The 230,686-nt window shown below is 54.1% G+C and carries 200 protein-coding genes, 2 tRNA genes, 3 rRNA genes and 12 pseudogenes (1 of these 217 only partly in view); 97 read left to right on the forward strand and 120 right to left on the reverse strand.

The window, feature by feature from the left end:
• Positions 1-28: 28 nt before the first annotated feature.
• From HV127_RS10145 to ppa, 6 genes are all read right to left on the reverse strand, one after another.
• Positions 29-679, reverse strand: a complete 651-nt coding sequence (locus tag HV127_RS10145) for a hypothetical protein (RefSeq protein ID WP_182235792.1) — start codon at positions 677-679, stop codon at positions 29-31.
• A gap of 14 nt (positions 680-693) precedes the next feature.
• Positions 694-1,335, reverse strand: a complete 642-nt coding sequence (locus tag HV127_RS10150) for a hypothetical protein (protein WP_182235794.1) — start codon at positions 1,333-1,335, stop codon at positions 694-696.
• Positions 1,336-1,338: 3 nt separating this feature from the next.
• Entirely contained in the window at positions 1,339-2,271 is a 933-nt protein-coding gene (locus HV127_RS10155; protein ID WP_182235796.1) for a hypothetical protein, read from the reverse strand.
• A 44-nt stretch (positions 2,272-2,315) separates the two neighbouring features.
• The gene (locus HV127_RS10160) at positions 2,316-3,605 is read right to left on the reverse strand and encodes a sialidase family protein (protein WP_182235798.1); all 1,290 of its coding nucleotides are present in this window, start codon (positions 3,603-3,605) and stop codon (positions 2,316-2,318) included.
• Positions 3,605-4,798 carry a hypothetical protein gene (locus HV127_RS10165; RefSeq protein ID WP_182235800.1) on the reverse strand — a complete coding sequence of 398 codons (1,194 nt, stop codon included), beginning with the start codon at positions 4,796-4,798 and terminating at the stop codon, positions 3,605-3,607. Before HV127_RS10165 ends, HV127_RS10160 begins: the two co-directional genes overlap by 1 nt.
• A 75-nt stretch (positions 4,799-4,873) precedes the next feature.
• Positions 4,874-5,401: an inorganic diphosphatase gene (gene ppa, locus HV127_RS10170; RefSeq protein ID WP_005134479.1), complete on the reverse strand. Its 528-nt coding sequence runs from the start codon at positions 5,399-5,401 to the stop codon at positions 4,874-4,876.
• 403 nt (positions 5,402-5,804) lie between these two features.
• On the opposite strand from ppa, the gene ytfQ reads away from it, so the two are divergent.
• From ytfQ to yjfF, 4 genes are all read left to right on the forward strand, one after another.
• Positions 5,805-6,761 (forward strand): galactofuranose ABC transporter, galactofuranose-binding protein YtfQ, encoded by a 957-nt coding sequence (gene ytfQ / locus HV127_RS10175; RefSeq protein ID WP_064356162.1) that lies wholly within the window; start codon positions 5,805-5,807, stop codon positions 6,759-6,761.
• Between the two features lie 129 nt (positions 6,762-6,890).
• Positions 6,891-8,393, forward strand: coding sequence for a galactofuranose ABC transporter, ATP-binding protein YtfR (ytfR, locus tag HV127_RS10180; protein ID WP_182235802.1), 1,503 nt, complete (start codon positions 6,891-6,893; stop codon positions 8,391-8,393).
• 10 nt (positions 8,394-8,403) lie between these two features.
• Positions 8,404-9,429 (forward strand): galactofuranose ABC transporter, ATP-binding protein YtfT, encoded by a 1,026-nt coding sequence (gene ytfT / locus HV127_RS10185; RefSeq protein WP_110274414.1) that lies wholly within the window; start codon positions 8,404-8,406, stop codon positions 9,427-9,429.
• A complete protein-coding gene (gene yjfF, locus HV127_RS10190; protein WP_182235804.1) occupies positions 9,416-10,438 on the forward strand; it encodes a galactofuranose ABC transporter, permease protein YjfF in 1,023 nt (340 codons plus the stop codon). Before ytfT ends, yjfF begins: the two co-directional genes overlap by 14 nt.
• Before the next feature lie 45 nt (positions 10,439-10,483).
• Here yjfF and HV127_RS10195 read toward each other — a convergent pair whose 3' ends face one another.
• From HV127_RS10195 to HV127_RS10205, 3 genes are all read right to left on the reverse strand, one after another.
• Positions 10,484-11,488, reverse strand: coding sequence for a transporter (locus HV127_RS10195; RefSeq protein WP_182235806.1), 1,005 nt, complete (start codon positions 11,486-11,488; stop codon positions 10,484-10,486).
• 155 nt (positions 11,489-11,643) lie between these two features.
• Positions 11,644-12,135 (reverse strand): flavin reductase family protein, encoded by a 492-nt coding sequence (locus HV127_RS10200; protein ID WP_182235808.1) that lies wholly within the window; start codon positions 12,133-12,135, stop codon positions 11,644-11,646.
• Positions 12,132-13,280 carry an LLM class flavin-dependent oxidoreductase gene (locus HV127_RS10205; RefSeq protein ID WP_182235810.1) on the reverse strand — a complete coding sequence of 383 codons (1,149 nt, stop codon included), beginning with the start codon at positions 13,278-13,280 and terminating at the stop codon, positions 12,132-12,134. The genes HV127_RS10200 and HV127_RS10205 overlap by 4 nt, the downstream gene beginning before the upstream one ends.
• Positions 13,281-13,466: 186 nt before the next feature.
• On the opposite strand from HV127_RS10205, the gene HV127_RS10210 reads away from it, so the two are divergent.
• Complete coding sequence (locus HV127_RS10210; protein ID WP_182235812.1) at positions 13,467-13,934, forward strand: MarR family transcriptional regulator; 468 nt, start codon at positions 13,467-13,469, stop codon at positions 13,932-13,934.
• A 121-nt stretch (positions 13,935-14,055) separates the two neighbouring features.
• On the forward strand, positions 14,056-14,841 hold the full coding sequence (locus HV127_RS10215; RefSeq protein ID WP_182235814.1) for a cyclase family protein: 786 nt from the start codon (positions 14,056-14,058) through the stop codon (positions 14,839-14,841).
• Between the two features lie 213 nt (positions 14,842-15,054).
• Here HV127_RS10215 and HV127_RS10220 read toward each other — a convergent pair whose 3' ends face one another.
• Positions 15,055-16,062: an AraC family transcriptional regulator gene (locus HV127_RS10220; protein WP_182235816.1), complete on the reverse strand. Its 1,008-nt coding sequence runs from the start codon at positions 16,060-16,062 to the stop codon at positions 15,055-15,057.
• Positions 16,063-16,395: 333 nt separating this feature from the next.
• Here HV127_RS10220 and HV127_RS10225 point away from each other — a divergent pair, with 333 nt between their 5' ends.
• The 10 genes from HV127_RS10225 to HV127_RS10270 all read left to right on the forward strand — a co-directional run bounded on the left by HV127_RS10225 (position 16,396) and on the right by HV127_RS10270 (position 28,696).
• Entirely contained in the window at positions 16,396-17,676 is a 1,281-nt protein-coding gene (locus HV127_RS10225) for an aromatic acid/H+ symport family MFS transporter (protein ID WP_182235818.1), read from the forward strand.
• Positions 17,677-17,998: 322 nt separating this feature from the next.
• The gene (locus HV127_RS10230; protein WP_182235820.1) at positions 17,999-20,173 is read left to right on the forward strand and encodes an indolepyruvate ferredoxin oxidoreductase subunit alpha; all 2,175 of its coding nucleotides are present in this window, start codon (positions 17,999-18,001) and stop codon (positions 20,171-20,173) included.
• 11 nt (positions 20,174-20,184) lie between these two features.
• The gene (locus tag HV127_RS10235) at positions 20,185-21,672 is read left to right on the forward strand and encodes an indolepyruvate oxidoreductase subunit beta family protein (protein ID WP_182235822.1); all 1,488 of its coding nucleotides are present in this window, start codon (positions 20,185-20,187) and stop codon (positions 21,670-21,672) included.
• A gap of 9 nt (positions 21,673-21,681) precedes the next feature.
• Complete coding sequence (locus tag HV127_RS10240; protein ID WP_182235824.1) at positions 21,682-22,107, forward strand: thioesterase family protein; 426 nt, start codon at positions 21,682-21,684, stop codon at positions 22,105-22,107.
• Entirely contained in the window at positions 22,104-24,401 is a 2,298-nt protein-coding gene (locus HV127_RS10245) for a bifunctional salicylyl-CoA 5-hydroxylase/oxidoreductase (protein ID WP_182235826.1), read from the forward strand. The genes HV127_RS10240 and HV127_RS10245 overlap by 4 nt, the downstream gene beginning before the upstream one ends.
• On the forward strand, positions 24,398-25,528 hold the full coding sequence (locus tag HV127_RS10250; RefSeq protein WP_182235828.1) for a cupin domain-containing protein: 1,131 nt from the start codon (positions 24,398-24,400) through the stop codon (positions 25,526-25,528). Before HV127_RS10245 ends, HV127_RS10250 begins: the two co-directional genes overlap by 4 nt.
• Positions 25,528-26,439 (forward strand): fumarylacetoacetate hydrolase family protein, encoded by a 912-nt coding sequence (locus HV127_RS10255; protein ID WP_182235830.1) that lies wholly within the window; start codon positions 25,528-25,530, stop codon positions 26,437-26,439. The genes HV127_RS10250 and HV127_RS10255 overlap by 1 nt, the downstream gene beginning before the upstream one ends.
• A gap of 14 nt (positions 26,440-26,453) precedes the next feature.
• Positions 26,454-27,482 carry a carbon-nitrogen hydrolase family protein gene (locus HV127_RS10260; protein WP_182235832.1) on the forward strand — a complete coding sequence of 343 codons (1,029 nt, stop codon included), beginning with the start codon at positions 26,454-26,456 and terminating at the stop codon, positions 27,480-27,482.
• Positions 27,482-28,237 carry an Asp/Glu racemase gene (locus HV127_RS10265; protein ID WP_275944518.1) on the forward strand — a complete coding sequence of 252 codons (756 nt, stop codon included), beginning with the start codon at positions 27,482-27,484 and terminating at the stop codon, positions 28,235-28,237. Before HV127_RS10260 ends, HV127_RS10265 begins: the two co-directional genes overlap by 1 nt.
• A 15-nt stretch (positions 28,238-28,252) precedes the next feature.
• Positions 28,253-28,696 carry a MarR family transcriptional regulator gene (locus HV127_RS10270; RefSeq protein WP_110274398.1) on the forward strand — a complete coding sequence of 148 codons (444 nt, stop codon included), beginning with the start codon at positions 28,253-28,255 and terminating at the stop codon, positions 28,694-28,696.
• Positions 28,697-28,746: 50 nt separating this feature from the next.
• Here HV127_RS10270 and fbp read toward each other — a convergent pair whose 3' ends face one another.
• Positions 28,747-29,745, reverse strand: a complete 999-nt coding sequence (fbp, locus tag HV127_RS10275) for a class 1 fructose-bisphosphatase (RefSeq protein ID WP_110274397.1) — start codon at positions 29,743-29,745, stop codon at positions 28,747-28,749.
• Between the two features lie 175 nt (positions 29,746-29,920).
• Between fbp and mpl the strand changes: the two genes are divergently transcribed.
• The gene (mpl, locus tag HV127_RS10280) at positions 29,921-31,294 is read left to right on the forward strand and encodes a UDP-N-acetylmuramate:L-alanyl-gamma-D-glutamyl-meso-diaminopimelate ligase (RefSeq protein ID WP_182235834.1); all 1,374 of its coding nucleotides are present in this window, start codon (positions 29,921-29,923) and stop codon (positions 31,292-31,294) included.
• Positions 31,295-31,358: 64 nt separating this feature from the next.
• Complete coding sequence (locus HV127_RS10285) at positions 31,359-31,904, forward strand: GNAT family N-acetyltransferase (RefSeq protein WP_182235836.1); 546 nt, start codon at positions 31,359-31,361, stop codon at positions 31,902-31,904.
• Between the two features lie 154 nt (positions 31,905-32,058).
• On the opposite strand, the gene HV127_RS10290 is transcribed toward HV127_RS10285, so the two are convergent.
• From HV127_RS10290 to yjgA, 5 genes are all read right to left on the reverse strand, one after another.
• Positions 32,059-33,267: an aldose 1-epimerase family protein gene (locus HV127_RS10290; RefSeq protein ID WP_182235838.1), complete on the reverse strand. Its 1,209-nt coding sequence runs from the start codon at positions 33,265-33,267 to the stop codon at positions 32,059-32,061.
• Between the two features lie 324 nt (positions 33,268-33,591).
• A complete protein-coding gene (locus HV127_RS10295) occupies positions 33,592-34,734 on the reverse strand; it encodes an iron-containing alcohol dehydrogenase (RefSeq protein ID WP_112216705.1) in 1,143 nt (380 codons plus the stop codon).
• 207 nt (positions 34,735-34,941) lie between these two features.
• Positions 34,942-36,453, reverse strand: a complete 1,512-nt coding sequence (locus tag HV127_RS10300; protein WP_182235840.1) for a CoA-acylating methylmalonate-semialdehyde dehydrogenase — start codon at positions 36,451-36,453, stop codon at positions 34,942-34,944.
• 107 nt (positions 36,454-36,560) lie between these two features.
• Positions 36,561-39,230, reverse strand: a complete 2,670-nt coding sequence (gene adhE, locus HV127_RS10305; protein WP_182235842.1) for a bifunctional acetaldehyde-CoA/alcohol dehydrogenase — start codon at positions 39,228-39,230, stop codon at positions 36,561-36,563.
• A gap of 489 nt (positions 39,231-39,719) precedes the next feature.
• A complete protein-coding gene (gene yjgA, locus HV127_RS10310) occupies positions 39,720-40,271 on the reverse strand; it encodes a ribosome biogenesis factor YjgA (RefSeq protein ID WP_182235844.1) in 552 nt (183 codons plus the stop codon).
• Between the two features lie 94 nt (positions 40,272-40,365).
• On the opposite strand from yjgA, the gene pmbA reads away from it, so the two are divergent.
• From pmbA to HV127_RS10380, 14 genes are all read left to right on the forward strand, one after another.
• The gene (pmbA, locus tag HV127_RS10315) at positions 40,366-41,718 is read left to right on the forward strand and encodes a metalloprotease PmbA (protein ID WP_182235846.1); all 1,353 of its coding nucleotides are present in this window, start codon (positions 40,366-40,368) and stop codon (positions 41,716-41,718) included.
• 35 nt (positions 41,719-41,753) lie between these two features.
• Positions 41,754-42,140, forward strand: coding sequence for a cytochrome b562 (cybC, locus tag HV127_RS10320; RefSeq protein WP_182235848.1), 387 nt, complete (start codon positions 41,754-41,756; stop codon positions 42,138-42,140).
• A gap of 345 nt (positions 42,141-42,485) precedes the next feature.
• The gene (locus tag HV127_RS10325; RefSeq protein WP_110276582.1) at positions 42,486-42,824 is read left to right on the forward strand and encodes a glycine dehydrogenase; all 339 of its coding nucleotides are present in this window, start codon (positions 42,486-42,488) and stop codon (positions 42,822-42,824) included.
• 10 nt (positions 42,825-42,834) lie between these two features.
• Positions 42,835-43,197: an SFCGS family glycine-rich protein gene (locus HV127_RS10330; protein ID WP_182235851.1), complete on the forward strand. Its 363-nt coding sequence runs from the start codon at positions 42,835-42,837 to the stop codon at positions 43,195-43,197.
• 2 nt (positions 43,198-43,199) lie between these two features.
• The gene (locus HV127_RS10335; protein ID WP_181483868.1) at positions 43,200-43,499 is read left to right on the forward strand and encodes a DUF4312 family protein; all 300 of its coding nucleotides are present in this window, start codon (positions 43,200-43,202) and stop codon (positions 43,497-43,499) included.
• 20 nt (positions 43,500-43,519) lie between these two features.
• Positions 43,520-44,296, forward strand: coding sequence for a DUF4311 domain-containing protein (locus tag HV127_RS10340; protein ID WP_112216248.1), 777 nt, complete (start codon positions 43,520-43,522; stop codon positions 44,294-44,296).
• Between the two features lie 13 nt (positions 44,297-44,309).
• Positions 44,310-44,954 (forward strand): DUF4310 family protein, encoded by a 645-nt coding sequence (locus HV127_RS10345; protein WP_112216249.1) that lies wholly within the window; start codon positions 44,310-44,312, stop codon positions 44,952-44,954.
• Positions 44,955-44,996: 42 nt separating this feature from the next.
• A complete protein-coding gene (locus HV127_RS10350) occupies positions 44,997-46,130 on the forward strand; it encodes an amidohydrolase/deacetylase family metallohydrolase (protein WP_182235857.1) in 1,134 nt (377 codons plus the stop codon).
• Positions 46,114-47,232 (forward strand): DgaE family pyridoxal phosphate-dependent ammonia lyase, encoded by a 1,119-nt coding sequence (locus HV127_RS10355; protein ID WP_182235859.1) that lies wholly within the window; start codon positions 46,114-46,116, stop codon positions 47,230-47,232. The genes HV127_RS10350 and HV127_RS10355 overlap by 17 nt, the downstream gene beginning before the upstream one ends.
• A complete protein-coding gene (locus HV127_RS10360; RefSeq protein WP_182235861.1) occupies positions 47,229-47,969 on the forward strand; it encodes a KDGP aldolase family protein in 741 nt (246 codons plus the stop codon). The genes HV127_RS10355 and HV127_RS10360 overlap by 4 nt, the downstream gene beginning before the upstream one ends.
• 128 nt (positions 47,970-48,097) lie before the next feature.
• Positions 48,098-49,249: a lactonase family protein gene (locus HV127_RS10365; RefSeq protein ID WP_182235863.1), complete on the forward strand. Its 1,152-nt coding sequence runs from the start codon at positions 48,098-48,100 to the stop codon at positions 49,247-49,249.
• Between the two features lie 22 nt (positions 49,250-49,271).
• Positions 49,272-51,182: a PRD domain-containing protein gene (locus HV127_RS10370; protein WP_182235865.1), complete on the forward strand. Its 1,911-nt coding sequence runs from the start codon at positions 49,272-49,274 to the stop codon at positions 51,180-51,182.
• A 77-nt stretch (positions 51,183-51,259) separates the two neighbouring features.
• Positions 51,260-51,502, forward strand: a complete 243-nt coding sequence (locus HV127_RS10375; protein ID WP_182235867.1) for a type II toxin-antitoxin system RelB/DinJ family antitoxin — start codon at positions 51,260-51,262, stop codon at positions 51,500-51,502.
• Positions 51,492-51,776 carry a type II toxin-antitoxin system RelE/ParE family toxin gene (locus tag HV127_RS10380; RefSeq protein ID WP_182235869.1) on the forward strand — a complete coding sequence of 95 codons (285 nt, stop codon included), beginning with the start codon at positions 51,492-51,494 and terminating at the stop codon, positions 51,774-51,776. The genes HV127_RS10375 and HV127_RS10380 overlap by 11 nt, the downstream gene beginning before the upstream one ends.
• A gap of 5 nt (positions 51,777-51,781) precedes the next feature.
• Here HV127_RS10380 and nrdG read toward each other — a convergent pair whose 3' ends face one another.
• From nrdG to HV127_RS10410, 6 genes are all read right to left on the reverse strand, one after another.
• Positions 51,782-52,246: an anaerobic ribonucleoside-triphosphate reductase-activating protein gene (nrdG, locus tag HV127_RS10385; RefSeq protein WP_182235871.1), complete on the reverse strand. Its 465-nt coding sequence runs from the start codon at positions 52,244-52,246 to the stop codon at positions 51,782-51,784.
• A complete protein-coding gene (locus HV127_RS10390; protein ID WP_182235873.1) occupies positions 52,247-52,561 on the reverse strand; it encodes a hypothetical protein in 315 nt (104 codons plus the stop codon). It abuts the gene before it with no gap.
• Between the two features lie 36 nt (positions 52,562-52,597).
• The gene (nrdD, locus tag HV127_RS10395; protein ID WP_110276594.1) at positions 52,598-54,736 is read right to left on the reverse strand and encodes an anaerobic ribonucleoside-triphosphate reductase; all 2,139 of its coding nucleotides are present in this window, start codon (positions 54,734-54,736) and stop codon (positions 52,598-52,600) included.
• Between the two features lie 334 nt (positions 54,737-55,070).
• Positions 55,071-56,237: an RNA-guided endonuclease TnpB family protein gene (locus HV127_RS10400; protein WP_182235875.1), complete on the reverse strand. Its 1,167-nt coding sequence runs from the start codon at positions 56,235-56,237 to the stop codon at positions 55,071-55,073.
• A 148-nt stretch (positions 56,238-56,385) separates the two neighbouring features.
• Positions 56,386-56,841, reverse strand: coding sequence for a helix-turn-helix domain-containing protein (locus HV127_RS10405; protein WP_182235877.1), 456 nt, complete (start codon positions 56,839-56,841; stop codon positions 56,386-56,388).
• A gap of 128 nt (positions 56,842-56,969) precedes the next feature.
• Positions 56,970-57,713 (reverse strand): MurR/RpiR family transcriptional regulator, encoded by a 744-nt coding sequence (locus HV127_RS10410; protein WP_182235880.1) that lies wholly within the window; start codon positions 57,711-57,713, stop codon positions 56,970-56,972.
• A gap of 260 nt (positions 57,714-57,973) precedes the next feature.
• Between HV127_RS10410 and HV127_RS10415 the strand changes: the two genes are divergently transcribed.
• The 3 genes from HV127_RS10415 (at position 57,974) to celB (ending at position 61,051) form a co-directional block, all read left to right on the forward strand.
• Entirely contained in the window at positions 57,974-58,282 is a 309-nt protein-coding gene (locus tag HV127_RS10415) for a PTS sugar transporter subunit IIB (RefSeq protein ID WP_182240617.1), read from the forward strand.
• 79 nt (positions 58,283-58,361) lie between these two features.
• Positions 58,362-59,669, forward strand: coding sequence for a 6-phospho-beta-glucosidase (locus HV127_RS10420; RefSeq protein ID WP_182235881.1), 1,308 nt, complete (start codon positions 58,362-58,364; stop codon positions 59,667-59,669).
• 26 nt (positions 59,670-59,695) lie between these two features.
• Complete coding sequence (celB, locus tag HV127_RS10425; RefSeq protein WP_182235882.1) at positions 59,696-61,051, forward strand: PTS cellobiose transporter subunit IIC; 1,356 nt, start codon at positions 59,696-59,698, stop codon at positions 61,049-61,051.
• Positions 61,052-61,249: 198 nt separating this feature from the next.
• Here the strand turns inward: celB and treC are convergent, their stop codons facing one another.
• From treC to treR, 3 genes are all read right to left on the reverse strand, one after another.
• Positions 61,250-62,905 carry an alpha,alpha-phosphotrehalase gene (treC, locus tag HV127_RS10430; protein WP_182235883.1) on the reverse strand — a complete coding sequence of 552 codons (1,656 nt, stop codon included), beginning with the start codon at positions 62,903-62,905 and terminating at the stop codon, positions 61,250-61,252.
• A 52-nt stretch (positions 62,906-62,957) separates the two neighbouring features.
• On the reverse strand, positions 62,958-64,376 hold the full coding sequence (treB, locus tag HV127_RS10435; protein WP_181483856.1) for a PTS trehalose transporter subunit IIBC: 1,419 nt from the start codon (positions 64,374-64,376) through the stop codon (positions 62,958-62,960).
• 128 nt (positions 64,377-64,504) lie between these two features.
• Positions 64,505-65,452, reverse strand: a complete 948-nt coding sequence (gene treR / locus HV127_RS10440; protein WP_182235884.1) for a trehalose operon repressor TreR — start codon at positions 65,450-65,452, stop codon at positions 64,505-64,507.
• A gap of 380 nt (positions 65,453-65,832) precedes the next feature.
• Here treR and mgtA point away from each other — a divergent pair, with 380 nt between their 5' ends.
• Positions 65,833-68,541, forward strand: a complete 2,709-nt coding sequence (gene mgtA / locus HV127_RS10445; RefSeq protein ID WP_182235885.1) for a magnesium-translocating P-type ATPase — start codon at positions 65,833-65,835, stop codon at positions 68,539-68,541.
• 51 nt (positions 68,542-68,592) lie between these two features.
• Here mgtA and HV127_RS10450 read toward each other — a convergent pair whose 3' ends face one another.
• The 5 genes from HV127_RS10450 to HV127_RS10475 form a co-directional block, all read right to left on the reverse strand.
• Entirely contained in the window at positions 68,593-69,045 is a 453-nt protein-coding gene (locus tag HV127_RS10450) for a transposase (RefSeq protein ID WP_182235886.1), read from the reverse strand.
• A gap of 69 nt (positions 69,046-69,114) precedes the next feature.
• Positions 69,115-69,501 carry a 2-iminobutanoate/2-iminopropanoate deaminase gene (ridA, locus tag HV127_RS10455; protein ID WP_110276599.1) on the reverse strand — a complete coding sequence of 129 codons (387 nt, stop codon included), beginning with the start codon at positions 69,499-69,501 and terminating at the stop codon, positions 69,115-69,117.
• Positions 69,502-69,635: 134 nt separating this feature from the next.
• Positions 69,636-70,097, reverse strand: coding sequence for an aspartate carbamoyltransferase regulatory subunit (pyrI, locus tag HV127_RS10460; RefSeq protein WP_110276600.1), 462 nt, complete (start codon positions 70,095-70,097; stop codon positions 69,636-69,638).
• Between the two features lie 12 nt (positions 70,098-70,109).
• Complete coding sequence (gene pyrB, locus HV127_RS10465) at positions 70,110-71,045, reverse strand: aspartate carbamoyltransferase (RefSeq protein WP_182235888.1); 936 nt, start codon at positions 71,043-71,045, stop codon at positions 70,110-70,112.
• A gap of 36 nt (positions 71,046-71,081) precedes the next feature.
• The gene (locus tag HV127_RS10475; protein WP_072351778.1) at positions 71,082-71,186 is read right to left on the reverse strand and encodes a pyrBI operon leader peptide; all 105 of its coding nucleotides are present in this window, start codon (positions 71,184-71,186) and stop codon (positions 71,082-71,084) included.
• A 194-nt stretch (positions 71,187-71,380) separates the two neighbouring features.
• Between HV127_RS10475 and HV127_RS10480 the strand changes: the two genes are divergently transcribed.
• Complete coding sequence (locus HV127_RS10480) at positions 71,381-71,833, forward strand: YhcH/YjgK/YiaL family protein (RefSeq protein WP_182235890.1); 453 nt, start codon at positions 71,381-71,383, stop codon at positions 71,831-71,833.
• Between the two features lie 110 nt (positions 71,834-71,943).
• On the opposite strand, the gene argF is transcribed toward HV127_RS10480, so the two are convergent.
• Positions 71,944-72,948 carry an ornithine carbamoyltransferase gene (argF, locus tag HV127_RS10485; RefSeq protein ID WP_182235892.1) on the reverse strand — a complete coding sequence of 335 codons (1,005 nt, stop codon included), beginning with the start codon at positions 72,946-72,948 and terminating at the stop codon, positions 71,944-71,946.
• 164 nt (positions 72,949-73,112) lie between these two features.
• On the opposite strand from argF, the gene rraB reads away from it, so the two are divergent.
• A complete protein-coding gene (rraB, locus tag HV127_RS10490) occupies positions 73,113-73,538 on the forward strand; it encodes a ribonuclease E inhibitor RraB (RefSeq protein WP_110276605.1) in 426 nt (141 codons plus the stop codon).
• A 52-nt stretch (positions 73,539-73,590) separates the two neighbouring features.
• Positions 73,591-74,349 carry a tRNA isopentenyl-2-thiomethyl-A-37 hydroxylase MiaE gene (gene miaE, locus HV127_RS10495; RefSeq protein WP_182235894.1) on the forward strand — a complete coding sequence of 253 codons (759 nt, stop codon included), beginning with the start codon at positions 73,591-73,593 and terminating at the stop codon, positions 74,347-74,349.
• A 41-nt stretch (positions 74,350-74,390) separates the two neighbouring features.
• Here the strand turns inward: miaE and HV127_RS10500 are convergent, their stop codons facing one another.
• On the reverse strand, positions 74,391-75,413 hold the full coding sequence (locus tag HV127_RS10500; RefSeq protein WP_182235896.1) for an alpha/beta hydrolase: 1,023 nt from the start codon (positions 75,411-75,413) through the stop codon (positions 74,391-74,393).
• A gap of 161 nt (positions 75,414-75,574) precedes the next feature.
• Positions 75,575-76,078, reverse strand: coding sequence for a GNAT family N-acetyltransferase (locus tag HV127_RS10505; protein WP_182235898.1), 504 nt, complete (start codon positions 76,076-76,078; stop codon positions 75,575-75,577).
• A gap of 185 nt (positions 76,079-76,263) precedes the next feature.
• Between HV127_RS10505 and HV127_RS10510 the strand changes: the two genes are divergently transcribed.
• The gene (locus tag HV127_RS10510; protein WP_182235899.1) at positions 76,264-77,460 is read left to right on the forward strand and encodes a DUF898 family protein; all 1,197 of its coding nucleotides are present in this window, start codon (positions 76,264-76,266) and stop codon (positions 77,458-77,460) included.
• A 55-nt stretch (positions 77,461-77,515) separates the two neighbouring features.
• Here the strand turns inward: HV127_RS10510 and HV127_RS10515 are convergent, their stop codons facing one another.
• The 3 genes from HV127_RS10515 to pepA form a co-directional block, all read right to left on the reverse strand.
• Complete coding sequence (locus tag HV127_RS10515) at positions 77,516-80,371, reverse strand: valine--tRNA ligase (protein WP_182235907.1); 2,856 nt, start codon at positions 80,369-80,371, stop codon at positions 77,516-77,518.
• The gene (holC, locus tag HV127_RS10520; protein WP_182235909.1) at positions 80,371-80,814 is read right to left on the reverse strand and encodes a DNA polymerase III subunit chi; all 444 of its coding nucleotides are present in this window, start codon (positions 80,812-80,814) and stop codon (positions 80,371-80,373) included. The genes HV127_RS10515 and holC overlap by 1 nt, the downstream gene beginning before the upstream one ends.
• Positions 80,815-80,934: 120 nt before the next feature.
• On the reverse strand, positions 80,935-82,446 hold the full coding sequence (gene pepA, locus HV127_RS10525) for a leucyl aminopeptidase (RefSeq protein WP_181483840.1): 1,512 nt from the start codon (positions 82,444-82,446) through the stop codon (positions 80,935-80,937).
• A gap of 393 nt (positions 82,447-82,839) precedes the next feature.
• Here pepA and lptF point away from each other — a divergent pair, with 393 nt between their 5' ends.
• Together lptF and lptG are read left to right on the forward strand one after the other, a co-directional pair.
• The gene (gene lptF, locus HV127_RS10530) at positions 82,840-83,937 is read left to right on the forward strand and encodes an LPS export ABC transporter permease LptF (RefSeq protein WP_110276612.1); all 1,098 of its coding nucleotides are present in this window, start codon (positions 82,840-82,842) and stop codon (positions 83,935-83,937) included.
• Entirely contained in the window at positions 83,937-85,019 is a 1,083-nt protein-coding gene (gene lptG / locus HV127_RS10535; protein ID WP_182235911.1) for an LPS export ABC transporter permease LptG, read from the forward strand. The genes lptF and lptG overlap by 1 nt, the downstream gene beginning before the upstream one ends.
• 41 nt (positions 85,020-85,060) lie before the next feature.
• On the opposite strand, the gene HV127_RS10540 is transcribed toward lptG, so the two are convergent.
• On the reverse strand, positions 85,061-86,563 hold the full coding sequence (locus HV127_RS10540) for a helicase HerA-like C-terminal domain-containing protein (protein WP_182235913.1): 1,503 nt from the start codon (positions 86,561-86,563) through the stop codon (positions 85,061-85,063).
• 88 nt (positions 86,564-86,651) lie between these two features.
• On the reverse strand, positions 86,652-87,473 hold the full coding sequence (locus HV127_RS10545) for a TIM barrel protein (RefSeq protein ID WP_182235915.1): 822 nt from the start codon (positions 87,471-87,473) through the stop codon (positions 86,652-86,654).
• 359 nt (positions 87,474-87,832) lie between these two features.
• Between HV127_RS10545 and HV127_RS10550 the strand changes: the two genes are divergently transcribed.
• Positions 87,833-89,338, forward strand: coding sequence for a CoA-acylating methylmalonate-semialdehyde dehydrogenase (locus HV127_RS10550; RefSeq protein ID WP_182235917.1), 1,506 nt, complete (start codon positions 87,833-87,835; stop codon positions 89,336-89,338).
• A gap of 18 nt (positions 89,339-89,356) precedes the next feature.
• Entirely contained in the window at positions 89,357-90,166 is an 810-nt protein-coding gene (gene iolB / locus HV127_RS10555) for a 5-deoxy-glucuronate isomerase (RefSeq protein ID WP_110276617.1), read from the forward strand.
• Between the two features lie 144 nt (positions 90,167-90,310).
• Here iolB and HV127_RS10560 read toward each other — a convergent pair whose 3' ends face one another.
• Positions 90,311-91,168, reverse strand: coding sequence for a MurR/RpiR family transcriptional regulator (locus HV127_RS10560; protein ID WP_110276618.1), 858 nt, complete (start codon positions 91,166-91,168; stop codon positions 90,311-90,313).
• Positions 91,169-91,319: 151 nt separating this feature from the next.
• On the reverse strand, positions 91,320-93,233 hold the full coding sequence (gene iolC / locus HV127_RS10565) for a 5-dehydro-2-deoxygluconokinase (protein ID WP_182235919.1): 1,914 nt from the start codon (positions 93,231-93,233) through the stop codon (positions 91,320-91,322).
• Positions 93,234-93,760: 527 nt separating this feature from the next.
• Between iolC and iolD the strand changes: the two genes are divergently transcribed.
• Genes iolD through iolE form a run of 4 tightly spaced genes read left to right on the forward strand, consistent with a single transcriptional unit; the run spans position 93,761 to position 98,614 of the window.
• A complete protein-coding gene (gene iolD, locus HV127_RS10570; RefSeq protein ID WP_182235921.1) occupies positions 93,761-95,701 on the forward strand; it encodes a 3D-(3,5/4)-trihydroxycyclohexane-1,2-dione acylhydrolase (decyclizing) in 1,941 nt (646 codons plus the stop codon).
• Positions 95,702-95,749: 48 nt separating this feature from the next.
• A complete protein-coding gene (locus HV127_RS10575; protein ID WP_182235923.1) occupies positions 95,750-96,763 on the forward strand; it encodes a Gfo/Idh/MocA family oxidoreductase in 1,014 nt (337 codons plus the stop codon).
• Positions 96,764-96,804: 41 nt separating this feature from the next.
• Positions 96,805-97,689 (forward strand): sugar phosphate isomerase/epimerase, encoded by an 885-nt coding sequence (locus HV127_RS10580; RefSeq protein ID WP_182235925.1) that lies wholly within the window; start codon positions 96,805-96,807, stop codon positions 97,687-97,689.
• A gap of 25 nt (positions 97,690-97,714) precedes the next feature.
• Positions 97,715-98,614: a myo-inosose-2 dehydratase gene (iolE, locus tag HV127_RS10585; RefSeq protein ID WP_181483835.1), complete on the forward strand. Its 900-nt coding sequence runs from the start codon at positions 97,715-97,717 to the stop codon at positions 98,612-98,614.
• Between the two features lie 159 nt (positions 98,615-98,773).
• Here iolE and HV127_RS10590 read toward each other — a convergent pair whose 3' ends face one another.
• The 8 genes from HV127_RS10590 to HV127_RS10625 all read right to left on the reverse strand — a co-directional run bounded on the left by HV127_RS10590 (position 98,774) and on the right by HV127_RS10625 (position 106,682).
• The gene (locus HV127_RS10590; RefSeq protein WP_182235927.1) at positions 98,774-100,084 is read right to left on the reverse strand and encodes an ABC transporter substrate-binding protein; all 1,311 of its coding nucleotides are present in this window, start codon (positions 100,082-100,084) and stop codon (positions 98,774-98,776) included.
• Positions 100,077-101,150, reverse strand: a complete 1,074-nt coding sequence (locus HV127_RS10595) for an ABC transporter ATP-binding protein (protein WP_182235929.1) — start codon at positions 101,148-101,150, stop codon at positions 100,077-100,079. The genes HV127_RS10590 and HV127_RS10595 overlap by 8 nt, the downstream gene beginning before the upstream one ends.
• A 5-nt stretch (positions 101,151-101,155) precedes the next feature.
• Positions 101,156-101,980, reverse strand: a complete 825-nt coding sequence (locus HV127_RS10600; protein WP_182235931.1) for a phosphodiesterase — start codon at positions 101,978-101,980, stop codon at positions 101,156-101,158.
• A 10-nt stretch (positions 101,981-101,990) separates the two neighbouring features.
• The gene (locus tag HV127_RS10605; protein ID WP_139541038.1) at positions 101,991-102,878 is read right to left on the reverse strand and encodes a carbohydrate ABC transporter permease; all 888 of its coding nucleotides are present in this window, start codon (positions 102,876-102,878) and stop codon (positions 101,991-101,993) included.
• The gene (locus HV127_RS10610; protein ID WP_182235934.1) at positions 102,868-103,740 is read right to left on the reverse strand and encodes a sugar ABC transporter permease; all 873 of its coding nucleotides are present in this window, start codon (positions 103,738-103,740) and stop codon (positions 102,868-102,870) included. The genes HV127_RS10605 and HV127_RS10610 overlap by 11 nt, the downstream gene beginning before the upstream one ends.
• Before the next feature lie 181 nt (positions 103,741-103,921).
• Entirely contained in the window at positions 103,922-104,941 is a 1,020-nt protein-coding gene (locus HV127_RS10615; protein ID WP_182235936.1) for an NAD(P)-dependent alcohol dehydrogenase, read from the reverse strand.
• A gap of 149 nt (positions 104,942-105,090) precedes the next feature.
• Positions 105,091-105,669, reverse strand: coding sequence for a class I SAM-dependent methyltransferase (locus HV127_RS10620; protein WP_181483829.1), 579 nt, complete (start codon positions 105,667-105,669; stop codon positions 105,091-105,093).
• Complete coding sequence (locus HV127_RS10625) at positions 105,669-106,682, reverse strand: HNH endonuclease domain-containing protein (RefSeq protein WP_110276631.1); 1,014 nt, start codon at positions 106,680-106,682, stop codon at positions 105,669-105,671. The genes HV127_RS10620 and HV127_RS10625 overlap by 1 nt, the downstream gene beginning before the upstream one ends.
• 306 nt (positions 106,683-106,988) lie before the next feature.
• Here HV127_RS10625 and HV127_RS10630 point away from each other — a divergent pair.
• The 5 genes from HV127_RS10630 to HV127_RS10650 all read left to right on the forward strand — a co-directional run bounded on the left by HV127_RS10630 (position 106,989) and on the right by HV127_RS10650 (position 111,144).
• Positions 106,989-107,073: transfer RNA gene (locus HV127_RS10630), tRNA-Leu, on the forward strand.
• Between the two features lie 200 nt (positions 107,074-107,273).
• Entirely contained in the window at positions 107,274-108,545 is a 1,272-nt protein-coding gene (locus HV127_RS10635) for an integrase arm-type DNA-binding domain-containing protein (RefSeq protein WP_117089957.1), read from the forward strand.
• 866 nt (positions 108,546-109,411) lie between these two features.
• Positions 109,412-109,573, forward strand: a complete 162-nt coding sequence (locus HV127_RS10640; protein WP_153351951.1) for a hypothetical protein — start codon at positions 109,412-109,414, stop codon at positions 109,571-109,573.
• Positions 109,574-109,807: 234 nt separating this feature from the next.
• Positions 109,808-110,587, forward strand: coding sequence for a hypothetical protein (locus tag HV127_RS10645; RefSeq protein WP_117089955.1), 780 nt, complete (start codon positions 109,808-109,810; stop codon positions 110,585-110,587).
• 74 nt (positions 110,588-110,661) lie between these two features.
• Positions 110,662-111,144, forward strand: coding sequence for a hypothetical protein (locus HV127_RS10650; RefSeq protein WP_117089954.1), 483 nt, complete (start codon positions 110,662-110,664; stop codon positions 111,142-111,144).
• Positions 111,145-111,716: 572 nt separating this feature from the next.
• On the opposite strand, the gene HV127_RS10655 is transcribed toward HV127_RS10650, so the two are convergent.
• Positions 111,717-112,697 carry an IS5-like element IS5 family transposase gene (locus HV127_RS10655; RefSeq protein ID WP_042934497.1) on the reverse strand — a complete coding sequence of 327 codons (981 nt, stop codon included), beginning with the start codon at positions 112,695-112,697 and terminating at the stop codon, positions 111,717-111,719.
• Positions 112,698-112,898: 201 nt separating this feature from the next.
• On the opposite strand from HV127_RS10655, the gene HV127_RS10660 reads away from it, so the two are divergent.
• From HV127_RS10660 to HV127_RS10685, 6 genes and pseudogenes are all read left to right on the forward strand, one after another.
• On the forward strand, positions 112,899-113,930 hold the full coding sequence (locus HV127_RS10660) for an IS630 family transposase (protein WP_117089953.1): 1,032 nt from the start codon (positions 112,899-112,901) through the stop codon (positions 113,928-113,930).
• Positions 113,931-114,057: 127 nt separating this feature from the next.
• A pseudogene (locus HV127_RS10665) lies at positions 114,058-114,186 on the forward strand (transposase); the annotation flags it as partial.
• Positions 114,187-114,283: 97 nt separating this feature from the next.
• A pseudogene (locus HV127_RS10670) lies at positions 114,284-114,573 on the forward strand (addiction module toxin RelE).
• A 36-nt stretch (positions 114,574-114,609) separates the two neighbouring features.
• Positions 114,610-114,864: pseudogene (gene nadS / locus HV127_RS10675) on the forward strand (NadS family protein); the annotation flags it as partial.
• 220 nt (positions 114,865-115,084) lie between these two features.
• Positions 115,085-115,482, forward strand: a pseudogene (locus tag HV127_RS10680) (replication initiation protein); the annotation flags it as partial.
• A 35-nt stretch (positions 115,483-115,517) separates the two neighbouring features.
• Positions 115,518-115,892 (forward strand): AAA family ATPase, encoded by a 375-nt coding sequence (locus tag HV127_RS10685; RefSeq protein WP_182235938.1) that lies wholly within the window; start codon positions 115,518-115,520, stop codon positions 115,890-115,892.
• 37 nt (positions 115,893-115,929) lie between these two features.
• On the opposite strand, the gene HV127_RS10690 is transcribed toward HV127_RS10685, so the two are convergent.
• Positions 115,930-116,910, reverse strand: a complete 981-nt coding sequence (locus tag HV127_RS10690) for an IS5-like element IS5 family transposase (RefSeq protein WP_042934497.1) — start codon at positions 116,908-116,910, stop codon at positions 115,930-115,932.
• Between HV127_RS10690 and HV127_RS10695 the strand changes: the two genes are divergently transcribed.
• On the forward strand, positions 116,909-117,541 hold the full coding sequence (locus tag HV127_RS10695; RefSeq protein WP_220471423.1) for a ParA family protein: 633 nt from the start codon (positions 116,909-116,911) through the stop codon (positions 117,539-117,541). The two genes, HV127_RS10690 and HV127_RS10695, sit on opposite strands and share 2 nt — an antisense overlap.
• Positions 117,542-117,555: 14 nt before the next feature.
• Positions 117,556-118,080, forward strand: a complete 525-nt coding sequence (locus tag HV127_RS10700) for a hypothetical protein (RefSeq protein ID WP_117089950.1) — start codon at positions 117,556-117,558, stop codon at positions 118,078-118,080.
• Between the two features lie 723 nt (positions 118,081-118,803).
• Here the strand turns inward: HV127_RS10700 and HV127_RS10705 are convergent.
• A pseudogene (locus tag HV127_RS10705) lies at positions 118,804-118,950 on the reverse strand (transposase); the annotation flags it as partial.
• A gap of 274 nt (positions 118,951-119,224) precedes the next feature.
• Between HV127_RS10705 and HV127_RS10710 the strand changes: the two are divergent.
• Positions 119,225-120,607 (forward strand): annotated as a pseudogene (locus HV127_RS10710) (IS4 family transposase); the annotation flags it as partial.
• Positions 120,608-120,747: 140 nt separating this feature from the next.
• Here the strand turns inward: HV127_RS10710 and HV127_RS10715 are convergent.
• The 4 genes from HV127_RS10715 to HV127_RS10730 all read right to left on the reverse strand — a co-directional run bounded on the left by HV127_RS10715 (position 120,748) and on the right by HV127_RS10730 (position 124,725).
• Positions 120,748-121,599, reverse strand: coding sequence for a DUF4435 domain-containing protein (locus tag HV127_RS10715; RefSeq protein WP_117089949.1), 852 nt, complete (start codon positions 121,597-121,599; stop codon positions 120,748-120,750).
• Positions 121,592-122,323 (reverse strand): AAA family ATPase, encoded by a 732-nt coding sequence (locus HV127_RS10720; protein ID WP_220471437.1) that lies wholly within the window; start codon positions 122,321-122,323, stop codon positions 121,592-121,594. The genes HV127_RS10715 and HV127_RS10720 overlap by 8 nt, the downstream gene beginning before the upstream one ends.
• 188 nt (positions 122,324-122,511) lie before the next feature.
• Positions 122,512-123,492, reverse strand: a complete 981-nt coding sequence (locus tag HV127_RS10725; RefSeq protein ID WP_042934497.1) for an IS5-like element IS5 family transposase — start codon at positions 123,490-123,492, stop codon at positions 122,512-122,514.
• A 438-nt stretch (positions 123,493-123,930) separates the two neighbouring features.
• Positions 123,931-124,725 (reverse strand): DNA/RNA non-specific endonuclease, encoded by a 795-nt coding sequence (locus HV127_RS10730; protein WP_182235944.1) that lies wholly within the window; start codon positions 124,723-124,725, stop codon positions 123,931-123,933.
• A gap of 393 nt (positions 124,726-125,118) precedes the next feature.
• Here HV127_RS10730 and HV127_RS10735 point away from each other — a divergent pair, with 393 nt between their 5' ends.
• The gene (locus HV127_RS10735; protein ID WP_182235946.1) at positions 125,119-126,153 is read left to right on the forward strand and encodes a DUF1176 domain-containing protein; all 1,035 of its coding nucleotides are present in this window, start codon (positions 125,119-125,121) and stop codon (positions 126,151-126,153) included.
• Positions 126,154-126,356: 203 nt separating this feature from the next.
• Positions 126,357-127,367, forward strand: coding sequence for a LacI family DNA-binding transcriptional regulator (locus tag HV127_RS10740; RefSeq protein ID WP_182235948.1), 1,011 nt, complete (start codon positions 126,357-126,359; stop codon positions 127,365-127,367).
• A 123-nt stretch (positions 127,368-127,490) separates the two neighbouring features.
• Here HV127_RS10740 and HV127_RS10745 read toward each other — a convergent pair whose 3' ends face one another.
• The 6 genes from HV127_RS10745 to HV127_RS10770 form a co-directional block, all read right to left on the reverse strand.
• A complete protein-coding gene (locus HV127_RS10745) occupies positions 127,491-127,925 on the reverse strand; it encodes a heme-binding protein (RefSeq protein ID WP_182240619.1) in 435 nt (144 codons plus the stop codon).
• Entirely contained in the window at positions 127,912-128,823 is a 912-nt protein-coding gene (locus HV127_RS10750; protein WP_182235950.1) for a dihydrodipicolinate synthase family protein, read from the reverse strand. The genes HV127_RS10745 and HV127_RS10750 overlap by 14 nt, the downstream gene beginning before the upstream one ends.
• A complete protein-coding gene (locus HV127_RS10755) occupies positions 128,817-129,644 on the reverse strand; it encodes an SDR family oxidoreductase (protein ID WP_142463586.1) in 828 nt (275 codons plus the stop codon). Before HV127_RS10755 ends, HV127_RS10750 begins: the two co-directional genes overlap by 7 nt.
• Before the next feature lie 24 nt (positions 129,645-129,668).
• Entirely contained in the window at positions 129,669-130,772 is a 1,104-nt protein-coding gene (locus tag HV127_RS10760; protein ID WP_134184959.1) for a mandelate racemase/muconate lactonizing enzyme family protein, read from the reverse strand.
• A 52-nt stretch (positions 130,773-130,824) separates the two neighbouring features.
• On the reverse strand, positions 130,825-132,282 hold the full coding sequence (locus HV127_RS10765) for an MFS transporter (protein WP_181483811.1): 1,458 nt from the start codon (positions 132,280-132,282) through the stop codon (positions 130,825-130,827).
• 144 nt (positions 132,283-132,426) lie between these two features.
• Complete coding sequence (locus HV127_RS10770) at positions 132,427-134,076, reverse strand: signal transduction protein (protein ID WP_182235952.1); 1,650 nt, start codon at positions 134,074-134,076, stop codon at positions 132,427-132,429.
• Positions 134,077-134,643: 567 nt separating this feature from the next.
• On the opposite strand from HV127_RS10770, the gene HV127_RS10775 reads away from it, so the two are divergent.
• Positions 134,644-136,008: an MFS transporter gene (locus tag HV127_RS10775; protein ID WP_182240621.1), complete on the forward strand. Its 1,365-nt coding sequence runs from the start codon at positions 134,644-134,646 to the stop codon at positions 136,006-136,008.
• A 42-nt stretch (positions 136,009-136,050) separates the two neighbouring features.
• Here the strand turns inward: HV127_RS10775 and HV127_RS10780 are convergent, their stop codons facing one another.
• Positions 136,051-137,394: an OprD family outer membrane porin gene (locus HV127_RS10780; protein WP_182235954.1), complete on the reverse strand. Its 1,344-nt coding sequence runs from the start codon at positions 137,392-137,394 to the stop codon at positions 136,051-136,053.
• 84 nt (positions 137,395-137,478) lie between these two features.
• Positions 137,479-138,258, reverse strand: a complete 780-nt coding sequence (locus HV127_RS10785) for a histidine phosphatase family protein (protein ID WP_182235956.1) — start codon at positions 138,256-138,258, stop codon at positions 137,479-137,481.
• 493 nt (positions 138,259-138,751) lie between these two features.
• Here HV127_RS10785 and surE point away from each other — a divergent pair, with 493 nt between their 5' ends.
• Positions 138,752-139,627, forward strand: a complete 876-nt coding sequence (gene surE, locus HV127_RS10790) for a 5'/3'-nucleotidase SurE (protein WP_182235959.1) — start codon at positions 138,752-138,754, stop codon at positions 139,625-139,627.
• 193 nt (positions 139,628-139,820) lie between these two features.
• On the opposite strand, the gene HV127_RS10795 is transcribed toward surE, so the two are convergent.
• Positions 139,821-140,945: a cupin domain-containing protein gene (locus HV127_RS10795; RefSeq protein WP_182235961.1), complete on the reverse strand. Its 1,125-nt coding sequence runs from the start codon at positions 140,943-140,945 to the stop codon at positions 139,821-139,823.
• 613 nt (positions 140,946-141,558) lie between these two features.
• On the opposite strand from HV127_RS10795, the gene HV127_RS10800 reads away from it, so the two are divergent.
• The 6 genes from HV127_RS10800 (at position 141,559) to HV127_RS10825 (ending at position 147,790) form a co-directional block, all read left to right on the forward strand.
• Positions 141,559-143,098 (forward strand): 16S ribosomal RNA (locus HV127_RS10800).
• 87 nt (positions 143,099-143,185) lie between these two features.
• Positions 143,186-143,260, forward strand: a tRNA-Glu gene (locus tag HV127_RS10805).
• A gap of 219 nt (positions 143,261-143,479) precedes the next feature.
• Positions 143,480-146,386 (forward strand): 23S ribosomal RNA (locus tag HV127_RS10810).
• A gap of 65 nt (positions 146,387-146,451) precedes the next feature.
• Positions 146,452-146,567 (forward strand): 5S ribosomal RNA (rrf, locus tag HV127_RS10815).
• Together the 16S, 23S and 5S rRNA genes with 1 tRNA gene alongside form the textbook arrangement of a ribosomal RNA operon.
• A 193-nt stretch (positions 146,568-146,760) precedes the next feature.
• Positions 146,761-147,036 carry a DUF2574 family protein gene (locus HV127_RS10820; RefSeq protein ID WP_182235963.1) on the forward strand — a complete coding sequence of 92 codons (276 nt, stop codon included), beginning with the start codon at positions 146,761-146,763 and terminating at the stop codon, positions 147,034-147,036.
• 436 nt (positions 147,037-147,472) lie between these two features.
• Positions 147,473-147,790, forward strand: a complete 318-nt coding sequence (locus HV127_RS10825; protein WP_181483803.1) for a hypothetical protein — start codon at positions 147,473-147,475, stop codon at positions 147,788-147,790.
• 34 nt (positions 147,791-147,824) lie between these two features.
• On the opposite strand, the gene HV127_RS10830 is transcribed toward HV127_RS10825, so the two are convergent.
• Genes HV127_RS10830 through HV127_RS10840 form a run of 3 tightly spaced genes read right to left on the reverse strand, consistent with a single transcriptional unit; the run spans position 147,825 to position 152,742 of the window.
• Positions 147,825-148,949, reverse strand: a complete 1,125-nt coding sequence (locus HV127_RS10830; protein WP_182235965.1) for an ABC transporter permease — start codon at positions 148,947-148,949, stop codon at positions 147,825-147,827.
• Positions 148,949-151,678, reverse strand: a complete 2,730-nt coding sequence (rbbA, locus tag HV127_RS10835; RefSeq protein WP_182235967.1) for a ribosome-associated ATPase/putative transporter RbbA — start codon at positions 151,676-151,678, stop codon at positions 148,949-148,951. Before rbbA ends, HV127_RS10830 begins: the two co-directional genes overlap by 1 nt.
• A complete protein-coding gene (locus tag HV127_RS10840; RefSeq protein ID WP_182235969.1) occupies positions 151,675-152,742 on the reverse strand; it encodes an HlyD family efflux transporter periplasmic adaptor subunit in 1,068 nt (355 codons plus the stop codon). Before HV127_RS10840 ends, rbbA begins: the two co-directional genes overlap by 4 nt.
• A 534-nt stretch (positions 152,743-153,276) precedes the next feature.
• On the opposite strand from HV127_RS10840, the gene HV127_RS10845 reads away from it, so the two are divergent.
• Positions 153,277-154,674, forward strand: a complete 1,398-nt coding sequence (locus HV127_RS10845) for a GGDEF domain-containing protein (RefSeq protein ID WP_182240623.1) — start codon at positions 153,277-153,279, stop codon at positions 154,672-154,674.
• A gap of 159 nt (positions 154,675-154,833) precedes the next feature.
• On the opposite strand, the gene trpS is transcribed toward HV127_RS10845, so the two are convergent.
• The 22 genes and pseudogenes from trpS to HV127_RS10955 all read right to left on the reverse strand — a co-directional run bounded on the left by trpS (position 154,834) and on the right by HV127_RS10955 (position 175,973).
• On the reverse strand, positions 154,834-155,841 hold the full coding sequence (trpS, locus tag HV127_RS10850; protein ID WP_182235971.1) for a tryptophan--tRNA ligase: 1,008 nt from the start codon (positions 155,839-155,841) through the stop codon (positions 154,834-154,836).
• Positions 155,842-156,047: 206 nt separating this feature from the next.
• On the reverse strand, positions 156,048-157,304 hold the full coding sequence (gene mtr / locus HV127_RS10855) for a tryptophan permease (protein WP_182235973.1): 1,257 nt from the start codon (positions 157,302-157,304) through the stop codon (positions 156,048-156,050).
• A gap of 140 nt (positions 157,305-157,444) precedes the next feature.
• Positions 157,445-158,833, reverse strand: a complete 1,389-nt coding sequence (gene tnaA, locus HV127_RS10860) for a tryptophanase (RefSeq protein ID WP_182235975.1) — start codon at positions 158,831-158,833, stop codon at positions 157,445-157,447.
• 123 nt (positions 158,834-158,956) lie between these two features.
• The gene (tnaC, locus tag HV127_RS10865) at positions 158,957-159,052 is read right to left on the reverse strand and encodes a tryptophanase leader peptide (protein ID WP_004098218.1); all 96 of its coding nucleotides are present in this window, start codon (positions 159,050-159,052) and stop codon (positions 158,957-158,959) included.
• A gap of 207 nt (positions 159,053-159,259) precedes the next feature.
• A pseudogene (gene cutC, locus HV127_RS10870) lies at positions 159,260-161,620 on the reverse strand (choline trimethylamine-lyase); the annotation flags it as partial.
• 126 nt (positions 161,621-161,746) lie between these two features.
• On the reverse strand, positions 161,747-162,076 hold the full coding sequence (locus HV127_RS10875) for a multidrug efflux SMR transporter (protein WP_102804055.1): 330 nt from the start codon (positions 162,074-162,076) through the stop codon (positions 161,747-161,749).
• 17 nt (positions 162,077-162,093) lie between these two features.
• Positions 162,094-162,507, reverse strand: a complete 414-nt coding sequence (locus tag HV127_RS10880; RefSeq protein WP_110277410.1) for a multidrug efflux SMR transporter — start codon at positions 162,505-162,507, stop codon at positions 162,094-162,096.
• Between the two features lie 19 nt (positions 162,508-162,526).
• Positions 162,527-163,213, reverse strand: a complete 687-nt coding sequence (locus tag HV127_RS10885; RefSeq protein WP_182235979.1) for a hypothetical protein — start codon at positions 163,211-163,213, stop codon at positions 162,527-162,529.
• Between the two features lie 12 nt (positions 163,214-163,225).
• Complete coding sequence (locus HV127_RS10890; RefSeq protein ID WP_182235981.1) at positions 163,226-163,846, reverse strand: phosphate propanoyltransferase; 621 nt, start codon at positions 163,844-163,846, stop codon at positions 163,226-163,228.
• Positions 163,843-164,301, reverse strand: a complete 459-nt coding sequence (locus tag HV127_RS10895) for a BMC domain-containing protein (RefSeq protein ID WP_182235983.1) — start codon at positions 164,299-164,301, stop codon at positions 163,843-163,845. The genes HV127_RS10890 and HV127_RS10895 overlap by 4 nt, the downstream gene beginning before the upstream one ends.
• An 11-nt stretch (positions 164,302-164,312) precedes the next feature.
• A complete protein-coding gene (gene cutD / locus HV127_RS10900; protein ID WP_182235985.1) occupies positions 164,313-165,260 on the reverse strand; it encodes a choline TMA-lyase-activating enzyme in 948 nt (315 codons plus the stop codon).
• 57 nt (positions 165,261-165,317) lie between these two features.
• Positions 165,318-168,704, reverse strand: coding sequence for a choline trimethylamine-lyase (cutC, locus tag HV127_RS10905; protein WP_182235987.1), 3,387 nt, complete (start codon positions 168,702-168,704; stop codon positions 165,318-165,320).
• A 25-nt stretch (positions 168,705-168,729) separates the two neighbouring features.
• Positions 168,730-169,884, reverse strand: coding sequence for a 1-propanol dehydrogenase PduQ (locus HV127_RS10910; RefSeq protein ID WP_182235989.1), 1,155 nt, complete (start codon positions 169,882-169,884; stop codon positions 168,730-168,732).
• 15 nt (positions 169,885-169,899) lie between these two features.
• Positions 169,900-170,157: a EutN/CcmL family microcompartment protein gene (locus HV127_RS10915; RefSeq protein ID WP_110277403.1), complete on the reverse strand. Its 258-nt coding sequence runs from the start codon at positions 170,155-170,157 to the stop codon at positions 169,900-169,902.
• Positions 170,158-170,183: 26 nt separating this feature from the next.
• Positions 170,184-171,791, reverse strand: coding sequence for an acetaldehyde dehydrogenase (acetylating) (locus tag HV127_RS10920; RefSeq protein WP_182235991.1), 1,608 nt, complete (start codon positions 171,789-171,791; stop codon positions 170,184-170,186).
• Between the two features lie 53 nt (positions 171,792-171,844).
• A complete protein-coding gene (locus HV127_RS10925) occupies positions 171,845-172,123 on the reverse strand; it encodes a BMC domain-containing protein (protein WP_015585230.1) in 279 nt (92 codons plus the stop codon).
• A gap of 14 nt (positions 172,124-172,137) precedes the next feature.
• Positions 172,138-172,422, reverse strand: a complete 285-nt coding sequence (locus HV127_RS10930) for a BMC domain-containing protein (protein ID WP_112215164.1) — start codon at positions 172,420-172,422, stop codon at positions 172,138-172,140.
• Positions 172,423-172,438: 16 nt separating this feature from the next.
• Positions 172,439-172,717 (reverse strand): BMC domain-containing protein, encoded by a 279-nt coding sequence (locus HV127_RS10935; protein ID WP_110277400.1) that lies wholly within the window; start codon positions 172,715-172,717, stop codon positions 172,439-172,441.
• Positions 172,718-173,123: 406 nt separating this feature from the next.
• Entirely contained in the window at positions 173,124-173,642 is a 519-nt protein-coding gene (locus HV127_RS10940) for a FidL-like protein (protein ID WP_182235992.1), read from the reverse strand.
• On the reverse strand, positions 173,639-174,442 hold the full coding sequence (locus HV127_RS10945; RefSeq protein ID WP_182235994.1) for a winged helix-turn-helix domain-containing protein: 804 nt from the start codon (positions 174,440-174,442) through the stop codon (positions 173,639-173,641). Before HV127_RS10945 ends, HV127_RS10940 begins: the two co-directional genes overlap by 4 nt.
• 17 nt (positions 174,443-174,459) lie before the next feature.
• Positions 174,460-175,044, reverse strand: coding sequence for a TetR/AcrR family transcriptional regulator (locus tag HV127_RS10950; protein WP_182235996.1), 585 nt, complete (start codon positions 175,042-175,044; stop codon positions 174,460-174,462).
• Between the two features lie 146 nt (positions 175,045-175,190).
• Positions 175,191-175,973 carry an NAD(P)H-dependent oxidoreductase gene (locus HV127_RS10955; RefSeq protein WP_182235998.1) on the reverse strand — a complete coding sequence of 261 codons (783 nt, stop codon included), beginning with the start codon at positions 175,971-175,973 and terminating at the stop codon, positions 175,191-175,193.
• Between the two features lie 87 nt (positions 175,974-176,060).
• Here HV127_RS10955 and HV127_RS10960 point away from each other — a divergent pair, with 87 nt between their 5' ends.
• From HV127_RS10960 to HV127_RS10970, 4 genes and pseudogenes are all read left to right on the forward strand, one after another.
• On the forward strand, positions 176,061-176,969 hold the full coding sequence (locus HV127_RS10960) for a LysR family transcriptional regulator (RefSeq protein WP_182236000.1): 909 nt from the start codon (positions 176,061-176,063) through the stop codon (positions 176,967-176,969).
• Complete coding sequence (locus HV127_RS10965; RefSeq protein ID WP_182236002.1) at positions 176,963-177,385, forward strand: FosA family fosfomycin resistance glutathione transferase; 423 nt, start codon at positions 176,963-176,965, stop codon at positions 177,383-177,385. The genes HV127_RS10960 and HV127_RS10965 overlap by 7 nt, the downstream gene beginning before the upstream one ends.
• A 243-nt stretch (positions 177,386-177,628) precedes the next feature.
• A pseudogene (locus HV127_RS31680) lies at positions 177,629-177,724 on the forward strand (BrnT family toxin); the annotation flags it as partial.
• Positions 177,711-178,013 carry a BrnA antitoxin family protein gene (locus tag HV127_RS10970; protein WP_182236005.1) on the forward strand — a complete coding sequence of 101 codons (303 nt, stop codon included), beginning with the start codon at positions 177,711-177,713 and terminating at the stop codon, positions 178,011-178,013. The pseudogene HV127_RS31680 and the gene HV127_RS10970, both read left to right, overlap by 14 nt.
• Before the next feature lie 232 nt (positions 178,014-178,245).
• Here HV127_RS10970 and HV127_RS10975 read toward each other — a convergent pair whose 3' ends face one another.
• The 5 genes and pseudogenes from HV127_RS10975 to HV127_RS10995 form a co-directional block, all read right to left on the reverse strand.
• Positions 178,246-179,589 (reverse strand): APC family permease, encoded by a 1,344-nt coding sequence (locus HV127_RS10975; protein ID WP_181483779.1) that lies wholly within the window; start codon positions 179,587-179,589, stop codon positions 178,246-178,248.
• Positions 179,586-180,497, reverse strand: a complete 912-nt coding sequence (locus tag HV127_RS10980) for an acetamidase/formamidase family protein (RefSeq protein WP_182236007.1) — start codon at positions 180,495-180,497, stop codon at positions 179,586-179,588. The genes HV127_RS10975 and HV127_RS10980 overlap by 4 nt, the downstream gene beginning before the upstream one ends.
• A gap of 393 nt (positions 180,498-180,890) precedes the next feature.
• Entirely contained in the window at positions 180,891-181,226 is a 336-nt protein-coding gene (locus HV127_RS10985; RefSeq protein WP_182236009.1) for a SymE family type I addiction module toxin, read from the reverse strand.
• Between the two features lie 283 nt (positions 181,227-181,509).
• Positions 181,510-181,731, reverse strand: a pseudogene (locus tag HV127_RS10990) (hypothetical protein); the annotation flags it as partial.
• Positions 181,732-181,861: 130 nt separating this feature from the next.
• Positions 181,862-183,286 (reverse strand): PLP-dependent aminotransferase family protein, encoded by a 1,425-nt coding sequence (locus tag HV127_RS10995; RefSeq protein ID WP_182236011.1) that lies wholly within the window; start codon positions 183,284-183,286, stop codon positions 181,862-181,864.
• Positions 183,287-183,463: 177 nt separating this feature from the next.
• Between HV127_RS10995 and HV127_RS11000 the strand changes: the two genes are divergently transcribed.
• The 6 genes from HV127_RS11000 to HV127_RS11025 all read left to right on the forward strand — a co-directional run bounded on the left by HV127_RS11000 (position 183,464) and on the right by HV127_RS11025 (position 187,954).
• The gene (locus HV127_RS11000) at positions 183,464-183,628 is read left to right on the forward strand and encodes a DUF1127 domain-containing protein (RefSeq protein ID WP_182236013.1); all 165 of its coding nucleotides are present in this window, start codon (positions 183,464-183,466) and stop codon (positions 183,626-183,628) included.
• Between the two features lie 226 nt (positions 183,629-183,854).
• Positions 183,855-184,319, forward strand: a complete 465-nt coding sequence (locus HV127_RS11005; protein ID WP_142462166.1) for a MarR family transcriptional regulator — start codon at positions 183,855-183,857, stop codon at positions 184,317-184,319.
• 6 nt (positions 184,320-184,325) lie between these two features.
• A complete protein-coding gene (locus tag HV127_RS11010; protein ID WP_182236015.1) occupies positions 184,326-185,393 on the forward strand; it encodes an HlyD family secretion protein in 1,068 nt (355 codons plus the stop codon).
• Positions 185,383-186,447, forward strand: coding sequence for a DUF2955 domain-containing protein (locus HV127_RS11015; protein WP_182236017.1), 1,065 nt, complete (start codon positions 185,383-185,385; stop codon positions 186,445-186,447). The genes HV127_RS11010 and HV127_RS11015 overlap by 11 nt, the downstream gene beginning before the upstream one ends.
• A 561-nt stretch (positions 186,448-187,008) precedes the next feature.
• Positions 187,009-187,377, forward strand: coding sequence for a winged helix-turn-helix domain-containing protein (locus HV127_RS11020; RefSeq protein WP_182236020.1), 369 nt, complete (start codon positions 187,009-187,011; stop codon positions 187,375-187,377).
• A gap of 199 nt (positions 187,378-187,576) precedes the next feature.
• Positions 187,577-187,954 carry a fimbrial protein gene (locus tag HV127_RS11025; RefSeq protein WP_182236022.1) on the forward strand — a complete coding sequence of 126 codons (378 nt, stop codon included), beginning with the start codon at positions 187,577-187,579 and terminating at the stop codon, positions 187,952-187,954.
• A gap of 45 nt (positions 187,955-187,999) precedes the next feature.
• Here the strand turns inward: HV127_RS11025 and HV127_RS11030 are convergent, their stop codons facing one another.
• Positions 188,000-188,968, reverse strand: coding sequence for an IS5 family transposase (locus HV127_RS11030; protein ID WP_182236024.1), 969 nt, complete (start codon positions 188,966-188,968; stop codon positions 188,000-188,002).
• Between the two features lie 318 nt (positions 188,969-189,286).
• On the opposite strand from HV127_RS11030, the gene HV127_RS11035 reads away from it, so the two are divergent.
• From HV127_RS11035 to HV127_RS11045, 3 genes are all read left to right on the forward strand, one after another.
• A complete protein-coding gene (locus HV127_RS11035) occupies positions 189,287-189,976 on the forward strand; it encodes a molecular chaperone (protein WP_182236026.1) in 690 nt (229 codons plus the stop codon).
• Positions 189,977-190,042: 66 nt separating this feature from the next.
• Positions 190,043-192,559 carry a fimbria/pilus outer membrane usher protein gene (locus HV127_RS11040; RefSeq protein WP_182236028.1) on the forward strand — a complete coding sequence of 839 codons (2,517 nt, stop codon included), beginning with the start codon at positions 190,043-190,045 and terminating at the stop codon, positions 192,557-192,559.
• Positions 192,560-192,578: 19 nt separating this feature from the next.
• Entirely contained in the window at positions 192,579-193,766 is a 1,188-nt protein-coding gene (locus HV127_RS11045; protein ID WP_182236030.1) for a type 1 fimbrial protein, read from the forward strand.
• Here the strand turns inward: HV127_RS11045 and HV127_RS11050 are convergent.
• The 4 genes and pseudogenes from HV127_RS11050 to HV127_RS11065 all read right to left on the reverse strand — a co-directional run.
• Positions 193,753-194,019: a DUF3343 domain-containing protein gene (locus HV127_RS11050; RefSeq protein WP_182236032.1), complete on the reverse strand. Its 267-nt coding sequence runs from the start codon at positions 194,017-194,019 to the stop codon at positions 193,753-193,755. The two genes, HV127_RS11045 and HV127_RS11050, sit on opposite strands and share 14 nt — an antisense overlap.
• Positions 194,016-194,783 (reverse strand): putative 2-hydroxyacyl-CoA dehydratase activator YjiL, encoded by a 768-nt coding sequence (gene yjiL / locus HV127_RS11055; RefSeq protein WP_182236034.1) that lies wholly within the window; start codon positions 194,781-194,783, stop codon positions 194,016-194,018. The genes HV127_RS11050 and yjiL overlap by 4 nt, the downstream gene beginning before the upstream one ends.
• 9 nt (positions 194,784-194,792) lie before the next feature.
• On the reverse strand, positions 194,793-195,944 hold the full coding sequence (locus HV127_RS11060) for a double-cubane-cluster-containing anaerobic reductase (protein WP_182236036.1): 1,152 nt from the start codon (positions 195,942-195,944) through the stop codon (positions 194,793-194,795).
• Positions 195,945-196,054: 110 nt separating this feature from the next.
• Positions 196,055-196,213: pseudogene (locus HV127_RS11065) on the reverse strand (DUF2164 family protein); the annotation flags it as partial.
• Between the two features lie 68 nt (positions 196,214-196,281).
• Here HV127_RS11065 and HV127_RS11070 point away from each other — a divergent pair.
• Complete coding sequence (locus HV127_RS11070) at positions 196,282-197,262, forward strand: IS5-like element IS5 family transposase (protein WP_042934497.1); 981 nt, start codon at positions 196,282-196,284, stop codon at positions 197,260-197,262.
• 147 nt (positions 197,263-197,409) lie between these two features.
• Here the strand turns inward: HV127_RS11070 and HV127_RS11075 are convergent.
• A pseudogene (locus HV127_RS11075) lies at positions 197,410-197,493 on the reverse strand (DUF2164 domain-containing protein); the annotation flags it as partial.
• Positions 197,494-197,866: 373 nt separating this feature from the next.
• On the opposite strand from HV127_RS11075, the gene HV127_RS11080 reads away from it, so the two are divergent.
• The gene (locus HV127_RS11080; RefSeq protein ID WP_182236038.1) at positions 197,867-199,078 is read left to right on the forward strand and encodes a DUF3440 domain-containing protein; all 1,212 of its coding nucleotides are present in this window, start codon (positions 197,867-197,869) and stop codon (positions 199,076-199,078) included.
• On the forward strand, positions 199,078-199,704 hold the full coding sequence (locus tag HV127_RS11085; RefSeq protein ID WP_112215137.1) for a ParB/RepB/Spo0J family partition protein: 627 nt from the start codon (positions 199,078-199,080) through the stop codon (positions 199,702-199,704). The genes HV127_RS11080 and HV127_RS11085 overlap by 1 nt, the downstream gene beginning before the upstream one ends.
• A gap of 148 nt (positions 199,705-199,852) precedes the next feature.
• On the opposite strand, the gene HV127_RS11090 is transcribed toward HV127_RS11085, so the two are convergent.
• Complete coding sequence (locus HV127_RS11090) at positions 199,853-200,779, reverse strand: LysR family transcriptional regulator (RefSeq protein WP_182236040.1); 927 nt, start codon at positions 200,777-200,779, stop codon at positions 199,853-199,855.
• A gap of 365 nt (positions 200,780-201,144) precedes the next feature.
• On the opposite strand from HV127_RS11090, the gene HV127_RS11095 reads away from it, so the two are divergent.
• From HV127_RS11095 to metC, 3 genes and pseudogenes are all read left to right on the forward strand, one after another.
• The gene (locus tag HV127_RS11095; protein WP_042934497.1) at positions 201,145-202,125 is read left to right on the forward strand and encodes an IS5-like element IS5 family transposase; all 981 of its coding nucleotides are present in this window, start codon (positions 201,145-201,147) and stop codon (positions 202,123-202,125) included.
• Between the two features lie 146 nt (positions 202,126-202,271).
• Positions 202,272-203,435, forward strand: a pseudogene (locus tag HV127_RS11100) (dicarboxylate/amino acid:cation symporter); the annotation flags it as partial.
• 37 nt (positions 203,436-203,472) lie between these two features.
• A complete protein-coding gene (metC, locus tag HV127_RS11105; protein WP_182236042.1) occupies positions 203,473-204,663 on the forward strand; it encodes a cystathionine beta-lyase in 1,191 nt (396 codons plus the stop codon).
• Between the two features lie 34 nt (positions 204,664-204,697).
• Here the strand turns inward: metC and mdtM are convergent, their stop codons facing one another.
• Together mdtM and HV127_RS11115 are read right to left on the reverse strand one after the other, a co-directional pair.
• Positions 204,698-205,942: a multidrug efflux MFS transporter MdtM gene (gene mdtM, locus HV127_RS11110; RefSeq protein WP_182236045.1), complete on the reverse strand. Its 1,245-nt coding sequence runs from the start codon at positions 205,940-205,942 to the stop codon at positions 204,698-204,700.
• Positions 205,943-206,101: 159 nt separating this feature from the next.
• Entirely contained in the window at positions 206,102-207,391 is a 1,290-nt protein-coding gene (locus HV127_RS11115; RefSeq protein ID WP_182236047.1) for a DUF445 domain-containing protein, read from the reverse strand.
• Between the two features lie 312 nt (positions 207,392-207,703).
• Between HV127_RS11115 and HV127_RS11120 the strand changes: the two genes are divergently transcribed.
• Positions 207,704-208,138, forward strand: a complete 435-nt coding sequence (locus tag HV127_RS11120; RefSeq protein ID WP_182236049.1) for a ricin-type beta-trefoil lectin domain protein — start codon at positions 207,704-207,706, stop codon at positions 208,136-208,138.
• Between the two features lie 90 nt (positions 208,139-208,228).
• Here the strand turns inward: HV127_RS11120 and HV127_RS11125 are convergent, their stop codons facing one another.
• Both HV127_RS11125 and HV127_RS11130 read right to left on the reverse strand, forming a co-directional pair.
• Entirely contained in the window at positions 208,229-208,870 is a 642-nt protein-coding gene (locus HV127_RS11125) for a LysE family translocator (RefSeq protein ID WP_182236051.1), read from the reverse strand.
• Positions 208,871-208,916: 46 nt separating this feature from the next.
• Positions 208,917-209,732: an AraC family transcriptional regulator gene (locus HV127_RS11130; protein WP_182236053.1), complete on the reverse strand. Its 816-nt coding sequence runs from the start codon at positions 209,730-209,732 to the stop codon at positions 208,917-208,919.
• 207 nt (positions 209,733-209,939) lie between these two features.
• Between HV127_RS11130 and HV127_RS11135 the strand changes: the two genes are divergently transcribed.
• Complete coding sequence (locus HV127_RS11135) at positions 209,940-210,902, forward strand: Rpn family recombination-promoting nuclease/putative transposase (RefSeq protein WP_182236055.1); 963 nt, start codon at positions 209,940-209,942, stop codon at positions 210,900-210,902.
• A gap of 180 nt (positions 210,903-211,082) precedes the next feature.
• The gene (locus HV127_RS11140) at positions 211,083-212,453 is read left to right on the forward strand and encodes an NAD-dependent succinate-semialdehyde dehydrogenase (RefSeq protein ID WP_182236057.1); all 1,371 of its coding nucleotides are present in this window, start codon (positions 211,083-211,085) and stop codon (positions 212,451-212,453) included.
• Between the two features lie 395 nt (positions 212,454-212,848).
• On the opposite strand, the gene yjiA is transcribed toward HV127_RS11140, so the two are convergent.
• From yjiA to HV127_RS11210, 14 genes are all read right to left on the reverse strand, one after another.
• On the reverse strand, positions 212,849-213,805 hold the full coding sequence (gene yjiA / locus HV127_RS11145; protein WP_182236059.1) for a GTPase: 957 nt from the start codon (positions 213,803-213,805) through the stop codon (positions 212,849-212,851).
• A gap of 11 nt (positions 213,806-213,816) precedes the next feature.
• Positions 213,817-214,020, reverse strand: coding sequence for a YbdD/YjiX family protein (locus HV127_RS11150; protein ID WP_182236061.1), 204 nt, complete (start codon positions 214,018-214,020; stop codon positions 213,817-213,819).
• A gap of 108 nt (positions 214,021-214,128) precedes the next feature.
• Entirely contained in the window at positions 214,129-216,279 is a 2,151-nt protein-coding gene (locus HV127_RS11155) for a carbon starvation CstA family protein (protein ID WP_182236063.1), read from the reverse strand.
• A gap of 496 nt (positions 216,280-216,775) precedes the next feature.
• A complete protein-coding gene (locus tag HV127_RS11160; protein WP_182236065.1) occupies positions 216,776-217,288 on the reverse strand; it encodes a 4-hydroxyphenylacetate 3-monooxygenase reductase subunit in 513 nt (170 codons plus the stop codon).
• A gap of 19 nt (positions 217,289-217,307) precedes the next feature.
• Positions 217,308-218,870 (reverse strand): 4-hydroxyphenylacetate 3-monooxygenase, oxygenase component, encoded by a 1,563-nt coding sequence (gene hpaB / locus HV127_RS11165; protein WP_182236067.1) that lies wholly within the window; start codon positions 218,868-218,870, stop codon positions 217,308-217,310.
• Positions 218,871-219,235: 365 nt separating this feature from the next.
• Complete coding sequence (gene hpaA, locus HV127_RS11170; RefSeq protein ID WP_182236069.1) at positions 219,236-220,126, reverse strand: 4-hydroxyphenylacetate catabolism regulatory protein HpaA; 891 nt, start codon at positions 220,124-220,126, stop codon at positions 219,236-219,238.
• A 9-nt stretch (positions 220,127-220,135) separates the two neighbouring features.
• Complete coding sequence (gene hpaX, locus HV127_RS11175; RefSeq protein ID WP_182236071.1) at positions 220,136-221,512, reverse strand: 4-hydroxyphenylacetate permease; 1,377 nt, start codon at positions 221,510-221,512, stop codon at positions 220,136-220,138.
• 110 nt (positions 221,513-221,622) lie between these two features.
• Complete coding sequence (gene hpaI, locus HV127_RS11180; RefSeq protein ID WP_182240627.1) at positions 221,623-222,414, reverse strand: 4-hydroxy-2-oxoheptanedioate aldolase; 792 nt, start codon at positions 222,412-222,414, stop codon at positions 221,623-221,625.
• Between the two features lie 10 nt (positions 222,415-222,424).
• A complete protein-coding gene (gene hpaH, locus HV127_RS11185; RefSeq protein ID WP_182236073.1) occupies positions 222,425-223,228 on the reverse strand; it encodes a 2-oxo-hept-4-ene-1,7-dioate hydratase in 804 nt (267 codons plus the stop codon).
• Positions 223,229-223,452: 224 nt separating this feature from the next.
• On the reverse strand, positions 223,453-223,833 hold the full coding sequence (locus HV127_RS11190; protein ID WP_112215119.1) for a 5-carboxymethyl-2-hydroxymuconate Delta-isomerase: 381 nt from the start codon (positions 223,831-223,833) through the stop codon (positions 223,453-223,455).
• 12 nt (positions 223,834-223,845) lie between these two features.
• Positions 223,846-224,703, reverse strand: coding sequence for a 3,4-dihydroxyphenylacetate 2,3-dioxygenase (gene hpaD / locus HV127_RS11195; RefSeq protein WP_182236075.1), 858 nt, complete (start codon positions 224,701-224,703; stop codon positions 223,846-223,848).
• A 1-nt stretch (position 224,704) separates the two neighbouring features.
• Positions 224,705-226,171, reverse strand: coding sequence for a 5-carboxymethyl-2-hydroxymuconate semialdehyde dehydrogenase (hpaE, locus tag HV127_RS11200; protein WP_182236077.1), 1,467 nt, complete (start codon positions 226,169-226,171; stop codon positions 224,705-224,707).
• Positions 226,168-226,932 carry a fumarylacetoacetate hydrolase family protein gene (locus HV127_RS11205; RefSeq protein WP_182236079.1) on the reverse strand — a complete coding sequence of 255 codons (765 nt, stop codon included), beginning with the start codon at positions 226,930-226,932 and terminating at the stop codon, positions 226,168-226,170. Before HV127_RS11205 ends, hpaE begins: the two co-directional genes overlap by 4 nt.
• Positions 226,929-227,561 carry a fumarylacetoacetate hydrolase family protein gene (locus HV127_RS11210; RefSeq protein ID WP_182236080.1) on the reverse strand — a complete coding sequence of 211 codons (633 nt, stop codon included), beginning with the start codon at positions 227,559-227,561 and terminating at the stop codon, positions 226,929-226,931. The genes HV127_RS11205 and HV127_RS11210 overlap by 4 nt, the downstream gene beginning before the upstream one ends.
• Before the next feature lie 287 nt (positions 227,562-227,848).
• On the opposite strand from HV127_RS11210, the gene hpaR reads away from it, so the two are divergent.
• Positions 227,849-228,289 (forward strand): homoprotocatechuate degradation operon regulator HpaR, encoded by a 441-nt coding sequence (hpaR, locus tag HV127_RS11215; RefSeq protein WP_182236081.1) that lies wholly within the window; start codon positions 227,849-227,851, stop codon positions 228,287-228,289.
• A gap of 294 nt (positions 228,290-228,583) precedes the next feature.
• Here hpaR and HV127_RS11220 read toward each other — a convergent pair whose 3' ends face one another.
• The gene (locus tag HV127_RS11220) at positions 228,584-229,798 is read right to left on the reverse strand and encodes an amino acid deaminase (RefSeq protein WP_182236082.1); all 1,215 of its coding nucleotides are present in this window, start codon (positions 229,796-229,798) and stop codon (positions 228,584-228,586) included.
• Between the two features lie 201 nt (positions 229,799-229,999).
• On the opposite strand from HV127_RS11220, the gene HV127_RS11225 reads away from it, so the two are divergent.
• Positions 230,000-230,686, forward strand: partial view of a D-aminoacylase gene (locus tag HV127_RS11225; protein ID WP_182236083.1) — the 5' portion only. Its footprint extends 753 nt past the window's final position; the window shows 687 of its 1,440 coding nt (coding positions 1-687); the start codon lies at positions 230,000-230,002; its stop codon lies beyond the right edge, outside the window.

Here is a 230,686-nt window from a genome sequence, read left to right on the forward strand (position 1 = left end):
CCGCCACCCGGGAAATGCGGCAAATTAGCTATTCCTGATTTTTCGGCCAGAACATGTGTGGATAGCCGATCTCAGCTAAACCGGTATGCCGCAGGGTAAGGTATCTGGCGCTTTCTTTATCATAAATGGCAGTGGCTGAATGCGTATGACCACTGTAGTAAAGCGGTTGAATGTCATACATCTGTTCAAAAATATCCTTCTGAGCCCAGGCGGGGACATTTTCAATTTGGTAGTCATAGTCGATCTTTTTGCCTTTACTTCCTGGTCCCCCGGCAAACCAGGCCTTCACATCTTCGGTCCCGGTGGTTTTTAGGGCTTTTATCGAACCGAAGCAGAATGAGGACGTTTGTTTCCGCCAGTATTTACGCCCTTCAGCCGTGAGGATATAGCGGTTAATCGTCAACGTTTTATTATTTTCATAGGCGAGGGTTTGCGTGGCGAGCAGCCCCAAAGTGACAAGAATCTCCAGCGTCTGCTGGGTTTTTATGCTATCGGCACTTTGACTTTCCGGCTGCCTGATATCCCAGGGAAAGGAAATCCCCGGCTTACGAATCCCGAAGCAGTGCGCTTTGTCGGTCCAGGTTATCAACTGCGTGTTGATATCCGCCAGATAATCCCGATCGTCGCAGCCGAATAACGTGAAGATAAATAACCCGCAGAGCGTTTTCTTCCATAGCACAGGTAAGATCCTTATCAATTCACATTGAATAACTTGTCTTCACCAACGTAATAATTGCCGATACCGGACAGACTGCGTAGATGCGTTTTATCCGCCATATCGAATCGGGCGCTGCCAGTGATTTTGCCTTCTTTCATCTGCGGAAAAAACTGTGGCATTAATTCTTGCGCCCAGTCAGGAACGGCAGCGATATGGTAAATGAAATCGACTGTGACGGCTCTCTGGTCATTTGATGGACTTATCTGGCTAATTTTTTCCACTTGCACATTACCGAAGCACAGGCCGGTTCTCTCGCTATAGGGCCAACTTGGGCTACTGGAGGCACCTTTATCCGTGAGCCGGTAGTAGTAGTTGGTATATTTACCTGCCTCAATCTCAATTTTCTCCTCAACCAGGCCCTGTTGAATAAACCACGGGACTCCAGCAGTCGGTCGATACCAGGAGGTGAACTCCGCTTGCAGCCTTTCTCGGGTAATCATACATACCGCCTGATTGGCGTAGCGGTTAGCGATATCAAAACGTTTCTGAATTTCCGGGAGCCACTGCTGGTCGTTCAGCTGTGTAACCGGATAGGTGGTTTGCTGCTCTCTGTTATCACAGCCGGTGAGAAACAGGGCGAATGTCAGACCACAAAAGCGTAATTTTTTAATATCCATATATTAGTAGCTCCGTTTAATCCATACGGCTTTTCTTGCCATTCGTGTCCGGGAAATAAAATCATAAATGTTCTTATTGCCATCGGTATACTCAGGCAAACCATTAATTAAATACTCCATCGGATAAGGGAAACAACGTTTAGGATCGGCAGAGTAGTCGTATGCGAGACCTTCCAGCGCGCTGTCGCCTGGTGGTAGATCGCCGCAGGCAGGAACCTGATTTTCCTGATACTGGTAAGCGCTATTAAAGGTTATTCTGCTCACCCAATCGGCTAGCTGCGGCTGGAATTTTTCTGCGCCATAATAATCGCCATTGGTTAGCCAGATGATGTGCCGCTGGCCAAACATGACCGCGCTTATCTCTTGATCGGTGAAGCTTTCCGGGCGTTCATACGTTTTAGTTTTGTTGTCGTACACATAGCGATACGCCCAGGACAAGGTATGATTTTGTTTATTGTAATCAGGCAACTGTAGCCAGTTAAAATCGATTGTTTCAGGAAAGGACCAGGTATGCTTCGGTGGAATTCGCAGCTGTAGCTGTTCAGCCCTTTCTTTCAAAAGAGAAAGATCATCCGATAGTCTTAAATAACCGACGTTGGCAATTTTTATACATAACCTGTTCTTGCTGCTATTACGCGGTGATATATATCTGGGGCATCTGAATTCTGAGGTATTTTTCAGCGGATTGCCGTAGGTTTTTATCTCTTCAGCATAAATATAATTTTCTGGTAAATTTAGTACAGCAATCCCATTTAATGAAATTGTTGCGGGTCCGGCGATAATGGTCTTTTCTGTGCGATCGTCGAAATCATCATCTTCCCGGCTTATTTTCTTTAATTCATCCTGTGTTAAGGACGCCCCGGCGCTGGCATGTCCCGGTAATAGCATCAGGGCAATAAATACCGGCAGTGTTATAGCTATTGTTCTCTGAGCCATGAAGTCTCCTTTTGCTCAACTCTCCGTAAATAGGGACAGGCAGATTATTCAAATGTACCGATCTGATAGTTCAACGTACGGTAATACTCAGGGAAACGGATAAACCGATCGCCAGCGCCATCAAATACCACGTTTTTCCCCGGTAGCTTATAGCGTTGCCAGTTCTTGCCGTCATCGCGGGAAAGATACAAATGTGTTCTGTCGCCGATATCTTTTTCTACCGCCAGAAGATTGTTCCCGGCATAAATTTTCCCTAACCGATCGATATGCTCAAGCACCAACTGCGACGTACCGTTTTCCTCTAGCCGATACAGGCCATAGCGTGAAGCGCTTATTCTGCTAACGAGGAAAATCTCTCCCTGCGGCGAACGGACGATATCGCGGATATTGGTGGCGAGAATTTGCTCCTGCTGTGCGGAGATAATTTGATAGAGAAAACGGCGTTCTCCCCGGCCTTCAGGAAGCGAAACGGTCACGTCGGCCAGTAGTCGCTGGCGGTTATCGATATACCAGCGTAGCTGGCTCAGCCTGGCAGACTGTTCTGCGCTATTGTCCCACTGGATAGTGTTGCGCTTTAGTAGCGGGCGAATATCGGCTGCGATTTGCCAACTTTGTCCCTGGTCTTCTGAAACGGAAAGCGTGTACTGATCCGCCAGCCATAGCTTGCCTGCCTCGGCGCTGACCAGTTTCTGGGAATAAAAGTGTGACGGTATATCTGGCTCAGGAAAGCGCCACTGTGTCAGTTGCTGCCAGCTGATGCCGCCGTCCGGGCTATACCAGACGCTCTTGTTAGCGTGAAAAGGCCCATCGGCAATCAGATAGCACTCACCCTGAAGCGTGCAAACAGGGGCGTCGATATCCCCCAGCCATAGCGCGGAAGCCTGGAGCTGGCCCTGGCGATCGAGATGCATGATGCTGGTCAGAGGAATGTTAAACCTGTCATCCCCGCGGTCGGCAGAAGTAAACCGGTTATACCGGCCTTTAATATCGCGTTCCAGCTGCTCTTTTGCCACGAGACGGACATTAAGCAACTGGGGCATAAGAGGCGTTATTCGCTCAAGCGGCGGATTATAATGATGAATAACGCGCCGCTGTTGTTTATCCAGCTCATAGCGTTTGACGGTAAACAGCTGTTCGTGGCTGATAAACAGCGCACCGTTGGAAAAGCTGCTGATAATCGGGTCTTCAACCTCTTTTTCCTCGCCGCTCAGTTGGTGCTGCTGCCACGAGATGTTGGGCAGGAAGAGGTTAAACGAAAACGTCGCGGACCACAGGAAAGCCGCCAGCGTGACTATCGCGAGAAACAGTAACCGGCGCTTTATCGTGCTGAACATCACATCAACTCCTGAAGCGTGCTGTTAGCTTCGGCGCGACCGAGGTAGCGCTTAAATGCACGCTGTAACGTTAGCCAGTCGCCCACGCGGCCTGAGAGCATACGGGTCGCCAGACTGCACAGTTCGAGGAGCGCGATTATCCCGCCGATACACAACAACGTTAAGGAAAACAGGTCGAGCATCTCTGTGGCGAATTTCCAGCCGTCCCAGCCGGATACTCGCATATCATTCATCTCCAGGCCGAACATAAACAGGAACATGACTAGCGCGATGCTATAAAACACCTTATAGACCAGCGACATTTGTTGTTCGCCGGGATAGAACGGATGAGCTTTCAGGTAAGCGCCGCCATCGCTGCCGTTATAGAGCGCTTGAATATCGCGATTGTCGCGCCGATATACGGCGATTATTCGATCGCCGCCAGCCAGAAAAGGCGGATGACGGCGGTAAAAAAGAGGGTGGAGGTCCCATCGGGTGCCGGTGGTTTGCCAGGAGAAAGAGAGCGGCGCGGCGTTGCACTGGAACAGGACGCCGTGATAGTCGCGATGCGTTTTTCCTGCGCCGGTGGACCACTTCTTAAAATAGAGGCTTTTGATTATCCCTTCTTCAACGCTGAAGCGCTCTGGAACGGGAGTATCGTCGGGAAAGGGGGGGAAGCTGCGCTTGGTGGCTGTCGCTACAGGCTGACAGAAGGAGAAATCTCCGCGCCGGACCCGTTCCATTTTCAGCAGTAGCTCGCGCATTTCGGGATGTGCCGTTTGGGCAAAGCGGTGCACCAGGCCGCATAGCCCCACCAGCGCAACTCCCAGCGCCAGCGCCGCGATGACACCGAAAGTGATGACAGCCCAGACTGCGGTTAAATAAATGTAGGTTGGGCAGGCGATAGAGATAAACGCCAGAGTGCCGATAAAAAACGCCAGTAGTTTACCTTTCAGCGACGGCCTGGCCGGTTCGAGCAGAACGTTGCCGTCGCTCAGCCAGTGGATCCAGAAGCTGCCGTCCGGCAGGCGGCGAGCGCCAATATGCAGCGGCTGGTTGAGCTTAAGCTGCTCAAAAAGCGTGGGATCCTGGAAGTAACGCGTATCGGTATAAAAAACGTGGTCACCAGCGACAAGGCGCAGATAGCTTTGCTTCTCAGAAGCGGCAGGGGTAAATCCGGTAAAATTCAGGGTGAAATAGCGGGTGTTTTTCACAAGGTTCCCTCTTGTGCAAGGCTGCAGCGATCCGTTGCTGCAAACAGGCAGGGCAGGCGCCCTGCCTGAAAGAGATTACTTCTTAGCGCGCTCGAAGGAAGCAACGATTTCAGCTTTAGCTGCTTCAGCGTTGTCCCAACCGTCAACTTTTACCCATTTGCCCGCTTCGAGATCTTTGTAGTGCTCGAAGAAGTGGGTGATCTGCGCTTTCAGCAGGTCTGGCAGGTCGTTCACATCTTTGATGTGATCGTATTCTTTGCTCAGCTTGGTGTGCGGTACCGCAACCAGTTTCGCATCTTCGCCGGATTCGTCGGTCATTTTCAGAACGCCAACCGGACGGCAGCGGATCACAGAACCTGGCTCCAGCGGATACGGCGTCGGGACCAGAACGTCTACCGGGTCACCGTCCAGAGACAGGGTGTGGTTGATGTAACCGTAGTTGCACGGATAGAACATCGCCGTGGACATGAAACGGTCAACGAACAGTGCACCGCTCTCTTTGTCGACTTCGTATTTGATTGGGTCTGCGTTCGCCGGGATCTCGATCACGACGTAGATGTCTTCCGGCAGATCTTTGCCCGCAGGTACGTTGAGTAAGCTCATGTCTGTTTCCTTTAAAATGTATGGCAAACAAGTGCCCGGTATTATAGCCAACTCACATCGAATGTCTTTGCTTCTTTTTCCCCAGAACAGGTGGGCGAAGTCTGAATTTTTTGCCGCAAGACAACCTGAAAATCCATAAACATAGCTGCATCCTGAATAAATTTATGTAACCGTTTTCATCGCATATGCTTGATATCTCAAAGTGTGAAAAATTCCGGCATAAATGGTGGGGATGGCGTAGGTCGCGAAGCCTCACCGGCTCTCTACTGCCGTGAATCACGTCAGTTAACACCTGATTAACTTTTTTGAAGTGTGATGTAACGCATTCAGTTACATCTCCGATTGTCTATAGTTTGTCCGCAGGTGAGGCTTTAACCAACAATAACCCTACGAGGATCCTCTTATGTGGAAGCGCTTACTTCTTGTCACAGCAGTTTCCGCAGCTATGTCGTCTATGGCTATGGCTGCCCCTCTGACCGTAGGTTTTTCTCAGGTCGGCTCTGAATCCGGCTGGCGTGCGGCTGAAACCAACGTTGCGAAAGAGGAAGCCGCCAAGCGCGGCATCACTCTGAAGATTGCTGACGCCCAACAAAAACAGGAAAACCAGATTAAAGCCGTACGCTCCTTTATTGCTCAGGGCGTCGACGCCATCTTTATTGCCCCGGTGGTCGCGACCGGCTGGGAACCGGTACTAAAAGAAGCGAAAGAAGCAAAAATCCCGGTATTCCTGCTCGACCGTTCTATTGATGTTAAAGACAAAGATCTCTACATGACCACCGTCACCGCCAACAACGTGCTGGAAGGCCAGCTGATTGGCGAGTGGCTGGTGAAAACCGTTGACGGTAAACCGTGTAACGTCGTTGAGCTACAGGGCACCGTCGGGGCCAGCGTGGCGATTGACCGTAAGAAAGGCTTTGCTGAAGCGATTTCTAAAGCCTCCAATATCAAAATTATCCGCTCCCAGTCCGGCGACTTTACCCGCAGTAAAGGCAAAGAAGTGATGGAGAGCTTTATCAAAGCGGAAAATAACGGCAAGAACATTTGCATGGTTTACGCCCATAACGACGACATGGTGATCGGCGCGATTCAGGCGATTAAAGAGGCCGGGCTGAAGCCGGGTAAAGATATTCTGACCGGTTCTATCGACGGCGTGCCGGATATCTATAAAGCGATGATGGCCGGTGAAGCGAACGCCAGCGTAGAGCTGACGCCGAATATGGCCGGCCCGGCGTTTGACGCGCTGGAGAAATACAAAAAAGACGGCACTCTGCCGGAGAAAGTGACCATCACCAAATCGACGCTCTACTTACCGGATACGGCGAAAGAAGAGTTAGAGAAGAAGAAAAATATGGGCTACTAAGCGGCTGATACCCTCACCCCAACCCTCTCCCTGAAAGGGAGAGGGAGCCGGGCGGTGCGGGTTGCTAGTTGGGCACAATATGTTCCCTCTCACCCTCGGGGAGAGGGCCAGGGTGAGGGGGAGCGCAGCATGACCACTGAAACCAACCTGGAAATCCTCCGCACTGAGGGGCTCTGCCAGTATTTCCCCGGCGTGAAAGCGCTGGATAACGTTAACTTCAGCCTGCGGCGTGGTGAAATTATGGCGCTGCTCGGCGAAAACGGTGCTGGAAAATCAACGCTTATCAAAGCGCTGACCGGTGTTTACCATGCCAACAGCGGCAGCATCTGGCTGGAAGGTCAGGAAATCTCGCCGAAGAATACCGCCCATGCCCAGCAGTTGGGGATCGGCACCGTTTACCAGGAAGTGAACCTGCTGCCGAATATGTCGGTGGCGGATAATCTGTTTATTGGTCGTGAACCACGACGTTTTGGCCTGCTGCGGCGCAAAGAGATGGAAAAGCGCGCCACGGCGCTAATGGAATCCTACGGTTTTTCCCTCGACGTACGCGAACCGCTCAACCGCTTTTCGGTCGCGATGCAGCAGATTGTTGCTATCTGTCGGGCGATCGACCTGTCAGCAAAAGTCTTAATTCTTGATGAACCCACCGCCAGCCTGGATACCCAGGAGGTGGAGATGCTCTTCACCTTGATGCGCCAGCTGCGCGATAGCGGCGTCAGCCTGATTTTCGTTACCCACTTCCTCGACCAGGTTTATGCCGTTAGCGACCGGATCACCGTTTTGCGTAATGGTGGCTTCGTCGGCTGTCGGGAAACCCGTGAGCTGCCGCAAATTGAACTGGTGAAAATGATGCTGGGCCGCGAGCTGGAGCATAACGCCCTGCAGCGTGCGGGCCGCACTCTGCTAAGCGACAAACCGGTTGCCGCCTTCGAGGATTTTGGCAAAAAAGGCACCATCGCCCCGTTTAATCTGCAGGTTCGCCCCGGGGAAATCGTCGGCCTGGCGGGTCTGCTAGGCTCAGGGCGCACGGAAACCGCTGAGGTCATTTTCGGCATCAAACCCGCCGACAGCGGCAAAGCGTGGATCAAAGGCAAACCGCAAACCCTGCGCTCGCCGCATCAGGCCTCCTGCCTTGGAATCGGCTTTTGCCCGGAAGATCGTAAAACCGACGGCATCATCGCCGCCGCCTCGGTGCGGGAAAATATCATTCTCGCGCTCCAGGCACAGCGCGGCTGGCTGCGCCCGATTGGCCGACGCGAACAAAATGAGATTGCCGAGCGTTTTATTCGCCAGTTGGGTATTCGTACCCCCAGCGCCGAGCAGCCGATCGAGTTCCTCTCCGGCGGCAATCAGCAGAAGGTGCTGCTCTCGCGCTGGCTGCTGACTAAACCACAGTTTCTGATCCTCGATGAGCCGACTCGCGGTATCGACGTGGGTGCCCATGCGGAGATCATCCGCCTGATTGAAACCCTCTGCGCCGATGGTCTGGCGCTGCTGGTTATCTCTTCGGAGCTGGAAGAATTGGTGGGTTATGCCGACCGGGTGATTATCATGCGCGATCGCCAACAGGTGGCGGAACTGGCTCTGAGCGAGCTCTCCGTCCCGGCGATCATGAACGCTATTGCGGCATAAGGAGTAACCGATGATGCCTCGATCTGTTCCGAAAACCGGCCAGCCAAAACGACGCTTTAGCTGGCCAAAAGGGATGCCGCAAATTATTGCGCTGCTGTTGGTGCTGGTCGTTGATAGCCTGGTGGCCCCGCATTTCTACCAGATAGTGTTGCAGGAAGGACGGCTGTTCGGCAGCCCGATTGATATTTTGAATCGTGCAGCGCCGGTAGCTCTGCTGGCAATTGGTATGACGCTGGTTATCGCCACCGGTGGGATTGACCTGTCTGTGGGCGCGGTGATGGCGATCGCCGGAGCCACGGCGGCGTCGATGACCGTGGCGGGCCATAGCCTGACCGTTGTGCTGCTGGCATCACTGGCGGCCGGTGCGCTAGCCGGTCTGTGGAATGGGATTCTGGTCGCGATACTGAAGATCCAGCCGTTCGTCGCCACTTTGATCCTGATGGTGGCCGGACGCGGAGTTGCCCAACTGATCACTTCCGGGCAGATCGTGACATTTGATTCTCCACATCTTGCCTGGCTCGGCAGCGGATCTCTGCTGCTGTTCCCGACGCCGGTGATCATTGCCATTGTTACGCTGGCGCTATTCTGGTTGTTTACCCGCAAGACCGCGCTGGGGATGTTTATTGAAGCGGTGGGCATTAACATCCGTGCGGCGAAAAACGCCGGGGTGAATACCCGCATCGTGGTGATGCTGGCCTACGTATTAAGCGGCGTTTGTGCGGCTATCGCCGGGATTATCGTGGCGGCGGATATTCGCGGTGCCGATGCCAATAACGCCGGATTATGGCTGGAGCTGGACGCTATTCTGGCGGTGGTGATCGGCGGCGGCTCGCTGATGGGCGGGCGCTTTAACCTGCTGCTCTCGGTGGTCGGGGCACTGATTATCCAGGGGATGAATACCGGGATCCTGCTGTCAGGATTTCCGCCGGAGCTTAACCAGGTGGTCAAAGCCGTGGTGGTGCTGTGCGTACTGATCGTTCAGTCGCCGCGCTTTATCAGCTTACTGAAGGGGATACGTGGCCATGATAAAACGTAATTTACCGTTAATGATCACTCTGGCGGTGTTTGTGCTGGGCTATCTCTACTGCCTAACCCAATTTCCCGGCTTTGCCTCGACGCGGGTGATCTGCAATATCCTGACCGATAACGCTTTCCTTGGGATCATTGCCGTCGGCATGACCTTTGTGATCCTCTCCGGCGGGATCGATCTGTCGGTGGGCTCGGTGATCGCGTTTACCGGGGTCTTTCTTGCCAAAGCGATCGGCTTTTGGGGGATCTCGCCGCTGGTGGCGTTTCCGCTGGTGCTGGTGATGGGCTGCGCCTTTGGCGCGTTTATGGGCTTGCTGATCGATGCGCTGAAGATCCCGGCGTTTATCATCACTCTCGCCGGAATGTTTTTCCTGCGGGGCGTCAGCTACCTGGTTTCTGAAGAGTCGATTCCCATCGATCACCCGGTCTATGACACCCTTTCCAGCCTGGCATGGATGATCCCCGGCGGCGGTCGCTTAAGCGCGATGGGTCTACTGATGCTGCTGGTAGTGGTCGCCGGGATTTTTATGGCCCACCGCACTCGCTTTGGCAATCAGGTTTACGCCATTGGCGGCAGCGCCACCTCGGCGAATCTGATGGGTATCTCTACGCGCAGTACCACCATTCGCATCTACATGCTCTCCACCGGGCTGGCGACGCTGGCCGGAATTGTTTTCTCCATTTATACCCAAGCGGGCTATGCGCTGGCGGGCGTTGGCGTTGAGCTGGACGCCATTGCTTCGGTGGTTATCGGCGGCACGCTGTTAAGCGGTGGGGTAGGAACGGTGCTGGGCACGCTGTTTGGCGTGGCGATTCAGGGGCTGATTCAGACCTACATCAACTTCGACGGCACCCTGAGTTCGTGGTGGACCAAAATCGCCATCGGGATCCTGCTGTTTGTCTTTATTGCGCTTCAGCGCGGTCTGACGGTGCTGTGGGAGAATCGGCAGAGTTCACCGGTCACGCGAGTGAATAACGTGCCAGCCAATCATGCTGGCGCGACCGACAAGTGGTGAAGTGACCGGGCCTGATGATCAAAACGCCATCAGGCACTGGTTTTTTTAAAATCCATGAATATAAAACAGGTTCACGATCGCGCTGTTTCTGAGCCGGTTTTCCACCGCCGTTTCGGTGTAGAAGTTTAGCGTCAGGGTGTTATTGGCCGAATGATTCCACATCAGCCCGGGGCCAATGCCTAATACCTGCTCGCGTGAGTTTGGTAGGTCATCGCCATTTACTTTATCGTCGGAAATTTGCTTCAGATAATAGCCGTTAATACCCAGATGCCACTTGGGCGCCACTTCATATTCGGCAGCAAAGTTGAGCCAGGCCAGCTGACCGGCGCGGGTGCGTTGCACGCTTTCGCCTTTCCAGTCCAGCGGGGCGCTGCTGGCCGGGTTGGTATTATTGAAGTTCACCAGGTACTGTAAACGCCAGTTTAACGAGGCGCGCGGGGCAAAGAGCCAGGTGGCGGCCCAGGTTGGCGTAAACGACCACTGGTTCGCCCCCGGATTAATGTCCTGCTTCGCGTCATATTTTCCGGTGGGCACGTTGAAGCCGATTTCAAAACGCTGGGCAAACAGCGGCGTGCCCTGTGCATCCATCACCGGGTTAATTTGCAGATAGGTGCCGATAAAAATATCGCCAAACCCAGCGTCATTGGCCTGCAATTTTGCCGGAGCATCGCCGAAATCGGTATGAAAGCCGACGATCGGAATAATCAGGTCTAAACCCAGCGAGGCATTCTCAAACGGGGAGTGTGCAAAGGTATAGAGAAATTGGTGGCTGGTTAGCCAGGTATCCACATTGCTTTTGCCAAAGGCATCTATTTTATTCCCGGCGCTGTCTTTAATCGCATTCGCATGGGTATAGCGATAATAGCCCAGATAGGACAGCTGTCCCGGCGCGGCGGCCGGGAAGCCGTCAAAAAAGCTGGTCAGGCCGAGGTTGATGCCAGCAGGCTCTGCCACCGACGGTGTAGCGGCTTCTGCCGGAGCATGGGCCAGTAAAATGAGCGCAAGAAGCCCCCCGACTCTGCGAGAGAGCCTGGTAAATGATACGGACATGATTTTCTACCTTTTAACGACCTACCGTCTTTCCAGTTGCAGGGAGGAACCAAGTCGACACATCGGAATTGACCCGCCTTCCTGCAACTCGAAATCCATTAGGGTATAAAATAATCGTTTCTGGAATACATCGACCAGGCTTATCAGGAACGGAACTAGGCGATACGACGGGTCTGCACTGGCTCACCGTTGCGATAGAGCAGACAATCGCGGTCGTTCCGCTCAACGGCGACGACCGTGGCGGTCACGATGCTGTGGGTGGTGTCATCAATGATCTGATCCACCACGCAGTCGAAGCTCACCGCGGTGCCTTCCAGCATTGGTGCGCCTGACTTCAGCGGATACCAGTTTCCCTGGCTGAAGCGCTGCTCGCCGTGAAACGCTTTACTGGCGAAACGCATGGCGTGGTCGAGCTGTTCACTGGCCAGCACGTTGATGCCAATCCCCTCGCCAACGTTCAGCTGGCGATGGGCGCTGGCGCTTTTGCCAACGCAGACCAACACGCGCGGTGGATCGACGCTCACCGAGCAGAACGACGAGGCGGTTAAACCGTTACGCTGCTCGTCGGAATGGACGGTAATCACCGCCACCGGCAGCGTCAGTTGACGCATGCCCAGTTTGAACTCATCAGCAGACAGAGAACTCATGCGGCTTCTCCTGAGGCGGAATCATACGGACGGAACGGCTCACGCAGGCCACGGGCTTCCAGGCGCGGCAGCACTTCGTCGCGGAAATAGGGGAACTCGCTGACATAGTCGGTGAACGACAGCGTGGTGCCGGAGAAACCGGTACGATACAGCTGCTCCAGGCCGTCGGCGACATCGTCCGGCGTCCCGACCAGCGGGAAGCCGCCGTGGCCGGCAGAGAAGCGGTCGCGAATCAGTTTGAGCTGATCTTTCGGGAACGATTCGGCGTTCTCGAACATCAGACGAATAATGTTATCCACCGCTGCCCAGTCGGCGTTCTGCTGGGAATAGTAGTGGTGATACTCCTCGGCTTCCGCGCGAGTTGGGCGGCAGACGACGTAGGAGAAGGTCAGAATATTGAGCGCTTTCTGGCGTGCGGCATCTAGGGCCTTCTGCTTCAACTCGACAATCTCTTTTGCGGAGCGCTCCAGGGTGATTGCGGAGGTGAACAGGAAATCGGCGTTGCGAATGGCGAAATCGCGCCCTTCGCCGGAACCGGCGGCGTTAAAAATCGGGATGTCTTGTTGCAGCGGTAACGGCAGACCATAGGTGTCTTTCAGCTTGAAGAAATTGCCGTCCCAGTTGAAGGCTTTCTCTTCGCGCCACAGTTTGCGGATCACCTCAAACCACTCCTGGCCGTAGGCGTAGCGGCTTTCGTGATCATAGGCGAGGTCGCCGCCAAGTGCTTCATATTCCGGGCGGTTCCAGCCGCAAACCACGTTCAGCCCCGCGCGGCCCTGGCTGATGTGATCCATCGTTGCCAGCTGTTTTGCCACTACCACTGGATGGTTAAAAGAGGTATGAACGGTAGAAAAGACGCTGATATGGCGAGTCGCCGCCAGCAGCGCGGAGGCCCAGGTGACGGTCTCCAGCACGTTGCCGTGGAAGTTGGTTTCGCCGCCGTAGCCGATCCAGCGGGCGATCGGCAGCAGAAACTCGATCCCGGCTTCATCGGCGAGCTGTGCCATTTTCAGGTTGTTTTCCCAGGAGTTGTTCCAGCGATCTTCAATTTTGGTGACAGCCATACCGCCGGAGCAGTTCGCTGCAAAGAAACCCAATTTAAACTTATTGTTATTCAGGATCCGGTTTACTTTAGTGTTTGCCATGAGGTGGCTCCTTTCGGAAGTAGGTGATGACTTAACACAACTAAGCAATGGGTATATATTTTATACATGAATATTTTATGCTTAAACAATATCGATTGCTTAATAATCACCCACCTGTGAGAGCAATCACATAATAAAATGTGATGATTAGGCTGGGATGTGATGAGAAAAAGAGGTAAATAATTAATGAAATCAAATGTATCTGCTATTTCACCTGAAGCCGGCTCTCGCGATGTCAAACTGTGGCTGCGGCTGTTATCGTGCGTCAACATCATTGAAACCGAACTTCGTCAGCGGATGCGTGAGCAGTTTGGCAGCACGCTGCCGCGCTTTGATATGCTGGCGCAGCTGGATCGCTTCCCGGACGGTATCAAGATGGGCGAACTGTCGCGACTGATGCTGGTGACGGGCGGCAACATTACAGGGCTTGCCGATAGTCTGGAAAAAGAGGGCATGGCGGTGCGGGTGTACGATCCCAACGATCGTCGCTCGTGTCGGATCAAACTGACCGCGTCCGGCAAACAGCAGTTTGATCTGATGGCGGCGGCGCACCAGGGCTGGCTGAACGAACTGATGGCCGCTCTGCCGGTGAAAGAAAAAGATCAGCTCTATACGCTACTGGGCAATTTTAAGAGCCAGTTCCCAGGAATGTAACGCTAACGGAAGTTTTTTCACTTTCTGGATAACAGCTTCAGGAAATGGATAGAGCGTTTGCCGGGCCTGCTTACAATGTTACTTGTTTGTTAATTTCAATTTCCCAAACAGGTGACCGCGTATGAACAAAGCATTGCTGACTGAATTTTCTGAGGGGATCGCTCAGGACGCGATCCGGATTGTCGATTTAACGCAAACGCTGAGCGAACGCTTCCCGACGCTGCAGCTGCCGCCGCAGTTCGGCCAGGCCTGGGGCTTTAAAAAAGAGACCATTTCCCACTACGATGAAAATGGCCCCGGTTGGTACTGGAACAACTTTACCTGTAGCGAACACACCGGCACTCACTTTGATGCGCCGGCGCACTGGGTGAGCGGTCGTGAGCATCATGAAAATACCGTTGATACCATCAACCCTGCGGCGTTCATCGGCCCGGCGGTGGTGGTGGATGCCAGCCGCGAAGTAGCGGAAAATCCGGACTGGATCCTGTCGGTTGATTACCTGGAAAGCTGGGAAAAACAGCACGGGAAGATCCCGGAAGGCGCCTGGGTGCTATTCCGCACGGACTGGTCGAAAAAGGCCGATGACGGCGCGGCGTTCCTCAACATGCGCGAAGATGGCGCCCACACGCCAGGCCCGGCGCAGGCAACCGTCGAATGGCTGATTGAAGCGCGCAACGTACGTGGCTTTGGCGTGGAAACCATTAACACCGACGCCGGGCAATCCTACGCCTGGCCGGTGCCCTATCCCTGCCATACCCTGATGCACGGCGCTAATAAATATGGCCTGCAATGCCTGACCAACCTCGATCAATTACCGACGTGCGGTGCGGTGATTATCGCGGCCCCGCTCAAAATTGAGCAGGGTTCCGGTAGCCCGTTACGCGTACTGGCGTTGATTAGCGAATAACTTCAACACAAATACACGCAGTCATTCGAGTTGCAGGAACGAGCGCAGCCAACGCATCTGCAACTTGAAGCACGACGTGTATACTCTAAATAATTCGAGTTGCAGGAAGGCGGCGACGCAGGGAATCCCCAGGAGCTTACTCCAGTAAGTGACTGGGGTGAGCGAGGAAAGCCAACGCACATGCAACTTGAAGTATGACGAGTATATTGCCGGTTAGCGCTTACGCATGCTCTGACTGGGCGTCTCACCAAAGCGCGCTTTGTACTCGGCGCTAAAGCGCCCCATATGGGCGAATCCCCAGCGCAGCGCAGCGCCTGTTACGTTGTTTACCTCGCCGGAAAGCAGCTCGGCACGCACCCGCTCCATACGGGTATCTCGCAGATATTGCATCGGGCTGACGCCAAGAAAATTTTTAAACCCCGCATACAGTCCACGCAGGCTAACGCCGCCAATCCCCGCCAGCGCTTCCGCGCTCAGCGTTTCGTGCGCGTGGGCGTGAATGTACTCTTGCACGCGGCGGACGTGGGCCGGGCGAATGCTGGAACGCTTGCTGTCAGCGGGTTGGCGGTAGTTATGCTGGTGGCTATTGAGCAGCGTGGTGGCGACCAGTTGCTCCATCTGCTGGCGAATCAGACGGTGTTTTTCCAGGTCCAGCCCCTGGCTGGCGCACTCCAGCAGATAACCAATGAGCGCACACCACGCCGGATTATCCTGCCAGCGAAACGCGGTCTCGAAGCGCAGCGGTTCGTTCAGAGGCTGGCCAAGCTGACCGACCAGCATGTTCTCCAGCAGCGAGCGAGAGATGCGCAGCAGAAACTGATCGTTGCCAGGTTCCCAGCGCATGCGGGTGACGTCTTCCGGGTTAATCACCGTGGCCAGCTGCGGACCGGATAGGATCTCCTGACCTTCGCTCACCACTGTGGCGCTACCGTGCAGCGGCATCTGCACCAGAAAAAAATCCTTCATCAGGCACGGCGCGATATCCACCCGCGAGCTGTAGCGCAGGCGGTTAAGTGAGATTTCACCCATCGGAATGTGGTGCATCCGCACGTCGGCGCGTGCGCCGCGATCGACCAGATCCACCTGGCAAGGTTTGAAGATCCGTCCTACGACGGCACCTGCTTGCTCCAGCGTGGCGGAGGTAAACAGCAAGTTGGCGGACGAATTGAGATGACTAAGCGCAGCGGACAGGCGCGGTGAGACGATATCGTTGATCAACATAACAGACTCCTCGTGGAGACGACGTAAAGGTGAAACGTCCTGCCTGTTGTTGATTTCTGGCCGTCATACGCGAACGCGTTGCTTTAATCAACATTCCATTAACAACTTGCTAACGCATACACGTTAACTGGAATTCAGAAGTTATGTCAGAGCAAATTCCGATAACGAGAGATGGATCGCGCAGATTTTGTTATCGCTGAGGGCGGAGAAATGCCATTTTGCGCGGTGATTATCCGGCTTGTGCAGATATAACTGCTGGCCGACGGAGGGAGGATTGATCCTTTGCGCCACTTTTCTTATCGCTGATGGTGTGTCCACTAACCGGAGTTTGCCATGACCATTGCGATGACAAAGAGTGCGGTGCGTCCGTACGCCGTGACCCGCCGGGTATTACTGGTGTGCTGGTTGAGTATTTTATTTGAAGGCTATGATGTTGGCGTGATGGGGGCGGTGCTTTCCAGTATGGCGGAAGACGCTGGCTGGGGGCTGACGCCGCTGGAGCTGGGGGCGCTCAGTAGCTACGCGCTGGTGGGAATGTTCTTCGGCGCATTCGCTGCCGGTTCTCTGAGCGAACGTATCGGGCGTCGGCGGATGCTGCTGCTGTGCGTCGGGCTGTTCTCGCTTTCGATGATTGCCACTACCTGGGCGCCGACGCCGCTGCTGTTCGGCGTGGCGCGCTTTATCGGCGGGCTGGGGCTGGGCGGGGTGATCCCGGTGGCGGCGGCGCTGACCGTTGAATATTCGCCGCCGGAGCGGCGCAGCTACAACTACGGGATTATGTATTCTGGCTACTCGCTGGGCATTCTGTGCTCGGCACTGGTGGCGATGTGGCTGATTCCCCATTTCGGCTGGCGCAGCGTGATTGGCGTGGGCGCACTGCCGCTGCTGGTGCTGTGGCCGATGTCGCGCCTGCTGCCGGAGTCGCTAGAGTATCTGGTCACCAGTGGGCGAATGATTGAGGCGCGTGAGCTGTCATCGCGTCTCGGCGTTCCGCTGCCGGAAGCGGAAACGCCGCGTCCGCAGCAGGAGGGCTGGCGTAAAACCGGCAGCCTGCTGTTCTCGGGCGACTATCTGCGCGCCACGGCCTGCTTCTGGGTCGCCTTATTCTGCGGCATGTTGCTGGTCTATGGTCTCAACACCTGGCTGCCGAGCATCATGCGCAAAAGCGGCTATGCGCTGGGGCCGAGCCTGCTGTTTCTGGTGGTGTTTAGCCTCGCCTCGGCGGTGGGCGGGTTGTTCCTCGGGCGCATTGCCGATCGTATCGGCGCGAAGCGGGCGGTGGCGCTTTCTTACCTCGTGGGCGGCGCGGGCATCTGCGCGCTGATGTTCCCGCACTCGCTGCCGGTCAACATTCTGCTGACCGCGCTGGCAGGTGTCGGCAGTATTTCTGCATCGCTGATTCTGACCGGCTATCTGGCGACCTGGTATCCGGGCAACAGCCGCGCGGCGGCCACCGGTTGGGCGCTGAGCTTTGCGCGTATCGGCGCGATGAGCGGGCCACTGTTCGGCGCGTGGATAGCCAGCAGCGGGTTATCGCTGTCGTGGAACTTTGGCGCGTTTGCGCTGGTGTCGCTGGTCGCGGCGGTGACGGTGATGTTGCTACCTAAGCGGTAGGGTGCCGGAAATCAGAAGAACAATAATCTTTTAAGTTACGGTGCGTTAACCCTCACCCTTAAAAAGGGAGGGGGGGTGCACCGAGCTGAGATATTCATGTTCAGCACAAAACTTCAATTCAGCACCCAACGGTTCCCTCGCCCCTTTGGGGAGAGGGCCAGGGTGAGGGGATGCGCACCAATTCCCCCATTTTTATCCCCCTTCTGCAATCGCTATCCATCTTCCGCACAAATGACAATTCCATGACAAATCATGGATTGCCCCTCCTTCGCACGTTGCTTACAAGTTAATCAGACCAAATTGAAATGAAAGTGAGGTTGTGATGGCTGAACGTTCGTTTGTTGAAGAGGTAAAGAAACTGACTTTACCGGCAGGTTCTGTGTTTAGCGGCGAAGGTATTCTGGCCGTCACTAAAGCGCTGCTGGAATCCGGTGTCTCCTACGTGGCTGGCTATCAGGGCGCGCCTATTTCCCACTTGATGGACGTGCTGGCCGATGCCCAACCGATCCTCGACGAGTATGGCATTCGCTTTGAAAACAGCGCCAGCGAAGCTACCGCGGCGGCGACGCTGGCGGCGTCGGTCAACTACCCCCTGCGCGGCGCGGTGACCTTTAAGGCGACGGTTGGCACCAACGTGGCTTCCGACGCGCTGGCCAACCTCTCCTCCGGCGGCGTGCTGGGCGGAGCGTTGATTATCGTCGGCGAAGACTACGGCGAAGGTTCATCAATCATGCAGGAGCGCAGCCATGCGTTCGCCATGAAATCGCAGATGTGGCTGCTCGACCCGCGCCCGAACCTGCCGTGCATCGTGCAGGCGGTGAAGGATGGCTTTGAACTGTCTGAGGCCAGCAACACCCCGGTGATGTTGCAAATGCGCATTCGTTCTTGTCACGTTCACGGCCAGTTTGTCACCTCGGAAAACCGTGCTCCGGCGTTTACGGTGAAACAGGCGCTGGAAAATCCGCAGCGCGACGTCAGCCGCATCGTGCTGCCACCCGCCAGCTTCCTGCATGAAAAAGAGAAAGTTCATCAGCGCTGGCCTGCTGCGGTGCGCTTCATTCGCGAACGTCGCCTGAACGAGTTCTTCTCCTCTGACGCCGATGATATTGGCATCGTGCTGCAGGGTGGCAACTACAACACGCTGATTCGCGCTCTTAACCAGCTGGATCTGGCCGATGTGTTTGGCAACAGCAAAATCCCGCTGTACGTGATGAACGTCGCCTACCCGCTGGTAGAAGAAGAGTTGGACGAGTTCTGCTGCAACAAGCGTGCGGTGCTGGTGCTGGAGGAGGGACAGCCGAACTTCGTTGAACAGAATATTGCTAACATCCTGCGCCAGAAGGGGCTAAGCGCCAAACTGCACGGTAAAGACCTGCTGCCGCTGGCCGGCGAGTACAACACCGCCACCGTGCTGGCGGGGCTGCGCGCCTTCTTTGAACGTTACGATCGTTTGGAGCCGGATGCCCTGGCAGCCGCGCGCCAGGTGCGTATTCCGCTGGCCAACGTGATGCCGGACGTCGTCAACGCCGCGCCGCCTGCGCTGGCTGATGCGATTCACGCTCGCCCGCCGGGATTCTGCACCGGCTGCCCGGAGCGGCCGATTTTTACCGCCATGAAGCTGATTGAGCGCGAGCTTGGCCCGCACCACATCAGCGCCGACATCGGCTGCCATCTGTTCTCGATTCTGCCGCCGTTTAATCTCGGCAATACCACCATGGGCTACGGTCTGGGCGGCGCGGGAGCGGCGGCGCTCAATAGCAAAGACGGCAAACGCGCCATCTCGGTGATGGGCGACGGCGGTTTCTGGCACAACGGTTTGACCAGCGGCATCGCCAACAGCGTATTTAACCAGAGCAACAACCTGACCATCGTGGTTGACAACAGCTACACCTCGGCCACCGGCGGACAAGACATTCTGTCGTCCACCGCGCAAAACGCCACCCGCAGTACCGGTCACGCTATTGAGCAGGCGGTGAAGGGCGTTGGCGTGAAATGGGTGAAAACGGTGCGTCGCACCTACGACCTGAAAACTATGACCGCTACTCTGCGCGACGCTTTAACCAGCAAAACGCCGGGCCCGAAGGTGCTGATTGCCCAGAGCGAATGCATGCTCAACCGCCAGCGCCGCGAAAAGCAGCAGGTGCGTAAAGCGCTGGAGAGTGGCAAACGCGTGGTGGCGGAGCGCTTCGGCGTGGATAGCGACACCTGTACCGGCGACCACTCCTGCATTCGTCTTTCCGGCTGTCCGTCGCTGTCGATTAAACCGAACCCGGATCCACTGCGCACCGATCCGGTCGCAACGGTGATCAACAGCTGCGTCGGCTGCGGCCTGTGCGGCGAAGTGTCGCATGCCGCCGTGTTGTGCCCCTCGTTTTATCGAGCGCGCATCGTCACCCATCCGGGGCGCAGCGAACGCTGGAGAGAGGCGATTCGTCGTCCATTAATCAACTGGTTACAGCGCCGGAACGCCCGTCGCCTGGCCCGCGTTAGCCTGTAAGGAGCACTCAGATGCCGAAAGTACAGCCCATCAAAATCGCCATTCTGGCGATGGGCGGGGAAGGGGGCGGCGTGCTCGCCGACTGGATTGTCAACCTGGGCGAAGAGAACGGCTATTTCGCCCAGACCACCTCGGTACCGGGCGTGGCGCAACGTACCGGCTCCACCATTTATTACGTCGAGTTGTTTCCCGGCCTGCACGAGCTGGATAAACCGCCGGTGCTGGCGTTGATGCCGATGCCGGGCGACGTAGACGTGGTGCTGGCCTCCGAGCTGATGGAAGCCGGGCGCGCGGTGCAGCGCGGGTTAGTCACGCAGCAGCGCACCACGCTGATCGCCTCCACCCACCGCGTTTACTCCATTGGTGAAAAAACGGCGATGGGCGACGGTCGTGTGAATAACACCACGTTGATCGACCACGCCAGCAGGGCCGCGCGCAAATTTATCCGCTTCGACATGGCGAAAACGGCGGAAGAGAGCCGCAGCGTGATTAGCGCCGTACTCTTTGGCGCGCTGTGCGGTTCCGGCGTGCTGCCGTTCAACCAGCAGCAGTTTGAAGAAACCATTACCCGCGGCGGCGTAGGGGTGAAAACCAGCCTTGTCGCCTTCGCCCAGGGGGTGATGAACACCCGTCTGGAAGAGGCGGAACCGGCAGTGGTCACCACTCAGGCGCCTCAGCCTTCCAATGCGGAAGTGGCGGCGTTGCTGACGCGCATCCATCAGGAACTGCCGGAAAGCGCACAGCCGACTGCCATTGAAGGCGTGCGCCGCCTGTTGGATTACCAGGACGTGGCCTACGCGGCGAACTATCTCGATCGTCTGGCCTCGCTGGCCGCTGCGCCCGGCGGTAACGATGAGCTGCTGCTGCGTGAGGCCGCGCGTCATCTGGCGCTGTGGATGTCGTGGGAAGACACCATTCGCGTGGCGGACCTGAAGATTCGCGGTAGCCGCTTTGAGCGTATCCGCAGCGACGTGAAGCTGCAGGAAAACCAGCATCTGAGTATCAACGAATACATGCACCCACGGCTGGAAGAGATCTGCGAAACCCTGCCCACCGGGCTGGGGCGCTGGCTGCAACAGCCGGGCTTTTGTCAGCGCCTGTTGAGCAATGCCACACGCAAAGGACGCGTGGTAACCACCAGTTCGCTGCGTGGCTACCTGCTGCTGTGGACGCTGGCGCACTGGCGTCGCGGGCGTCGCCTGACCCTGCGCTACCAGCTGGAAACGGCGCGTATTGACGAATGGCTGCAGTACGTTATCCGCGCGGCGGCGTTCAACCCGGCGCTGGCGCTGGAAATCGTGCAGTGCCAGCGGCTGGTGAAAGGCTACGGCGATACCCACGCCCGCGGGTTACGTAACTACCAGACGTTAATCGGCATTGTGGAGCGCCACGATTGTCGTCTGCCGCCCGCCACTTTGCGCGAGCTTCGCGATGCGGCGCTGGCGGATGAACATGGCGATAAGTTGCGCGAGTGCCAGGTGCGCCTGGCGCTGAACTAAGGAGCTTTTATGAGTGCTACAACCTTTACCCAGCCGCACCGCATTCGCTTTGCCGAGTGCGATCCGGCGGGGATTGTTTTCTATCCGCAATATTTCGTGATGTTCAACAACCTGCTGGAAGCGTGGGTTGATTCGCTGCTGCCGTATGGTTTTGCCGGTTTTATCGGCGAGCGCCGCTTCGGCATGCCGACGGTGCACCTGGAAGCAGATTTTAAAGCCGTCAGCCGTATGGGCGACGACGTCATTCTCCATCTGGAAGTGATTCACATTGGTTCGCGCTCGCTGAAGCTGGCGCTGAACTGCACCAGCCTTGAAGGCGAGCTGCGCATGCAGGTTACCCAGACGCTGGTGACTACCTCCCTTGAAACCCATCGTTCTATCGATATCCCGGCGGAGCTGCTGGCCGCGTTGCAATCATCAGGAGAGAGTCTATGAACATTGTGTGTATCGGCGGCGGTCCGGCGGGGCTTTACTTTGCCCTACTGATGAAGCTGCAAAACCCTGCCAACAACATCGTGGTGGTGGAGCGTAACCGCCCGTACGACACCTTCGGCTGGGGCGTGGTGTTCTCCGACGCCACGCTGGAAAATTTGCGCCAGGCCGACCCGGTGAGCGCCGAGCAGATTGCCCGGCAGTTCAACCGCTGGGACGATATCGAAATCCACTTTAAGGATTCGGTGAACCGTAGTGGCGGTCACGGCTTTATCGGTATTGGCCGCAAAAAGCTGCTCAACATTTTGCAGGAGCGCTGTCAGTCGCTCGGTGTTGAACTGGTGTTCGACACCCTGGTGGAAGATGAAGAAGCGTTGGTGGCGCGTTATCAGGCGGATCTGGTGATCGCCTCCGATGGCATTCACAGCCGTATTCGCAGCCGCTATCAGCAGCAGTTTCAGCCGGATATCGACAACCGTCAGTGTCGTTTTGTCTGGCTGGGCACGCGCAAAGTATTTGAAGCTTTTACCTTTTTATTCGCCGAATCGCCGCACGGCTGGTTCCAGGTACATGCCTACCAGTTCGAGCCGGGGTTATCGACCTTTATTATCGAAACCACCGAAGAGACGTGGAAGGCCGCCGGGTTGGATGAGATGAGCCAGGAAGAGGGCATTGCTTACTGCGAGAAGCTATTCGCCCCGTGGCTGGACGGCCAGCCGCTGATGGCCAACGCAGCCCACCTGCGAGGCGCGGCGATCTGGATCCGTTTCCCGCGAGTGATTTGCGAGAACTGGGTGCACTGGATTGAACATCAGAAGAAGCCAGTACCGCTGGTGCTGATGGGCGATGCTGCTCACACCGCCCACTTCTCGATTGGTTCCGGCACAAAGTTAGCGCTGGAAGATGCTATCGAACTGGCTAACAGCTTACAGCACACCAGCGGCGACCTGCGTCGCGGCCTCGACCACTATCAGGCGGTGCGTAGCGTCGAGGTGCTGAAAATACAGAACGCGGCACGTAACTCCACCGAGTGGTTTGAGAACGTCGCCCGCTACGAAAATTTTGCCCCGCAGCAGTTTGCCTACTCGCTGCTGACCCGCTCCCAGCGTATCTCTCACGAGAACCTGCGACTGCGCGATCCGCAGTGGTTAAATCAATACGAGCAGTGGTTGGCGAAAGCGCCGGGCGTACCGCCGATCCTCACGCCATATCAGGTACGCGGCGTGACGCTGAAAAACCGCACCGTGATTTCGCCGGTGCTGCTGTACCAGGCGAAAGAGGGCGTGCCGGGCATGTTCCACCTGATGCATCTGGGCAGCCGTGCCGTCGGCGGGGCGGGGCTGGTCATGACCGAAATGACCGCCGTGTCGCCGCAGGGGCGCATCACACCCGGTTGTCCGGGGCTGTGGAACGACGAACAGGTGCTTACCTGGCGGCAGGTGACCGATTTTGTCCATCAAAACAGCGGTGCCAGCATTGGTGTACAGCTGGGGCACTCCGGGCGTCGCGGTTCCACCCAGCGTGGGGATGAGAAGCCGGATCACCCGCTGGCGCAGGGCAACTGGCCGCTAATTTCCGCGTCGCCGCTGCCGTACCGTCCTGGCGTGTCTCAGGTGCCGGCGGAGGCGACGGCGGAACAGTTGGAAACGGTTATTACTGAGTTTGCCGATGCCGCTCGTCGTGCCGCCAAAGCCGGGTTTGACTGGCTGGAAATTCAGGCGGCGCACGGCGTGCTGCTCTCCAGTTTCATCTCGCCGTTAATCAACCAGCGCCAGGATGAATACGGCGGTTCGCTGGAAAACCGTCTGCGCTTCCCTCTGGCGGTGTTTCGCGCGGTACGGGAAGTGTGGCCGCAGCATTTACCGATTTCGGTACGTATCTCCGCGACCGACTGGGTGGAAGGGGGGACTACGGTGGACGAGGCGGTAGAGATAGCCCGCCGTTTGCGCGAAGCGGGCGTGGACATGATCACCTGCTCCTCCGGCGAAGTTTCTGTCGATCAAAAACCGGTGTATGGCCGTATGTTCCAGACGCCGATGGCCGACCGTCTGCGCAATGAAGGCGGCGTTGCCACCATGGCGGTGGGCGCGATTAGCGATGCGGATCAGGTGAACAGCATTATCGCTTCCGGGCGTGCCGATCTGTGCGCCATTGGCCGCCCTGCGCTGGCGGATGCCAACTGGTTACAGCGCGAATGCGCCCGCTATGGTTGGAATCAGGTGGCCTGGCATCCGGCCTATCACTATGGCCGCGATTTGTTGCAGCGCGCGTTACATCCACAGGAGAAATCAGCATGAAATATGACGACTTTCGTGAAAGCACCGCCGGTCGCGCGGACGTAGAAGATACCCCGGAGCTGGTGGCCTACTACCAGCAACTCTCGGAGCTGAAAACCGGCGCGCTGTGGACGGTGGCGAACAAAATCGAACCATGGCAGCCGAAATCCGCTTCCGTACCGGTGCTGTGGCGCTACCAGGATCTGCGCGAGCACGTGCTGCGTTCGGTGGAGCTGGTGACCCCGGAGAAAGCCGGGCGTCGCGTCATTTATCTGAATAACCCTGGCCGTCAGGACGTGGCGGCGGCGGTGGGTTGGCTCTACTCCGGCCTCCAGGTGATGCACCCCGGCGAAGCGGCGTCGGCGCACGCGCACTCTTCATCGGCGCTGCGCTTCATTATGGAAGGGCGCGGGGCTTACACCATCGTCGACGGTCACAAGATGCCGCTGGAGGCCAACGACTTTGTGCTGACGCCGAACGGCACCTGGCACGAACACGGTGTAGAAGCCGACGGCCTGCCGTGTATCTGGCAGGACGGGCTGGATATTCCGCTGGTTAACGCGATGGAGGCCGGGTTCTACAAGGTACACCCGGATATGCATCAGCAGGTCACCGCGCCGGTTGATGACCGCGTGGCGCTGTGGGCCGCCGCCGCGCTGCGCCCGCACAACGTCGGTTGGGATAAACCCTATTCGCCGCTGTTTAAGTATCAGTGGCAACCAACTTACGAAGCGCTGTGCCGTGCGGCGAAGGTTAGCGACGGCTCGCCGTTTGACGATGTACTGATGCACTACACCAACCCGGTGACCGGTGGCCATGTGATGCCGACCATCGGCGCCAGTATGCAGCGCCTGCGGCCCGGATTTGTCGGCAAGGCGCACCGCCATACCGGCAGCTTTATGTACCAGGTGGCGAAGGGTAAAGGCTACTCGATTATCGACGGGCAGCGCTTTGACTGGCAGGAGCGCGATATTTTCTGCGTGCCGTCCTGGGCCTTCCATGAGCACGTCAACCTGTCGCAAACCGATGATGCGTGCCTGTTCTGTTTCAACGACTTGCCCGTGATGCAGTCGCTCAGCCTCTATTACGAGGACGCGCTGCTGGACAACGATGGTCAGCAAAAAATAGTGTCTGAGGAGAAAAAATAATGCGCCTGATTACCTACCGTAGCAACGTCAACGCCGCGTCCCGTCTGGGCGCAATCGTCGGGGATTATGTGGTGGATTTAGCCAGGCTGGCGCAGTACCGCAGCCAGTCGCTACCGGACAACATGCTGGATTTCATCGACCTTGGTCCGTCGGCGGTGGCAGCAGGCACGGAACTGCTGAACGCCTGTGAGGGCAACTGGCCGGTCGGCTGTGCCCAGCCGCTGGTCAACGTGAAAGTGCTGGCGCCGATCCCGCGTCCGCGTAAAAACATCTTCGGCATCGGCCTGAACTATGTTGAGCACGTGGCGGAGTCCAGCCGCACGCTGGACACCTCCAAAGATCTGCCGAAAGAGCCGGTGATTTTCTCCAAGCCGCCGACCTCGGTGATTGGCCCGGATGATGCCATTGAACACAACGCGCAGATCACCCAGCAGTTGGACTGGGAAGTTGAGCTGGCGGTGATTATCGGCTCGCGCGCCAAACGCGTTAGCGAAGCGCAGGCGCTGAACTATGTCTTCGGCTACAGCCTGATGATCGACATGAGCGCCCGCGACTGCCGCCGCGCCGGTCAGTGGATCTACTCAAAAGGTCAGGACACCTACGCGCCGTTCGGGCCGTGTATTGTCACCGCTGATGAGATTCCGGATCCGCACAATCTCAACCTCAGCCTGCGCGTGAACGGCGTCACCAAACAAAGTTCCAACACCCGCCACATGCTGTTCAAAGTACCAACGCTGATTGCCGATATCAGCAAAGGGATCACCCTCGAGCCGGGTGACATTATCGCCACCGGCACGCCGGAAGGCGTTGGCGCGGGCCGCAGCCCGCAGGAGTGGGTCTGGCCGGGCGATGTGATTGACGCTGAAGTGGAGTTCATCGGCAAGCTGCGCCACCCGGTTGTGGCGGTGTAAGAGGAGAACGATTGATGCTGGAATTAGCCAAATTTACCGCCGCAGCCGTACAGGCCTCGCCGGTGTTTCTCGACACTGATGCCACCGTTGATAAAGCCTGCTGCCTGATTGCCGAAGCGGCAAGCAACGGCGCGAAGCTGGTGGCCTTCCCGGAAGTGTTTATCGCCGGTTATCCGTACTGGAGCTGGGTGATGAACCCGGTGGAAGGAAGCCCGTGGTTTGAAAAGCTGTGCTGTAGCGCGATTGAAGTACCCGGGCCGGAGATTCGTAAAATCGCCCAGGCCGCCGCACGCCATAAGGTGAACGTGGTGATTGGCGTCAACGAACGCCATCCGCAGAGTATCGCCACGCTCTATAACACGCTGGTGACCATCAACGACGAAGGCAAAATTATTGGCCGCCATCGCAAACTGGTGCCGACCTGGGCGGAAAAACTGACGTGGGCCAACGGCGACGCGTCGTCGCTGCGAGTGCACAAAACCAGCATCGGCCCGCTGGGGGCGCTGGCCTGCGGCGAGAACACCAACACGCTGGCGCGTTTTTCGCTGCTGGCGCAGGGCGAACTGGTACACGTGGCCAGCTATATCGCGCTGCCGGTGGCGCCGAAGGATTACGACATGGCGGAGGCTATTCGCCTGCGCGCCTCGGCGCACTGCTTTGAGGGCAAGGTGTTTACAGTGATCGCTTGTTCGACCGTTAGCGAAGAGATCGTTGAGGCAATGGCGCAAACCCATCCCGAAGCGCGTGAACTGCTGGCGCGGCCGAATAGTGCCTTCTCCGGGGTGATTGGCCCGGACGGACGCGTAGTGGGCGAACCGCTGATTGATAAAGAGGGCATCGTCTACGCCGACATTGACCTCAACCGCTGTATTCAGCCGCGGCAGATGCACGACATCACCGGCCACTATAACCGTTTCGATATTTTCGATTTGCAGGTTAACCGTCGTGCCCAGAGCGCGGCGACTTTCCATGATTCCGTTGAGAGTTCACTGGATTTTAGCGGTCAGAATGAAGCGGCGGAGCCGTTCCAGGAGCAAAACTGATGCAGACCCCACGTCATTTCCGTATTGGCCAGATTGTACCGTCGTCGAACACCACCATGGAGACGGAGATCCCGGCGATCCTGCGCGCCAGAGAGGCGATTGCCCCGGAGCGTTTTACCTTCCACTCCAGCCGGATGCGCATGAAGAAGGTATCGAAAGAGGAATTGTCGGCGATGGACGCGGACAGCGATCGCTGCGCGCTGGAACTGTCCGACGCCGCTGTGGACGTGCTGGGCTACGCGTGCCTGGTGGCCATCATGAGTATGGGGAAAGGCTACCACCGTATTTCCGAAGAGCGTCTGCACGCGCGGACCGTGGAAAACGGCCACCCGTCGCCAGTGATTACCAGCGCGGGCGCGCTAGTGGAAGGGCTACAGGCGATTGGCGCGAAGCGGGTAGCGATCCTCACGCCGTATATGAAGCCGCTGACGCAACTGGTGATCGACTACATTGAAAATGAAGGGATCGAAGTGGTGGATAGCCTGTCGCTGGAGATCCCCGATAACCTCGAAGTAGGCCGCCAGAATCCGCTGGCACCGGTTGAGCTGACTAAAAAGCTCAATACCAATGTTGATGCGATTGTCGCCTCGGCCTGTGTTCAGATGCCGTCGCTGCCCTCTATCCAACTGATTGAGGATCGCGTGGGACTGCCGGTGATCTCGTCGTCCGTCGCCACTACATGGATGATGCTCAACCGTCTGCGCCTGGATACCAGGGTGCCGGGCTTTGGTTCGCTGCTGTCCGGGCGCTATTAACCGCAGGAGGTACCGATGTCAGGCTCACCGACATTCATTAACAGCTATTTACCGGCGCTGCTGGGGCAAGCGTGGCTGGTGGTGTCATCGGAGTTCCACACGGTAGTGGAGGCGCGCGGCTTCTCGGTGCTGGAGTGGCGCGTGCTGTCGGTGCTGGAAGGCAATGGGCCAACCAGCGTCAGCGAGCTGGCGTTAAAAACGGTGAGCAAGCAGCCGACCATTACCCGACTACTGCATCGGCTGGAGAAACAGCAACAGGTGGAGCGCTGTGAAAGCCAGAGCGGCGATCGGCGGCAGAGTTGGGTGACGGTGACGGAGGAAGGGCGTCGGCTGGTGCGCGAGCTGAACACCGAGGCGGCGCGCTTTGAAGAGAGCGTACTAAGTGAGTTGGGGGAGGCGCGCAGCGCAGTGCTGAAGAATACGTTGCAGACATTGATTCAGCGCTATAGCGTGGCGTGATTTGGGGCTAACCCTCTCCCCACGGGGGAGAGGGGGTATCTTCGAGCTGATTACGCGTCCGGGAACTCTTTAATTAAGTTCTCAACGTCTTCAACCATATGGTTGTTGCCGACGAAGAAGGAACGGCGCTGGTGCAGGCTTTCCGGGATGATATCCAGAATGCGCTCTTTACCGTCGCTGGCCTTGCCGCCCGCCTGTTCCGCAAGGAACGCCATCGGGTTGCATTCGTACAACAGACGTAGCTTACCGTCCGGGTGGCTGGCGGTGCTTGGGTAGAGATAGATGCCGCCTTTGAGCAGGTTGCGGTGGAAATCCGCCACCAGAGAGCCGATATAGCGCGAGGTATACGGGCGCTGGGTGCCGATATCTTCTTCCTGGCAATATTTAATGTACTTCTTCACACCCATCGGGAACTTGATGTAGTTGCCTTCGTTGATGGAGTAGGTGTTGCCCTTTTCCGGGAAGCGCATGCGCTCCTGGGACAGGCAGAAGACGCCAAGAGACGGGTCATAGGTGAAGGCGTGAACGCCGCAGCCGGTGGTATAGACCAACATGGTCGATGAACCATAAACCACATAGCCTGCCGCGACCTGTTTGCTGCCCGGTTGCAGAAAATCTTCTTCGGTAACAGGCGTACCTACCGGCGTGACGCGACGGTAGATAGAGAAAATCGTTCCGACGGAGACGTTAACGTCGATGTTAGAGGAACCATCCAGAGGGTCCATCAGTACCACGTATTTAGCGTGTTCACACCCTTCAAAGACGACGATTTCATCTTCTTCTTCGGAGGCGATCCCGGCGACAATATCGCGTGCTTTCAGTGCTGCTTTTAATTTTTCATTAGCAAACAGGTCGAGTTTTTGCTGCACCTCGCCCTGAACGTTTTCAGCACCGCTGGCACCCAGGATATCGACCAGACCGGCCTTGTTGATATCGCGGTGGATGATCTTGGCGCCTAACTTTATTGCCGATAATAACGAAGTCAGCTCGCCAGTCGCGTGAGAGAATTCGTGCTGCTTTTCGACAATAAATTCACCTAACGTTTTCATAACCCGTTCCCTGCATGTTTATGTGAAGTAAAACGAACGCAACAATCTTAACAAAGAATAAAAAAATCTCGCACAGGTGAATCGCGCCAGCAAAATACGGATTCGCCTGAAATGCATTTCTTTCCCCCCCCACATCCCGGTAAACTGTGCTTCAGATAAGAGAAGGAAATGACGAATGCGCATTCATATTTTAGGAATCTGTGGCACGTTTATGGGGGGGCTGGCGATGCTGGCGCGTTCCCTCGGTCATGAGGTAACGGGGTCGGATGCGAACGTTTATCCGCCAATGAGTACCCTGCTGGAAAATCAAGGAATTGAGTTAATTCAAGGATATGATGCCAGCCAGCTGGATCCTCAGCCGGATCTGGTGATCATCGGTAACGCGATGACGCGCGGAAATCCATGCGTGGAAGCGGTGCTGGAAAACAACATTCCGTACATGTCCGGGCCGCAGTGGCTGCACGATTTCGTGCTGCGCGATCGCTGGGTGCTGGCGGTAGCCGGGACGCACGGAAAAACCACCACTGCCGGAATGGCGACCTGGATCCTCGAAGTCTGCGGCTATAAGCCGGGATTTGTCATCGGCGGCGTACCGGGTAATTTTGATGTTTCCGCGCGACTTGGCGACAGCCCATTCTTCGTGATTGAAGCCGATGAATACGACTGCGCTTTCTTTGATAAACGCTCCAAGTTTGTTCATTACTGCCCGCGCACGCTGATTCTCAACAACCTTGAGTTTGATCATGCGGATATTTTTGACGACCTGAAAGCGATTCAGAAACAGTTCCATCACCTGGTGCGAATCGTGCCGGGCAAAGGCAAGATTATCCTGCCGGAAAATGACATCAATCTAAAACAGACGATGGCGATGGGCTGCTGGAGCGAGCAGGAGCTGGTCGGCGAGCAGGGGCACTGGCAGGCGAAAAAACTCACCACCGACGCTTCTTCATGGGAAGTGTGGTTGGACGGCGAGAAAGTCGGTGAAGTGAAATGGGCGCTGGTCGGAGAGCATAATATGCATAACGGCCTGATGGCGATTGCCGCCGCCCGTCATGTGGGCGTGCTGCCTGCTGACGCGGCCAATGCGTTGGGCAGCTTTATCAATGCCCGCCGTCGTCTGGAGCTGCGCGGCGAAGCCAACGGCGTTACCGTATATGACGACTTTGCCCACCATCCGACGGCGATTCTGGCGACCCTGCAGGCATTACGCGGCAAGGTCGGCGGCACTGCGCGTATTCTTGCCGTGCTTGAGCCACGTTCCAACACGATGAAGATGGGGCTTAGCAAAGACGATCTGGCACCGTCTCTCGGGCGTGCCGATGAAGTCTTCCTGCTGCAGCCGCAGCATATTCCGTGGCTGGTGGCTGAAGTTGCCGAGGCCTGCGTACAACCTGCTCACTGGAGCGCTGATGTTGATACGCTGGTGGATATGATTGTCAAAACGGCGCATCCGGGTGATCACATCCTGGTGATGAGTAACGGCGGTTTTGGCGGTATCCATCAGAAGCTGCTGGATAAACTGGCTCAAAAAGCCGCCGCGACCGAGTAAGCAATACTCTTCGTTTGGCTGCCCTCCACGCGAGGGCAGCTGTCTTTTGTGACCAGGAGCCGTCATGTTGATCTCTGAAAGAGTGACCTCCCCCAATTCCGCTCATTTTCCCGCGCTCGATGCGTTGTACTGTCGGGCATTTCCGTGGCATGAACAACGTGAAGTCGATGCTAAACTGCAGGCGCTTCACAATCAGAATTATGTGCTGGAAGCCTGGTTTGACGACGCTTTGTTTATCGGGCTGAGCGGTTGCTGGCGTTTTGCCGATTACAGCTATATTGAGCATCTGGCTATTGACGATACGCTGCGCTCGCGCGGCTACGGCAAGCAGCTATTGGCTGAAATCCTCAAACGTGAACCGCTAACTATTCTGGAAATTGATCCGCTGACCAGCGAGATAGCCCACAAGCGCCTGCGCTTCTATGAAACGATGGGCTTTTACGCGAATACCTGGTCACATAGCCACCCGACCTATCATCAAGGGATAGCCGATCATGAGTTGATTGTGTTGAGTTATCCGCAGCCGATTGATGAGGCGCAGTATCAGCGCTTTGCGCAGGATTTGCGTCAGGTGGTCATGGATCAGGTTGGCGTGGTCAAGGTTCTGTAGTTCTGTAGCCCGGACAGATGCGCAGCATCGCCTCCGGGAATTCAGCCACTCTGCCCCGGGGGCGGCGCAAAGCGCCTGCCCGGGCTACAGGTGCATCACCGTCTGCGGACCGGTAGCCCGGAGAGATGCACAGCACCGCCTCCGGGAAACAGCGCTACTCCTTCGCGATCGGCGTTTCGTTTTCTGCCACTTTGGTATCGCCCTGAATCGCCGCAATTCTCTTCTCAACGTCGGCCACCTGCTCGCTACTGTGCAGCAGCGTATAGGTCAGGTCAAATTGGGTGCTGGCCCCAGGCTGAAGCTGCTTAACGCGTTTCTGTTCACGCTCAATGGTTACCGGATAGGCGTAGCTGGTGCCCGGCTCAATACCGGTAACGTAGCCCTGTTTCTCGGTATCGGTGTTTTTCCACAGCGTCAGCACCGGCAGCTGGCGGGTATCAAACTGAATCGATGCCCCTTTATCTCCGGCTTTATTGACCACTGCGGCTAGCGTCTGGTGATTCTCGTCCGCTAACGGCTGCATATTAAACACCATTTCATCGAAATCTTTAGTCGGACCGGCATAGGTTTGCCACGTTTTTAAACCGGCTTTGGCATAATCATTGAACGGACTGATGCTGGCTATCGGTGCCAGGAAACGCGCACCCTCTTCGAGGATCGGCTTACCGAAATTGCTGTGGTAGATAATTTGATAGTCATGCGGATAGTCGGCATGGTTGGTTAACACATCATGCAGGCTGAAGCTGTTGCTGCCGGGCACATAGCGCAGCTCGGTCATGGTCTGCAAATCTGCTTTCTTGAAAGTGCTCTCTTTCACCAGTCCGCGAATGCGGATTTCATACGGCGCGGTATCTGCCACTTCAACTTCCACCTGTGAGGCGGGTGTATTACCGACTTTGCCATGCAGGGTATAAATCTGCCCATCAGCAGTCACCGGGTGACCGGTCCATTCGTAGCCGCAGCGCACCATCATCTCATTGAAACCTTCCAGCCATCCCAGACCGTTGCGACTTTCGAGGTTAATAAAGGCCGGGTTGACTACCTCTTTCACCGGCGAATCCCAACCCATTCGTGAACCGAATCCTTCGATTTTCAGCAAGTTCATGCCGCGAGTTGGGCTTAGAGTGATAGTCAGGCCGTCTTTACTCTGGATCACAAGGATTTTGCTGCCTTCTTGTTTACCGCCGTGAAGGACTTTTTGCTCAATGCTGAAATGATGATCTTTAATCTTCAGCTGGTCACTGGTTATCTGCCAGTTTCCTTTATCCATGCCGCTTTCAGCGCTTGTCAGCACCCACGTTTTAGCCATGGCTGGCGCAGAGATAAGCATCGCAATTGCTGTCAAAGTTAATGTCTTTTTCATTTTTCATTCCTTTTGCTGAATCGATTGTGTTGCTGATGTAAGGAATTTAGTGGCAAGTGGATGATGAAAATGTGAAGTGCCTCACCTGGTGAGAAAACACGCTATTTCATGTTTGTAAATGAGGGATTGATCGCTTTAATCGGTAACAACAATGTGTTGTTACTAAAAAATATGTGAATTTAATCAATTTTAGCTTTAACGATTCAGCTTTGGTTTTGCGTTGAATGTTATATGCTTACAGAAACAAGAAGGCCGCAGGGGATCTGGTTACCCATGCGGCCTTCTTTAACGACTTTTTAGTTTAAAAAACGGGTGCGATGAGCATCATGCGCCGTAAAATGCTTTGGTATATAACCCCTTCACATCCTGAACTGAAGGATAATTAGGGTTAGTTAACGTGCACGGATCGTCAACGGCATTACCGCTCATTCTGTCGAGTACATTAACGAAGGTGACTTCATTGATCTCAACTTCATCACATTGACTTAACGTTTTCGGAATGCCCAGACGTTTATTCAGCTCATTGAGCGCCTCAATCAAATTATTTATTCCTAAGGCCTCTTCCAGCTGGCGATATTTTTTAGTGAACTTCGCATTATATTGGATGATATAAGGCAACATAATGGCGTTTGCCAGGCCATGGGTAATTCCAAATTCACCACCTATTTTATGCGCCATCGAATGCACTAACCCTAATGATGCGTTAGTAAAGGCAATCCCCGCCAGCGCAGAGGCATTATGCATATGCATACGCGCGTTTAAATCATCAGGTGAGCGGTATGCGGTTTCCAGATGCTCAAACACCAGACGAATGGCCTCGACGGCATAGGGATCGGTAAACGAGTTGGCTGCAGTGGACACATAAGCTTCGAGCGCATGGGTCATGACGTCCATCCCGGTATGAGCGGTAACGTGCGGCGGCATTTTGGCAGGGATCGTGGGGTCGAGGATGGCGATATCCGGCACCAGGTCGGCGGCAACAATGGGGTACTTGATATGGTTCGCCGTATCGGTAATCACCGAGAATGCAGTGATTTCAGAGGCGCTGCCGCTGGTGGAGGGAATGGCCACAAACCGGGCTTTGTTGCGCAGCGGCGGCATGGAGCCGACGGGGATAATGTCTTCAAACTTCAGCTCTGGGTGCTCATAGAAACACCACATCACCTTGGCGGCATCCAGCGCGGAGCCGCCGCCAATCGCCACAATCCAGTCCGGTTCGAACGCCAGCATCTCTTTTGCGCCGCGCCAGACGGTCTTAATGGACGGGTTGGGCTCGACATTATCGATAACAATGCATTCCATACCTGCTTTATTTAGTTCGCCGATGGCTTTATCCAGAAAACCAAAACGCTTCATTGAACTTCCGCCGGTGACTAATGCGGCTTTTTTACCGCTCAGCGTCGACAGATGTTCTAAAGCATCTTCGCCATAAATAATACTGCGTGGAATTGAGAAGGCCTGGGTCATAGGAAACTCCATTTAATATTAAGGATTTTTTTAGTGTGCATTCGTCATTTGAAATTCAGCGACACGTGCAGAGTAAAAAAATCCTATTAATGCTCCAGATATTGCCGGAGCAATATCTGGAGGGAGCTATACTAGTCATACTTCAAGCTACTGGTGTGCTGGTTTCCCGGCAACTTGAATTATTTAGGATAATATTTATATTTCCGATTAAATCGTACCGTCCCAGGAGTCGACTTTTTCACGTTTCGCTTCTTCTTCATCAAACCAGCGCGAGGTCACGCATTTTGATTCGGTATAGAAACGCACGCCGTCTTTGCCCAGGCAGTGCAGGTCGCCGAAGAACGACTGTTTATGGCCTGAGAACGGGAACACGCCAACCGGTACCGGGATACCAACGTTAATTCCCACCATGCCGCCGTGGGTGCGTTTCTGGAACTCACGCGCGTAGTAGCCGCTTTGGGTGAAAATAACCGAACCGTTGGCGAACGGGTTATTGTTCATTAACTGCAGACCTTCTTCGAAGGTTTTCACCCGTTTAAAGCACAGCACCGGCCCGAAGATTTCCTGGGTCCCGACGCTCATCTCTTCGGTCACATGATCCAGCACGGTTGGACCAACGTAAAAGCCCTTTTCCAGGCCCGGCACCGTGGTATTGCGACCATCGAGCACCAGCTTCGCGCCTTCTTCGATGCCTTTATTAATCCAGTTGATAACCGACTGTTTGTGATCTTTGGAAATCACCGGACCCATATCGGTATCGTGCAGATACCCGGGGCCGATTTTCAGCTGTTTGGCTTTTTCGACGACGGCGGCAATCAGCCTATCGGCTATCTCTTCCTGCACCACGACGACCGGCAGCGCCATGCAGCGTTCACCCGCGCAGCCGAAGGCGGCGTTGATAATCCCTGCGGCGGTGCGGTTAATCGGCGCGTCAGCCAGCACCAGCGCGTGGTTTTTTGCTTCACACAGCGCCTGGACGCGTTTGCCATGGGCGGCGGCTTTGGAGTAAACGTGCAGGCCCACGGAGGTGGAACCGACGAAGGAGACGCCGTTAACATCCGGGTGGGTCAGCAGAATATCGGCTTCGTTACGCGAACAGGTCACGACGTTAATTACGCCATCCGGCACGCCCGCTTCCTGATAGAGTTTGGTGATTTCCATACAGGTCATCGGCGTCATGCTGGCGGCTTTAATGACCATGGTGTTACCGGAAGCGACGCATAATGGCGCCATCCATCCCATCGGGATCATCGCCGGGAAGTTAAACGGCACGATACCAGCGAACACGCCAATCGGTTCGCGGTACAGGTTGGTGTCAATACCGGCGGAAGCATCCATCAGGTTTTCACCCGCCAGTAGCGTGGGGATAGAACAGGCCAGCTCGGTGCCTTCTTTGGCTTTTAAGACGTCGCCCTGGGCATCGCCCCAGGCTTTACCGTTTTCTTTTGCCACCAGCTCGGTTAAGCGTTCTTGATGCTGCATTAATAATTCGCGAACGCGGAACATAATTTGCGAGCGTTTAATCGCCGGAGTATCTGACCACGCCGGGAAGGCTTTGCGGGCCGCAGCAACGGCATCCAGCACTTCTTGCTCGGTGCAGCAGGGGGCCTGAGCCATGACTTCGCCGGTGCTTGGGTTGTAGACGTCCATATAGCGTTCGGTCTGCGAAACGCGCCATTGACCATCAACGAAATATTTCAATCTTGGTACAGTAGTCATATTTTTCTCCATGATGATATCTTTCGACTCTCTCTAAAAATCTGGCTCTGAGCGGCGGTAATCACTTACCGCCGGGTCAGCCACTCTTTTGAATGTTGATTAACTGATTATTTCTGCGCGACGGCCTCCGCTTTGCTGGGCTTTTCTGCGGCAGCGGCCGGTAATTTTTCCTCGTATTTATTTCCGTAGTAGCTGTCTAACAGCAGCTGTTTCAATTCAGAAATCAGCGGATAGCGTGGGTTAGCGCCGGTGCACTGGTCATCGAAGGCGTCTTCGGACAGCTTATCGACATGGGCGAGGAAATCGGCTTCCTGCACGCCCGCCTCGCGGATGGATTTCGGAATGCCCAGCTCGGCTTTGATGCTCTCCAGCCACGCCAGCAGCTTCTCGATTTTCGCCGCTGTGCGGTCTCCCGGCGCGCTCAGGCCTAAATGATCGGCAATCTCTGCGTACCGACGGCGGGCCTGTGGACGGTCGTATTGGCTGAAAGCCGTTTGCTTGGTCGGGTTATCGTTGGCGTTATAGCGAATGACGTTGCAGATCATCAGCGCATTCGCCAGACCGTGCGGAATGTGGAACTGCGAGCCCAGTTTGTGCGCCATGGAGTGGCACACCCCGAGGAAGGCGTTAGCAAAGGCGATCCCGGCGATGGTTGCCGCATTATGGACGCGCTCGCGGGCCACCGGGTTTTTCGAGCCTTCATGGTAAGAGGCTGGCAGGTACGCTTTCAGCAGCTTCAGCGCCTGTAGCGCCTGGCCATCGGAGAACTCGGAGGCCAGCACGGAAACGTAGGCTTCGATAGCGTGGGTCACCGCATCCAGGCCGCCGAAGGCGCACAGGGACTTCGGCATATCCATCACCAGGTTAGCATCGACAATCGCCATATCCGGGGTCAGGGCGTAGTCCGCCAGTGGATATTTCTGCCCGGTGGCATCGTCGGTCACCACCGCAAACGGCGTGACTTCGGAGCCGGTGCCGGAAGTGGTGGTGATCGCCACCATCCGGGCTTTGACCCCCATTTTCGGGAAGGTGTAGATACGCTTGCGGATATCCATAAAGCGCAGCGCCAGCTCTTCGAAGTGGGTTTCCGGATGCTCGTACATCACCCACATGATTTTCGCCGCATCCATCGGCGAGCCGCCGCCCAGGGCGATGATGACGTCTGGCTTGAAGGAGTTAGCCAGCTCTGCGCCTTTGCGCACGATGGTCAGCGTCGGGTCGGCTTCCACTTCAAAGAAGACTTCGGTTTCGACGCCCGCCGCTTTCAGCACCGAGGTGATCTGATCCGCGTAGCCGTTGTTGAACAAGAAGCGGTCGGTGACGATCAGCGCGCGCTTATGGCCATCGGTGATCACTTCATCCAGCGCGATAGGCAGAGAGCCGCGGCGGAAATAGATGGATTTCGGAAGTTTATGCCACAGCATATTTTCAGCTCGCTTTGCCACTGTTTTCTTGTTGATCAGATGCTTCGGCCCGACGTTTTCTGAGATAGAGTTACCGCCCCAGGAGCCGCAGCCCAGGGTCAGGGAAGGCGCGAGACTAAAGTTATAGAGATCGCCAATGCCGCCGTGGGAGGTCGGGGTGTTAATCAGGATGCGCGCGGTTTTCATTTTTTCGCCAAAGGTCATCACCCGCGCAGCCTGGTTATCCTGGTCGGTATAGAGGCAGGAGGTGTGGCCGATGCCGCCCATATCGACCAGCTTCACCGCTTTCTCCACGGCGTCGGCGAAATCTTTCGCCCGATACATGGCCAGCGTCGGGGAGAGCTTTTCATGGGCAAAAGGCTCGCTGTCGTCGATAGCTTTAACTTCTCCAATCAGGATTTTGGTATCGGCAGGCACGCTGATCCCGGCCATTTCGGCAATTTTAACCGCCGATTGCCCGACAATCGCCGCGTTTAGCGTGCCGTTTTTCAGCAGGATGCCCTGAACCGCTTTCAGCTCTTTTCCCTGTAACAGATAGCCGCCGTGGCTGGCGAAACGCTCGCGCACCGCGTTATAGACGGCATCGACCACCACCACCGACTGTTCGGAGGCGCAGATCACGCCGTTATCGAAGGTTTTGGACATCAGGATGGAGGCCACCGCGCGTTTTACGTCAGCGGTTTCATCAATGACCACCGGGGTGTTACCTGCACCGACGCCAATTGCTGGTTTACCCGAGCTGTAGGCGGCCTTCACCATACCCGGTCCGCCGGTGGCGAGGATCAGATTGATATCCGGGTGGTGCATCAGGCGGTTGGATAGGTCCACGGTCGGTTCATCAATCCAGCCAATGATGTCAGGCGGCGCACCGGCCTCGACTGCGGCGCGCAGCACAATTTCCGCCGCGCGGTTGGTGGCGTTTTTCGCCCGCGGATGCGGCGAGAAGACGATGCCGTTACGGGTTTTCAGGCTAATTAGCGATTTAAAAATAGCGGTAGAAGTCGGATTGGTGGTGGGGACAATCCCGCAGATTAGCCCAATGGGCTCGGCGATGGTCATGGTGCCGAAGGCTTCGTCTTCGCCAAGAACCCCGCAGGTTTTTTCGTCTTTATAGGCGTTGTAGATATATTCAGACGCGAAGTGGTTTTTAATCACTTTATCTTCCACGATGCCCATGCCGGACTCGGCGACCGCCATTTTCGCCAGCGGAATGCGGGCATCAGCGGCGGCTAAAGCGGCAGCGCGGAATATTTTGTCGACTTTCTCCTGAGGAAAGTTCGCATACGCCTGCTGCGCCTTTCGTACCCGGGCGACCAGCGCGTCGAGGTCATCATTACTGGTGGTGAGTGACATAAGTTTTCTCCATAAGGGATTGAATTCTCTTAAGTAAAACATGTGCCTTACTGTAATGACGCCAAACCTTCCGCCACTGCAGATGCCTGGTTTTAATTAACAGAACTGACTGGCCAGAGTGCGCTTGCGTATGACTTCTTGTTTTGTGTATTAATGAAATTAATTTTTCATTATAATAATGAATGAAATACAAAAATCGTTTTGAGAGGTGGATCAAAGATAAGCAAACTGCTGGTAACGTTGGCGTTTTAAAGAAAGGTTTTTTTATTTAATCGAATAAAAACAGGTTGTTGAATTTATTGCTGAGTCGCTGATAGCGTTGGGGGATCGAGAGGTTGTCTGGAGAAGATAACTGGTTTTGTGAAATAAACGTTAAATTAAGAAATGATCTTAAATGAAAATGAAAAATTAAAACCGATTTAAAAAGATGTACGTTCGGTTTGGTCGCCCGGATCAGGCACTGGCCTTAATCCGGGGAGTCTTGCGGGATTAGCTTTCGCTCTCGGCCAGCTCACGCAGATACTGGAAGATAAGACGCGCGGACTTCGGCGGCTTATTGCCTTCTTTCTCTTTTTTGGCGTTACGAATAAGCGAACGCAGCTGCTGACGGTCGGCGTCCGGCCACAGGTTCAGCACTTCAGCAACGGCATCATCGCCATTATCAATCAGACGATCGCGGATTTGTTCGAGCTTGTGGAACAGCGCAACCTGCTGGTTGTGGCGGTTCTTTAGCTTATCCAGCGCCTGGCGAATCGGATCGACATCGCGGTTACGCAGCATTTTGCCAATCAGCTGCATCTGGCGGCGGCGGCCTTCTTTCTTGATGCGTTGGGCGAGTTCAATGGCATCGCGCAGGTCGGTATCCAGCGGGATTTTATCCAGCGCGTTTTTCCCAAGCTCTACCATTTCCGCGCCAAGACGCTTCAGTTCTTCGGCGTCGCGCTTAATTTCACTTTTACTGACCCAGATAATTTCATCGTCTTCATCTTCGACGTCATCACCAGGGACATCGTCGAGCCAGTCTTCGGGCTGCTTTGTCATCTCAGGCTCCTTAAAAAAGAGGCTAATGTTACCAGTTAAGGCGCGCACTGAAAAATGGTTCTCTGTTAGACTTCAGTTAACTCCTTCTTACATTATGGCATTAGCAATGAAAGTTATCTCTCAAGTTGCACAACAGCGTAAGACGCTGGAAGAAGCCGTGACCACGGCGCTGGAACTGGCGGCAGGCAAATCCGACGGGGCTGAAGTCTCCGTCAGCAAAACCACCGGCATTGGCGTCAGCACCCGCTACGGTGAAGTGGAGAACGTAGAATTTAATAGCGATGGTGCTCTGGGCATCACCGTTTATCACCAGAATCGCAAAGGCAGCGCCTCCTCGACCGACCTCAGCCCGCAGGCCATTGCCCGTACGGTACAGGCGGCGCTGGATATCGCGCGCTATACCTCACCGGACCCGTTCGCAGGCGTGGCGGATAAAGAACTGCTGGCTTTTGAGGCTCCGGATCTCGATCTGTTCCACCCGGCGGAAGTCTCCCCGGACGAAGCGATTGAGCTGGCCTCTCGTGCAGAGCAGGTCGCATTGAAAGCGGATAAACGCATCAGCAATACCGAAGGCGGCAGCTTTAACAGCCACTACGGCATTAAGGTGTTCGGCAACAGCCACGGCATGCTGCAAAGCTACTGCTCAACTCGTCATTCACTCTCCAGCTGCGTGATTGCCGAAGAAAACGGCGACATGGAGCGCGATTACGCCTACACCATCGGCCGGGCGCTTGAAGATTTACAATCGCCGGAGTGGGTCGGCGAAGAGTGCGCCCGCCGCACCCTATCGCGCCTGGCTCCGCGTAAACTGTCGACGATGAAAGCGCCGGTCATTTTCGCCAACGAAGTGGCGACCGGGCTATTTGGTCACCTGGTCGGCGCGATTGCCGGTGGTTCGGTTTATCGTAAATCCACCTTCCTGCTCGATTCCCTGGGTAGCCAAATTCTGCCGGATTGGCTGACCATTGAAGAGCATCCGCATCTGCTGAAAGGGCTGGCTTCCACCCCGTTTGATAGCGAAGGCGTGCGTACAGAACGTCGCGACATTATTAAAGATGGCGTGTTGACCCAGTGGCTACTGACCAACTATTCCGCGCGCAAGCTGGGGCTGAAGAGCACCGGTCACGCAGGCGGTATCCATAACTGGCGTATTAACGGGCGCGGCCTGAGTTTTGCAAAGTTGCTTAAAGAGATGGGCACCGGTCTTGTCGTAACGGAACTGATGGGGCAGGGTGTTAGCGGCGTCACCGGCGACTACTCACGCGGCGCATCCGGCTTCTGGGTAGAAAACGGCGAAATTCAGTATCCCGTCAGTGAGATCACCATTGCAGGAAATCTGAAAGATATGTGGCGTAATATCGTGACCATCGGCGACGATATCGAAACGCGCAGCAACATTCAGTGTGGTTCCGTGCTGCTGCCGGAGATGAAGATCGCCGGGCAATAACACCTGTGTGTCAATAATAAAAAAGGAAGTGAGCAATGCGTAAAAAACTATTAACGATGCTGGCTGTATCGGCTTTTGCGCTCGGTTCGGCATCGGCTTTCGCCGATCTGGGCGAAGACATGGATACCCTTGCTGAGAACCTGCAAGTGGTGCAAAAAACCTCGGATGCCGGTGAGCTGAAAACCGCGCTGAACAAGATGCGTACTGCGGCGGTAGACGCGCAGAAAGAGACGCCGCCGAAGCTGGAAGGTAAAGCTTCTGACAGCGCGGAAATGAAAGACTATCGTCACGGTTTTGATGTGCTAATCGGCCAGATCGACGGCGCGCTGAAGCTGGCTGACGAAGGCAAAGTCAAAGAGGCCCAGGCCGCAGCGGAAGAGTTTAAAACCACCCGCAATGAGTACCACAAGAAGTACCGTTAATCGTCTTTAGATCGTTGGTATTTCTGCCGGGCGGCGGCTAACGCCTTGCCCGGCCTACCAAACCCAAACCTGTTCTTAAAGCTCGCGCAAGCGGATGGATTCCCCAAAAACCCTTCACCATCACATTTTTCACTTTTCCTGCACGTCTGTTTTAGCCACTTTTAAACCGATGAACTTGTGATATTCATCACGCGCATTCATTGAAATTAATACATTCACAATAACTATGTGAAATAGATCACGCCTGCCTTCTTCCTTTCCACTTCGAAGTGGAAAACAACTCGCTACAAACTCTTTCCCCCTGGCATTAGTGTTATCCCCAGAGACATCAACGGGGTAATTCAAGTGAATAACGGAGCGGTAACACACGTCCCAGAGGAGCAGGCCACGCTAACCGAAAGGCTGGCCGACGAGATGCTGCAGCAGGTCTTCGCACTGTTAAGCCGCCGCAATATCGTCCCCAACGACGTTCAGGAGCAAATGCTGACTTCCCACGTGCGGGCGATGGCCCATCGGTCAATCAGCGGCGAGCCGCTGCCGGACGTGGATGCCAGCCTGTTCGAAGAGATTTCAGAAGATTCAATGATGCTGGCCCGCGAAGTGGTTGCGCAGTTCGGCAATCTGCCAGATGAAGAAGCCTGGCTGCTGTCCGTCCACTTCGAAGTCGCAAAAGAAAACCTGTAAGGAGCAAAACATGGAACAAATCACCGTAGTCATTGGCGATCGCCTGGGTAAAGGACAAAAAGTTGCCGCAGGTGCGGAAAAAGCCGGGGCTCGTGCCGTTGTGGTACCGGGCGTCGCCGCGGATATGAAGCTGGGCGACGTGATGAAAGCCGAAAACGCCACTTTCGGTATCTCCTTCTGCGGCAGCGGCGGAGCAGGAGCTATCACCGCACAGAATAAGCATGGCTACAAAGCAAAATATGGCATGCGTTCCGTTGATGAGGGCGTCACCGCTATCAACGAAGGTTACAACGTTCTGGGCTTCGGTTTTATGGATAAAGAAGAGCTGGGCGAGCGCCTGGTTGAAGCCTGGAAGAAGAAATACGGCGTGTGAGTATGAAAGAGCAATTCACCACCACGGTGAGCGTTACCGGCAAAGGTGAGAGCAAAACACGCGCTTTCGCCGATGCTCTGAACCATGTCCAGGCGGCGGTAATGAAAACGTCGCCGCACATCTTACTGCGTATTGAACCACAGGATGTGGAGGTTGTTCATGCGCGAGAAGCGGTACGGAAAGAGGCGTTCTTGTTCATCTTTCTGCGCCGTGAACGACGGACCTACAGCGTTGAGCTGAACGTCACCGTCACCGTGACCGCCATTAATCTCGATAAAGTGGATTTCGTCACGCAAACCTGATTTTACCAAAGGGTCAGATTATGTTCCTGATAATTTTAATAAAATCGCTCATCATCGGCGGCCTGGTTGGCGTCGGCGTGGGCGCCGGAGCGGCACGTATGTTTCATGCGCCCACCACGCAAGGGATGGGCGCATTTCGTACGTTGGGCGAGCTGAATTCATGTGAAGGCGATCCGGCTTCCCACTTCTCTTTTGGCCTTGGTTTCTTCTTTAACGCCTGGGCTTCTTCCGTCGCAGCAGGCTCCTTCACTCAGGACGTCGATCACCGCATTATTCCCAACTGGGGCGCGGCGGCGTTGATGATCAAAAACCGTAACGTCGGCGAAACGCTGCACGATCCGAGGAAGATGGCTATCTCCTGCGGCATCATCGGCATGATTGTCGTCACCTTCCTTAACCTGACCGCCTCTTCAGTACCGGAAGCGCTGCAGGTAACCGCAGTCAAAGTGCTGGTACCGGCGGCAAACCTGCTGGTGAACATCGTGATGCCGGTTATCTTCTGGCTGGCGGCGATTGATGCGGGTAAGAAATCGGGCTTCTGGGCGACGATTTTCGGCGGCGCGGCGCAGCTGATTATGGGTAACGCCGTACCGGGGCTGGTGCTGGGTATCCTGATTGGTAAGGGTGTGGAAGAGAGCGGTTGGCATCGCGTCACTAAGGTGATGATGGTCGCTATTGTCGCGCTGTTTGTTCTGAGCGGCTTCTTCCGCGGCTTCGATATGAAGATGATTGAATCCTTCCATATGACCGTGCCGAACTGGCTGGAACTGATCCACAACTCGCTCAGCGGTAAATAACAGGAGCCTCGCAATGGAACAAAATAAAGGTTTTTGGTATGCCGACTGGTCGTTCCCGATCTTTGTTGGTCTGCTCTCTTCCGGCGTTTTCGCCGGGACGCATATGTACTACCTCTACGGCATCGGCGCGTTTAACGAAGTGGCTTTCGTGGCGATGCTGAAGGCGGGAATTGATACCGGAGCCTACGGCGCGGTGGCGGCGTTCGGCGCCAGCTTCCTGTTTGCTCGTATTATTGAAGGCTCGCTGGTGGGGATTCTGGATATCGGCGGGGCGATTCAGACCGGCGTCGGCTTGGGCGTTCCAGCGCTGCTGCTCGGCGCGGGCATCATGTTCCCGGTGACCAACTTTATTGCTTCCCTGGTTACCGGTCTGGTCATTGGCCTGGCGATTGGCTACATCATCATTCTGGCGCGTAAATTCACCATCAACCAGAGTGACTCTACCTACGGTGCCGACGTCATGATGGGCGCGGGTAATGCTTCCGGTCGCTTCCTTGGACCGTTGATTATCCTCAGCGCGATGAGCGCATCGATTCCTATCGGTATCGGTTCTCTGTTGGGCGCGCTGCTGTTCTATATCTGGCAGAAGCCGATTACCGGCGGCGCGATCCTTGGCGCGATGATCCTCGGTACCCTCTTCCCGATTGCGATTAGTTAAGTCCTGCGGGCGCCGTTGCGCCCGCTCTAACAGGAGATAGCTATGTTTGATTTACTCCTGCGCCGCGCGCGCCTCGTTGACGATACCATCACGGATATTGCCATTCGGGACGGAAAGATCGCGGCGCTGGGCGAGATTAGCGCGCCCTCGCGAAAAACCATCGAGCTGGACGGCAACTATTACGTCAGCGCAGGCTGGATTGACTCTCACGTCCACTGCTACCCGAACTCACCGATTTATCACGATGAGCCGGACAGCGTGGGCATTGCCACCGGCGTGACCACCGTGGTTGACGCAGGCAGCACCGGCGCTGACGACGTTGACGATTTCTATCAGTTAACCCGCAAAGCGGCGACCGAGGTTTATGCGCTGCTCAATATTTCCCGCGTCGGGCTGATTGCTCAGAACGAACTGGCCAATATGGCGAATATTGATGCTGATGCGGTGAAGCAGGCGGTCAACCGCTACCCGAATTTCATCGTCGGCCTGAAGGCGCGGATGAGCAGCAGCGTGGTGGGCGAAAACGGCATTACGCCGCTGGAGCGTGCGAAAGCTATCCAGCAGGAAAATGGTGACCTGCCGCTGATGGTGCATATCGGCAATAATCCGCCGAACCTCGATGAAATCGCCGACCTGCTGACTTCTGGCGACATTATTACCCATTGCTACAACGGCAAACCCAACCGCATCCTGACGCCGTCCGGCGAGCTGAAAAGCTCGATTACCCGGGCTTTACAGCGCGGGGTGCGCCTCGATGTCGGTCACGGTACTGCCAGCTTCAGCTTTGAAGTCGCGCGCCGGGCGATTGCGATGGGCATTCTGCCGCACACTATCAGCTCCGATATCTACTGCCGCAACCGTATTGACGGCCCGGTGCGCTCGCTGGCGCTGGTGATGTCCAAATTCCTCGCTATCGGTATGTCGCTACCGCAGGTTATCGACTGCGTGACGGCAAATGTCGCCGACGGTCTTCGCCTGGCGCACAAAGGGCAGCTTGACGTGGGCTATGACGCCGATCTCACGCTGTTCACCCTCGCGCAGACGCCAACGGTGCTGGTGGATGCTGAAAAAGAGAGTCTTCAGGCTGACAAGATTCTGCTGCCGCTTGCCGCGATTCGCGCGGGCAAGGGCTATTTGACCGAACAAGGGAGCGCGGAAAATGCCTTCGATTTTTGAGAAATACGATTTAAAACAGGTGATTAATACCTCCGGGCGCATGACGGTGCTGGGCGTATCCACTCCGCGTCCGGAAGTGGTTGAAGCCGCGATGGCGGGTATGAACCAGTACTTCGAGATGAAAGATCTGGTGAATAAAACGGGAGCTTACATCGCGAAACTGCTGGACGTGGAAGGGGCGACCGTCGTCTCCTGCGCATCAGCAGGCATTGCCCAGTCGGTGGCGGCAGTGCTGGTGAAAGACAGCGACTGGCTGCTGGAAAACCTGCACGTGACGCCGATTGAAAACAACGAAATTGTGTTGCCGAAAGGCCATAACGTCAACTTTGGCGCGCCGGTGGGTACCATGGTGGCGCTGGGCGGCGGCAGGCTGGTGGAAGCGGGCTACGCAAACGAATGTTCTGCCGAGCAGCTGGCGGCGGCGATCACTCCGCGTACCGCGGCGATTTTGTATATCAAATCTCACCACTGCGTGCAGAAAAGCATGCTCAATGTGGCGCAGGCGGCAGCGGTGGCGCGGCTCCATAATCTGCCGCTGATCGTTGATGCGGCGGCAGAAGAGGATTTACAGGCTTACTACCGCGCGGGTGCGGATCTGGTTATTTACAGCGGCGCGAAGGCCATCGAAGGGCCAACCAGCGGACTGGTGATTGGCAAAACTCAGTACGTTGAGTGGGTCAAACGCCAGTCGATGGGTATTGGCCGGGCGATGAAGGTCGGCAAAGAGGGGATCCTTGGCCTGACCTGCGCCATCGAACACTACCTGACGGCGACCAAAGAGAGCGGTGAAGAGATGGTGGAGAAGATGACACCGTTTATTAACCAGCTCAATACGCTCAACGGCGTGACTGCGCGAGTCGTCTGGGATAGTGCCGGTCGTGATATCGCGCGTGCTGAAATTAAATTTGATGAAGCCGTGACCGGCGTGGACACCAGCGAGCTGGTGAACGCACTGAAGCAGGGTGAATACGCTATTTACTTCCGCGGCTATAAGGCTAACGAAGGGATTATTGAAGCCGATGTGCGCAGCGTCAACGCGCAGCAACTGGAGATTGTCTCCCGTCGCATCGCTGAGGTTCTGAACCAGGAGAAAAACGCATGAAACTGACCCCTAACTTTTACCGTGACCGCGTCTGCCTGAACGTGCTGGCGGGCAGTAAAGACAACGCTCGCGAGATTTATGAAGCGGCGGAAGGTCATGTGCTGGTCGGTGTGCTCTCTAAAAACTATCCCGATATCGCCAGCGCGGTGGCCGATATGCGCGAGTACGCGCAGCTGATTGATAACGCGCTTTCCGTGGGGCTGGGGGCGGGCGATCCAAACCAGTCGGCGATGGTCAGCGAAATTTCGCGTCAGGTGCAGCCGCAGCACGTGAATCAGGTCTTTACTGGCGTGGGCACCAGCCGCGCACTGTTGGGGCAGAACGAAACCGTGGTCAACGGTCTGGTGTCGCCAACCGGCACGCCGGGCATGGTGAAGATCTCAACCGGCCCGCTGAGCAGCGGCGCGCCGGACGGCATTGTGCCGCTAGAAACCGCAATTGCTCTGCTGAAGGATATGGGCGGCAGCTCGATTAAATACTTCCCGATGGGTGGGTTAAAGCATCGCGATGAGTTTATTGCGGTAGCCGAGGCCTGCGCTCGCCATGATTTCTGGCTGGAGCCAACCGGTGGGATCGATCTGGAAAACTACGGCGAAATCCTGAAAATTGCGCTGGACGCAGGGGTGAGTAAAATTATCCCGCATATCTACAGTTCAATTATCGATAAAGCCAGCGGCAATACTCGTCCGGCAGATGTGCGTCAGCTGCTGGAGATGACGAAGCAGTTAGTTAAATAGCGTCGATTGCCCCTCCCCCTAACCCTCTCCCCAAAGGGGAGAGGGGACCGCTCGGTTTTCTCCCTCGCCCCTTTGGGGAGAGGGCCGGGGTGAGGGGACTACCCCCACCGAACCATCAAGGAGTCACCATGCCTACCGCCCGTCACCTGCTTGTTGCTTCACTGTCCCTGCTCGCCGCTAGCGCCGCTGCGCAAACCCACTACGCCTGGGTCGGCACCTACAACCCTAACGGGGAAGGTCTATACCGTTTTACAGTCGATAGCCAAACCGGTGTATTGAGTGACAAAACCCTGGTTAGCACGCTGCCGAACCTCGCCCAGCTTACCGTCTCAGCAGATGGTAAAACCCTGTACGCCGCCAGCGAAGTAGAGAAGGGCGTGGTGCAGGCGTGGCGTATCGCCAGCAATGGCGAACTGAGCGAGCTGAATCAGGTGGCTTCCGGCGGGGCCGGGCCGGTTTATCTCTCCCTGACTCCCGATAGCCGTCATCTACTGGTGGCGAACTACGTTAGCGGTACCATCGCGGTGCTGCCGGTAAAAGAAGATGGCAGCCTGGGCGAATCGGTAGATACCCACCAGGATCAAGGGCCAGCGGGGGCTGAACGTCCAGCAGCAGCCGTTGAAGGCAGCTTTGCCATTAGCGATCATAATGGCCCACATGCTCATATGATCGCCGCCGATCCCAGCGGTAAATATGTTTACTCTACCGATCTGGGGCTGGACAGGATCTACCAATACCGGATGGATAACGCCAGCGGCAAGCTGACACCGAACGATCCGCCGTTTATCGCCGCGTCGTCCCCTGGCGCTGGCCCGCGCCACTTTGTCTTTACACCGCAGGGTGATGGACTATGGTTGATTAACGAAGAAGCCTCGACGCTCACCTTCTATCATCTTGATAAGCAAAGCGGACTGTTACGCGAGGGGAAAACGGTCTCCGCGCTGCCCAAAGAGTATAAAGGCACCAGCTTTGCCGCCGGGCTGGTCCTCAGTCAGGATGGTAAACAGCTGTACGTCGCCAACCGCCTGCATAACAGCATCGCCCACTTTACGGTGATGGCCGACGGTAGCCTGAGCCATCAGGAGGATCTCTGGACCCGCGGCGACTATCCGCGCACCTTAACTCTGGATAACCAGGGCCAGTGGCTGTACGTCATGAACCAGCGTAGCGACAACATCACCCGCTTTAGCGTCGCGCCGAAGGACGGCAAGCTGACGTTTTCGCCAGACTATACCCCGGTGGGCAGCCCGTCTCAGATGGTGATATCCGCTCAACCCTGAGCCGTAAGAAAAAGGAACCGACATGCGATTTCCCAACCCACGTTTAGCGCAGCTGTTTACCCTGCTGCAAAACGAAACGCTGCCGCAGGATGAGCTGGCGCAGCGGCTGTCGGTTTCTACCCGGACGGTACGCGCTGATATCACCGCGTTGAACGAGCTGCTGTTGCACTATGGGGCGCAGTTTACTCTTAGCCGCGGCAGCGGTTATCAACTGGTCATTAACGATCCGTTGCGCTATCAGACCCTGGAAGAGAGCGTGCCAAAAGCGCAGCATATTCCGCGCACAGCGGCAGATCGGATCCACTTTTTGCTGGTGCGCTTTTTGACTTCGGCCTTTTCCATCAAGCTGGAAGATCTGGCCGATGAGTGGTTCGTTAGCCGGGCGACGCTGCAAGGCGACATGGCCGAGGTGCGCGAACGTTTTCAGCGTTATCAGCTGACTATGGAGACGCGTCCACGCCACGGTATGAAGCTGTTTGGCAGCGAAGTGTCGATTCGCGCTTGTCTGACCGATCTGCTGTGGGAGCTGACGCAGCAGGGAGCGCTGAATCCGCAGCTCAGCGAAGAAGCGCTGACTCCCGGCGTGCCGGAGCGGCTGGAGCAGATACTGCAAGAGACGCTGACCCGCCACCAGATCCGCCTGACCGACGTGGGCGAGCGTTTTGTCTGCCTGTACGGCGCAGTAGTGGTGCGCCGCGTGAGCGAAGGGTATCCGCTGGCGGATTTCAGCGCCGATGATGTGGCGCATAACGTTCGTGATGCCGCGCGGGAGCTGGCAAATGCCATGCAGCAACTGGCGGATAAACCGCTTGCGCCAGCGGAAGAGGAGTGGCTGTGCGTGCACTTAGCCGCGCGTCAGGTACAAGACGTCGATCCGGGGACCATCAGCGCTGATGATGATGAAGCGCTGGTGAACTACATCCTGCGTTATATCAATCAGCAATATAACTACAACCTGTTGAATGACGACCAGCTGCATGCCGACCTGCTGACGCATATTAAGACCATGATCACCCGCGTGCGCTACCAGATAATGATCCCTAACCCGCTGCTTGATAACATCAAGCAGCACTATCCGATGGCGTGGGATATGACCCTGGCGGCGGTGTCCAGCTGGGGGAAATATACACCCTATGCCATCAGCGAAAACGAGATTGGCTTTCTGGTGCTGCATATCGGCGTCGGACTGGAGCGCCACTACAATATTGGCTATCAGCGTCAGCCGCAGGTGCTGCTGGTGTGCGATACCAGCAACGCGATGGTGCGGATGATTGAAGCCATTCTGCAACGTAAGTATCCGCAACTGGAGATCGCCGCCACGCTGTCGCAGCGCGAGTATGAGCAACGACAAGAGATCGCAGAAGATTTTGTGATCTCCACCGTGCGCATCAGCGAAAAAGATAAGCCGGTGGTGACCATCGCGCCGTTTCCTACCGACTATCAGCTCGATCAAATCGGCAAGCTGGTGCTGGTGGACAGGACCCGCCCGTGGATGCTGGACAAGTATTTTGATGAAGTTCATTTTCAGGTGATTGATACGCCGATGGACCAGCAAACGCTGTTTGCCACCCTGTGCCAGCAGCTACAGCAGGAGGGGTTTGTTGATGCGGAATTTCATGATTCGGTAGTGGAGCGTGAGGCTATTGTCAGCACCATGCTTGGCGACGGTATTGCGTTACCCCACGCCCTTGGACTACTGGCGAAAAAGACCGTGGTCTATACGGTGATCGCTCCGCACGGTATCGCCTGGGGCGATGAAACCGCACATATCATCTTCCTGCTCGCGATCAGTAAAAGCGAGTATGAAGAAGCGATGGCGATCTACGATATTTTCGTCACTTTCCTGCGCGAACGCGCCATGGCCCGCCTTGCCGCCACCCGCAGTTTTGATGAGTTTAAAACGGTGGCGATGGAGTGCGTCAGCCGGTTTTGAGAGGAGTTTTCCAGAAATGAATGTAATTCAAATGTAATGCTATAATGCATTACGTTTCTATTCTTACTGGAGGCATAATGGCCACACTTAACGTTCGCCTGGACGATAATCTCAAAAAAGAGGCTTATGCCGTGCTGGAAAAACTCGATATCACGCCGACTGAAGCCGTCCGGCTCTTCTTTCAGTACATTGCGGAAAATGGTCGGATGCCGGTGAAAACGGTGACTATCAGCGACAGCGAAGAAGCGCTGATACAAATCGTTCGGGAACGTCTGGCAAATCCGGAGAAGGGGATCAAGGTTAGCCTGGATGATCTATGAGCTGGAGTTCGATCCGCGGGCGCTCCGGGAGTGGCATAAGCTGGGGGATACGGTAAAAAAACAGTTCAAAAGTAAGCTGGCGGTAGTTCTGGAAAATCCTCGTATCGAATCTTCACGGCTTCGCGACTTACCTGACTGTTATAAAATTAAGCTGAAAGCATCGGGGTATCGTCTGGTGTATCAGGTGCGTGATGAAGTTGTGATTGTTTACGTTGTTGCTGTGGGTAAACGAGAAAAATTAGCCGTCTACCGGAAAGCAAATAAACGGCTGTAGCGCAGCTACCTCAAATGATGCACAACCTGGTTGCTGCTGCCGCGCCAGATCAGCGCCGGGTCTTTTAAATCCTGCACAAATTTGCCATCAACCAGCACGTTGATTAAATCCACCACCTGCATCTGCGCGGCGTTGTGTTCGTCCAGCTTGTAGCCGGTCCATACCCAAATATCTTTACCCGGGCACTCGGCACGGATGCGCTGAACCAGCTTGAGGATCTCCGGCACGTTCTGCGGATGCAGCGGGTCGCCGCCGGAAAGCGTGATCCCCTGGCGCTTAACGCGCGTGTCATTGAGGTCGGCAATGATGCGATCGGCCATTTCGGTAGTAAACGGCATGCCGGAATTTAGCCGCCAGGTGCTCTTGTTGTAGCAGCCGGGGCATTCGTGAACGCACCCTGAAACAAACAGGGTGCAGCGAGTTCCGGGGCCATTAACAATATCTACCGGGTAGTACTGATGATAATTCACTTATAATTGTACTTCGTAATCAATTTGATCAACACAAGTTTGAGCCTTACTGTGATTACTGGCGGTATACCACATACCATCACGAATTTGGACATTTTCAAGATCAACCAATCTTAAACAGCGCCAGTTATAAGGAGAAGAGGAGTCTATTTTCCCCTTACTACTTTCTCCACCAAATTGGAAAAATAGTGCTTGTTGCTTACCATTTTTAGTCCCTAAGGCGTGTGGGCACATTTCACGATAGTAACCATCATATACAGCAGTTATTTGCTTTTTATTCAGAATTGCATCTTTGATTAACTCGTAAGTATTCATACTGCGATCTCCTGATTTGCTTGCTGTGAATAGAAATTAACCGAGCTGTCCGTTACCCAGGTGCTTAACGCGGCGTTTCACTTCTTCCTGCTTACCGGCGTTGAACGGGCGGGCATCCGGACTGCCGAGATAACCGCACACCCGACGGGTCACCGACACGCGGGAGGCATCGTGGTTGCCGCATTTCGGGCAGGTGAAGCCTTTGCTGGTACACTCAAACTCGCCGGTAAAGCCGCACTCGTAACACTCATCGATTGGCGTATTGGTCCCGTAATACGGCACGTGCTGATAGCTGTAATCCCACACGTCTTCCAGCGCTCTCAGGTTGTGCTGAATATTCGGGTACTCGCCGTAGCAAATAAAACCTCCGCTAGCCACTGGCGGGTAGGCTGCTTCAAAATCGATTTTGTCGTACGGGTTCACCTTCTTCTCCACGTCGAGGTGGAAGCTGTTGGTGTAATAACCTTTATCGGTCACGCCTTTAATTACGCCAAACTCGGCGGTATCCAGACGGCAGAAGCGGTCGCAGAGGTTTTCGCTCGGTGTGCTGTACAGGCTAAAGCCGTAGCCGGTTTCGTCTTTCCACTGGTCTACTGCTTCGCGCAGATGCTGAACGATGGCGACGCCTTTTTCGCGCAGCGCAGCGCTGTCGTACATATGTTCGTCACCGAACAGCGCATTGATCGTTTCATGGATGCCGATATAGCCAAGAGAAATCGACGCACGACCGTTTTTGAAGATTTCAGAAACGTCATCGTCCGCTTTCAGACGCACGCCGCAGGCCCCTTCCATATACAGAATCGGTGCAACGCGAGCTTTCACCCCTTCGAGGCGGGCGATACGGGTCATCAGCGCTTTACGCGCCAGCTGCAGACGTTCGTCCAGCAGTTTCCAGAACGCAGTTTCATCGCCTTTCGCTTCCAGCGCGATGCGCGGCAGGTTGAGGCTGATAACGCCGAGGTTGTTACGGCCATCGTGAACCTGCTCGCCATCTTCGTTTTCCCACACACCGAGGAAGCTGCGGCAGCCCATCGGAGTTTTGAACGAACCGGTTACCTTCACGACCTGATCGTAGTTGAGGATATCCGGGTACATGCGCTTGCTCGCGCACTCCAGCGCCAGCTGTTTGATATCGTAGTTAGCGTCGCCAAACTTGTGGTTCAGGCCGTCGCGAATCGCGAATACCAGCTTCGGGAACACCGCCGTCTTGCGGTTTTTACCGAGGCCCGCGATGCGGTTACGCAGAATGGACTGTTGAATCAGACGCGATTCCCAACTGGTGCCGAGGCCGAAACCGAAGGTTACAAACGGCGTCTGCCCGTTAGCGGTATGCAGCGTGTTCACTTCATATTCCAGCGACTGGAAGGCGTCGTAGCACTCTTTCTCGGTACGAGAACGGGCATAGCCTTCGGCATCCGGGATCTGCCACTCTTCGGCAATTTTGCGATGCTTGTTAAAACTTTCGGCAACGAACGGCGCCAGCACTTCATCAATACGGTTGATGGTCGTGCCGCCATAAATATGGCTGGCGACCTGAGCGATAATCTGCGCCGTTACCGCGGTTGCGGTAGAGATAGACTTCGGCGGCTCAATCTCGGCGTTGCCCATCTTAAAGCCCTGGGTCAGCATGCCTTTCAGATCGATCAGCATACAGTTGAACATCGGGAAGAACGGCGAATAGTCGAGGTCGTGATAGTGGATCACGCCGCGCTCGTGGGCCATCACCACGTCATGGGGCAGCAGGTGCTGACGCGCGTAGTGCTTGGCGACGATACCCGCCAGCAGGTCACGCTGGGTCGGGATGACTTTACTGTCTTTGTTAGCGTTTTCGTTGAGTAACGCCGAGTTGGTCTGCTCAACCAGGCCGCGAATTTCCTGGTTCAGACGACCGCGCTTTTCACGTTGGCTATCGCGGTCGTGGCGATATTCAATGTAGGCGCGCGCTAACTGTTTGTACGGACCGGACATCAGCTGGTTCTCAACGGCGGTCTGGATCTCGTTGATATCAACCTGGGCGCGGCCCTGCATTTGCTGGCTAACGACTTCTGCGACGGTGGCGCAATAGTCTGCGTCATCGACTCCCGCTGCTTTAGCTGCACGTAGAATTGCTTCATTAATGCGCTCTGACTTGAACGGCACTTTACAGCCATCGCGTTTCATCACATGCGGTGTCATGATCACTCCATACTTTTTTATAGAACAGGTTATCCACAGTGGCGGAAGGTCAACCGAAGTCATGAGACGCTACAGCTGCCGCCGCTTCCCTTCGATTCCGGCCCTTTTTATCCACATCCCATCACCGCCAGAGTACGATGGGTTGTGGTGACATAATAGACTATTAATACAATATGTAGGGCCGGGACGCATTTTAAGTTCTATATGTAGTGCTTTGCATCAAAGATGTTTGCAATTTTATTGATGCAGAACAAAGTAAAAAGAGGAGAGTAGCAATGATGGGCGCTAGCGCTTAATGTAAATTTATCTGCCTATTTATTGACTGTTCCCCGCCCTAAAGAGCGAGGATTCCCACTTCACGGAGCCGAACCCAAGCCGCTTTATGCGATTCAGGATTTACAGGCTCTCCGTGGGCTAACACTGCCAGCCCGGCAGCTTTGATATTACGGGCCGCGTTAACGTCACGATCATGGTCTGCACCGCATTCCGGACAAGACCATTTACGAACATCAAGAGGCATCTTTTTCATCGTGAAACCGCAACAGCTACAGCGTTTTGAGGACGGGAAAAACGGGTCGATTGCGACCACTGAACGCCCGGCCCATTCGCCCTTATATGCAAGTTGGCGCGTGAACTCACCCCAGCCTGCGTCTGCTATCGCTTTAGATAGCGACGGGTTGCGGATCATGTTCTTCACTTTCAGAGATTCGACGCAAACAACCTGGTTATCGTTAATCAGTTTGCGGGTGGCCTTGTGCAGGGCATCCATCCGGCAATCGGCAATTCTCGCGTGGAGTCGGGCCACCTTTAAGCGGGCTTTGGCGCGGTTTTTCGAACCTTTGGCCTTTTTGCTTAATCGGCGCTGGAGCAGCGCCAGGCGTGCCGCGTATTTAGCGGTATGGCGGGGATTGCCGGACTTGAATCCGGTATCGGTGACAAACAAATCTTTTAAACCAATATCAATGCCGACCGTGGAAGCAGTGATCGGCAGTGATACAGGCTCAAACTCGCAGAGGCACGAAACAAAGTACCGCCCGGCGGCATCTTTGCTGATCGTGACCGTGGAAGGGATGGATGGCAAAGGACGACTCCAGCACACGTCTAAAGGCGCTTTGCTCTTTGCCATGTACAACTTACCATCACGGTATTTAAACGCGGCATCGGTGAGCGTAGCGGCCTGTTTATGGCGTTTGCTTTTGAATGTCGGGTATCTGGCACGTCCGGCGAAAAAGTTTGAGAATCCGGCTTGTTGGTGGCGCAAGGCTTGCTGTAGCGGCACGCTGGAAACGTCGTTGAGCCAGGCAAATTCTGGCTCCTTTTTCAGTGCTGTTAAGCGGGCGCTGGCTTGTGTATAACCGATTTTCTCCTGGCGCTCATAGTACGCGTCAGTGCGCCAGCGGAGGATGCTGTTATAGATAAAACGCACGCACCCGAACGTTTGAGCCAAAAGCTCAACCTGCTCGGGTGTTGGATAGAATCGATATTTATAGGCGCGTCTCATAGAGCTCACAAAATACTCTGAAAAATGTAAGCAATGTTGACGTGGGTCAACAAATGTTACGCAGTTACCGCGCTTATATCCCCGCCCGATTTGAACTGACCCCACAAACCTGGACAGTGATAATTAGCCCGTCGGTGTGGCCTGGGTCCTACCGCAGCTCGGCCAGCAACTCGTCATGGGTGAGCTCCTCAACAGGTTTTGCCGCGCTCACCGGTGGACGTGTCGCCTGTACAGGGATGTTTTTCGTTTTCACGTGGTGTCGTTTCCTCTTCTGCAGTCCGGCTTCACCGGCAGCTTCACAAGCATCAAACCAGCGCTTCACCACTTTATTATCGGACACGTTGAACCGGACTGCCGCTTCACGAAAAGAGAGATGTTCTTTCTGCAGGGTTTTCACCACGTTAAGTTTAAAGGCCTGCGTGTAACCGCCGACTTTCCAGGTGATACCGTCGATACCATGCAACTGCCATGAGGCCACCCAGTGGCTGACGGTGGATTTGTGGAGACCAAAATGCGCAGCGGTCCTTTTTATTCCGCCCTGACCAGACAGGTAATAATTCACGACAGCAATACGAAATTCCAGTGTGTAATTGGGGTTACCCATAAAAGTGCACCTTACTCAGTTGGTGTCCAACTTTTGGGGCGCAGTTCAATTGGGCGAGGTCTTACGCGCAAATTGAATAAGCAAAAATTGGGCCTGAACAGCTATTGCTCAGGCCGATAAGAGGGATTTCAGGCGATTAGCGTATCGTTAAGCAGGTCGACCAGCAGCAGCATAGCGTAGCGCGCGGCCTGCGCATTTTCAGGCAACGGCAGCAGGGCGGAAGCCATATTGCTCAACGCATGATTAGCCGGGGTGAGGGCAAAAATCGTCGCTTCCTGTACGCGGGCCAGCAGGGTAGCGCCTTGCAAAATAGCATCAGCTTCGCCGGTTGCCAGCACCAGCAGTAGATGATCGTCGCTGAGCGAGCTGGCTATCATGCGCATCAGGGCGCTGTCCTGACACAGATTAATCACGATCCCTATCGACAGCAGCTGATGCTGAAGCAGCGTCGCCAGCGCGATGTCCTGAGCGCCAAGGGCGAAACAGTGTACGGCGCGGGCATTCTGCAGACGGGTACGCAATTTTTGCAGCGTGGCTTCCGGGGTGCCAACCAGCTGCTGCTCCAGATTTTCGTTAATCAGGCTGAGCTTATCGCGCCATGCGGCGGGCAGCGTTGCACTGTCTTCGCTGAGCCAACTGGTGCGACGTTCGCAGGCCTGCGCCAGTTGTTTGCGCAAATCGCGGATATCATCGCAGCCCACGGAGCGAGCAAAGCGGGTAATGGTCGCCGGGCTGACACCAGCGCGTATCGCCAGTTCATCAATTGATGCGCTGGCGGTAAAGCTTAAATTCTCCAGAATAAACGCCGCGACTCTCGATTCCTGAGCGCTAAAGCGAGTCATCCCTTCCTGCAACTGCCCTACGATATCCATGGTCTCAGCCCTTATCTCCGTCATCGCCGGAATGAAAATATTTTTCAATTAATGATGGCTTTTTATACCACTTAATCACTCGTGATGCCTGGGTTTATTATCAACTTTGCTTTTTTTGCATGAGTAAAAGGGTGAAAAGTTATGTTCCGATCACGTACATGAAAAAAATTTTCATATAGCCTTCACCCATACCTCACCTCGTCATATAGTCGATGGTGTCTATTTAGCGATCGCTCAAGCAAAACCCAACGGGAGGAATGATGCAACGTATTGTACTGTGCTGCGCCGCCGGAATGTCCACCAGTATGCTGGTCAACAAAATGAAGGCCGAGGCGCAACAGCGCGCGCTGACGCTGGAGATCTATGCCGTTCCCGTCGCCGAGTTTGAACGCGAGTTAGCGAATGCTGATGTGATTTTACTGGGGCCACAGGTGAAATATGAAGCGGCCAGATTGACGGAACTTGCCGCGCCGCACGGTAAAGCCGTTGCGGTGATCGATATGGCGGATTACGGCATGATGCGCGGGGCCGCCGTTCTGGATAAAGCGCTCGCGCTACTGAACCACTAACTCTTTCCCATCACCGCGTTCATTTCACGAAGCCACTGCGGCTGCGTGCGGGGATCTGTACGCCAAAAATGAGGCCATCATGCAAGCATTGAAAATTGCCGTTATCGGCGGCGGCAGCAGCTATACGCCGGAACTTATTGAAGGGATTATCCTTCGCCATCAGCAGATCCCGGTGACGGAGCTGGCGCTGGTCGATGTTGAGGCCGGGCGCGAGAAAGTGGCGATTATCGCCGCGCTGACCCAGCGCATGCTAAAACGTAACGGTCTTGAACAGGTGAAGGTCAGCGTGCATTTTGCTCTGGATGAGGCCATTCGCGGCGCTAAATTCGTGCTGACCCAGCTGCGGGTCGGGCAGCTGGCGGCGCGAGCGGCGGATGAGCGTTTGGGGTTGAAGTACAACCTGCTCGGCCAGGAAACCACGGGCGTCGGCGGATTTGCCAAAGCCCTGCGCACCATTCCGGTGATTTTGCAGGTCGCGCGCAAGGTTGAAGAGCTGGCGCCTGATGCCTTTATCCTCAACTTTACTAACCCGGCAGGGATAGTGACGGAAGCGGTTAGCCGCTACAGCAAAGCGAAAATCATCGGCCTGTGCAATGTGCCGATCAATATGCAGCACATGATTGCCGGCATGCTGGAGGCGAAAGAAGAGGAGGTCAGGCTGAGTTTCGCCGGGCTGAATCATATGGTCTGGGTACATAAGGTGATGCAGGGGCGGGAAGATGTGACCGGCAAGGTGCTCGACATGCTGTGCGATGGTCAGTCGCTGTCGATGAACAATATCAAATCGCTGCCGTGGCCTGCGGAGTTTCTCCGGGCGCTGAAGGCGATTCCGTGTCCGTATCATCGCTATTTCTGGCTGACCCCGACCATGCTGGCGGAAGAGATTGAAGCGGCCAAAACCAAAGGCACCCGTGCAGAGCAGGTGATGAAGGTGGAACAGGAGCTGTTTGATATTTACGCCCGGCCCGAGCTGGATGAAAAGCCCGAACAGCTGAGCTTTCGCGGCGGGGCTTATTACTCCGAAGTGGCGGTGGAGCTGATTAACGCCATCCACAATAATCTTGGCAAAGAGATGGTGGTGAATACCCGTAACAACGGCGCGATTCATGGTTTTGACGATGATGCGGTAGTGGAGATTAATAGCATCATTGATGCGCAGGGAGCACGTCCGCTGGCTTTTGGCGCGCTGCCCCCGGTGATGAACGGGCTAACCCAACAGGTGAAGGCGTTTGAGCGGCTGACGATTGAGGCGGCGGTCCACGGCTGTCGCGATAGCGCGCTGCTGGCGCTGGTGAGTAATCCACTGGTCGGCAATGTGACCGATGCCCAGGCGCTGCTTGATGAGGTGTTAACCCTCAACCGCCCCTGGTTAACGCAGTTTAACTAAACTTTTCCGCCTTCGGGGATACCATTATGTCTCGTACTTCATTTATTGAACGTTATGTCATGCCCGCCGCGCTGAAAATCGGCGGCCAGAAGCACGTCCTTTCGGTACGTGACGGCATCATTCTCAATATGCCGTTTATGTTGATTGGTTCGTTTTTCCTGATTTTTGCTTATCTGCCGATTCCGGGTTACGGCGAGATGATGGCCAGCATGTTTGGTGATGCCTGGCGCGACAAGATGCTGTACCCCGTCAAAGCGACCTACGACATTATGGCGCTGATCTCAGCCTTCGGGATTGCTTACCGACTGGCGGAAAAATATCGTACCCTGGATCCGCTAAGCGCCGGAGCGATGTCGCTGGTGGCGTTTGTCATGACCATCCCGCAGGTGACGCTGTTTACCCCCGTGGATGGCTCGGCGGCGCAAATCGTTAAAGGCGTGCTGCCGGTGGGGATGATTGGCAGTCAGGGGCTGTTTGTGGCGATTGTGATTTCGCTGCTCTCCACTGAAATCTACCGTCTGGTAGCCAGCCGTAATCTGGTGATCCGCATGCCGGATGGCGTACCGCCTGCGGTGGCGAAATCTTTCCTCGCCCTGATCCCCGGTTTCTGCGTGCTGGCCGTTGTGCTGGCGCTGCGTTTGATTGTCGAAGCTTCGCCGTTCGGCGATATCAATAGCATGATCACCACGCTGATTGGTATTCCAATGTCGCACGTCGGCGGATCTTTGCCGGGGATGATTATCTCGGTGATCCTGATTGGTATTCTGTGGACCCTGGGGCTGCACGGCGACACTATCGTGCTGGTGTTTATTCGCCCGGTTTGGTTGTCGAATATGTCGGAGAACCTTGAAGCGTTTCAGAACGGGCTGCCGATCCCGCATATCATTACTCAGCAGTTTTATGATTTGTGGATTGCCCCAGGCGGTACCGGGGCGCTGCTGGGGCTGGTGATCTTTATGCTGCTGCGCAGCCGTAGCCAGCAGATGAAACAGCTGGGGAAAATCGCCGCGCCGGGTGCGCTGTTTAATATCAGCGAACCCATGGTGTTCGGCATTCCGCTGGTGATGAACCCGTACTTCTTCCTGCCGTTTATTTTGACGCCAGTGCTGTTGGTGATTGTCTCTTATACCGCAATGGCGACTGGACTGGTGGTCAAGCCAGCGGGGATAGCGCTGCCGTTCACCACGCCTATTTTTATGAGCGGGTACCTGGCGACGGGAGGGCATATTTCCGGCGCGGTGCTACAGGTGGTGAACCTGGCGATTTCGTTGGTTATCTATTATCCGTTCTTCCGCACATGGGATCGTCTGAAGGCGAAAGAGGAGCAGGCTTCAACACCGTCGGAGGCCAGCGCGACGTTGTCAGCGGCGGACCGCATCTAATGTTTCTACAGTCTTCTTCCCGGAGGCGGCGCTTGACGCGCCTGTCCGGGCTACCGAAAACCAGCGGGTGCTGTCCGGCAGTTGTAGCCCCGCTAAGCGTAGCGCGAGCGGGGGAAGGTTTTTCCCGGGTTGCGGCGTAAACGCCTTACCCGGGCTACCCGATCACTGATTCCGCAACCCTGGTAGCCTGGAGCTCACTTACTCCTGCAACCACCACACCGCTTCAAACGGGCGCAGGGTCATGTCGGATGGACGGTTAGCGGCTTCTGCATAGTTGCTCATCAGCACCCGCCAGTCGCCGTCAATGCCTTCCGGCTGCCAGCTTTGGAACTCGCGGCTCAGGTTAGCGACGACAACCAGGGTTTGCCCCTGCCACTGGCGGCGATAGCACCACAGCGATGGATGCTCTGGTAACAGATCCTGATAATCACCCCAGGTCAGCACCGGCGTGCTTTTGCGCAGCGCAATCAGCTGCTGGTAGGCATAAAATACCGACTGCGGATCGGCCAGCGCCGCTTCGGCGTTGATCTGGCGATAATTATCGCTCAGCGCAATCCACGGCTCGCCTGCGCTGAAACCACCGTTTTCATCGCTACTCCACTGCATTGGCGTACGGCTGTTATCACGCGATTTGCTCGCCAGAATCGCCAGCAGCTCATCGGCATCCTGACCCTGCGCCGCGCGTTCGATAAACATATTGTGGCTCTCCACATCGCGGTAATCGGTGATGCGCGTGAAGTGCGGGTTAGTCATACCTAGCTCTTCGCCCTGATAGATATACGGCGTGCCCTGCATACCGTGCAGCACCATCGCCAGCATTTTCGCCGCCGGGACGCGGTACTCGCCTTCGTCGCCGAAGCGGGAAACGATGCGTGGCTGATCGTGGTTACACCAGAACAGCGCGTTCCACGCCCGATTGTGCATCCCCTGCTGCCAGTGGCTGAACAACGACTTCAGCTCCACAAAGTCCGGGCGCGCCAGCGTCCACTTTTCTCCGCCTGGATAGTCCACTTTGAGGTGATGGAAGTTAAAGGTCATCGACAGCTCTTTGCCGTCGAGCGAGGCGTACTGCTGGCAGTGTTCCAGTGAGGTGGAGGACATCTCGCCAACGGTCATCAGGCCGCGTGGGGTAAACACATCGCGGCTGAACTCCTGCAGGAACTCATGAGCGCGGGGACCATCAGTATAAAAGCGGCGACCATCGCCCTGGTGGTCATCCGGGAAGGATTGCCCTTTGGAAATTACGTTCACTACATCAAGGCGCAAGCCGTCGACGCCGCGATCGGCCCAGAACTCACAGACCTTTTTCAGCTCCGCGCGCACCTCTGGGTTTTCCCAGTTCAGGTCCGCCTGCTCAACGGCATACAGGTGCAGGTAATACTGCTCACTTTCCGCATGCCACTGCCAGGCGTTGCCGCCAAACTTGGAACGCCAGTTATTCGGTGGGGTGGTCGGTTCGCCATCGCGCCAGATATAGAACTGGCGATACGGGCTCTCTTTGTTGAGTGATTCCTGGAACCAGGCGTGTGCGGTGGAGGTGTGATTTAGCACCATATCCAGCACGATACGCATGCCTCGCGCCTTCGCCTGAGCCACCAGTTCGTCGAAATCGTCCAGCGTGCCGTAGGCCGGGTCGATAGCGGTGTAGTTGGCCACGTCGTAGCCGTTATCGACCTGCGGCGAGACGTAGAATGGCGTCAGCCAGATGGCGTCAACGCCGAGCTTTTGCAGATAGTCGAGGCGTGAAGTGACGCCGCGTAAATCGCCGGTACCGCTACCGGTCGTGTCCTGGAAACTCTTCGGATAGATTTGATAAATAACGCCGTTTTGCCACCAAAGGGGAAGGGTATTCATATCGCGTTCCTGCTGCAAAAAGGGGGCGACAGCGCGCCCCGAAAATAAGAAATCAGACAATCTGTAAGGTGCCCTGGCGGAACTTGCGCTGGTAGACGACCGTCGTCAGGACAATCGGCACCACCACGGCGATGACCATCGCCAGCGCGAAGACCTGCCAGTAGCTCGGCTGAATAGAGAGGATGCCCGGCAGGCCACCGACGCCAATGCCGTTGGCCATTACGCCGTTGAGCCCGCACAGCAGTCCGGCAAGACCGGAACCGACCATCGCACAGAGCATCGGGAAGCGGTACTTAAGGTTGATACCGTACATTGCCGGTTCCGTGACCCCGAGGTAGGCGGAAATGGCTGCCGGAACGGAGATTTCGCGTTCATTCTGTTTACGGCTGGCTATGATGATCCCCACTACTGCCGATGCCTGGGCAATATTGGACAGGGCAATCAGCGGCCATACCGGCGTGCCGCCCATGCTTTGAATCATCTGCATGTCGATAGCTAGCGTGGTCTGATGGACCCCGGTAATCACCAGCGGCGCATACAGGAAGCCGAACAACGCGGCGCCAATCGGCGCGAAGCTGCCGGTCAGCAGGTGGCGCACGGCCCAGGCCACGCCGTCGCCAATCATGCGGCCAAACGGGCCGATGAAGGCGTGCGCGAGGAAGACCGCCAGGATCAACGAGCACACTGGCACTACTACCAGGTAGAGGTAGTCAGGCACGATGCGCTTCAGGCGAGTCTCGATAAAGCCGAGCGCCAGTCCCGCCAGCAAGGCCGGGATAACCTGCGCCTGATAGCCAACTTTCTCGATGGTAAACAGGCCGAAGTTCCATACTTCCGGTACCTGCTGGCCCAGCAGATAAGCATTCATCAGCTGTGGAGAGACGAGGGTGACGCCCAGGACGATGCCGAGGATCGGCGTGCCGCCCACTTTTTTCACCGCTGACCAGCAGATCCCCACAGGCAGGTAGAAGAAGATCGCTTCGCCAATCAGCCACAGGAAGTCATAAATGGATTTCAGCGACGGGTGCATCTGCGCCAGCGTCTGGCCGTTGCTCATCGGCAGGTCGCCGATCACGTTGCGGAAGCCCAAGATCAGGCCGCCGCTGATCAGCGCAGGCAGCAGTGGGAAGAAGATCTCGGCGAAGTGTGAAATGAGCTGTTCATGCCACTTCATATTCTGCCGCGCGGCCTTTTTGGCCTGTTCTTTGTCGGCGCTGGCTTGCCCTGTAGTGGCCAGCAGCGCTTTGTAGTAATCGCCGACTTCGGTGCCGATTACCACCTGGAACTGTCCGGCGTTGGTAAAGCAACCCTTCACCATGCGCAGCTGTTCAATCTCTTTGGGTTTGGCGATGGCTGGATTATTCAGCACAAAGCGCAGACGGGTAATACAGTGGCTGACGGTGGCGATATTGTCGCGCCCGCCTACCAGCTCGATAAGTTTATCGATGTCCTGCTGATTTACTTTACTCATGATGAGGCCTCATGACCGAGGGAGAGGTTGTGTTTTAACTTGGGTTGAATCCTAACCGCTCCGTTTGAATTGCAAAATGGGAACGTTCCCGAAACGCAGCGAAGATCACATAAATCGTTAAGACAGGCTTAATTCAGTACGGCAGGAATCACTATCTGGCGGGGTTCACTGCTCCCGGCGATCTGCTCGATCAACTGCTGCGCCGCCCGGCGCCCGGACTCGGCGTAGCCGGGATCGACGGTGAGGATCTCCGGGTGAAGAAACTTCATTAACGGCGTGCTGCCGACGCTGGCAAGCTGGAGATTGTCGATTCCCTGCTGCTGGAGATATTTGCTGGCCCCAAGGGCGAGGGTATCGGTGGCGCAGACCAGCGCGCTGGTGTCAGACGACAGCACGCTGGCGACATTCTCATAACCTTGCTTCATTCCCAGACCCGGCAGCGCGTCGAGGGGAGTGAGATGTTTTTTCTGGCAGAAATGGAGGTAGGCCTGGTGACGGCGTTGCCCGGTGGTGATGTCGCTATGCGGCACCCCGAGAAAGCTGATATGGCGATGCCCGAGATCGTACAGACGCTGCATCAGCATTTTGATGGATCCTTCATCGTCATAGCACACGGAAGCGATCCCCGGCGCGTCGCGGGCCAGCAGCACCAGCGTTTCTCGCCACGGAGTGAGCATCTCTTCATGAATGCCGGTAAAGCCAAACAGCACCACGCCGTCGATATTGCGCCGGGCGAGTATGCCGAGATGCTCTTCGACCAGCGCTGGAGAGAACTGGCTTTCCATCATAATCGGGTCGTAGCCCTGCTCATAAAAGACGGGAAGCATGGTCTGCACGGCGAGGTTTTCCGACAGCGAATCCAGACGAGTGACGATGATCGCCACCACTTTGTCGCTCTGGCCGCGCATCGCCCTGGCGGAACGCGAAGGAGAGAACCCTTGTTGCTGCATCACCGCTTCTACCCGTTCGCGGGTGCGCTCGCTAACGCCGCTTTCGTTATTGAGTACGCGCGATACCGTTGATTTCCCGACGCCGCTTAAGCGGGCGATATCTTTGATGGTCAGCCGGTTTTGCATGCTGGATTCTCGTCGTGGTCCGATTAAAGTGAGCCTAATGCTACTCAACGAAACCACAATGAGCAAAGTCTGGTTTACGTCTGGTTTAGTTTCTGGGGGGTATCATCGCCATAATAGCCACAAATAGATTATTGGTAGCGTTATAATTCGCGCCGTTTGTATTCACTTACCGGAGATTTTATGGACCCCGATCCCACTCCTCATCCTCGATGGAGTCACCTTTCTTTCCGGTAAGCCTGCTTAGCACTGCTTTACCGGAAAGCGTAAAGCAGTGATGTCTTTGATGTCCCTGCCATAAAAATAACATGCCTGACAGGTAGAGCTTGCTCGCGCCTGTTGGTTATTCTGCGTTTGCTCGCGCGAGCGCGGAGGGACTGTTTATGCTGAAAAATTTTACCCGCCAGCTGTTTGCTCAGCTTGGCCGTCATCTCCCACGCCGTTTGGTCCAGCGCGATCCGCTGCCCGATGCCCGCAATCTGGCGAGCGCGCCGATTCCGGATTCGCTTGGTAAGCAGTGTCTGAACGTCGCGGCAATGGACGAAAATGAAGTCTGGCGCGCTTTTGCCAGCCATCCGGAAGGGCTGAATGAAGGCGAAGTTGCGCAGAAAATCGCCCAGCACGGCGAAAACCAGATCCCGGCGCAGAAACCTTCGCCGTGGTGGGTACACTTGTGGAGCTGTTACCGCAACCCCTTCAACCTGCTGCTGACCGTTCTGGGGATTGTCTCCTACTCAACGGAAGATCTGTTCGCCGCGGCGGTTATCGCCCTGATGGTGGGGATCTCTACGCTGCTTAACTTTATTCAGGAAGCCCGCTCGACCAAGGCGGCGGATGCCCTGAAGGCGATGGTCAGCAACACCGCGACGGTGCTAAGAGTGGTGAATGAGCAGGGTGAAAGCCGCTGGTGTGAGCTGCCGATCGATCAACTGGTGCCGGGCGATATCGTCAAGCTGTCGGCGGGAGATATGATCCCTGCGGATCTGCGCGTGTTTCAGGCGCGCGATCTGTTTGTCGCCCAGGCTTCGCTGACCGGCGAATCGTTGCCGGTCGAGAAAGTCGCTCGCACCCGCGATCCGCTGCAAACGAACCCGCTAGAGTGTGACACCCTGTGCTTTATGGGCACCAACGTGGTGAGCGGCTCGGCGCAAGCCATTGTTTTCGCCACCGGCGGCGGCACCTGGTTTGGTCAACTGGCCGGACGGGTCAGCGAGCAGGAAAGTGAGCCGAACGCCTTCCAGAAAGGCATCAGCCGGGTCAGCATGCTTCTGATCCGCTTTATGCTGGTGATGACGCCAATAGTGCTGCTGATTAACGGCTATACCAAGGGCGACTGGTGGGAAGCGGCGCTGTTCGCGCTCTCTGTCGCTGTCGGCCTGACTCCGGAAATGCTGCCGATGATCGTCACCTCGACGCTGGCGCGCGGGGCGGTGAAGCTGTCGAAACAGAAAGTCATCGTCAAACACCTCGATGCCATCCAGAACTTTGGCGCGATGGACATTTTGTGCACCGACAAAACCGGCACCCTGACTCAGGATAAAATCGTGCTGGAGAACCATACCGATGTCTCCGGCAAGGTGAGCGAACGTGTGCTGCATACCGCCTGGCTCAACAGCCACTACCAGACCGGGCTGAAGAATTTACTCGATACTGCGGTGCTGGAAGGCGTCGAGCTGGAGTCGGCACGCGGGCTGGCGGAGCGCTGGCAGAAAGTGGATGAGATCCCATTCGATTTTGAGCGCCGCCGCATGTCGGTGGTGGTGCAGGAGCAGGACAACGTCCATCAACTGATCTGCAAAGGGGCATTGCAGGAGATCCTCAACGTCTCGACCCAGGTGCGCTACAACGGTGACATCGTACCGCTGGACGACACCATGCTGCGACGCATCCGTCGCGTTACCGATACCCTAAACCGTCAGGGATTGCGCGTGGTGGCGGTAGCGACCAAATATCTACCCGCACGCGAGGGCGACTACCAGCGCGCGGATGAGTCAGACCTGATCCTCGAAGGTTACATTGCCTTCCTTGACCCGCCGAAAGAGACCACCGCCCCGGCGCTAAAAGCGCTGAAGGCCAGCGGCATCACGGTGAAAATCCTCACTGGCGATAGCGAGCTGGTGGCGGCAAAAGTCTGCCATGAAGTGGGGCTGGATGCGGGCGACGTGGTGATTGGCAGCCAGATTGAAGCGCTGAGCGATGATGAACTGGCCGAACTGGCAAAACGCACCACCCTGTTTGCTCGCCTGGCGCCGCTGCATAAAGAGCGCATTGTCACCTTGCTCAAACGTGAAGGGCACGTGGTGGGTTTTATGGGCGACGGCATTAACGACGCACCGGCGCTGCGCGCGGCGGATATCGGTATTTCCGTTGACGGCGCGGTGGATATCGCCCGCGAGGCGGCGGATATTATTCTGCTGGAGAAGAGCCTGATGGTGCTGGAAGAGGGGGTTATCGAAGGCCGCCGGACTTTCGCCAACATGCTCAAATACATCAAAATGACCGCCAGCTCTAACTTCGGTAACGTCTTCAGCGTTCTGGTCGCCAGCGCCTTTTTGCCGTTCCTGCCAATGCTGCCGCTGCACTTGCTGATTCAGAACCTGCTGTACGATGTATCCCAGGTGGCGATTCCGTTTGATAACGTGGACGACGAGCAGATTCGTAAACCGCAGCGCTGGAATCCGGCGGATCTCGGGCGCTTTATGGTCTTCTTTGGGCCGATAAGCTCGATATTCGATATTCTGACGTTCTGCCTGATGTGGTGGGTATTCCATGCCAATACACCGGAAACTCAGACCCTGTTCCAGTCCGGCTGGTTTGTGGTCGGTCTGCTGTCGCAGACGCTGATTGTGCATATGATCCGCACGCGGCGGATCCCGTTTATTCAGAGCCGCGCGGCCTGGCCGCTGATCGTGATGACGCTGCTGGTGATGGTGGTGGGGGTTGCGCTACCGTTCTCGCCGCTGGCGGGCTATTTGCAGCTTCAGGCGCTGCCGCTGAGCTACTTCCCGTGGCTGATTGCCATCCTGGCGGGCTATATGACGCTGACCCAGATGGTTAAGGGCTTTTACAGCCGCCGCTACGGCTGGCAGTAATTTCTTCGCTCATTATCGGCCTGGCGCGTTTTTACCCAGGCCGATAATTTCTCAGGCCATACGTACGATCATATAGCCAACGCTAAAGACAAAAAGGGCGATGAAGGCCCAACTGAATTGATAAAATGCATTTCTCGCTCCGCGTCCGGAGCGGGAGAGAAAGATATTTTCTTCCCGGATGTGTTGTGCCGATATTTGGCGAAAGCGGCGGATGTAGCCAACGCAGTACACCAGGAAAACGGACATTACGCATGCGCCGATGGATTTAGAGAACATAATGGCGAGGATTAGGGCTGTAATGACGAAGCACAGGAATACCTTTGCGCCCGTCGACTCTAATTGTTTCAACTCGGCACGTACATTTTCGGCGTGCAGCTCTTGCCAGCGCCGCAGGGTGCTGACGCTAAACTCATATTTTTCGCACAGGACTTTGTTGGGGACGCCGTTTTTAGACTGCTGAAGAAAATCAGCGATTTGTTCATCGGTAAAGCGTGCTTTTGCCATTACCGGCCCTCCGTGGCGAATAGCAAAGATAATCCAGAATGCCGTTCTGGATTATCTTTCTGCCAGATATCAGCGACGAACGGCGATCGCTTCAATCTCAATTTTCACGTCTTTCGGCAAGCGCGCCACTTCTACACAGGAACGCGCCGGGAAGGTGGCGTTATGCTCGGTGAAAAACGCTTCATAAGCGGCGTTAACGGTGGCGAAATCGTTGAGATCTTTCACGAAAACGGTAGTTTTAACGATATCGCCCACTTTCAGGCCCGCGGCTTCAACGATAGCTTTCACGTTGTCCAGAGACTGGCGTGCCTGAGCGGCAACGTCTTCCGCCACGCTGCCGGTTTTCGGGTCGACCGGGATTTGGCCGGAAGTGATGATCATGCTACCCAGATCAACACCCTGAACGTACGGGCCGATGGCTGCTGGTGCATTTTCCGTCGCGATAGTTTTAGACATGATTTCTCCTGAATAACAGCATAATGAAGTAGTTACGCCCATCTTTTACATCGCTAACTGCACGATAGCCTGAAAGATGAGGGGGTAAGAGACCCGGCCATTATAGGGAGCCGGGTACACAATACCAACCTCAATTAGTTCGCCAGAACCACATTGTGCGAGAACTCTTTTTCACAATATTTGCACTTCAGCGCGATATCGTTTTCGCGTTTTTTCACCGCAAAACTGGAAGATACCGGCTCAGCGTGGCTGATACAGTTGCTGTTCGGGCACACCAGCACGTTGTTGATACGGTCCGGCAGACTCGGGCGAGATTTACCCACCACTTCATACTCATCAATACGGTTCACCGTAGCCTGCGGTGCGTACAGGGAGAGCTGGTTAACCTGCTCATCGGTCAGGAAAGTGTTCTCGATTTTGATTAAATCTTTGCGGCCCATTTCACCTGACGGCAGATTCAGGCCGATGGTTATGCGCTGATCCGTTTCGGTCAGTTTGAACAGCGTCAGCAGCTTAAAGCCGACCTGCGCCGGGATGTGGTCGATAACGGTGCCGCGTTTGATGGCTTCTACCTGCAATTTATTATCATGTGTCATCTCTTTTTCCCCTTACAGTGCCAGATCGCTATTCAGTACCAGTGCCAGTAACGCCTGGCGGGCGAAAATGCCGTTACCGGCCTGTTGGAAGTACCAGGCGTGCGGCGTTTTATCGACATCAGTGGTGATTTCATCAATGCGAGGCAACGGGTGCAGCACTTTCATGTTTGCTCGTGCGCCTTCCAGGTCGGCGGCGCGCAGAACAAACTGCGCTTTCACGTTGGCGTATTCCGATGGGTCGAGGCGCTCTTTCTGCACGCGGGTCATGTACAGAATGTCCACTTCTTCCATCACCTCTTCGATGGCGCTATGCAGGCTCCAGGCGATGCCTTTTTCGTCGAGCATATCGAGAATGTACTGCGGCATGGCCAGCGCGTCCGGGGCGATAAAGTAGAAGCGGTTGCCGCTAAATTTCGCCAGTGCCTGGGTCAGTGAGTGGACGGTACGACCATATTTCAGGTCGCCGACCATGGCGATGCTCAGGTTTTCGAGGCGACCCTGGGTTTCCTGGATGGTGAACAGATCCAGCAGCGTTTGCGTCGGATGCTGGTTCGCGCCGTCACCGGCGTTGAGAACCGGAATGCCACCGGAGAATTCGGTCGCCAGGCGCGCCGCCCCTTCCTGCGGATGGCGCATGACGATGGCGTCGACGTAGGTGCTAATCACTGAAATGGTGTCGGCCAGAGTTTCGCCTTTTTTGCCCAGCGAAGTGTTGCTGCTGTCTGAGAAGCCGACCACGCTGGCGCCGAGGCGGTGCATCGCGGTCTCAAATGACAGGCGGGTACGAGTGGAGGCTTCGAAGAAGCAGCTGGCAATCACTTTATGTTTGAGCAACTCCGGCTGCGGATTGGCTTTCAGTTTTGCAGCGGTCGCCAGTACCAGTTCAAGGTCTTCGCGGCTGAGATCGTTTATGGAAATGATATGTTTTTGAAATAGCGGGTTAGCCATGTTTATCTCCTGACGCCTGGGCAAAAAAAAAGCCCCTTAAATAAGGGGCTTTACGAATACGGATGCAACGGAAAGGAAAAACGGCAGGCCAGCGTCTGTTTTCAGACGCGGTAAGACGCGATGTCGTACACACTGAACCATAATTCCTCCCGGCAAAACGGGTGGCATTATACGCAGCTCATATTTCGGATCAAGCGATTAATCCACAAACAGGTAAACGTTTGCCTGGATAACGTTGCGTCAGCGCAAAAAACCATAAAAAAGGAGTGGTATGGCAGTGGGAAGGGGGGTATAAAAACGGAAAATGAAAAGCTGTTTTATATTCGAGGGTTATTATGATTGTTGGAAACATTCACCATCTACAAAGCTGGCTGCCGGAGTCTCTGCGCGAGGCTATCGACCACGTTAAAGCTCATGTCACTGATGCGACACCGCTCGGCAAGCATGATATTGACGGCAATAACCTGTTTTATCTGATTTCTGAAGATACTACCGAGCCGATGGCCGACCGTCGTGCTGAGTATCACGCCCGCTATCTGGATATCCAGATTGTCCTGAACGGGCAGGAAGGAATGACCTTCAGCAACCTGCCTGCTGGTGCGCCGGATACCGACTGGCTGGCGGACAAAGATATCGCATTTCTGGCGGCAGGCGAGCAGGAGAAAACCGTGATCCTCAGCGAAGGGGATTTTGTCGTGTTTTATCCTGGCGAAGTGCATAAACCGCTGTGTGCCGTCGGCGCACCGGCAAAAGTGCGCAAAGCTGTTGTGAAGATGCTGATGGCGTAAAAAATCCCCGGTGGCGCTGCTGCGCCTGCCGGGGATACGGTTTGGTGCGGTCTGGTAGCCCGGACAGGCGCGTCAAGCGCCGCCTCCGGGAAAATATCGCTAAAGAAGGGTTACTTTCCCAGCGTCGCGACCATTACCGCTTTAATGGTATGCATACGGTTTTCCGCCTGGTCAAAAACAATGCTCGCCGGGGATTCAAACACCTCATCGGTCACTTCCATTCCGCCATGCAGGCCGTAATCCGCCGCCATCTGTTTGCCGAGCGTGGTCTGGTCATCGTGGAACGCGGGCAGGCAGTGGAGGAATTTCACCTGCGGATTGCCGGTCAGCGCCATCATCTTGCTGTTCACCTGATAATCGCGCAGCAGTGCTATCCGCTCGGCCCATTTTTCCTTGGCTTCGCCCATCGATACCCACACGTCGGTATAGATAAAGTCAGCACCTTTCACGCCCGTAGCGATATCTTCGGTTAGGGTGATGTTACCGCCATTTTTCTTCGCCAGCGCCTGACACTGTGCGACCAGCTTCTCTTCCGGCCAGCACGCCGTCGGGGCCACCAGACGCAGATCCAGCCCGGTCAACGCGGCGGCTTCGAGCATCGAATTCCCCATATTGTTACGCGCGTCGCCGGCGTAGACCAGGGTCATCTCATTAAAGGCTTTGCCCGGCAGATGTTCTTGCATAGTTAACAGATCTGCCAGCAACTGAGTTGGGTGAAATTCGTTGGTCAGGCCGTTCCAGACCGGAACACCGGCATATTCGGCAAGCGTTTCCACCACTTCCTGGCCATGACCGCGGTACTGAATGCCGTCATACATCCGGCCCAGCACGCGGGCAGTGTCTTTGATCGACTCTTTATGGCCAATCTGGCTGCCGCTCGGGCCGAGATAAGTGACGCGAGCGCCCTGGTCAAATGCGGCAACTTCGAAAGAGCATCGGGTGCGGGTAGAGTCTTTTTCGAAGATGAGCGCGATGTTTTTACCGGTGAGATGCTGAATTTCGATATTGTTCTTCTTATCAGCTTTCAGTCTGGCCGCCAGCTCAAGCAGGGCGGTGATTTCGGCAGGAGTAAAATCAAGCAACTTTAAAAAATGCTTCTGATAAAACGCAGACATGTTTCCCTCACATGGCTCAGGCCATTTGTTGAATTAAAATTCACTTTATATGTATGAATATTCATTTGCAACCCCGTGTCATAAATCTTTCTCTCAGAAGGTGGAGGCAATCACGGCGGTATGTGACAATAGAAGTATCTGCGACACATTATGAGGAACGAGCCATGGCAAACCCGGAACTACTGGAAGAACAGCGTGAAGAAACGCGTCTGATTATCGAAGAGCTGCTTGAAGATGGCAGCGATCCGGACGCGCTGTACACCATTGAGCATCATCTCTCTGCCGACGACTTCGAAACGCTGGAGAAAGTGGCGGTAGAAGCCTTCAAACTGGGTTATGAAGTGACCGAGCCAGAAGAGCTGGAAGTCGAAGAAGGTGATACCGTTATCTGTTGCGATATCCTCAGTGAGTCCGCGCTGAATGCTGAGCTGATCGATACTCAGGTTGAGCAACTGATGACGCTGGCAGAAAAATATGAAGTTGAATACGACGGCTGGGGCACCTACTACGAAGATCCTAACGGTGAAGACGAAGAAGGTGACGACGACGAAGATCTCGTTGATGAAGACGACGACGGCGTTCGCCACTAAGCCGCAGAGATATACGGCGGCGCAATATGCCGCCGTATAGCAAGGAACTTCAATGGATTACCCGCACATACTCTCCCCGATTTTAGATTTTCTGCACTGCCCAACTCCTCAGGCGTGGATTGATGAAGCCCGGAAGCCGGAAAATCTGCCGTTGTTGCTCACCGATCATATGGTGTGCGAGCTGAAAGCGGCGCAGAACGCCATGCTGCTGGTGCGTCGATACGTGGCGGATAAAGAAGGTGCGGATGAACTGCTGGCCTGCCTGAAACCCTATGAGGACTTCACCTATCGCTGGGGTCCGGAGCCGGATTTTGTCGCGCTGCATAAGCAGATAAATAAAAGCGCCATGCCGCAGACCGACGATCCCTGGGGACGTCAGCTGCTCGACAGCATGATTTTGCTGATCAAAGAAGAGCTGCATCACTTCTGGCAGGTGCGCGAAATCATGATCTCCCGCGACATACCTTACGTCAAAATCACCGCTAGCAACTACGCCCGCGGGCTGCGCCGGGAAGTGCGTTCTCACGAACCGGTGATGCTGATCGATAAGTTAATCTGCGGTGCCTATATTGAAGCCCGCTCCTGCGAGCGTTTTGCCGCGCTGGCGCCATGGCTGGATGATGATCTGCAGAAGTTTTATCTGTCGCTGCTGCGTTCCGAAGCGCGTCACTATCAAGACTATCTGGATTTAGCGCAGCGAATTGCCGAAGACGATATTAGCGAACGCGTGCGACAGCTTGGCGAGGCGGAAGCGGCGCTTATTAACGCAACCGAAGCGGAATTTCGTTTTCACAGCGGCGTGCCTGCTTAAAAAGTTCAGGCCGCCGTTTAGCTATTGCGGCCTGACAATCACTATAGATTCGCGTTCTTATCTTTTTCCGCAGCAGCGGCGGCTTTCGGTGCGCCGAGAGTCGCTTTAAACCAGTTCACCACTCGCTCAATAACTGGTTTCTGATACCAGCTGTCATCGCCATGCTCCGCGCCTTCAAGCAACACGTAGTCCGCCTGGTTACCCTCTTTTTTCAGCGCGTTATAAAGCTGTTTGCTTTGTAGCGGCGAAACCAACGTGTCGGCGCTACCGTGCATAATTAAGAAAGGTGGTTTTTTACCGCTGATATGGCCCATGGGGCTGGCCGCTAGCGCTTTTTGCTTATCGCTGCCGATAGTCGCGCCCGGCCAGTCGCGAAAGGCGCTACCGTGAACCAGCAGCGCTTCAGTGACCGCCGGTGACTGATGCACTTTTTGTATCGCCTCCGGGAAGCCTTCGCCGATGTTCAGCAGGTTTGAAATGCCATACAGCGTTGCGGCAGCCTGTACATCTGAGGAATGGGCCATATTATCGCCGCGCTCGAACGTTTTATCGCCATTGGTCAGCGCCAACATCTGCGCCATATAGCCTCCGGCAGAGTCGCCCAGAACGCCAATGCGGGCCGGATCGATGCCGTATTCCGTCGCATGCTCGCGCAGGTAGCGAATCGCTGCTTTACCATCAACAACCGGAGCCGGAAAGGTATCGGGAACCGTGCGGTATTCCGCTGCGGCGACCACAAATCCTGCATCTGCCAGCGCCATACGCATTTCGATAAACTTATTCCATGCCGCGCTGGTGAAACCGCCGCCGGGGAAATAGACGATTGCCGGTTTCAGGTTGCCATTACGCGGCACCAGCAGCGACATATGCAGCTGACGCACGGCAACGGTGCTTTTCACCTGGCTATAAACAATATCGTTCAGCGCATCGATGCGGCCCTGCGTTTTTTCCACGCGGATAACCTGGGCACCTTCGGTATTACCGGGAAGTTCGTCGGCGTAAACGCTGGCAACCATGCCGCCAAGGATCAGGCTACCGGCCAGCAGGAAGGGGACTTTTGTCATGATGTTCTATCCTGAGCAACGCCTGTCGTGGCGACAGGCTAAAAGGGAAAAAGATCCAATGCTCAGGCAGTGTATTACCGAAAATTTGCCATGAATAATGCTCTTTTTGCATTAAATTCATTTAGTTTTTCGATAGGTAGTATAGGGGGTCTTAACGGGAACTACAGGGTCTTTAGCATCGTGACTTCGCAGTCGACATGTCCGGTACAGCCCAGCGGCCCGTCGATATGCTCGAAGCCGAGATGCTCATATAATCCAATCGCTTCTTTCAGGAAGGCGGTCGTTTCCAGATAGCAGCGTTTGAACCCGTATTCGCGGGCATGATCCAGCGCCATCAGCGCCAGCTTTTTCGCCAGCCCTTGACCACGCGCAGAGGTCATAAAATACATTTTCTGCAGCTCGCAGATATCGGATTCGCTACACGTTAATGGCGCAACCCCGCCGCCGCCAACGACCAGACCGTTTTGCTCGACCACCCAATAGGCAGAGCCCGGCTGGCTATACAACTGGAAAAGCTCATCCAGATTAGGGTCGGCCACCGTGTAGCCTTTATCGGCGGTCAGGCCATATTCTGCGGAGACCTGGCGGATAACGGCTGCTATCGCGGCATTATCATGCGCAGAGATGCGGCGTAAAGTGAAGGTCTGTGGCGCGGCAAGATTCATAGAATCACTCAATTTTAACTTAAATAACTATACGCTGCTTTAATACCACTATTTTTTTACTGGCGCAAGGAGAGCGTTAAATGCATTGCCGAACAATGAAAAGATAATATATTCTGTTTGTTTATTTCAGATGCGCTTGATTTATTATTTTTATATATGGTTTAAATGACAAGGACGACGTATTTATGAGTATGATCTCAGGGCAGCAACAAAGCCATAGCTATCGTTTTGTTTTTCATGGTCAGATATGGCCCTATTTTGTTATTTGTTTGGTTAATGTCATATTGTCTATCATTACTTGCGGGATATTTATTCCGTGGGCCTGGGTGCGCAGTCGCCGTTATCTTTGCGAGAATATGGAGTTAAACGGCACCCGTTTTGGCTACCATGGTCGCGGTATTACGATTTTACTCAGCTGGATGCTGATATTTGTCGTACTAGTCATACTCGGTTTAGCGTTAGCCATATTTTATCCCGGAAGTGAGGGGGGGGAGATGCTGCTGTTCCTCATCCTGTTGCCTGTAATGATAACAAAGGGGCTAAGCTATCACGCAATGATGACCTCTTTTGGTAAAACTCGTTTTGGATTTCAGTGCCACCCGCTTCGCGCATGGTGGGTGATGCTCGGTATGCCTGTACTGATTTACGTGCTAATGGTCGTTTTGTTCTCAATGCTCGGAAGCAATCTTGGTTTCTACTATGGCATCAATAGTATGATACTGAGTATCGTTTTCCTTGCTTTGCTGGCGCTGTTTATTATTGGTATCACTAACGGAGTGGTTTATAGCCATTGGCTTGAACTAATTGCTAAAGGTGCAACTCTGGGGAAAAGTAAGTTTAATATCCATATCAGTACTAAACGCTGTGTGGTTATATTTTTATGGGCAACGGCAATTTCATTACCATTTGTTCTGATTTTCATTATTTTTTTATTTTCCGCATTCTCACAGATGATTACCGGCTGTATGTTTGGCCTGTGCACTGAAAGTACGGCGCTGCTTATGGCCTTACAGCATCTTGGGGCAGTGATAGGGGGCTATTTTTTTCTTGCTATTGGTGTCGTGCTATCTACGGCATATGCCTGGGCAGCTCTGCGTAACCATGCGTGGAATAATCTGGTGCTGGGAGACAGCGTTCATTTTCGTTCGACCCTGACGTTTTCTGGTCTTGCGCCGCGTTTATTGGGCCTGACGTTTCTCCCTCTATTCACGCTGGGGCTGACGTATCCATGGTTAAAGATTAATTTGATGCGCTATATCGCCGCCAATACTGCGGCGATCGGCGAGCTTGATTCTCTGAATATGGAGCCGGATGCGCCACCTCAGCCTAAGGTGACCGAAAAACTGTGCGGCGGATTTTTCCCGATGCTGCCGTTCCTCTAATGCAAAAATGCAAAAGGCCGGAGCGAGCTCCGGCCTTATTTTCTTTAACCAGAAATTACAGCGCGGCGATAACGGCCTGCTGTTCAATCAGCTTCGCTTTCGCTTGTGCATAACCTTCCAGCTTCTCACGCTCTTTGGTGATAACCGCTTCCGGTGCGCGGGCCACAAAGCCTTCGTTGGAGAGCTTGCTTTCGATGCGGCCAATTTCACCTTCGATTTTGGTCACTTCTTTTGCCAGACGCGCCAGCTCATCTTCTTTGTTGATGAGGCCAGCCATCGGGATCAGCAGCTCGGCGCCATCGATAATTTTGGTCACGGAAACCGGACCTTTATCATCAGCAGGCAGCACGGTGATGCTTTCCAGACGTGCCAGGTTCAGCAGGAAGCCGCGGTTGTCGTTCACACGACGCATCGCGTCGGTGCTACAACCACGCAGCAGCAGCTCCAGCGGTTTGCCCGGCGCAATGTTCATTTCCGCGCGGATATTACGTACGGCAACGATCGCCTGCTTCAGCCATTCGGTGTCGGCCAGCGCGGCTTCATCAACCTGGGCCGCATCGTATTCCGGGAATGGCTGCAGCATGATGGTGTCAGCGGTAATGCCGGAGATAACCTTCACGCGCTGCCAGATGGTTTCAGTGATGAACGGAATGATCGGGTGCGCCAGGCGCAGCAAACCTTCCAGAACGGTCACCAGCGTATTGCGGGTACCGCGCAGTTCAGACTCGGAACCCCCGGTCATGACCGGCTTAGTCAGCTCCAGATACCAGTCGCAGAACTGGTTCCAGGTGAACTCGTACAGAATGCCCGCGGCGATGTCGAAGCGGAAGTTATCCAGCGCTTCGCGGTATGCTTTGATGGTCTGGTTGAATTCCGCGAGGATCCAACGGTCCGCCAGCGACAGGGTCATTTCGCCGCCGTTAAAGCCGCAATCCTGCTCTTCGGTGTTCATCAGCACAAAGCGGCTGGCGTTCCACAGCTTGTTACAGAAGTTACGGTAACCTTCCAGACGCTTCATATCCCAGTTGATATCGCGGCCGGTCGAGGCCAGCGCCGCCAGGGTGAAGCGCAGGGCGTCGGTACCGTGCGGCTCGATGCCGTCCGGGAACTGTTTCTCGGTACGTTTGGCAATTTTCTCAGCCAGCTGCGGCTGCATCATGTTGCCGGTACGTTTCTCCAGCAGGTCCGGCAGGGAGATACCGTCAACCATATCCAGAGGGTCAATCACGTTACCCTTGGATTTGGACATCTTCTGGCCTTCGTCATCACGAATTAGACCGGTCATGTAGATGGTCTTAAACGGAATCTGCGGCTTGCCATTTTCATCTTTGATGAAGTGCATGGTCATCATGATCATGCGGGCAATCCAGAAGAAGATGATGTCGAAACCTGAAACCATCACGCTGGTCGGGTGGAACTGACGCAGGGCGTCGGTGTTTTCCGGCCAGCCGAGAGTAGAGAAGGTCCACAGCGCGGAGGAGAACCAGGTATCGAGAACGTCTTCGTCCTGATGCAGCGCGACTTCAGCACCGAGGTTATTTTCCTGGCGCACTTCGTCTTCGGTACGGCCCACGTAAACGTTGCCGTCGTTGTCGTACCATGCCGGGATACGGTGACCCCACCACAGCTGACGGGAGATACACCAGTCCTGAATATCGCGCATCCAGGAGAAATACATGTTCTCGTACTGCTTAGGCACGAACTGAATGTCGCCATTCTCAACCGCTTCAACCGCCGGCTTCGCCAGCACCTCGGCACGGACGTACCACTGGTCGGTCAGCATTGGCTCGATAACCACGCCGCCACGGTCGCCGTAAGGTACGGTCAGGTCGTGCGGTTTAACTTCTTCCAGTAAACCCAGAGCGTCGACAGCGGCAACAACGGCTTTACGCGCAGCAAAGCGCTCCAGCTTCTGGAACTCTGCCGGGATGTCGCTTGGGTAAACGTCAGATTCTTCGCCTTTGGTGTCGTAGACTTCCGCGCTTTCGCGGATATCGCCGTCAAAGGTCAGGATGTTGATCATCGGCAGGGCGTGACGACGACCGACTTCATAGTCGTTAAAGTCGTGCGCCGGGGTGATTTTCACGCAGCCTGTGCCTTTTTCCATATCGGCGTGTTCATCGCCAACGATCGGAATGCGGCGGTCAACCAGCGGCAGAATCACGAATTTGCCGATCAGATCTTTATAACGCGGATCTTCCGGGTTCACGGCAACGCCGGTGTCGCCCAGAACAGTTTCTGGACGCGTGGTGGCGACCACCAGGTAATCTTTACCGTCAGCGGTTTTTGCGCCGTCGGCCAGCGGATAGCGGATGTGCCACATCGAGCCTTTAGACTCGCGGTTTTCCACTTCCAGGTCAGAGATGGCAGTGCGCAGTTTCGGGTCCCAGTTGACCAAGCGCTTGCCGCGGTAAATCAGGTCTTCTTTGTACAGGCGAACAAAGACTTCTTTCACGGCGTTAGACAGGCCTTCGTCCATGGTGAAGCGCTCGCGCTCCCAGTCCACGGAGTTGCCAAGGCGGCGCATCTGGCGGGTGATGGTGCCGCCGGATTCCGCTTTCCACTGCCAGATTTTGTCGATAAAGGCGTCGCGACCGTAGTCGTGGCGGGTTTTACCTTCTTCGGCGGCAATCTTACGCTCAACCACCATTTGGGTAGCAATACCCGCGTGGTCGGTACCGGCCTGCCACAGGGTGTTTTTGCCCTGCATGCGCTGGTAGCGAATCATGGTATCCATGATGGTTTGCTGGAAGGCATGACCCATATGCAAACTGCCGGTGACGTTCGGCGGCGGGATCATGATGCAGAAGGACTCTTTGCTTTCATCGCCGTTAGGCTTGAAATAGCCCTGCTTTTCCCAGTGCTCGTAAAGCGGCTGTTCGATATCTTGGGGGTTGTATGTCTTTTCCATTATTTCCAGGTTGCCGTGTTCAGGTTGAAACCAGCCATGCGGTACGCTTTATAGCGTTCGCGCGCCAGTTGTTTCAAAGAATCTTCATAAGGGACGAAGTCTATCACTTCTGTGAAAGCGGTGGCAAAATCTGCAAAGTTGAGCCGCAGGCTAATCAGAATATCCCTCGGGCTGCTGTTGCGCTTTTGCGGCCAGGCGATTTCCACTGGCGCACCGCCTCTCGGGCCTTCCCCTGCCAGGTTATGCGGGACGAAACTTTCCGCGGGTCTTGCCCATAGCGCTTCATCCAGGCGAATCGCCTGCTGCTCGTCTTCGCAAGCGATAAGCACCCGCTTGCCGCTGCGCCAACGTTCTGCGGCAATGTCACACACCAGTTGCTCGACGGCGCTTAAGCCATCAACGGTGGTTTCATTGTCCAGAAGGTAGAACGTTGCGTTTCTCATAATATGGGGCTTCTTGTGGTGGATTTAAACGATTTGCCCGGCGGCGCTGCACTTGCCGGGCCTATGGTTAAATGCCGTTTGTAGGCCGGGTAAGGCAAAGCCGCCACCCGGCATTTTACATCACTCTTCGCCAGTAAACCCGGCGCGATTGAGCAGGAACTGCGACAGTAGCGCCACCGGGCGACCGGTTGCTCCTTTGGCTTTACCGGAGCGCCATGCGGTACCGGCGATATCCAGGTGCGCCCAGTTGTACTTACGCGCAAAGCGCGACAGGAAACAACCTGCGGTAATCGCGCCGCCAGGACGGCCGCCGATGTTCGCCATGTCGGCAAAGTTAGATTCCAGCTGATCCTGGAACTCGTCACCAAGCGGCAGACGCCATGCGCGATCGCCCGCCAGTTCGGACGCGCCAATCAGCTCATGGGCCAGTGGATTGTGGTTCGACATCAGGCCGGTGATGTGGTGGCCCAGCGCAATCACGCAGGCACCGGTCAGGGTCGCTACGTCGATAACCGTTTCTGGCTCGAAGCGCTCAACGTAGGTCAGCACATCGCACAGCACCAGACGCCCTTCGGCATCGGTGTTCAGCACTTCAACCGTTTGACCGGACATAGTGGTCAACACGTCACCCGGACGATAGGCGCGACCGCCTGGCATGTTTTCACATCCGGCCAGCACGCCAACAATGTTTAACGGCAACTGAAGCTCTGCAACCATGCGCATCACGCCATACACCGCCGCCGCACCGCACATGTCGTATTTCATCTCGTCCATGCCTTCGGCAGGCTTGATAGAGATACCGCCGGAGTCAAAGGTCAGGCCTTTGCCAACCAGCACGATAGGACGTGCGTCTTCTGCCGGATTGCCTTTGTATTCGATAACTGACATCAGCGATTCGTTTTGCGAACCGTTACCGACTGCCAGATAAGAGTTCATCCCCAGCTCTTTCATCTGCTGTTCGCCGATAACGCGGGTAATGACGTTCTTGCTGTAGGTATCGGCCAGCTGGCGCGCCTGAGAGGCCAGGTAAGCGGCATTACAGATGTTCGGCGGCATATTGCCGAGATCTTTCGCTGCCTTGATACCGGCGGCAATCGCCAGACCGTGTTGGATCGCGCGTTCGCCGCTGGTCAGCTCGCGACGGGTTGGGACGTTGAAGACCATTTTACGCAGCGGACGACGCGGCTCGCTTTTGTTAGTTTTCAACTGATCAAAGCTGTACAGCGTCTCTTTTGCGGTCTCAACCGCCTGACGCACTTTCCAGTAGTTATTGCGACCTTTGACGTGCAGTTCGGTCAGGAAACAGACGGCTTCCATTGAGCCTGTATCATTCAAAGTATTGATGGTTTTCTGAATGACCTGCTTGTACTGACGCTCGTCCAGCTCGCGTTCTTTGCCGCAGCCGATAAGCAGAATGCGCTCTGAGAGAATGTTCGGCACATGGTGCAGCAATAACGTCTGGCCAGGTTTACCTTCCAGTTCGCCGCGACGCAGCAGGGCGCTGATATAACCGTCGCTGATTTTATCGAGCTGTTCGGCAATGGGGGAGAGCCGACGTGGTTCAAAGACGCCGACCACGATACAGGCGCTCCGCTGCTTTTCCGGGCTACCGCTTTTTACACTGAACTCCATGCACTATGCTCCTGAATCTTAAAGACAACAATGGTGGCTACAGCTATACTCGTCGTCTTTCAAGTTGCAGATGCGTTGGCTGCGCCTGCTCACCCCTGTCACTTACCTGATGTAAGCTCCGGGGCTTCACAGTCTTGTCGCCTGCCTGCAACTCGAAATCCATAGAGTATAGAAATTGAAAGCTTTCGTAACTCATGTCCGCTGTTGTGGTGACTTCGTGTTAATCTTAACGTTATTACGGCCTTGGTTCGTCAGAAAAGATCCTGATACGCAGAACCAGCAAGTCATTTAATCTTAGCGATGTTTTCGACGACCAAAGAGAATAAATGACGTTTAAGCCATGAAACAAGCTATTTTCCTGCAATAAAACGGGTTTTTACGGGCGTATTTATAGTGATAATCATAAGATATCTGGTTCGTGAGACGCTGAAAAGCCAGTTGGCGATCCTGTTCATCCTGCTACTCATTTTCTTTTGTCAGAAACTGGTCAGGATCCTCGGTGCCGCTGTTGATGGCGATATCCCGACAAATCTGGTGCTCTCGCTGTTAGGGCTGGGCGTACCTGAAATGGCGCAGCTCATTCTGCCCCTGAGTTTATTCCTTGGGCTGCTGATGACGCTGGGCAAACTGTATACCGAAAGTGAAATCACGGTGATGCACGCCTGCGGCCTGAGTAAGGCTGTTCTGGTGAAAGCCGCCATGATCCTCGCACTCTTTACCGGCATCGTCGCGGCAGTCAACGTGATGTGGGCCGGCCCCTGGTCATCTCGTCACCAGGATGAAGTACTGGCGGAGGCGAAAGCCAACCCCGGCATGGCGGCCCTGGCTCAGGGTCAGTTCCAGCAGGCCAGCGACGGTAGCGCGGTGCTGTTTATCGAAAACGTCAATGGCAACCGCTTCAACGATGTCTTCCTTGCGCAACTCAGGCCAAAAGGCAATGCCCGTCCATCGGTGGTGGTGGCGGATACCGGCGAGCTCTCATTGCGTAAAGACGGCTCGCAGGTGGTGACCATGAATCAGGGTACCCGCTTTGAAGGTACCGCGATGCTGCGCGACTTCCGCATTACCGATTTTAAAAATTATCAGGCAGTTGTCGGCCATCAGGCCGTCGCATCCGACCCTAATGATACCGAGCAGATGGACATGCGCACCCTGTGGCGTACCGATACCGATCGTGCCCGCGCGGAGCTGCACTGGCGCTTCACCCTGGTGGCGACGGTATTCATTATGGCGCTGATGGTTGTACCGCTCAGCGTGGTCAACCCGCGTCAAGGGCGCGTGCTGTCGATGCTGCCGGCGATGCTGCTGTATCTGGTGTTCTTCCTGCTGCAAACGTCGATTAAATCAAGCGGCGGTAAAGGCAAAATGGACCCGATGCTCTGGATGTGGACGGTCAATCTGCTCTATTTCGCGCTGGCCGTGCTGTTGAACCTGTGGGATACGGTGCCGATGCGCCGCTTCCGTGCCCGTTTTAACAAAGGAGCGGCGTGATGCAGGCGTTTGGCGTACTTGACCGTTATATCGGTAAGACGATTTTCAACACCATCATGATGACGCTGTTCATGCTGGTCTCCCTCTCGGGCATTATCAAGTTTGTTGACCAGCTGAAAAAGGCCGGGCAGGGCAATTATGATGCGTTGGGGGCCGGGATCTACACGATTCTTAGCGTCCCAAAAGATATTCAAATCTTCTTCCCGATGGCGGCATTGCTTGGCGCGCTGCTGGGGCTGGGGATGCTGGCACAGCGCAGCGAGCTGGTGGTGATGCAGGCTTCCGGCTTTACTCGCTTGCAGGTGGCGCTGTCGGTGATGAAAACCGCTATCCCGCTGGTGCTGCTGACTATGGCAATGGGCGAGTGGGTTGCGCCACAGGGCGAGCAGATGGCGCGTAACTATCGTGCTCAGCAGATGTATGGCGGTTCGCTGCTTTCAACCCAGCAGGGGCTGTGGGCGAAAGATGGTCATAACTTTGTCTATATCGAACGGGTAAAAGGCAGCGATGAGCTGGGCGGCGTGAGCATTTACGCCTTTAACGACCAGCGTCGCTTGCAGTCTGTGCGCTATGCCGCATCGGCGAAGTTTGATACCGAGAATAAGCTCTGGCGTCTGTCTCAGGTGGATGAGTCTAATCTCACCGACCCGAAACAGGTCACCGGTACGCAGATGGTCAGCGGGACCTGGAAAACCAATCTGACGCCGGACAAACTCGGCGTGGTGGCGCTGGACCCGGATGCGCTGTCGATCAGCGGCCTGCATAACTACGTCACCTATCTGAAGTCCAGCGGTCAGGACCCCGGTCGTTATCAGCTCAATATGTGGAGCAAGATCTTCCAGCCGCTGTCGGTGGCGGTGATGATGCTGATGGCGCTGTCGTTTATCTTTGGCCCGCTGCGTAGCGTGGCGATGGGCGTGAGGGTGGTAACCGGGATTAGCTTCGGTTTTATCTTCTACGTGCTGGACCAGATTTTCGGCCCGTTAACTCTGGTCTACGGCATTCCGCCGATAATCGGTGCGCTTTTGCCGAGTGCCAGCTTCTTCCTGCTGAGCCTCTGGCTGATGACGCGCAAATCCTGATGTAACGCGCCCCCTTCCTGATGTAGAAAGGGGGCGTTTTTTTATCGTTTTCTCCCGCCGAGTAAGCTTCCCAGCATTCCCCTGACTATCTGATTCGTCACCTGACGCACCGCGCTTTTGGCTGCAGTTTGCACTATGCCATCGCGCTTACCGCCGCGTGGCCCGGTGGTGCCGAACAGAATGTCTTTTAATCCGCTGAGCAGGCCGTCGTCATCGCCGCTTTGCTGGCCTTTTGCGGGTGGTGACTGCTGCTGCTCCGTTGTGCTCTGAACGCCCTGTTGCAGCATTTCGAACGCCGATTCCCGGTCGATCTCTTCTTCGTATTTGCCATACAGCACCGAGTGATTAATCAGCCCGTTGCGTTCATCGTCGCTGACTGGCCCCATACGTGAACAGGGGGCGATAACCATCGCGCGTTCGACCACTGAGGGGCTGCCTTTTTCATCGAGGAAGGAGATAAGCGCCTCCCCGGTACCCAGCTCCTGGATCGCCTGTTCGGTACTGAATGCCGGGTTGGCGCGCATGGTTTGCGCGGCGGTTTTTACCGCTTTCTGATCTTTTGGCGTAAACGCGCGTAGGGCGTGCTGTACGCGGTTACCCAACTGGCCAAGCACCGCGTCGGGGATATCCGCCGGGTTTTGCGAAACGAAATAAACGCCGACGGCTTTGGAGCGAATCAGGCGGATCACCTGCTCGATTTTGTCCAGCAGCACCTGCGGCGCATCGTTAAACAGCAGATGCGCTTCATCAAAGAAAAAGACCAGTTTTGGCTTTTCCCTATCGCCCGCTTCCGGCAGGCGTTCATAAAGCTCGGAGAGCATCCACAGCAGGCTGGCAGCGTACAACTTCGGCATCTGGTAGAGCTTCTCGGCGCTGAGGATATTAATCACCCCTTTACCGTTGGCATCGACTCGCATCCAGTCCTGAATATCGAGCATCGGTTCGCCGAAAAAGTGCTCCGCGCCCTGCTGCTCCAGAGTGAGCAGACCGCGCTGAATCGCCCCGACTGAAGCGCTACTGATATTGCCGTACTGGTTCTGAAACGCTTTGGCATTGTCGCCAATATATTGGGTAATGGCGCGCAGGTCTTTGAAGTCGAGCAGCAGCAGACCACGGTCGTCGGCGATGCGAAAGATAATATTCAGCACCCCGGACTGAACCTCGTTGAGGTTAAGCAGACGGGCCAGCAGCAGCGGTCCGAGGTCAGAAACCGTAGCGCGAACCGGATGGCCCTTTTCGCCAAAGATGTCCCAGACCGCTACCGGGTTAGCGTGCGGCTGCCAGTCCGTCACACCTATTTTCTCCAGCCGCGCCTGCAGTTTTTCCGAGCTTTGGCCTGATTCGGCAATACCGGTAAGGTCGCCTTTCACATCGGCCATAAACACCGGAACGCCAATTTCTGAGAAAGACTCCGCCAGCTTTTGCAGGGTGACGGTTTTACCGGTCCCGGTGGCGCCGGTGATCAGGCCGTGACGGTTGGCCATCGCGGGCAATAAATGCAGCTGTTTTTCCAGCGTGCGTGCAATCAGCAGAGGTGAACTCATGATCGATTTCTCCATTTATCCTGCAGCGAGTATAGGCAACCTGACCACAAATGGAGGGAGAAATCACGCACGCTGGCATTGACTCACTTCAGGCGCAGTGGCGCTGAATTAAGTCGATGCTCTGTTCTATTTCGCGGCGGATGTCGTCTTCGCTCCAGTTTGCCAGCTCAGGCGAGAAAGGTTCGAAGGCATACACGCCCTGGTAGCCGCGCGCTTCCAGATTCTTCACCTGCTCGCAGCTTTGCAGCTGATCCTTCGGCGTCAGCATGATGCGTTCGTTATCCGTGAGCGTCTCGCGGGGTCGGGTATCCTCAACGCCGGAAAGATGCACCAGGCCAATCTCTGCCATATCTACCTGAGCGAACTCTTCGTCAGCCTGAGGATAAAGATGGTGGTGGAAGGTATCGATCAGCAGCTTAAACGGCACGCGCGCATCGTGAATCAGCGTTTGCGCCTGCGCCGATGAACGCAGCGAACTTTGCGGGAAGCCGAGTGGTTCAACCAGCCCGTGAATACCGTAGAAGGCAAATAGCGGCGCCAGATCGCGCAGGGCGTTGAGCGTCTCGCTCGCCGGAACCTCGGTGCCATCATTCAGCGGGCACAGCACCAGCGATTTCGCGCCAACGGCTTTCGCCTCTTTCAGCAGCGACTCCGTCAGGTTGTGAACCTCTTCGGTGCGACAGTTGAAAGGGTAGACCGCGTTGATGGTGAGGATCTCAATATGGTAGCGATCCGCCAGTTCACGAACCTGCTGAGGGGTGAGATCGTCGGTCACTTTTCCGCTGGGAAGATCGTTACGTAGCTCGACCTTATTCAACCCCAGGCTATTCACCAGGCGGAAGAAGGCTTCAATACTGAGTGAGGGGGCGATCTTGCGATTGATACAGAAACGCTGCTGTGCGATAGCCATTTGACTCTCCTGACACAAGATGGATCGGGTTCGTTCGATTGCCTCTTAGTCAAAACGTTTATTCCAAAATTAGCAATGAGTGAAATGGTGGTTTTTTGAGCCGACTCGCAAAATAGTTTGCTAGTGTGTTTTTATGACTTCTGTTTCCAGGAGGCTCTACGTCTAATCTCTTTCAGTTGTGATTTAGCCTGTAAGGCGACATTTTCTTACAAGAAAGTGCGACCATCATCACCAAAATAGAATTTCATTATATGCAAATATTGAAATATTAATTTCATTTTACTACGGTTATAGCACAGCAGATCCAGCAATGGGCCGTACTGCGTTGGCCCCGACACCCCATACTATGAGGCGAGAGCATGACTATCACAGGAAACTTTATTGGCGGGAAAACCGTTACCAGCGGCAGCAATAAGACGATGCCGGTATTCGACCCCGCAACGGGCAAAGTGGTCCGCGAAGTCACGTTATCGACCGCGCAGGAAGTTTCTGATGCCATTCAGGTTGCGCGTGATGCTTTCGAAAGCTGGTCGCGTACCACACCGCTGCGCCGTGCCCGTGTGATGTTCAATTTTAAAATGCTGCTTGAACAGCATGCTGAAGAGCTGGCGGGGATTATTGTTAGTGAACACGGTAAAGTGTTCTCTGACGCTATGGGTGAACTGACTCGCGGTATGGAAGTCGTCGAGTTTGCTTGCGGCATTCCGCATCTGATTAAGGGCGAGTTCTCATCAGATGTAGGTACCGGAGTAGACTGTTACTCTCTGATGCAGCCGCTTGGCGTGGTGGCAGGGATTACACCATTTAACTTCCCGGCGATGGTGCCAATGTGGATGTTCCCGCTGGCGCTGGCCTGTGGGAATAGCTTTATCCTCAAGCCGCCGGCCCTGGCGCCTACTGCTGCGGTGCGCATGGCGGAACTGCTGAAGGAAGCGGGCCTGCCGGATGGCGTCTTTAACGTGGTGCACTGCAGTAATGAAGATGCCGAACAGCTGTATAGGGACCCGCGTATTGCGGCGGTGAGCTTTGTCGGCTCTTCCGGCGTGGCGGAGCATATTTATAAAACGGCTAGCGCTTATGGTAAGCGGGTTCAGGCATTTGGCGCGGCGAAAAACCACGCTATCGTCATGCCGGACGCGGACCTTGATGCCACCGTCAATGCCATTATGGGCGGCGCATTTGGTTCCGCAGGCGAGCGCTGCATGGCGCTGCCGGTCGTCGTTGCTGTAGGCGATGAAACGGCAGATAAGCTGATTGCGCGCCTGACGCCGCTGGTGGAATCGCTGAAGGTCGGACCTGGCTGTATGCGCGGCAAAGAAGAGAACGAAATGGGGCCGGTTGTCTCCGACACTCATCAGAAAAAAGTGCTGGGCTATATCGATAAAGGTGCTAGTGAAGGGGCAACGCTGGTCGTCGATGGCCGCAAGCTGCGGGTTCCCGGGTTTGAAGAGGGTTACTACGTTGGCGGAACGCTGTTCGACCACGTGACGCCGGAGATGACTATCTGGCGTGAAGAGATCTTTGGGCCTGTGTTGGGTATTGTCCGCGTAGCGGATTACCACAGTGCGCTTGAGCTGGTGAACAGCCATGAATTCGGCAACGGCAGCGCCGTCTTTACCAGCAACGGCCACACCGCGCGCGAGTTTGTACATGATGTCCAGGCCGGAATGGTCGGGGTCAACGTCCCGGTTCCTGTTCCGATGGCCTTCCACAGTTTTGGCGGCTGGAAACGCTCCGTATTTGGTGCACTGAACGTGCATGGGCCGGATGGTGTGCGTTTCTATACACGAATGAAAACCGCCACCGTCCGTTGGCCGCAAGGCCAGCAAACCGTATCTGAGTTCAGCATGCCGACGTTAGGTTAATCGGCGAAGGAGAACGCCATGTCTTTACTGGCTAAAGCAAAACAAGAAGGGCAAATCCAACATATCACCCCGCAGAGCGCGGGGTGGCGCTACGTTGGCTTTGATGCCTGGATGTTAAAAAAAGGGCAAACCATTACGCTGGAAAGCGGCGATCGCGAGCTGTGCCTGGTGCTGGTCGCCGGGCTGGCTTCGGTAAAAACCACGAAGGCTGATTTTCCGAATCTCGGCCAGCGTATGTCGCCGTTTGAGCGCACGCCGCCGTGGTCAGTCTATGTGCCGCCGCAGGATAAAGTTGAAGTGACGGCCGATTCCGATCTTGAGCTGGCCGTATGCAGCGCACCGGGTAAAGGCACGCTTCCCGCGCGGGTGATTTCCCCGCAGGATGTGGGTGTGGAGCACCGCGGCAAAGGGCGCAACCAGCGTCTGGTGCACAACATTCTGCCGGACAATGCGCAGGCGGACTGCCTGCTGGTGGTGGAAGTGTATACCGATGAGGGTGCCACCAGCTCATGGCCGTCGCATAAGCACGATACGGCGCTACCGGGCCAGGAAACCCACCTGGAAGAGACCTATTATCACCGTTTCGATCCGCCGCAGGGTTTTGCGCTCCAGCGCGTTTACACCGATGACCGCAGCCTGGATGCCTGCATGGCCCCTTACAACCACGATGTGGTGATGGTGCCGCGAGGCTATCATCCGGTCGCCACCATCGCCGGTTATGACAGCTATTATCTGAACGTCATGGCCGGTCCGGACCGCAAGTGGTTGTTTACCTGGGAAGAGGATCACGCATGGATCAACAGCCCTGAGTATCCTCGCCACGATTGATATCCCTAGAGGATAGTCGATGATAAAAAGGCCGATTAGCGATGCTAACCGGCCTTAAATTTATCCATTGTTGCCGGCCCGTGAAAATGAGGTTTGGTAGCCCGGGCAGGCACAGCGCGCCGCCCCCGGGAAAAGGCAAAAAACCTAGGCCAGCTGTTTTGTTTCTGAATCTTTGCTGCTGTTTAGCGCCAGAGAAACCGCCAGCGTCTGGGCCAGACACAGCGATGCCACCTGTGAACGGAAACCATCAACCTGCGCCTCGCGCACCACAAAGCACACATCGCTGAAGGCCGCCAGCGGGCTGACCTGACTGTCGGTAATCGCTATCTGCCGGGCTTTACGCTGAGCGCCGAGCTCAACCAGCTCAACCACTTCACGGGCATAAGGCGAGAAGCTCACTGCGACAACCACATCTTTCGGCCCTACCAGGCTTAACTGCTCGGTGAACATGCCGCCCAGGCCATCGATCAGAAACGCTTTACGATCCAGATGGCGCAGCGCGTAGGTCAGGTAGGAGGCGACGCTAAAGGAACGGCGCAGGCCGATAACGTAGATATTTTCTGCTTCCGCCAGCAATGCCACCGCGCGCTGCAAATCGTCACCGGAGGTCTGCATCGCCAGCTGCTGTAGCGCCTGCGTATTAACCATCGTGAACATATTGAGGATTTCGGTCGGTGTTTCCGGCGGGGAAGAATCATCCGTCGTGGTCTGGCGGAATAGACGGGCACGCTCGGTGTAGTTAGCCGTCTCTTCCATCAGATGCTGCTTGAACATCTGCTTCATTTCGTTAAAGCCGCTGAAACCGAAGGCGTTAGCGAAGCGAATCAGCGTTGAAGGAGGAACGTCAGCTTGTTGCGCGATAGAGGCCACGGTGTCGAAAGCCACGCTATTGCTGTTATCCAGAATATAACGGGCTACTTGTTTCAGGCGTTTGCTTAATGTGTCGTAGCGACGCCTGATTTCATCCTGCAAGATGGTAAGTTGGGTCGGATTATTGGCCATAGATTGCGCTCTAAGAAAATAAAAGGAATATTATTTCCAGTGTATCAAATGAAGCGAATTTTTCATTCGTTGCAATGAAATACGCGATTCATTTCACGAAGATCCAGAAAAAAGCCCGCATCTTCGAGAGAAAATGCGGGCCGGGTCAGAATCAGCCGCGGGCTTCGCGCCAGTAGCCGATAAGCGTGAGGTAGTTACGTTTCACTTCATCAATCAGCGCATCGTCGCTGAGTTCTCCCTGCATCCAGCGGCGTGAAGGTTGGCCAAAGATGGTGCGACCGACGGCAAAGCCTTTGATCATCGGGTGCTTCGCGGCTTCGGCAAAACCAGCGCGCAGACGATCCGATGGCGCATCCAGACCGAGGATCAGGATCCCACGGCACCAGCGGTCTTCACGTTCGATCAGCTTGCTGATTTTCTCCCACTGAGCGCTCGACAGCGGCGGCAGCTTCCACCAGTCTGGCTGAATACCCAACTTATAGAAGTGCTCCAGCATATCGTGGTAATGACGCTCATCTTTATCCGGGCCGTTCTCCGGCAGGATAATTTCCAGCAGCAGTTCATGTCCGGACTTGTTGCATGCCTGCCAGACTTCCAGCAGCAGCGCATCCTGCTCGGCACGCAGCTCAGCCGGGTCAGCCGGATGATAGAAGACCAGGCATTTCACCACGTGCTCCAGCGGCCAGTCGATCAGCTGGGAACCGATGTTGCCGTGTTCCAGGCGCAGCGGGCGCGAGCTCGGCATCTCAATCGGCCGACCGATCCACCAGCCCTTGCCGGTGATGGCATTCAGCGAGCTTTGACCGTAGGTACCGTCGGCTAGGATGCCGCTGCGTCCATCAAGACCGGCTTCTTTAGCTGCGCTTTCCGCGGCCGCCAGCAGCAATAGCTTCAGCTGTGGGATGCAGGCGACATCGCGCCCGGTTTCCTGCGCCAGATCTGCCAACTGCTTGCGATGGTCAAAGGCGAAGATGCACAGCTCCGGCCATGCCTGACGGCGGCTGGTGACGCGATGGAGATGGTTGAGACGGTCGTCGATATCCGGGCGCGGAACGGATTCTGCCCGCGACAGGTAATCATCCAGCTCGACTTTGGTTGGCATTGCCGGCGCGCAGCCGTGGCGAGAGACGACCAGCGCACCGCAGGCGTTAGCGTAGCGGCAGGCCTGCACCCAGCCTTCATCATTCAGCCAGCCGCGCAGCAGGCCGGACATAAAGGCATCGCCAGCGCCCAGCACGTTGAGTACATCGACCCGCACGCCCTGCTGTAACGGTACGCTATCCCAGCTATCAGGAATGGTGCCTTCGAGCACCACGCAGCCCATCGGACCACGTTTGCAAACCAGCGTCGCTTTGGTGGCGTTGCGCACGTTTTTCAGCGCCGTGAGAGTGTCGGTGCTGCCTCCGGCAATATGAAACTCTTCTTCTGTACCGACCACTAAATCGAACAGATGTAGCACTTCCTGAAGCTGGCTGGTCACCTGGCCCGATTCAACGAAACGCGTTTCACCATCGCCCAGGGAGGTGAGTCCCCACAGCACTGGACGATAATCGATATCCAGCGCGGTACGCAGGCCGTGGCGGCGAGCATATTCCAGCGCTTTCAGTACCGCTTCACGGGTATTCGCGTGCGAAAGGTGAGTGCCGGTAATCGCCAGCGCCCGGGAAGAGGCAATGTACTCTTCTTTAATATCGTCTGGCGCAAGAGCCATATCTGCGCAGTTATCGCGGTAAAAAATGAGCGGGAACGTCTCCTGATCTTTAATACCCAGCATCACTAACGCCGTCAGACGCTGCTCATCTGTTATTAAATATTCGGTATCGACGCCAGCACGGCTCAGCGTTTCACGTAAAAAACGCCCATTATGCTCATCGCCTACGCGAGCGAGCATCGCGGATTTTAATCCCTGAATGGCTGTGCCGAAGGCAACGTTGCCGGAAGAGCCGCCCAGGTATTTAGAAAAACTGGCAACATCTTCTAGCCTCGCGCCAATCTGCTGGGCATAGAGATCGACTGCCACCCGGCCAATACAGATGACGTCGAGTCGCTTTACTGCTGCATTCATAGCTAGGGTTTCCTTTTGCATTTCTGCTGTACGGAAGGGTCGGAATGCCGACAGCGTCTCCGAAAACAGCCTGAGGGTTATTGGTTACCCCTAGTTTGAGAAATAAATATTTCATTTGCAAACTAGATCGAAATTAAAAAACCAAAAATGTGAGGGATCTACCACTATGCCGCGCTGAGCCTCATTCTACTGTGGATCCTGTGCTGTGACTGAAGTTTGCGAGGGTATACGGGTATCGTGTTTCTTTATCTATGATTTTTAAAGGGATATTAAACGCGAAGCCCCGTTGGTCGGGCGTCACCCCATATGAATAATGGCAATGAAACGGGTGAAATGCATGGAGAGTTTGATCCCTCTCGCAAAATGAAATATTTTTTCTGTATTTCTATTTAATGAAAAAAATGTTTGCCTATAATCCAAAAGTATTCCAGTGACGTTAACGATTTCGCTCTGTCATCAGCCGTATTGTTGCACAGGGTCAAGGCGCTAACCCACACACAAATACTGAACAATAAGGATTGGGCAACATGGGCAAACTGAGACTGACAATGGCGCAGGCGCTGGTGAAGTTCCTGGATAACCAGTACCTGGAAGTTGATGGTGAAGAGCATAAATTCGTAAAAGGCATCTTTGCTATCTTTGGTCACGGCAACGTTCTGGGGCTGGGTCAGGCACTGGAGCAAGACAGCGGTGAAATGCGGGTCTATCAGGGGCGTAACGAGCAAGGGATGGCGCATGCCGCGACCGGTTTTGCCAGACAGTCTCTGCGCCGTCAGATAATTGCCTGCACCTCTTCTATCGGCCCCGGCGCGGCGAATATGATTACCGCTGCTGCAACCGCTACCGCCAACCGTATCCCTCTGCTGCTGCTGCCAGGCGATGTGTTCGCCACTCGCCAGCCGGATCCTGTTTTACAGCAAATTGAACAGAGTCATGACCTGAGCATTACCACCAACGACGCGTTTCGTGCAGTGAGCAAATACTGGGATCGCATTACCCGCCCGGAACAGCTGATGAGCGCCTGCGTGAGTGCGATGCGCGTGCTGACCGACCCAGCGGAAACCGGCGCGGTGACGCTCTGCCTGCCGCAGGATGTCCAGGGGGAAGCCTGGGATTATCCGGAGTCCTTCTTTACCCGTCGCGTACATCGTCTTGACCGTCGCCCGGCCAGCGCCGCGCAGTTGGCGGATGCGGTTGCGGCGATTAAAGCCAGCCGTAAGCCGCTAATCGTCTGCGGTGGCGGGGTGAAATACTCCGGTGCGGGCGAGGCGCTGACCCGTTTTGCCGAGCGTTATGGCGTTCCGTTTGCCGAAACTCAGGCCGGGAAGGGCAGCGTGGTCTCTTCGCATCCGTTTAACGTTGGCGGCGTCGGTGAAACCGGCTGCCTGGCGGCGAACCTGCTGGCGAAAGAGGCAGATTTAGTCATCGGCCTCGGCACGCGTTTCAGCGATTTCACCACCTCGTCGAAATGGATTTTCCAGCATCCGGGCGTGCGCTTCCTCAATATTAACGTCAGCAACTTCGATGCCTGGAAGCTCGATGGTATTCCGATGCTGGCGGATGCTCGTGAAGCCCTTGACGCCCTGGATGACGCCCTGTCCGGCGACACCTGGCAGGCCGCGTGGGGCGAGCAGATTGAAAGCGTACAGAGCCGCCAGTTGAAAGAGACTCAGCGCGTTTACCAGGCGGTGTGGCAGGAAAAATCTTTTGTACCGGAAATTGACGACCATCTGGATCGTGAATCGGTGTATCGCGAATTCCGCCAGATAACCGACTCCACCCTGACGCAAAGCAGCGTTCTCGGCGTGTTAAATGAAACGTTACCGGCGGATGCAGTGATTGTGGCGGCGGCGGGAAGCCTGCCGGGAGACCTGCAGCGCGTCTGGCGTAACCGGGCAACCAACACTTATCACGTGGAATACGGCTATTCCTGCATGGGCTATGAAGTCAGCGCCGCGCTGGGTGTGAAGTTAGCCCAGCCGCAAAGTGAGGTCTATTCACTGGTCGGCGACGGCTCGTTCATGATGCTGCACTCCGAGCTGGTGACCTCCCTGCAGGAGCGCGCGAAGATCAATATAGTGCTGCTCGACAACATGGCTAACGGCTGTATTAACAACCTGCAAATGGAACATGGAATGGACAGCTTCGGCACCGAATTCCGCTTCCGCTGCGCCGAGTCTGGCCAGCTGCAGGGCGGCCTGGTACCGGTGGATTTCGCCACCGTCGCTTCCGGCTACGGCTGCAAAACCTGGCGCGTCACGACGCTGGATGAACTACGCCATGCGCTGGATGCCGCGCGCCGCGAAACCGTCAGCACCCTGATCGACGTAAAAGTGCTGCCGAAAACCATGGTGCACAAATACGGCAGCTGGTGGAACGTCGGCGTCGCGCAGTCGGCACTGTCCGAGCGGATCCGCAAAGTGGCCGAAATGATTAATGAAAAACGCGCTCAGGCGCGGGATTACTAAAACAGAACACAAACCCTGAACCCTACAAATCTCGGGAGAAAACCAACTATGTCACTCAAATTAGGTGTCATCGGTGCCGGCGCTATCGGTAAAGAACATATCCGCCGCTGCACTCAGGTATTACAGGGCGCTACGGTGGTAGCGGTTTCGGATATCAACGAAGAGAACGCGCGTGCTTCGGTCGCACTGCCGGGCGTACACGCAGAAGTGTACGCCGACGGTCATGACGTCATTAAAGCCAGCGATGTGGACGCCATTCTGGTCACTTCCTGGGACCCAACCCATGAAGAGTACACCCTGGCCGCTATCGCCGCCGGTAAGCCAGTGTTCTGCGAGAAGCCGCTGGCGATGAGCGCCGAAGGCTGCCGTCGTATTGTTGATGCGGAAATGAAAGCCGGTCGTCGTCTGGTGCAGGTTGGGTTTATGCGCCCTTATGACGAAGGCTATCTGGCGCTGAAAAAAGTGATCGATGACGGTGATATCGGCGCGCCGCTGATGCTGCGCTGTGCGCACCGTAACCAGTCAGTGGGCGAGAATTACACCACCGATATGGCGATAACTAACACCCTGATCCACGAACTGGACGTTCTGCGCTGGCTGCTGGATGACGACTATCTTTCGGTGCAGGTGCGCTTCCCGCGCTCGACCTCACACACTCACGCGCGCCTGAAAGACCCGCAGATTGTGTCGTTCGAAACTAGGAAAGGCACCCTGATCGATGTTGAAGTGTTTGTGAACTGCCAGTACGGCTACGACATTCAGTGTGAAGTGGTCGGGGAAACCGGTATTGCTCGCCTGCCTGAGCCGTCAGCGGTGCAGATGCGTAAATCCGCTAACCTGTCGACCGCCATTCTGGTCGACTGGAAAGACCGCTTTATCAAAGCCTATGACGTTGAATTGCAAGCCTTCATCAATGATGTTCAGGCAGGCCAGCTGCATGGCCCATCGGCCTGGGATGGCTATGCTGCATCCGTCGCTGCCGACGCTTGCATCAAGGCTCAGGGCACCAGCGAGCCGGTGAAAGTGACGCTACCGGAGTGTCCGGCGTTCTACAAAAGCTAAGCACGCTTCGCTGACGGAATTTCTTTGCACAGGTAACGACGATGAAAATTGCCTTTGATGTTGATGTAATTAAAGACCTCGGGGTCACCCGAATGGTTCACCAGGTGGCGGAGTGGGGCTACAAGTACATTGAGCAATCGCCGCATCCGCAGATTAACCCGTTTTACAAGCACCCGCGTGCCAGCCGGGAGATTATGGCTGAGTACAAGCAGGCGCTGCGTGAAACCGGCGTGGAGCTCTCTTCATTTATCTGCGTTTATCGCTGGTCCGGTCCGGATGAGCTGCGCCGTCAGGCGGCAGTGAAAAACTGGAAACGACTGATCGAAATTGCGGTTGAAATGGGTGTACAGGTGATCAACACCGAGTTCTCCGGCGATCCTAATCAGCCAGAGATTTGCGATGAGATGTTCTATCGCTCCATGGAAGAGCTGTTGCCGATTTTCGAACGCGAAGGTATCCGCGTTGAAATCCAGGCGCATCCGTGGGACTTCTGCGAAGAGAACAACGAAACCGTCGATATTGTGAAGTCGTTCCGTAGCGATAACGTTAAGTACGTCTACAGCGTTCCGCATACCTTCTTCTATGACAAAGGCGTGGGTGACGTTGAGAAGATGCTGCGCTACGCGGGAAGCGATCTTTCTCATGTGCTGATTGCTGATACCCGCAACCATACAAAACATTGCCGCTATATCGTTAATCCGCCGGGAGTGGATGCCGTCGTTCACCAGCATGTGGGCGTCGGGGAAGGGGATGTCGATTTCGACACGCTGTTCCGTACCTTGCGCGATATGAAATTTGCCGAGCAGACCTTCAAGGTCGGTGGTGAGCCGATTGTGGCTACCTCGCTGTTTGGCTACCCGGAAAAAATGAAATACCAGGCAGTGGAAACCCGTGAACTCATCGAACGTGAATTGCTGCGCCGATAAGGCGTAGCGGCAGGAGCCCCCTACTATGAACAAAGATAACGTGAAACTGGCTATCGCCCCGATTGGTTGGACTAACGACGACATGCCGGAGCTGGGCAGCGAGAATACTTTCCAGCAAATCGTCAGCGAAATGGCGCTGGCAGGCTTTACCGGTAGTGAAGTCGGCAGCAAATATCCACGCGATCCGGCGGTTCTCAAGCCGATGCTGGATATCCGCGGCATTCAGATTTGCAACGCCTGGTTTAGTACCTTTTTTGCCGACGGGCAGCGGGAAAAAACCATTGATGAATTCGTCAACCACATGAACTTCCTTCATGCGATGGGCGCAAAAGTGATTGGCTGTTCCGAGCAGAGCGGCAGCATCCAGGGTCTGGAAAAACCGATTCTTGGCAATGCGAAACCGTGCTTTAGCGAACAAGAGTGGCAGCAGGTTGCAGAAGGCTACAACACGCTTGGTCGCCTGGCGGCAGAAAAAGGCATGCAGGTCTGTCTGCACCACCATATGGGCACCGGCATCCAGACGACAGAAGAGATCGACAAGTTTATGTCTCTGGTGGATGACAAAGTCTTCCTGCTGTACGACACCGGCCACGCCTGGTATTCAGAAGGCGGCGAGGAGCCGATGCTGGCGATCCTGAAAAAATATCTGCCGCGCATTAACCACGTGCACCTGAAAGATGTGCGTCCGCCGGTGATTGAGCAGGTACGCCGCGAAGGGCTCTCTTTCCTCGATGGCGTGAAGAAAGGCACCTTCACCGTTCCGGGCGATGGCGTGATTGATTTCCGTCCGGTGTTCAAACTGCTGGACGAGCATGGCTACAAAGGCTGGATGGTGGTTGAGGCAGAGCAGGATCCGGCGCTGGCTAACCCATTCGAATACGCAGTAAAAGCACGTAAATATATCCGCGAAACGGCAGGAATCTAATCGTTGTTTCACTTACAGGCCATACCTCGTATGGCCTGCTTTTTTTCCTGTCTCACATCCTGAATCCTTTCGTAAATGCTCAACCGCGCTGATCCGAATAAGCTGCGCTGAACTGTCCCCTCTCCCCATCGGGGAGAGGGTTAGGGTGAGGGGAAAGACTTACTTCACTTCCGCCAGCGCGGTCTTATCCACATACGGCTTCATCAGCGCATCGGCCTCCTTCTGCGCCGCCTGCACGGCTGCTTCCGGGGTGACTTTTGCATCGTTTACCGCTGCGGCCAGCTGGTTTTCCATCGCCTTACGCACGGCAACTGTCTCCCAGGTGGAGTACCACGGATGGGCATACTTCAGTTGCTCCAGGGCGATAGCCGCTCGCGGATCCTGCTGCAAATACGCCTTCATTTCCGGCGTATCGTAGGCGGCCTTGCGCGGCGAGAAGTAACCGGTAAAGCGGCTCCAGGCACCGTTAACCTGCGGACTAACCAGATACGTCAGGAACTGATACGCCGCTTTCTTCTGCGCATCGTTGATGCCCTTAAAGCTCACCAGGCTGGCACCGCCGATTGGCACTGCTCGCTGCTCTTTGGCCGGTAGCATCGCCACACCCAGCTCAAAATCTTTGCTGTTCTCGCGCATAAAGCCCAGCGCGCCGGTGCTCAGCATCGCCATCCCGACTTTGCCGGAGAAGAAGCTGGCGCTGATCTGTTTTGAATTCAGCACGCCGGAAGGCATTACCTTGTCTTTATAAACCAGGTTCTGCCAGAAGCGCAGGGCGCCGATGGTGGTCGGCGAGTTGTAATACACTTCGCCCGGATAATCTTCATTAAAGTATTTACCGCCGTTGGCGCGAACCAGCGCCGAGAAGATCCAGCCGCCATAATCATCGTTAGTCGACGGCAGCATGATCCCCCACTGGCCTTTGCTTTCGTCGGTCAGCTTTTTGGCATCTGCCAGCAGCTCGGCCCAGGTTTGCGGTGGCTGTTTGATCCCGGCCTGATCGAACATCGTTTTGTTGTAATAAAGGATCGGCGTCGAGTTATGGAACGGGATCGCATAGGTGGTGCCCATGACCTGGGCGTTTTTATGCATCGCAGGCCAGAACTCCTTCACCAGAAAATCTCCCGCTTTTTGATCGCCATACTGGAACAGTTCGTCCATCGGCAGGATCTCATCTTTCAGCGCCAGATCGGTGGTGAAGTTGGCGGACATTATCACCAGCGCAGGCGGCTGCCCGGCCTTCTGCGCGGATTCGGCTTTGATCTTGGTGGTGTCATAGTTGCCGGTAAAGATCCCGCGTACTTCCACGTCCTGCTGCGACTCGTTGAATTGCTTAATGACGCGGGTCATCTCCATGGTCAGCTTGCCGTCCACCGGCGCTGGAAACATGAAATCGATCTTCTCTTTCGCCAGTGCCGCGCCGCTCAGGGCGAGGCTAAGGCTGACGGTTATGGTCGCCAAGGGCCTAAACATGGTCAATCTCCTGGAGTAAATTATGCTGTTTCTCAGCATGAAAAAGATGAATATCACCGGGCGAAAAGCCGAGGATCAGCGAATCGCCTTTCTCCGGCACCGCGCCGCGATGGCGGCGGCTAAAGCGTAAAGTGCCGATGGGGGTGCTGACATGGAGCAGATAATCCGCTCCCATCAGTTCTCGTTGCAGCACGGTGGCAGGCAGGCGCAAATGGCTCTCCTCCACGCGGTCGCTGATATGTTCCGGTCGAATGCCTAACCATACCTGGGACTCTTCGCGGTAGCGCGACGGCAGCGGATGACGCTGTTCGCCGAGTAGTACCTCTCCGTCAGCACAGGGCAGTGAGAGCAGATTCATCGCCGGGGAGCCAATAAACCCGGCAACAAACAGATTGGCCGGATTGGCGTAGAGATACTCCGGTCGCCCGACCTGCTGCACGAGGCCGCCGTTCATCACCACAATACGGTCGGCCATCGACATCGCTTCCGTCTGGTCGTGAGTTACATAGACGGTGCTGGTTTTGAGCTGCTGGTGGAGGTCCATAATGCTGTCGCGCACTTCGCTGCGCAGGCGGGCATCGAGGTTGGAGAGCGGCTCATCCATCAGGAACAGGCGCGGATTGCGCACAATCGCCCGCGCCATCGCTACCCGCTGCCGTTGGCCGCCGGAAAGTTTCGCCGGTTTGCGCTCCAGCAAGGTATCCAGTTGCAGCATTTGCGCGACTTTATCCACCCGCGGCTGCCAGCTGGTTTTCTCCTCTTTGCGCACCTTCATGCCGAAGGTGATATTGTCGCGCACCGACAGATGCGGGAAGAGGGCATAGTTCTGGAAGATCATCGCGAAATTACGCTCTCTGGGCGACATTTCGGTGATGTTCTCATCATGCAGCCAGATCTCCCCCTCGCTGACCGGCTCCAGTCCGGCAAGCAGACGCAATAGCGTGCTTTTACCGCAGCCGGACGGGCCTACCAGCACCACGAATTCCCCGTCGTGAATATCCAGCGACAGGGCGCTGAGGGCCGGTTTACCGTCAAACTGTTTACTGATGTTTTGCAGACTAAGCATGGCGATTAGCGATCTTCCGTTGGGCAGCTGATATTTTCGTCGTACATCCACGGTCCGGCGTAGTGGGTCAGCGGATGCTGGTAGCTCACCCACTGTTCGCCCACTTGGCGATGCATCAGGCACGACGCCGGGGAGAGGTCGTAATACGGACGGGTATCTTCATGAAAATAGGGCACCTGGTGGACGGTTCCCGGAATGGTGGAGATGATGGCCTGGCGATACTGCGTCATGGTCAGGCTATGGTTGTGGCCGCAGAAAATGCGCGTCAGCGACGGGAAGCGCTCAACCAGCCCCAGCAGACGGTGGCCGTTCTCACAGGCGATAGGGTCCATCTGCGCGTTGCCCAGCGGCAGCGGCGGATGATGCATAAACACCGTCGCCGGTTTATCGCCGCCATCGAACAGCTGGGCTTCCAGCCATTTGATGGTTTCGTCGGTCAGCCAGCCTTTCGACGTCCCCGCCCGGCTGGAGTCGATAAACAGCAGGCGAGTGGCAAAATCGTCTACCGCGTAATGCATGTTTTGTGCGTCGGTGCCGAGCTGCGGGCACAGCGGATGCAGGTATTCCAGAAACAGCGTTTTATCGTCATGGTTGCCGGGAATGAGATACAGCGGATAGTTCAGGCTGCCGAGGATCTGACGAGCGGCCTGATACTCTTCCGGGCGGCCGCAGTTGACGATATCACCGCTTACCACCACCGCGTCCGGGCGCTCCTGCAGGGCATTTAGCTGGGAAACCACGTCGGCGTTGGCGGCGTTAACGTCAATAAAGCCGTACAGCTTCTGACCGTGGCTGCGGAAATGGGTATCGGAAATTTGCGCTAACAGCATGAATAACTCCTTATTTGATCCCGGAGAAGCCGAAGCTTCGCAGGAACTGTTTCTGGAAAAGGATGAATGCCAGCATCAGCGGCAGGCAGACCATCAGCGTTCCGGCACCGATGATGCCCCACTGACCGCCGGATTCTGCGCCCATGGCGAAAGAGACCAGCCCTACGGTCAGCACCTGTTTATCCGGGTCGTTCAGCATCATTAGCGGCCACAGATATTCGTTCCAGTGGTAGGTAATGCTGACGGTGGCGAAGGCCAGCACCGACGGCCAGGACATCGGCAGCAGCACGCGAAACAGCACCTGCCACCAGCGACAGCCCTCCATCAGCGCCGCCTCCTCCAGCTCTTTAGGAATGGCGAGAAACGCCTGACGCATCAAGAACACGCCGAACGCCGAGGTGAAGTAGGGCATCATCACCCCGGTAAGGGTATTGAGCAGGCCGAAGGTTTTCAGGGTCAGCATGTTCGGTACCATCATCACCACCGGCATGATCATCAACTGAACGAGGAACATCAGGAATAGTGTCTTCTTGCCGCGAAATTCGTGGCAGGCGAAGACGTAGCCAGCGGTGGTGATGGTCAACAGCTGCACGAAGAAGGTGCCGAAGGTGAAGATAATGGTGTTGGCGTAGAGGCTTAGCCAGTCGGCGCTGGCCCAGGCATCGCGAAAGTTATCCAGCGTCAGCGGTAACCGAGGCAGCAGGGAGGCCATATCCTCGCCGAAGGTAGTGGCGCTGAACGAGGTCGCCAGCATCCATAAAAACGGGCTCACCCACAGCAGCGCCAGGCAGCACATTAATACCGTGAGGGTAAAGGGCTGCGAGCGGCGCAGGCGCAGCCATAGCGGGCGCGATGCGCTTTGCGAACGAAGCACCAGCGGCGAGATTTCAGCGCTCATAGTGCGCTCCTTTCTCCAGCAGTTTGAGGTTGATCAGCGAGAAGGCAAACAGCCCGGCCAGCGTCAGGAAGGTGGCGGCGGAGGCTTTACCTAAATCATGGGTATCCCAGGCGAGATTCTGGATGTAGTAGAGCAGCACGGTGGTGGCGTTATCCGGCCCGCCGCGGGTCATCACCGCTACGTGGTCGATCTGGGTGATGGAATAAATCAGCGCTGTGGTAATGACGAAGCTCAGGGTCGGGCGCAGCAGCGGCAGCGTCACTTTAAAGAACACCTGCGTTCGGGTAGCGCCTTCCATTATCGCCGCTTCGCGCGTTGATGCCGGGATGCTTTGCAGTCCGGCAAGGAAAAACAGCATGTAGTAACCGGCGAACTTCCATACCCCAATCAGCGACAGGGCCAGCAGCGCGCTATTACTGCGCCCCAGCCAGTTGTTATTCAGCGGGCCAAACAGCTTCGCCAGATAGTGATCAAGCAGGCCGAGGCCGGGCATAAAGATAAACAGCCATAGCGCGGCGGCGCTGACCATCGGGATAATCATTGGGAAGAAGAAGGCGGTGCGCAGCCAGCGGTTGACACGGTGGTTCTCGGCTAGGGCGACCGCCAGCAGCAGGGCGAGCGTTACGCCCGGCACTACCGTCAGCAGGATATAAAGCAGGTTATTCACCAGCGATTGCCAGAAGACGCTATCGGCGAACAGGCGGCTGAAGTTCTCCAGCCCGACATACTGGCCGCCATCGCTGACCATGCGGGTATCGAACAGGCTGTCATAGACCGAACGCCCCAGCGGGAACCAGGTAAAGAGCAATAAAAACAACAGGGAAGGCGACAGTATCAGCCAGGGCAGCCAGGTTTTTCTCATGGTGGCAGACGTCTCGTTCAGGCGTTTGTAGAAGCCCGGATTTTGAGAAGGATTGACTGCAAAAGGATGGCGGGGAGATGACGGTTTAATGACCAGAGGGCGAAATACCGGGCAGACGGGCCGCCCGGCGGTGAAGTCCTGAGTCAGGAGCGTTCATGTCACGCCCCTGTCACGGATATCATTAGAAGTCGGCTTTCAGCACCACGCGGTAGCGAGCTTTGCCCTCGCGAACGTGCTTCAGCGCTTCGTTGATTTGCGACATCGGGAACAGCTCGGTGGTCGGTGCGACTTTGCTGCGTCCGGCAAATTTCATCAGCTTGCGCAGCTCGGACGGGTTACCGGTAGCCGAACCAGAGATGCTGCGGTCGCCACCGATCAGGGTAAAGGCGGGGACCGGGAAAGGCTTCATTACCGCACCGACGGTGTGGAAGTTGCCGCCGTACGCCAGCGCTTCAAAGTACGGCTGCCAGTCGAGGTCGACGGCAACGGTGTTGATGATCAGGTCGAACTGCCCGGCCAGCGCTTTTAAGGCTTCAGGATCGCGGCTATTTACGACGCGATCGGCGCCCATTGCCAGCACTTCCTGCTCTTTCGCTGGGTTTGAGCTAAAGGCGGTGACTTCCGTGCCCATCGCGTGCAGCAGCTTGATGGCAATATGGCCGAGGCCGCCAATGCCGATCACCCCGACGCGGCTGTTTGCCGTGACGTGATGCATCAGCAGCGGTTTGAATACGGTAATGCCGCCGCAGAGCATCGGTCCGGCGGATTCGATATCGACGTTTTCCGGCAGCGGGATCACCCATTGCCAGTCGGCGCGCAGCTTATCGGCAAAACCGCCGCGGTTAATGATGGTCGGAACCGAGCCTTCCAGACAGTTGATCTGGTTGCCGCTGATGCAGGCATCGCAGTGGCCGCAGCTGCGCGCCGTCCAGCCGATACCTACTTTCTGGCCGATTTTAAGGCCCTTCTCCTGCGCCGCGCTGCCCAGCGCCGCCACGCGACCAATCACCTCGTGACCGGCGACCAGCGGATAGCTCGACATGCCCCATTCGTTGTCGATCATCGACAGGTCGGAGTGGCAGATCCCGCAGTACTCCACCTGCACTTCGACATCTTCCGGCTTGAGGTCGCCGGCATCGTACTCCCACAGCGACAGATCGGCACCCGCTTCTTTGGCGGCGTAACTTTTAATAGTGCTCATGACAGATTCCTTGGGTTTGGCGTAGTTTTGGCATCGTTAAGAAGGAAGTGTAGAGCATGGGGCGAGGGGACGCTTGGCAGAAGGAGGGGGGAAGGGGGTTGAGATTGCGCAAGATGACCTCTCCGCAAAGGAGAAGTTATCTTGATAATTCAGCTTTTAAGCAACAGCGCGTTGAGCCAGATTTCGTTCCGTTCTGGGCGCTTATCCACTGTCTGCCACATTTTGGCGATACGGATATCCGCCTGCTGTTCGACCAGAGCCGTCAGACCCGCTTCGTCGAGATCGGTAAAACGCCGACCCTCCTTTTCTCGCTCGCCTGAACCGTATTTGAATGAGACGTACCAGATGCCGCCCGGTTTAAGGGCCGTAGCCAGTTTGCGCATCACCCCGTCGAGTTCGTCGGCGGGAACGTGCAACAGCGAAGCGCAGCACCAGATGCCATCATAACGCGCACTTTCCGTGATGCTTTGAAAGGTCGCCTGACGCACGGCCAGCCCGCTAAATTGCGCTGCTCGCTCAACCATTGCTGGTGAAGCATCAAACGCCTCGACCCGATAGCCCATATCCGCAAAGGCTTTTGCATCGCGCCCGGAGCCGCATCCGGCATCCAGGATCAGTCCGTTCGGTTTAATCGCCCCGATAAAAGGCGCGTAAAGAGAGGTCATATCGACAGCCACGGTTGAAGCTACAAAGTTGTCAGCGTTCTGCTGGTAGTAATTGATTGTCATCAGAAAATATCCGTTCCGGCGGCCTGAGGTTCCCATTCATGAAGGAGCGTTATACGAGCAGTGTTCCAGATTTTGGCGAGAAAGTCATCGCGCCGGGCGGTCGTGTTACCGGTCTGACGGATTAAGGTTTCACGCAAGGGGAGGTGGCTGGTAATAAAATATTCGTTTCTGTCGCGCAAGCGGCGCAGCAGTTTAACCGACGGTACCCGCATAAACTTGCCCTTTTCACCGCGATTACAGCTTTTACAGGCGAGAACCAGATTCCAGACGCCATTGATATTTGCCACCTCGCTACGCGCCGCCCAGGGGATAAAGTGGTCAACGTCGGCTAGGTTCTCATCCCCAGTTTCAAGACTAATCGGCGCATAGCAGTAAAAGCAGCGGCCCTTCTGATAGCCGTTCAGGCTGTCGCGACAACTAGAGATAGCGACCCGTCGGGTATTCAGGGTGCTAAATAGCTGCTGTTCGGCGGCATCGTATTCTATGGCGATCAGATTACTGGCGATGCTCATGGCCCATGCCTGCTCCACCAGACGCCAGCGTGCGTCAGTTTCGTGGATCAGGTTCTGGTACTGCTGGCGCTCCGTTAGATAATAAAAGTTGTCGGTCAGACGGATGCCTTTATGCGTTTTGCGCTCGTCGATAAAAAAGCGTTTGGCGATTTCACCCTGATTGACGTTATGAAACTTGTCCAGCACCACGCTAAAGCCGAGCTTTACCGTCGCAGCGGTGAGCTGCTCCTGGTTTATTTCATTACGATTGAAGCTGTTACAGGCACTAAGATACTGGCTTTTTGGCGAGGTGATCTGTTTGGGCGCGTGCCTAAGATGGCGACACAGATGCTGGCTGAACGGCACAGCCAGATCCTCAAGGCGTATCAGATCGCTACCGTCGCGACGGATATCGTACAGCGCATGAGCCAGCGCGAACTTATAGGAGGCGACGTTTTTGCCAAAAAGAATAATGCCGCGCCAGTAGTTCTCCAGCGTCGGTTCGATCTGATAGAAGCGCATTGCGGGTATCCTGTTTGGGAAAGTACAGGCGTTATTACGCGTACTAATAACAGGATCTGATAACAAACTGGCGAAAATGTAAACCGTATTGAGCCGTTTGCAGGATTTTGCGAGCAGACTCGGAGAAAAAGAACGTCGCTGGTGGGAGAGGGAAGGGGACGTGGCTTGTATCGGGAACGTATTGAATGTTGGTCAAAATGCGGCTGGCGCTGTTTTTTTCAACACTTAGCGTGGCAATCGCACTCTGCTGCTTGCGCAGCAGCCAGCGACAGGTATAATCCACAACGTTTTCCGTATCCTTTCCGTGCCGGAGTGGCGAAATCGGTAGACGCAGTTGATTCAAAATCAACCGTAGAAATACGTGCCGGTTCGAGTCCGGCCTTCGGCACCAAAAGTATATAAATAGACGTCAATCGACGTCTTTTTTTATGCCCGAAATCCGCACCACACAAGGCTTTACCCGCTTTTTCCCTTAACTGAAGTCAACCTAACTCAACCCACATCAACAAGCTTGTGAGTATACTAATGAGTATATTTGTCGATTCGATATTGCTTGTATACTCACGACATACCAATGGAAGGAGGACCATTATGGCCTTAACGGATACTAAAGTTCGTTCTGCGAAACCTGAGGAGAAAGAGTATTCACTTGTTGACGGCGACGGTATGTCCTTACTTGTAAAACCTAACGGCTCAAAGTATTGGCGATTTCGTTTCCGTTTTGGCGGTAAACAACATTTGATGGCGTTCGGTGTCTATCCTGAAATCTCGTTAGCTAATGCCAGACAAAAGAGAGAAGAGGCTAGAAAGCTGGTTGCTGCTGGCATTGATCCTCGTGAGCATAAGCGTGCTTTAAAAGAAGAGCAGGCGAAAGAGATTATTACTTTCGAGAAGGTTGCCAGAGAGTGGCTTGCGACTAACCAAAAATGGTCGGAAGATCATGCTAATCGCGTGAAAAAGAGCCTGGAGGACAATATCTTCCCGGCAATTGGTACTTGCAACATTGCTGAATTGGGTACTCGTGATTTACTGGCACCCATTAAAGCGGTGGAACTGTCTGGACGTCTTGAGGTGGCTTCTCGTCTCCAACAGCGCACCACGGCCATCATGCGTTATGCAGTACAAAGCGGGCTGATTGATTACAACCCAGCGCAGGAGATGGCTGGAGCCGTCGCCTCTGGCAATCGACAACATCGTCCGGCGCTGGAATTAAAGCGTATCCCTGAGTTACTCGAGAAAATAGACGGTTATACCGGTAGGCCGCTAACCCGCTGGGCAACGGAACTTACTCTGCTTATCTTTATTCGCTCCAGTGAGCTGCGTTTTGCTCGCTGGTCAGAGATCGATTTTGAAACGTCAATGTGGACCATCCCGCCTGAGCGAGAGCCTATTCCCGGCGTGAAACATTCTCAGCGAGGATCAAAGATGCGTACATCTCATCTGGTGCCGCTATCAAAGCAGGCGCTGGCGATCCTGAAGCAGATAAAACAGTTCTGTGGTGAACATGAGTTGATTTTTATTGGCGATCACGATCCGCGTAAACCCATGAGCGAGAACACGGTAAATAGTGCGCTACGGGTGATGGGCTATGACACTAAAGTTGAGGTTTGCGGCCACGGCTTCCGCACAATGGCCTGTAGTTCGTTAATTGAGTCAGGTCTATGGTCGAAGGATGCGGTGGAGCGCCAGATGAGCCATATGGAACGTAATTCGGTACGCGCAGCATATATCCATAAAGCGGAACATCTGGATGAACGCAAACTGATGCTGCAATGGTGGGCAAACTTCCTGGATGCAAATCGGGAGAAGAGTATTAGTCCTTTTGATTTTGCGAAAATTAATAATCCCATGCTGAGCAGATAACACATGACGCTATATGTTGGCCCCTTAACCCCGTAGATTCAACATGAGTGATTACATAAAGAAGGCATCCGTACTTTAACGTTCGGGTGCCTTTTTGCTTTTTAACAACCGAAAATCAGGAGATTTTATCAATGGTTACAATATGTCCAAAATGTGGTTCTGAACACGTTAGCGAACGTAACATTGGGAGGAAGGCTGGAGGTATTGCTGGAGGTGTGGCTGGAGCCCTTAGTGGAGCAAGCTCGGGGGCTGCAATTGGCTCTGTCGTGCCAGTTCTGGGGACTGCGACCGGGGCTGTTATTGGTGCTGTGCTTGGGAGGTTTGTGGCTGGTGCAACTGCGGGAGCGGTTACCGGCTCAGCCCTTGATGGACTCCTGTTTGACAGATATGAGTGTGGCGATTGTGGTCATACCTTTGACTAGAAGGTTATGAGAAATGTCATATCCTTATGTTTTTAATGAATAAAAAATATCCAGTACTTGCCTCATCAATTTTAATACACCACATCCCCCGGCATAAACCGATCTACAAAAACGATCGATATCATTATAATGATAGTTATAAGCTATCGAATTAACTGTATCGATCGCTTTTATCGATAGATTATGCAGATCAATTATTGAAATTCGATCGGTAATAACAATTTTACCTGTACTCATAACCTCCCTATCTTAGAAAGGATTTAATTAGCATCAGGACAGGATTCTTACCGGGTGACAATAAGGAGATGCACCATGCGCCTATAGCAAGGATGTTTCAATGCGGCAGGTATAAGTCTGCCCATCTATTCAACATGTTTACCGGACAAAGTGACGGCATTAAACCACCACTTCAATGATTTATTGTTATTTTTCAAGGAGCCAACGATGGCATTTATTCTTTTACTTTTGTGGATCGGAGCATCGATAGTTATTGGTAAATTGGCTCAGGCCAGTGGCCGTTCGTTCTTAATATGGTTTGTTATCAGTATGCTTATAGACCCCATATTTGGCGCTATTCTTTTTGCTGTAGTCGTGAGGTCAAAATGAAACCAGAAAGAATTAAGAGGCTTTTTAAAGCCTATCTTGGCATTGGTGTTTTATTCATGTTGCTTGTTTGTACAGGGATTGTTGTTTTGTTATGTCAATAAGGGAAATAACTACGTATTTTAATAATTATTTTATATCTATTACCATACCCACCTCCTGTTCAACACTCTTGAAGTATATCAGTTTAACGTTCTATGTAATATCTTGGCTATTATGTAAAGATAAGGAATTATCATGATAAACTATTATGAATATCTTGAGCTGGATATGAATGCCAGCGTTGATGAATTAAACAATGCGATACAAAAAGTAAGTGAACGTGATGATGCGGATTTAAAATTCATCCGCGAAATGAAATCCATTTTGTTAAACAATGAAGCCAGGGTGCTGTATAATAATAAATTGATTTCTTTTATTGTTGGCGATCGTAAAAAGTCTGATTTGGTAAGCACTGAGAATATCCGTAAATTATTAAATATAGACAATTCGTCTTTACATGACAAATATATCTGGATTGCAACGGGATTGTTTGTTGTCGGCGTTTTATCCGCATGTTTGTTTAGTTTAGCTGTCAACTATACGGTTAATCTGTTCATTATGATTGCCCTGGTTATTTTGTTCTATATGGACTGGAAGCTACTGGATAAACATGGTAAGGCCAGCTTTTCAAAATGGTGGATTCTCTTTTCGCCAGTCTATATTGCTAAACGTTGTAAAGCCGTTGGTCAGGGGAAAATGCTATTGCTGATCTGGCTTGGCATCTGGGTTGCGTATGGGATCGGGAATATTGCATTCAACAGTAGTAAAACAATGCTGGAGCGTACAGCATGCGAGGTGGTAACAGATATCTATCATAAACAGTTACGTCAATACTCGCAGCAATGTGAGAACGTAACGTTAACTGAAAGTGAAGGGAAACAGCACTATGGATTTGCTCAACTTAGTGATGGTACAACTAAAGATATTACCGTGACAGAACAATCAGATGGTAAGATTGTTGTATATATTGAATAGGTATTTCTGAGGCAAAGCACTTACCTCTGGGGTAAGTGCTTTTTATATATTATTTATTTTTAGAGAAGGTTTGTATGAAATTTCTAAATGGAATTAAATATGTGACTGCTCTGGGGGTAGTTACTATCTCCTGTTCAGTAATAGCATCACCTTATGGAGATTCAGATGTTCTGTTCGGGTGTCTCATAAAAGGTAAAACCACTAAAGAGGTGGCCGTGTTGAGGAATAATAATGAGGTCACTTATTTATTCGGTAAATCGGATGTTAACGGAGGGAGTAGGGTTATTCCTGAAATTACTTTGGTAAAAAATGTGAGCCAGCTAAGTCAGGCCTGGAATTACAGTAGGGCTGAGGGTATGTCGATACATACATTGAACATACCAGAAAACGAGTATACTTACTCTGTTTCCTATATCGATGATGGAAAAAATGCTGATGGGGAAATAACTGTTTTAAAACAGGGGGAAGAAATAAGTACGATAAAATGCGATGATGTCTGGGAACAACATCTGGGTGACAGCAATATGATGCATGGTATCCCCGATGAATCAGAGTGATGTATCTGATACGTACTGTACCAGTTCACATGAGTGTTAACTGGTACAAAATATAGAAATACCAACTTAGGTAACGGTTTAATAGTGGCAATTAATAACCACCTCCTATGGAGGTGGTCAAGACAACTAAAAGGATAACTGACCATTCTATCAGCATTTTTCAACTATCGAAGAAAGAAATCCGCAGTCATGTGGCTTATCAAAACCAGAGCTACTTTTTAGATATTCAGTAATCAGCGCTCCAATAATCTTAACCGATTTTTTGTTAGTTGTTATAAAGCCCAATGGTATAGTCACTGGCAAAGTTTCAGGTTGAGAAATATGATAGATAACAACAGATAATTCATTCTCGAGATGGAGGATCTCAACATTACCATCTAACAGTCCTTCGACAATCCCTTTAGCGTACTTTTGGAATTGTCCTAGGGAAGGTGCGAATAAGCGGGGAAATTCTTCTCGGCTGACTCAGTCATTTCATTTCTTCATGTTTGAGCCGATTTTTTCTCCCGTAAATGCCTTGAATCAGCCTATTTAGACCGTTTCTTCGCCATTTAAGGCGTTATCCCCAGTTTTTAGTGAGATCTCTCCCACTGACGTATCATTTGGTCCGCCCGAAACAGGTTGGCCAGCGTGAATAACATCGCCAGTTGGTTATCGTTTTTCAGCAACCCCTTGTATCTGGCTTTCACGAAGCCGAACTGTCGCTTGATGATGCGAAATGGGTGCTCCACCTTGGCCCGGATGCTGGCTTTCATGTATTCGATGTTGATGGCCGTTTTGTTCTTGCGTGGATGCTGTTTCAAGGTTCTTACCTTGCCGGGGCGCTCGGCGATCAGCCAGTCCACATCCACCTCGGCCAGCTCCTCGCGCTGTGGCGCCCCTTGGTAGCCGGCATCGGCTGAGACAAATTGCTCCTCTCCATGCAGCAGATTACCCAGCTGATTGAGGTCATGCTCGTTGGCCGCGGTGGTGACTAGGCTGTGGGTCAGGCCACTCTTGGCATCGACACCAATGTGGGCCTTCATGCCAAAGTGCCACTGATTGCCTTTCTTGGTCTGATGCATCTCCGGATCGCGTTGCTGCTCTTTGTTCTTGGTCGAGCTGGGTGCCTCAATGATGGTGGCATCGACCAAGGTGCCTTGAGTCATCATGACGCCTGCTTCGGCCAGCCAGCGATTGATGGTCTTGAACAATTGGCGGGCCAGTTGATGCTGCTCCAGCAGGTGGCGGAAATTCATGATGGTGGTGCGGTCAGGCAAGGCGCTATCCAGGGATAACCGGGCAAACCGACGCATGGAGGCGATTTCGTACAGAGCATCTTCCATCGCGCCATCGCTCAGGTTGTACCAATGCTGCATGCAGTGAATGCGTAGCATGGTTTCCAGCGGATAAGGTCGCCGGCCATTACCAGCCTTGGGGTAAAACGGCTCGATGACTTCCACCATGTTTTGCCATGGCAGAATCTGCTCCATACGGGACAAGAAAATCTCTTTTCTGGTCTGACGGCGCTTACTGCTGAATTCACTGTCGGCGAAGGTAAGTTGATGACTCATGATGAACCCTGTTCCATGGCTCCAGATGACAAACATGATCTCATATCAGGGACTTGTTCGCACCTTCCCTAGTTCATACTTCCATTGCCTAGCTGCCCTAAATAGCTGCGCAGAATAGTAGATCACTTATAGGGAACTCAGCCCGGATTGTGCGATCTGATCAATCGCCAAATCAAAACAAATCACCAACCGGACTGAGCGATGCCGATCATAGCACCAATACCTCGTGACGAACGACGCCTGATGCAGAAAGCTATCCATAAAACACGCGATAAAAATCATGCCCGCAGACTCACGGCCATGCTGATGCTTCATCGGGGTGAACGGATCAGCGATGTTGCCAGAACACTCTGTTGTGCCCGTTCATCCGTTGGGCGCTGGATTGGCTGGTTCACTGTATCAGGTGTTGAAGGCCTGAAATCCTTGCCCGCAGGACGTTCCCGACGCTGGCCTTTTGAGCATATCTGTACCTTGTTACGTGAACTGATAAAACATTCTCCCTGTGATTTTGGTTATCAGCGTTCACGCTGGAGCACCGAATTACTGGCAATAAAAATCAATGAGATAACCGGGTTCCAGTTGCATGCCGGGACTGTGCGTCGCTGGCTGCCCTCTGCCGGACTGGTATGGCGCAGAGCCGCACCAACGTTGTGTATCCGCGATCCTCATAAGGATGAAAAAATGGCTGCAATCCATAAAGCACTGGGCGAATGCAGCGCAGAACACCCGGTTTTTTATGAGGATGAAGTGGATATCCATCTCAACCCCAAAATCGGCGCAGACTGGCAGTTACGCGGGCAGCAAAAACGGGTTGTGACGCCGGGGCAGAACGAAAAATACTATCTGGCCGGAGCATTGCACAGCGGAACGGGCAAAGTCAGCTATGTGGGCGGCAACAGCAAAAGTTCGGTGCTGTTCATCAGCCTGCTGAAGCACCTTAAAGCCACATACCGACGGGCAAAAACCATCACGCTCATCGTGGATAACTATATTATCCATAAAAGCCGTGAAACACAGCGCTGGTTGAAAGCAAATCCCAAATTCAGGGTAATTTACCAACCGGTTTACTCGCCGTGGGTGAACCACGTTGAGCGGTTATGGCAGGCGCTTCATGACACGATAACCCGTAATCACCAGTGCCGCTCAATGTGGCAGTTACTGAAAAAGGTTCGCCATTTTATGGAAACAGCCAGCCCATTCCCCGGAGGGAAACATGGTCTGGCAAAAGTGTAGCGGTATTAGGCGCAGCTATTTAGAATCAATGACCTGCCCCCAGTATTAGCTACAACCGTCAGTTAGTAATGGACTGACCCCGCCCCGGTAGACGATCCTGCCCTATAGTTTGAGCAAGGAGGAGCGTATGGGCACACCACGATTTACACCTGAATTTAAGGAAGAAGCCGTCCGTCAGATAACGGAACGCGGTTATTCCGTTGCCGAAGTTTCTGACCGGCTGGGCGTTTCAGCACACAGTCTCTATAAGTGGTTAACCAAGGGTGTCTGTAATGCAACTTTTCCACTGAACAAGGCAGCTCTGAAATCATATTTTGGCGTACAATGTACCCCATTGAAAACAGGAGACAGCCGTGAGTCACGCGATTGAGTTTATCGAGACCCCGATGTTTGCCCGTCAGATTCAGATAAAACAGATCGCCACGGATGAAGAGCTCAGGGCGCTGCGAAAGACGCTGATTGAGTTGCCGGATAAAGGCGATCTCATCTAGAAAACCGGCGGGCTGCGCTAAATTAGGATGGCGACAGGCAACCAGCGGCAGTTCGAGGGTGGTTTACTTCCTAGCCACCGTTGAGGTAATTTGTCTGGTATTGGCCTACTCGAAAAGCACCAAAGACAGACACGGAGAAAGCCGCGCTGTAAACGCTGACCCAACAACTGAAAGGCGAGGTGTGACATGCGTTTTTTGACGAGCTGAAAGCATCGCAGGAAGAAGCCGTAGAAATTAAAAATGGCGTCAGAGAGTCAGCCCGCATCATCCGTTACGACCAGGCAGGCGTAAAAGCCATCAGGGCACAGTTGAACGTTTCACAGAGCGAGATGGCGAAAGCGCTGGGAACCAGCCTTGACACCATCAAAAGCTGGGAAACTGGACGCCGTAAGCCGACCGGACTAGCGGTGAAGGTGCTGGCAACCATCCAGGCTAACCCGTAATTTTTCCTGGAGCTGGCGGTACACTAAACCGTGGTGACAGAAGGATTCGACAGACGAGGCCGTTCCCGTGTAATTTAACGGCAACAGAAAAAACGAAGCCCCGGAAATCATGAGCAATCTTGGCGGATGAGCATGATAACCAGGGCTAGGTACGAAACCTTGAAGGAATCTTAGCACATGAACCGTGCCAGACAACAGCCCGCCATAAGCGCAGGCCGGATTGAGTAACGCTGCACTTAACCTTTTCAACGAGCGCTTGCCGCACAAGCCGTACTTTTCGGACGATTTGCACTTTGGTGTGCGCATTGCCGGTAAGGAACGCGCCATCCTGGCGAAATACATCCAGTTCAATCAGCCACACGCCATGTTCTGGCTGGGATTCGACGTTGATCGCAACGCCCCCGAGCCTACGCTGAGCAATCCCGAAAACGGACACGCGCACCTGCTGTACGCACTTAAAACCTCGATACGCACTGCGCCGGACGGAAAAATGAAGCCGCTGCGCTACGCCGCCGCCGTGGAGAACGCGCTACGTAAAAAGTTAGAGGCTGACGCGGGGCGGGGTATTTAAGACCAATCTGCAAGAACCCGAACCATGGTCACTGGAAAATAGTCGTCAAACCTATTTTAGGTATAATAAAGAAAGGGATAGTATGAAGGTTATTAGTTTTATTAATATGAAAGGTGGTGTTGGTAAATCTACGGTAGCCATAAATGTGGCTCATTGCTTATCCGAGAGGAATGAAAAAAGAGTCCTCATAATAGACATGGACCCTCAATTTAACGCTACACAATGCGTATTAACCCCTGAGGCTTATATCAAGCACATGGAAAGTGGCGGTGACACAATCTGTACGGTTTTTAATCCAGAAAGGGTTGTTGTCAACTCGATTAATGGATCGTCGATAGTTAAGCCTAAGGAAGGTGCGAATAAGCGGGGAAATTCTTCTCGGCTGACTCAGTCATTTCATTTCTTCATGTTTGAGCCGATTTTTTCTCCCGTAAATGCCTTGAATCAGCCTATTTAGACCGTTTCTTCGCCATTTAAGGCGTTATCCCCAGTTTTTAGTGAGATCTCTCCCACTGACGTATCATTTGGTCCGCCCGAAACAGGTTGGCCAGCGTGAATAACATCGCCAGTTGGTTATCGTTTTTCAGCAACCCCTTGTATCTGGCTTTCACGAAGCCGAACTGTCGCTTGATGATGCGAAATGGGTGCTCCACCTTGGCCCGGATGCTGGCTTTCATGTATTCGATGTTGATGGCCGTTTTGTTCTTGCGTGGATGCTGTTTCAAGGTTCTTACCTTGCCGGGGCGCTCGGCGATCAGCCAGTCCACATCCACCTCGGCCAGCTCCTCGCGCTGTGGCGCCCCTTGGTAGCCGGCATCGGCTGAGACAAATTGCTCCTCTCCATGCAGCAGATTACCCAGCTGATTGAGGTCATGCTCGTTGGCCGCGGTGGTGACTAGGCTGTGGGTCAGGCCACTCTTGGCATCGACACCAATGTGGGCCTTCATGCCAAAGTGCCACTGATTGCCTTTCTTGGTCTGATGCATCTCCGGATCGCGTTGCTGCTCTTTGTTCTTGGTCGAGCTGGGTGCCTCAATGATGGTGGCATCGACCAAGGTGCCTTGAGTCATCATGACGCCTGCTTCGGCCAGCCAGCGATTGATGGTCTTGAACAATTGGCGGGCCAGTTGATGCTGCTCCAGCAGGTGGCGGAAATTCATGATGGTGGTGCGGTCAGGCAAGGCGCTATCCAGGGATAACCGGGCAAACCGACGCATGGAGGCGATTTCGTACAGAGCATCTTCCATCGCGCCATCGCTCAGGTTGTACCAATGCTGCATGCAGTGAATGCGTAGCATGGTTTCCAGCGGATAAGGTCGCCGGCCATTACCAGCCTTGGGGTAAAACGGCTCGATGACTTCCACCATGTTTTGCCATGGCAGAATCTGCTCCATACGGGACAAGAAAATCTCTTTTCTGGTCTGACGGCGCTTACTGCTGAATTCACTGTCGGCGAAGGTAAGTTGATGACTCATGATGAACCCTGTTCCATGGCTCCAGATGACAAACATGATCTCATATCAGGGACTTGTTCGCACCTTCCCTAAAGAAATTGAAGATATAAAACCAATTAAAATAGTCAATAATTTAGATCTATTACCGGGTAGTTTGGAACTTCACCGAATTGAGGTTTCGGCTGGTAGTGGTTTAGAGTTTAAATTACGTAGGTATTTAGAATCAGTAAGGGAATGTTACGATTATGTGTTAGTGGACACACCCCCTACGCCATCAATCTGGATGTATAGCGCTTTAATAGCTTCTGATTTTTATATCATACCAGTAAAACCAGAGCCGTTATCCATCACGGGAATTGATCTTTTAGAAAGTATCATTGAAGATAAAAAGAAAAACTTTGCTCTGAAAATAAAGTGTTTAGGACTTGTTTTAAACTTGGTTGAGGAACACACAGTTACTTATAGAAAAACAATGGAGTTTTTAGAAGGTAGTGATAAGTGGCGAAGTTTAATCTTTAGATCATTCATACCTAAGAGGACCGCGATTTCTAAAGGGCAGACTTCAGCTCTTCACATATTAAAATTGAAAGATAGAGCATTACATATGAAACTTGTCAGAGTCGTTGATGAGTTGAAAGAGAAAGCAAGCTAAGGGGGCATTGATTCATGGACAAACTAACTAGTAAAGATCTTAAGACGCTCATGAATTTCATTGAGGAGTTCTCTTGGGTTGCTAACAAATATAAGAATATTGATGCAAAAAAGTTAATTGATTATATTAATAATGTTGAAAATTCAAAAAAAGAAGAGTCTTTCTATTCTAAATATCGCTATGACAGCAAGTTAAGGAATAACTCGGTTAAAGAGAAATCCTTCCTTATTGGTGCATTGCCTGCGCTACTGATGGATCGAGAACTTTTCATAAAAAACAAGGATTTATCTGATTTCGCTGCTCTTATTGGCATTGAAGTTAAATTTCCTGAGAAACGTTCAAGAGATGAAATAATAGGCACTATAATTTGCTCAATCCAAGATGAAAATACACTAGCTAAAGTCTCCGATATCGGTGAATTTATATACCGATTGACTAGTGATGAACGCGTTATTAGCAATATAAAAATAGAAAAGAAATTAATGAATGACAACTATGACTGGAATCGTCTTATTCGTCATCTTTATAATAGGGGGTGATCTTTGTCTCGACTAACTAATGACGACTTTAAACTTCTTGTTGATTTTTTAAAATGCTATTCCCTAGAGAGCGTTTCTAGTAATAGTGATTTTTTAAGAAACCTAAAAATGGTTCATAAAGGATATTTTTCGTTGTTGGTTTTTTCTTCGGAACTTACATTAAACCAAGCTATCGGAATTAATTCTGAAGTTTTAAATAGGGTTAATGAAACCTGTTCTGATATAGGTGCATCTATTCTCCTTCTTGCTCATGGTATGTATAAGCAAGCCAATATGTCTCTAAGGAGTTCGATAGAAAATTTTTCAAAGTCGATAGCTTATCCTGAGTGTGAAAGCATCATTGAGGATAAAAGTGTATTCTCTGTTTTTGAGAAAACTAGAAGCATCTCATTGTTTAGCACACTTAGGCTGAAAGATAGATACACCGATATAACATCTATTTATTCTGATTTGTGCGCCTACACACACACAGCAAATGCGTCGAACATGGCTAACATTAGTGCGTTAAATAGCATACCTAAATTTGATGAAGGTAAGTGCATTGAGTTTATTAATTTCTCAAAGAAACTATTGACGTGCTTCCTTATTATTTACACACATCTTTACCGCGATAGATTCTTCAAGTTCAATTTAGGTAATAGAGATGCAGTATTACAAGTACTCAGCCCCACCGAGCGCAGACACCTCATGGAAGCCACTCCCTAAGAGGTGGCACTGATCTTGACCCGCCAGCCTGGCCTGGGTTCGCCAATTATAAAGGGTAGCTTCCGATATCCCTTCCTGTTGTGTAAGTGCGGTAACGGTCATGTTGTAGGGCGGCAGTAATTTGGCCAAAACGGCGGCTTTACGTTCCGGTGAATAGCGTTTCATAACAGGCTCCGTTGCCCCCATAGAGATTTTCAGTATGGGGTGTCAACTATCCTGCCAGAGGGGGCCATCGTCTGCTGGATAATGGCGATTTTCTCCTGAGTAGTCTTACGTTTACGGACTGCTTGCCCTAAAAGGATCCCGGTCATCTCAAAATTGGGTAAGCGTTCAGTGAGCCTTGCAATTACCCACAACTTCTGCAAGCCTAAAGATTCTTACTGACTTCAACTAATGGAATAATATGGTTTAAACTCAAGGCGATACAGAATGGTTAGCTCAGGAAGTTGACGAAGGTAGTTTCAATGACCGCAGACTCGGTCGGCGATTTCGTGAACTCATGGGTAATTTCTGGAAAAATATAGGAAGCACGATCCCGTTTGCCTGTCAGGACTGGGCTGGAACTAAAGCGGCTTACCGGTTTCTTTCAAATCCTCATGTTGATGAATCTGCCATTCTGCAGGGGCATTTTGAGTCCACACGACAGCGCGTTACAGCATTAAAAGATGAAACTATATTACTGCTTCAGGATACGACAACTTTTATTTATCAAAGAGATAATCCAGATATCATTGGGTATACCGGAACTACATCGGCATGGGGAAAGAGAAAAGATAAATCAAAAGGTAAGATCGTTAATTGTGGTATTTTGATGCACTCCAGCCTCGCTATAACCTCGCAAGGTGTGCCGTTGGGGTTATCAGCAATAAAATTCTGGACACGCAGAAAATTTAAAGGCACCAACGCCCTCAAAAGGAAAATCAATCCGACCCGCGTACCTATTGAAGAAAAAGAAAGTATCAGGTGGCTTGATAGCCTGCGTCAGTCGATGACTCTGCTGCAATGCCCTGAACGTTGTGTCCACGTTGGCGACAGAGAAAGTGATATTTATGAGTTGTTTTGTTTATCCCGGGAACTTAAAACGTCATTTCTGGTAAGAACTTGTGTTGACAGACTTGCTGGCGATGGAAAGCACACTATTTCTGATGAAATGCAGAATGAGTCAATAAAATGTATTCATAATGTTGTTCTGCGGGATGAGAATGAGAAAAGTCATGAGGTTATGTTATCCGTTCGGTGGAAAAAGATATTAGTGAAGCCTCCAATAGGTAAATCCAGACAATATCCTGATATAACTTTATTTGCCATTCATGCCAGAGAAGAAAATGAAACGCCTGGAAGGAAACCTCTTGAATGGAAACTACTGACTAATATTCCCGTCGACTGTAATGACGATGCTATCGAAAAACTCGAATGGTATGCACATCGTTGGAAAATTGAGACTTTTCATAAGGTTCTGAAATCAGGATGTAAAGCTGAAGATTCTAAACTTAGAACAGCAGAAAGGCTGAGCAAACTGATATCGTGTTTTTGCATTATAAGCTGGAGGATCTTTTGGCTGACAATGGTTAGCCGTGAATATTCAGATGTACCTGCCGAAATGGCCCTGACACATGCAGAATGTGAATTACTTGATAATGTCGTCAAAGACAATAAAAAAACTGAAAATGTTGCACCCCTACAGAGATATATTATAAAGCTTGCTCAGTTAGGCGGATATTTAGCCAGAGCCAACGATCCTCCTCCAGGAAACACAGTGCTTTGGCGAGGACTACGTCGGCTTAATGACATTCTTTATGGTTTTGAACTTTTGAGAGAATAGATGTGGGTAATTGCAAGACTGATAGGACGTTTACGTTGATTTATTGCAAATCCCGAGCGCTTATACATTTGTAATGTTTGAGGTGTCAGCTTAAAATAAAAGCACTCCGAAGTTGTCTCGGAGTGCTTTTTATGACTTACTCAATTCATTCTTAATTTATCAAGTTCTATCATATAATGTTCGCTATGAGGATGCATTCCTGAATCGAACGCACCTCTAAATGCCATTGAAAGCATGGTCATTAAGGAGTCATTTGATACATTAACTGACTTTTTATTCAGCAGTGTGTTCATCATTTCTTTAACAAACTTTAGTGCTAAACTGAAAAGAAAATGACCTCTAATATAGCAATAAATATCATTGCATCGTTCCTCCACAATATTTGAAGCTGCTAGTATCTCTTGGGGTGAGATTATTTTGTCTATTTCTTCCATTTTTTTTAATATTTTTTCAGTTGGAAATTTATCGCTATTCCATGTTTTGCCAAATAAACCATCTCCATGATCACCTAATATGTTTAAACCGGAACCGACAGCCTCATTTGCAAACTCACGAATAACTAATGGTTGCAGTTGATTTATAATGTACTCATGCCAATGCTGGACTGATAATGAACAGTATTCTTCCTCGCCACCAATTGATTTTCCTATACTTACGATGGCATCATTGTAAACTAGGGTATTCTCAACACTGTGACCAAAGGTAAAAAGCACCCTTTCATGTTGAGGTATTTTATTCAAAATATATTTATAATCCTTATCTCTAGCTACAAAAATTTCAAGATTTTCATTCAATATTTTATCTATGTAACTATCAATAATTGTACAGCTTCCCGCAATTTCAATAGAGATATCATTCACTCCCTTTGAGTCTAAAAGAGTTTTCCAAAAAACGCGATCAGTTGGTCCTTCGACATATAGGATAGCGCTAACTCTTTTGAACCTATTTATTACCGCTAGGGCTTTTGAACCACGAGGAATTCCTTTACTCATAGCAGATGTCTTCCATGTCTAGAATATTTTCTGGGTATTCACCCGCGACTTCTGGGGAGTGAGTTGCTACAATAATTTGAGCGCTTCTGTTTAGCATTCTTATAGATGGTAATATTTTGCTTTGCCAGTCGATATGTAATGAAAGCTCAGGTTCATCAGCAATGAATAATTTAGATTCACCATCCTGAAGAAGTGATTCAGTTAATAATATTAGGATCTGTTTTTCACCAGAGGAAAGTTTTTTGAAATCATATTCACTACTATTTCTATTCGCGTCTTTGAAATATAACCCTCCATCTGATAATAAAGTTATTGTTTTTCCATTAAAATATTTTTGGATCTCTTTTTTATAAATATCAAGGGGTCTAAATAGTTTTTTCCTTCTCCTCTCTGCAGACTTACCTGCCTGTAATATTTTTTTTGTTCTTTTTAAGAGTGGAAAGGCGAATATTTTATCGACATCAAAAACCCCTTTTTTTTCTGCAATAGCTTCTTGTAAATATGTTACGCTTTCCTGAATTGCATTGAAATGTTTACTGATTAGTTCTTTAGCTTTACCTTTTCTTAGAGTACTTTGGATGCCCAGCTGGTTGTAAGAGTTGGTAAAATTTTTCATTTCTTCTTGGAAATCAGTTTGAGCTAGTTCACTCAAACCAATTGAAGAGTCAATATCCTCATCGTAAAGAACTGAAATTAAAACCTCTTCTTGAAACTCTCTTGCAATCTCTTTTGATTCTTGAGCTTTCTTTAGTTGATAAACTTTTAGGGAAGGTGCGAATAAGCGGGGAAATTCTTCTCGGCTGACTCAGTCATTTCATTTCTTCATGTTTGAGCCGATTTTTTCTCCCGTAAATGCCTTGAATCAGCCTATTTAGACCGTTTCTTCGCCATTTAAGGCGTTATCCCCAGTTTTTAGTGAGATCTCTCCCACTGACGTATCATTTGGTCCGCCCGAAACAGGTTGGCCAGCGTGAATAACATCGCCAGTTGGTTATCGTTTTTCAGCAACCCCTTGTATCTGGCTTTCACGAAGCCGAACTGTCGCTTGATGATGCGAAATGGGTGCTCCACCTTGGCCCGGATGCTGGCTTTCATGTATTCGATGTTGATGGCCGTTTTGTTCTTGCGTGGATGCTGTTTCAAGGTTCTTACCTTGCCGGGGCGCTCGGCGATCAGCCAGTCCACATCCACCTCGGCCAGCTCCTCGCGCTGTGGCGCCCCTTGGTAGCCGGCATCGGCTGAGACAAATTGCTCCTCTCCATGCAGCAGATTACCCAGCTGATTGAGGTCATGCTCGTTGGCCGCGGTGGTGACTAGGCTGTGGGTCAGGCCACTCTTGGCATCGACACCAATGTGGGCCTTCATGCCAAAGTGCCACTGATTGCCTTTCTTGGTCTGATGCATCTCCGGATCGCGTTGCTGCTCTTTGTTCTTGGTCGAGCTGGGTGCCTCAATGATGGTGGCATCGACCAAGGTGCCTTGAGTCATCATGACGCCTGCTTCGGCCAGCCAGCGATTGATGGTCTTGAACAATTGGCGGGCCAGTTGATGCTGCTCCAGCAGGTGGCGGAAATTCATGATGGTGGTGCGGTCAGGCAAGGCGCTATCCAGGGATAACCGGGCAAACCGACGCATGGAGGCGATTTCGTACAGAGCATCTTCCATCGCGCCATCGCTCAGGTTGTACCAATGCTGCATGCAGTGAATGCGTAGCATGGTTTCCAGCGGATAAGGTCGCCGGCCATTACCAGCCTTGGGGTAAAACGGCTCGATGACTTCCACCATGTTTTGCCATGGCAGAATCTGCTCCATACGGGACAAGAAAATCTCTTTTCTGGTCTGACGGCGCTTACTGCTGAATTCACTGTCGGCGAAGGTAAGTTGATGACTCATGATGAACCCTGTTCCATGGCTCCAGATGACAAACATGATCTCATATCAGGGACTTGTTCGCACCTTCCATAACTCACCGTCAACTGACGCTTATTCTTCGGCGACACTTCTGGATCAAACGAATCTACAATACAATCGATATCAGTCATGGTTGCTATTCCTTCATAATAGTAATTGTGATCAGCGGTGCGGGTGTGCGCCAACACATTCGCACCGCGCTAAATAACACCTGTAAACCTAACCAGTAATAAACGCAAAGTCCAGAATTTAATCGAACATAATAAACGCCTTTAACCGCATGTTAAGAATGAATGAAATACGTAATTCGATTATTTAGCTCCAACGGTAAATACCTTTCCTGATATTGCTTAAATAACCAAAAAACAGTCTTGAACAATAATACAAACTTAATACCTGAATCAGGATGAAAATATCAAATCAAGAACACCCCAACTCTTTCGCCAGCGTACCTTTATGGGTCTTCAGGCCTTGGGTAATCTCCGGCGGCAGGGCAGACCAAAAAGAGAGCGCCGGATGGGTTCGTTGCTCAATCTCTTCCACCGTTACCTGATAATCACAAAAACTGGCGCTTTTTGGCGTCGCCTGATCCAGTAAAAACGCCGCGTATTCGCCTTTATCCGGACTGGAGCCGATAAAAATAATCTTCCAGTAGCCGCTGGGGATCTCAACGTCGGGCGCGGCGGGCAGGGTGGCAATATGCCGTTCGAACAGCGGCCCGGTTACGGACCAGACTGCGGTGACGTCGCTGCGCTCGGCAAGGGCGCGCTCCTTATCCTCCAGCCTTGCCCACGCACCTTGATTGAGCCCGGACTCCTGCGGCGTAATATTGGAGAGATAGTTTAATGTCTGCCAGTCCGCGCTTGCGCCCAGCCCGGCGAGCGGGGCCTGATGCCCGCGATCGATCGTCAGCGCCGTGCTTGCCCCTTTATAGGCAGCAGGGGCTAACGTATCTGCGGCGGGTAAATCCGGATCGCGCTTCCAGCTGCGCGAGCGACCGCTGGCCTGGCTGGCTTTGGTGATTTTATACGCCACCCAATTAGCGAATTTGCTGCGGCTGTTGTTATTCAGCGTATACGCTTCGCGAACCAGCGTCTGTGCGCTTCCGCCGGTCGGGCAGCCCACTTCACAATTATCGATGGCGGATGCGCTGGCGGCGCACGCTAGCCCTAAAAATAACGATGGCAACAGGCACAAAAATCTATATATCTTCATTTTATTTATAACGTGATAGCGAACGTGAATCCAAATTCATAAACAGTAGAAAGACGCTGTTAATAACAAAGCGGCGCAATTCATAAATGAATTAGAAAGATGAAGTGAGAGAATAAAAACAACCAGAAAAATGCGACAGAGTGAAATATCACAAGATGATTAAACATCACGCCGGATGATGTTTTTTGATAATCAAATGATGTTGGATGATGCCAAATAATATATTTTCACCCAACACTCTGGACTGATCGTGATGTGAGAATGTTTGATGAAGGACAAAGGGACCTGCAACCTCTGATATTGTCTGAAAAGAATAAAAGAGAAGGGAAAACACTTCTCTCCGTCACGGGCATTGTTCAGACTACGGAAAATTATCCGATAGGGAGAAACGGTATGAAAAAGGGAATCAGGGCAGGGCTGCTGACATTAGCCGTGCTCAGCGCCCCCGCGCTGGCGGAAAAAAGCGGCGTTTCATTCAGCCATAAAGACTGGGAAGTGGTTTGTGATAACACGTTGACCTGCCGGGCGGCGGGATACAGCCCCGACGAAGGTGCCGGTGGTTCAGTACTGCTGACCCGTCAGGCCGGAGCGGGGACTGCGGTGTCTGGGGAACTTATGCTGGCGGATATTACCGATAGCGATGTTTATCCTGACAAGCTGACGCTGTGGATTAATGACCAGCCAGCGGGCGAAGTGAAGCCTGGAAAAGAGAGCTGGCCACTGTCGGACAAACAGGTCCAGGACATCATTAATGCGGTCAAAGGTAGCGGAAAAATTGAATTTAAAGGCGGTCCGGACCCGTTTGTGCTCTCCGGCGATGGCGCTTATGCGGTGCTGCTGAAAATGGACGATGTTCAGGGGCGAATTGGCACGCCTGGCGCGCTGACCAAAAAAGGTGATAAACCGGAGAGCAGCGTCCGGGCCGCCGTTCCCGCGCCGGTGATTAACCAGGTTAAGCCTGAGAAGGCTCAGGAAAGAGCGCTGACAGCGCCTGAACTGGCGATACTCAAGCCAAAACTTTTGGTAACCCTGAAGGAAGATGACTGGTGCGATCGCATCCAGCCTGAAGAAGGGGAGGAAGCAGAAACCATCAGTCTGACGCCGCTGGATAACGCCCACTCGCTGATTTCAGCGCTGTGCTGGCGGGCGGCATATAACGAGGGGTACGGTTATTGGGTGGTTGATAGCAAGCTTGAAGGCAATCCCGCTCTTATTACCGTTTCAGGATCTGAGTATGGCGAGGGTGAGATTTTCATGAGCCAGAAAGGGCGCGGTCTCGGTGATTGCTGGGGAACGGCAAGCTGGGTCTGGGATGGCACAACGTTCCGCAAAAGCCGCGAGGCAACAACCGGAATGTGTCGATATTTACGCCTGGGCGGTACCTGGGATCTCCCCACTTGGGTAGCCGATGTTAAACCTGGAAAGTAACGCGCTGAAATAACGCGGAAATCATTCCCTCCGGCACATTTATCAAAGTCAGTGCCGGAGGATAAGGTGATCGCCACTGTATATCGATAATGTCATTGCCTCAGCAGGTCGACGCCTTGTTCAAAATAACAGCCTATCTAATGTATTGCTAACTCGAATTAGTTTATGATTAAGCAGTTCTGTTCGTTATGGAAAATGATGTTATGACCAAAACTGTTGAGCAAGTCGCCAGAGCGCTGGAAATCTCGATTACTACCGTGCGGCTGGTGCTGGGGGGTAAAGCTGAGCAGTACCGCATCAGCGCTAAAACGCAGCAGCGTATTAATGACTATATCGCTGAGAACGGGCTGGTCGTTAACCACATCGCCCGCAGCCTGAAGCTCAATAAAACCGAGACCTTAGGGCTGGTGATCCCGCGCCTGTCGAACCTGTTTTTCTCCACGCTGGCGGAAAAGCTGGAAGCCTGCTGCCGCCAGGCAGGGTATCAACTGATGATCGCCTGTACCTACAGCGACAGCGAGCATGAGAACAGCCTGGTCGAAGGGCTGCTGGCGCGCAATGTCGATGGATTATTTGTCGTGCCTTCTAATCGGGAGACACAGTTGCATCATCAGAAGGTAGCGCGCAAGCGGCCGCTGGTGCTGCTCGACCGTGATTTTGGCGAGAGCGACGTATCGCTGGTGGTGAGTGATAACTACAACGGCAGTAAAAAGCTGGTGCAGGCGATGACTCAGGCGGTAGATGTCTCGCCGATTTTTTTTATTGCCGGGGATACCCAGCAGCCGTCTATCCAGCGCCGTTTGCAGGGTTATCTTAGCGAGCTGCCCGCCGGGAAAGAGTGGATTTTATCGGCCAGCCATAACCGTCAGGAAGAGGGTAAACAGCTGATGCTCGATTTTCTCCGCCAGCATCGGGAGCCGCCGAAGGCGTTTATCGCCTCATCGCTGCCGATTCTGGAGGGGACGCTAAGCGCGCTGCGGGAAACTTATGGTTTTATTCCGTCGGATATCCCGATTGGGACCTTCGATGAACATCAGATGTTAGGTTTCCTGCCGAATGCGGTGTGGTCGATGCGTCAGGACGAGGACGCCTGGGCCCAGCACGCGTTTCATCTGATGCAGCAGAAGCTGCAGGGCGAGAATGCCGACGTGAAGATCACGGTGCCAATGACGCTGATTCATCGCCCTTTGTCGGTGGAAAAGCAGCGGAGTTAAGTGGACGCGGTAAAAGACCCTCACCCCGGCCCTCTCCCTGGAAGGGAGAGGGGGAAAAGAGCGTAGGAGCTGGCATATGCCGCGTAGCCCGGACAGGTACGCAGTACCGCCTCCGGGAACGCTTTATGTCATCAGCCGCTGAACAAAACGCACCGCCAACTCGGCGTCTAATTCCGGCGGCAGGCCGCTGATCCCTACGCCGCCTATTGCCAGCCCATCAAGCATCACCGGCGCGCCGCCTGGCATTGCCAGCAACTGCGGGTCGTGAAACACTTCCAGCCGTAGGCTACCGGCGCTAACTTCTTCCGCAAGCCTTGCCGTTGGGCGGCGAAAGCGCAGGGCAGTCCAGGCCTTGCGCTGTGCGAGCTGGCGCGGCAGCGGCGGACAGCGAGCGTGTGCGCCAAAGGCGATAAGCTCGCCCTCCGGCCCCACCACCGCAACCGAGAGCCCCCGGGTCTGTGCATCTCCTTCGGTCTCCTGTAAAAACAGCGCCACCTGCTGGCAAACGGCGCTATCGTTCAGGCGTCTCTGGGTACATAGCCTGTCATTGCCGGGCATCGGCGATATACCCCCGTAAGCGCAGATAGAGTTCATCCAGCTCCCCTTTCTGCGCCGCCGTCAGCGCCACAAACGGCTCGCGGGTTGGCCCGGTATCGACGGTCTCTTTACCGGCAAGATACTTCGCCGATTGGAACACGCCGCGCGCCACCAGGTTTTCCACGACTTCGTTAATCTGCTGCTGTAAGCGCTGCGCCCGGGCGATATCGCCCTGCTTAAACGCGCTGCGCAGAGCGAGAAACAGCTCCGGCTGGAGGTTGACCGTGGTGCCGACAGTGGCCGTCGCACCTGCCGCGAGGCTGGAAAGGAAGATCTCATCGAAACCGTTAAAGAACACTTTGTCCGGATAGCGGGCGATCATCCGCTCCAGCGAATAGAGGTTATGCGAAGTATGTTTAACCCCCAGTACCTGCTCGTCGCCGAGCAGCGCTTCGGCGGTCTGATGGTCAAGCTCGACGCCGGTAAACTGCGGAATATTATACAAAATCACCGGAATCGAAATGGCGTCCAGTACCCGACGGTAGTAGGCGATAATCTCCTCGCGGCTGTATTTGTAGTAGTAGGGCGGTACCAGCGATACCGCGCTGGCCCCGTCCTGCTCGGCGCTTTTTGCCAGCTCGATGGCATCCTGGGTGCGCGGCGTTCCGACGTGGGAAATTACCGGCACTTTGCCCTCCGCCGCCTGTACCAGCGTTGCCAGCACCTGCCTGCGCTCATCGAAACGCAGTAACGGCCCCTCCCCGGAGGAACCGCAGCAGTAAAAGCCTTCAACACCACGCGCCAGCTGGGCACGGGCGAGGGTGTCCAGCGCCGCATAGTTTACCGACTCGTCGGCATGCATCGGCGTTACCACGGCGGAGATAATACCGCGAAAAACCTGCCATTTATCGTTTACCATGCGGTCCAGCCTCCATCCACGACGACGTTGGAGCCGGTCATATAGACCGACGCGTCGGAGAGCAGGAACACCACCGCACCGTTGTACTCATGGGGTTTTGCCATCCGTCCAATCGGAATGCGGTTGGTGTAGTTTTTCTGAAAACGCGGATCCTGGTCGCTACGCTCAACGCCGGAAAGGGTCAGGGTATTGACGCGAATGCCGTCGCGGCCCCAGTAGGTGGCGCAGTAGCGGGTGAAGTTATACAGCCCGGACTTTGCCGCTGAATAGGCTACCGGCTTGACGAACGGAATACCGGTATCCTCTTTTTTATAGCTATAGATATCCTGCACCGGGGAGACCACGCCGTAGATCGATCCGACGTTGATAATCGAGCCGCCTTTGCCGGCCTGTTTCATACGCTTGCCAACCTGCTGGGTCATCAGGAAGGTGCCGACCAGGTTCACTTCCACCACCTCGCGGAATACCTCTTCCGGAAACTCCTCAAACGGGCCGGAAACTTCCGGCGGCGCGCTGGGTTGGGTATCAACACCTGCATTATTCACCAGGCCATCCGGCACGCCCCATTTCGCTTCGATGCTATCAAGAACCCGGTTGATGCTGGCTTTGTCGGTAATATTCACTTCCGCACATAGCAGGCGGTCGGAGTCCTTTATCGCCCCCAGCACGCGATCGATACGTGCGGCATCGACGCGGGTGGCTAGCGCCGCCACCTTTGCGCCGCGCTCATGTAAGGTCTTCACGTACTGCGCCCCCAGCTGTCCAAGGCCGCCGGTCACGATGATGACCTTGTCTTTAACTGAGAATAACGTGTCTTCCATTGTCCTTTCCCCATCACTGAGTGGTTAGATTTTGTGTGTTGCGAGATAGTCACGATCGAGAATGATGCCGTGGCCCGGTCGTTCGCTCGGCACGTAGTAGCCGTCCACCTCTTCGCCCGCTTCGGCGATAATGCGCAGATCTTTCCAGCGTCCGCCGTCGGTCATTTCGGCGTAAGAGATATTCGGTACCGTCGCCAGCAGGCTGGCGCTGAGCTCCATGACAAAATGCGGCGTCATCGGCAGGTTGTGCGCGCGGGCGACGGCGGCGATATCCAGATAACCAGTGATCCCGCCGACGCGTCCGAGATCCGCCTGGATGTAATCCGCACAGCCGCTCTCGATGTATTGCGTGAACTGGTTTAAGTTATAGACGTTTTCGCCCAGCGCGATAGGCGTAGTGCTGCGTTCGCGCAGCTTGAGATGGCCGGTGATATCATCGGAGGGCAGAGGCTCTTCAATCCATAACAAGTTGAGCGGCTCGAACAGCTTGAACGCGCGTAGCGCCTGCGGGAAGTTCCAGCCCTGGTTGGCGTCCACCGCCAGCGGAAATCCCGGCACCGCTTCCTGAATTTTGCGCAGGCGCTCCACGTCTTCTTCCAGCGTCGGTTTGCCGACTTTCACTTTCGCCGCCAGGTAGCCGGTGCTTTTCCAGCGTTTGACCTGGTCGATCACTTCTTCGATAGACAGATGCAAGTTGATGCCGCTGCCGTACAGCGGAACGCGATCGCGCACGCGGCCAATAATGTCGATGATTGGCGTGTTAAGTGTTTTGCCCAACAGATCCCAGTAGGCGATATCCAGCGCCGCCAGAGCATGGGTGGTGACGCCCGCGCCGCCGACGTCGTGAATATGTTTATATGAGCGATGCCACAGGCCGCGCGGCGAGAGCGGCTGGCCGATCACGTCCGGGATAATCTCAGCAATCAGCGCGGAGATGGTTTTTCCACACCAGCCGGAAGTGTGGCTAAAACCGGTACCGACGTGGCCGTTTGAACCGTAGACATCAACAATCGCCACTTCGATATCGGTGACGTGGTGAATCTGATCCCCCCATGGGCCTTCCGGCAGCGGGACGCGGGCGGTCATCAGTTCGATATTTTCAATCACGGGCATTTTTGTGCTGTTCATCTGATTCCTTCCTTTATGTGTTCAGCGGGGGCCGCACCTGCGGCCCGGGCGATTAATGTTTAGAGGTTGAGGCCGGGGATTCATGACCCTGCAGGGCGATTGCCGGGCTGGCGTCATGTTCTTGATCGTTTTCGTCGCCCACCGCATGACCAAAGACTTCCGGTAGCAGGAAAATGGAGGCGAGGAAGGCGCAGAACGGCGCGATAGCGATAATCATTGAGGCGACTGGCACGCCGACTGCCTCAAACAGGGCCGGGAATACCAGAGTCGTGACGAAGGCGGTGACCTTGACGATGGTGTAGCCGATACCGGAAGCCACGCCGCGGTAGCGCGGTTTTGCCACCAGGGAGATGACCGTCATCCCGCTTTCAGAGTCCCAGTAGTGACCCCACAGCATCAGCGCTGCGCCGAAGATGATAAAAGCGAAGCTGCTGCTGTAGACGCCCCACGCCGAAATCGAGATACCGATGGTCACCAGCAGGAAGCCGTATTTGCTCAGCCCTTTATGGCCGAGTGTCGGCAGCAGCAGTGGGCCAACGAACGCCGAGAGCGCGGCGATGCAGTTCACCGCCAGCAGAGCGAGGTTGTTCTGGATCTGCCCGGAAATACCGATGGTGACGAGGATCAGCGGCAGGAAGAACGAGAAGGCATAGTTCTCAAACGACTGTACGGCGCAGGAGAACCAGCCGAACAGGGTCGTGCGGCGGGTAAACGGGCGACGGAACAGATCGTGCAACGTCTCTTTGAGCGTCGGGTCGGCGATAGCGACGTTTTCGTTGGGCAGAATGTCGTCCAGCAGGCGGCCATCCTGTTCGCCGTAATATTCGCGGGAGGCTTTTTTGGCTTCGATAAAGCGGCCGCGTTCCACAAACCACGCTGGAGTTTCCGGTAGCTCCCGACGCATAAACAGCAGCAGACAGGCAGGAATGGCCGGAACCGCCAGCACGATACGCCAGATCATATCCGGGTGAACATCAAGCGCGACCAAAGTAGTGACCAGCAGGATAGCGGCGATAATCCCCAGCGCGAACATAAACTGCCAGCGGTTAGCCATCACTTCACGCTTGCCTTTCGGCATGACTTCCATGATGTAGGTAAAGCCGTTGGCCACGTCCGCGCCCACTGGGATCCCGGCGAGGCAGCGAATAATCGCCAGCCAGTACATATTGGGCGCCAGGCCCTGAAGAACGGCGAAAATCGCGAACAGGATCATCGACCAGAGGAAAATTTTGCGCCGTCCGAGTTTGTCGGTCAGCCAGCCGCCGAGCAGCGCGCCGATAACCGCGCCGAGCTGAGTACCGGCGGCGGTAAAACCGAGCAGCCAACTGCTGGGTTCATAAATGTCTTTCAGGGCGAATAAGATAAACGCCATGGAATAAATATCCCATGACTCAATTAATAATGCGGTGATCATTAGCCATCCCGCTTTGGTACAGCCGGGGGCTTCCTGTAGGTCGAGCCGTTTCTTTGCCTTTTGGATAATAAATTCAATATGTTGCTGCTGATACATATAATCCTCTCTCGTCCGGGCAAGCAAAAGGCCCGCCCGGACAGATGCGCGTTGACCCGCTCTTTATGGGCGATAAAGAGACGAATTAAGCGGATGTTTGCCAGGATCGCTAACAACGTAAAAATTACATAAGCGAATCAGTTTTTATTTCATTAATAAATGAGCATCGCCTGCGATAAAGACTTTTATATTTTGCGTCAGCGCCTGGGCAATAAAGGCGTTCAGCACTTCGGATAAAACCTCCTCCTCTACGTAAGCCAGACTGAGATGGTTGCTTTGGTGTCCCGCCATTAAATCGTCGCGCGAAACCCCGTCGAGAACGGCGTTGAGTAGCGGCCACTCGTAGTTGGTCGCCTTGCGGCGGCGTTCGAATTCGTCATGCGGTAGTTCGACGGCGGTGCCGGTGCCGATATGCAGGATCACCTGAGTGCCTTCATAGTGCGCGCGCGCCCAGATAAAGCGTCCGGCTTTGCCCTGTCCGGCGATAGTCGAACCGCCGTAGGGGAAGAACATCGGCGGCTGGCGATAGCCGGTGGCTCCGGCGATCCCGCCTTTCAGATGAGCGAACGGGACCGCGCCGGAGATCTCCAGATCCCAATAAAATGTGCCATTGTATTCGCTACCCCAGCGGATATCGTGGAGGGTGGTTTCGCTCTCCATACCCAACGCGCCGAGCAGTTTCGCCAGCATTACCTGCGGGATGGCGCTGCCCATATCCACCTCGTTGATACAGGGGATTGGCACGTCCGGGCAGATAATCTCGCCGTTCTCATCCGGGATCGGGAAGCGTTCGGCGTTGCCGATAGCGCCCTCTGCAAAATCAGAGGCCGCACAGCTGTCTTTGAGTCCCTGTTGATACTGTACGCCAACCGCCGTCAGCCCGAATCGCTTCACGAAACGCGCCATAGCGATCATCATTGCGCACTGTTCCAGCACCTGCTCCCGGGTGAGATCCTGCGCGCTGTCAGGGCCGAATTTGAACTGCATTCCACGGGTTTCGTACCAGTCGAGGCAGGCTTCGCGCAGGGCGGCCGGTACTTTATTCATCTCAACCAGCAGCGCCGATTGCGACAGCGACTCCACAGGCATCCCCACGTCGATCATTGCTTTTTGCGGGAATACGCCGTTGATCATCCCCATACAGAAGGTGTCGAACAGGCCGACAATGGCTTTATGTTTGAGGATCGACTGCCCAACTTTAACGCCAATCTGCCCGGCTTCGCTGGCCAGCAGCGGCGCGCTGGGGGCGACCGGGTGGAGATAGCCCAGCTTATGGCTGAGATGGCCATCGCGCAGCCAGGTCTCTAAGCCACGAATAAACGCGTCATCGGCAAAGGTTTCGGACCATAGCCGCGAGTAGTTACGCTCAAGGCTGGTGAGGCATCCGGCCATGCAGAGCATGCCGACCAGGCCCGGCCAGGTGCCATCGAAATTGGCGAGCAGCAAAATGGGGCCGCGATGATGCACCAGCGAAGGGGCAAGATGGTGAGAGTATTGCCAGGCGGTCAGCAGGACGATAACCGGCGCATCCGGATCGATTTGGGCGAACAGATCGCTACCTTCCTTCTGGCTGCTGATAAACCCGTGACCGCGGCTCTCATTGACCGGATGGGCGCGGCGCAGGCGGTAGCCTAATGTTTCCAGCGCCGCTTCCAGACGCTGTTCAAATAATTTTTGCGTGGGCCAGCAGGTGACGTTAGCCGGTTCGCGGAGATCCGCATTGGTGACCATCAAAACTTCGCCTGATTTCGGGGTAATAAACTCGGCTTCCGCGGGTAACGTTAAATTCAACATGTGAATTTCTCCTGTAGGGGATAGGTAGCTTAGTTATCGTTCATCGTGCTGCGCATGGTTTCGTGCCGTATCAGCCGCTTCTTTGGTTGCTGATTTCATTAGCTAACTCGAATTAGCAAGTTAAGGTAAAAAAAAGACAGGGACAAACCCTTTACCGGGATTTTGTGATGGCAATCAATATTGTTTTGTTAAGGTGTTGATAATTAAATTTTTATTTAATTCTTTCTGACTGTGGATGGATAAATGCCTGTAAAAGCGTTGAGAAGGTGGGAAAAAAGGGTGAAGAGAAGTGGGTTGGTTATTCTTGATCACTAATTAACTAGTATTTCATTTATTTTTAATGGTTTATGTCATTTTTTAGATCGTCTTGCCGGCAACGGTGATTTGCATGAGTGTTAAAATTTAACCGATCCTGGTCACACTCTTTTAGCATTTACGTTGTGAATCTCTGTATCTTGTTATAATTAGCTAATTCGAGTTAGCTTGCTGGCGATTTTCCCTTCGCCACTGCTGTTAGCCAGGCGCCGCCCGATTTAACAATAATGATTCAGGACAGAGGATTTAATGATGACTATGCTTACCTCGCCAGCCATTGCCCCTGCAAAAGACGAACAAACATCGCTACAAAAGCATGAACGAAGAAAGCTGATCACCGTGCTAGGCTCGGGTTTATCCGGCACAACCATCGAGTTCTATGACTTTTTTATTTACGGTACCGCCGCCGCGCTGGTGTTCCCGTCGCTCTTTTTCCCCAATCTCTCACCGCTGATGGCGCTGCTGGTATCTTTCCTGACGCTGTCGATCACCTTTGTGAGCCGACCCATCGGGGCCATCGTTTTTGGCCACTACGGCGATAAAATTGGCCGTAAAAAATCGCTGGTGCTATCGCTGATGATTATGGGAATTTCGACGTTCTGCATTGGTTTAATTCCCAGCTATGACACCATCGGCAACGCCGCGCCGCTGATCTTGATTTTTCTGCGTCTCTGTCAGGGATTCGCCATCGGCGGCGAGTGGGGCGGGGCGACCACGCTTATCACCGAATATGCACCACGCAATCGTCGTGGCTTTTTTGGCACTTTTGTCCAGTTAGGTAACGTGCTTGGATTGTTTATTGCGACTGCCGTTTTTGCGCTGGTGGTGATGCTGCCGGAAGATGACCTGATGTCCTGGGGCTGGCGCGTGCCTTTCCTGCTAAGTATCGCGTTGCTGTTTGTCGGCATGTTTATCCGTTCGCGCATTGAAGAGACGCCGGTATTCCAGGAAAATCAGAAACAGCAGCAGAACGCGCCGAAAGCGGCGGAACAACAGTTTCCGATTCTTGCCGTGCTGAAGCACCATCGCAAAGCGGTGTTCCTGGCGATGGGCATGCGCATGGGGGAGATTGTGCTGGGCTGGTTGACGGTGGCGTTCTTCATGTCGTACGTCACCAGAGAGCTGAACTTCACTCGTGAAACGGCGCTAAATGGCCTGCTGTTAGCTAGTTTCGTTGGTATCTTTACCTTCCCATTCTTTGGCTGGCTATCCGATAAAATTGGCCGTCGGCCGGTGTATCTTGCAGGGGCTGCCATCACGCTGATCTTTGCCTTCCCGCTGTTCTGGATGATCGATTCTGGCTCGGTGAAAATGTTTATGTTCGCCACCACCTTCTGTTATTCCGTTGGGCTGGGGATGATGTTCAGCGTTCAACCCGCTTTCTTTTCGGAGCTATTTGACACCAGCGTGCGCTATACCGGCGTGTCGTTAGGCTTCCAGTTGGCGAATATCGTTGGCGGCTTAACGCCGATGATTGGCACTTTGCTGCTGGTGTGGTCCGGCGGCGAGTCGTGGCCTATCTCGCTGTTCCTTGCCTGTATGGCGCTGATTACTATCCTCTGCGTATGCATGACGCGGGAAAGCTATAACGATGAACTCAATGAGGTGAAGAAGTAATTTGTGAAGGTTTGCCCCGCCAATGGCGGCGGGGCGAGCATATCAGAACAGATTAAACTTATATTCGATAATCACTTCCGAGGAGAGCGAGTTGGCCCGGCTGTAATGACCGTCGGTCAGCACCGGGGTTTTGCCATTCATTTTATAAGACCAGCCCGGTCCGAACATCGCCCAGACGGTGAGGTTTTTCAGCCTCGGATGCGTTGGCACCCAGCGGCTAAAGGCGTTGATTTCGCCAGTACGGACATGGTTGCCACGGTAGTTAAACTGGGCAATGTTACCGGCCAGGCCGATAGCCAGCTCCGGCGTCAGGTTGTAATCCGACATATTGGAGAGCACCAGTTCGCCGTCGCGCATATAGTCATTACCTGCATAGGCCATTGAGGTAAAGGTGCCGCGCGAGTTTTTGCTCATGTGACGTGGATAGAATCCCACTTCATTAGCCTTACTGGCATCGGTATAGCCCAGACCCCATTTGGTGCTCCAGTTGTCGGCCTGCCACTTAACGTCCATAGCGATATGCCAGGCGTCGTCGTCAAAATCACGCTTATTGGCCGGCATGTTTTTGTACTCATCCAGCGCATGGGTGGCGTACACCTGGGTACCAATATTCAGTGCTTTCATCGGCTTAAGATTAGTGAACAGGATATGGCGGCGCAGATAGTTATCGCTTTCACCATAGGCGTACTGCATGTTCAAGAGTTCGCTTTGCCACAGAATATCGCCGCTGGCGATGTGGTTAATATATTGTCCGCTATTGGTCTGAAAGCGTTTCTTATCCGGCGAGTTGCGATCCATCGAGCTTTCGATGTACGCACCGCGCAGCGTAAACGGACCATAGTTCACCGCGCCGGTCCAGCCTAAATAGGTCGTCGGTGAGAGGCGGGTGGAGTTGGAGATGACGCCGTAGTTTTTCATCGTCTGCCAGCCCCAACGGGCATTCAGGTTGACGTCTTCCAGGCGGTATTGCAGCTTGACGTTGCGTTGGCCAATTTTTGAAAAACCTTCGGCGTTGCTTTTTTTATTACCGCTGCCGTCATTGTAGAGTACGCCACGGGAGTTAAAGTAATCGCTGGCACCGAGTTTCATCGCCCCGTAGTAGGTGGCATCAAAACCGATAATATCGGCAAAATAACCTGACTGGTAATCCACTGCGACGCCCTGACCCCAGGCGTTATGGACCTTTTTCGGCTCGGTTTCTTCTTCCTTGAGATATTTCCAGTAGTTTTTAAAAGATAAGGACATGTGCGACTGGCTAAATAACGGGTCGTCGAGCACGGTATTAACCATATCGCGTTCTTGAATGCTGTTTTTGGTCGTGGAGGACCAGACGCTGGTGGGAATAGCCAGCATCATAATGGCGACTGTAATTGTATTGATTTTCATAATAAACCCCAGAGTTGGGACGCAGCGATCCGGGCGAGACAATTTCGCCTGCAGCCTGCAGTAATGAATAACTAAATGCTGGTTTTATTTTTTATCGAGAGATTGTTTTCCGGCTTCGACATATTTCATGGTGCCGATTTCAGGAACGGTATATTTTCCGTCTTTATAAACAATTTTAACCACGGCAGCATTGGCGAGTGGTTTGTTTTTCGCGCTATCGTCCGTTAAATCTGAAATCATTATCTGCATTGCAGTGCCGGATGAAATCGCCAGCACGTTTTTATCGCCGCGGGCCTGCGCGTTTTCAACGATTGTATGCAGGGCTGCCTGTGTACGCGTTTTGACCTGCTGATAATTTTCCGCCATCCCTTTAGGGTCGGCAGCCGCTAGTGCATTCTGGTTGGTATCAACAGATAGAGTGCCGGCCTTCATTTGGCTGAAAAGCGCGGCGCCATCTTTAAGACCCAACTGTTTTGCCCCTGCGTCGGCCATATCTTTGTTATAGCCACCTTCGAAACCGCCGAAGAACGCTTCGCGCAGGCCGCTTAGTTCAGTAAGTTGGTAATTACTCACTCCGGCTTGCTTAAGGATTACCTGCATGGTCTCCCGCTGGCGTCCGGCATCGCTGGAATAGAAGCTATCAAACGGAATGTCTTTTAACCCCTCGCCAAGATAGCGTGCGACGCGGATACCGTCTTCGGTGAGCGGTGAATCTACCCAACCCTGAACGCGATCGAAAGTATTCAACAGCGTCTTGCCATGGCGGGCAAAATAGATATTTACGCCATCATCATTTTTGACCTCTGCGGCGGAGCAGGTTGCCGCACCTGCCGTCATCATTAATGCAATTAGCCACTTCTTCATATTATTCTCCATCTGCATGGTCTTTTTATAAGCAAAAAAAAACCTACCTCAGATATCCGATACGAAGCATAAATAACATCATGCTTGCTCGAACTTTCTGACGTAGGTTTCGCCTGTTCTTTAACAGTAACAATCCAACATCGACTACGGTATCACCAAATATTCTAAAAAACATCCCTTGTGATTATTGATGTCAATAAATGTGATCATCTTCATGGAGTTGATTTTGTGATTGAGAAGTTTCTCATGATTAAATTTCGGATTAATTGGTGGTTTTTTATTGAAATAACATTCAGTGCTTGAGGTCTGTCACAAAATACAGCGTCATACGCTGGACTCTTCACTCATCAGGCGTTATTTTTTCTTCACTTTGGGATTGTTACTGACCACAGGCAAAACCTAAGCCCCCTGTACGCCAATTTGGCTTGCAGCAGGGGGCTTAGGTTTTTTTTTGCGCCTAAGAAATATCTCTGCTACCCAATAAGGAATGAAGATGAGAACGAAAATTCTGACTGCCGCCATTCTGGCGCTATCCGCCGCCTCAGTTCAGGCTGCTGAAAAACCGCTGAAAATACTGCTGGTTAATGACGATGGTTGTCAGTCTGTTGGCACCACTTCGTTGCAGGAAAAACTGGCGGCAAAAGGGTATGACGTCTGGATGGTGGCCCCGGCAACCAACCAGAGCGGTATCGGTTCGGCAATCACCTTTAAGACGGGGAAAGTTTTTGACGTTAAAAAAGCTGCTGACAAGCGCTATTGCTTCCCCGGAACACCCGCTGATGCGCTGGATTTTGGCCTGTGGGGCGTGCTGAAAGATGCGCCGCCGGATCTGGTGATTTCGGGCGTCAATGATGGCCCTAATACCGGCATGGCACAGGTTAACTCCGGTACTGTGAGCGCGGCGGTTCGCGCCTTGCGCTACGGTTTCCCGGCGATTGCCGCCAGCATCGGCTATCGTTTCACAGAAGAAGAGATGAAAAACAAGTGGCCGAGTACTCATAAATATTGGCCTGACTCGGTGGATTATGTCGTTACGCTGGTGGATAAACTTAATGCCGCCCATAAGCCGGGTAGTCCAATTTTGCCGCAGGGATCGGGGTTGAGTATCAACTATCCGCCGCTGCCGTCGGCTGAAATCAAAGGTGTTCATTATATTGAGAATGAACAATACCCTGCGCCGCAGATTGGCTATGAACTGCTGGCGGACGGAACGGCAAAACAGACGATGAACCCGGAAGCGATGAAACCAGCAGAAGGGGATAATGACTCGGGCTGGTTGAATAAAGGATATATCACATACACCCTGTTTGATGGTTCATGGAACGCGCCACAGTTCCAGGCACAGTACGAGACTTTGCTCGGAAAATGATGCTATAGCGATATAAAAGAAGAAGGCGCGTTATTCGCGCCTTCTATACCCGTCATACTTCAAGTTGCATGTGCGTTGGCTACGTTCGCTCACCCCAGTCACTTACTTAAGTAAGCTCCCGGGGATTCACTTACTTGCCGCCTTCCCGCAACCCGAATTATTTAGGGTATATATATGAACTGATGTTGAAATGCTATTCGTCGAAGAACCAGTAGCCCTGGTTAATCAAACGGGTCAGGTCGGCAGTGAAGGCAGGATTTTTCAGCGCAGCTTCACCCAGTTCATCTTTGCCCAAAAGGGTATAGCGGCAAAGCGCATCCAGGGCATTGGGTTCTGTAGGCTCCAGTTGCTCACTATTCACAAAGAAGCTCTCGCCGATGTGCAATACGCGCAGGCCGCTCAGGCGAGTGAGCATTTCACCGCCCATTAACGCATCGACAATCTCTTCTTCTTCAAAAGGCGGTTCAGCAGGCGCAATATCCAGTTCGTGACGCGGTGTGGTGGCAAAGCGCCCAAACCACTGCCTGAAGTCCTCCGGCTGGCTAATCATCTCGATCATCATGTCGCGCAGACGTTCGAGCTCATACTCTTCTACCCGGCCCGGATGCTCACGGCAGGTTAAATCAGGATCGCTGTAGTGCTCGCCGCCAAGATCGTTCTCTAGCGCATAATCGGCAAAGCTGCTGATCAGATCGCGGCCATTAGGGCCACGGAAGCCGACGGAGTAGTTCAGCGCCGTTTCATGGGTAATACCGTCGTGCGGGAATCCCGGTGGAATATACAGAATATCGCCAGGCTCCAGATCCTCATCAATAATCGGTGCGAACGGATCAACATGCAGCAGCGCGGGATGCGGACAGAACTGACGCATCGGCAGTTTGTCGCCCACGCGCCAGCGCCGGCTACCCATACCCTGAATAATAAAGACATCGTACTGGTCGATATGCGGGCCAACGCCGCCGCCCGGTACGGAAAAAGAGATCATAAGATCGTCTAAGCGCCAATCCGGCAGCACGCGGAAAGGACGAACCAGTTCAGCAGCAGGCATGTGCCAGTGATTTACGGCCTGCGCCAGCAATGACCAGCCCGTTTCGCCGAGACCATCAAAATGTTCAAATGGACCGTTGCTGGCCTGCCATTGCCCGTTAGTCAGGCTCACCAGTCGGCTATCGACTTCCGGCTCCATGGCCAACCCTGCCAGCTCATCTGGCGTAATCGGATCGATGAAGTCCGTGAAAGCCTTCTTTAATACTACCGGCTGCTTTTGCCAGTACTTTTCTAAAAACTCGGGCCAGTTAATGTTGAGTTGATAAGCCATAGGTTCACACCAATAAGAAGAAACGGGCCTGATTATAGAAAGCCGCGACCTCGCGCTGCTTTGTCATGGGTCAAGGGTGTTGCTTAATTCATCACTTGAGGTAACGACATAAGAAAAGAAAAGGGAGGTCTGGAGGGGGGGAAACGAGATTAGCGTTAATTTTCGCGAAAATTCATGTTTGACGATGAATCTCTCCAGGCCGCATGGAGCCTGGGTTTTCTTTGCTTTTATCGATATAGCTTCACTTTGAAAGTTCAAATTATGAACGCTTGATAAGTTTTTTGTATTTTAAGGGTTGCTATATCCGGGGAGCTCCCTATAATGCGCTCCCACTGACACGGCAGATGTGAATCACTTCACACAAACAGCCGGGTTGGTTGAAGAGAAAAACCTGAAAATAAGGTTGACTCTGAAAGAGGAAAGCGTAATATACGCCACCTCGCAACGGTGAGCGAAAGCCGCGTTGCACTGCTCTTTAACAATTTATCAGACAATCTGTGTGGGCACTCAAAGTGACATGGATTCTTAACGTCGCAAGACGAAAAATGAATACCAAGTCTCTGAGTGAACATACGTAATTCATTACGAAGTTTAATTCACGAGCATCAAACTTAAATTGAAGAGTTTGATCATGGCTCAGATTGAACGCTGGCGGCAGGCCTAACACATGCAAGTCGAGCGGTAGCACAGAGAGCTTGCTCTCGGGTGACGAGCGGCGGACGGGTGAGTAATGTCTGGGAAACTGCCTGATGGAGGGGGATAACTACTGGAAACGGTAGCTAATACCGCATAACGTCGCAAGACCAAAGTGGGGGACCTTCGGGCCTCATGCCATCAGATGTGCCCAGATGGGATTAGCTTGTTGGTGAGGTAATGGCTTACCAAGGCGACGATCCCTAGCTGGTCTGAGAGGATGACCAGCCACACTGGAACTGAGACACGGTCCAGACTCCTACGGGAGGCAGCAGTGGGGAATATTGCACAATGGGCGCAAGCCTGATGCAGCCATGCCGCGTGTATGAAGAAGGCCTTCGGGTTGTAAAGTACTTTCAGCGAGGAGGAAGGCATTGTGGTTAATAACCGCAGTGATTGACGTTACTCGCAGAAGAAGCACCGGCTAACTCCGTGCCAGCAGCCGCGGTAATACGGAGGGTGCAAGCGTTAATCGGAATTACTGGGCGTAAAGCGCACGCAGGCGGTCTGTCAAGTCGGATGTGAAATCCCCGGGCTCAACCTGGGAACTGCATTCGAAACTGGCAGGCTAGAGTCTTGTAGAGGGGGGTAGAATTCCAGGTGTAGCGGTGAAATGCGTAGAGATCTGGAGGAATACCGGTGGCGAAGGCGGCCCCCTGGACAAAGACTGACGCTCAGGTGCGAAAGCGTGGGGAGCAAACAGGATTAGATACCCTGGTAGTCCACGCTGTAAACGATGTCGACTTGGAGGTTGTTCCCTTGAGGAGTGGCTTCCGGAGCTAACGCGTTAAGTCGACCGCCTGGGGAGTACGGCCGCAAGGTTAAAACTCAAATGAATTGACGGGGGCCCGCACAAGCGGTGGAGCATGTGGTTTAATTCGATGCAACGCGAAGAACCTTACCTACTCTTGACATCCAGAGAACTTAGCAGAGATGCTTTGGTGCCTTCGGGAACTCTGAGACAGGTGCTGCATGGCTGTCGTCAGCTCGTGTTGTGAAATGTTGGGTTAAGTCCCGCAACGAGCGCAACCCTTATCCTTTGTTGCCAGCGGTCCGGCCGGGAACTCAAAGGAGACTGCCAGTGATAAACTGGAGGAAGGTGGGGATGACGTCAAGTCATCATGGCCCTTACGAGTAGGGCTACACACGTGCTACAATGGCATATACAAAGAGAAGCGACCTCGCGAGAGCAAGCGGACCTCATAAAGTATGTCGTAGTCCGGATCGGAGTCTGCAACTCGACTCCGTGAAGTCGGAATCGCTAGTAATCGTGGATCAGAATGCCACGGTGAATACGTTCCCGGGCCTTGTACACACCGCCCGTCACACCATGGGAGTGGGTTGCAAAAGAAGTAGGTAGCTTAACCTTCGGGAGGGCGCTTACCACTTTGTGATTCATGACTGGGGTGAAGTCGTAACAAGGTAACCGTAGGGGAACCTGCGGTTGGATCACCTCCTTACCTTAAAGAACCTGCCTTTGTAGTGCTCACACAGATTGTCTGATGAATGTAAAGAAGCAAGACGGCTGCGAAGTCGCGACACCTCGTGTCCCCTTCGTCTAGCGGTTAGGACTCCGCCCTTTCACGGCGGCAACAGGGGTTCGAATCCCCTAGGGGACGCCACTTGCTGGCTGTGAGTGAAAGACACAACCTACCGATATCTCAAAACTAACTCAGTGAGTTACGTTTGAGATATTTGCTCTTTAAAAATCTGGATCAAGCTGAAAATTGAAACGACACGCTGCGTCTGTTCTCCGTAAATAAGAACAGCATGACGGTGTGTTCGAGTCTCTCAAATTTTCGCAATCATGAAGTGTTTTACGAAACATCTTCGGGTTGTGAGGTTAAGCGACTAAGCGTACACGGTGGATGCCCTGGCAGTCAGAGGCGATGAAGGACGTGCTAATCTGCGATAAGCGTCGGTAAGGTGATATGAACCGTTATAACCGACGATTTCCGAATGGGGAAACCCAGTGTGTTTCGACACACTATCGTTAAGTGAATACATAGCTTAACGAAGCGAACCGGGGGAACTGAAACATCTAAGTACCCCGAGGAAAAGAAATCAACCGAGATTCCCCCAGTAGCGGCGAGCGAACGGGGAGGAGCCCAGAGTCTGAATCAGTTTGTGTGTTAGTGGAAGCGTCTGGAAAGTCGCAGGGTACAGGGTGATACTCCCGTACACAAAAACACACAGGCTGTGAACTCGAAGAGTAGGGCGGGACACGTGGTATCCTGTCTGAATATGGGGGGACCATCCTCCAAGGCTAAATACTCCTGACTGACCGATAGTGAACCAGTACCGTGAGGGAAAGGCGAAAAGAACCCCGGCGAGGGGAGTGAAACAGAACCTGAAACCGTGTACGTACAAGCAGTAGGAGCCCACTTGTTGGGTGACTGCGTACCTTTTGTATAATGGGTCAGCGACTTATATTCTGTAGCAAGGTTAACCGTATAGGGGAGCCGCAGGGAAACCGAGTCTTAACTGGGCGTTAAGTTGCAGGGTATAGACCCGAAACCCGGTGATCTAGCCATGGGCAGGTTGAAGGTTGGGTAACACTAACTGGAGGACCGAACCGACTAATGTTGAAAAATTAGCGGATGACTTGTGGCTGGGGGTGAAAGGCCAATCAAACCGGGAGATAGCTGGTTCTCCCCGAAAGCTATTTAGGTAGCGCCTCGTGAACTCATCTTCGGGGGTAGAGCACTGTTTCGGCTAGGGGGTCATCCCGACTTACCAACCCGATGCAAACTACGAATACCGAAGAATGTTATCACGGGAGACACACGGCGGGTGCTAACGTCCGTCGTGAAGAGGGAAACAACCCAGACCGCCAGCTAAGGTCCCAAAGTCATGGTTAAGTGGGAAACGATGTGGGAAGGCACAGACAGCCAGGATGTTGGCTTAGAAGCAGCCATCATTTAAAGAAAGCGTAATAGCTCACTGGTCGAGTCGGCCTGCGCGGAAGATGTAACGGGGCTAAACCATGCACCGAAGCTGCGGCAGCGACACTATGTGTTGTTGGGTAGGGGAGCGTTCTGTAAGCCGTTGAAGGTGGCCTGTGAGGGCTGCTGGAGGTATCAGAAGTGCGAATGCTGACATAAGTAACGATAAAGCGGGTGAAAAGCCCGCTCGCCGGAAGACCAAGGGTTCCTGTCCAACGTTAATCGGGGCAGGGTGAGTCGACCCCTAAGGCGAGGCCGAAAGGCGTAGTCGATGGGAAACAGGTTAATATTCCTGTACTCGGTGTTACTGCGAAGGGGGGACGGAGAAGGCTATGTTAGCCGGGCGACGGTTGTCCCGGTTTAAGCATGTAGGCGGATGTTCCAGGTAAATCCGGAACGTCATTCAACGCTGAGGTGTGATGACGAGGCACTACGGTGCTGAAGTAACAAATGCCCTGCTTCCAGGAAAAGCCTCTAAGCATCAGGTAACATCAAATCGTACCCCAAACCGACACAGGTGGTCAGGTAGAGAATACCAAGGCGCTTGAGAGAACTCGGGTGAAGGAACTAGGCAAAATGGTGCCGTAACTTCGGGAGAAGGCACGCTGATGGTAGGTGAAGTGACTTGCTCATGGAGCTGAAATCAGTCGAAGATACCAGCTGGCTGCAACTGTTTATTAAAAACACAGCACTGTGCAAACACGAAAGTGGACGTATACGGTGTGACGCCTGCCCGGTGCCGGAAGGTTAATTGATGGGGTTATCCGTAAGGAGAAGCTCTTGATCGAAGCCCCGGTAAACGGCGGCCGTAACTATAACGGTCCTAAGGTAGCGAAATTCCTTGTCGGGTAAGTTCCGACCTGCACGAATGGCGTAATGATGGCCAGGCTGTCTCCACCCGAGACTCAGTGAAATTGAACTCGCTGTGAAGATGCAGTGTACCCGCGGCAAGACGGAAAGACCCCGTGAACCTTTACTATAGCTTGACACTGAACACTGGTCCTTGATGTGTAGGATAGGTGGGAGGCTTTGAAGTGTGGACGCCAGTCTGCATGGAGCCATCCTTGAAATACCACCCTTTAATGGCTGGTGTTCTAACGTGGACCCGTAATCCGGGTTGCGGACAGTGTCTGGTGGGTAGTTTGACTGGGGCGGTCTCCTCCTAAAGAGTAACGGAGGAGCACGAAGGTTAGCTAATCCTGGTCGGACATCAGGAGGTTAGTGCAATGGCATAAGCTAGCTTGACTGCGAGCGTGACGGCGCGAGCAGGTGCGAAAGCAGGTCATAGTGATCCGGTGGTTCTGAATGGAAGGGCCATCGCTCAACGGATAAAAGGTACTCCGGGGATAACAGGCTGATACCGCCCAAGAGTTCATATCGACGGCGGTGTTTGGCACCTCGATGTCGGCTCATCACATCCTGGGGCTGAAGTAGGTCCCAAGGGTATGGCTGTTCGCCATTTAAAGTGGTACGCGAGCTGGGTTTAGAACGTCGTGAGACAGTTCGGTCCCTATCTGCCGTGGGCGCTGGAGAATTGAGGGGGGCTGCTCCTAGTACGAGAGGACCGGAGTGGACGCATCACTGGTGTTCGGGTTGTCATGCCAATGGCATTGCCCGGTAGCTAAATGCGGAAGAGATAAGTGCTGAAAGCATCTAAGCACGAAACTTGCCCCGAGATGAGTTCTCCCTGACTCCCTGAGAGTCCTGAAGGAACGTTGAAGACGACGACGTTGATAGGCCGGGTGTGTAAGCGTAGCGATACGTTGAGCTAACCGGTACTAATGAACCGTGAGGCTTAACCTTACAACGCCGAAGATGTTTTGGCGGAATTGAGAGAGATTCAGCTTGATACAGATAAACAGAATTTGCCTGGCGGCGACAGCGCGGTGGTCCCACCTGACCCCATGCCGAACTCAGAAGTGAAACGCCGTAGCGCCGATGGTAGTGTGGGGTCTCCCCATGTGAGAGTAGGGAACTGCCAGGCATTAATTAAGTGAAGAGCCCATCCTGACGGATGGGCTTTTTGCGTTTTTATGGTATGAGGAATATTCAAGCCAGTTGGTGGCATGAATGTTTTATCTGGCACTACAGCACGACTATATTCCTTATAACGTCTGGTTTTATCATCACTTTACTTCTATCTTTCTATTACTATCCTGTTACGAGCTATAAAACCAATGAAAATGGCGCTGATTGGGATTTTGACTTTAGCTCATGGAGTGAGTTCAGCAACTTTTGCTGCTGATACCGCAACACTCACCATCACTGGGCAAGTTGTATCACTTACCTGTCATACTGATATTGTTGCCGGGCAACTGCGACAGTTATGCGGTCATGACTTGTATCCTGTTGATGCGAAATATGTTTCTTCTATTTCACGTGGTGTAGTCACCAAAACAGTTAATGTTCCAGGAGATTTAACCCGAAAGGTTATCGTTAGTAGTTACGATTAAGGGAAATTTTTACTTCAACATCATTTTTATCGGAAAATAATCGCCCAATAAGTAATGAAATGAATAAACTCATTGAGCGAGGACTGTTTTATTTATTATTTGAATTTTATTAATATAATTTAAATAAATATAAACCCATTCCTTAATGTTTTGTTTAAATTAAATAGACCGTAAGTTTTATTAAAATATTCAGTTGCGTTAATGTAATCATATTAACAAACTGATGCGATACTCTCATTCTATACCTGGTAATGGCTATAATGGCTGGACTTTTTCAGGCAAATGACTTAGTGTTCTTAACACTTTGTTAACTCGATCTGGTTTAAGTTAATTCAAATTTGATAAAAATATAGGGTGCATTGCCTGTATGGAAGCTAACCCGGTAACGTCTTCAGACGAATAATGCATGTTACCGGCTGGCAATATGAGAATATAAATGAAAATTCTGATCAACTGGCCTCCTTTGCGCCAACTTATAAAATATATACAAGAGCGCTTCACCTTTCTGGTTTTGCTCTGTTGGCCAGCTATCATCTGGTTGGTTTGTCGGGCGCTTGTCTGGTTAGCTGATGGGATAATGATGCTGCTGGGAAAACCTGTTGAGCACTCATTTACCGTGTATCTTCAGCCATTTATGACGATGAGTACGTTACTGCGAATCTCGGTCTGCTGGGTGCTGCTGCTGGTCATTCTGTTCAGCATGGCTATGGGGTTTACTTGGCTACTGCGTCGCTTTATGAACCGCAATAAATAAATCGATAGCCGCTACCAGCGGTAGCGGCATAAACTCAGGCCATCTCGCCGATAGTCTTACGAAAACGCAGCAGTGCAATCGTAAAAAATACGCCACCGATAGCCAGCAGCGTCAGAAACTGCGGCCAGACAATCGTAAAATCTGCGCCTCGATACAGAATTGCCTGCGCCAGGCTGACGAAATGAGTTGTCGGCATGGTGAGCATGATGTCCTGCACCGCCTGCGGCATACTTTCTCGTGGCGTTGATCCCCCGGATAGCATCTGAAGTGGTAGCAGCACTAGAATCATCAACAGCCCTAACTGCGGCATCGAGCGGGCCACGGTTCCCATAAATATTCCAATTGAGGTAGTAGCAAACAGGCTCAGGGCTACTCCAAGCATAAACAGCGGTATAGAGCCTTCAATCGGCACTTGCAACACTCCCTGGACCATCAATATAAGCGATAATCCAGAAACGACCAGCACCACCAAACCCATTGACCAGATCTTTGCCATCATAATTTCAAACGGCGTCACCGGCATCACCAGCAGGTGCTCCACGGTTCCATGCTCTCGTTCACGTATCAACGCCGAACCGGTAAGCACGATGGCCAGCATAGTAATATTGTTTATAATCGCCATTACGGCCCCGAAACGTTCCTGTTCCAGATTCGGGTTAAAACGCATCCTGACGGCTAGCTCGACTGGCAACGTACTGTTATCCCGATAGCGGGCGACAAAGCTATTTACCTCACCAGTGACGATATTCTGGATATAGCTATTGCCGGTAAACGCCTGGCTCATTCGCGTCGCATCAACGTTTACCTGCAGCTCCGGCTGGCGTCCGGCTAAAACATCACGCTGGAAGTTAGGGGGAATATTGATCGCGAATGTATATCGCCCGGCATCCAGCCCTGCGTCCATTTCATCAGCGGTAATCAGCTCAGGGGGTAAAAACCAGGGGCGATAAAAACCGTTGATAATGCGCGATGAGAGCTGCGATTTATCCATATCCGCAATAGCGATAGGGGCTAAATGTAACGACCCCGGCATAACGGTAGCGGAGGAGTAAACCGAGACGGTAAAGGCGAAGACAATTAATGTCAGCATCGCCTTATCGCCAAGCAGGCTGCGTAGCTCTTTCATGCCTAAATTATAAATATTGCGTAATCCGCGCATTATCCCTCCTGTTTTTTCAGCAGCCACACGCTCAGGCCCAGCACCAGCGGAACCGCAATAAGCAGTGGTATGAAGGATGCCCACAGGTCCGTCAGATTTAGCGCTTTGGAAAACGTTCCTCGCGCAATGGTCAGAAAGTGGCTGGTTGGATAAATCTGGCCAATCCAGCGGCCCGGTCCTTCCAGAGACGCGACGGGATCGATCATCCCCGAGAACTGCGTCGCCGGGATAAGCGTAATAATCGCGGTACCGAAAATCGCCGCAATCTGGCTTTTCATAAAGGTTGAGATCAGTAGGCCAAGCCCGGTGGCAATAGTGACATAGAGCAGTGCGGCCAGCGTAAGCGTCAGGAAGCTCCCTTTATGCGGTACGCCAAAGACAAACACCGACAGTGCACATAGTAGAAAGAAGTTAAACATCCCCAGCACGATATACGGCACCTGTTTGCCCAGAAGAAATTCACTGCGGGTGGTCGGCGTCACGTACAGATTGATGATCGAGCCCAGCTCTTTCTCACGCACTACGCTGAGCGCGCTGAGCATCGCCGGGATCATCATCAACAGTAGCGGAATAACCGCTGGAACAATCGCTGGCAGACTCTTCACGTCCGGGTTATAGCGATAGCGGGTTTCAATAGAAATCAGTGAGGTATCGCGATTGGGGCTGGCCTGGCGACCGGCCATCTCCTGAAGCCAGGCCAAATGCATCGCCTGCACGTAGCCGCGCACCGTTTCCGCCCGGTTTGGCATTGCGCCATCAACCCACACGCCGATTTGCACTGGCGTTCCCCGAGCGATGTCGCGGCCAAAATTAGGTGGAATTTCGATAGCCACCGCCAGCTCGCCGTTGCGCATCCGCCGGTCCAGTTCACTGTAGCTTTGCAGAGGCGGCTGTTCGATAAAATAGCGTGAACCGGCGATATTCTGCGACCAGCCCTGGCTGCTGACGGTTTGATCGCGGTCGAGTACCGCAAATCGCAGATCCTCGACGTCCATACTGATCCCATATCCCATAATAAACATCAGGATCACCGTGCCCAGCAATGCCAGAGTCGATCGTACCGGATCGCGACGTAGCTCCAGCGCTTCGCGACGGCTGTAGCTAAACAGGCGGCGCAAGCTAAACGCCTGACGCGGAGCAATGGTTTCGGTTTTGTGTTCAATCATGGGAATCGGCGCAGCCTCAGCAGCAGGCGGCTGTGCGGCATCTGCTGCCTCCTGTAGCCAGGCGATAAAGGCCTCTTCGAGACTGGCCGACCCGCGCTGTTCGACCAGCGCCTGCGGCGTATCGCTGGCCAGCACTTTGCCAGCATGCATCAGCGAAATGCGATCGCATCGCTCGGCTTCATTCATAAAGTGGGTGGAGATAAAGATTGTCACCCGATCCTGACGGGCCAGATCGACCATCAGCTGCCAGAACATATCCCGGGCCACGGGATCGACGCCGGAGGTGGGTTCGTCAAGAATTAACATTTCCGGACGGTGAATCACCGCGACCGCCAGCGATAGCCGTTGCCGAATACCTAACGGCAGCGAGGCGGGCAGGGTGTCTTCAACGTCTTGCAGCATAAAACGCTGGCTCATTTCGGCGACCCGACCGGGGATCTCCGCATCCGGAATATGGAACAGCCGGGCATGCAGTTCGAGGTTTTGCCTAACGGTCAGTTCACTGTAGAGGGAAAAGGCCTGCGACATATAGCCGACGCGGCGGCGGGTTTCAATATCCTTCGGGTCGACCGGCTGGCCAAATAGCCAGGCCTCGCCCTCGCTGGCCGGCAGCAGCCCGGTCAGCATTTTCATGGTTGTTGATTTACCGCAGCCATTGGAGCCGAGGAAACCGAAGATTTCGCCGCGGGCGATACGAAAGTTCACGTGATCAACGGCGACAAAATTGCCAAAGCGCATCGTCAGGCCGCGAGCTTCAATGGCGATTTCGCTCTCCTCTGCGTTGCGCGGTGGAATGATCACCTCTTTATGCGCCAGGCGCTGGGCTTCGGGAAGCAGGGCGATGAATGCCTGCTCCAGCGTCTGGCTCGCCGTTTGCACTTTTAGCTCTTCTGCGCTGCCGGTCGCCAGAACTTCTCCCGCATTCATGGCGACCAGCCAGTCAAAACGTTCCGCCTCTTCCATATAGGCGGTGGCGACCAGCACGCTCATCTCCGGCTGGCGCTGGCGAATGCTGTCGATCAGATCCCAAAACTGCGCGCGGGAGAGGGGATCGACGCCGGTGGTTGGTTCATCAAGGATCAGCAACTGTGGGTCGTGAATGAGCGCGCAGCACAGGCCAAGCTTTTGCTTCATTCCGCCGGAGAGCTTCCCTGCTGGACGGTCGCGAAACGGTGCCAGACCGGTACTTTGCAAAAGCTCATTGATTCGGTTTTCGCGCTCGGCTTTATCATGACCAAACAGGCGGGCGAAGAAGTCGACGTTTTCATAGACCGACAGGGTGTGGTAGAGGTTTTTCCCCAACCCCTGCGGCATCCAGGCAATTTTCGGGCACACGTCCTGGCGGTGACGCACATCGCTCATGTCGCCGCCGAGCACCATCACGTTACCGTGCTCAATGACTCGTGCGCCGGAAATCAGCGAGAGCAGGCTGGACTTGCCGACGCCGTCTGGCCCGATCAGGCCCACCATACAGCGGGCGGGAATGTTCAGCGTAATATCCTTTAGCGCGGTGGTCGTGCCAAAGTGCTGTCTCACGTTTTCCAGACGGGCGACGGTTTTCATTGCGGCAACCTCACCATCAGCGCTTCAGGCCACGCCTTCTGGCTATCCAGACGCACCCAGGCCATGCCGGGAAGGCCGGTTTTCACATACTCAAGATGCTGTTCCAGCAGCTCCGGCGGAATGCGGGCTTTGACGCGGAACATCAGCTTCAGCCGTTCGTCGCTGGTTTCCACCGTTTTGGGGGTAAATTGCGCCACGCTAGCGACAAAACTGATATTGGCAGGAATAACCAGATTCGGCGCGGCATCGAGGATAATGCGTGCTTCGCTGCCGAGCGCCAAAAGGCCCGCCTGTTCGGTCGGCAGGAAGAAGGTCATATAGACATCAGATAGGTCGACCATATTCAGCACCCTACCGCCCGCCGCCAGCACTTCTCCCGGTTCGGCAACACGATACTGAATGCGGCCATCACGTGGCGCTTTCAGTTCGCTATCGTCGATATCGGCGATAATCCGCCGCTCGGTAGCCTGAGCTGCCTCAACGCGGGTTTGCGCCTGAATAATACTGGTGCGGGCTGCCTCAATGGCTGCTCTGGCCGCAGAGACCTGCGCTTTCGCTGATTCCAGAGCAGCCCTGGCGCTTTCCGCCGCCGCCTGGTCATCATCAAGCTGTTGAGCGGAGACCGCGCCACGCTGCGACAGGGTGTTGGAACGGACATGGCGTTTGGCGGCGGAATTGAGTTCAGCCTGCCGCTGCTTCACGACCGCCTCGGCAGCGCGCATTTCGCTTTGACGCTGATCGAGCAGCGCTTTTGCTGCGGCAATCGAACTTTCCGCTTCCTTAATTTGCGCGGCGGCCTCCAGCCGTTGTTCATTGAGAACGCGGATGTCCATGCGGGCTAAGACTTCGCCCTGACGCACAAACTGTCCCTCTTTGACCTGAATCGAGTCGATACGACCGGCGGTTTTGGTGGCTATATCGACTTCGGTCGCCTCGATTCTACCGTTGCTGTTGGCAAAGCCTGCCGGAAGCCCTGGTGGGCGTAACATCCACCATGCCGCGGCGGCAATGACCACCAGTAAACCAATAACGTATCCTGTCCAACGCCGTTTGATTTTGTCCATACGCGACTCGCTTTGCTCCGTTTGCTGAGTGGTGCGCGTTTCTCCTCCGCGTAGCGAAGTATCGTCTTTCCAGGAAAAGAAGGGATGGGGGATAAGGCCAACCGGCGCATGACGTCGTGTGACGCTGCTGGCCAGTCAGAAAGAGGTGCGATTAATGTGGTCATCATCAGCAATCCTCGCCTTAAATGAAACACGCATATCTATTGCTACCGTCAATGCAATACTAACACCCGCAATGAATATGTCCATATACAAAACATGGACTTGTCGCAGAGTTAACATAAAAAACAGCTGAAGCGCGGTGAGGCAATATTATCCATGATGCTTATTGGGTTTAATGCTCTGGGCCTTGCTCATACAATCTTCATCGTTCTTCATTAAATCATCATACTTATAAGCCATTTCTCGACGCTAATAACCAGAGGGTATTATTGGTGGGGGGCTGTCGCATTTTTAATCTGGTTGCTCCCGGAGAACTGTTGTATGATCTCCGGCCCTGAAAATACACTAACGCCAGGCGAGCGCTTTATTCAAATGAAAGATGAAAGCCAGAAATATATCTCCATTATTTTTAAGGAATGGTTGCCGCTGTACGACAGCCTGACGCCGGAAGTGAAGGCAGTTCTTAAAAATATTGCCGATCAGCAGGCGGAGGCGTTAGCGACCCGTTTTTATGACTTTATTTTTCAGGATCCGGACATCGCCAGGCACCTTACCTATGATTTAGTCCAGGAGCGGCTAAGTAGCTCGCTCGCTGGGTGGGTGAGAGATATCCTGATGAGCGAGAAGGAAAATCTGCAGGTGCTGGCGGAGCGGCAGTACCTGATCGGCAGCATCCATTCGCGAATTGGCATTCCGGCTGAGGCCGTCCTGCGCGGCGCGCGGCAGCTTAAGGCCGGGCTGATTGAAAATATCCGCGATAGCGAGATTGACCGTGATACCAGCGTCGCCGCCATCTACTACGCCATCATGGCTATTAATATGGCGGTCGAGATGATGTGCCACGCCTATACCCTATCGCACTATCGGGCGACGAAAAATGAAGAGGCTTATCGCCTGTATAGCCTGATGGATAATGTGCCATTGGAATATGGTAAGCAGCAGGCTTCGCTCTCTGGGTGGGAAAATACCGCTATTTTTAATATCGTCAGCGATAATAAGACAGATATTAACGGAGCGTTATTATCTGAGTCAGAGTTTGGCCTGTGGTTCCGCCATAAATGCGTGCGTTATTTTAATAAAAATCCGCAAATGCAGGAAATTGCCGACTTAATTAGCAAGGTGGATGCCCTGTTATCCGCCTGGAAATCTTCGGCAGACGATTCAGAGTATAAAAATACGCAAAGCCTGCTGCAGGGGATCCATATCCATTGTCAGCAGATTGGTAGCCAGCTTGGGGTTCTGTTTAGCAGCCTGTCGCAGATGCAAAGCGGCAAAGATACGCTGACCAGCCTGCTGAACCGTCGCTACCTGCCGGTGGTCCTTAAGCATGAAGTGACGCTGGCGATGGAGTATGAGCTGCCGATGACGGTGGCGATTATTGATATTGACCACTTTAAAGAAATTAACGACAGCTGGGGTCATATGGTCGGTGACCGGGCGATCAAGCACGTTGCGGAGCTGCTCAGCGATAACATTCGTTCCAGTGACTACATTTTCCGCTACGGCGGCGAGGAGTTTCTGCTGGTGCTGGTGGAAACCGGCGCGGCGGAAGCCTTTACTATCCTCGAGCGGCTGCGTAAAAAAATCAGCCAACTGGCGTTTAGCGTCGGTGCTGAGACCGAAATTTCGATCACCGCCAGCATTGGCTACGCCGTCCACACCGGTCATCCGGATTACAACCTGCTGCTGCGCGACGCCGACAGCGCGCTGTATGTCGCCAAACGTGATGGGCGAAATTGTGTGAAGATGCATGAAGGCGACGGCAATTAAGCGGCTGAGTTCTTCCCGGAGGCGGCGCGTTGCGCCTGTCCGGGCTACCAGTCCGCAGACGGCTGGGAACCCGTAGCCCCGGTAAGGCGTCAGCCGCCACCGGGGAGATAGCCGCACCAGGCTGCGAGCCCGTGGAGCCTGCGAAGATATCTCTGACTCTCAAAACAGCACCGGCAGCCCCAGACCTCGTTTTACCTCATGCAACGTTTGTTGAGTCAACTGGTGTGCCCGCTCGCTTCCCCGGCGCAGTAGTTCCAGCAGCATGCCTTTATCCTGAATATAGGTCGCCCGGCGTTCGCGTATCGGTGCCAGCAGCTCCTGTAAACAGGACTCCAGCTCATTCTTGCACTGTCGGTCCCCAAGACCACCACTCTGATAGTGTGCTTTCATATCCGCAACCAACGTTTTATCGGGATGAAAGGCGTCGAGATAAGTAAAGACCACGTTACCTTCAATCTGGCCCGGATCGGCAACTCGCAGGTGATTCGGATCGGTGTACATGGCGCTGACCGCGCGGTGGATCTCCTCTTCGCTGGCCGAAAGCGTGAGCGTATTTCCCAGCGATTTCGACATTTTTGCATTGCCGTCAATGCCCGGCAGGCGGCTGACGTCGCTGAGCAGCGCCTTGCAGTGTCGCAATACTGGCTCCGTTGTCAGGCTATTCATTTTGTGCACGATCTCGTTGGTCTGTTCAATCATCGGCAACTGGTCATCCCCGACAGGCACCAGTTCGGCTTTAAAGGCGCTGATATCGGCAGCCTGGCTGATGGGATAGGCCAAAAAGCCCACCGGCAGCGAGCGGGAAAATCCCTTCTGGGCGATTTCGTTTTTGACCGTCGGATTACGCTCAACGCGGGCGACGGTGACGATATTCATATATAGCGCGCTGAGCTCCGCCAGCGCCGGTAGGGCCGATTGCAGACAGATGGTCGTCTTCTGCGGATCGATGCCGACGGCCAGATAATCCGCCATCACTTCAAAGATGTTACTGCTGATTTTTTGCGGATTGCTGCCGTTATCGGTCAGCCCCTGCAGATCAGCAACAAGGATAAATTGCTGGTGATCATGTTGGAGCTGCACGCGCTGGCGCAGGGAACCGACGTAGTGGCCGAGGTGCAGCTGGCCGGTTGGACGGTCGCCGGTCAGAATAGTTTGTGTCGTACTCATGAGTGACTCCTTATGCTGTGATTAAGCCGAAAGGCGCCACTCAGAAACAACAAAGCCGCCTTCCGGCGGCTCTGAATATGGGAAACGTTAAATCATGCCGCCTGTTATGCAGGCAGCCACCAACGACAAGGGTGAGTTACGACAACGTTTCTGTTCATCTTTTTATCCTGCCACGAAAAGCAGTAGCAGTAAAAGCGGTTTTTTATTTAGCGATAAACCGGCAGCAGGTTAAAACTGGATAAGATATGAATTATCGCGTTAGCGCCTCCGAAGCATAAGATCAGGATAATCATGGCATTGCCACCCCATACCCGATAGTTCGGGCTACCAAACCGTTTTCGTGAGGCTCGTGCCAGAAGAGCGGGAACGATAGCAGCCCACACGGTGGCGGCGAGACCGGCGAAGCCGATGGCGTAAATAAAGCCGTTTGGCCACAGCAGCCCACCGACAATCGGCGGCACAAAGGTAACCAGCGCGGTTTTAAAACGCCCCTGAGGGCTGTCGTCGAACTTAAACAGATCCGCCAGGTAATCGAACAGGCCGAGAGTCACGCCCAGAAACGAACTGGCGACGGCGAAGTTGGAAAAGACGGTCAGTAGTAAGTCCAGCGTGGAGCTGTTCAGCAGGCCGCTTAAGGTCTGCACCAGTACGTCAATATTGCCGCCTTTCTCGGCGATATCGATAAACGCCGGGCGCGGAATATTGCCCATGGTACCGACCAACCAGATGATATACAGCACTAGCGCCATCAGTGTGCCAAGCAGCAGGCAGCGACGAATGATTAGCGGATCTTTACCGTAATACTTCATCAGGCTGGGGACGTTACCGTGATAGCCAAATGAAGCCAGGCAGAACGGCAGCGTCATCAGCACGTAGGGCAAATATGACGCATTGGCTTCCGAGCGGTTAAACAGAATCGCGGGCTCGACGTGCCACATCAGCCCGCCGAAGGTCATAAAGAAGGTGAGGATTTTGGCGCCCAGCACGATAGTGGTCATCCGGCTTACCGCTTTGGTGCTCAGCCAGACAATAAAGGCGACCACCAGTGCGAACGCCAGGCCGCCTAAGCGCGCCGGTACCGCGAGATTCATTTGCGCAAAAGTATGCTGGATAACCGAACCGCTGGCGGATATATAGGCGTAGGTCAGAATATATAATACGAAGGCGACGGTGAGACCATTAATAATATTCCAGCCGTTACCCAGTAAATCTTTAGTAATAGTATCGAAGCTGGCGCCAATATGATAATTCAGGTTTGCTTCCAGAATCATTAATCCGGAGTGCAGCATACAAAACCAGGTAAATATAAGCGCCAGCAGCGACCAGAAAAACCAGGAACCAGACATGACGACCGGTAAAGAGAACATACCTGCGCCAATAATGGTACCGCCGATAATCATCGCCCCGCCAATCAGCGATGGTGTATTTTTTGAGACCGCTTTTGAGACCGATAATGTAGCCATAAGGTTATTCCTCACGTGGCTATCTATTAAGTAACGGGCTGCGGGCAAACGGCTACCCAGGCACAACCCGAGTGATTGAGCTAATTAGTCGTTATTTGAAGTTTAAGGCGCTCCCGTTGCGAGAGCGCCGAGGGCTTGGGTTATTTCACCGGTTTCAGTCTGGCGACGAAGTGGCGTAGTACAGGCGGTTCATAGGTAAAGGCCAGACCCTTAATCGTTGCGGCGCGGGCCTTCACGGCAATCAGCGCATCAGCGATATAGTCCATATGATCGTTGGTATAAACGCGGCGCGGAATAGTCAGGCGCAGCAGCTCCATCGGCGACGCTTTCTGCTTGCCGGTTTCCGGGTCGCGGCCCAGCAGAAGAGAGCCGATTTCCACGCTACGGATACCCGCTTCCAGGTACAGTTCGTTATTCAGCGCGTGGGCCGGGAACTGCTCTGCCGGGATATGCGGAAGCAGCAGTTTGGCGTCGACGAATACCGCATGGCCGCCGGTCGGATACTGAATCGGAATGCCGCCTTCGCGCAGGCGCTCGCCGAGGTATTCCACCTGATTGATGCGATAAGCGAGGTAATCTTCGTTGGTCCCTTCTTCCAGACCGATAGCCAGCGCTTCCATATCGCGTCCCGCCAGGCCGCCGTAGGTGACAAAGCCTTCCATCGGCACGCAGCGAATGCGCACTTCGTTAAATAAATCTTCGTCATCACGGAAGCAGCACAGCCCGCCGATATTGACCATCGGGTCTTTCTTGGCGGACATCGTCAGCATATCGCCATACTGATACATCTCGAGAATAATCTCTTTCACCGATTTATCGGCGTAGCCCTCTTCGCGCTGTTTAATAAACCACGCATTTTCGCAGAAACGGGCGGAGTCGATCACCACCGGAATATTATTCTGGCGGGCAATCTGGTACACCTCGCGCATATTCGCCAGCGACACCGGTTGGCCGCCGGAGCTATTACAGGTAACGGTAGTAATAATCGCCGCGACGTTTTCCGCGCCGTGCTCGGCAATGGTCGCCTTCAGCAAATCAATATCAAAGTTGCCTTTCCAGTCGTACCACGAGGTGGTATCGAAGGCTTTTGGCGTCACCACGTTAATCGCTTTCGCGCCGTTGAGTTCAACGTGAGCGGCGGTGGTGTCGAAGTGGAAGTTAGAAATAAACACCGGATGCGCCGACTTACGGCGGGCAATCAGGCTCGGGAACAGAATCTGCTCCGCGCCGCGCCCCTGGTGAGTAGGAATAGTATACGGGTAGCCGATAATTTCTTTGACCTTTTCGCACAAGTGCTGATAGTTGCGCGACCCGGCATAGGCCTCGTCGCCCATCATCAGTCCGGCCCACTGATGGTCGCTCATCGCGCCGGTGCCGGAGTCGGTCAGCAGGTCGATATAAACGTCCTGGCTATTGAGTAAGAACGGGTTATAGCCCGCTTCCTCCAGGGCTTTGACGCGATCGTCAAAGGTGGTCATACGAATATTTTCGACCATTTTAATGCGGAACGGCTCAGGGATACGTTTCATTTATTTTCTCCATGGGGATGCTGTGCCGCGTTTGGCTATTCGGCGACAAATGACAGGCGCAACAAATAGCGACTCAACGCAGTATTGATTTAATTTTTTTGTAAAGTGAGCAGCAGCGGAGAATTAACGTGGGAAGTCGTTGGAGATACGGTGATCGAGATTGTACCAGTCGTCCAGGCCGCCCTGGGCAATGAGGCGATAAATCGATTTTTGCGTCATTACATCGTCCTCTGTTGGGGAAGGGGTGTGATAAAAATAGGGTAAACTGAGAAAATAACCACGATTGAAATCACAAAATATTATTTATTGATAAGCGCAACCTTAAACTTTGACGCTGGTCTTGTTTTTTTAAATAGCAGGCTTTGTTATAACATTTTGTGTTTTTAAATCCATCGTGGTTATTGAGGATTAAGTCTCATTGAGTTTTTAATGATTTACGGTACGGCTAATAATCTCATCCTGAACGTCTTTGCAAAGCTCAACAAAAAATGCGCTATAGCCCGCGACCCGAACAATAAGATCTCGATATTGCTCCGGACATTTCTGCGCTTTAACCAGGGTTGCGTTATCAATACAGTTAAACTGCATCTGCCCGTTTCCCATCACCGAGGCCGTCCGCAGCAGAGTAATAATGCCATTGCGGCTTTCTGGGGTGTCCAGCGCGCTTTGGCTGAGTTTAAAGTTGTGCGCCATTCCCAGGCTCATGGATTCGACGTTGATTCTGGAGACGGATTTGATGACCGCCGTTGGGCCCTGGGTATCGGCACCCTGGGTTGGACTCATGGCATCGGAGAGCGGCGCAAAAGCCTCTCGACCATCCGGCGTGGCGCCGATCATGCCACCTAGCGGCGTATTGAATGATTGCGACAGGGTTCCGTGAATATGTCTGGCATAAAGGGAACGATGTTGGTTCATTCTCTTTTCAGTGTAATCAACAATATCAACGGCAATATCATCGGCATAGCTATCATCATTGCCATATTTAGGCGCATGTTTACAATCGCGTCGGATATGTTCATATCCTCCCCAATTTGCATCAAGCGCTTTTCTGAGTTCGGCGAGGGTATATTTTTTGTCGTCATACACCAGTTTCTTTATGGCCGCCATGCTGTCCACAAAAGTGCCCAGACCGGCGAAAATCGTTCCTGGCCCATCATACAGAACCGCGCCTCCAGCGGTGACGTCCTGCCCGTTTTGCATACAGCCATCAATGAAGAGAGACATATACGGCGTCGGGGTGATATCGCGGAAGATGCGCTGAATAATATTGGTGCCTTTCGCGTTCATCTCGATCAGGTAATCAAGCTGGCGCTTGACCACGGCGGCAAATTCGTCCCAGGTCGCCAGAGCATCGACGTCGCCGGTATCCAGCCAGCGCTTGTCGCCATAAGATTTGAGTACGCCGCGGTTGAGCGCCATTTCAAGGGTAATCGGCCACTGGGTAAAACCGCCGGCGGTCCATTGGTGGATCCGTCCGGATCGTTGCGGTTCCACGCAGCCCATCAGGCAGTAGTCGCGGGCATCTTCAAAATCGAAGCCTTTTCTGAGCATGATTTTTATATGCGCATCGTCAAAATGACACGCGGGCATGCCGATGCCGGTTTTAATAATATCGACAATCTTATCTAAATAACGTTGCGGAGATTGATTATGGATCCGACAGGCGAGGGATGGCTGATAAACCTTCACTTTTTCAACCGCATCCATAATAAGATAAGTCAGATCGTTAGTGCCGTCACCGCCTTCTCTTTTCAGACCACCAACGGTCATATTAATGAATGGCATATAACCCGCGAAATACTTGGCTGTCGCACCTGGAGTATACCAAATCATTTCTGAGCACTTAATAATAAAACAGCCCATTAATTCCAGCGCCTGCTGGTTATCTATTTTTCCTGAGGCTATTCCTGCGGCAAAGTATGGATAAACATACTGGTCAATGCGTCCGAGCGAGGTGCTGCACTGGTTTTCTTCCAGTAAAAAGAGCGATTGAATCGTCCATATTGCCTGCAATGCCTCATGGAATGTTTCGGGAGGATACGCGGGCACGCGAGCATTTACCGCCGCGATCGATCTTAATTCGTCTTTTCTCTGTGGATCGGTTTCTTTTGCTGCGAGTTCAAGGGCATGGGCTGAGAGCCTGGCCGCATAGGTTAAAATGCCTTCGCAGCACTCTATCGCCGCCTGGTAAAAAGCAATTTGATCCTGGTGATGTTTATTCTCCGGGGACAATTCAGCGAGAGAAAGTTCTGCTTCTCTTTTTAAACCGTTAATCCCTTTTGGGAATAAGATATTGTCGTAACCTGGGCTGGTATCGCCGCCGCCGCTGGTAATATGGTAAGTCAGGTCGCTAATGGCCGCCTGTGCGCCAAATTCCCATAGCTCTTCATCCTCCTGGCGTAATACTCTTTCGCACTCTTCGGCCAGAGATTTACCCTGCCAGAAAGGGAATAGCTCCTCTCGCATCACCCTTTTATCTTCTTCACTAATAAAATAGGGATCCTGCGGCCGGGTACCGATAGTTTCTAATTCATCTGCGACCCATTGCCATGCCGTATCCGGCGAAAAGGAGCCTGCGCGCGGTTTGCCACAGGGGTGACCGACAATCAGCTCGCGATCCTGAATAAGCAGCGGTGCGGTTTCGCAGGCGCGGCGAAAACCTTTTGCCCGCAGTAAATTCCTCGGCAGTTCGGGATGGCTCTTGAATACTTCCGTATAGGCCTGCGCTCTGTTAATCGTAATGCTGGGTTTTGCCGACAGGTACGCATCCTTAAGGATTTGCAGCCGCTGTGGCAGGAGGGAGTTTGTACCAATCATAAGGAGAATTTCCGAAGCGTTAACGACTATTTGACGACGTTGTAGGCGTTTTCGGACTGCTTCTTTGCATGTTCGCTCAAAGCAGCCCGAATCTCATTACATGCTGGAGAAGACGTTCATAATGATGCCGCCGGAAATAATTAGCACCATGGCGAGGATTGCCGGGATATCCGGTTTTTGTTTATAGAGGATCATCGAGCAAATCGTGACGCCGACGATGCCAAAGCCGCACCACAGCGAGTAGGCCACGCCCACCGGAATGGTGCTCATCGCGCGGGTGAGGGCGAAATAGCACAGCCCGTAGGCGCAAATCACCAGTACTGACGGGGCTAGTTTGCTAAAGCCGTTAGTCTTTTTGATCATTGACGTACCGGTAATTTCGGAGCCGATAGACAGCGCCAGCCATAAAAATCCGAGATTAAACATATGCTTTTCCTTTCCTGTTAGTTGGCGACTTTTTTGTCCATAGATGAAGCGACCGGCTCAGCAGGCGCTTCCGCGCTCTCTTCGCTGCCCATTTTGGAAAACAGGTTCATGATCACGATGCCGCTGGCGATGATTGCCATGCCGATAATGGCGGCGGTATCTGGATGTTGACCGTAGAAAGCCATACCCAGGGTGGAGACGACCAGAATGCCGGTGCCGGACCAGGTGGCGTAGGCCAGGCCAACAGGGATATCTTTGACCGCCCGTGATAGCGAGTAGTAGCAGGTGCAATAGAGAACAATCAGCAGCCCGAGCAACAGTATTTTGGTGGTACCTTCGCTGCTACCGAACATTTTGAGCGTGGACGTGGCTGAGGTTTCGGAAACAATAACCAACAACATCCATAGCCAACACTTTGTTTTTGAAGACATAAATTAAACTCCGGGTTTACTATTTAAGGTAAGGTTCTTTTTTTCTGTTTTTTAAAAAATCGATAGCGGCATCGGTCAACTGAGCTTCGGGTGCGCAGGCCAGCGCCGGATTATTCACCACGTCTGTGACAGTGAGATAACGCCGCGTGGTACTCGTCAGTACCGGTGCTGCTTCGCTACCTGACGCCAGTCTTTCCAGCAGCTCATTCATGGTACACAGCGTGACGCCGCAGTCCGCCAGACGGGCAAGCGTGGCCTGCATATGCCCGGCGTAAGCGGAGTCCGGCTGCGCGCCCAGCAGCTGGTTCAGTTCGCTGGCAGGGTCGCAATGGTAGCGCAGGGCCAGCACTGGCAGGCCGCTCAGCAGGGCGTCATGCACGCGCCGGGCAAGCGGGCTGCGCAGGGAGCCATTCACCAGATCTGCTGCCAGCGGATAATCGAGAAACGGCAGCAGCAGCGCTTTGTATGGGACCAAGGGCAGCGTATCTTGCCAGTCGGCCGCAGGCAGCGTTTTACCCAGAGCCTGCCACTGCTCACCGTCTTCAATTCCACTATCCAGCGCCAGATGCAGACTTTCGCCGCAGCTCGCCAGCCGCTGGCGAATGGCATGCCGATATCCCGTCGCGGCGGCCACCATTACCAGTACCGGCGGTTTCAGGCGCTGGAGTATGCGTTCAACCAGGCATTCAATCTGTTGGTCAGTCATGGCGGGCCTCCGTTAACTGATGAGCGTGACCTGCGCGCCGTTTTTCAATCCGGCGGCGTTGGCCTCTTCGGTATCAATATGAAACTCCAGCGCAAAGTCTTCGCGCACCCGCACCACCACTTCATCGAAAGTCAGCTGGCGCTCGCCGTCGCTGCGCACGCTGACCTTTTGACCGTTAGCGACGTTCAACTGGCGGGCGTCCTGCGGTGACATATGAATATGCCGCCAGGCGCAGATCACCTGAGAGCGCAGTTCGACGTGGCCAGCGGGGCCTATCAGCAATGCGCTACCCGCGTTCTCCAGTTGACCCGATTCGCGAACCGGCGCTTTGACGCCGAGGGTAAAGCAGTCTGCACGAGAGATTTCCAGCTGCGAAACCGGGCGAGTCGGGCCGAGGACGCGAACGTTAGTCAGCGAGCCTTTCGGACCAACCACAGTGACGCACTCCTGGGCGGCGAACTGCCCCGGTTGGCGCAGCGGCTTAAACGGCGTCAGGGCATAACCCTTACCGAACAGGGCTTCGACGTCCTGCTGCGCCAGATGCACGTGGCGATTAGAGATGCCGACCGGGATAGCCGGAGAAACATGGCTCAGGCGGGCGGCGATTTTTTCATGTAGCAGAGTATCGATCATGCCTTCTTCCCTTTCCTCATCGCCGGGTTTTTATCTTCCGACGGGACCGGTGCGGGCTGCGCTGTGGGCGGGGCGACGGGTTCTTCCGCATCCTTTTTTTCTGCCGGGAGCGGCTCAGCAGTTCCGACTTCATCTTTCATTTCAACCGGCGCGTCGACTTTGACCTCAGCGCGCGGCGGGTGGCCTTTTAAACTGCTCAGGGCTTCGACCACGCTGCGCTCAGGGCGGGCGATCACCAGCGAACGGGCCTGCGGATCGATAGCGATAGCGACGGCCACGCCGCGCTCGATGGCGGTGTGAATCGCGCTGATTTCCCCTTCAAAGCAGACGCTCACCAGCCCTGAACCGACTTTACGGTAGCCGATGCAGGCCACGCCTGCGCTTTTACAGGCGGCGTCCACGGCCTGAACGGCGGCAACTAACCCTCGCGTTTCAATTACGCCTAAACTTTTCATTATCGGCTCCTTTAGTGACGAACTAAGCGAATATCAAAATCAAACTGCGTGAAGAACGTTTCCAGCCGGTTCAACTCATCGGCGGAATAAGTCGGGTCCTGGGTAATGGGATAGGGCATCTCCAGGCGCTCATATTTTTTGCGCCCGAGCTGGTGGTACGGCAGCATGTCGATGCGGCGGATATTGCCGCGCTTCGCCAGCTTCTGCACATAATCAATTGCTCCGGTAATGGCTTCCCATGAGTCGTTATAACCGCGCACCAGCGGCATCCGCACAATCACGTTAGCGCCCGAATCAACCAACCATTCCAGATTGCGGCGAATCCCTTCGTTGCCAATGCCAAATAAGGCTTTATGGTGCTCGCTGTTAATTTGCTTAATATCGAACAGGAAGGTATCGGTTACCGGCGCCAGCTTTTGATAATTAGCCAGCGGGGTTGTGCCCTGGGTTTCAACAGCGGTATTGAGCATCATCTTTTTGCATTCGCTAAATAGCGCGACGGCAAAATCGGTTTGCAGGCTCATCTCGCCGCCGCCGATGGTGACGCCGCCGCCGGAAGCGATATAAAAATCATAATCCTGCATGATTATCTCCATCAGTTCGCTGACGGTGATATCTTTGCCCATAATATCCAGCGCGCTCTGGGTGCAAATTTCTTCGCACTTGCGACAGCCGATGCAATCTTTATTGCGGTTGACGAAGTGCTTCATTTCGCCATTTTCTTCTGCCCGGTAGTGAATACCCGCCGGACAGACGTTGACGCAGTCGCCGCAGTTAATACATTTATCCTGCGAGAACATTACCTGAAACTGGCTATTCAGCCCTTCCGGGTTGGCGCACCACGGGCAGCGTATATTGCAGCCTTTAAAAAAAACCAGCGTGCGAATTCCATCACCGTCATAAATCGAATATTTCTGAATATTGAAAATTCGCCCGGTTAATTCTTGTTTTGCGCTCACATTTACCTCCAGAAATACGATCGGGACATCCGTGTCCAAAAACGTCCGTGTTTTTTATCAGAACTTCTCAATTACCGTACGGCTGATAATTTCGTCCTGAACTTCTTTGCACAGTTCCACGAAGTAGGCGCTATAGCCCGCTACGCGGACGATCAGGTCACGGTATTTTTCCGGCTCCTGCTGCGCTTTTTTCAGCACTTCGTTATCGACATAGCTGAACTGCATCTGGCCGTTGCCAAGAATCGACGCGGTGCGCAGCAGAGTAATCAAGCCATGGCGTCCTTCTGGAGTATCCAGCAGCCCTTTGAGGAACTTGAAGTTGTGCACCATGCCGATGTTCATGGTCTCCACGTTCATCTTGCTTACTGACTTAATGACCGCTGTCGGGCCTTGCTTATCCGCGCCCTGAGTCGGGCTGATACCATCGGAGAGCGGCATCCACGCCAGGCGGCCGTTCGGCGTGGCGTTGGTCAGCTCGCCAATTGGCGTATTGTTGGAGATAGACAACGTGCCGTGGCTCAGGGTCGAGTAGAGCATCTGGTACTTGCGGCACTCGCGCTCGGTCCACTCGGTGATGTCCAGCGCGTACTGGTCAACGTAGTTATCATCGTTGCCATATTTCGGCGCGTTCAGGCAGTCGCGGCGTAAGTCTTCATAGCCTTCAAAGTTCGCCAGCATCGCGTCGCGCATCTGCTCAAGGGTGTATTTTTTATCTTCATACACCAGCTTGCGGATCGCGGCGAGGGAGTCGACGTAGGTCGCCAGACCGGAGAAGATCAGCCCCGGACCGTGGTTGACCATCGCGCCACCGGCGGCGACGTCTTTACCTTGCTCCATGCAACCTTCCACCAGCAGCGACATCAGCGGCTTCGGCGCCACGTCGCGGTGTACGCGTTGGCTGATAACCGTACCGATAGCCGACAGGCGAACAATATGGGCAATCTGCTTTTTCACCGCTGCATCAAATTCTTCGAAGGTGTGCAGGTCACGCAGGTCGCCGGTATCCAGCCCCTGATAGCTATCAAATAACACCATGCGACCACGGTTTAAGACGAACTCGATGGCAATCGGCCACTGGGTATAACCGGTTGATGTCCACTGGTAGATGCGGCCGGATTTCTGCGGTTCCACGCAGCCCATCAGGCAGTAGTCGCGCGCGTCTTCGAAATCAAAGCCTTTGCGCAGCATCATCTTGATATGCGAGTCATCGAAGTGACAGGCCGGGAAGCCCATACCCGCTTTCACCACATCGACGATTTTTTCCATGTACTTCTGCGGCGACTGGTTGTGAATACGGCAGGCCAGCGATGGCTGGTAAACCTTCACAAAGCGCACGGCGTCCATAATCAGATAGGTCAGATCGTTACAGGCATCGCCGCCGGAACGCTTCTGGCCGCCGACGGTCAGGTTGATAAACGGCTGATAACCGGCAAAATATTTCGCCCCCAGCTCGCTGGACATCCACATCAGCTCGGCGCACTTGATGATAAACGCCTGCATCATCTCCAGCGCGCTATCGTGAGTCAGGCGGCCTTCGCGGATATCGGCTTCGAACATCGGATAGCAGTACTGGTCGACGCGGCCCAGCGACAGGCCGGTCTGGTTCTCTTCGATTTCAAACAGTGATTCCACGGTCCAGATGCTTTGCAGCGCTTCCTGCAAGGTTTTCGGCGGATTCGCCGGGACGTTCTGGTTCACTTCGGCGATGGTCAGCAGTTCGGCGCGACGCTGGGCGTTCTGCTCGATAGCTGCCAGTTCGCGGGCGCGCGCGGCGATGCGGTGAGAGTAGTTAATGACCCCTTCGCAGGTTTCAATCGCCGCCTTGTAGTAGTAGATGCGGTCGATATCTTCCGGGTTTTCCATGCTCAGGCTGGCGAGATGCGCCTCGGCATCGGCTTTAATGCCGTTCATCCCTTTGGTGAACAGCAGCACGTCGTAGCCTGGGCAGGTGTCGCCGCCGCCGTTGATCTGATGATAGGAGAGGTCGCTGACGAAGGTTTCGCCGCTGAACGCCCATACGCCCGCTTCGCGGTACTGGGCTTCGCAGATTTCGTCCAGCGAGCGGCCTTCCCAGAACGGTACGATCTCTTCGCGGATGGTTTTCTTATCTGCTTCGCTGATCTCAAACGGATCCTGCGGACGGGTGCTCATGGTATCGAGCTCGTCGCGTACCCAGCGCCAGGCGATATCTGGCGAGAACGCGCCCGCACGCGGCTTGCCGCATGGATGCCCGACGATCAGTTCGTCGTCCTGAATCAGAATTGGCGCGGTTTCACAGGCGTGGCGGAACGCTTTGGCGCGCAGCAGAATGGTCGGCATCCCCGGATTGGCTTTCACTACTTCGGTAAAGGCCAGCGCGCGGTAGATGGAGACGCTTGGGCGCACGGTCAGGTAGTGGTTGCGCAGGCGCTGCATACGCGGGGTTAAACCTTCAGCCGTCGACGTTTCGCTACAGGCAGCGAACGGTGCGGCGGAAACTGGGTTCGCGCCGTTGAACAGACGTACCGGCAGATGCAGGGCGCTGAGATTTTGCTGGGCGCTCTGGAACATGTCGGAGAGTTCGTTGATGCGCGCATTCTCAAGGCTTGCGCCGTGCAGCATGGCATCGAACATCGGGTAGCCGTCGATAGCGCAGGCGGCGCGGACTTCACTCAGTTCAGCCAATTTGAACCACAAAGACTCGACGATTTCATAGGCCTGCTGCTGAGACAGCGCACCGCTGTTGATATCGTGTTGGTAGTAAGGCTGCAGGGCTTTATCGGCCCCTTCCGGGTTGACCGCGTAGCTGCCGTTGTCCAACTGGAGCGCCAGCTGGAACAGGTAGAATGCCTGGCAGGCTTCTTTGAAACTGCGCGCCGGGTGAGCCGGAACGTGGTGCAAAATGGCGGCGCTCTCTAATAACTCCGCCTTGCGGTAAGCGTTGGTTTCGCCAGCAGCGAGCGTTTCGGCACTGTTAGCCAGGTTTTGCGCCAGCGCCATCAGCGCGTCGCAGGCGTAAATCGCTGCACGACATCCGTTAACTTCGTCCATCCCGCTGCGGCTGACGGCGCTGCCCAGCGCGCGGGTTTTCTCTTCCAGTTGGTGTTTAATCGCCAGCACGCCTTTTTCGACCACCAGTTTGTAGTCCGGTGAATCCAGGTCGTTACTAAGATTAAGGAACTGGAATGCTGAAGGGCGCTGGGCGGCGCTTTCGTCGTGGAAAATCGCCCCGTGCGGCTTGCGGGTCTGGTTGCCGACGATCAGTTCGTCGGCGCTGATGCACAGCGGCAATTGGCGCATCAGCTCATAGAAACGGCGCGCCGGTTTGACGGCGGCGGGAATGCCCGCGATATCGCCATCAAGGGCGCTCAGCGTGGTGGCATGTTCGGTGCACAGGGTGCTTTTTTGTGAGAGTAAACGTTCTGCCAACACTTTGACGCGCGGCGTTAAGCTGTAGTGTGCCATGGGTAAGGTTCTCCAAATCTTGTTATCAGTGGCCCTGAACGGCGTTGCCGGTCCACGCCCGGCGATAGAGTTCGGTAAGTGCGTGAGCGTCCGGCGCGCGTGGGTTCGTCGGCGTACAGCTGTCGCGCAGCGCCTGGCCGACCATCTCTGCCAGCCGCTGTTCGAAATCACCGGCATCGACGCCGGTATCACCAATGCCGGCCGGCATAGTCATTTCGTCTTTTAACGCCTGAATGGCGACCAGCAGGCTGGCGACGCCCTGGCGGGTCGTGGCCGCAGGCAGGTCCAGCAGATGGGCTAATCGGGCGTATTTACGGGCGGCATCGGTATCGCACAACCCGTGATAATCCGCATTCCAGGCCACCACTTCCGCCATCAGTAACGCGTTGGCACGACCATGGGGGACGCGGAAAACGCCGCCGAGTGCGTGGGCCAGGCTGTGGGTGATACCGAGTGATGCGTTGGTGAAGGCCATACCCGCCATGCAGGAGGCGTTGTGCATTTTTTCTCGCGCTAGCAGATCGTGACCGTTACGCCAGCAGGTCGGCAGGTAGCGAAACACCTGCTGCACCACTTTCTCTGCCAGCGCATCGGAAAAGTCGCTGGCGGCGCGGGAGACATAGGCCTCCAGCGCATGGCACAGCACGTCCATTCCGGTATCGGCGGTGATTGCGGGCGGCACCGAGGCCACCAGCGCCGGGTCGAGAATAGCGATATCCGGCAGCAACGACGGGTCCACCAGCACCAGCTTCTCGGCGTGGGCCTTCACTACCGAAAAGGCGGTGACTTCCGAGCCAGTACCGCTGGTGGTGGGGATCGCCACGAAGCAAGGCGGCTCGCGGTGAGCGTCCGGACGGGTTTGCGCCAGGGCGAAAATAACCGCTTTGGCTGCATCAATCACCGAACCGCCGCCCAGCGCGATAACCAGATCCGGATAGCTGTTATCCATCCGCTTCATACCGCGCACCACGGTGGCGATATCCGGGTCGGCGACCACGTCGTCCCAGACCTGGAAGGCGATGCCGCGCGAGCGCAAGATCTGCGTGACGCGATCGGCGAGGCCAAATTTGACCATCGCCTGGTCGGTGACCAGCAGCACGTTGCGGGCGGGCAGCTCGTTCAGGATGGAAAGCGCGTCCTGACCAAAGCGGATCCGGGGTTTCAGCAAAAATTCACTCATTGGGTTATTGACTCCTTAAGCGTCCCGAAACACGTTCTCGACAATGGCGACCACCGACATGGCCTTGTAGCGGTCTTTGTTGAGCGCCAGATACTCTTCCGCCAGCACGATGTCGTGCATACCGGCACCGACGCTATCAACGGCAACCCAGGTCTGGTCTTTCATCGGCTGCTGGTCATCATCTAATTTGCTGATCAGCAGCAGGTTGCTTCCGCGTAGCTCATCGCACTTCTGCGTGGCGACGACATGTCCAACTACCTTTGCGAGAATCATTGTTTTTATCGCCTTATATCAATGTGTTACTTACCGAGGCGCTCCAGCACCTGGCGAATGACTCGCTCCACGTTTTGCTCGTTGATCTCGCTGTCTGCGCCAGCGGTCGCTGCGGTAGCAAAACGGTCATCCGCGCTGCTGGTGGCGTGAGCCACTGGCGCTGCTGCTGCCGGGGAGTTAAAGCGATCGTCGTCAAAGATGCTGCGGTTCGGGTTATCTGCCGGACTGACGATGGTGGGCTGCGGTTCCGGGCGGCTGCTCGGGGCGCGCAGTTCATCAATGGAGCGCACGCCGTAGCCCACTTTGCGAATATTGAGCAGGTTCATCGGCCCGACGTTATCGGAACTGGAACCGCCGCCTACCGCGCCGCAGCCCAGAGTCAGGGCCGGAGTAATATTGGTGGTCGCGCCGATACCGCCGAGGGCCGCCGGGGTGTTGATCAGGATGCGGTTAACCGGTTTTTCGAGGCAGAACTGCCGGATAACGTCCTGATTGCGGGTGTGGATCACCAGCGTGTGGCCGAGGCCTTCGTTGGTCAGCAATTCCACCACGCGGTGACAGGCCGCTTTCCAGTCTTCTTCCACGTACAGGCCGAGGACCGGGCACAGTTTTTCCCGTGAATAGGGGTTGGAGTGCGATACCGTGGTCTGCTCGGCAATCAGCACGCGGGTGCTGGCTGGAACGCAGAATCCGGCCATCTGGCTCAGATACAGCGCGGTTTTACCGACTGTTTTCGGGTTGATCGCGCCGTTCGGACGCAGCAGCAGAGCCGCCATTTTTGCCGCTTCGCTTTCGTTCATAAAGTACGCGCCCTGGGCTTCCAGCTCGCGGTGAACGTCGTCGTAAATGCAGCGTTCGACGATGATTGACTGCTCGGAGGCGCAGATCACGCCGTTATCGAAGGTTTTGCTGGTGATGATATCTTTCACCGCATGGTGAATATCGGCGCTGCGCTCGATAAATGCAGGGCCGTTACCCGGACCGCCGCTGATGGTTGGGGTGCCGGAGGCGTAGGCTGCGCGCACCATGCCTTCACCGCCGGTGGCCAGAATTAGCGACACGTCTTTGCTGTGCATCAGTTCTGAAGTGGCTTCGAGGGTCAGCTGACTAATTGCGTCGACGCTGCCTGCCGGAGCGCCTGCCGCTTCGGCTGCGCGTTTGACGATTTCAATCGCTTTCCAGCTGCACTGACGTGCGCCCGGATGCGGGGAGAAGATAATCGCGTTACCAGCTTTCAGGGCGATCAGTGTTTTGTAGATAACAGTGGATGTCGGGTTGGTGGACGGCACCAGTGCACAAATCACCCCCAGCGGCACGCCCACGTCCATCACCTTTTGCACCTGATCGTCATGAATGATGCCGACGGTCTTCATATCTTTGATGGCGTCGTAAACGCGCAGCGAGGCGAAGCGGTTCTTCAGCACTTTGTCCTGCCAGTTGCCAAAACCGGTCTCTTCCGCGGCCATTTTCGCCAGCGCTTCGGCATGATGCGCCGCTTCCTGGGCCACGTTCTTCACGATGGCGTCGATTTGCTGCTGCGAAAAGGTGGCCAGAATCGCCTGCGCCTTTTTGGCATTGCGCACCAGCTCCCGGGCGTTTTGCCGGGACTGCAAATCGTTATCCAGTTCAATCATGAGTCTATCCTTCATCAGACTAAAAGAGTGGAGACGGGGCGCGCCCTGTCAGGTCATGCTTTGTGCTGCGACGCGATTTTTTCGATATCGTTATGCGGTCGCGCGATGACGCGAGAGGTGACGACTTCGCCAATGCGTTTTGCCGCTTCCACACCGGAATCCACGGCGGCATTCACCGCACCGACGTCGCCTTTCACCATCGCGGTGACGAGGCCTGAGCCGACGTTTTCATAGCCAATCAGCTCGACGTTGGCGGCTTTGCACATCGCATCTGCCGCTTCGATACAGGCCACCAGACCTTTGGTTTCGATAAGCCCTAGTGCTTCTTTCATCAGGTTTTCTCCGGTTATTCGGCCATTTTGTAATGCGAGACGATTTTGTTGATGTCGTTATGTGGGCGGGCGATAACCAGTGAGGTCACCACTTCGCCGATGCGCTGCGCAGATTCCACGCCGGAATCAACCGCCGCCTTCACCGCGCCGACGTCGCCTTTCACCATCGCGGTGACGAGGCCGGAGCCGACGTTTTCATAACCAATCAGCTCAACGTTGGCGGCTTTGCACATCGCATCTGCCGCTTCAATGCAGGCCACCAGACCTTTGGTTTCAATCAAACCTAATGCATCACCCATTTGCGTTCTCCTGGCCTTAAGCCCTGTGTTTAATGACAATTTTGTTGATGTCGTTATGTGGACGCGCAATCACCAGCGACGTCACCACTTCCCCTATGCGCTGCGCGGATTCCACACCGGAATCTATTGCTGCTTTCACCGCGCCGACGTCGCCCTTCACCATCACGGTGACCAGACCGGAGCCGATGTTTTCATAGCTAATCAGCTCGACGTTGGCGGATTTGCACATGGCATCCGCTGCGGCAATACAGGCCACCAGACCTTTGGTTTCGATAAGCCCTAATGCATCACCCATGTTTTCTCCTCCAGAACAGGTTTTGTGATTCGGGAAAACCGTCCGCGTAACGGCGTCAGGACGCGGAAGCGGTGTTCGGGGTTCACTATAGGGCGTGGGCGGTGAAGTGAAATTTAAATCCGTGAGGCGGGTATTTTTAGTTTTTTACTCTGTGATTTAGGTTGTATGAGGTTGGTATTTATCTGTTTGTGCTGCATTTGAGGGGAAGATTTGGCGACGGTTATGGCGTTTTTTTCACCATTTAGTTGGAAGCCGATAGATGTTAACAGGTTGCTAATTTATTGCAGGAGAGGGGTAATTTAACCCTTCGTGAAGTGCGGGAAAGATCGTGTTTTGGCGGTGAGGCTAAATGCAAAAAGTGCGGTTTTACGAAGTGAACAGCGGTGCAAGAAAAGAGGGTGTGAGCTTAGTCAAGTTTACTGCCGGACTTCAGCGTACAGACGTAGAGCGGCGAGTTAATGGAGCTGAGCAGAATCGCTTTCTCATTGAGCTTCTGGGCGTTGAGGAACAGGCCGTCGTGGCTGTCCGACATCTCACGCATAAAGTAGTCGAAGATAACGTCCGGTGACTCATCGATGGACGAGGCGCTGGATTCCCACTTGCTGATGCGGTAGTGGCGCTCGGTGGTGGAGATGCGCTTGCTGGTGTAGCTGAATTTGACGTAGCGCTGGAGATAGAGCCAACCGGCGGCGGAGTCGGTGTAGCCTTCAACCACCATCGAGCCTTTACCGTTGGCGGCAAAATTGAAATGGATATTGCCGTTCACGTTCTCTTTTTCCATGTTTTCAAAGCGCATAATCGCCTTCGTGGAACAGCTCATGATCCCGCCATTGTCTACGGGCAGCAGCTTCCAGGCACAGAACCCAGTGGCGGCAATAAACACCAGGCTGGAAAGAGCGAAAAAAGGGCGAGGGGCGAGTCTCATTGCGGCTTCCATGAATAGTAAAAATAGTTATCGCAGTAGCTGAACGGGTTATCTTCGTGCATCGCGCAGTGGGCGAGGAATACGCGACCCAGGCCGTTGGTTTCCAGCCGGTCGCCATAGAAGAAGACGAAGCGTTCGCCGGGTTTGCACTCCAGCTTCAGGCGCTGGCGTACGGCATCAAAATTCTTGCCATAGGCGGTTCCGGCAACGGAGCGCAGCATCTCATCGCTGGCCAGCAGCTCGCACTGGCTGTGGCTCATTTGCGTTAGCATGATGGGGCGCGACTTGCTGGTGCCAAGAAAGCTACACACCACCAACAGCAGGGCGATGGTCAGCAGGCAGCCTCCTGCGAGATACCAGCAGGTGCCGCGCGCGCGCCGCGTGGAAACAGGCTTTTGTTCTGGCGGCGCGGTGGTTTGGGCTGGCTCAGGATCGATAGCGGGCTGCGGCGGTGCTGGTTCAGGGATAGCGTCCAGCATCTCGATGGTGAGATCCGGGTTGAGCTGCAGCAGGCCGCGCGACACGGTGACAATAATGTTATCGATATCGTAGTGGCGAAAGGTTTTACGCAGCATGCTCAGATACTGATTGAGATTGCTGTTCGACGAGGTTAACCCGTTATCATCCCAGACTTTTTTGAGCACTTCGTCGCGGCTGACCACGTCGGTATGGCGCAAGAAAAACCACAGCAGCGCGTTGGCGGTAATTGACAGCTGGCTGTCCGCCTCATCGCTTCCCGGTAGAGTTAGTGTGCCGTCCGTTGCATCATAAATAAGACGGCCATGGATGTTATAACGCATCGCGGCCTCAACATGCTTCACACAGGAAGCGTCATCTTCGTCAGATCGCTGACCAGCGACTGCCGGTGCCCGGCGCTCATCGTGCGCCCCTCAGTTAACTCCGATAGCCAGATGCCGTCCGCCGCATAGCGCACCAGCGTGCCGGTATGGCTATTGTCCAGCTCATCGCCCTTCGCCAGATGGTCAAGCATCCAGTCGCGCCAGCATTTTCGCAGTACCGGCTCATCCGGCATGGCCAGCGACAGCACCATTAACTGGCGGCTCTCCTGGGTGTCCGTCAGCTCAGGGGCTGACAGATAGCGCAAATACGCACGGGTAAAGCGGCCATAAGAGATATTATCCGCAGCCATCAGCTCGGCGATCGCCTCTTCCATAATCGCCAGCAGACGAGCAAATAGGGCAAAAATCAGCGCCTGTTTGTTGGGAAAATGGTGCAGTAGACCGCCTTTACTCACTCCCGCCTCGCGCGCAACGGCGTTCAGCGAGAGAGCGGCGATGCCGTCCCGACCGGCAATGGTGGCCGCTGATTCCAGCAACTGCTTGTATAAACGGACGGGGTCTTTCTTTCGATGTTGGGTTTCTGTATTCATGGCCCGAATCATACCGACCAGACGGTATGATTATTCTTGATCGCTATCAATATGCGAAGAGGCGCACCGGGACGGGATGCTGTTATTGCGTGGAGGCTCACAATTCACCATATGAATTGTGGTGGTATTCGTGCGTAACGAATACCACCAGCAGAGATTCACATAGAGTTCAAATGGATAGCCAGGCCGCTTTCGCCCGGAGCCAGTTCCGGGCGCAGAGCCAGAGAAGGGATCAGATAGTCGCCGTGGTTCTGACGGCGAAAGGGAATTGGTACGGTTTCAGATAAGGTATCCAGCCGCTGAGCCAGTTCGTCGCGCAGCGTATTAAAGCGATGTTCATCGAGTTTGTCGGTACGGTAAAACACCAGCGGCGGCAACACGTCAAAGCCGGGGTAGAACAGCATCCCGTGCTGAATGGGGAACAGAATATCGTCGACAGGACCGTTGATCCCGCGCGGCGCGTAGTGTTCCGCCCATCCCCCGGCGGTGACGATCAGCATCGCCCGTTTGCCCGCGAACGTCCCTTCTCCGTAACGATCGCCCCAGTGTTTATCGCTATGTTCACCGACGCCGTAGGCAAACCCATAAGCGTAAACCCGGTCAATCCAGCCTTTCATAATGGCGGGCATGGAAAACCACCACAGCGGGAACTGAAAAATCACCGTATCGGCCCACAGCAGCTTCTCCTGTTCGCCAGTGATATCCGCGCTTTGCGTGCCGTGGGCAAAGGCATATTGTGAATCCCGTGTTGCCCGCCAGGCATCTTCGACCGGCAAAGCGCTGCTGTCATCGGCATCAAACCCTGCCTTCCAGCGCATGGCGTAAAGATCGGAAACCTGTACTTCGTGACCGGCCTTTTGCAGATGCTGCACGGCAAAATCTTTCAGCGCGCCGTTAAGCGAACGCGGTTCGGGATGGGCGTAAATCAGTAACACTTTCATTGAGATCACCTCTGAGTCATGGAGAGCAGCAGAGTAGAGGGCACGGCGTTATAGTAGAAATGAATTACCTTAATGACAGGTATAGTGATGATTAATATTCAGCGTCTGGACCTCAACCTGCTGCGCACCCTCGACGTGCTGCTCAGCGAAAATAACGTCACTCGAGCGGCGCAGCGCCTTAATTTGTCGCAGCCCTCGGTCAGCGTTCAGCTGGCGAGGTTGCGGGAGATTTTCGCCGATCCGCTGCTGCTGCCGGGTCCGCGTGGGATGCAGCCTACCGCCCGCGCCGATGAACTGCGCGGACCGCTGCGCGATGCGCTACTGGCTCTGGAGCTGGCGGTAGCGCCAGTTCAGGCATTTGATCCGGCGACGGCGGCGCAGACCTGGCGCGTGGCGGCAACGGACTATATGGCCTCGGCGATCCTGCTGCCAGCGCTCAACGTGCTGCGTACTGCTTCTCCGGCCAGCCGTCTGGCGGTGTTTGAACTACAGCCCTCGCGGTTGATTCAGCAGGCGGATCGCGATGAAGTGGATCTGTTTTTCCATACTCATGACGGTGCGCCGCCGGGGTTGCATCAGCGTTTGCTGTTTCGCGAACGCTACGTGCTGGCGGGCAGAGCGGGGCATCCGGCGTTGCAATCTACATTGAGCCTGGAGCAGTTCTGCCAGTTATATCAGGTGATCGTCTCGCCGGACGGCGGGGGATTCAGCGCGGCAACCGATACTGCGCTGGCGAACCTCGGTCTGGCGCGGCAGGTTGTCCTTTCGGTGCCACATTTCCTGTTTATGCTGGAGACGCTGCGCAATAGCGAGCTGGTGGCGGTGCTGCCGGAGCGTCTGGTGCGTGGAGCAGGCGGCCTGACGGTGGTTGAACCGCCGCTGGCGGTGGCCGGGTTTGATATGCTGATGCTGTGGCATGAGCGCTGGCACCGCGACCCGGCGCATCGGTGGCTGCGCCAGCAAATTGTCATGTCATTAGAGGATAAGCCATGTTAAGCGGATTAAATCACCTGACCCTGGCGGTCAGCCAGCTCGCGCCGAGCGTGGCGTTTTATCAGCAGCTTCTGGGGATGACTCTGCACGCACAGTGGGACAACGGCGCGTATCTCTCCTGCAGCGATCTGTGGCTGTGCCTGTCGCTGGACCCGCAGCGGCGCGTTATCCCGCCCGAGGAGAGCGATTACACCCATTACGCGTTTAGTATTGCGCAAGAAGACTTTGTGGCGTTTTCCGAGCGTTTGAATGCGGCTGGCGTCCCGGTATGGAAGGTGAATAAAAGCGAAGGCGCATCGCACTATTTCCTCGACCCGGACGGCCACAAGCTGGAGCTGCACGTCGGCAGCCTCGCCCAGCGCCTGGAGGCGTGTCGGGAGAAACCCTATAAAGGCATGGTGTTTTTTGGTGAGGACTAGCGGACGTTTAGGAGACTGTTGCGCCATCGGGAAGATAATCTGAAGCTGCATTGTGCGTTGTTTCCCCGGAGGCGGCGCTTGACGCGCCTGTCCGGGCTACCGTTCCGCAGACGGCTGGGAACCCGTAGCCCGGTCAGCGCAGCGCCACCGGGAAGAGAATCTTTATAAACTTTCCTCTGAAAATGTGAAGTTTTTCTAATGTTGAGAGTGCTATCTCCTGATAATTGTCTGTACTTTTTTGTATATACAATCCATTTTGAAAGCGTAACAGAGGTTGTTCATATCATCAGTGCCCGGAAGGCGAACAGCAAAGAGAGGAACCGTTATGAACATGGTTAAACATAAACGCGATAACCCGGTTGCGCATACAGCCGAGCGAGATGCTGAACTTAAAGCGCTGGCGAAGAAAACGGATGATGAAATTGATTACAGTGATATCCCGGCAACGGAGGATAAACAGTGGTCAGATGCGGTACGCGGCAAATTTTATCGACCGCTAAAAACGCAGGCTTCTGTACGTATTGATGCTGATGTTATGGAGTGGCTTAAACGCCCCGGGAAAGGCTACCAAACCCGCTTGAATGCAATCTTAAGAGAAGCGATGATTCGCGATCTTAATAAGAAATAACCTGCCTTATGTTTCCCCGGAGGCGGCGCTTGACGCGCCTGTCCGGGCTACCGTTTTGCAGACGGCTGGGAACCCGTAGCCCGGTCAGCGCAGCGCCACCGGGAAGATAATCTGAAGCTGCATTGCGCACTGCTTCCCCGGAGACGGCGCTTGACGCGCCTGTCCGGGCTACCGGTTCGCAGACGGCTGGGAACCCGTAGCCCGGCTAAGCGCAGCGCGAGCCGGGGAGAGGCTACCCTTCCAGGTTCAGTTCGATATTGCGTTTGAGCACCAGGCGCATCATGACGTAATAGACGACGCCCACTGCCAGCCAGCTCAGCCCGAGCACCTTCGCCTGAGCGTCCATCTCATAGATAACAAAGCCGATAATGCACAGGCCCACCACCGGGAACAGCAGATGCATCACCAGATTGCGTGACTTATTGCGAATGATGTAATGGTTGATGACGGCGATATGCAGCACCAGGAAACCCATCAATGCACCGAAGTTCACCAGGCGGCTAAGATTGTCGATATCACCATAGAACCAAAGGCCGGAAACCAGGGAAATCAGCGCCACAAACAGGGTGCTGACGTAAGGCGTTTTCAGCCGCGGATGTACTTTCGCCAGCAGTTTCGGCAGCTGCTTATCACGCGCCATCGCAAACAGAATGCGCGACACGGCAGCCTGCGCCACCAGCGCGTTGGCAATCCCCCAGGAGATCACCGTTGACCACATAGTGACGTACTTCAGCCAGTTGCCTCCCGCCAGATTAGCGGTGTCGTAAAAAGCGGTATCGAGGCTGCTGAACGTCATCCCCTGTGCCAGATCGGCGGCAATCCAGGTTTGCAGAATAAACAGCGAACCCACCAGCATCAATGCGCCCAGCGAAGCCTTGCCCACGGTATCGACGCCGCCTTTCGTTTCTTCCGAAAGCGTGGAGATCCCGTCGAAACCGAGGAACGAGAGGACGGCGATAGAGACCGCGCCCATCACCAGCGGCAGGCTGAACTTATCGGCGTTATACAGCGGGTCGAGCGTCAAATGGCCTGCACCCGCGCCGGAATAGAGCGCGATCAGCCCCAGCACGACGAACACCGACAGCACCACGATTTCGGCGATCAAAATCGTGTTATTGGCGCGCGCGGTAAAGGTAATGCCGCGCAGGTTAATCAGGCTGTTGATGGCGATAAAACCGACGATCCACAGCCAGCCCGGTACGCCAGGCAGCATGGGCGCCAGCGCCGCTGCGCTGACGATGTAGAGCAGCGACGGCACCAGAATATAGTCCAGCAGGATCAGCCAACCGGCAAAAAAGCCGACAATGGGGTGAATGCCGCGCTGGGCATACGCGTATACCGAACCGGAAACCGGGAAGGCGCGCGACATCGACCAGTAGCTCATGGCGGTAAAGAACATCGCCACCATGCCGATAAGATAGGCCAGCGCCACCATTCCCTGTGCGCCGTCCCAGACGTAGCCAAAGACGCCAAACGGGGCGATGGGCACCATAAAAATCATGCCGTAGACCAGCAGGTCGCGGAACGTCAGCGCCCGGTGCAGCTCCTGCTTATAGCCAAACTGTTCGACGCTCATGCCTGCTCCCCTTCAATACGCAGGGAGAGCTGCTCAGCCACTGATTTCGGTAAGGCATAACGACAGGTTTTCAGCGGGTCGACTACCTGACAGATTTGCAGATCGCCTGCGATGCTCAGGATGCTGATCGCTTCCGCCAGCGTCAGGGATGTGTTATCCGCGATAAAATGCGCCATATGGCGGGTCGCCATCGCGGCAGCCTCATCAAGCGTCAGGGCAGAGGCAAGGGTGAAGAGCGTTTCGCTGTTTTCGAGCATTGGCAGCGGCAGCTTGCGGTTTTTAACCACCGTCAGCTCCACCAGCACTTCACCGGGGATTTCCAGACCACAGACCGAGACTTCGCCATCGCCCATGGCGGCGTGTAAATCCCCCAATCCGAACAGCGCGCCGGGCACGTTGACCGGCAACCACAGCGTGCTGCCTGCGGTAATCATTTTGCAGTCCATATTGCCGCCGTGGCTATCCGGCGTGCCGCAGGAGATAGCTTCACCAGCCGGGGCGACGCCGATCACGCCAACCATCGGGTTGAGCGGAACGCGCACGTTACCGGGCAGTACGGCATGGTCGTTTTCAATGGGAACGATAGTGACCTTCGGGGCATCGAGTTCGTCGCCAATCACGCCCAGTTGCGGCGCGGTGACCATCACCGCTTGCTGACCTGTCAGGGTAATACGCTTGATCGTAACCTTAAGCGCATCGCCCGGCTCGGCACCCTCGACGTACACCGGCCCGGTCGCCGGATTAATACGCTGCCAGTCCAGCTCGTTGAATACGGCATCGGCAGAGGTGATTTGATCAGAGAAGCAGTCGCAGGTTTCGAACAGCACTTCACTACCGCTACTTACGGTGGCGACAGGGGCGTTATCCCGCGACATGGCGTAAACCACCTGGTCTTTGGTTATTTTCATGACATTCATCCCGATTATATTGTTGTGTTTTTATATTTAGAGCCTATCTCAGTAGGCGTTATTGGCGCAGACAGTTTGAACACGGACAGCGCGGAAGAACCGGAGCGTACACGTAGTACGTGAGGATTCTGAGCACTGCCCAGGTTCAAAGTGGCAAGCAAAATAGCCCTAATGAGATAGGCTCTTAGAGTTCCCCTGCGGGGAGAAGATGAATGTATCGGGATTAAGATGGGAAGGCAATTAAGCAAGATTTTATAAACACAAACGATATATGTTTGCTGATAAATCAATTCGTTAATATTCTTACGAGGTATTATTAGCGTGTTTTATATTGGCTATCGTAGTCGGGGCGTAATGCATGTGGCGGCCATATCTGGCCGCCAGTTTAGGCTGTTAACTGAAGGTTCCCTTGCTGCTTTCCACCATCGCGATCAGCTCCATGATTTGCTGCTGCTTGCGCTTTGACAGATTCAGCACACGATGAAACGCATTCTCGAGCGTGGGCTCCATCACTTTGGCGGTGAGCACAATACACTCGTCCATGACCCGTACCTCCAGCTTTCTGCCGGGGGTAAACCCCGCTTTCTCAAGCCACTGACCTTTTAAAATCAGCGCGGGTACGCGATCGTGTTTTGGATAATTCGTCACATACGACACGGTATAACTGCGTAAGGTCGAAGGAAATACTACAGGTTTAATCAGTTCTGCAATAGAATCGGCGTCAGTCATGATCTCTATTCCTTTTCAATAGGGATTGTGATTAGCGATGTGGTCGTGTTCCACCACGGCTACATCGCGACAAATAACACCTGTAAATCTACCCAGTAAATAAAAATAAAGCCAGCTAAAAATAGACAATAATAAAGACGTTACTGGAAGTATTTATTCATAAATTAAATTTATGGGAATGTCTAATCCTGGGAAGATAAACAAAACACCATCCGGTAATAGAATTGAAAAAATATCCATTAAAAAATAAAAGGCTGCGAAAATTATCACAGCCTTTTTAATATTAGACCCCTTTCAGTAAATCAAACACCACGCGCGCAAAGCCTTTCGCCAGCGCCGGATTCGTCAGATATTGCATCATCATTTCCTGATGCGCTTCGCTGCTGTCCATCACCGCATCATCAATCGCTTTCGGGAAACCACCCAGCATCGCCTGCTCGCGGGTGTTATTGGCGATTTGCGTCATCACCACCTGGTTTTCCGATAATTTATCGCATACAGCAAAGTCAATTTTTCGTGATATGGGTGAACCATCAAGCAATGTAACGGTAGGGCGACGAGGGTGGAGAATAAACAATGAAAACTTGGATGCAGCGCAGGAAAACAACTTTCACCAAGTGCTACACCCTATAATCTCACTCCGTCTCCCACTCCATCGCCACTTTCACCGCGATGCCCAGCTGCACCATCACCTCCCGGTGCTTCTCAATCGGCGGCAGGGCGCAGTTGATCCTTAAGCAGTTTCGATACTTCCCGGATGCCGAAAACAGCGATCCCGGCGCGACCTGGATCTTCATGCGGCACAGCTGTTTGGCGACGCACACCATATCCACCTGCTCGGGCAGTTCGACCCACAGCATAAAGCCGCCGGTTGGGCGGGTGACGCAGATGCCGCAGGGGAAATATTCCCGCAGCCAGCAGGTGTAGATCTCCATATTGCGCTGGTAAATCTGCCGCATTCTTCGCACGTGGCGGTGATAGTGGCCTTCGCGAATAAAGGTGGAGGCCGCCAGCTGGGTTGAGGGGACGTTGGTGCCGCTGGCGGCGTATTTCATCTGTAAAAGCCGGTCATAGTAGCGGCCCGGGGCGACCCAGCCGATGCGCAGGCCGGGAGCGATGGTTTTGGTAAACGAGCTACAGAGTATGACCCGGCCGTCGATATCCCACGAGTAGATGGTGCGCGGGCGCGGGTAGTCGGTCGCCAGCTCGCCGTAAATATCATCCTCAAAAATCACGATATCGTGGCGCTGGGCGAGGCACAGCACGGCGCGTTTACGGGCGTCCGGCATGATGAATCCCAGCGGGTTGTTGCAGTTCGGCACCAGAATGACCCCTTTGATCGGCCACTGATCCAGCGCCAGCTCCAGGGCTTCGACGCTGATCCCGCTGTTCGGATCGGTGGGGATCTCAATGGCTTTTAGCCCTAAGCCGCGCAGCATCTGCATGGTGCCGTAATAGCAAGGGGATTCGACGGCAACGATATCGCCGGGCTGGCACACCGCGAGCAGGGCCAGCGACAGCGCGCTGTGGCAACCGCTGGTGATCACCAGCTCGTCGGCGGTGACGACGGAACCGCCGTCGAGCATCAGGCGGGCGATCTGCTCGCGCAGTTCGCGGCGTCCGGCTAGCTCATCGTAGCTCAGCACGTCGATAATATTATGCTGGATCACCCGGCTGAGCTCGCGCCATAGCGGTTTTAAACTCGGCTGAGATACGTCCGGAGAGCCGCCGCCGAACGGGATAATAGTTTTGTCATTGCGGGCGTCGAGCATGTTCAGCACCTGATCCCACTGGGTTATCTCCACTGGGCGTTGTACTGGGCGCGACATCGGCGGTACCGGCGGCTGGGCTTTTTGCGGGGCAACAAAATAGCCGGATCGCGGCTGCGGGGTGATGAGCTGGCGCTGCTCCAGCGTCTGATACGCCTGCTGGACGGTGCTGATGCTGACGCCGTGCTCCTGGCTCAGGCTGCGCACTGAGGGTAGCTTCTCGCCGTGGCGATACAGCCCTTGTTCAATACGTTCAGCCAGCAAATTGGCCAGATGTTGGTAGCGAGTCATGCTGTATCCCTTTTTGTCGCCATACAGATGGATAAACCAGTACAGATGGGCGGTGAAAACCGCACGCAGATATCTTTTTAATCAATCTGTATGTTAAAGAAAAGTGTTTTGTGAATCTGTATTGTCTGGCCCCGGATCCGCGAAGATAAAGTCTCTGGCAAGGCGAGGAGGCAGAGGATGGAATTTCACGAGAATCGGGCAAAACAGCCGTTTATCGGCTTGGTATTTTTAGGGCGGGCGATCAGAAAATGGTGGCTTCGGATGCAAACGCGACGGATCTTGCGGCGAATGAGCGATGAACAGCTGAGAGACGTCGGATTGCGCCGGGATCAGATCAATTAAAACGTGCGGTTTTTCACCCAGCGCGCGTTCGTAGCCCCGGTAAGCGTCAGCGCGACCGGGGTTTTCCCGGAGGCGGCGCTTGACGCGCCTGTCGGGGTTACCAAACCGATACTCCATCGGGAATTTACATTCACATAATTTATCATTTCATGCTTCTCTATCTTTCGTTTCTTGATACTTACCATGATAAGTATTATTTTCCTTATCGTTAAATGAGGAAAAGAAGATGACCGAAGACGACCTGTTTGCTCGCCGCCCGATGGGGATGCGCATGGCGATGGTGGTGCGCCAGTGGCGCGCGATTATCGATTCTGCCATTACCGACACCGGCCTGACCCAGTCAAGCTGGACGGTGCTGATGCAGCTGCATCAGCTGGGGGATAACGTCTCGGTCAGCGAACTGGCGGAGGTGCAGGGCATTGAACTGCCGCCGCTGATGCGCACCCTCACGCAGCTGGAAAAGCAGGGCTATCTGCTGCGTTCCACATCGCCCTATGACAAGCGTATACGCCTGCTGACGCTGACGGCGGAAGGCCGCTCGAGGCTGGAAGAGCTGAACCGCGTGATTGAGACTTATCAAAATCGCGTCACCCGAACCATTCCCGAGGCGGAACTCGCCACCTTCAGCGCCACGTTAAATCACATCGCCTGCAATCTGCGGACTATCCGCGAAGAAGATAATAAGATCTAAAAAACTATGATGACCCCTGAACAGAAGTTTGCCCGTTGGGTAAGGGTGAGTATTGCCGCGTTCCTGGCGATATTCGCCTGGTTTATCGTTGCCGATATCTGGATCCCGCTCACCCCGGACTCCACCGTGATGCGCGTGGTCACGCCGGTATCATCGCGCGTCTCCGGCTATGTCTCCCATGTCTATGTCCATAACAACAGCCAGGTGAAGAAGGGCGACCTGCTCTATGAGCTGGACCCGACGCCGTTTACCAACAAAGTAGAGGCCGCGCAAATCGCCCTTGAGCAGGCGAAGCTGAGCAACCAGCAGCTGGACGCGCAGATCGCCTCTGCCCGCGCCAACCTGCGCACCGCCCAGTACACCGCCCGCAACGACAAGGTGACGCTCGATCGCTATCAGCGCCTGAGCACTATGCAGAACGTCTCGCAATCGGACCTGGATAAGGTGCGCACCACCTGGCAAACCAGCGAACAGTCGGTCAGCGCGCTCAGCGCCAGCATCCAGAACCTGCTGATCCAGCGCGGCGAACGCGATGATGCGCGGAACGTGACGCTGCAAAAGTATCGCAACGCGCTGGAAGAGGCGCAGCTTAACCTCGGCTGGACAAAGGTCCGCGCTGAAACTGACGGCATGGTAAGCAACCTTCAGCTCAATCCCGGACTGTACGCCACCGCCGCCACCCCGTTGCTGGCGCTGGTAAGCAATCACACCGATATTGTTGCCGATTTCCGCGAGAAGAGCCTGCGCCACACCGGCGTGAATACCGATGCGGCGGTGGTATTTGATGCGCTGCCGGGTAAAGTCTTTAAAGCGCGCGTTACCAGCAGCGATGCCGGGATTCTGGCCGGGCAGGAAGAAGTCAACGGCCAGCTGTCGCAGCCTGAGCAGTCCACCCGTTGGGTGCGCGATGCCCAGCGCATGCGTATCCACGTGGCGCTGGAGGAGCCGCTGGACAAGCCGCTGCCCACCGGCGCGCGCGCCACGGTGCAGCTCTATAATAGCGATGGCCCGTTTGCCCGCACCTTTGCTGGGGCGCAGATCCATCTGGTGAGCCTGCTGCATTATGTCTATTAATACTCTGGCGCGGGTCTTTACCCCGCATGGCAATATCGTCTACACGGCGAATGATTTTCGCCAGACGCTGCGCATCGCCGTCGCCGGAACTATCGCGCTGAGCATTTCGACTTTCTACGACGTGCAGTACGGCGTCTTTTTCGTGGTTTACCCGCTGATGCTGCTGTCGCTGGTGCCGGTATTTAACCGCCACGTGGCGCGGCAGTTTGTGTTTAGTGCAGCAGTGAACTGCGTCGAAATGGTGCTGATCGTCGGCTATCTTTCGCAGTGGCCGGTGATCATGACGCTGGTAGTGTTTGGCCTGTACGTGATGCGCTTTCGCTTTATGAGCCAGGGACCGTTGTTTCTGCTGGGGTCGATGGGCGTGGTGTGTCAGAGCACGATGCTCAACTTTATGAGCTATCCCACCAGCAACTGGCACACGCTGATGTTCTCCAACATGGAGGCCTGCTTGATGGCGGTGGCCCTCAGCGCGCTGCTGAACTACTTTATCCCGGACGTGGAACCGCGCAAGCCGCCGCCGCGCATTGAAAAAGATGCCGCGCGTATTCGCCATGAATCGCTACTCTCCGGCACCGTGGCGACGATGATCTTTGTTATCTTCCAGGTCTGCGATTTGAGTGATTCCCTGTCGGCGCTGATGGCGGGGATTTTGATTCTCTTCCCGATGCACTATCGCGGCGCGGTGATCAGCTCGATCTGGCGCGTGGTGGGGGTGGTGCTGGCCTGTCTCTATATTCTGCTGGTGCAGTTGGTTATCTATGATTTCAGCAACCATATGGTGCTGATGATGCCGCTGATTGGCCTCGGTCTGGCCTTTAGCGCCCGCTTGCACGTGATGGAGAAAGTCGGCGCTGGTGTGGGCTTCGCCAGCATCACCACTATCGGCATTATGTTTGGCCAGAATTTGCATCCGGACCAGGATCTGGTATTCAGCGATCTGTACCGCATCACCTCGGTGACCGTTGCGCTGGTGGTGACGCTGACGATGGTCTTTCTGGTGCATCGAATCCTGAACTGTTTTGCGCCGACGCGGTTTGTGATGACGGAGTAATCCGTATTTTGGCTTAGGAATAATAACTTTGGTTTAACGTTTCGTTGAAAATGAAAGGGGGAGGTCTTTTTATTTCCCCTAAATAATATCGAATAAGAGCGAGCTTATTTTTAATAAATAAAAAGAATATTTGGTTGGTAAACAATCATAAACACGAATGCTTTTGGTTTTTGTTACATAAAATGAATTTAGTTCATACTTTTATCTGGGCATTTCATGTGTTTGTAATTTGTTGATTTTTAAATCATATTCTTCTTTAGTGGTTTTTTATCCTGATTTTATGCTAAATAAAGTTGTATGTTTTTAATATTTGGCATTATCTCATTGAGATTATTCTTTAAGTGTTTTGGTTTTTTTACTTCACAATCATGCATTTCATCAGTTTTTTACTCTTCATTTTTTTGGTTTAATGGGGTTTTGCTCTAAAAATAATGGGTCTTGAGGTTTTTTTAATATTGGGATTATAATCATTTCAGGAAATAAGATTATTATTAGGCTGCGCCGGGAAAAAATTATATTCACTTGATATATAATTATGGATAATTATATGAGGATATGTGAATGTCATTCTCTGTTTTTGGTTTTCTGATTGATGATGCAATTTTCTGTTTCGATAGCCCACTTAAAATTGTTAGTGTTTCTAGTCAGTTGCATGGGGATAGTCCTATTGCTTTACGTAGTACTATGTCTAATCTTTTATTCTTTCTTCTAATGCAACACCAAAAGGAAATTATTACCGATAATGAAATCATGCATCATGTCTGGGATAAAAATGGGTTGAGTTCGTCACATTCCAGATTAGTGCAGGTGATATCAGCCTTAAAGCAAAACCTGATGTTAGCTGGCGTTGACGAGAATATGATTGAGCGAATCCCCGGGAAAGGGTACAGAATTACCTCTGATAATATAAAAATACTCTATCAATCTTGATTGTTGGTTGTGCAGATATTTATTTTGTAAATATATAAATCTGGTGGCAACTTTATTAGTACTAATATTACTGTATCAGTGCTAATAAGTAATTGACTGCTATGGGACCGTGTATGTTGGGCGTTTAAATTCCAACAGAAGTGTTTTCTTTATAAATGACATCCCCTTATCCAGGGACTTTTTTAACATGGAGTTAAATATGAAGCGTTTATTATTATCTACAGTGGTGGCTTCTTGTCTGGTTGCAACGGGTGCACAGGCAGTTGATGGGACTATTAATTTCCAGGGCGAATTGGTTGATAGTACCTGTAATATTTCTATTGATGGTGGTCCTTCTAACCTCTCAACTGCCATGGGTACTATCACGTTGCCCACTGTATCATCACAATCTTTATCGCTTCAAGGTTCGGTTATCGGGCGTACCCAATTTAACATTGAGCTTTCAGGTTGTTCTGGTCTGGCGACGACAACGACTGCCGCAGCTTACTTTGAGAATGGTTCTACCGTGAGTAATACGACTAATAACCTGGTGAATATGGAGAGTGGCGGGGCTACGAATGTCCAGCGGCTTTGTTGAATAAATCAGATTTCGGGTAAGTCTCCCCCGTAGCGGGTTGTGTTTTCAGGCAATACGCACGCTTTCAGGCATACCTGCTTTCGTCATTTTGTTCAGCGCTCGTACCAGGGCCATAGCCTCCGCAACCTGACCATCGTAGTCACGCAGCGTCAGTGAACCCCCGAACAGCTGTTTTACCCGGTACATCGCCGTTTCCGCTATCGAGCGACGGTTGTAATCTGTTGTCCATTTCCACCGCGCATTACTCCCGGTCATTCGCTGATTAGCCACTGCACGGTTACGGTCTGCATATTCACCGGGCCAGTACCCCGCACCTTTTCGGGGTGGGATAAGCGCGCTGATTTTCTTACGCCGCAGTTCATCGTGACAGAGCCGGGTGTCGTAAGCGCCGTCTGCCGATGCTGCCCTGATTTTTCTGTGAGTCTGCCGGATAAGACCCGGGAAGGCTTCTGAGTCCGTCACATTGTTCAGCGACAGGTCTGCACAGATGATTTCATGTGTGTTGCTGTCAACTGCCAGATGCAACTTTCGCCATATACGACGGCGTTCCTGGCCATGTTTTTTGACTTTCCATTCGCCTTCACCAAAGACCTTCAGCCCGGTGGAATCAATCACCAGATGCGCGATTTCACCCCGGGTGAACGTTTTGAAACTGACATTAACCGACTTTGCGCGCTTGCTGACACTGGTGTAATCCGGGCAGCGCAACGGAACATTCATCAGTGTAAAAATGGAATCAATAAAACCCTGTGCAGCCCGCAGGGTCAACCTGAACACGCGTTTAATGACCAGAACGGTGGTGATGGCGAGATCAGAATAGCGCTGAGGTCTGCCTCGTGAAGAAGGTGTTGCTGACTCATACCAGGCCTGAATAGCTTTATCATCCAGCCAGAAAGTTATGGAGCCACGGTTGATGAGGGCTTTATTGTAGGTGGGCCAGTTGGTGATTTTGAACTTTTGCTTTGCCACGGAACGGTCTGCGTTGTCGGGAAGATGCGTGATCTGAGCCTTCAACTCAGCAAAAGTTCGATTTATTCAACAAAGCCATGTCCAGCTACAGCTGATCGATGCCACCAGCGATCAAGTGATTAAAGTCGGTAGCAGCACGCAGAGTACTACTAATACCAAAGTAGCTATCGCCGCTGATACAGAAGGTAAAAGTACGGGTACTACAATTCTCCCCTACGCTGTTCAATACTATTCTACAGGGTACGCTACGGCTGGCCTGGTCTCCAGCTTAGTGAACTTCACCATCAATTATCAGTAATCTTTATTTTATTTAGAAGAAGCCGATGGAAGGATCTCCATCGGCTTATTGAAAGGACTCTGTCAATGAAAATGATTTTTTTTTGGCTGGTTATGATTGCTGCCTTTCCTGCCAGCAGTTCCATTGTTATTACTGGCACTCGCGTTATTTATCCGGAAACTGATCGGGAAGTTTCTGTTAAAATGGAAAATAAGGGGAGTGGTCCGGTATTAATTCAGTCGTGGATTGATGATGGTGACCATAAGTCTACACCAGAAAATGCAAAAGCACCTTTTATATTGAGTCCTCCAATTAATCGCGTCAATGCAGGTAAGGGACAAACGTTGCGTGTTCGTTATACCGGAGACGCGTTGCCAGAAGATAAAGAATCTATTTTTTATCTTAACGTTCTCGAAATTCCACCGAAGGTAAAAGGTGAGTTAGAGACTAAAAATCGGTTAATGATGGCCTTTCGTTCCCGTCTGAAGCTCTTTTATCGTCCTAAAAAATTAATTAAAAATGCGAAAGATGCGCCGGAAAGCGTTGTCTGGAAGCGTCAGGGAAATAAAGTCACCGCGCATAACGTCACACCATACCATGTGACCGTGGCCTATTTTTCGGAAGACGAGAAAGGAGTGAAAAATATTGGCACTGGCAGCATGTTAACGCCAGGTGAAACCCACACCTGGTCACTGGACCGCGTAACCACCCGCTGGTACCCGATGATTATCAATGACTACGGCGCATTGCGCCCCATTGATCCTAATAAAAAATAAATTGATGCGGTATTTATTATGTTATCGCCGCCCTGTAAACAGTGATGGAATAGAACGGGGTTCTTGATGATTCGTTTTTGCTATTTTAAACCGACGCCTCTGGCCGTGGTGATCTCACTTAGTTTTAGCCCTTTTGCTATCGCGCAGGATGCCGACGAAGTGCAGTTTAATAGCACGTTTATGAGCCAGGGGAGTCAGAAAAAGATCGATTTGACCCACTATGAACGCGACCAGGCCGTGCCGGGAAAATATCGCGTGGAGCTGCGGATCAACGGCCAGTATCAGGGGTTTCAGGATATTACGGTCAGCGACAGTACACAGTCATCCCAAATAGGGGCCATATGTCTGACTACTGAAGTATGGCGTATGCTCCCGCTGAATATTGAAACACTTAATGATGATTCACAATTGCTGTTGGCTAATAGCGCGGATGACGCCTGCCTTGCTATGGCGGAAATCCTCCCTCAGATAACGTCGGAATTTGACTCTGGCAACCAGAAGCTGGATTTAACGATCCCTACGTTATATCTGGAACGTCATCCGCGGGGATACGTTAATCCAGCATTGTGGAACAAAGGCGTGACGGCAGGGCTGCTGACCTACAACGCCAGCTATTATCATCAGCAAAACCGGGGAACGGAAAACAATAGCGCCTATTCGGGGATCACGACGGGCTTTAACCTGGGAAACTGGTATTTTCGTCACAATGGCAACTGGAGCTGGCAGGATGATGTGGGAAGCCACTACCAGGCGCTAAACACCTATGTCCAGCGCGATATTCCAGCGATAAAAGGCCGTCTGTCAATTGGGGATCGCAATACCCGGGGTGAGCTGTTTGATACCCTCGCATTTCGTGGCATTCAGCTGGCGAATGAGGAGCAGATGCTACCCGATTCCCAGCGTGGCTATGCGCCAGTTGTACGTGGAACCGCTCGCACATCAGCGAAGGTGCAAATTTTTCAGCAGGGGCGTTTGTTGTACGAAACGGCCGTTTCGCCCGGTCCATTTGAAATTAACGATCTCTATCCTACGGGCTACGGTGGCGACCTGCAGCTGGTGATTAAGGAAGCGGATGGCTCCGAGCAACAGCAGACTATCCCCTACGCGGCGACCAGTAATCTACTCCGTTCGGGCACTAACCACTACAGCGTGACGATGGGTAAGCTGCGTAAAGATCAGGTGGAAAGCGAGCCATTTCTTAGCGAATTGACATGGCGCCGTGGCCTGAACAATTTTTTTACCGGCTATGCAGGTCTTCAGGGAAATGAAGATTATCAGGCCGGTATCCTGGGTATGTCACTAGGTACGCCTGTCGGGACATTCTCTCTTGACGCCACTCAGGCACAGACTCAGTTTGATAAGCCTCTTCAGGGCTATGGTAAACGCATGTCGGGGCAAAGCTATCAGTTGAAATATAGTCAATTTATTTTGTCGACGGGCAGCAATTTTAACGTTGCTGCCTACCGCTATTCGACTGAAGAGTACCTGGATTTTATGACCGCGATGCAGATCCGTGATGCGCAGAAATATGGCGATGATACATGGGATATCCATCGCCCCAAAAGCCGCCTCAGCATCAGCGCCAGCCAAAATTTGCCGGAAGGATGGGGAAATTTTTATCTTAACGTCTGGCAACAGAATTACTGGGAAAGTAACCAGGGAACCGATCGCCAGTACCAGTTTGGTTATAACAACAGCCTGGGGCGAGTGGGCTATGGCCTAAGTCTTAGCCGTAATCGCAACGGCGATGGCGATTATGAAAATCACTACCAACTGACGCTAAGTATTCCGCTTGGCGATAAGACGCCGTTCAGCCAAATGTCAGTGAATCTCAATCACGATCCGGGCGGTGTTGTGCGTGAGCAACTGGGGGTGAGCGGTACGGCGCTGGAAGATAACTTGCTGAGCTATGGTTTGTCGGCGTCAAATACCAATAACGGTGGCTCAACGAGCGGTTCGCTGAATACTTCGTTCCGTAGCTCACTGGCGATGCTCCAGGCGCAGGCGGGAACGGGTAAACATTACAGTAATTATTCCCTTGGTATCAGCGGTGGCGCGGTTGCGCATAGCGGTGGCGTCACGCTGACCCCTTATACCGCCGACACCATGGCGTTAGTTGAAGCAAAAGGCGCGCAGGGAGCGAAAGTGAGCGGTTATTCAGGCATTACCGTCGATCGTTTTGGTTACGCTATCGTCCCTTATCTTAATGCTTACCAGAACAACCTGGTCGAGATCGATCCAAAAGGTATTCCGGATAACGTTGAGCTGGAAAACACCAGTCAGAAAATCGCGCCTTATAGCGGGTCGGTGGTCAAGCTGCGTTTTGATACCGTACAAGGGCAGGCGGCGATGATTCGACTGACTAACGCTCAAGCAATTCCGTTTGGCGCCGATGTGCTGGATGCGGAGCAAAACGTGGTTGGCGTGGTTGGTCAGGGGCAACGTATTTTTGCCCGGCTTTCTCATGCCTCAGGCCAGCTGCGCGTGCGCTGGGGGACGGAGAAAGAGGATTCCTGCGCCATCAACTACTCGCTTCCGGCATCGTCGCCGGAGATTGTAAACATCAATGCTGTGTGCCGCTAATTTCCAGGGAGGACTAAGTATGCCAACTAAAAGCTGGCTAGGATGGGGGCTGGCAGGGTTATTACTGCTGCCGTTTGTTTCATTCGCGTCCATTACCTGTACGAAAAACTATTCTGGTCGTACGGACTATGTCGAGCAAAATGTCTCGGTTTTAGGCAAAGCCCTGATGGTTTCGGCATTACGTGATTTACCCGTGGGGTCCGTACTTTTCAGGCAGTACATTTTTGATGCTGATACGCAGACTATCGGCGTCGATGCCTGTATTTCGAACGTGGCGGGTGGGGAAAATATTAGGCTAGTCCATGCATTGAATATTGAGGGGGCGCTCCCCGCAGTTGTTGGACAGTATCAAGGACTCAATGTTTACAGTTCGGGAGTTTCCGGTATTGGGGTGGTGGTTGCTGCTACCTACAATAATAACTCAACATCGCTATATGGGTTGCCGGATTCCTCCACGACTCAAACGAATATTCCGAGCACAGAGTCGAGGCGCTTTGGCGCGGTTTACACCGATCAGGCTTTTGAACTTCTGCTGGTGAAAGTCGGGGATATCTCTCCGGGAGTTTGGTCTGTGGCGTTTAACTACCCAGCGATTACTCGTTCTGCTCAGGCCACGAATGCCACCGGTGTGACCCAGGACTATGGCTACCGCTGGAACATATCAGGTAGTGTGAATGTTGTTGCCGGTACCTGCCAGACGCCGGATGTCACGGTGCCAATGGGGGAACACTCAATTGCGCAATCAACAACCACCGAGTGGGTAGATTTCAACATCAATCTCCTGAACTGCCCGCCGATGTACGGGCGCTACAATCGAAATGCGTCAGACTCCTCGTCGACGGCGGTGATCCGCTGGCGAAGCGCCACTGACTACACGATTGCCGGGACAGATATGGCCAATAGCATTGGTTTTTTGCTTAACCCGGTGAGCGGTTATCAAACGCTGGCTGCGGGCGGCGAGTGTGCAGCGCTGACCGATGATACCGATATGGCAAAAGGTATGTGCCTGGAGATCCAAAATCGCGATAACGTGAATGTGTTAACCAATTCTAAAGCCAATACGCTGACCGACTCTGGCCTGACGCTGCTGCAAACCACCGCCAGCTACGCGATACCGCTCAGAGCGCGCTATGCCCGCAACAATGAAAGCACGCTGCGGGCAGGTAGGGCTGATACGGCGGTAGAGTTCACCATCAACTATCAGTAATGTGCTGAGCAGGGAACGAGTGCAATGGTTGGAATTCCTGGTCCTCGACGCGAAATATTGCTTCCGTCTGGCCGGGAATAACCCACCGCTGCTCCTCTCCCTCTTCACAGCTCAGGTAAATGCACAGCCCGCAGCCGCCGCGCAGCTGGCGCGGAATGTCCTTCACCCGGAAGGTCATTCCCGCTGCCTGCAAGGCTTTGCGGGTGCGCACCACGCCCACCGTCGAGTGAAATAAAAACAGATATTCCGTCATCTGCGGCTCCTTTGACGTAAACCGATCAGCGCCGCGCCGATTGCCCCGGCAAACTGGGCGTCGGGATGGGTATGCACCGCCATGCCGACGTGGCCTTCCAGCATTCGCGCGAACGCTGCGCTGTGGCTGACGCCGCCGGTAAACAGCAGCGGGCCCTGTGCCGACAGGCGGCCAATAAAATTGGCGCTGCGCCGGGCCATGGCGTTGATTACTCCGGCGAGAATCGCTTCCGGCGGCACCCCGGCTGAACGCAGGCTGATCACCTCGGATTCGGCAAACACCGTGCACATGCTGGTGATCGCATGCGGCTCGACGCCTTCAGTGATGCTGTCGAGCTGTTCGACGCTAGCGCCAAGCGTGCGCGAGATAACCTCCAGAAAGCGTCCTGTGCCCGCCGCGCATTTGTCATTCATCAGAAAGTCGGTGAGATTGCCGTCGTCATCCAACTGGATAACCTTGCTGTCCTGGCCGCCGATGTCGATAACCGTGCGGGTCTCTGGTGCCAGCAGACGCGCGCCCAGCCCGTGGCAGGAGATCTCCGTCACCTGTTTATCTGCAAAATCTACTAGCTGACGACCGTAGCCGGTTAAGGTTAAAAACGGGCGTTCATCCAGCCCGGCGCAGAGCGTTTCCCACGCTTCAACGATGGCATCGGCGGGGCGAAACGGCGTCGGGCAGAGAAAACGGCGTTGAATAGCGCCATCCTGGAGCAGGATGCCTTTGGTGGCGGTAGAACCGGAATCAATCCCTACGGTAAACGTCACTCCTGCCCCCTACAGCATTTCAATAAAGGCCGCGACGCGGGTGCTGAGCTGACCGATATCCGCTGTCGAATAGTCGGTCTCAATGGCGATATAGGGAATGTTGTGCTGGTTACGCACATGGCGTTTAATCGCCAGCGATTCCACTGCATAGGTGTGGCAGGCCTGCAAAATGACATCCACCACGCCGTCGGCCTGGTACTCCTCCACCATCTGGCTGAGCAGGGTTAAGCGCTGGTCGTTCGGCGAGATGCAGGAGCAGCCGATGGCGAGGTATTTGTCAGTCAGGGCATCGTAGACGTCGCCGGTTTCGTCGACGCAGTGCTCGGTGGCTTTGGCGCCGGTGCAGTTTTCAAAGCCGACGACCCAGCCGCCGTTGTCTTCAATCGCCTTCACCACTTTTTCCGCCGCACCGCCAATCGGGCAGCCGGTGATGAGAATGCGCGGTCGCGCTTCCAGGCGTTTGCCCTCTTGCCATTCCTGACGAACCCGTTCGGCCATGCTGTTGAGTTCGTCAATCAGAGCCTCTTTGTCGAAGCGGAAAGTTGCGCCGTAGACCACTTTTAAAATATCGCTGCCGCTGAGCGCTGGCGGATTGAGCTGCCCGACGCGGTAGAAGTTCGCCAGCGCCCGGCGTTCGCGGTTCTTGAGGATAATGGCTTCGCGCAGCGCGGCTTCGGTAATCGGCGTGCCGAAACGGTCTTCCACCACCTGCTGCAGGCGCAGGATTTCTGCTTTCCACAGCGCGCGGGAGGCATCGTCGTTGGCGCTGTTCGGCAACTGCATGACGTGCACGGCTTTGAATTCGGCCATGTACTCATACATTTTCTTTTTGCCGTCGCAGGTGGTTTCACCGACGACGAGGTCGGCAAAGTAGAAGTAGGGGCATTTGTCGGTTTTGCCAAAGCCGTAGCTGCTTTTAATCAGCGGGCAGAGGTTGCGCGGCAGGTCTTTCTCCGCCTCTTCAATCGTTTCGTCAGAGGTGGAGCACAGTGAAACCACCACTGCGCCCAAGGCCATCGGTATCTCCTGCGGCATAAAGGTGCAGTAGGTGCCGACCAGCGGAATGTTCTGTTCTTTAAGATCCATGACCGTGAGAAAGCCCTTCTGGCGAGCTTCGGAGAATTGGTCAAAAATGGCGGGTAGATCGGTGATAAGCGACATGGTTTTCCTTCCCCGTACACGGGAGATGATGAAAGAATCCGCATTATAACCATATTAATAGTGAGTCTTTATTGATCTCCCACTCATGTCGAGCTATTGGACGGTTGGCGCTAATAGACTTTTTTCAGATCCATCTCTTCCTGAATTCGATCGCTCCAGGCGACGTGGGTGCTAATTGCCGTATCAATCCCGGCGTTAAAAAACATCGGCCCTAGCTCTTTGGCGATAAAATCGACGAAAAAATCGGCGTCAAACTGCTCCAGCTCTAGGGAAGGTGCGAACAAGTCCCTGATATGAGATCATGTTTGTCATCTGGAGCCATGGAACAGGGTTCATCATGAGTCATCAACTTACCTTCGCCGACAGTGAATTCAGCAGTAAGCGCCGTCAGACCAGAAAAGAGATTTTCTTGTCCCGTATGGAGCAGATTCTGCCATGGCAAAACATGGTGGAAGTCATCGAGCCGTTTTACCCCAAGGCTGGTAATGGCCGGCGACCTTATCCGCTGGAAACCATGCTACGCATTCACTGCATGCAGCATTGGTACAACCTGAGCGATGGCGCGATGGAAGATGCTCTGTACGAAATCGCCTCCATGCGTCGGTTTGCCCGGTTATCCCTGGATAGCGCCTTGCCTGACCGCACCACCATCATGAATTTCCGCCACCTGCTGGAGCAGCATCAACTGGCCCGCCAATTGTTCAAGACCATCAATCGCTGGCTGGCCGAAGCAGGCGTCATGATGACTCAAGGCACCTTGGTCGATGCCACCATCATTGAGGCACCCAGCTCGACCAAGAACAAAGAGCAGCAACGCGATCCGGAGATGCATCAGACCAAGAAAGGCAATCAGTGGCACTTTGGCATGAAGGCCCACATTGGTGTCGATGCCAAGAGTGGCCTGACCCACAGCCTAGTCACCACCGCGGCCAACGAGCATGACCTCAATCAGCTGGGTAATCTGCTGCATGGAGAGGAGCAATTTGTCTCAGCCGATGCCGGCTACCAAGGGGCGCCACAGCGCGAGGAGCTGGCCGAGGTGGATGTGGACTGGCTGATCGCCGAGCGCCCCGGCAAGGTAAGAACCTTGAAACAGCATCCACGCAAGAACAAAACGGCCATCAACATCGAATACATGAAAGCCAGCATCCGGGCCAAGGTGGAGCACCCATTTCGCATCATCAAGCGACAGTTCGGCTTCGTGAAAGCCAGATACAAGGGGTTGCTGAAAAACGATAACCAACTGGCGATGTTATTCACGCTGGCCAACCTGTTTCGGGCGGACCAAATGATACGTCAGTGGGAGAGATCTCACTAAAAACTGGGGATAACGCCTTAAATGGCGAAGAAACGGTCTAAATAGGCTGATTCAAGGCATTTACGGGAGAAAAAATCGGCTCAAACATGAAGAAATGAAATGACTGAGTCAGCCGAGAAGAATTTCCCCGCTTATTCGCACCTTCCCTAGTTCAAAATTCTCTTCGCAGTATTTACATAGCTTCTCGCGCAGAAGATCGCGTTGTGCCGGGCTGAGATCGATATCGCTCATAGCATTCCTTTATAAATATCGCTAGCGTTAAACAGGGTCGGGATTATATCCGATATTGGCGATGCAGTTGCGCTAAGGTGTGATGTTTTTCTCCCTGCAAGGGATGATATCGAGACAATATCCCAAGGGGTAAATGTGATAGAGATCACATCTTTGCGGGTTAAATGAAGATAATAAGGGGTGTTATCGTAACTTTATGAATTTAAATGGGATAATATCTTTTTTCGATGTGAATAACATTTAGTTGCGCTCGCTTTTTTTCAGCATGTGGATATCTATTTGAATAATCTATGGACCTGATTTAAGGTCATCTGGCTTACGGAATTTATCTATAAGTATATTCTGACAGCGATTCATTTATCAGGGGCGAAGGATGAAACGCGTAAAACTGAATATGAATGTTTTTGACGCTGCTCTGATGCGCCTGGATTGGGTATTTGATACTTTCGAGCAGGTTTGTTTATCTTTTTCCGGCGGTAAAGACTCAACGGTATTATTTCATCTCGCAGCGGCCGTTGCGCGTCAAAAAGGGAAAAAGTTTGCGGTATTGTTCGTGGATTGGGAAGCGCAGTATTTATTAACTATCCAGCACGTGCAAAATATGAAAGACCGCTATCAGGACGTGGTGAGCCAGTTCTACTGGGTGGCGCTGCCCATGACGACGGTGAGCGGCGTATCGCAGCATGAGCCGGAATGGGTTGCCTGGCGGGCCGGCGTTGAATGGGTGAGGCAACCGCCCGATGACGCGATCACCGATGCCGATTTTTTCCCTTTTTATCAGCCCGAAATGACCTTTGAAGCTTTTGTTCCAGCGTTCTCGCACTGGCTGGCAGCGGGCCGAAGCCTCGCTTCGCTAATCGGCATTCGTACCGATGAGTCGCTGCATCGCTATATGGCGCTGACCTCGCCAACTAAACTGCGTTTTGAGGATGATAAGCCCTGGACGACCGCCTCGCCTGAGGGATTCAGCTATACCTGTTATCCGCTCTATGACTGGCGTACTCGCGATATCTGGATTTTTAACCACAAGTCGAGGCTGCCTTACAACCCGCTTTATGACCTGATGCATCGCGCCGGGGTACCGCTAAAGAACATGCGCGTCTGCGAGCCTTTTGGTCCTGAGCAGCGGCGCGGTCTATGGCTGTATCACATTCTGGAGCCGGAGACGTGGGAGCGCATGTGCCGACGAGTATGCGGCGCGCATAGCGGCGCGATTTACGCCAACGCCAGCGGCGACTACTTTGCTCTGAAGACGAAAATCCGCAAGCCCGCGCACTTTAGCTGGCGCGAGTATGCGCTCTTCCTGCTCGACAGCATGCCGGAAAAAACCGCTGAACATTACCGCAATAAAATCGCCATCTATCTGCACTGGTACCAGACCCGTGGTTTCCCCGACGATATCCCCGATGAGCAGGAAAAAGATCTCGGCTATCGCGATGTTCCCTCATGGCGGCGGATTTGCAAGACGTTGCTGAAAAACGATTTCTGGTGCCGGATGCTGTCATTCAGCCCGACGCAGCCTAAGCACTATGAACGATACTGTCGGCTTATGAACAATAAACGTAAAGAGTGGAGGACGCTCTGATGTCACCGGATGTGGCTAAAACAGTGATCGAATATCTTGAGTCGTTTGACGATCTTGACCTGAAAATCAAAGCGATTAACGAGCTGAAGAGCCTGATTCATCAGCACAGCCCGTTTTGCCGCGAACCGGTTGACTGCGTACTGTGGGTCGAGTCCAAAACGGTAGAGGCAAATGACTATAATCCTAACGTGATGGCGACGGTAGAAAAGAAACTTCTGGAGCGATCCATCGAACTGGATGGTTTCACCCAACCGGTGGTGGTGGCCCGCCAGCAGCGGCGGCATCTGGTCGTGGATGGTTTTCATCGCCACCTGATTGGTAAGACGCGTCCGGAGCTGAGTCGACGCCTGCATGGTTATCTTCCGGTAACCCTGATTAATGCTGAACGCGAGGGGCAGAAAGAGCGTATTGCCGCCACTATTCGTCATAATCGCGCCAGAGGAAAGCACCAGATCGCGGCGATGTCGGATATCGTCCGCGATTTGCACCGTCAGGGATGGGACGATCGGCGCATTGGCGAAGAGCTCGGTATGGATGCCGATGAGGTGCTGCGCCTTAAACAGATCAGCGGCCTGACGGAGCTGTTCGCCGACGAGAGCTTTAGCGAAGCCTGGACCGTGGAGTAGCGCGCCTCCAGGAGGTCGCGAGACGCTTTTCCTGTCCAAAGTGCACCGTCCCAACGCGATGGCCAACAGCAGTAGCCGGAGCGCCGGTAGTCCGGCGTGTTTGGTGTTTATCAGGTAAGGGTCGAAGACTGACGGGGAGCGCAAACGTTCATCTGGGGATCCAGTTATCCCATGTGGGCAGCGTTCCCAATTCCGCAACCAGAAAATCGATAAATGAACGCACCTTCGGATTACTGTATTTGCTCGGGAAATAGAGGGCATACAGGGCGTGCGTTTCACACGTAATCGTGCCATCAAGCAGCAGAGGCGTGATTTCCTCTTTTTGAATATGTCCGCCAATCAAATAAGTTGGCAGGTATGCGATGCCTTGATCCTCTAACACGGACTTCAACAGCACCAGGCTGCTATTCGCTTGAATAGGCATATGAAGTTTCAATTGATGCATGCGATCCTGCTCGTCAGCTATTTTCAGCACTGGCGTGAGGCCGGGGTACACCAGGCAATCGTGGCCTGCCAAATCAATTCGGCGTTGGGGAATCCCTTTTTTAGCGAGATAACCCGGAGAAGCGCAGTATGCCCAGCGGATCGGTACCAGCTTGCGCATGGCGTAGTTTTGCGGCGGTGCGGTCGAGATACGCAGAGCGATATCGAAATCAGTTTCATTCAGATTGATAAAATTATCATTCAGGTCGATATAAAGATTCACATCCGGAAATTTCGTGCGGTATTTATCAACCAGGTTGACCAGGTGGGAATAACCAAATGCAATTGAACATGTGACACGTAATTCCCCTTGCGGATTTTGGTCATAGCTCGAAGTGGTATTGAGCGTTTCATCGAACTCCTGCAGTAATTTATTAGCGCGGTTAAACAAATATTGCCCTGCATCGGTCAGAGTAATACTGCGGGTCGTACGTTTAATTAAGGTGGTTCCTAGCGAGTTTTCCATTGCCGCCAGGCTTTTACTGACTGCCGAAGGCGACACGTTGAGCTGTGCCGCGGCCTCAGATAATCCTCCACAGTCTACGATTTTGATAAAAAATTCTAAATTTTTTAGGGATATTTGCGCGCTCATTTTTTCCTTTTATTCACAAGTGATTTGCAAAAACGGTACGAATAGGCGGTTACATTGGCAATTTAAACATGTAATTATTGATTAATAGGAAATAAAACGCGTTTAAAGTGAATAAATAACAACTTAAGTGAGTTGCATCACAAAATGAAGGGAGGAAAGACAAAAAATCATCAAATTGTGAATTTAATCTCATTTAATATAATTTAAATTAAAAGGTGCCGGTTATGTGGACACGACTCGAACCCTACAAATCTTCTATTATTCTTTTATCCGCTCTGGTTGCTGGTGGGCTGTTAGGGAAGGTGCGAACAAGTCCCTGATATGAGATCATGTTTGTCATCTGGAGCCATGGAACAGGGTTCATCATGAGTCATCAACTTACCTTCGCCGACAGTGAATTCAGCAGTAAGCGCCGTCAGACCAGAAAAGAGATTTTCTTGTCCCGTATGGAGCAGATTCTGCCATGGCAAAACATGGTGGAAGTCATCGAGCCGTTTTACCCCAAGGCTGGTAATGGCCGGCGACCTTATCCGCTGGAAACCATGCTACGCATTCACTGCATGCAGCATTGGTACAACCTGAGCGATGGCGCGATGGAAGATGCTCTGTACGAAATCGCCTCCATGCGTCGGTTTGCCCGGTTATCCCTGGATAGCGCCTTGCCTGACCGCACCACCATCATGAATTTCCGCCACCTGCTGGAGCAGCATCAACTGGCCCGCCAATTGTTCAAGACCATCAATCGCTGGCTGGCCGAAGCAGGCGTCATGATGACTCAAGGCACCTTGGTCGATGCCACCATCATTGAGGCACCCAGCTCGACCAAGAACAAAGAGCAGCAACGCGATCCGGAGATGCATCAGACCAAGAAAGGCAATCAGTGGCACTTTGGCATGAAGGCCCACATTGGTGTCGATGCCAAGAGTGGCCTGACCCACAGCCTAGTCACCACCGCGGCCAACGAGCATGACCTCAATCAGCTGGGTAATCTGCTGCATGGAGAGGAGCAATTTGTCTCAGCCGATGCCGGCTACCAAGGGGCGCCACAGCGCGAGGAGCTGGCCGAGGTGGATGTGGACTGGCTGATCGCCGAGCGCCCCGGCAAGGTAAGAACCTTGAAACAGCATCCACGCAAGAACAAAACGGCCATCAACATCGAATACATGAAAGCCAGCATCCGGGCCAAGGTGGAGCACCCATTTCGCATCATCAAGCGACAGTTCGGCTTCGTGAAAGCCAGATACAAGGGGTTGCTGAAAAACGATAACCAACTGGCGATGTTATTCACGCTGGCCAACCTGTTTCGGGCGGACCAAATGATACGTCAGTGGGAGAGATCTCACTAAAAACTGGGGATAACGCCTTAAATGGCGAAGAAACGGTCTAAATAGGCTGATTCAAGGCATTTACGGGAGAAAAAATCGGCTCAAACATGAAGAAATGAAATGACTGAGTCAGCCGAGAAGAATTTCCCCGCTTATTCGCACCTTCCTTAGGTATTTACGCTCCAGCATTAGCAAGCAAATTGCAGCCAGTCGGTCAGATATTTCTAAACCTGTTATTTATGATTATCGTTCCGCTGGTGGGTATCAGCGTGATGTCCTCTATTGCCAGTATGACCGACCTGAAAAGGCTGGGGCGCATTATGGCAATTATCTTTATTGTTTCTATCGCGATGGCGTTTATTCCAGCAGCCGGGATTGTAGCGCTCGCGCTTTGGTATAACCCAGCGCAAGGCGTCACTATCGATCTCTCTCAGTCTGTACAGGCAGGGAGCGGAAAGATGGACTTTGTCAGCATGATCACCACTAGCGATTTTATCGGGCTGTTCTCTAAGTCCAATATTCTTGCGCTGATCGTGATGGCGATTATCGCCGGTATTGCCATTGGGCAATCGGAGCAGGCGGGTAAACGCATCGCGTCGCTGTTGGAAGATATCAACACCGTCATTATGAAGATTGTTTCCATCATCATGAAGGTCGCGCCAGTGGGGCTTGGCTGTTATTTCGCGGCGACGATGGCAAGCCAGGACTCCGCGCTGTTGTTGACCTTTGCCCGTGCTATCGGCCTGTTTATGGCAGCCACGCTGGTCTATTACATCTTTGGCTCGATTTTTTATTCGTACATTGGCGGCGGCATTCCAGCGGTGAAGGCTTTCTGGCGGAACGCTATCGAGCCATCAGTTACCGCGCTGGGAACCTGTTCCTCATTAGGAACCTTACCCGTGACGCTACGAGCCGGTAAAGCGATGGGGATCAACCCGGAAATCGTCGACGTCTCAATTCCGCTGCTGGTCAACCTGAATAAAGGCGGCGTGGCGATGATTGCGGCGTTGAAAATTGTCTTTATTTACTCGGTATTGGGAATGGAATTCACCGCTGAGACGTTCTTCCTGACGATGCTGATCGCCGTGCTTTCCGCCATCATCGTCGGCGGCGTACCGGGTGGCGCATTTCTTGGGGAAATCTTTATTGTCACTACGCTGGGGCTACCAATGGAAGCCATCCCAATGCTGGTGGTGCTGGGGGCGATAACGGACGCTCCGGCGACGCTTATCAACGTGATCCACGATTTAAACGCGGCGCAGATAGTGGAGAGGTTTGCCGGGAAAAAGCAGGTGATTGCTGAGGCGAACTCGGCGGTCGCGGCGGTGTAGGTTTTTCATACGGATTAAGCAGTTAACAGGAGATATTATGAACGATTCTATCAAGCTCGAAACGCAACTGATCGTCGCTGGACGTGACAAACGCTACACTCAGGGGGCGGTAAACCCGGTCATTCAGCGCGCCTCTTCGCTGGTATTTGATACCGTGAAGGACAAAAAATTTGCCACTGCGAATCGCGCTAATGGAGAACTGTTTTACGGTCGTCGTGGGACTTATACCCACTTTGCGTTTCAGAAGGCGATGAGTGATTTAGAAGGTGGTGTGGGCTGCGCGCTCTATCCTTGCGGCGCTGCGGCGGTGACTAACGCGATTCTGGCGTTCGTCGAGAGTGGCGACCATATCCTGATGACCGGGGCTGCCTATGAGCCGACCCAGGATTTCTGCAATAAGATCCTGAGCAAATTCAATGTTGAGACCACGTATTACGATCCGATGATTGGCGCGGGTATTGTGGACCTTCTGCGCCCTGAAACCCGGGTGGTGTTTCTTGAATCGCCCAGTTCCATCACCATGGAAGTGCAGGATGTGCCTGGCATGGTGAAAGCTATTCGCGCGGTTAACCCTGAAATCATCATTATGATTGACAATACCTGGGCGGCGGGCGTGCTGTTTAAGGCTCTGGATTATGACGTCGATATCTCCATACAGGCTGGAACAAAGTACACCATTGGTCATTCCGATGGGATGCTGGGCACCGCGGTTTCCAACGCTCGCTGCTGGGATCGTCTGCGTGAGAATTCATATCTCATGGGGCAAACGCTGGATGCCGACACCGCTTACAACGGCAGCCGTGGGCTGCGTACGCTGGCCGTTCGCCTTAAGCAGCATCAGGAGAGCAGTATTCATATTGCTCGCTGGCTGTCGGCAAGGCCGGAAGTGGCGCGAGTCAACCATCCGGCGTTACCGGAATGCCCGGGCCATGAATATTTCCAGCGTGATTTTACCGGAAGCTCTGGTCTTTTTTCCTTTGTGCTGAAAAACAGACTGACCGACGAGCAGATGGCGAATTTCCTCGATAATTTCTCTCTGTTTCATATGGCCTATTCCTGGGGTGGGTTTGAGTCGTTAATTTTGGCAAACCAGCCGGAGGAACTGAACAGCATTCGCCCGGCGGGGGATGTCGACTTCAGCGGGACGCTGGTGAGGGTGCATATCGGGCTGGAGGATGTGGGGGATTTGATTGCCGATCTGGAAGCCGGATTTACCCGTATTGCTTGATAAATAACGCCCCACAGCGTGGTGGGGCGGTAGTTTATTTCTCTGACGCCAGCGACGAAGGTTGATGCTGGCGAAGGCGATTTAATAATCCCGCCAGGCAGCAGGCGGCCGCGATCCCCGCCACGACGCCCAGCAGGTGAAAAGGCAGCTTGCCGCCGTTAAACCACAGCCAGCGCGCCGCTTCGATGGAGAGGGCGCTGACGCTGAGGATCACAATGTTTAGCGAGGCCGAGACGGTCCCTTTTGGCAAATCGTTGGAAAATAGCGTAAAGCGGAACAGCGTCGGGAAGATAAGCCCGATGCCGAAGGCGTATAAACTGGTCCCTATTACCGACCACAGCCAGACGTGCGGCCACAGCAGGTTACCGAGGATCAGCACGGCCAGCCCGGTCATCTGGATGGGCACCGCGCGCCAGATAAAGCGCGGGCGGGTCGGGTCTTTCACCCAGCGCGCCACCGACAAGTTAGCGACGATCACCGCGCTGAAGACCGGAACCTGGGTCCAGGCGAACTCTGAGGTGGTCAATCCGCCATCGTCAATCAGGATCACCGGCGAGACCGCTACCCAACTCATCAGCGGGATGTAGCTTAGCGAGAGCGCGGCGGCGCCGAACAGAAAAATTCGGTTGCGAAAAACATCGCGGAAATCACGCAGCACGCCGCTGGCGCTAAAGGGAAGGTCGCCGCGCTGCACGGTTTCCGGCATATTCAGTAGTAGCCCCAGCCAGGCAATAAACCCCATTGCCGCGATAATACCGAACAGCACTTTCCAGTGAACGAAATGCATCAGCGCAGCACCTGAGAGCGGGCCGATAATCGGCGCAATCAGTACGATCGAAGTAATAATCGCCATCAGCTTAATGGCTTTGGTCTGACCGAATGCTTCCTGTACGGTGACGTAGCCAACCGTAGCGATAAAACAGATGCTGGTACCCTGAATAAAGCGCGCCGCGAGGAACTGCTCCATCGAGGTGGTGAACATGGTCGCAAAGCAGGCAAGGGTAAAGATCAGCGCGCCGGTCAACAGCACCGGACGACGACCGATCCGATCCGAGAGCGGCCCGAGCAGCCACTGTAACGCCATGCCACCGGCCATATACAGGCTGATCGACGCGGGAGCCAGCGCCACATCTGCGTCGAAATCGCGCACCACGTGGATGATACCCGGCTGGATAAGATCGGTGGTCAGGTAAGCCGCGAAATCATACAAGATCAGCGCTGCCGGGAAGAACAGCGTGGTGGAATGGCGGGCAAAAAAGCGGGTCATCCATTGCAACATCAGGGAGCTCCTTGTTGAGTTTTGCGATGCACGCTTAACAGGCGCACACTATTCCAGCACTTCACACTGCAATAAATTTAGGGTCAACAGAAATATCCATGCCTTTTCAGATGTTAATTTGTATTCATGATAAATATGTATTTGAAACAATCAATTACATTAAATATGAAGATGCAGCAGCGACGGGATTTGTGAAAACAACCACAGCACCAGGCCAATCGTGCCGCCCACCAGCGTCCCGTTGATGCGGATAAACTGCAGGTCCTTACCAATGTTCAGCTCGATTTGCCGCGACATATCGCGTGAGTCCCAACTTTTGACCGTATCGCTGATATGGCGGGTCAGGAAGGTGGCAAACTCAGGGGCCACCCGATGGGCCGCTTGCTCAAGATGCTCGTTCAGCGACTCGCGCAGCGCCTCATCGTGGAGCAGCGTTTCGCCAAACCACTGCCCGGCTTCGGCAATACGCTGTTTGATGCGTGAATCTTCGCTATTGACGTCATTTTTAATCCAGCCGCGCAGGTCGGCCCACACTTCGCCAAGATAGCGGTTAAAGGTCTCATCGTTCTTCAGATACGCTTTAATGCTCTCCGCTTTTTCTGTCATCTGCGGATCGGACTTCAGGTTGTCGATCAATTTTAGCGTCGCGCGATCGAAGGCCTGGCGAATCTGATGCGTGCGATCCTGACTGACCTCATCAAGCAGCGTGTTGACCGCATCGGTCACCATTTCCGCGCTGTGCTCGCCCAGCCATTCGGTAGGCAGAATTTTGGCCTTCAGCGGATGCTCGGTCTCCAGCCAGCGGATAATGCCGCGAGCAATAAACGCCCGCGAGCTGTCGCGCTGTAGCAGGGCGATCAGCTGGCTAATCAGTGAGTCCAGCAGCTTCTGGTGACGGTTATCGCGGGTCAGCCCCTCCAGCATCATGGCGCTGGTTTGGGTTAAATCGACCTTATCGATGGCTTTGTGCACTGCCCGGCGCAGCAGGCGCTGAATGCGCGCATCGTCGGTCAGCTCGAGAAAACCGCTCATCACCTGCAGCAGATGCTGGCCCACTCGGCGAGCGTTTTCCGGTTGGCTGAACCAGTTACCCAGCATCAGCGCTGGTTCGTAACGGCGAATCAACGCCACCAGTGACGGGGTATCGAGAAATTTTTCCTGCACGAAATAGCCGAGATTGTCGGCAATCCGGTCTTTATTGCGCGGGATAATTGCCGTATGCCGCGAAACGAACGGCAGCGGAATGCGGCGAAATAGCGCCACCACCGCGAACCAATCCGCCAGCGCGCCGACCATCGCCGCTTCGGAAATAGCCTTTAGCGCACCGACCCACGGCGTCGGCGGCAGCACGAGGGTAGTGATAAAAATGGCCACTGCGATCAGCAGCAGCGAGAGCGCCAGCAGTTTGGCGCGTTTCAGTTCAGCGATTTTTTCCATAAGCTTAAGCATATAACCTGACGGCGCATGCGTAAAATATGCCCCTTTGGTTCTGCCACTATTCAGAGGATGATAAATTTTTCGGCTGAGTGGGGAGATATGAGCGTTAATTTAATATACATAGATTAAATCCTTTTTATAAATAATTAATGTTAAATTCATTTATTGCATGAATGTATAATGAGATTTTTCTTGGGTTAATTATGGAACGGTGATCCTAATCACATTATATATGAAGATAAATGATGCATTGTTTATTTCAAGGGAGATGGTTAATAAGTTTATTTTCTTCAGTCACTGATCTTTTTATAAAAGGAGTTGAACATGATTGGTATACTCAAATATGCAGCGAAGAAAGAGATGGTGTTAGGTATTAGCGACCAGCAAAGCGGGGCTCAGGTCGTTATATTACCAGCTGCCTCACCGCTAAATAAAATCTTGTGGTCGGTTGATGACAAAACTGGTGAGATCTCGCTGGTCGCCAGTGATGAGCTGTTATTAGGCATTCGCAGGGAGCAAATGGGCTCCGGTGCTGCCATCGAGCTACAGGTTCGGGCAAATAAAATGACGCAGCGGTGGGATCTAGTCAGCACTCGCCGCTTTATCAGAAGTAAACAAAACCTGAACTTTGTTATTGATAGTAATAACCGAGGTACTGCACCGGGCAATCCCATTATTCTGTATGAGTATAATGGTTCGGAAGCTCAGCAATGGATATTTGTACCGATGGATATGATGACAGCAAATAGTCCAGAATAATAACCATTTCAGATGGTGATAGATTCAAGCCTCGTTAGTTTTCTAATAGAGAACGGCGAGGCTTTATAATTATCCAATGGCGGCGAAATTCTAATTAAAAATAAACTGCCACACGATCCAGCAGCCAAACGCCATTAATATCCCGCCCGCGACCCGCTCTACTCGCCAGACGACGGCGGAAAGGCGACGCTGTACCGACGGGAGTGCAATCAACGAGACCAGTAAGACATCCCACAGCAGCACCATGCTGGTCATCCAGATTCCGCTGGTGGTCTGCTGTACCAGGGTCACGTTCGGACCCAGCAGCGAGGTCATCAGCGCCAGATAAAACAGGGCGTTCTTCGGGTTGAGCAACGATGAACCGAGCCCCAGCATAAGCTGTTTTGTCAGCGACGGGCGAGATGCTGCGGCGCTGTGTAAATCCAGCGTCGCCGGACGACTTCTTAGCAGCAGGCTGCCAATCCACAGTAAATATGCCGCGCCCAGCAATTCAATGATCGTAAACAGCAGCGGCGCGTGGCGCAGGATCCCCCAGCCGATAATCGCCAGCACAATATATAGCCCGTTACCGGCGGCGATCCCGATACACAGGCCGATGCTGCCGCGCAGGCGATAGCGGATGGCGTAGCCTACCAGCAGGAAAAAATCCGGGCCGGGGCTCAGCAGGGCGACGAAATGAGAGAGCGCCAGCGCGGGGAAGGCGGGAGGGAAGAGCGTAGCGAGTATGTCCATAGCAACCTCAGTAATAACCTGAGATCACCCTACGCCAGCGCGGAGGCTAATTATTGTCTGATATTGATCGGCCCTGCGCATACTGACGCGGCGTGGCGGCGGTGTAGCTGACAAAAGTCTTATGAAAGTGGCTCTGGTCAGCAAATCCGGCCTGATAGCCAACGTCCGCAATATTATCCCCGGCGCGCAGGCGCGTTTTGGCGAACTCGATGCGCGCCATATTGATAAAACTGGCGGGCGTCAGTCCGGTATCGTGCTTGAAGGCGCGGATCAGCGTCTCTTTGCGCAAGGCGAACTCGTTGGCGAGGCTATCCAGCGTCGGCGGTTCTTGCAGATTGGTTGCCAGGCGGCTGAATAGCTGTGAGCTGGTTCTGCTTAACGCCTGCGGTACTTGCGGGCGCAGCGGTAATGCCTGAAGTAGCCTGGCAACGCTTGCGGGGAGCGCTGCGGTGTTCTGCTGGCTCATCAGTTCCACAATCTGCAGATACCGCGCAAAGAGGCCAGCATCGCGTATTACGGGCTGTGATGTCATCAGTTGGCGCTGCTGAGGCGCGGTTGCCAGCTGCTGCCAGCACCAGCTTAAATCGAGGTAAAGCATATGGTAGCTGCGCGGTAGGCCGTTAAGCGGATTACAGCTATGAGGCGCCTGCGCGGGGATAATGATCAGCTCGCCTGGGCGCAGAAGAGACTCTCGTCCGTTGCAGATACAGCGTGTTTCCCCTTCGATAATCGCTCCCACCGAGAGCTGCGGATGGCGATGACGTTTATAGGCCTGACGGCTGCGCCAGGTGCTGCGCAGCTCAAGCCAGGGAAACTGCTCGTCACGCCAGAAGGTTTGCGGGATATCACGCGTATGGCTCACGGAGGGCTCCTTGGCTAAGGGGAATATCTGTTTATAACATGCCTGCGAGTAGAGGGCGAAATGCGAGCCGCCTTCGAAAACAATGCCACGTTTGCAGCCGGGAGAAGATATCTTCCGTTGCGGCTCGTAAAGGTCAACATCAGGGCGTGTTGCGAGAAAAATACCGCAGTAGAGTGGCGGCAGGATTTCTCACGCAGGCGGATAACCATGGAAAAGGGTACTACGTCGACACCGCATGATGCGGTCTTCAAACAGTTTTTACGTCATGCCGATACCGCGCGGGATTTTCTTGATATCCATTTGCCGCCCGCATTAAGAAAGCTTTGCGACCTGGATTCGTTAACGCTGGAATCCAGCAGCTTTATTGAGGAGAGCCTGCGGGCTTACTACTCTGACGTTCTTTGGCGGCTGAAAACCGCATCGGGCGAGGGCTATATCTACGTCGTCATAGAGCATCAAAGCTCACCCGATGCGCACATGGCGTTCAGGCTGATGCGCTACGCTATCGCCGCCATGCAGCGTCATCTGGATAACGGGCATAAAACGCTGCCGCTGGTGGTGCCGATTCTTTTTTATCACGGCGTGGTGACGCCCTATCCTTATTCGCTATCCTGGCTCGATAAGTTTGCCGACCCGGCGCTGGCGAAGCAGCTGTATGTTGCGCCATTTCCGCTGGTGGACATTACGGTTGTACCTGATGATGAAATTGTGCAGCATCGACGAATCGCGTTGCTGGAGCTGATGCAAAAGCATATTCGCCAGCGCGATCTGCTGGGTATTGTTGAATATCTGACGACCATTTTGCTTAGCGGATACGCTAATGACAGGCAGTTAAAAACGCTGTTTAATTATCTTATTCACTCAAGCAAAGCGCTTCGTTTGGGTAGGTTTATCCGCGAAGTGGCCCAGCGGGTGCCGCAGCACAAGGAGAAATTAATGACTATCGCCGAAAGATTACGTGAGGTTGGACGTCGTCAGGGTAAGCGGGAAGGCCGCCTTGAGGGGCGACAAGAAGGGCACATGGAGGGGCGTATTGAGGGCGTTGAAGAAGGCCAGCGCACCGAAGCGTTACGCATTGCCCGAACCATGCTTGCTGATGGCATGGCGCTGGACACGGTGCTGAGAATTACCGGTCTGCCGGAAGCGGATATCACGGTCAATAATCACTAATCCATTGCTGTTCTGTTGAGTTCCCCGGTAGAAAGTCTGTCCGGTGATTATCGTTATTCTTTTCCTGGAAAATTCCGGATATACCTGAGTTTACACTCATCCCTGGCCATCTCGACTACCCTTAATATCCTGTGCAGCATTTATGACTGTATTAATAGCGATAACAAGGAGACATACGATATGGCTTACCAGACGGTGAATCCTGCGAACAACCAACTCATCAAAGAGTATCCCGCTCACAGCGATGCGGACGTGGAGGCGGCGCTGCAAAAAGCAGATGCGCTTTATCATTCCGAATGGGCGAAAGGGGATATTGATCAGCGGCTGCCGGTGCTGTGTAAGCTGGCTGATCTGATTGACCGCAGGGTGGACGAACTGGCCAAAATCGCCAGCCAGGAGATGGGGAAGCTCATCGAGCAAAGCCGCGGCGAGGTTAAGCTGTGCGCGCAAATTGCCCGCTACTACGCCGACAACGCGAAACAGTTTCTGGCCCCGGTGAAGTATCAGTCAGAGCTGGGCGAGGCGTGGGTCGAACACCATCCTGTCGGCGTGCTGATGGCCGTAGAGCCGTGGAACTTCCCTTATTACCAGCTAATGCGCGTACTGGCACCAAATCTGGCTGCGGGGAACCCGGTTATCGCCAAGCATGCCAGCATCGTTCCGCACTGTGCAGAAACTTTTGCTCATCTGGTGCGTGAAGCCGGTGCGCCAGAAGGGGCATGGACCAACCTGTTTATTTCTCAGGATCAGGTGGCGAAGATTATCGCCGACGATAGGGTACAGGGCGCGGCGCTGACCGGCTCGGAAAAAGCCGGGAGCGTGGTAGCAGCGCAGGCGGCTAAACACATCAAGAAAGCGACGCTTGAACTGGGCGGTAACGATGTGTTTGTGGTGCTCGACGACGCAAATCTGGAGAAAGCGGTGAAGATTGGTGTTCAGGCCCGACTCAACAACGCCGGACAGGTCTGTACTGCCGCAAAACGCTTTATTCTTCATGAAAAAATTGCTGACCAGTTCCTCAGTAAATTTGCCGATGCGTTCCGTCAGGTGAAGATGGGCGATCCGCTAGACGAGAGCACGACGCTGGGTCCGCTCTCCTCAAAAGACGCGCTGGAAACCCTGACCAAACAGGTGGATGAGGCGGTGAAAAATGGCGCCAAACTGCACCTGGGCGGCAAACCCGCGCAGCGGGAAGGTAGCTTTTTCGAGCCGACTATTCTGACCGGCATCACCCGCGATAATCCGGCATATTTTGAAGAGTTTTTTGGCCCGGTGGCGCAAATTTACGTGGTGAAAGATGACGATGAAGCGGTGAAACTGGCTAACGATTCGCACTATGGCCTGGGTGGCGCAGTATTCAGCCAGGATATCGAACGGGCGAAACGGATGGCGTCGCGAATCGAAACCGGGATGGTCTATATCAACTGGTTAACCGATACCGCGCCGGAGCTGCCGTTTGGCGGCGTCAAACGCTCCGGATTTGGCCGTGAGCTTTCCGATCTGGGGATTAAAGAGTTTGTGAATCAGAAGCTGGTGGTGGTGCATAAATAACTGTGTGAATACAAAACCTGCCATCAGGCAGGTGAGATTGCTGACAAACGTGCTTAAAAGTGAATGAGGGTTCGCTTTTCTCCCTCTCCCTTTCAGGGAGAGGGCCGGGGTGAGGGTGATAACGAGATGATTAATCAGCAGATTTCCCCTCACCCTAACCCTCTCCCCGAAGGGGCGAGGGGATCGTCCGTGCTCTTTTTAGGGTTTGTCATCAGTCTGACCTGCCATCAGGCAGGTTTTCCATAGTGTTCACATTTCTGTCGGGCGGCGGCTAGCGCCTTGCCCGGCCTAAAAAAATCACAATATCATCAGGTTATGATTTTTTTGTAGGCCCGCGCCAGCGAAGCGCCGCCAGGCGATGCCAACAGAGCTGCACTCTTTCAGCAATCAAAGGGTTACTTACGCAATCCTGCAAACGCCGTACGAATTTGCTTTTTCGGCAGATTGATACCGATAAATACCAGCGTACTGTGCGGCGGCTCATCGCCCCACGGACGGTCCCAGTCGGCGCTATATAGCCGCTGGACGCCCTGAAACAGCAGGCGGTTTGGTTCGCCATCAATCCACAGCATCCCTTTGTAGCGCATCAGCTGTTCGGCAAAGTCGAGCAACAGATTTTCCATCACTCGCGACACTTCGCTGATATCCACCGGGTAATCCAGTTCCACCACAATCGACGAAACATCGTTTTGCTTGTCGGCCATAAAGTGGAAGCGCGGTTTGCTGCTGACCACGTTCTCTTCCAGCATAAAACCGCTGGTGTTAAACAGCAGATTCAGGTCGATGTTGCCGTGAGTCACGGTGTAAATGGGCGCGCGGGCGTTAATGCGCGTCAGCCGTTCGCGGAGTTTGTCGCTGTCGCCTGCCACGTCAGTTTTGGTGAGCAGGATGCGATCGGCATAGCCCACCTGCGACTGGGCGATGGTGAACTGATTCATCTGCTGATCGGCATGCACCGCGTCAACCAGCGCAATCACCCCATCCAGCAGATAGCGTTCGCACAGCACATCGTGGGAGAAAAAGGTCTGAATAATCGGGCCGGGGTCGGCCATGCCGGTGCACTCAATCACCAGACGGTCAAAATCGGTTTCCCCGCGATCGCGACTGTCGAGCAGATCGAGCAGGGTATCTTCCAGTTCATTTGAGCGGGTACAGCAAATACAGCCGTTAGTCAGGGTTTTAATCTGCGTTGCGCGATCGCCAATCAACTGATCGTCAACGGCAACTTCGCCAAATTCGTTTTCGATAACGGCGATTTTAAAACCGTGCTCTTCGTTGAGAATATGGCGCAGCAAGGTGGTTTTGCCTGCGCCAAGAAAGCCGGTCAGCAGGGTAACTGCAATCGGTGCCATTGTTGCCTCCATTAACAGCAGCGTACGCCGCCTTTGCCATCACCGCCGTAGCGGGACTGTTGGCGTTCGCGAAAGAATTCTTCGTAGGTCATGTATGGTTTATCCGGATGGTTGGTCTGCATATGCTCAACGTAGTTGTCATAGTCCGGAATGCCAATCAGCATTTTTGCCGCCTGACCGAGGTACTTTTTAGCCTGACCTAAGTTACCAAACATATAGGTTCCATGTAACGAATAAAGCCGGATGGCGGCTTGCGCCTAATCCGGCCTACTTTAATGCTCGTTCTGTAGGCCGGATAGGCGTTGCGCTATCCGGCATCAGGTTTAGTGATGTGAAGAGGTCTTCACGCCACCTTCCGGTACCGGCACGTACGGAGTCTCTTTGTCGGTGCGCACTTTATTGTTGCGCACGTTGAGCCAGGTTTTGACGCCGTAGAAGATGATGCTGTAGACCACCACCAGGAACAGAATGCTCAGACCCGCGTTGGTGTAGTTGTTCACCACGATATGGTTCATGTTAGCAATCTGCTGCGCGGTCAGTTCACCGCCGGAAGCAATTTTCTCTTTATACTGCTGAGCCATAAAGAAGAAGCCTTCCATCTGCGGGTTGGTGCTGAACAGTTTCAGACCCAGCGCCCAGGTGGTGCACAGCAGCAGCCATGCGGCCGGGATCACGGTGACCCAGACATATTTGGTGCGCTGCATTTTGACCAGTACCACGGTGCCAAGGACCAGCGCCACGGCGGCCAGCATCTGGTTAGAGATACCGAACAGCGGCCACAGGCTCTTCACGCCGCCCAGCGGGTCAACTACGCCCTGATACAGCAGGTAGCCCCACAGCCCGACGCAGCCCGCAGTGCCGATAATCCCCGCCACCAGCGAGTCGGTTTTCTTGAGGAACGGTACGAAGTTGCCCAGCAGATCCTGCAGCATAAAGCGGCCTGCACGGGTACCGGCATCCAGCGCGGTGAGGATAAACAGCGCTTCAAACAGAATACCGAAGTGGTACCAGAAGCCCATATCCGCCATCGGCATGATTTTGTGGAATACGTGAGCGATACCGACCGCCAGCGTCGGCGCACCGCCTGCGCGGTTCAGTACCGACGGTTCGCCGATATCTTTCGCCGTTTGCAGGATCTGCTCAGGTGAAATCACAAAGCCCCAGGAGCTAACGGTCGCCGCTGCGTGAGCGGTCACGTCGCGGAGCTGTGCGGCAATCAGTGCGGCGTTCTCGCCGCCCATTTCGTGCAGGTTCGGCATGGTGATGCCAAGGCCTGCTGGCGGGGTGTTCATCGCAAAGTAGAGGCCAGGTTCGATAATTGATGCCGCTACCAGCGCCATCACCGCCACGAAGGACTCCATCAGCATCGCGCCGTAGCCGATAAAACGGGCGTCGGTTTCGTTAGCCAGCAGCTTCGGCGTGGTGCCGGAAGCGATCAGCGCGTGGAAACCAGAGACCGCGCCACAGGCGATGGTGATAAACAGGAACGGGAACAGCGCGCCTTTCCACAGCGGACCGGTACCATCAATGTACTGGGTCACTGCCGGCATTTTCAGGTCCGGGTTGAGGATAACGATACCCAGCGCCAGGCCGACGATAACACCGATTTTCAGGAAGGTGGCGAGGTAGTCACGTGGTGCCAGAATCAGCCACACCGGCAGCAGCGCGGAGATAAACGCGTAGCCGATCAGGGTAAAGGTGATAGTGGTGTCTTTAAAGGTCAGCGCCGGGCCCCAGTACGGGTCGTGAGCAATCACGCCGCCGAAGTAAATGGAGGCCACCAGCAGGACGATACCGATAACCGATATTTCCCCCACGCGCCCTGGACGCAGGAAGCGCATGTAGATCCCCATAAACAGCGCGATCGGTACGGTTGAGCAGACGGTGAACACGCCCCACGGGCTTTCTGCCAGCGCTTTTACTACGATCAGCGCCAGTACCGCGAGGATGATGATCATAATCAGGAAGCAACCGAACAGCGCGATTGAGCCAGGTACCGGCCCCATCTCTTGCTTGATCATCTCACCCAGTGAAGCACCGTTACGGCGTGAGGAGATAAACAGCACCATAAAGTCCTGCACCGCCCCTGCCAGAACTACGCCCGCCAGCAGCCACAGAGTACCCGGCAGGTAGCCCATCTGCGCGGCGAGCACCGGGCCCACCAGCGGACCGGCACCGGCGATAGCGGCAAAGTGGTGGCCGAACAGCACGTAACGGTTAGTCGGGACGTAGTTCAGACCATCATTGTTAATCACCGCCGGTGTGGAGCGCGTAGGGTCGAGCTTCATTACCTTTTGCGCGATGTACAGGCTGTAATAACGGTAGGCGACAAGGTAGACGGAAACCGACGCCACTACGATCCACAGCGCACTTACGTGCTCACCGCGACGCAGGGCGACAACCGAGAGGCAAAATGCCCCGATGATTCCAAGAATCACCCAGGGTATGTGCTTGAATAACTTTTTAGTATCCATAGTAAAACCTGGCTTATTGAGATGAATAATGGGCCGAAGCCGTTTGGGTTTAAGTTAGGGTTTGAGGAGGTATTGATTCGCTATGCTGGGGACGATCTTGCCAGATCTTTGCGCGCGTAAAGTTGGGTAAATCTGTGAGTGGTTGTATGCAGGGTTAAGCGGTCACTTGCGGGGGTAAGCGGTTGGGGATGAGTGCGAGTGGGTGTGAATATGTGATTGAGATCGCAAAGATAATATTGATAAAGAGGGATGGCGATTAGCCATCCCTCAGATTGCTGACAAATGTGCCTAAAAGTGAATGAGGGTTCGTTTTTCTCCCTCTCCCTTCCAGGGAGAGGGCCGGGGTGAGGGTGATAGCAAACTAATTGATCAGCAGATTTACCCCTCACCCTAACCCTCTCCCCAAAGGGGCGAGGGGATCGTCCGAGCTCATTTTAGGGTTTGTCATTAGCCTCATACTCCCTCTCTCTGTGAAAGAGGGGAGTATGAGGAAAAACTACGCCACCACTTCCATCTCCATCATTACTGGATGGAAACGGCGCTTGAAGTAAATCAGCCCGTGGCCCTGCTGGCTGAGGGTAATGTTGCGGATTTCCACCAGATAAACCAGATGGCTGCCGATGGTCTGCACCTGGCTAATTTCGCCTTCGAGGCTGGCCAGCGCGCCCTTAAGCACCGGCTGGCCCAGCGCGCCTTTCTGCCAGCAGGAGAGGCCGAAGCGGTCATCCATCGACATTCCGGTCATTCCGGCGAAGTGGCGAGCCATTTCCTCTTGCTCGTGGTTGAGTACGTTGATGCACAGCTTGCCGTTGCCCTGGAACACCGGGTTCATCGCGCTATTGGCGTTGATACAGACCATCACCGACGGCGGCGTATCGGTCACCGAACAGACCGCCGTGGCGGTGATCCCGCAGCGGCCTTCCTCGCCTTCGGTAGTGATGACGTTAACGGCGGCCGACAGGCTGGCCATGGCATCGCGAAAACGCAGACGTTGTTCATCTAATTGCATTGTGACCTCCTGCTGCGAATTACTTCAGCAGCTTATCCAGCATGTTGATATCGGTATTGTTGTGCAGATGCGGCACCGTCCAGCCGTGCTGGTCGTACTCAGACAGGCAGCGGTCGACCATCGCCATCATTTTGTCCATGTTGCCGGAGCTTTGCGCCTGGCGCAGGCACTGCAGGCGAATTTCATCCTGGCTGCCGGAGTAGTTGATCTCATACAGCTCATGACGGCCGCCAAATTCGCTGCCAATGGCGTCCCACATCAGCTTGAGGATCTTGATGCGCTCGACGTGATCCATGCCGTTCGATCCGCGCACATATTTCGCCAGGTATTCGTTGATCTGCGGGTTGTTGAGATCGCGGGCGCTGGACGGCAGATAGATCAGGCCGCTGGTGACGCTGCGTTCGATAATGTTTTTGATTTTGGCGTAGGCCATCGGCGCCATCACGCGATAGGTTTGCAGCGCGGCGTGATCCGGCAGATACGCGCCGTTGACCCACGGCGTAGCTTCGGCGCACATCGAATCGCTCAGCGCCCAGAACATATTGCGCCAGGCCACGACTTCGCCAAGCTCGGCCTGCACGCCACGGAACTCCAGGGTGCCGGTGCACTCCAGCGAGCGCTTCAGCAGGGCGGTGATAAAGTCGAGTTTTACCGCCAGACGTACGCAGGCCTGGAGCGGATACATGCGGGCGAAACCGCCTTCCATGGTCCAGCGACGGCAGCGATCGAAATCGCGATAAATCAGCACGTTTTCCCATGGGATCAGCACGTTATCCAGCACCAGGATCGCATCGTTCTCGTCGAAGCGGCTGGAGAGCGGATAATCGTATGGCGATCCGGTGGCTCCGGCCACCAGCTCATAGGAGGCGCGGGAGATAAGTTTGACCCCTTCGGCGTCCATCGGCGCGACGAACATCAGTGCGAAATCCGGGTTTTCACCCATCACCTGCGCCGAGCCGAAGCCAATCATGTTGTAGTGGGTTAGCGCCGAGTTGGTGGCGACGACTTTCGCGCCGCTGACGATGATCCCGGCATCGGTCTCTTTCTCCAGCTTGATATAGACGTCTTTCACTTCGTCTGCTGGCTTATGACGATCGATCGGCGGGTTAACAATGGCGTGGTTAAAGTACAGGCCGGTTTCCTGAATGCGGGTGTACCAGTTGCGGGCGTTTTGTTCGAACTGGCCGTAAAACGCCGGATTCGCGCCTAATGCGCAGCCGAAGGCGGCTTTGTAGTCCGGGGTACGGCCCATCCAGCCATAGCTCAGGCGCGACCATTCGGCGATGGCGTCGCGCTGCTGGCGCAGGTCGTCGGCGCTTTTCGCCACGCGGAAGAATTTATGAGTGTAGCCGCCGCTGCCGGTGTCAGTGCCCCAGCACAGAGTGTCCTGTAGTTCGGGCTTGTGCAGTGCGTCGTACATTTGAGCTATGGAGGCGGCGGCGTTACGAAAAGCCGGATGAGTAGTCACATCTTTAACGCGCTCTCCGTAGATATAAATCTCGCGGCCGTCCTGTAAGCTCTTCAGGTACTCTTCACCGGTTAACGGGCGTTTAGCGTCTGCACGGAAATTTTCAGGTTTCATAGGGATGACCTCTTCAGTATTAATCGGTAAGTAATGTTAAATTTATGTTTTGTTTTTGTTGTTCAATTGAAGCGGTTAACGCGGCTTTCGTGAAGAGACTTTTAGGTCAACGGTGGGTACTTTTCGGGCGGGGTTGAGTTATGTGATCGGGGTACCGTTTGGTTTGTTATGGCGTGCGATTGCCCCTCACCCTGGGCCTCTCCCATAGGGAGAGGGGACCGATCGGTGCAGCATTTAATACAGCGCCGATCTGGTTTTCTCCCTCGCCCCTTTGGGGAGAGGGGACCGATCGGTGCAGTATTTAATACAGCGCCAATCTGGTTTTCTCCCTCGCCCCTTTGGGGAGAGGGTCGGGGTGAGGGGGATCATGACACCGGCACTTTTTGCGTTCTGAACGCGCTCGGCGAGCAGCCCACTAAACGATTAAAAAAGCGGGCGAAATAGGCCGGGTCTTTAAAGCCCAGCTGCCAGGCTATCTCGTTAACTGCGCTATCAGAGAACAGCAGCAGCCGCTTGGCTTCACGCAGCTGCCGGTCGAAAATCAGCCGCTTTGGCGGGCGGTTGGCGAAGCGGCGACAGATATCGGTCAGCCTGGATTCGGTCAGATGCAGCTCGCTGGCGTAATCCGGCACCGTCCAGTGCTGGTGGTAGTGGCTATCGATCAGCTGGTTAAAACGCTGGAACAGCTTTAGCTCGCCGCGCATCCCGTTGGCGGCATGATCGTCAAGCTTTGCGTTGCGCAGCAGCAGAGTGAACACCGCCTGCGCCAGCAGCATCAGGGTGTGTTCGCGCCCCGGCAACTGCGCGGTCGATTCGCGTTCAATCAGCCGCCAGTAGTGCGCCAGCGCCGCCAGCTCTTCGGGCTTGTCGGCCAGCGACAGGCAGATGCCCGGCAGGCCGAAGGCTTCCCGCGTGCCAGGGTAGAGCACCTCCAGCAGCGGCCAGACCAGATCCTCCCGTATCGTCAGCACGTGGCCGTCGCTATCGGACTCGGTGATAAACGCGTGCGGCACCGAGGGCGGCGTCAGGACAAACAGCGGCGCCTGCACCGAGTAGCGACTCTCGTCGAGCTGCAGCTCAATCTGCCCGGTATCAAGAAAGTGCATCTGAAAATACTGGTCGTGACGGTGCGCCTGCATATCACGACCGAAGAACTCCGCCATGCGCGCAAACGACTGATAATGCACATCTTCCGTCCCAAGACTCTCATCGTACTCTTTGTTGATATCGATATTGGTGACAGGACTCTGGCACATAGCGGCTCCTTACGGCGTCGCGCGAGGACGCGATCCTTTCATCGGAATAGCCCAGATAATCACCGCGCCAATCACCAGCAGGGCGGCGACGAACCACAGACCGCTGCTAAAGCTGCCGGTAACATCTTTCAGCCAGCCGATCATTAGCGGACTGATGGCCGATCCGATATTGCCGGTGGCGTTGATCACCGCGATACCGATCGCTCTGGCGCGCAGGCTGATCGACTGATCTGGGGTAGTCCAGAAAATGGCCATTGCGCTAAACGATCCGGTGGAGGCCATCACGATCCCCAACAGCTGGATCAGACTGTGATCGGTGGCCGACGCCAACAGCCAGCCCGCAGCGGCGAACAGGAACGGCAGGGCGGTGTGATGTTTTCGTTCCTGGTGTCTATCTGAGTGGCGGCTCCAGTAGATCATCCCCAGAATGGTACAAATCTGTGGGATCGCCGCCAGCAGGCCGATGGTGATATTGCTACTGCCTTCGTTAAAGCTTTTGAGGATCTGCGGCGTCCAGATGCTGATCGCGCTGAGGGTGTTGGTCAGGCAGAAGTAGGCCAGGGTGTACATCAGCACGATCGGCGTAAACACTTCGCGCCACAGGCTGCGTTTCTGCATGGCGTGATGGCTGATCGCCCCTTCCGGCTGTACTAGCGTGAGCCGATCGTTATCCATCATCTCCTGCAGGCATTTTTTGTCCTCCGCTGTCAGCCATTTGGCCTTCGACGGCGAATCATCGAGCCAGAACCAGACCATAATACCGAGCAGCACCGACGGGAAGCCTTCCAGCAGGAACAGCCACTGCCAGCCGTGCAGATTGAGCAGGCCGTCCATCGACAGAATATAGCCGGAGACGATAGAGCCCAGCGCGGTGGTTACCGGCATTGCTATCATAAACAGCGCGTTGGCGCGGGCGCGGAAAAAGGCCGGGAACCAGAAGGTTAGATACAGCAGGATGCCGGGCAGGAAACCAGCCTCGGTAATCCCCACCAGCATCCGCAGGATGTAGAGGCTGTTCGGCCCGGTAGCGAACATGGTGGCGGTAGAGGCGATGCCCCACAGCACCATGATGGTGGCAATCCAGCGGCGAGCGCCGACGATGCTGAGCATCACGTTGCTGGGGATGCCGAAAATCACGTAGGTGGCGTAAAACAGGGTGGTGGCAAGGCCGAACATGGTGGCGTTGAGGCCCAGATCCTGCCCCATGGTCAGCCCAGCAAAGCCGATATTGATCCTGTCTAAAAACGAGAAGATAAACAGCACGAACAAAAATACGATCAGGCGGCGGAACAGCTTGTTGATAACCGACTGCTGCTGCGCCGTTAGCTGTTTATGCTGATTGGCAGGATCTTGCGCTTCCGGGAGTGCTGATGATGTGTCGCTCATTGTCTTTTCCTCTAATGGGAATTTTGTAGGGTACTGCTGTTTGCCCGGCGGCGCTGCGCTTACCGGGCCTACGGTTCGATGTTGTTGTAGGAGCGTAGCGCCACCCGGCGTTAGTAGACGCCTGACGAACCGTTGGTCGTTTTTTCCGCGCCAAATCGTGCCGCCAGCGCTTCGGCGCCACGAGCCAGCAGGGTGGTATCGACGCCGACGGCGACAAACAGCGCGCCAAGTTCCAGATAACGCTTCGCCAATTGTTCGTTAGCCATCAGGATCCCCGGCGCTTTGCCCGCTGCGCGAATCTGCGCGATAGCCTGTTCGATGGCGGCCTGCACTTCCGGATGCTGCGGATTGCCGCCAAAGCCCATGTCGGCGCTAAGATCCGCCGGGCCGATAAACACGCCGTCCACGCCTTCAACGTCGAGAATTTGCGCCAGGTTTTTCAAGGCTTCGCGAGTTTCGATTTGCACCAGCACGCACATCGCGTCGTTGGCCTGATGGAGGTAATCGGGGATGCGGTTCCAGCGCGAGGCGCGGGCGAGGGCGCTGCCGACGCCGCGAATGCCTGCGGGCGGATAGCGAGTAGCCTTCGCCGCCAGCCGCGCTTCGTCGGCGTTCTGCACCATCGGCACCAGCAGGGTTTGTGCGCCAACGTCCAACAGCTGTTTAATCTGCACCGGGTCGTTCCACGACGGACGCACCACCGGCTGGCTGGGATAGGGGGCGATTGCCTGGAGCTGGGTCAGTACCGTTTGCACATTATTCGGCGCATGTTCGCCATCGATCAGCAGCCAGTCGAACCCGGCACCGGCCAGCAGCTCGGCGCTGTAGCTACTGGTGAGTCCCAGCCACAGACCAATCTGCGGGCGACCGGCTTTTAAGGCGTCTTTAAAGGCGTTATTCATCATGTTCCCCTTAAACAAAGCGGCAGCTAATCGAGCCCATGTTGCCGTAGTCGACGTGGAAGGTGTCGCCCTTGCGCGCCGGAACCGGGCGAGTAAAGGAGCCGCCGAGAATAATCTGTCCGGCTTCCAGCTGGACGTCGTATGGTGCGAGCTTGTTTGCCAACCAGGCCACGCCGTTGGCCGGATGATTGAGCACCCCTGCGGCGACGCCGGTCTCTTCAATCACGCCGTTGCGATAGAGCAGGGCGGAGATCCAGCGCAGATCCAGCTCGTCGGGTTTAATGGGCCGACCGCCGAGGATCACCCCGGCGTTGGCGGCGTTATCGGAGATGGTGTCAAAAACCTTGCGCGGGCGTTGGGTCTCCGGGTCGATGTTGTGGCAGCGGGCGTCGATCAGCTCCAGCGCCGGGATCACGTAGTCGGTCGCATTGTAGACGTCAAACAGCGTGCAGTTGGGGCCGCGCAGCGGTTTGGCCAGCACGAAGGCCAGCTCCACTTCGATGCGCGGGACGATAAAGCGGTCGGTAGGAATATCGCCGCCGTCGTGGAAAAACATATCGTCGAGCAGCGCGCCGTAGTCGGGTTCGCTAATTTGCGAGCTGGCCTGCATTGCTTTTGAGGTCAGGCCAATTTTGTGACCCTTAAGCACGCGGCCTTCGGCGATTTTCAGGTTGACCCATTCGCGCTGTACGGCGTAGGCGTCTTCGATGGTGATCGTTGGGTAATCCAGCGAAATAGCGCGGATCTGTTCGCGCTGTTTTTCCGCCTGGTTCAGCCGCTGGGCGATCAGAGTATGGGTCTGTTTATCGAGCATAGTTGCTTCCTGTTACGTCGTTCGGTGCTGCTGCGCCGGGTGGCGACGCGAGTGCGTCTTACCCGGCCTACGGTTCGTGTCGCTTTGTGTTATGTGCCGGAAGCCGGGGTGGTTTTCCCCCTCTCCCCGTGGGAGAGGGCCGGGGTGAGGGCATCAGGCCGCAGAGAGCCCCCCTCACCCTAACCCTCTCCCCCAAAGGGGTGAGGGGACTGACCGAGCGCGCATTATTTAAACAGCGCGTGCACGTTGTTCTGTTTGTAATTCAACGTCGGATGCAGCTCGGTGATTTCAAACGACAGCGCCAGATAGCGGCTCTCCATCAGTGCGGCGAAATGAGCTTTAATCAGCGCGAACAGCATATCGCCCACGTCCTGACGGCTCTCCTGGCTGCGCCCGGAGCCAATCTTCAGCGTCATATGCACGAAGGCGTAATCGTGCTGACCGTCGGCCATCTGCCAGGTATCCAGCCAGATGGCGCGACTGCGAATGCCGCCGATGGGAAAGATGCCGGTCGCCGCCAGCGCTTCGTTCACTTTGCTGAACAGACCCGGTAAATCGGCCTGTTCGCGGATGTTATCGGTACATTCGGCGATAAAATGCGGCATTCTGCGTTCTCCTTAGGCATGTTCCGGCAGCGGGAACACGGCGTTGACCTGGCCGGTACCGGAGCTGGCGAACAGTTCGGTAATAAACTCCACCTTGCCGTCATACTTATCCCAGCCCAGCAGGCCAAGCAGCATCACCGTGTCGTGCATGTTGCCCTCGCCGTAGCAGTAGTCGGCGTACTCCGGTAGCATGGTGCAGAACTCTTTGAACTTACCTTCACGCCACAGCTTCACGACGCGCTCGTCCATCTGATGGTCGAACTCGCGGGTGTAGCTGTTCATACCTTCTTCCGCACGCTGATCGTCGATAAAGCGATGCGACAGGGAGCCGCTGGCCAAAACCGCCACGGTGCCGTCATATTTCTCGATAGCTTTAAGAATGGCTTCGCCCAGCTTGCGGCTGTCGGCAAAATCGTGAACGGTGCAGAACGCCGAGATAGAGACCACTTTGAAATGCTTATCGGCGTTCATGTAGCGCATCGGTACCAGCGTGCCGTACTCCAGCTTCAGGCTCGGGATGTTGTGCGCTTTGGCGCGTACACCGAGCTTAACGGCCTCATCGGCGATAAGGTGCCCCAGCTCCGGATTACCGTCGTAGTCGTAGGTCATGTCGCGGATAAAATGCGGCAGCTCGTTGCTGGTATAGACGCCCTGAAAATGGTCGGCGCAGTTAATGTGGTAGGCGCTATTCACCAGCCAGTGAGTATCGAAAACGATAATCGTATCAACGCCCAGTTCGCGGCACCGCTTGCCGATTTCCTTATGCCCATCGATAGCGCTCTGACGGCAGCCGTGGTTTTTCCCCGGCAGTTCAGAAAGGTACATCGACGGCACGTGAGTGATTTTTGCTGCTAATGCTAACTTTCCCATATCAGACTCCCCATTTTGGGATCGGATGGTCGCCCATCGAGATGCAGACGTTTTTCATTTCAGCGAATACTTCAAAGCTGTATTCGCCGCCTTCGCGGCCGGTGCCGGAGGCCTTCACGCCGCCGAACGGCTGACGCAGGTCGCGGACGTTCTGGGTGTTGACGAACACCATTCCGGCTTCGATGCCGCGCGCCAGACGCAGCACTTTGCTGACGTCCTGGGTCCAGATATAAGAGGCGAGGCCGTATTCCACATCGTTGGCCAGGCGCAGACCTTCCGCCTCGTCTTTAAACGGCAGCAGACAGGCTACCGGGCCAAAAATCTCTTCCTGGGCGACGCGCATGCGGTTGTCGACGTCCGCCAGCACCGTCGGGCGCAGGAAGTTACCGCTTTTCAGATGCGCAGGCAGATCGGTCGGTTTATCCGGGCCGCCTGCCAACAGGGTTGCCCCCTCTTCAATACCGAGGCGGATATAGCCGGAAACCTTCTCCCAGTGCTGCTGGCTGATCAGGGCTCCCACCTGAGTGTTCGGATCGGCAGGATCGCCGACGCGCAGGCGGTTCGCGCGTTCGGCAAAACGTTTGACGAATTCGGGATAGATGCTCTGCTGAATAAAGATGCGCGAGCCGGCGGTGCAGCGTTCGCCGTTGATCGAGAAGATGGTGAACAGCGCGGCGTCGAGTGCGCGCTCGATATCGGCATCTTCAAAAATCAGCACCGGTGATTTGCCGCCCAGCTCCATGGAGTACTTTTTCAGCCCGGCGTTTTTCATGATATTGCGCCCGGTGGCGGTACCGCCGGTAAACGACACCGCGCGGATGTCGTGATGGCGTACCAGCGCATCGCCCGCCGTCGCGCCGTAGCCCTGAACCACGTTCAGTACGCCCGCCGGAATGCCCGCTTCCAGCGCCAGTTCGCCCAAGCGATCGGCGGTCAGCGGCGACAGCTCGGACATTTTCAGCACCGCAGTATTGCCCAGCGCCAGGCACGGCGCGACCTTCCAGGTGGCGGTCATAAACGGCACGTTCCACGGCGACACCAGCGCGCAGACGCCGACCGGCTGTACGAGGGTGTAGTTGAGCATCTTGTCGTCAACAGGGTAGGTCTTGCCGTTCATCTGTTGGCACACTTCGGCGAAAAATTCGAAGTTATGCGACGCTCGTGGGATCAGCACATTTTTGGTCTGGTGGATCGGCAGGCCGGTGTCGGCGGTCTCCATGGCGGCGATCTCCGGCACGTTCTGATCGATCAGATCGCCCAGGCGACGCATCAGACGTGCGCGCTCTTTCATCGGCAGATTGGCCCATTTCGGGAACGCCTCTTTCGCTGCCGCCACCGCCTGATTTACTTCATCGGCACCGCCGGAGGCGACTTCCGCCAGCACTTCACCGGTTGCCGGGTTGGTGGTATGAAAATACTCGGCGCCAGCGACGTTTTTGCCGTTGATCCAGTGGTTTATCTTTTTCATGACAGCTTCTCCTCATACGCTTGCTGGCTGATGATACGGTTGACCAGGCGGCCGACGCCTTCCACTTCGACGATCACTTCATCGCCCGGCACCACGTCCGACAGCCCTTTAGGCGTACCGGTGGCGATCATGTCGCCCGGTTGCAGGGTCATAAACTCGCTGAGATAAGCGATCAGGAACGGAATGCTGAAGATCAGATCGGCGGTGGTGCCCTGCTGGCGCAGCTCGCCGTTGACCCAGGTGCACAGCGCCAGGTTATGTGGATCCGGGATCGACTCTTTCGCGACGATCCATGGGCCGATCGGCGTCAGGGTGTCGCGGCTTTTCACCCGCAGATTGGGGCGATAGTAGTTTTCCAGATAGTCGCGGATGGCGTAGTCGTTGCAGACGGTATACCCGGCGACGTACTCCATGGAGTCGGCTTCGGCGACTTTACGCGCGGTTTTGCCGATCACCACCACCAGTTCGGCTTCGTAGTGCATGTACTCGACGTTATCCGGGCGTACCGATTCCTGCTGGTGGCCGATAAAGGTGTTCGGCGCTTTGATAAACACCAGCGGTTCGGTGGGAGGCTTAAACTCCAGCTCGCTGGCGTGATCGGCGTAGTTCAGGCCCAGCGCGAACAGCGTGCCGTCGGCGGGCGGCAACCAGCGGAATTCGCCCTCGTTTAGCAGCCTGCCGTCAGCCAGGCGAACCTGGTCGCGTTCATCAACCTGAACATCGTGCTGCTGTCCCTGCCATTCAATGCGTGCTTGTTTCATGCCAGCTCTCCTTCTGCGACCACCGGGTTTTCCAGCGCCGGGAAATCCTCGGCGAGAATGCGCACGCGATCGCCGGGTTGCAGCGTGACGCGGTTATGCGGGGTGCCGATCAGAATGGCGTCGCCGGGGTTGAGCGTGGCGAATTCGCTCAGGGCGCTCAGCAGCTCGGCGGCGGAGCGCTGGAGGTCAGCAGTGTTCCAGCTGTCCGCTTCGCGACCGTTGATTTCGGTGATGATATTTAGATTATCGACGTTGTTGACCGGCGCGAGTTCGCCAATCGGACAAAAGCCGTCGCGGCATTTGGCCTTGATTGCCGGACGATAGAAGCTCTCTTCCGGCAGGCTGACGTCGTTAGCCAGCGCGTACCCAGCAATATAAGCGGCGGCTTCTTCTGCGGCCACTTTGCGCGCGGTTCTGCCGACGATCAGCGCCACGGTCGCGCCGCTCTGTACGGTTTCGCCCTGCGGGTGAGGTATGTTCTCGCCGTTGCCGATCACGGTATTGCGCGGTTTGATAAACCAGACCGCGGTTTTCGGCGGCGTTTTGTAGGGGGCCTGTTGGAACGCTTCGCGCCAGGCATCAAGCTGGCTGCGATGGTTAAGCGCTACGGCGAAGATGGTACCTTTCATTCACCACTCCTTTGCTGCTGATTTCGGAATCGAAGATATTTCATTAATATGTTAATGATCATCTTTTATGCTTTGCAGAAACGTTTGGCAAACAGAAGTGAATATTTTGTGATGTGATTAACAATAAATTTACACTTATAATTTTTTATTCTTTATAAATCAATTGATAATGATTTTACCCTGTACCATCTGGTACTTTTCAGAGGCAGAAACCGGTTGCGTTATGAGGCAATTAACGCTAATTATTAACTTATTAACAGAATGGTAGTTTTATTTAGAGGTATGTGATGCATGATTCGTTAACCATCGCGCTATTGCAGGCGCGGGAAGCGGCGATGGCCCATTTCAGGCCGATCGTTAAACGCCATAATCTTACCGAGCAGCAGTGGCGTATCGTGCGCATTCTTGGCGAAAATCCGTCGATGGATTTCCACGACCTGGCTTTTCGCGCCTGTATTTTACGCCCGAGCCTGACCGGTATTCTCACCCGCATGGAGCGAGACGGTTTGGTGTTGCGCCTAAAGCCGGTCAACGACCAGCGCAAGCTGTACGTTTCGCTGACGCCAGCGGGTTTGAAGCTATATGACAGCGCGCAGACCCAGGTAGAAGAGGCTTATCGCCTGATTGAAGCCGAGTTCACCGCAGAGAAAATGCAGCAACTGACCGCGCTGCTGGAGGAGTTTATTGCGCTGGGTAACGGGGTAAGAGGAGAGGAAGAGGAGTCGTAAGATGGCCCGGAGCCGTGAAAACGTGAAAATCCCCGGAGGCGGTGCTGGCGCACCTGTCCGGGCTACGATCCACAGCCGCTTACGGGCTGGTAGCCCGGAGCTGTGAAAATCCCCGGAGGCGGTGCTGGCGCACCTGTCCGGGCTACGGTTCACAGCCGCTTACGGGCTGGTAGCCCGGAGCTGTGAAAATCCCCGGAGGCGGTGCTGGCGCACCTGTCCGGGCTACGGTTCACAGCCGCTTATGGGCTGGTAGCCCGGACAGGCGCAGCGCGCCGCCTCCGGGAAAGGCACCATTTAGAACAGCGTATCCAGTTCTTCCAGCACGTTGTATTGGTCATCCGCCAGCAGCAGCGTTTTCCATTTATCAAACGTCAGGCACGGGTGCGAGGTACCAAACACCAGAATATCGCCGACCTGCACGTCGCTGCCCGGTGCAAGGTGCAGCATGCAGTGCTGATCCATAATCCCCACGCTCGCGATCCCCTCGGCGGATAGCTGCGCACCGTGACGATAGAGGGCGATGGGCTGCGGCAGTCCGGCGTCGAAGGCGCAGTCGCGCTTGCCGAAGTTAACCACCGCGCGATCCGCTTCCGGCACCGACTGGACCATCGCCATCAGCTCCAGCGCCGAGGTTAAGTCGCCGCCCAGATCGCAGGCGATCGGATCCCGCGCCACCAGCTCCTGCTGTGCGATATCGTAGATCCCCCGGTCGTGGGTGATATAGCAGCCGGGGCGGATAACGATCCGGCAGTTCGCCGGTTTCTCCGCCGCCAGCCAGATGTTACACACCACGTCGTACCAAACGGTACCGGCGCCGGTCAGCACAAACTCGCCCTCAACCAGCGGCGCCATTCGACAGGCCAGTTCGGCGGCCTGGCGCAGCAGGGCTTCAACCTGCGGCTGCGGATCGTCGCCGTGCAAAACCCCTTCATACAGCTCAAGACCGCGCAGCTTCAGGCCCGGCAGCTCCGCCACCGCCTGTGCCAGCGCCAGCGCGTCCTCAACGCTGCGACAGCCGCAGCGCCCGCCCTGCACACCCAGCTCAATCAGCACATCCAGCGTTTGCCGCCGCTCGCTGAAAAACGCCGACAGCGTGCGGGCATTGGCAAGGCTATCCACGCAGCAGATAAAATCCGCCGCCCGATAATGCTCTTTCAGGCGCGATACCACCTGCATATTGGCCTTGCCGACCAGTTGGTTGACCATCAAAACGCGCTGCACGCCGCTGGCCATCGCCGCGCTGGCTTGCCAGGCGCTACCCACGCCGATCCCCCATGCGCCCGCCTGCTGCTGCGCCTGAAAAATCCACGGCGTCATCGTCGTTTTACCGTGCGGTGCCAGCGAGACGCCGCGCGCATCGGCGTAGCGCTGCATCCAGGCGATGTTATTTTCCAGTGCCGTTTTTTTCAGCAGCGCGGCGGGGAGGCAGATATCCTCTGCCAGCAGATTTGCCGGGGCGGACATCACGGCGGCTTTGTGCGGGACAAGCGTATCGGAATGGTATTTCATAACACTATCCTTTCAGGGTTTATGCTCGGATAAAAGTTGGGTATCAATTTTAATTTATTGATAAATATAAATTTAATATGTGATCGTTATGTTTAATGAATAAAAGTATCATAAATTGATCTGGTTTTTGCGTAGTTTTCCACTGTTTTTCCGCCTTGTAAATGGTTAACTTGTCGGCAGAGTTGAAAGGGAGTAATTGCGATGAAAGTTAACTGGCTTTTCAAAAACGTCACCGTCATCGACGGCAGCGGCGGGCCGCAGTTTCGTGGTGACGTAGCGGTGAAGGGCGATCGGATTGTGGATATGGCCCCGGCGTTGAATCTGGCGGCGGAGCAGGTGGTTGAGGGGCTGGGGCGTGTACTGGCCCCCGGGTTTATCGATGTGCATACCCATGACGATATCAACGTCATCCGTATGCCGGAGTATTTGCCCAAGCTGAGCCAGGGGGTGACGACGGTGATTGTCGGCAACTGCGGGATCAGCGCGGCGACGGCAACCATGCGCGACGGCGTGCCGGACCCGATGAACTTGCTGGGCGAGCAGGAGCAATTTATTTATCCCACCGTTGAGGCTTACGCCCACGCGGTGGAGGCGGCGAAGCCGTCACTGAACGTTGGCACGCTGATTGGTCATACCGCGCTGCGCAACAATCATATGGATGATTTGTTCCGCCCGGCGACGGAAAGCGAAATCGCCGGGATGCGTGTTCAACTGCGCGACGCATTGCGTCAGGGGGCGCTGGGGCTGAGTACCGGTCTGGCCTACGCCAGCGCATTCCAGTCCACCACTGAAGAGGTGATGGCGCTGGCGGAAGAGCTGGCGACGGAGAAGGGAATTTATACCACCCACTTGCGCTCGGAGTTTGAACCGATTCTGGAAGCGCTCGAC

The sequence above is a fragment of the Klebsiella sp. RHBSTW-00215 genome, from assembly GCF_014103785.1.
Taxonomy (GTDB): Bacteria; Pseudomonadota; Gammaproteobacteria; order Enterobacterales; family Enterobacteriaceae; genus Klebsiella.

Excerpts from the sequence above, each read along its gene's own strand:
- HV127_RS10150 (WP_182235794.1), bottom strand. The coding sequence starts at position 1,335 with ATGGATATTAAAAAATTACGCTTTTGTGGTCTGACATTCGCCCTGTTT.
- HV127_RS10155 (WP_182235796.1), bottom strand. The coding sequence starts at position 2,271 with ATGGCTCAGAGAACAATAGCTATAACACTGCCGGTATTTATTGCCCTG.
- HV127_RS10160 (WP_182235798.1), bottom strand. The coding sequence starts at position 3,605 with ATGTTCAGCACGATAAAGCGCCGGTTACTGTTTCTCGCGATAGTCACG.
- ppa (WP_005134479.1), bottom strand. The coding sequence starts at position 5,401 with ATGAGCTTACTCAACGTACCTGCGGGCAAAGATCTGCCGGAAGACATC.
- ytfQ (WP_064356162.1), top strand. The coding sequence starts at position 5,805 with ATGTGGAAGCGCTTACTTCTTGTCACAGCAGTTTCCGCAGCTATGTCG.
- ytfR (WP_182235802.1), top strand. The coding sequence starts at position 6,891 with ATGACCACTGAAACCAACCTGGAAATCCTCCGCACTGAGGGGCTCTGC.
- ytfT (WP_110274414.1), top strand. The coding sequence starts at position 8,404 with ATGATGCCTCGATCTGTTCCGAAAACCGGCCAGCCAAAACGACGCTTT.
- yjfF (WP_182235804.1), top strand. The coding sequence starts at position 9,416 with ATGATAAAACGTAATTTACCGTTAATGATCACTCTGGCGGTGTTTGTG.
- HV127_RS10195 (WP_182235806.1), bottom strand. The coding sequence starts at position 11,488 with ATGTCCGTATCATTTACCAGGCTCTCTCGCAGAGTCGGGGGGCTTCTT.
- HV127_RS10200 (WP_182235808.1), bottom strand. The coding sequence starts at position 12,135 with ATGAGTTCTCTGTCTGCTGATGAGTTCAAACTGGGCATGCGTCAACTG.
- HV127_RS10205 (WP_182235810.1), bottom strand. The coding sequence starts at position 13,280 with ATGGCAAACACTAAAGTAAACCGGATCCTGAATAACAATAAGTTTAAA.
- HV127_RS10210 (WP_182235812.1), top strand. The coding sequence starts at position 13,467 with ATGAAATCAAATGTATCTGCTATTTCACCTGAAGCCGGCTCTCGCGAT.
- HV127_RS10215 (WP_182235814.1), top strand. The coding sequence starts at position 14,056 with ATGAACAAAGCATTGCTGACTGAATTTTCTGAGGGGATCGCTCAGGAC.
- HV127_RS10220 (WP_182235816.1), bottom strand. The coding sequence starts at position 16,062 with ATGTTGATCAACGATATCGTCTCACCGCGCCTGTCCGCTGCGCTTAGT.
- HV127_RS10225 (WP_182235818.1), top strand. The coding sequence starts at position 16,396 with ATGACCATTGCGATGACAAAGAGTGCGGTGCGTCCGTACGCCGTGACC.
- HV127_RS10230 (WP_182235820.1), top strand. The coding sequence starts at position 17,999 with ATGGCTGAACGTTCGTTTGTTGAAGAGGTAAAGAAACTGACTTTACCG.
- HV127_RS10235 (WP_182235822.1), top strand. The coding sequence starts at position 20,185 with ATGCCGAAAGTACAGCCCATCAAAATCGCCATTCTGGCGATGGGCGGG.
- HV127_RS10240 (WP_182235824.1), top strand. The coding sequence starts at position 21,682 with ATGAGTGCTACAACCTTTACCCAGCCGCACCGCATTCGCTTTGCCGAG.
- HV127_RS10245 (WP_182235826.1), top strand. The coding sequence starts at position 22,104 with ATGAACATTGTGTGTATCGGCGGCGGTCCGGCGGGGCTTTACTTTGCC.
- HV127_RS10250 (WP_182235828.1), top strand. The coding sequence starts at position 24,398 with ATGAAATATGACGACTTTCGTGAAAGCACCGCCGGTCGCGCGGACGTA.
- HV127_RS10255 (WP_182235830.1), top strand. The coding sequence starts at position 25,528 with ATGCGCCTGATTACCTACCGTAGCAACGTCAACGCCGCGTCCCGTCTG.
- HV127_RS10260 (WP_182235832.1), top strand. The coding sequence starts at position 26,454 with ATGCTGGAATTAGCCAAATTTACCGCCGCAGCCGTACAGGCCTCGCCG.
- HV127_RS10265 (WP_275944518.1), top strand. The coding sequence starts at position 27,482 with ATGCAGACCCCACGTCATTTCCGTATTGGCCAGATTGTACCGTCGTCG.
- HV127_RS10270 (WP_110274398.1), top strand. The coding sequence starts at position 28,253 with ATGTCAGGCTCACCGACATTCATTAACAGCTATTTACCGGCGCTGCTG.
- fbp (WP_110274397.1), bottom strand. The coding sequence starts at position 29,745 with ATGAAAACGTTAGGTGAATTTATTGTCGAAAAGCAGCACGAATTCTCT.
- mpl (WP_182235834.1), top strand. The coding sequence starts at position 29,921 with ATGCGCATTCATATTTTAGGAATCTGTGGCACGTTTATGGGGGGGCTG.
- HV127_RS10285 (WP_182235836.1), top strand. The coding sequence starts at position 31,359 with ATGTTGATCTCTGAAAGAGTGACCTCCCCCAATTCCGCTCATTTTCCC.
- HV127_RS10290 (WP_182235838.1), bottom strand. The coding sequence starts at position 33,267 with ATGAAAAAGACATTAACTTTGACAGCAATTGCGATGCTTATCTCTGCG.
- HV127_RS10295 (WP_112216705.1), bottom strand. The coding sequence starts at position 34,734 with ATGACCCAGGCCTTCTCAATTCCACGCAGTATTATTTATGGCGAAGAT.
- HV127_RS10300 (WP_182235840.1), bottom strand. The coding sequence starts at position 36,453 with ATGACTACTGTACCAAGATTGAAATATTTCGTTGATGGTCAATGGCGC.
- adhE (WP_182235842.1), bottom strand. The coding sequence starts at position 39,230 with ATGTCACTCACCACCAGTAATGATGACCTCGACGCGCTGGTCGCCCGG.
- yjgA (WP_182235844.1), bottom strand. The coding sequence starts at position 40,271 with ATGACAAAGCAGCCCGAAGACTGGCTCGACGATGTCCCTGGTGATGAC.
- pmbA (WP_182235846.1), top strand. The coding sequence starts at position 40,366 with ATGGCATTAGCAATGAAAGTTATCTCTCAAGTTGCACAACAGCGTAAG.
- cybC (WP_182235848.1), top strand. The coding sequence starts at position 41,754 with ATGCGTAAAAAACTATTAACGATGCTGGCTGTATCGGCTTTTGCGCTC.
- HV127_RS10330 (WP_182235851.1), top strand. The coding sequence starts at position 42,835 with ATGGAACAAATCACCGTAGTCATTGGCGATCGCCTGGGTAAAGGACAA.
- HV127_RS10335 (WP_181483868.1), top strand. The coding sequence starts at position 43,200 with ATGAAAGAGCAATTCACCACCACGGTGAGCGTTACCGGCAAAGGTGAG.
- HV127_RS10340 (WP_112216248.1), top strand. The coding sequence starts at position 43,520 with ATGTTCCTGATAATTTTAATAAAATCGCTCATCATCGGCGGCCTGGTT.
- HV127_RS10345 (WP_112216249.1), top strand. The coding sequence starts at position 44,310 with ATGGAACAAAATAAAGGTTTTTGGTATGCCGACTGGTCGTTCCCGATC.
- HV127_RS10350 (WP_182235857.1), top strand. The coding sequence starts at position 44,997 with ATGTTTGATTTACTCCTGCGCCGCGCGCGCCTCGTTGACGATACCATC.
- HV127_RS10355 (WP_182235859.1), top strand. The coding sequence starts at position 46,114 with ATGCCTTCGATTTTTGAGAAATACGATTTAAAACAGGTGATTAATACC.
- HV127_RS10360 (WP_182235861.1), top strand. The coding sequence starts at position 47,229 with ATGAAACTGACCCCTAACTTTTACCGTGACCGCGTCTGCCTGAACGTG.
- HV127_RS10365 (WP_182235863.1), top strand. The coding sequence starts at position 48,098 with ATGCCTACCGCCCGTCACCTGCTTGTTGCTTCACTGTCCCTGCTCGCC.
- HV127_RS10370 (WP_182235865.1), top strand. The coding sequence starts at position 49,272 with ATGCGATTTCCCAACCCACGTTTAGCGCAGCTGTTTACCCTGCTGCAA.
- HV127_RS10375 (WP_182235867.1), top strand. The coding sequence starts at position 51,260 with ATGGCCACACTTAACGTTCGCCTGGACGATAATCTCAAAAAAGAGGCT.
- HV127_RS10380 (WP_182235869.1), top strand. The coding sequence starts at position 51,492 with ATGATCTATGAGCTGGAGTTCGATCCGCGGGCGCTCCGGGAGTGGCAT.
- HV127_RS10390 (WP_182235873.1), bottom strand. The coding sequence starts at position 52,561 with ATGAATACTTACGAGTTAATCAAAGATGCAATTCTGAATAAAAAGCAA.
- nrdD (WP_110276594.1), bottom strand. The coding sequence starts at position 54,736 with ATGACACCGCATGTGATGAAACGCGATGGCTGTAAAGTGCCGTTCAAG.
- HV127_RS10400 (WP_182235875.1), bottom strand. The coding sequence starts at position 56,237 with ATGAGACGCGCCTATAAATATCGATTCTATCCAACACCCGAGCAGGTT.
- HV127_RS10405 (WP_182235877.1), bottom strand. The coding sequence starts at position 56,841 with ATGGGTAACCCCAATTACACACTGGAATTTCGTATTGCTGTCGTGAAT.
- HV127_RS10410 (WP_182235880.1), bottom strand. The coding sequence starts at position 57,713 with ATGGATATCGTAGGGCAGTTGCAGGAAGGGATGACTCGCTTTAGCGCT.
- HV127_RS10415 (WP_182240617.1), top strand. The coding sequence starts at position 57,974 with ATGCAACGTATTGTACTGTGCTGCGCCGCCGGAATGTCCACCAGTATG.
- HV127_RS10420 (WP_182235881.1), top strand. The coding sequence starts at position 58,362 with ATGCAAGCATTGAAAATTGCCGTTATCGGCGGCGGCAGCAGCTATACG.
- celB (WP_182235882.1), top strand. The coding sequence starts at position 59,696 with ATGTCTCGTACTTCATTTATTGAACGTTATGTCATGCCCGCCGCGCTG.
- treC (WP_182235883.1), bottom strand. The coding sequence starts at position 62,905 with ATGAATACCCTTCCCCTTTGGTGGCAAAACGGCGTTATTTATCAAATC.
- treB (WP_181483856.1), bottom strand. The coding sequence starts at position 64,376 with ATGAGTAAAGTAAATCAGCAGGACATCGATAAACTTATCGAGCTGGTA.
- treR (WP_182235884.1), bottom strand. The coding sequence starts at position 65,452 with ATGCAAAACCGGCTGACCATCAAAGATATCGCCCGCTTAAGCGGCGTC.
- mgtA (WP_182235885.1), top strand. The coding sequence starts at position 65,833 with ATGCTGAAAAATTTTACCCGCCAGCTGTTTGCTCAGCTTGGCCGTCAT.
- HV127_RS10450 (WP_182235886.1), bottom strand. The coding sequence starts at position 69,045 with ATGGCAAAAGCACGCTTTACCGATGAACAAATCGCTGATTTTCTTCAG.
- ridA (WP_110276599.1), bottom strand. The coding sequence starts at position 69,501 with ATGTCTAAAACTATCGCGACGGAAAATGCACCAGCAGCCATCGGCCCG.
- pyrI (WP_110276600.1), bottom strand. The coding sequence starts at position 70,097 with ATGACACATGATAATAAATTGCAGGTAGAAGCCATCAAACGCGGCACC.
- pyrB (WP_182235888.1), bottom strand. The coding sequence starts at position 71,045 with ATGGCTAACCCGCTATTTCAAAAACATATCATTTCCATAAACGATCTC.
- HV127_RS10475 (WP_072351778.1), bottom strand. The coding sequence starts at position 71,186 with ATGGTTCAGTGTGTACGACATCGCGTCTTACCGCGTCTGAAAACAGAC.
- HV127_RS10480 (WP_182235890.1), top strand. The coding sequence starts at position 71,381 with ATGATTGTTGGAAACATTCACCATCTACAAAGCTGGCTGCCGGAGTCT.
- argF (WP_182235892.1), bottom strand. The coding sequence starts at position 72,948 with ATGTCTGCGTTTTATCAGAAGCATTTTTTAAAGTTGCTTGATTTTACT.
- rraB (WP_110276605.1), top strand. The coding sequence starts at position 73,113 with ATGGCAAACCCGGAACTACTGGAAGAACAGCGTGAAGAAACGCGTCTG.
- miaE (WP_182235894.1), top strand. The coding sequence starts at position 73,591 with ATGGATTACCCGCACATACTCTCCCCGATTTTAGATTTTCTGCACTGC.
- HV127_RS10500 (WP_182235896.1), bottom strand. The coding sequence starts at position 75,413 with ATGACAAAAGTCCCCTTCCTGCTGGCCGGTAGCCTGATCCTTGGCGGC.
- HV127_RS10505 (WP_182235898.1), bottom strand. The coding sequence starts at position 76,078 with ATGAATCTTGCCGCGCCACAGACCTTCACTTTACGCCGCATCTCTGCG.
- HV127_RS10510 (WP_182235899.1), top strand. The coding sequence starts at position 76,264 with ATGAGTATGATCTCAGGGCAGCAACAAAGCCATAGCTATCGTTTTGTT.
- HV127_RS10515 (WP_182235907.1), bottom strand. The coding sequence starts at position 80,371 with ATGGAAAAGACATACAACCCCCAAGATATCGAACAGCCGCTTTACGAG.
- holC (WP_182235909.1), bottom strand. The coding sequence starts at position 80,814 with ATGAGAAACGCAACGTTCTACCTTCTGGACAATGAAACCACCGTTGAT.
- pepA (WP_181483840.1), bottom strand. The coding sequence starts at position 82,446 with ATGGAGTTCAGTGTAAAAAGCGGTAGCCCGGAAAAGCAGCGGAGCGCC.
- lptG (WP_182235911.1), top strand. The coding sequence starts at position 83,937 with ATGCAGGCGTTTGGCGTACTTGACCGTTATATCGGTAAGACGATTTTC.
- HV127_RS10540 (WP_182235913.1), bottom strand. The coding sequence starts at position 86,563 with ATGAGTTCACCTCTGCTGATTGCACGCACGCTGGAAAAACAGCTGCAT.
- HV127_RS10545 (WP_182235915.1), bottom strand. The coding sequence starts at position 87,473 with ATGGCTATCGCACAGCAGCGTTTCTGTATCAATCGCAAGATCGCCCCC.
- HV127_RS10550 (WP_182235917.1), top strand. The coding sequence starts at position 87,833 with ATGACTATCACAGGAAACTTTATTGGCGGGAAAACCGTTACCAGCGGC.
- iolB (WP_110276617.1), top strand. The coding sequence starts at position 89,357 with ATGTCTTTACTGGCTAAAGCAAAACAAGAAGGGCAAATCCAACATATC.
- HV127_RS10560 (WP_110276618.1), bottom strand. The coding sequence starts at position 91,168 with ATGGCCAATAATCCGACCCAACTTACCATCTTGCAGGATGAAATCAGG.
- iolC (WP_182235919.1), bottom strand. The coding sequence starts at position 93,233 with ATGAATGCAGCAGTAAAGCGACTCGACGTCATCTGTATTGGCCGGGTG.
- iolD (WP_182235921.1), top strand. The coding sequence starts at position 93,761 with ATGGGCAAACTGAGACTGACAATGGCGCAGGCGCTGGTGAAGTTCCTG.
- HV127_RS10575 (WP_182235923.1), top strand. The coding sequence starts at position 95,750 with ATGTCACTCAAATTAGGTGTCATCGGTGCCGGCGCTATCGGTAAAGAA.
- HV127_RS10580 (WP_182235925.1), top strand. The coding sequence starts at position 96,805 with ATGAAAATTGCCTTTGATGTTGATGTAATTAAAGACCTCGGGGTCACC.
- iolE (WP_181483835.1), top strand. The coding sequence starts at position 97,715 with ATGAACAAAGATAACGTGAAACTGGCTATCGCCCCGATTGGTTGGACT.
- HV127_RS10590 (WP_182235927.1), bottom strand. The coding sequence starts at position 100,084 with ATGTTTAGGCCCTTGGCGACCATAACCGTCAGCCTTAGCCTCGCCCTG.
- HV127_RS10595 (WP_182235929.1), bottom strand. The coding sequence starts at position 101,150 with ATGCTTAGTCTGCAAAACATCAGTAAACAGTTTGACGGTAAACCGGCC.
- HV127_RS10600 (WP_182235931.1), bottom strand. The coding sequence starts at position 101,980 with ATGCTGTTAGCGCAAATTTCCGATACCCATTTCCGCAGCCACGGTCAG.
- HV127_RS10605 (WP_139541038.1), bottom strand. The coding sequence starts at position 102,878 with ATGAGCGCTGAAATCTCGCCGCTGGTGCTTCGTTCGCAAAGCGCATCG.
- HV127_RS10610 (WP_182235934.1), bottom strand. The coding sequence starts at position 103,740 with ATGAGAAAAACCTGGCTGCCCTGGCTGATACTGTCGCCTTCCCTGTTG.
- HV127_RS10615 (WP_182235936.1), bottom strand. The coding sequence starts at position 104,941 with ATGAGCACTATTAAAAGTTACGCCGCCAAAGAAGCGGGTGCCGATCTG.
- HV127_RS10620 (WP_181483829.1), bottom strand. The coding sequence starts at position 105,669 with ATGACAATCAATTACTACCAGCAGAACGCTGACAACTTTGTAGCTTCA.
- HV127_RS10625 (WP_110276631.1), bottom strand. The coding sequence starts at position 106,682 with ATGCGCTTCTATCAGATCGAACCGACGCTGGAGAACTACTGGCGCGGC.
- HV127_RS10635 (WP_117089957.1), top strand. The coding sequence starts at position 107,274 with ATGGCCTTAACGGATACTAAAGTTCGTTCTGCGAAACCTGAGGAGAAA.
- HV127_RS10640 (WP_153351951.1), top strand. The coding sequence starts at position 109,412 with ATGGCATTTATTCTTTTACTTTTGTGGATCGGAGCATCGATAGTTATT.
- HV127_RS10645 (WP_117089955.1), top strand. The coding sequence starts at position 109,808 with ATGATAAACTATTATGAATATCTTGAGCTGGATATGAATGCCAGCGTT.
- HV127_RS10650 (WP_117089954.1), top strand. The coding sequence starts at position 110,662 with ATGAAATTTCTAAATGGAATTAAATATGTGACTGCTCTGGGGGTAGTT.
- HV127_RS10655 (WP_042934497.1), bottom strand. The coding sequence starts at position 112,697 with ATGAGTCATCAACTTACCTTCGCCGACAGTGAATTCAGCAGTAAGCGC.
- HV127_RS10660 (WP_117089953.1), top strand. The coding sequence starts at position 112,899 with ATGCCGATCATAGCACCAATACCTCGTGACGAACGACGCCTGATGCAG.
- HV127_RS10685 (WP_182235938.1), top strand. The coding sequence starts at position 115,518 with ATGAAGGTTATTAGTTTTATTAATATGAAAGGTGGTGTTGGTAAATCT.
- HV127_RS10695 (WP_220471423.1), top strand. The coding sequence starts at position 116,909 with ATGATGAACCCTGTTCCATGGCTCCAGATGACAAACATGATCTCATAT.
- HV127_RS10690 (WP_042934497.1), bottom strand. The coding sequence starts at position 116,910 with ATGAGTCATCAACTTACCTTCGCCGACAGTGAATTCAGCAGTAAGCGC.
- HV127_RS10700 (WP_117089950.1), top strand. The coding sequence starts at position 117,556 with ATGGACAAACTAACTAGTAAAGATCTTAAGACGCTCATGAATTTCATT.
- HV127_RS10715 (WP_117089949.1), bottom strand. The coding sequence starts at position 121,599 with ATGAGTAAAGGAATTCCTCGTGGTTCAAAAGCCCTAGCGGTAATAAAT.
- HV127_RS10725 (WP_042934497.1), bottom strand. The coding sequence starts at position 123,492 with ATGAGTCATCAACTTACCTTCGCCGACAGTGAATTCAGCAGTAAGCGC.
- HV127_RS10730 (WP_182235944.1), bottom strand. The coding sequence starts at position 124,725 with ATGAAGATATATAGATTTTTGTGCCTGTTGCCATCGTTATTTTTAGGG.
- HV127_RS10735 (WP_182235946.1), top strand. The coding sequence starts at position 125,119 with ATGAAAAAGGGAATCAGGGCAGGGCTGCTGACATTAGCCGTGCTCAGC.
- HV127_RS10740 (WP_182235948.1), top strand. The coding sequence starts at position 126,357 with ATGACCAAAACTGTTGAGCAAGTCGCCAGAGCGCTGGAAATCTCGATT.
- HV127_RS10745 (WP_182240619.1), bottom strand. The coding sequence starts at position 127,925 with ATGCCCGGCAATGACAGGCTATGTACCCAGAGACGCCTGAACGATAGC.
- HV127_RS10750 (WP_182235950.1), bottom strand. The coding sequence starts at position 128,823 with ATGGTAAACGATAAATGGCAGGTTTTTCGCGGTATTATCTCCGCCGTG.
- HV127_RS10755 (WP_142463586.1), bottom strand. The coding sequence starts at position 129,644 with ATGGAAGACACGTTATTCTCAGTTAAAGACAAGGTCATCATCGTGACC.
- HV127_RS10760 (WP_134184959.1), bottom strand. The coding sequence starts at position 130,772 with ATGAACAGCACAAAAATGCCCGTGATTGAAAATATCGAACTGATGACC.
- HV127_RS10765 (WP_181483811.1), bottom strand. The coding sequence starts at position 132,282 with ATGTATCAGCAGCAACATATTGAATTTATTATCCAAAAGGCAAAGAAA.
- HV127_RS10770 (WP_182235952.1), bottom strand. The coding sequence starts at position 134,076 with ATGTTGAATTTAACGTTACCCGCGGAAGCCGAGTTTATTACCCCGAAA.
- HV127_RS10775 (WP_182240621.1), top strand. The coding sequence starts at position 134,644 with ATGACTATGCTTACCTCGCCAGCCATTGCCCCTGCAAAAGACGAACAA.
- HV127_RS10780 (WP_182235954.1), bottom strand. The coding sequence starts at position 137,394 with ATGAAAATCAATACAATTACAGTCGCCATTATGATGCTGGCTATTCCC.
- HV127_RS10785 (WP_182235956.1), bottom strand. The coding sequence starts at position 138,258 with ATGAAGAAGTGGCTAATTGCATTAATGATGACGGCAGGTGCGGCAACC.
- surE (WP_182235959.1), top strand. The coding sequence starts at position 138,752 with ATGAGAACGAAAATTCTGACTGCCGCCATTCTGGCGCTATCCGCCGCC.
- HV127_RS10795 (WP_182235961.1), bottom strand. The coding sequence starts at position 140,945 with ATGGCTTATCAACTCAACATTAACTGGCCCGAGTTTTTAGAAAAGTAC.
- HV127_RS10820 (WP_182235963.1), top strand. The coding sequence starts at position 146,761 with ATGAAAATGGCGCTGATTGGGATTTTGACTTTAGCTCATGGAGTGAGT.
- HV127_RS10825 (WP_181483803.1), top strand. The coding sequence starts at position 147,473 with ATGAAAATTCTGATCAACTGGCCTCCTTTGCGCCAACTTATAAAATAT.
- HV127_RS10830 (WP_182235965.1), bottom strand. The coding sequence starts at position 148,949 with ATGCGCGGATTACGCAATATTTATAATTTAGGCATGAAAGAGCTACGC.
- rbbA (WP_182235967.1), bottom strand. The coding sequence starts at position 151,678 with ATGAAAACCGTCGCCCGTCTGGAAAACGTGAGACAGCACTTTGGCACG.
- HV127_RS10840 (WP_182235969.1), bottom strand. The coding sequence starts at position 152,742 with ATGGACAAAATCAAACGGCGTTGGACAGGATACGTTATTGGTTTACTG.
- HV127_RS10845 (WP_182240623.1), top strand. The coding sequence starts at position 153,277 with ATGAAAGATGAAAGCCAGAAATATATCTCCATTATTTTTAAGGAATGG.
- trpS (WP_182235971.1), bottom strand. The coding sequence starts at position 155,841 with ATGAGTACGACACAAACTATTCTGACCGGCGACCGTCCAACCGGCCAG.
- mtr (WP_182235973.1), bottom strand. The coding sequence starts at position 157,304 with ATGGCTACATTATCGGTCTCAAAAGCGGTCTCAAAAAATACACCATCG.
- tnaA (WP_182235975.1), bottom strand. The coding sequence starts at position 158,833 with ATGAAACGTATCCCTGAGCCGTTCCGCATTAAAATGGTCGAAAATATT.
- tnaC (WP_004098218.1), bottom strand. The coding sequence starts at position 159,052 with ATGACGCAAAAATCGATTTATCGCCTCATTGCCCAGGGCGGCCTGGAC.
- HV127_RS10875 (WP_102804055.1), bottom strand. The coding sequence starts at position 162,076 with ATGTTTAATCTCGGATTTTTATGGCTGGCGCTGTCTATCGGCTCCGAA.
- HV127_RS10880 (WP_110277410.1), bottom strand. The coding sequence starts at position 162,507 with ATGTCTTCAAAAACAAAGTGTTGGCTATGGATGTTGTTGGTTATTGTT.
- HV127_RS10885 (WP_182235979.1), bottom strand. The coding sequence starts at position 163,213 with ATGACTGACCAACAGATTGAATGCCTGGTTGAACGCATACTCCAGCGC.
- HV127_RS10890 (WP_182235981.1), bottom strand. The coding sequence starts at position 163,846 with ATGATCGATACTCTGCTACATGAAAAAATCGCCGCCCGCCTGAGCCAT.
- HV127_RS10895 (WP_182235983.1), bottom strand. The coding sequence starts at position 164,301 with ATGAAAAGTTTAGGCGTAATTGAAACGCGAGGGTTAGTTGCCGCCGTT.
- cutC (WP_182235987.1), bottom strand. The coding sequence starts at position 168,704 with ATGGCACACTACAGCTTAACGCCGCGCGTCAAAGTGTTGGCAGAACGT.
- HV127_RS10910 (WP_182235989.1), bottom strand. The coding sequence starts at position 169,884 with ATGAGTGAATTTTTGCTGAAACCCCGGATCCGCTTTGGTCAGGACGCG.
- HV127_RS10915 (WP_110277403.1), bottom strand. The coding sequence starts at position 170,157 with ATGATTCTCGCAAAGGTAGTTGGACATGTCGTCGCCACGCAGAAGTGC.
- HV127_RS10920 (WP_182235991.1), bottom strand. The coding sequence starts at position 171,791 with ATGATTGAACTGGATAACGATTTGCAGTCCCGGCAAAACGCCCGGGAG.
- HV127_RS10925 (WP_015585230.1), bottom strand. The coding sequence starts at position 172,123 with ATGAAAGAAGCACTAGGGCTTATCGAAACCAAAGGTCTGGTGGCCTGT.
- HV127_RS10930 (WP_112215164.1), bottom strand. The coding sequence starts at position 172,422 with ATGGGTGATGCATTAGGTTTGATTGAAACCAAAGGTCTGGTGGCCTGC.
- HV127_RS10935 (WP_110277400.1), bottom strand. The coding sequence starts at position 172,717 with ATGGGTGATGCATTAGGGCTTATCGAAACCAAAGGTCTGGTGGCCTGT.
- HV127_RS10940 (WP_182235992.1), bottom strand. The coding sequence starts at position 173,642 with ATGAGACTCGCCCCTCGCCCTTTTTTCGCTCTTTCCAGCCTGGTGTTT.
- HV127_RS10945 (WP_182235994.1), bottom strand. The coding sequence starts at position 174,442 with ATGCGTTATAACATCCATGGCCGTCTTATTTATGATGCAACGGACGGC.
- HV127_RS10950 (WP_182235996.1), bottom strand. The coding sequence starts at position 175,044 with ATGATTCGGGCCATGAATACAGAAACCCAACATCGAAAGAAAGACCCC.
- HV127_RS10955 (WP_182235998.1), bottom strand. The coding sequence starts at position 175,973 with ATGAAAGTGTTACTGATTTACGCCCATCCCGAACCGCGTTCGCTTAAC.
- HV127_RS10960 (WP_182236000.1), top strand. The coding sequence starts at position 176,061 with ATGATTAATATTCAGCGTCTGGACCTCAACCTGCTGCGCACCCTCGAC.
- HV127_RS10965 (WP_182236002.1), top strand. The coding sequence starts at position 176,963 with ATGTTAAGCGGATTAAATCACCTGACCCTGGCGGTCAGCCAGCTCGCG.
- HV127_RS10970 (WP_182236005.1), top strand. The coding sequence starts at position 177,711 with ATGAACATGGTTAAACATAAACGCGATAACCCGGTTGCGCATACAGCC.
- HV127_RS10975 (WP_181483779.1), bottom strand. The coding sequence starts at position 179,589 with ATGAGCGTCGAACAGTTTGGCTATAAGCAGGAGCTGCACCGGGCGCTG.
- HV127_RS10980 (WP_182236007.1), bottom strand. The coding sequence starts at position 180,497 with ATGAAAATAACCAAAGACCAGGTGGTTTACGCCATGTCGCGGGATAAC.
- HV127_RS10985 (WP_182236009.1), bottom strand. The coding sequence starts at position 181,226 with ATGACTGACGCCGATTCTATTGCAGAACTGATTAAACCTGTAGTATTT.
- HV127_RS10995 (WP_182236011.1), bottom strand. The coding sequence starts at position 183,286 with ATGACTCGCTACCAACATCTGGCCAATTTGCTGGCTGAACGTATTGAA.
- HV127_RS11000 (WP_182236013.1), top strand. The coding sequence starts at position 183,464 with ATGGAATTTCACGAGAATCGGGCAAAACAGCCGTTTATCGGCTTGGTA.
- HV127_RS11005 (WP_142462166.1), top strand. The coding sequence starts at position 183,855 with ATGACCGAAGACGACCTGTTTGCTCGCCGCCCGATGGGGATGCGCATG.
- HV127_RS11010 (WP_182236015.1), top strand. The coding sequence starts at position 184,326 with ATGATGACCCCTGAACAGAAGTTTGCCCGTTGGGTAAGGGTGAGTATT.
- HV127_RS11015 (WP_182236017.1), top strand. The coding sequence starts at position 185,383 with ATGTCTATTAATACTCTGGCGCGGGTCTTTACCCCGCATGGCAATATC.
- HV127_RS11020 (WP_182236020.1), top strand. The coding sequence starts at position 187,009 with ATGTCATTCTCTGTTTTTGGTTTTCTGATTGATGATGCAATTTTCTGT.
- HV127_RS11025 (WP_182236022.1), top strand. The coding sequence starts at position 187,577 with ATGAAGCGTTTATTATTATCTACAGTGGTGGCTTCTTGTCTGGTTGCA.
- HV127_RS11035 (WP_182236026.1), top strand. The coding sequence starts at position 189,287 with ATGAAAATGATTTTTTTTTGGCTGGTTATGATTGCTGCCTTTCCTGCC.
- HV127_RS11040 (WP_182236028.1), top strand. The coding sequence starts at position 190,043 with ATGATTCGTTTTTGCTATTTTAAACCGACGCCTCTGGCCGTGGTGATC.
- HV127_RS11045 (WP_182236030.1), top strand. The coding sequence starts at position 192,579 with ATGCCAACTAAAAGCTGGCTAGGATGGGGGCTGGCAGGGTTATTACTG.
- HV127_RS11050 (WP_182236032.1), bottom strand. The coding sequence starts at position 194,019 with ATGACGGAATATCTGTTTTTATTTCACTCGACGGTGGGCGTGGTGCGC.
- HV127_RS11060 (WP_182236036.1), bottom strand. The coding sequence starts at position 195,944 with ATGTCGCTTATCACCGATCTACCCGCCATTTTTGACCAATTCTCCGAA.
- HV127_RS11070 (WP_042934497.1), top strand. The coding sequence starts at position 196,282 with ATGAGTCATCAACTTACCTTCGCCGACAGTGAATTCAGCAGTAAGCGC.
- HV127_RS11080 (WP_182236038.1), top strand. The coding sequence starts at position 197,867 with ATGAAACGCGTAAAACTGAATATGAATGTTTTTGACGCTGCTCTGATG.
- HV127_RS11085 (WP_112215137.1), top strand. The coding sequence starts at position 199,078 with ATGTCACCGGATGTGGCTAAAACAGTGATCGAATATCTTGAGTCGTTT.
- HV127_RS11090 (WP_182236040.1), bottom strand. The coding sequence starts at position 200,779 with ATGAGCGCGCAAATATCCCTAAAAAATTTAGAATTTTTTATCAAAATC.
- HV127_RS11095 (WP_042934497.1), top strand. The coding sequence starts at position 201,145 with ATGAGTCATCAACTTACCTTCGCCGACAGTGAATTCAGCAGTAAGCGC.
- metC (WP_182236042.1), top strand. The coding sequence starts at position 203,473 with ATGAACGATTCTATCAAGCTCGAAACGCAACTGATCGTCGCTGGACGT.
- mdtM (WP_182236045.1), bottom strand. The coding sequence starts at position 205,942 with ATGTTGCAATGGATGACCCGCTTTTTTGCCCGCCATTCCACCACGCTG.
- HV127_RS11115 (WP_182236047.1), bottom strand. The coding sequence starts at position 207,391 with ATGCTTAAGCTTATGGAAAAAATCGCTGAACTGAAACGCGCCAAACTG.
- HV127_RS11120 (WP_182236049.1), top strand. The coding sequence starts at position 207,704 with ATGATTGGTATACTCAAATATGCAGCGAAGAAAGAGATGGTGTTAGGT.
- HV127_RS11125 (WP_182236051.1), bottom strand. The coding sequence starts at position 208,870 with ATGGACATACTCGCTACGCTCTTCCCTCCCGCCTTCCCCGCGCTGGCG.
- HV127_RS11135 (WP_182236055.1), top strand. The coding sequence starts at position 209,940 with ATGGAAAAGGGTACTACGTCGACACCGCATGATGCGGTCTTCAAACAG.
- HV127_RS11140 (WP_182236057.1), top strand. The coding sequence starts at position 211,083 with ATGGCTTACCAGACGGTGAATCCTGCGAACAACCAACTCATCAAAGAG.
- yjiA (WP_182236059.1), bottom strand. The coding sequence starts at position 213,805 with ATGGCACCGATTGCAGTTACCCTGCTGACCGGCTTTCTTGGCGCAGGC.
- HV127_RS11150 (WP_182236061.1), bottom strand. The coding sequence starts at position 214,020 with ATGTTTGGTAACTTAGGTCAGGCTAAAAAGTACCTCGGTCAGGCGGCA.
- HV127_RS11155 (WP_182236063.1), bottom strand. The coding sequence starts at position 216,279 with ATGGATACTAAAAAGTTATTCAAGCACATACCCTGGGTGATTCTTGGA.
- HV127_RS11160 (WP_182236065.1), bottom strand. The coding sequence starts at position 217,288 with ATGCAATTAGATGAACAACGTCTGCGTTTTCGCGATGCCATGGCCAGC.
- hpaB (WP_182236067.1), bottom strand. The coding sequence starts at position 218,870 with ATGAAACCTGAAAATTTCCGTGCAGACGCTAAACGCCCGTTAACCGGT.
- hpaA (WP_182236069.1), bottom strand. The coding sequence starts at position 220,126 with ATGTGCCAGAGTCCTGTCACCAATATCGATATCAACAAAGAGTACGAT.
- hpaX (WP_182236071.1), bottom strand. The coding sequence starts at position 221,512 with ATGAGCGACACATCATCAGCACTCCCGGAAGCGCAAGATCCTGCCAAT.
- hpaI (WP_182240627.1), bottom strand. The coding sequence starts at position 222,414 with ATGAATAACGCCTTTAAAGACGCCTTAAAAGCCGGTCGCCCGCAGATT.
- hpaH (WP_182236073.1), bottom strand. The coding sequence starts at position 223,228 with ATGCTCGATAAACAGACCCATACTCTGATCGCCCAGCGGCTGAACCAG.
- HV127_RS11190 (WP_112215119.1), bottom strand. The coding sequence starts at position 223,833 with ATGCCGCATTTTATCGCCGAATGTACCGATAACATCCGCGAACAGGCC.
- hpaD (WP_182236075.1), bottom strand. The coding sequence starts at position 224,703 with ATGGGAAAGTTAGCATTAGCAGCAAAAATCACTCACGTGCCGTCGATG.
- hpaE (WP_182236077.1), bottom strand. The coding sequence starts at position 226,171 with ATGAAAAAGATAAACCACTGGATCAACGGCAAAAACGTCGCTGGCGCC.
- HV127_RS11205 (WP_182236079.1), bottom strand. The coding sequence starts at position 226,932 with ATGAAACAAGCACGCATTGAATGGCAGGGACAGCAGCACGATGTTCAG.
- HV127_RS11210 (WP_182236080.1), bottom strand. The coding sequence starts at position 227,561 with ATGAAAGGTACCATCTTCGCCGTAGCGCTTAACCATCGCAGCCAGCTT.
- hpaR (WP_182236081.1), top strand. The coding sequence starts at position 227,849 with ATGCATGATTCGTTAACCATCGCGCTATTGCAGGCGCGGGAAGCGGCG.
- HV127_RS11220 (WP_182236082.1), bottom strand. The coding sequence starts at position 229,798 with ATGAAATACCATTCCGATACGCTTGTCCCGCACAAAGCCGCCGTGATG.